Origin of the sequence: Pseudomonas sp., assembly GCF_030698175.1 — a bacterium.
Classification (GTDB): domain Bacteria; phylum Pseudomonadota; class Gammaproteobacteria; order Pseudomonadales; family Pseudomonadaceae; genus Aquipseudomonas.
Genome location: NZ_JAUYNT010000017.1, coordinates 1 through 230,686, shown reverse-complemented (window position 1 = coordinate 230,686; position 230,686 = coordinate 1). Strand labels below are relative to the sequence as shown.

Sequence of the window (230,686 nt, the reverse complement as noted above, 5' to 3'; positions counted from 1 at the left end):
GGCCGTAGGCCTGAGTTACATCCGCGAGCTTAATTCGATGGCTTTCGAGCCAGCCGGCAGACTGACAAAATCGCCATCGATACCCACCTTGATGGCGCCGCTAAAGATCGTCGGCGCCTCACCCAAAAACAGGCTTTGCATGCCCGGTAACGGCAGTGCCGGGACTATATGATTAAACAACAGCATGCCCACGCCAGCGTCCCTGGCAATCTGTGCGGCCTGCTCGGGGGTGGTGTGGTAGTCGACAATATCGACGAACACCTTGGCCAGATTCGTCCGTCCCGCCTTGGCGGCGCTGCGTTGCAACACGGCGGTCAATTGTGGCGCCAGGCCTTCGTGCAGCAACAAATCGACCCCTTGCGCCTCGCGCTGCACCGCCGCCGATTTGCGCGTGTCACCACTGATCACCAGAGTGCGGTCCTTGTAGCGAATGCGGTAACCCACCGAGGGTTCCACCGGCGAATGTTCAACGCTGAAGGCGACTATTTGCAGGTCTGGCTGATCGATCAGCACCACCCGCTTATCCGCACCGATGGCGGCGAAGGTAATGGCCTGACCGGCAAAACCACTGGACGGCATCACCGCCGTACCGTGGTGCGCGATCCGATAGCCCTGGTCCTGGCGGTAGGCCTGGGTAAAACCGTCGACCACCGCCTTGACCCCAATGGGCCCATAAATCGGCAAGGGCTCGGTGCGCGCCGCCGTGCCCCAACGCTGCAGCATCAGCTCGCCAAGACCGCCAATATGATCGGAGTGAAAGTGAGTCAGAAACAGCGCATCGATCTGCCCCGGACTGAAGTGCATGCGGTTGATGTTGGCCGCCGCCGTGGTGCCGGCATCAATCACAAACAGCTGTTTGCCTGCGATCACCAAGGTGCAGGGACTGCCGCGCTGCTCATCGGGAAACGGACTGCCGGCGCCGCACAGGCCCACATGCAAACCGTCCGGCAAGGCGGCCAGTGGCTGCTCGGCCAGGCGCTGATCGGCGACTCGCTGGATAATCTGCAGGAGCAACGGTCCGCGATAGGCATAGGCCAGTGCACTGGCGCCAGCCAAGAGCAACAACAGCCACCAACGACGACGAATTAGCACATTAGCCCCCGGACCACGACCTTAAGGCAGCCCTAATTTACTCGGCCTGCATAGTGTGAAACTTCGACTATAGTTTTGACACGCAGCATGCCAATATGTCAACTATCAACCGCCCAAGCGTTGCTTATAATGGCCGCTGAATATCAGCCAATAAGCCAAGCCCAGGCTTAGTCGCGCAATGTGCTGCAGCCGTAGATAGCTACCCAAGGAAATTGTGCCGTGCCTCGCCAAACGCCGAACGATCCGCCCGCCATCGCCGACGGCCGCCGCGCACGAACCGCCGCCAGCCGCAGCAAAATAGTCTCAGCCTTTATCGAACTGGTGCGTGAAGGTGCTATGGCACCCACCGCCGAACAAGTCGCCAGCCGCGCCGAGGTCGGCTTGCGCACGGTGTTCCGGCATTTTGACGATATGGAAACCCTGTATCGCGAGATCGCCGTCGAGCTGCGTGGGATGATAGTTCCACTGTTCGACAAGCCCTTTAGTGCCTGCGACTGGCAGGGCCGCCTGGAAGAAATTGTTGAGCGCCGCGCCGCAGTATTTGAAGCGATTTTGCCGTTCCAGCTGGCGCTGCAACTGCACCTGCATAACTCGCCATTCTTGGCCGACAACCAAACCCACTTTGTCCAGCAGCAAGGGGCGATGCTGCTGCAAGCGCTACCGCCGGCGCTGGCGCAGCAACCACTGCTGTTTGATGCGCTGAACCTGCTGCTGAGCTTCAGCGCCTGGCGCAGGCTTAGGCGCGAACAACAACTCGACGTAGCGGCGGCCAAACAGGTGATGCGCTTTAGCGCCCTGACCTTGGCCGGCGCCTGTCAGGCAACTAAGGCAGGACGCGATCTGTAATTGTTAATTCTGCCAGTACACATACTCGTCTTCAGCAGCCTCGGGCTGGGCCAGGGTCTTGTCGACCATCACCGGCATCTCGATAAACGATGGCCAGGCCGGTGGCTGCATTTGCGCATTGTGGGCCGCCAGCAGCGCCTGCAATTCGACGACTTTCGCCGGTTGGGCTGTGGCCAGGTTGTGCTGCTCGGTAGGGTCGTCTTGCAGGTTGTAGAGCCAGACCTTGTCCGGCCGCGCCGCCTGCTGCAACTTCCAGTCGCCGGCGCGCACCGCTTGATAACTGCCGTCGCGCCAGAACAAGTTGCGTGGCGGCTGCAGCGGCGCAGCGGTGGCTAAATAGGGCAGTAAGTTAACCCCATCCAGCGGCCGATCCGTGGGCAATTGCCCGCCAGCGGCGGCCACCACTGTCGGCAAAATATCGCGACTGGTCACTGGTGCCAGATAGCGACTACCGGGCGCAATATGTCCCGGCCATTGGGCGACAAAAGGCACCCGCAGCCCGCCCTCAAACTGGGTCAGCTTCCAGCCGCGAAACGGTTTGTTTAGCTGCGGCAAACCCACATAGCCGGGACCGCCGTTATCGCTGGTAAAAATGACAATGGTGTTATCTTCTAGGCCCTCATCGCGCAGCGCCTGCAACACTTTGCCCACGCTGCGGTCAAGCGCCCGAACCATGGCGGCATGCACCCGCTCGGTGTGATCGGCAATACTGCTCAGGGCGTCGTAATCGGCCTTGGCGGCTTGCATCGGCGTGTGCACGCCCCAGTGGGCCAGGTAAATAAAGAACGGCTGATGACGATTTTGCTGAATCACCGTCACCGCCTCATCGGTCAGGTAGTCGGTTAAATAGTTGCGCGGCTCAAACCAGCGTCCCTCGTTATAACTGACGGCAAAACGCATATTCGGCCAGAGGAAGGCATCAATAGGGTCAAAGCCGATTTTGGCGTTGACCACATTGGGATCATCTTCCGGCAGGTACAGACCGCTTTCCATGTACAGGCTTTCGTCAAAGCCTTGGTTGTTCGGACGCATCTCGGGGGTACCACCCAGGTGCCATTTACCCAGATGCACTGTGTGATAGCCGCGGGTTTTAAGCATTTCTGCCAGGGTGATCTCGCTGGCCGGCACGCCCAGCTCATTGAAGGAGGCGATTCGATCCGTCACCTCGGGGTGAGTAATCACCTCGCGCAGCCGCTCGCCCCCCAGCTCCAGCATCGGCGCCACCTTGGCCATGGCACCTGGGGTGGGGGTGAACTCAAAACCAAAGCGCGAGGCGTAGCGCCCGGTCAGCAGCGCCGCCCGCGAGGGTGAGCAGACTGCGGCGCTGGCGTAACCCTGATCGAAACGCACGCCAGCCTGGCTGATGGCATCAATATTGGGAGTCGGCACACCCTGGGCCGTCAAACCGCCGCCAAAGGTGCTGACATCATTGAAGCCCAGATCATCGGCCATGATCACCACCACATTCGGTGGGCGCGGACCGGTCGGCGCAGTGCCAGGCCCGGCCTGCCAGGGCACTGGGTGATTGGCTTGCCGCGGATGCTGCAGATCGGTCATCAACCCCAGGGCATGCAGCAAGATGGTTTTGCGCGCGGCATAGGTGCCGGCGGCCAGGAGCGCCAGTACCGCCACACCAATCAATAGAACTTTGCCCAGTTTCATTAAAGGCTCTCCAATAGAAGCACGGCAAGCAGGTCCAGCAATATTATGGCGCGCTGAATGCCAATACAAGCCAGTCAAAACGCAGCCGCGACATTCAGCCAATCCATCAAGCCGCCATCAGCTCAGGCCGACGAAAGCCGCAGTGACGCCCACAGCCCCGCGCTGCTAGCATATAGCCATAGGCTTAGGCCCTCTTTTACGGATTCCAGCATGACGTTACGCCAGCCCCGAGCCACCCAAGTCTCACTGCTGTTACTGCTGGTCATGCTGTTGATCGGCGGATTTGTCAGCACCTCGCTGGTCAGTTACTACACCTCGCGCGCCTCGTTACGCAGCAGCATCATCGACACGGCGCTGCCGCTTACCTCGGACAATGTCTATTCGGAGATCCAAAAAGACTTGGTCCGCCCGGTGCTGATCTCCTCGATGATGGCCCGCGATACCTTTGTGCTGGACTGGCTGGCCGCCGGCGAACAAGACCCGGCGCAAATGACCCGCTACCTGCAAGAGATCATGAACAATTACGGCGCGGTTACCGCCTTCTTCGTCTCGGAAAAAAGTCGCACCTACTACCAAGCCAAGGGCGTACTGAAACAGATCGATGAAAATCTGCCGCGCGACTCCTGGTACGCGCAAACCCGCAACATGACCGAGCCGTACAAGATCAATGTCGATATCGACATGGCCAACGCCGACCGCATGACCTTCTTTATCAACTACAAAGTCTTTGATTACGCCCATAACTTTGTTGGTGTTACGGGCGTGGGCCTGGCCGTAGACGCCGTCGTGAAACTGATCGACGACTACCAACAACGCTATCAACGCAGTATTTATTTCGTCGACAGCAACGGCCGCCTGACCTTGACCGGCGCCAAAGGCGGTCCGCTTGGCAGCACCGTGGGGCAGTCACTGCGCGACGTGCCCGGCATGCACGACCTGCTGGCACAGCTGCCAAAACCCCAGGACGGCAATTTCGAATACCAACTGCAAGGCAGCGGCCACTACCTTAATGTGCGTTTTATTCCCGAACTGAACGCCTATTTATTTGTCGACGAAAACGAGAGCGACGCCCTCAGCAGCATCCGTACAACCCTCTACTTGAACCTGCTGATCAGCTTGATGATCAGCGCCATAGTGCTGACCCTGGTCAGCATCGCCATGCGCCGCTATCAACAGCGGATCGTCGCGCTGGCCACCACCGACGTGCTGACCGAACTGCCCAATCGACGCGGTTTCGACCTGCTCGCCAGCCAGGCCCTGCAAGAGGCCAAGCGCAATAACAGCCCGCTGAATGCGCTGCTGATCGACATCGATCACTTCAAAAATCTTAACGATACCTACGGTCACCTAGCCGGCGATGCAGTGCTGCGCAGCTTTGCCCGCCACCTCAGGGCCAGCATGCGCCAGAGCGACATCATCTGCCGCTGGGGCGGTGAAGAGTTCATCGTCTTGCTCAAGGACACCGACAACGCCACCGCCCAGCTGCTGGCGGAAAAAATCCGCGCGCAAACCGAACTCAATCGCCACCCTTTTGCCGGGGTCAACTTGCACGCCAACATCAGCCTCGGGCTGACCGAACTGCGCCAAGAGGATTCCCTCGACAGTCTGATTGGTCGCGCCGACCGCGCGCTGTATCGGGCCAAGGAGTCAGGGCGCAATCGCTTGTGCGTGGATGCCGGCCAGCCGCTATGACCGATAGCGCCCAACAGTGCCCCGCCTGCGGACAGTCGAATTGCTGCGCCCTGACCGACCCGCAAACCGCCGACCAGCCCTGCTGGTGTTTCAGCCTGACGATTGACCCCGCAGTAATCGACGCCCTGCCCGCCGCCCAACGCGGGGTTGCCTGCCTGTGCCCACGCTGCGCAGAAAACCTTGCGCCGGCAACCCTGGCCCCGACGAGCTAGCCGTGCGCCTTGATCGCTTTTTGTGCAACCTGCCCAGCCTCAATCGCCCACAGGTACAACGCCTGCTGGCCGCCGGTGAGGTGCGCGTCGACGCCCAGGTGATTCGCGATGGCCAGCACCCGGTGCGCGAGTTCAACCGCATCGAAGCAGCCGAACAGTTGCTGCAAGCCGGCAAGCCGGCGCGCTACTTTATGCTGCACAAGCCGCCGGGCTACGTCAGCGCCACCCAGCACCCGGAACACCCAACCGTGCTCGACCTGCTGGATGAGCCTGACAAAGATGATCTGCACCTGGCCGGACGCCTGGACCTCAACACCAGCGGCCTGCTGCTGATCAGCAACGATGGCCTCTGGTCGCGCCGCGTGACGCAGCCAACCAGCCTGCTGGCCAAGGTCTACTGGATTGAGACTGAGCAACCCATCGGCCCCGAATACGCCCAAGCCTTCGCCCACGGGCTGTACTTTCAGTACGAAGACCTGACCACCTTGCCGGCCGAGCTTGAGCTGATCGGCAGTCACAGCGCGCGGCTGTCACTGCATGAAGGCCGTTATCACCAGGTCAAGCGCATGTTTGGTCACTTCCACAACAAGGTTATCCGCCTGCACCGCGAACGCATTGCCGGCCTGCCCCTCGACCCACAACTGGCGCCCGGCCAATACCGCGCCTTAACCTTGGCTGAAATTGCACTGTTTTGACTAACCCGCCAAAAACCCGCCACAAGCCCCGGCAGCCTTGACTTTCGAATAGTCACCAAGGTAGTTAACTGAGCCATTTGCAGCAGTGCGCTCGAATGTTTGTAAGCCTAAGGCTTCAATTAGCCAAGCAACTAGGGTATAAAGCTGGCGCCTGAGCGGGTGTCGTATAATGGTATTACTCCAGCTTCCCAAGCTGATTACGCGGGTTCGATTCCCGCCACCCGCTCCATTTGTACAAAGCTCTGCCTTGGTGGAGTTCAAACGCGGTGATAGCAACAACTGGTCTTGACGACTTGGCGCTGTCACCCGCAGCCAGCAACAACTACGGAATACCACGTGACGAAAGACGAACTGAGCGCAGAGTTAGCGCGTCAGGCGCAACGTTACAAGGATGTATACGGCGGGGAAGTTATTACCTACGCCGCTCAACCGGATCCCGAGCGTAAGCCTTGGCGAAAGAAGGCCAGCCTTCTTGATCAAGCATTTCAGCAAGAACTGCATAAAATCGAAAAAGCCCGTCAGTCGACCTAAGCGACTGACCGCTTAAGCGTGCCACTAAACTCGAACGGACAAATCCCCCAGCAACCTAATCCAAGCCAAGATTTGGCTGATTAGACGAACCGACCAGCAGGTGCTGTATAGGCCTTGGGTCTTTCTCTGGCATAATCGCCGCCTCAATTTTGGCATGGTCATAAAACCTTCATGTTAGATCTATTCAGTGGGCTTGATGCCTGGGTTGTAGTTAGCTTGCTACTGGCCTTGGTTTTCGTCCTGACTTTTGAGTTCATCAACGGTTTCCATGACACTGCTAACGCAGTGGCTACGGTCATCTACACCAAAGCCATGCCACCGTACTTAGCGGTGATCTTCTCTGGCATTTTCAACTTCCTTGGCGTGCTGCTGGGTGGCATCGGCGTGGCCTACGCCATCGTGCACCTGCTGCCGGTTGAGTTGCTGATCAACGTCAACAGCGCCCATGGCTTGATCATGGTGTTCTCGCTGCTCGGCGCCGCCATTGCCTGGAACCTGGGCACTTGGTACTTCGGTATTCCGGCCTCCAGCTCCCACACCCTGATTGGCTCCATCCTTGGGGTTGGCCTGGCCAATGCCCTGCTCAGCGATATTCCGCTGGCGGATGGGGTTAACTGGCAGAAAGCCATTGATATCGGCATCTCCCTGGTGGCCTCACCGTTTGCCGGCTTTGTGATTGCCGCCTTGATCCTGCTGGCACTGCGCCGCTGGCGGCCACTGTCGAAGATGCACAAATCGCCGACCGAGCGTTTGGCCATCGACAGCAAAAAGCACCCGCCGTTTTGGAATCGCCTGATACTGATCCTCTCCGCCATGGGCATGAGCTTCGTACACGGTTCCAACGATGGGCAGAAAGGCATCGGCCTGATCATGCTGGTGCTGATCGGCATAGTGCCGGCGCAGTTTGTACTCGATCTCAATAGCAGCACCTATCAGATCGAGCGTACCCGTGACGCCACCCTGCACCTCAGCCAGTTTTACCAACGCAACGCGGCAACCCTCAGCGACTATTTGGCCCTGGGTAAAGTTAACGGTACCGAGATGCCGAAAAAGTTTCGTTGCGAACCGCAGCTGACCGAAGCCAACATCGCCAGCGTACTGAGCAACCTCAAGGGCGTGGAAAGCTATCAAAGCCTGAGCGCCGAAACCCGCATTGAGCTGCGCCGCAATCTGCTTTGCCTCGACGATACGGCGAAAAAAGTCGGCAAGCTGAAAAGCCTCGTAGCCCGCGAAAAATCCGACTTGGACAAGCTGCGCAAAGACCTGACAGCCACCACCGAGTACGCCCCGTTCTGGGTGATTCTGGCAGTCGCGCTGGCCTTGGGCCTGGGCACCATGATTGGCTGGAAGCGCGTCGTGCGCACCGTCGGCGAGCGGATTGGCAAGCAAGGCATGACTTACGCCCAAGGGATGAGCGCGCAGATCACCGCCACCCTGGCGATTGGCATGGCCAACCTCTACAGCCTGCCGGTGTCGACCACCCACGTACTCTCCTCTGGTGTGGCCGGCACCATGGTGGCGAACAAGAGTGGCCTGCAAGGCGGTACCGTGCGGACCATTCTGATTGCCTGGGTGCTGACCCTGCCCGCCACAGTGCTGCTGTCGGCCGGCTTGTTCTGGCTAGCCTCAAGCTTTATTAGCTAAGGCTTGACTGACTAAAAAACAGCACCTTGGCAGGCTGCGTGAAAACGCATTCCTGCGATCCGTTAAAGCAAACGCCCCGACTGGTTCGGGGCGTTTGCTTTAACGGATCGCAGGACCATAAGAGGGGCACCCAGCCTGCTTGGGCTGAGTCTTGCTGAAAACTATCTCGCGCACGTCCAAACGAGCCACACAGGCCTCGATCACGCGCAGCCAATGATCGCCGGCAACCAAGTCGCCCAGCGATATGGGAAACAAACTGTCCCGATCAGCGCCTCACCCTGGATGTAATGCATAAACAAAAATGCCCATATCTAACGATATGGGCATTTTTTACATCTTCAGCTCAGACCGCCAAGTTTTCACCCAGCCTGAGCGGGCAGTCTTTTGTGCTTCGCGGATTCGCGAGGAAGAGCGAATGGCAATCTGGGACGCCGATACATTGGCATGCCAACAACACGCCCCTCCAGCGCAAGGCGCCGAGTGAAGCCCCACGCGCCCACCGCAGCGCAAAGACCGTCATTACTTGTTGGTCATCGCCAGGATTTTGGCCTTGTCCACCGGACAGCCCAGTGCCTCGAACTTCGCCTTCTCACGGAAATTTATGACATAGGGCAGATACTCGCCCATGCTTTCGTTTTCCGCTTGTGGCTTTTGCACGGCAAACCAACTGCGCTTGAAGTTCGGGTTCACGCCGGTATGCCGGTTGATGATCGAGCCGTAGTCGGGAGAACCACCGGGAACCCCGTCACCGTTACCGTACTCCATCCACGCCACGCCACAGGCCTCAGTGGCATTGCTCGGGCGGTCCGGTGCGCGGCTGATGACCGCAAAGAAATTGCCTTGCGGGTCTAGGGTGGGCAATACCGCCTCATCAAACAAGCAATCCACCGGTGCGCCAGCCACGGGAGACTGCACGGTGCACAGCGACCAATAACGCATGTCCGCATGCTGATCCAGGGGCGCTGGGTCGCCATTCCAGGTATGTGGCGTGCTGGGCATCTTGCCGGCCACCACATAAACCTTGCCATAGGCCTGACTGAGGACCTTGTAACCATAGCGGGTCGACTTATTGCTCCAGAATCCGCCTTTTTCAACGGCCAGACTATCCAGTGCCAGCTTTGGCCAATAGCTTCTGAGGGTCATGTAGGTTCTGTTGTAGAAGCGTTCCAGCCCCTCCACTGCAAAATCGTGGGCGGAGGTGTGATCCGCTGGGCTGCCGGGCATGTTGTTGATCGCCAACCAACCGGCCTTAGGCAAGGTAATGGGCACCTGCTTACCGCGCAGGGGGGCGGCAGTGGCCGCACAGGCATCCTCGCCGGTCAATACAGTGCCATCGGCCAGGTGCAACTCGACCTCGGGAACCGCGACTGAACCCAGGTAGGTGATGCTGCGATCAGGGACATAGTTGCGCATGTGCATGCCGATGGCCGTACCTGGAGCGGCAAGGGTATAGACAGTATTGGCCGGACGCTTGGCCGGCGGCTCGCCGCTTTCAATGCTGAAACTGTAGCGGCGCGCCGAAACATCGCGGGGCACGCCGGCACGGAATGGGTTGAACGAACCCGCATCCGGTTCTATGTCGATATCATCCAGCGCATCCCGCGGGATGCCGTCATCGGTGTAGGTGGTGAAGCTCCAGTGCCGCATACGGGGAAACTCGCCCTTCACCACTATCTTGGCCCCCGCTGGAATCCTGAACCAGGCCGTGACAAAGGTATTCATGGTGTCCGGCATCTGGTTTTCAATGCCGTAGTCATCCGGATCCGTCGTGTAGAAACCCGGGCGCAGCTTAGGGCCTGGCCAGAAACAGGACTTGAGTTTGCTATTGGCAAACACACTGTCCTGGCGGTGAATGTCCATGGCGCGTTCCGGCGGCATGGGCGGCAGAATGAAATCATTACCCTGGCTGCCAACCACATAACCATCGGCACGCGGCGTCGGGCCGCCACGGGGAGTAGGCTGTGGCGCCGGCACGCCGGGCGCAAGCTCGGGTTTGACCCAGGTATAAGAACCATAGGCCGGGCGACTGACGCCCTCGTCGTCTTTGCCCAGACTATTGACCCAGGTGACGAGCGCCACGCTCAGTAAGAGCCCCGCGGCGATCAGCCATAGCAGAAAACGCAGTGTTGCTTTCATTTATCCACTTTCCTCGAGAATGTTGCGCTGTAGAATCTGCACCAACCTGTTTAATTGTTGATATCTCGTCAGACCAAACCAGGTACGCATAAGACCTGCCAGCCGGCGCGCTGGCGTGGACGTCAGTATCCAAGTCAAACCGCGTTGAGTCTGTTCTAAACCTAACAATTTGCTGCCGAGGTGAGCGCTTGCATAAGACGGTACTGGCTGCTCTTGCACGATCGGTGTTTGCCGGATTAGGCCCTGAGCTCCTGCAGCAGCTAAGCAAAATGGGAAACCTGCGCACGCTCGACCAGGGCCAGTCATTTCAGCGCCGCGGCGATCCGGTCGCCGGGGTGAGCGTCGTCGTTTCTGGCGCCCTATGGGTGAGTACCAGCAACCACGAAGGCAAGCGCCATTTGCTGTTTTCGGCTGAAGCAGGGCAAATTTTGAATTTGCTCCCGGTGCTCGACGGTGGCGGCGCCATTCACGACTTTGATGCCAGCGAACACGCGCTAATTCTGTTATTGCCGAAGGCTGCGTTTCTTGCACTGCTGCAGGCCGACCCCAACGTCCGCCAAGCCATGGATCGAGTGGTCTACGCCCGCGCCAGGGCTTTGTATGACGAGTTTGCCGACGCCATGCTGATCCCCTTGCGCCAGCGTTGTGCACGCACTCTCGTCTACATGATGGAAAGCGCCTGCGACTCGGAGCAAGCGGCGAAAAACACCGGCATCCGCGCCTCGCAAGCCGATTTGGCCGAGGCACTTGGGTATTCGAGGCCCATCGTCAACCGTGAGCTGAGCAAACTCAAACAAGAAAACGTCATCGAGATTGGTTACCAGCGCATCTTTATCCAGCAACCTGCCAGGCTGCGTGAGATTGCCGGAGAGCGTTCTTAGTTGTAAACGGCCATTTGCACAGACAGCAATCCGCTGCACGCCCCACAGGCTGATCTTTTGCCATCCACGACCAACCCGCGCCCGCCACCCAAGGGCAAGAAAGCAAATAAAAACCCTTTATTCGACACCTCGCCCTACCCAGGCGACGCCCAAGCCTTTAGACTGTACGCATAAACAGTATTTTACAAAATCAATAACCCTAATGGCATGTGAGGTGGTGAATGGCCGTCGAAGTGGTATACCGCAGCAGCCGCGATTTGGAGCGCTTATTCATGGATAAAGCTGAAGCTGATCGTCATGACAAAATGCTCGAACTGGCCGAACTGCTCACTGAAGTCCTGCAAAAGGCCGTGTCTTCGCTGAGCGAACAGCAAGGTGAAGAAATCGGCATTTATATGGCCAAGAACCGCGATGTATTCGCCAAGGCATTCAAGAACCAGCCCGAAGCCTTGAGCGAGCTGTTTGCCCCGACCGCCTCAGCCGAGGCTTAACCACGCGGCGCACAGCTAGAACGAAAAAGCCCCTGACGCTCAGTGCCTCAGGGGCTTTTTATTGCCGAGTTAGTACTCAATCCTCGGCCTCGGGCAACTCCAGGGCCGTCACCAGCACCTGCATAAAGCGCGCAGCTTCGCCGCCGGTGACCACCCGGTGATCGAAGGTCAGCGACAGCGGCAACATCGGGTGAATTACCACCTGGCCTTGCCAGGCCACGGCCTCGTCGCGAATGCCACCGGAACCGATGATCGCTACCTGCGGCGGCACCACTATGGGGTTGGCGTAACGGCCGAACAAGGTGCCGAAGTTGGACAAGGTAATGGTCGCCCCAAGCATCTCTTGTGGCGGGATAGCGCGGGCCTTGGCGGCGGCGCGCAAACGCTGCATGCCGGCTTTCAAGTCCGTCTTTGAACGTGCCGCCACATCCCGCAGCACCGGCACGAACAGGCCATCAGGGGTATCCACGGCGATGCCTAAATCCAGCTGCGGGCAGAGTTTTAGCGCCAGGGTTTTGCCATCGAACCAGGCATTCAACAAAGGCTCAGCTTTACAGGCCACGGCAATCGCCTGACCGAGGCGGATCAGCGGGTCGCGGGCCTTGCCCCAGCGGTGCAGATCGGCATCGCCGTACAGCGTGACAGGCACCACCTCGGCATGCGACCTGGCCATATTGATCGCCATGCTGCGGCGCACGCCGCGCAGTTTTTCCCCGCCAAATTTGTCCAGCGCCGCTTGCGCGGCCGCCTCCACATCCGCCCGCGTTACCGCGCCGCCGGCACCTGAGCCCTGCAGACCGCTGAGTTCGAGCCCCAGTTGCTTGGCCAGCTGACGCACTGCAGGTGCCGCACGGGGGCCAAGATGGGCCTGGGTTGAGGGCGCGGCACCGACGCAAAAGCGGTCTTCTTCGCTGCCGCTGCCGGCGTCGAGGCGCCCGACCACGGTGCCACTTTCCTCGCCCTCATAGCCCAGCAAGGGTTCGCCGACATGCAAGAGGCTGCCGGCGGCGCAACACAGTTCGACCACCACGCCATCGTAAGGCGCGGGAATATCGACAATCGCCTTGGCGGTTTCCACCGACACCAGCAACTGGTCGGCCTTGACCGTATCGCCGGCCTGCACATGCCATTCGACTACCTCGGCTTCCTGCAGGCCTTCGCCTAAATCCGGCAATTTGAAGTACTTCATGCCATGCCCTCGCTAGCTGTAATTCAGGCTGCTGTGACAGGCGGCCAGAATGTCCGCCACCGCAGGAATATAAAGTTGTTCCAGACGGTACAGCGGTGGCGGGATATCCGGCGCCGTGACCCGCAAAATCGGCGCCTGCAGGTCGACCCAGAGCCGCTCATAGAGGCTGGCGGCGATTTCCGCCCCCACCCCGCAGGAGCGCGGCGCCTCGTGGATAATCACCGCCCGCCCGGTTTTGCGCACCGAAGCTTCCAGGGTGTCGAGGTCCAGCGGCTTGATGCAGGCGACGTCGATCACCTCCACCGAGACGCCCTGCAACGTCAACTCACTCGCCGCTTGCAGGGTTTCATGGACGCTGGCGCCCCAGCTGATCAGGGTGATGTCGTGGCCTTCGCGCAGGGTGAAACAGCTGTCCAGGGGCAGGCGCTGGCCGTCGTCCAGCAGCACTTGCGGGTTCATCCGGTACAGGCGCGTCGGCTCCAGAAAGATCACCGGATCGGGGTCGTCAATCGCCGCCAGCAACAAGCCGTAAGCCCGTGCCGGCGAGGAGGGAATCACCACCCGCAATCCAGGAATATGGGCAAACAGGGCCTCGGTGCTTTCACTGTGATGCTCAGGCGCACGAATGCCGGCGCCCATCGGGCTGCGCACCACCAGCGGACAACTGAGGCGGCCACGGGTGCGATTACGCAGGCGACTGGCATGGGAGACCAACTGCTCCATGGCGGCATAGATAAAACCGAGAAACTGGATCTCCATCACCGGTTTCAGTCCTTGCGCCGCCATGCCAATCGCAACGCCGGCGATCATCGTTTCCGCCAGCGGCGTGTCGAGCACCCGTTTGAAACCAAAGCGCTCACGCAAGCCTTGGCTGGCGCGAAACACCCCACCATTGACGCCCACATCCTCGCCCAAGAGCAGCACATTGGGGTCTTCAAACATGGCCCGGTGCAGGGCCAGGTTCACCGCTTCGAGCAGGGTGAGTTTGACCGGCACTGCCGATTTTTCACTCATGGCGAGCACCTCCCGGCACTGCCGTGGCGCCCGGATCGGCCTGCACACGGCGCGCCGCGCGCTCCAGCAACAGCTCACGCTGATCGTTCAAGGCTGCCGGCCACTGGGCATAGACATACTCCAGCGCCGCCAAGGCCGGCTGAGGTTCCAACGCCTCGTAGGCGGCCACCGCCTGTTGCACCTGTGCCTGGCTGTCGGCAATCAGTGCCTGCTCGCGGTGTTCATCCCATTGACCTTGGGCGGCCAAGTAGGCTTGCAGGCGTTTGATCGGCTCCTCTTGCCAGGCCTGTTTGACCTCTTCCGCGGGGCGATAGCGGGTCGCATCATCGGCGGTGGTGTGATCGCCCAGACGATAACTCAGACACTCCAGCAACACCGGGCCCTTGCCGTGGCGGGCCCGTTCGAGGGCCACTTGCAAGCGCTCGTAAACCGCCAGCACATCGTTGCCGTCCACCTGTTCACCAGGGAAACCAGCACCTATGGCCTTTTGCGCCAAGGTCGGCGCGCCGCACTGCAAGCGCCGCGGTACCGAGATGGCCCATTGGTTGTTGTTAATCACAAACACCATCGGCAGCTGCCAGGTACCCGCCAGGTTCAGTGCCTCGAGGAAATCACCTTTGCTGGTGGCGCCGTCGCCACAGGTGGTGACCACCACGCGCTGCTGGCCACGAATCTTGAACGCACTGGCCACCCCACAGGCGTGCAGCGCCTGAGTGGCGATCGGCACGCAGATAGGAAAATCCTCTGCCACTGCCGGGTTGCGGTAAGCACTGCCGCGCTCATCGCCGCCCCAATACAGCAGGATTTCCTCCATCAACACGCCACGCATCAGTTGCACGGCGGTGTCGCGGTAATAGGGCACCAGCACATCGGTGGGCCGCATCAGGCTGCCGATGGCCACGCCTATGGCCTCCTGGCCGAGATTGGGCGCATAGGTGCCGATCCGCCCGGTGCGCTGCAAGGCCACCACTTTCAAATCAAACAAGCGGGTCAGTTGCATCTGCCGATAGAGTTTGATCAACAGTTGATGATCCGCCGCCCACGCCGGCAGCGGCGCAATCGGCAAGCCGCTGGGGTCAAGGTAGCGGGTATAACGAAGTTCTGGTTGGCTCAACATCGTTGCGTTCCTCAATAACGGTCGGCATGGATGGAACAACAGCGGCATTCGCCCAGACTGGCGTGCGCCCGACAGAGTGCTGGGCGGTACGCCTAACGGGGATACAACAAACGCTCGGCGAGCTGGTCGGCAACCCGCGCCGGCGAGCGATTCTCGGCCTGGGCATGGGCGTAGATATCGGTCAGGCGCGTGCTAATTTGGGTCAGATGGTTGGTGATCTCCGCCAAACTGGCGCCCTGGTGTTTGAGCGCGACGTAAATCAGCCCACCGGAATTGATCACATAGTCGGGCGCATACAGAATCCCACGCGCCTCCAGCTGCTCAGCAACCTCGGGGTTGGCCAGTTGATTGTTGGCCGCCCCGGCCACCACTGCGCAATGCAGTTGCGCCACTGTCTGCGGGTTAAGCACGCCACCCAATCCGCAGGGCACAAAAATATCGCAAGGGCTACTAGCCAGGTCTTCGGTAGTGCGTGGCTGCGCACCTAACTGCTCAACCGCCAGCTGCAGCCGACCTGGGTCCAGATCACTGACCAACAACTCGGCACCGGCCGCCGCCAGTTGTTCGGCCAAGGCAAAACCGACGTGACCCAAACCCTGCACGGCAATTCGCAAGCCGTGTAAATCGTCAGTACCTAAGCGCGCCAGGGCGCTGGCGCGAATCCCGGCAAACACCCCCATGGCGGTATGCGGCGAGGGATCACCGGCCGTGGTAGTACTGGTGACGTGCTGGGTTTGCTGGGCGATGCAATCCATGTCGGCGGCCGAGGTGCCGCTGTCGACGGCAGTGATATAGCGCCCCTTGAGAGTCTCGATAAAACGCCCAAACGCCTCAAACAACGCGGCGCGACTGGGCACATGGGCCGGGCGGATCAGCACCGCCTTGCCACCGCCAAACGGTAAACCGGCCAGGGCAGCTTTGTAGCTCATGCCTTTGGCCAACAGCGCCGCATCGGCCGCCGCGCTTTGGCTGTCGGGATACACCAAGTAGCGGCAACCGCCCAGCGCCGGACCTAAGCGAGTGTTATGAATGGCGATGATGGCCTGCAGGCCGGTGTGTGGATCTTGCGCCAGGTGCAGCGCCTCAAGCCCGGCAGCTTGCATGATGGCAAACATACAAACGCACTCCCCTTGGTAGTTACAGGGAGTATAGGCAGGCAGGCGACTGACTGCGCAGTAACTGGCCCAAGGGGCGCCGAGCAAAGTATCGTCCACCGGCAAAGCAACCCGCACCGCCGAGCATGAATTGAAGCGCCTGCGCGTCTCAGGCATGCTCAATCCCTTTGCCGACCAGCCGCCCATGTCCGAGCAACCCACCGATTGCGATCCACTCACCGCCGCCACCCGCGCCGTGGTGTTGCGCTACCACCTGAGCTGGAAAGCCCGCGATCTCGACGCGGTGATGGCGCTCTATCACCCGCAGATCGAGTACCACGACCTGTTCCAGAACTGCTGCTTTCACTACCCACAGCTGCGCGACTATGTGCGCGACTCGCTCTGCGGGGCAGCCCCCGAGCATCAGGAGAGGATTCGCGTCGACGGCGATACGGCGTTTTTTCAGTACCGTCTGAACCTGCAGGGCGGCGACGGCTCGAGCTGTTTTCGCAGTAGCGAAGCCATCACCGTGCGCGACGGACTGATCTGGCGCATCCGCGAATATGCGGTGCTGGTCAATCCACACAGCACAACGCCAACCCCTGCCAGCAACCGGCCGGCGGTCAGCCACCTGGGGTTGTCCGCGCGTCAACTGGGGGTGCTGGCCGACGACCTGCAGCAGTATTTCCAGCGTGCCCAACCCTACCTGGAGCCGAGCCTCGACCTGCAGCAGGTGGCCGCTGCTACTGGCTACAGCCGCAATCAGCTGTCGTACTTGCTCAATCAGGTGCTCGGGCAAAGCTTCTACCGCTATGTCAATCAGGCCCGTTTGGAGCATCTGCTGGCGGCGCTGGCCAACAGCCAGGGAACCCCGCGCATCGACGAACTGGCCTTCGCCGCCGGCTTCAACTCGCTGTCGGCGTTTTACAAATGCTTTCGACAGCACACCGGCCTGACTCCCAAAGCCTACTTACTGCAACTTTCCTTGCGGACCCGCACGCACGACACGCCTTAAACCCAGCCGCTAGTCTACGCACTCAACAGGCTCAGACTGGAACTGGCGTATGACCAATTGGCGCACTATCAGCTTGTGGATGGACCAGCTCGACGAGCCGTTACAGCCGCGCCCCACCCTGCCCGCCAGCCTGCACGCCGACGTGGCGATCATCGGCGCCGGCTACAGCGGTCTGTGGACCGCCTATTACCTCAAACGTCAGGCGCCGCATCTGCGGATCGTCATCCTCGAGGCGCAAATCGCCGGCTTCGGCGCCAGCGGCCGCAATGGCGGCTGGCTGATGGGCGCCATGCTCGGCGAGGACCGCCTGCTCGCCGGACTGAGCGCCGAACAGCGACATGCCAGCTCGCAGTTGCTGCATGGCATCCCGGATGAAGTGGCCAGCGTGCTGCAACGCGAAGCCATCGACTGCGATTTTCGTAAAGGCGGCGTGCTCTATTGTGCGGCCCGCTACCCCGAACAAGAACGCGCTCAGCGTGCACACCTGCACAGCCTGTATGCCGCCGGCCATAGCGAGGCCGACTACCGCTGGTTAAACCCGGGCGAACTCAGCGCCCAGCTGCGCATCGCCCAGGCGTTTGGCGCGATCTATTCACCGCACTGCGCCACCATTCAACCGGCTCGCTTGGTCCGAGGCCTGGCGCGCTGCGTCGAACAACTGGGAGTTGAGCTGTACGAGCAGAGCCCGGTGCTCGACTGGCAACCGGGGCTACTGCGCTGCGCCCAGGGCGAAGTACGCGCCGACTGGATAGTGCCGGCCGTCGAAGGCTACGCCGGCAGCCTGCCAGCGCTCGGCCGTTATCAGCTGCCGGTGCAAAGCCTGTTGGTGGCCACCGAACCTTTGCCGGCCGAAACCTGGGCGCAGATCGGTTTGCAACACGGTCAGGCGTTTAGCGAAAGCAGCCGGCAGGTCACCTATGGTCAACGCACCCGGGATGATCGCCTGGTGTTCGGCGCCCGTGGCGGCTATCGCTTCGGCGGCCAGTTGCGCACCGATTTCAACCTCAACCAGGGCGAAGTCGAGCTGCGTCGCTACCTGTTTGGCGAACTTTTCCCGCAGCTCAAAGAGGCACGCATCAGCCACACCTGGGGCGGCAACCTCGGCATGCACCGGCGCTTTCATCCGCACATGCTCTGCGATAGACGCAGCGGTGTCGCCTTGACTGGCGGCTACGGCGGCGAAGGGGTGGGCGCCAGCAATCTGGGCGGGCGCACCCTGGCCGATTTGATTCTTGGCCAAGACAGCGAGCTGACCCGCCAGCCCTGGGTCATGCACGACCAGTCACCCAGCAGCCTGGCCGCCTGGCCACCCGAACCCTGCCGCTGGCTGGGCTACAACGCGATCATCCGCAGCTTCGTGCATGAAGACCAGGTGTTGGCCAACCCCCACAGCCCGCCTTGGCGGCGCCACCTGGCCATCCGCATGGCGAGTTTTATGGAAGGTTTTATGCGCTGAGCACAGGCCGTGTGAAAACGTAGCGAGCGAAGGTTAGGCAAGGCAAAAACAGGCGAAAAAGCGCAGTTTACGAGTTGTAAATGAGCATTTTGAGCCTGTTTTTAACGCCGCATAACCGAGCGCAGTAGTTTTCACACAGCCTGGAGTAGCGTCGCGTGACCGCTGTTCACCCCCAATAAAAACAGGCCCGACTATGACCATCAATCACTTCAAAAACACCCTCGGCACTCCGTTGCCGGACTCAGCACCGGTGGCCGTGCCCCTCGGCGAGCCGATTGCGCAGACCTGCAGCTACAACATTGAGCGCGACGACGGTGTCGAGACCGGCATCTGGGAATGCACCCCAGGGCGTTGGCGCCGGCAAGTAACCCAGCAGGAGTTCTGCCATTTCGTCCTGGGCCGCTGCACCTTCACCCCGGACGGCGGCGAAACCCTGCAGATCGAAGCCGGCGATGCGCTGATGCTGCCGGCCAACACCACGGGCATCTGGGACATCGAAACCACAGTGCGCAAAACCTATGTGCTGATTTTCTAAGCCAATCCCCCAAAAACAATAGGGAAGGCGCGCCGATCTGGTTCGACATGCCGGCCGACGCGCCCAACCGCCGCCAGACCGGGCGGCGGCTGGCTACTCGGCAAACCGGCCCTGACGCCCCGCGCCGTCGATAAAGCGCCGAGCGCCGGCAACACTTTCACCACTCTCCAGCACCTTGAGCCCGCCGGCAAACTCGGCCGCCAGGGCTGTGTTCAGCGGCAAGTTCCACTGCCCATACACGCTGGCCCGATCAGCCAACAAACAGGCTTGGGGAAACCCCGCCAATTCAGCAGCCCACTGCTCGGCCACTGCCCGCGCCGCGCCGCTGGCCACCACCCGGTTAGCCAGACCGATCTGCAAGGCTTCCGGGGCCAACACCGGGCGCCCACTGAGGATTAAATCCAGAGCCCGACCCTGACCGATAATGCGCGGCAAACGCACAGTGCCACCGTCGATCAACGGCACCCCGAAGCGCCGGCAGAACACCCCGAGGGTGGCGTCCTCGGCCATTACCCGCAGATCCGCCAGCAACGCCAGTTCCAGCCCGCCAGCCACGGCGAAGCCTTCGATGGCGGCAATCAACGGTTTGCTCAGGAGCATACGGCTGGGGCCCATGGGCCCGTCGCCCTCAGGTTCGAGTCGATTGCGCCGCGCGCCGCCCTCAGCCACGGCGACAAGATCGGCGCCAGCGCAAAAATTACCGCCCGCGCCGACCAGCACCGCGACGCGGGCCTGATCATCTTGTTCAAAGGCACGTAAAGCCGCCGCCAAGGCTTCGGCGGTCGGCCGATCAACGGCATTGCGCACCTCGGGCCGCTGGATAATAAGGGTGGTTACCGCGCCGTTTTTTTCGACTCGCACACTCATGGGTCACCCTCGTGAAAATGAAAAGGCCAGCATCAAAATGCTGGCCTTAACCATAGCGGGCGGGACGACGGGGCGTTAGCGGACTGGCCGATCCGCCCCAGTGGCTGACTCGATCAACCGGCAAATTTTTGCAAGTTGGCCATCATCTCTTTCATCGCCTCGAGGTTGTCGCGGGGATGGGCGGCGCCGGTAAAGTCGCAAATCTGCTGCCACTGGGCGGCCACATCTTCCGGGCTGAAACCCTGGCGCGGATCAAAGCCGGCGCCCAGGCTGCGCTCCCAGCGCACCTTGCCGATCCAGCCGCCGCCGACTTCAAACAGGCCCGCCGTTTCTGCGCACTCTTCACTGCCCAAATAAACCACCAACGGGCTGATCAGCTCAGGCTTGAGTTGCTCAAACACCTGGGGCGGAATCAAGCCTTCGGTCATCCGCGTGCCGCCCGTGGGGGCGATGGCATTGACCAGAATGTTGTTTTTACGCCCTTCCAGCGCCAGGGTGCGAGTCAGGCCATAGAGACCCAGCTTGGCCATGCCGTAGTTGCTCTGGCCAAAGTTGCCGTAGATGCCCGAGGTGGAGGCGGTGAAGATCACCCGGCCAAAGTTTTGCTCGCGCAGGTGTGGCCAGGCGGCGTGGGTAACTTTGTAGGCGCCTTCGACATGAACCTTGTAGACCAGGTCCCAGTCGGCGTCTTCCATCTTGTGGAAGCTCTTGTCGCGCAAAATGCCGGCGTTATTGACCAGCACATCGACGCGGCCAAAGCTGTCCAGGGCGTTCTGCACGATCTTGCCGCCATCGGTGACCGAGTCGTGGTTGGCCACTGCCGTGCCGCCAGCGGCGCGAATTTCGGCCACCACCAAGTCGGCAGCCGAGGCATTGGCGCCTTCGCCGTGGCTGCTGCCGCCCAGGTCGTTTACCACCACCCGCGCGCCATGCTTGGCGAACAGCAACGCATGGGCGCGACCCAGGCCGCCACCGGCGCCGGTGACAATCACAACTTTGTCGTCAAAACGTATGGCGTTGCTCATTTATTCGGCTCCCGGCGCGTATTGGTGATGGTTTGAGTGTCAGCCAGACCGGCAGCCGCGACAACCACAGTCGCGCCGCTGAATGCCGTGCAATAACAGCGCGCGATGGGCGCCTAGCCGACCGGAGTAATCAGGCTCAGGTGGTTATACAGATGCAGCACATGGGCCTGCGCATACTCGGCGTGCGTCAGGGCGCCATAGGCGAAGTGCGGCTGCAACTTGCCGGTGTGCGCGGCGAAACGCACCAACGCGGCCTGCAAGCGCTGCAGCGCTAAGGTCGGATCGCTCGGGGCATCGAGCGCCGGGGCGCCGGGAATTGGCTGCGTCAAGGGATGACGCATGGCGCCGCGGCTAGCAAATACGCTGAAGGCCGCCAGCCCCAGTGAATGGCGAAACCAGGCCGCTTTAAGTTCGGGATAACCATCAATGGAATAGTCGACACTCTGGGCACAGTGGTTAAACACCTGCGCCGGGCTCCAGCCCTGCAGGCTGACCAGTTGCTTGGCCACCAGCCGATCAAGTGATTGCAGCGCTCCCTCTATGCTCAAGGCCGCCGGCCTGGCACCGGCTGGCAAGCTCCAGTAACCAGCGCCTAAGGCCGCCACACCGGTGAGAGTGGCGAGTTGAAGGAAATGACGACGCTGCATACTTAGCCTCCTATTATTGTTGTCGTAGAAACAGTGCTAGGGATCTTCTGCTTGCCGAAATTGCAGATAGTGCTGCAACACCTCAGCCGGTGCTTCTGTCTGCGGGTAGTGGCCGATAGTGTTCAACAAAACGTAGTCGGCGTTCGGTAGCAGTTCACGATAGCGCACCAGCATATGCACGCCAGAAATCGGGTCAACAGCACCAACGATCAGTCGTAAGGGCAGCTCGCCGCGCTGCATCGCCGCCAGCCAACGGTCACGCTGCACGCGCCGCTCGGGTATATAGCGGATCAATAAATGCAGCACCGTCGGGCCATTATTGCTGGCAATCAACGACCAAAAGTCATCCAGCTCGGCGGCGCTGGCTTGAGTGTCGGAGCCCAAGATTCGACTAAAGTTGCGCGCCAGTTTTTGCCGGTTAAACAGCTTGCCCAGCAGCGGTCCCAGCGGGCTCAACAGCAACCGCTGCGCCAGCAACGGTCGGTGCGTTTCGGGAAACAACCCGCCATTGAGAAATACACAGCTTGCAAGCGCTATGCGGCCCTCGTAATGGCGTGCCAGCAACTCCTGGGCGACGCTGTCGCCATAATCATGGGCCAGCAGATGCACGGGCTCGGCGATGCCCAGATGGGCCAGCAAGGCCTGCTGCAAATCGGCCTGTTCCAGCAGGCTGTAGGCATGCTGGCGCGGTTTGGCTGAATCGCCAAAGCCGAGCATGTCGCAGGCGATCAGCTGATAACGCTCGCTCAGCGGTTGCCACAGGTAATGCCAGTCCCAGGCGGCAGTCGGAAAACCATGAATCAGCAACAATGGCTTGCCCTGCCCGGCCGTCCAATAGCGAATCGTAAAGCCCTTGAAGCTGAATTCCTGGCTCTGCCCGCGCCACTGCGCCAGGGCAATCCCGGCCAGGGCCATTAGTTGTCGTAACCGGGATTCTGCTGATCCAGCTTGCGCAGCAGTGCCGGCCACGGCAGTGCGCCGCCCATGCCGGTTGGGCTGCGCATCACGCCGCTGATCATCGCCCGCGCGCCGTCGAGAATCACCTGTGGGATATGCAGCAACTCACCACCACCGCTCTGCGCCATGACCTGGATTTCGCAGGTGCGCTGGAAGATAAACATCATCAAAAACGCATCGGCGATGCTGCCGGCGCAGGTCATCAGGCCGTGGTTACGCAGCAGCATGAAATTGGTATTGCCCAGATCGGCCTGCAGACGAGCTTTCTCTTCATGATTGAGGGCCACGCCTTCGTAGTCGTGGTGCGACAGGCTGGCCAGGACAAACAGCGACTGCTGCGACAACGGCAAGATCCCGGCTTTTTGCGCGGCCACCGCCACACCGGCGGCGGTGTGGGTGTGCAACACGCAGTTCACGTCATGCCGCACTTCATGCACGGCGCTGTGGATGGTGTAGCCGGCCGGGTTGATCTCGAACGGGCTGTCCATCTGCTTGCTGCCGTTCAGATCGACCTTAACCAGGCTGGAGGCGGTGATTTCATGAAACATCAGCCCATAGGGGTTGATCAGAAAGTCTTCGCTGCCCGGCACCTTGGCCGATATATGGGTGAAGATCAGGTCATCCCAGCCATGCAGGGCAATCAGCCGGTAACAGGCGGCCAGATCGACCCGCGCTTGCCACTCGGCGGCGCTGACTTGGGTTTTGACACTGGTAATGGCGGTAGGAGCATTCATCAGGATCACCTCGCTTTATTGTTAGGCGCTGCCCACGCGCAGGGCGCGGCAGCAAGTGCCTAGCAGTCTAGCGAGAGATTCAAACCACGACAGTCGCCTTGGCAGCCAGCGGAGTGACCCAGCGAGTCACAGCAGCTCAGGAGAGCCGCCCTCGGGATGGGCTTGCAATTTCAGCTGCTCGATTAGCTGCGCGACGCGCGGTTGCATCAGGCTTTTAGTGCGCTGATGAAGTCGGCCAACCAGGGCTCGGCATCCAGCTCGGGGCTGGCGGTTTCACTGGCATCCAGGCGCAACATCGGCAGCACCTCACGAATACCTAACTCGGCATACAGCTCGCGCACCAGCTCACCGCCGCCGCAAAAGGTCTCGCCATAACTGGAATCGCCCAGGGCCAACACCGCGCCCGGCAAACCATGCCAGGCCGGTAGATGGTCGCGAATGGCAAAGTACAGCGGCTGCAAGTTGTCCGGCAACTCGCCCATGCCGGTGGTCGAGGTCACCACCAAGAAGGCTTGCGGGGCAAAGGCCTGGACATCGGCCAGTTGCGCGCGCGGCTTATGCCAGGCGTTTAAACCGGCGGCCTTGAGCAGTTTTTCGGCGTGATGGGCAACTTCTTCGGCGGTACCATAAACAGAGCCGGACAGTATGGCGATTTTCATTACAACTCCAGAAACATACAGATATCAGCAATATTATGCCGCAAGTACAGACTCGCCCTGGATGTTTTAGACTGCGCCCTACCTGCACGCCCTGGAGCCACAGATGATTAGCGCCAAATTACTGCAACTGGTGATCAATGCCTGCAATGACGGCATCGTGGTGGCCGAGCAAGAGGGCGACGACAACATCCTGATCTATGCCAACCCCGCATTCGAGCGCCTCACCGGCTATAGCGCCGATGACATCCTCTATCAGGATTGCCGCTTCCTGCAGGCCGACGATCGGCAACAGGCGGGGCTCGACGTCATCCGCGCCGCCGTTAAAGAAAAACGTCCCTGCCGACAAATAATCCGCAATTACCGCAAAGATGGCAGCGCGTTCTGGAATGAACTGTCGATCACCCCGGTATTTAACCAAGCCGACCAACTGACGTATTTCATTGGCATACAAAAGGATGTCAGTGCTCAAGTGGCCGCCGAGCAGCGCGTTAGCGAGCTGCAAGAGCAAGTGCAACAACTGCGTGCCGAGTTAGCCGCACTTAAAATCTGAACTTAACACCAACCTAAAGGTCTGCAACTTGCTTGTTCTTTATTAACCGACCTTTCGCCAGAATTCTGCCATGTCGAAAAAATCCCTACTCAGCCACGATGAACTGGCCTATATCCAGCAGATTCTCGGCACCAGCTTGAGCAATGGTTCACTGCCAACCCCAAGCTTTCGGGTTGATGGCGGTGCGACAGCTAACGCGCTGCTGGCGGGACTTGGCAAGCATTCCGAGCTAAAGCTTGAGGCCAATTTCGGCGATCAGCGTCTGAGCTTTCCACTGCAATTGGTGGAGGACGAGTTTCATGCGTTGCACTTAGAACTCGGCGCTCCCGGAATCTTCCAGCAAGGCGCAGTACAGCGCTCTTGGCGCCTCGTTTTAGAGCGCCCGGTAACGCTATTGAACGAAAACGGGCAAGAAAGCAGTCTGCGCGTCTACGAAATTTCCCCCAGCGGCGTATTGCTCGATAACTGCCAACAACACTCACTACCGGAAAACTTCAACCTCTGGTTGCCATTACCGGGACAAGAGCCCATCAGACTCTGCGGTTGCCGTGTACGCCGCGTCTCCAAGCAACTGACCGCCTTTCGCCTGGACTTACTGCCGGGCAGTCATGGCGAGCGCCTGCGGCACTTCATCTTCCAGCAGCACCGCCTGGCCCACCCGCAACTGCAACCACGCCAAGCCTAAATTGAACGCAGCCAGCAACCGTTCTAAACGGGCTGCAGGTTGCGCCAACATAAACTGAGCTTAGGTATCCAGATGGCCACGCAGCAGTTGCTGTATGCGCCGTTGCAAGCCGTTTGTCGCATTACCCAGGCACGCAATAGCCGACCCCGAAAGCTGCTCGGCTGCCAGTTCTGCAACCTCGCCGGCAAGCGCCAGCGGGCAATCCAGGGTGAGCGCTAAACGCCCCAACTGGCGAACCAAGCCGGAGGCCGGCGGACGATTGGAAAACAGCACCAGCAGTTGCGGCTGCAACTTCTCACAGACCAGAGTCAACTCCGCCAGCGGCTGGCCTTGCGCCAACACGCTGAGGACAATATCCGTGCCGCCCAGCAGCAACCCGCAGACCAGCAACTCCAGCTCGTGACATTGCCCCGGCAGCGCCGCCAACACCACCCGCATATCGCCGACGCCACGGGCCAGCTGCAGGCGCTGCAAAGCACGGGCGCGCAAAAAATTGTCGAAAAACAGCCATTCACTGGTGCGGCCAAATTCGTCCTGGCGCTGCATTAACTGCTGCCACAACGGCATCAGCACATCCTGAAACACCACGACCAGCGGATAGCTGGAGAAGATCTGCCCATACAACTGTTCCAGGCGCGCCTCATCAAAACTACTCAGCGCGCGTCGTAGTTGCTGCTGCCACTCACCCCACTCGCCACTGGCTACGTCGTGACAAACCGGCGCCACACTGGTTTGCGCCAGCTCATTACGCTGCAGAATCTTACCGACCTTGCTGACCGCAACCCCACGCTCAAGCCAAGTCAGAATGCTCTGAATCGCCTCGATATTGGCCTGGGAGTAGAGCCGGTGGCCGCTCTCGGTGCGGGTTGGCTGAATCAGACCATAGCGCCGCTCCCAGGCACGCAGGGTTACCGGATTAACCCCGGTTAGCCGCGACACCTCGCGAATCGGAAACAGCTCTGCTTGCTTAAGCGCCGCCGAAGCCAGGGTTAACGCAGCAAGCTCGGTCATGGTAATTACTCAATTAGGTTGCCGGCATTGTACAACAGTGAATCGCCGGCTTATCCCGTACACGTTTTGTATATAGGCCGAGCAAATCCACTGACCGCAGTCACACATGGTTTTAGCAGAATAAATATCGGTATAACGTTATGCCCCGCATAATGCGCCAGTTTGTCACCGCAGCTTTATGAGGTAATCATGGGTCAGTCATCCGCCCCCATTTTGATCACCGGCGCCAGCCAACGCGTCGGTTTGCATTGCGCGCTGCGCCTGCTGGATGACGGCTATCCGGTGATCGTCAGCTACCGCTCGGAGCGTGAAGGTTTAGCCTTACTGCGCCAGCGTGGTGCGCTGACCTTGCCGGCCGACTTTGCCAGCGAAGCCGGCATTCTTGATTTCATCGAACGCCTGCACAGCCACACCGACTGCCTGCGCGCCATAGTCCACAACGCCTCCGACTGGCTGGCCGAAACCCCAGGCGATGAGGCGGCGGTTTTTCAGCAGCTGTTTAGCGTGCATATGCTCGCGCCCTACCTGATCAACCTGCATTGCCAGGCGCTGTTGCAGCGCTCAAGCCCGGCCGACATAGTCCATATCAGTGATGACGTGACCCGCACCGGCAGTGCCAAACACACGGCCTACAGCGCCAGCAAAGCCGGTCTCGACAACCTGACCCGGTCATTTGCCGCGCGTTTTGCCCCGCAGATCAAGGTCAACGGCATAGCCCCGGCGCTGCTGCTGTTTCACCCAGACGACCCAGCGGACTACCGCAGCAACGCCTTAAACAAGTCGGCGCTGGGCATCGAGCCCGGCCCCGAGGTGCTCTATCAAAGCCTGCGTTACCTGCTCGACAGCCCTTACGTAACCGGCACTACCTTGACGGTCAATGGCGGCCGCCACCTTAAATAAATGGCCCGCCGAGGAAACCCCCATGAACTCAGAACTGCCCGAACATTACCGCCAGATCCTGCTTGGTCTGGGTGAAGACCCTGAACGCGAAGGCTTGCTCGACACCCCCAAGCGCGCCGCCAAGGCCATGCAGTACCTTTGCCACGGCTACGCGCAAAGCGTCGATGAGATAGTCAATGGCGCGCTGTTCGCCTCCGACAATGACGAGATGGTGATAGTCAAAAACATCGAGCTGTATTCGTTATGCGAACACCACCTGCTGCCCTTTATCGGCAAGGCCCATGTGGCCTATATTCCAACCGGCAAGGTGCTGGGGCTGTCGAAGATCGCGCGAATTGTCGACATGTTTGCCCGCCGCCTGCAGATCCAGGAAAACCTCACCCGGCAAATCGCCGACGCCATTGCCCAGGTCACCAACGCCGCCGGCGTGGCGGTGGTGATCGAAGCGCAACATATGTGCATGATGATGCGCGGCGTCGAGAAACAGAACTCGGTGATGAACACCTCGGTAATGCTCGGCGCCTTTCGCGAGTCGGCCAATACCCGGCAAGAATTTTTACAACTGATTGGCCGGAGCCACTGAACATGACGCAACTGCAACCAGGCATGGCGCGCATCCGCATTAAAGACCTCAGCGTGCGCACCTTTATTGGCATCAAAGAAGACGAAATCCTCAACAAGCAGGATGTGTTGATCAACCTAACCATTCTCTATCCCGCCATCGACGCCGTGCGTGACAACGATATCGACCACGCCCTGAACTACCGGACCATCACCAAGGCGATCATCCAACATGTGGAAGGCAACCGCTTTGCCCTGCTCGAACGCCTGACCCAAGAGTTGCTCGATCTGGTGATGGCGCACCCGGCGGTCTGCTACGCCGAAGTGGAAGTCGACAAGCCGCACGCCCTGCGCTTTGCTCAATCGGTATCCATCACCCTGGCAGCCTGTCGAACTTAACGCTGTCCTACTACCCACTTTTCCATTAGCCACTACCCACTCCCCCATTGAGCCCATTGAGAGCACCGCCATGACCGAGCAAGAACGCCTCGAACTCGACGCCGCCGCCTTCCGCCAACTGGTGCAACATTTGCGCTCACGGCCCGACGTGCAAAATATCGAGCTGATGAACCTAGCCGGCTTTTGCCGCAACTGTTTATCCAAGTGGTACAAAGCCGCCGCCGATGACCTGGGCGTCAGCGTCAGCGTCGAGCAAGCCCGCGAAGAGATTTACGGCATGCCCTACAGCGACTGGAAGAACAAATACCAAAAAGACGCCAGCACCGAGCAACAAGCAGCCTTTGCTAAGGTGCACAAGCCATGAGTTCACTCAGCAGTTTTCGCGCCCAACTGCGCAGCGACCAGCATCAGTTCAGCCAGACCCTGGCCTTTATTGCCGAACACTACGACTACCAACCCAGCGCCTTCAGCAATGGCACGCTGGAAAATCCGCCCGGACAAAATGAAGGCTCATGCAAAACCCTGGGTTTGGCCCTGCTGGAAGGTTTTAGCCTGGAGGAAACCTTGCTGGCCTTCGGCGAACACTACCGCGCCGTACTCGCCAGCCCAGCGGGCAACGACCACGGCAATATCCGCGCCCTGATCGACAGTGGCTTAACTGGGGTACGTTTTGCCCAACCGAGCCTGCAACGCAAGGCTTAAACCAGGCCAGCGCTTGGACCAGCGTCGATAGGGCGCCAACAGAAAACTGCAAGCCGTACCAAGCGCGCCAGTGAAACCTTTGCCCCGTCCCATGGACTACCTCTGCGACTGACCCGGTGCGGCGCCGCCGACACTTGCTACAACCGCCAAAGTGGCGAGCTGACTCGGGGCTATGAGCGCCTTGCGCATGTTCAACAATTAGCCCAGCAACTGCCCCGCTTGCGTGCCCGCTAGACGCAACCAAGCAGACCGACGGCCACTCGCCAGCAGCAACCTTAGCGCCACCAGGCAACTGCAGTGGCATTGCTATACTGCCCCTGCAGCCCTCTCGGATATCCCCTGGTATGACCTTACGCAAACGCCTGCTTTGGTTATTCACCCCCTTACTAGCGCTAACGTTGGTGTTTGCTTATGGCCTGTCGGAACGCATTTTACTCAGCCGCTTCGACGTACAAGACCGTGTCCTGCTGCTCAATGATGTCGAGCCCCTGCGCAGTCGTTTAGACACCCTAGTGACGCGCAACCTCGACCTGCTCAAAACCTACTCCGAGTGGGATGACAGCTACGAGTTTATGCAAGGCAAGTACCCGGATTTCGTGCGCAGCAATATGGACGAACAATCACTGGCCTTGCTCGGCTTTGATTTTATGATTTACCTCGATCTCAAGGGCCAGGTGGTGACCGAGCAATGGCAACCGCCGGAACTGGAGCAAATGCTCAGCGTCGGCAGCCTGCGCCCCAGCAGTTACGAGAGTCTGCGCAGCGACATACTGCAGCTGGGCAAACAACTCGCCCAGCAAAGTACCGCCGAGCAAAACCTTGATGGCCGCGGTCAACTGCTGATGCTGCAAGGCACGCCGTTGTTGCTGGTGGCCAGCCCCATCACTGACAGCCAAAGTTACTCCGCGCCGATTGGCATCTTGATCGCCGGTCATTTTATCGATGCCGAGCGCTTTTCAAGCTTGCAAAACCAGGTAGATGGCAAGCTGCTACTGACCGATCCAGCCAGCGAAACCCTGCACTGGGATAGCCTGGTAATGCCACCGGACAGCAGCTTGGACGGCCTGAAAATCGGCCCGCGGCGCTTGCTCGACAACCAGCAGCAACAACTCGACTTGCAATTTAGCAACCAGCTCAACCAACCCGAGCTGGCGTTACGCATCAACGAGGGCCGGCGCCTGCGCCAAGAAGGCCAGCAAGCCATTTGGTTCTTTCTGCTGCTGACCGTCACCGTCGGTGTGCTGGCGCTGCTGCTGATTTACCTAAGCTTGGAATTTTGGGTGTTGCGCCGCCTGCAGCGAATTCACCGCGAGGTCACCCTGATCGGTGCCAACAGCCAACTGCCGCGCTTGACCGATCAGGGCAACGACGAACTCGGCCAACTGGCCCACGCCCTGAACAACATGTTCGAGCGCCTGAGCCAAAGCGAGTCGCGCGAGCAACTGATTCTCGACTCGATCAACGAGGGCTATTTTGAAGTGGATACCAGCGGCAAGCTGATCAGCGCCAACGATGCCCTGGCGAATATTTTTGGCTACAACCGTACTGAACTGCATGGCCGCAACTTCAAGCAAGTCCTTAACGAGGATGACACGCTGCGCACGCAAACCCTCCTGCAACAGCTTGCCCAGGGCAGCAGTGAGAATATTCTGGCCGCCCAATTCAAACGCCGCGACGGCAGCTTCGGCCACTTTGAAGCACGCCTGGCGGCCATGCATGACCACCTGGGGCACATCATTGGTTGGCGCGGCATTGTGCGCGACACCAGCGAGCAAATGGCCTACCAGAACCAACTGATCGACATGGCCTATCGCGACCCGTTAACCGGCCTGGGCAACCGCAAAGCCTTTGGCGAACAATTGCAAAGCTGCCTGGAGCACATGCAGCACAGGCAGCAGACACTGGCGCTGCTGTACCTGGACCTGGACCACTTCAAAGAAGTGAACGACCAATTTGGCCATGACATTGGCGATTTGCTGCTGCAAACCATTGCCGAGCGGCTGCGTAATTCCTTGCGCCAGCCCGACTGGGCCTATCGCCTGGGTGGCGACGAGTTCACCGTATTGTTGCCCGAAGCCGATCAACCCGCCGCCCTGAAACTCGCCGAGCGACTCATCAGCCGCCTCAGCCAGCCGTTCAAACACGGTGACGTGCTGATCGATTTTGTCACCCCCAGCATCGGCATTGCCATCTACCCAGAGCATGCCAAATACGCTGAAGGCCTGATTAAAGCCGCCGACATCGCCATGTATGAAGCCAAGGAACAGCGTAATCGCGCCTGTATCTATCAGCCGGCCAAGCTTTCCTCCCCCGAGTAAAACCGCTAAGGTCGCGCGGTCATCCTCTTTTGGAACACCGCCATGACCGCCCCGCTACTCTCTGGCCCGCAATACCTGCGCGAAGGCCTCAAATTGATCCTCAGCCCAGGTCTGCGACTCTTTGTATTGTTGCCACTGGCGATTAACTTGTTGGTGTTTGTCGGCTTGATCGCCGTCTCGCTGCAGCAGTTCAACGGCTGGGTCGAGGCGTTTATGCCCAGCCTACCGAGCTGGTTGAGTTTTCTTGAATACATCCTCTGGCCACTGTTTGTGCTGCTGGTGCTGCTGATGGTGTTTTTCAGCTTCAACCTGCTGGCCAATATCATCGCCGCGCCCTTTAACGGTTTTCTGGCCGAGAAGGTCGAGATAGTCGTCCGTGGCGAAGACAATTTCCCGGCCTTTAGCTGGGCTGAGTTGACGGCCATGGTGCCGCGCACCATGGGTCGGGAGCTGCGCAAGTTGAGCTATTTCTTGCCGCGCAGCATTGGCCTGCTGATCCTGTCGTTTATACCGGTGCTGAACATTGCCGCCGCACCGCTGTGGTTGCTGTTTGGCGTGTGGATGATGGCCGTGCAGTACATCGACTACCCGGCCGACAACAACAAAGTCAGCTGGGACGAGATGCTCGCCTGGTTGCGCGCGAAGCGCTGGCAGAGCTTGGGGTTTGGCGGCATTACCTATCTGGCGCTGCTGATCCCCTTCGTCAATATCCTCATGATGCCGGCCGCGGTGGCCGGTGCCACGCTGTTTTGGGTGCGCGAGCGCGATGCAGCAGCCCCATCACAGCCTTAAGCATTGATTGCCCAACGGCGCTCGCGGCAGGCTCGCACTACCGGCATTGCCGTTACACTTAGCGTCAGTTATCCAGTCCAGCTTACGAGAGCAGAACATGAGCAGTGAACACAGCGTAAACGGCAACATCGTGTCCCAGATTAAAGGCGAATGGTGGGTCTGCCGCGAAAAGGGCGAGCAGATTGCCGGCCCTTTCAGCTCCGAAACCCTGGCCCGCGAAGTGGCCGCAGTGCTGCAAGACCAACCCGCCCCGCCACCGCGTCGGCGCAACACCTGAGGCGCACACCGGCCCGGCGCCGCGCGGCCACCGTCACAAAGGCGTAACCGCTGTGTCACACTGACAACATGGCCGCAGCCGACACTGTGGCCATGACCGACGCCAGCCTGCATATCGCCCTGATCAGCGAAACCTTCCCACCCGAAACCAATGGCCTGGCCAGCATCCTTGGCCGTCTATCTGCAGGCCTTAGCGCCCGTGGCCATCGGCTGCAAATCGTCCGGCCACGGCAAAGCAGCGACGCTAATCGGCGCAGTGACGCCCAGTTGTTACTGACCCACGGCTGGCCGCTACCTGGTTATCCAGGTCTGCAGTGGGGGTTGTCGGCGCGGCGTAAACTATTCCGTCACTGGCAACTGCAACGCCCAGACGTGCTCTATATCGCCACCGAAGGCCCGTTGGGGCTGTCCGCACTGTGGGCGGCGCGGCGCTTGGGAATCCCGGTGGTCAGCGGTTTTCACACGAGTTTTCAGCACTATGCCAATCATTCTGAACGAGGCTTGCTAAGTCGCTTGCTGACCCATTACCTGCGCTGGTTTCACAACCGCGCGCAACTAACCTTGGTGCCCAGCACCAACCAGTGCCTTGAGTTAACCCGCCGCGGCTTTCAGCATGTGCAGTTACTCGCCAACGGCGTCGATGGCCAGTTGTTTCATCCACACCAACGTAACGGTAATTTGCGCGCCAGTTGGGGCTTGCACGAGGACGACATCGCCGTGCTGCATGTCGGCCGCTTGGCCGCCGAGCACAACCTCGCTGTGCTTGCGCCTAGCTTTCAGGCCTTGCAAGCGGCCTATCCGCAGCGCCAGTTCAAACTGATCCTGATCGGTGACGGCCCGCAACGCGAGGCCCTACAACGGGCGCTACCGAACGCGATCTTTAGCGGCCAGCAACGCGGCGCGGCGCTGGCCGAACACCTTGCCTCGGGCGATCTGTTGCTGCTGCCCAGCGTGCACGAAAGCGCCAGCAATGTACTGCTCGAAGCCCTGGCCTCAGGCCTTGGGGTGGTGGCCTTTGACCAGGCCGCCGCCAGCCAACAGATTCGCCACGGCCATAACGGCGCCCTGGCACTGCCGCACGACAACAGTGGTTTTAGCACCGCCGCGGTGTGGCTATTGGCCGAGCGCGAAACCCTGCGCCGCGTCCGCCTGAACGCCCGGCAACACGCCAGCCGGCAAGGCTGGGAGACGACTATTGAACTATTGGAAAGCTACCTGCGCGCAACTGCGGCTTAATCGAAAGCCTTGGCCGGCGCGGCGTAAGCCAGGCTCAAGGCGCCACGGCCCAGGTTGATCGCGCCGGTGGCGCTGAGCATCGACAGCTGCAGGGCCACCGCCCGCTCGGCGCAGAGCTGTTCCAGGGCGCCGAAGCCAGGCAAGTCGCGCACCACCGACAAATCGCCGGCGTAGCTCAGGCACAGTTGCGGCGCCAACAGTTCATTGGCGGCCACCCGTCTGGCCGCATGGGCAAAGAGCTTTTCGGCGGATTTCTCAAAGCTCGGCGACAAGGCCACCGGCTTGTCGGCGCCGCTTTGCACGCTCAACACCGGCTTTACATCCAGCAGCGAGCCCAGCCCCAGGGCCGCACCACGCACCTTGTCGAGCAAGCCGCTGCGATCACCCTTTTGAAAGCCGCGCTGGCGTAAATGGGCCAGATCATCGGCGACGATAAAGGTGCACGTCTGCCCGGCCAGCTGTTCCAACCGCGTGCGGATAGCATTCGGATGGGCGCCACTGCCAATCAACCGCAGCGCTTCGGCGGCCAGCAAGCCCACCCCGGCAAACACGCTTTTACTGTCGATCACCCGCATCGCAAAGGGCCCAGTCAAACCGGCGGCAGCCCGCCGTTCGCGGTAACACTGCAACAAGCCAAAAGAGGCCTGGGTCGCATGCTCAAAAATCTGGCTGCGCTGGCTGCACACCGTCAGGCACAACAGGTAATCAAACTCGTTGACCAGCTCTTCCAGCAACCATTGTTGCAACTCCAGCACCGGCAACGGCTGGCTATGGTCGCCCGCCTGCACAGTCGGCAATTGCTGCTGATAAAACGCCTGAGTCGCCTGCGGCTCGCGTCTATCAATAAAGCGCTGGCCAGCCACATTCAGCACAATCGGCAACACCCGCACGCCATGCGCCTGTAAAAATTCAGCGGGTAAATCGCAGGTTGCATCCACTACCAGGCCCACACGCACAGCTAACTCCCCGGCCGCTGTCGCGGCGCTTATTGTGATGCGCATCACTTTACGCGCACAGCCATCCGCCGTCTGCCCCAACTGAATGTGGGTTTTTCGCGCGCAGAAAAAAGCCCGCCGAATGGCGGGCTCCGATCAGCGGCAAACTTACTGCTGCGGCGGCTGAGCGGGCAGCGGCCGCAGATTGACTTCAACCCGACGGTTTTGCGCGCGGCCATCGGCAGTCGCGTTGCTGGCAATCGGCTGATCCGGGCCGGCGCCACGGGTCGACAAGCGCGTGCCATCCACCCCTTGCGCGGTTAGGTAATTGGCCACGCTCTGGGCGCGCCGCTGGGACAGGTCCATGTTGTGCTGACGGCTGCCGGTACTGTCGGTAAAACCAACGATTTCGATGCTGTTCTGGTTGAACTGCTTGAACGAAGTCCCGAGGTTATTCAGCGGTGCATAGAAGTTGCTGACGATCTCGGCCGAGTCGGTGGCGAAGGTGATATTGCCCGGCATGATCAGTTTGATCTGATCGCCCTGGCGCTGCACCTCAACACCGGTGCCCTGCATGCTTTGCCGCAGCTCGGCCTCTTGTTTGTCGGCGTAGTAACCGTAACCGGCACCGGCCGCACCGGCTACCGCGGCGCCGATCAGCGCACCCTTGCCACGATTATCATGGTTGATCAAAGCACCCGCAGCGGCGCCCGCCAACGCGCCAAGGCCACCGTATTTAGCGGTTTTATTGCTGCTTGGCGGTTGATTGTCATAGGGATTTTGCGACGCGCAACCGGCCAACAAAGCCACCGCAGTGGCGGCAATCAACAGGCGACTCGGGGTAAACATAGGGTGTAACTCCTGAACGTTTAATCGGCCCTGATGGGCGTTGGTTATTGGAGCACAAAGGCTGCAGAAAATTCCGCTTCAAGCCCGCACGTAAGGGTTACTGCGCATTTCATCACCCAAGCGGGTATCCGGGCCATGGCCGGTAACCACGGTGGCGTCCTCATCCAGAGTATACAAACGCTGCTTGATCGAGCGCTCGATGGTTGGGTAATCGCCGCCCCACAAATCGGTGCGGCCAATACCGCCGCGAAACAGCGTGTCGCCAGCAATCAACAGCTTCGCCTCCGGAAACCAAAAGCTCATCGACCCCGGCGTGTGTCCTGGGGTGTGCAGCGCCACGCCACAACCGCAATCCAACGCTTGGTCATCACTCAACCACTGATCCGGCGGCGGTACCGGCACATAGGGCACACCGAACATGCCGCACTGCATCTCAAGATTATCCCAGAGGAACTGATCCTCCTTGTGCAGGTGCAAAGTGGCGCCGGTTTTCTCCTTCATCTGCCCAGAGGCCAAGAAGTGATCCAGATGCGCGTGGGTATGAATGATGCTCACTACCTTGAGGCCATGAGCTTCAAGCTTGGCCATGATCAACTCAGGGTTGCCACCCGGATCGACCACTATGGCTTTCTTGGTCAGCGGATCGCCAATGATGGTGCAGTTGCACTGCAAAGGCCCGACGGGGAAGGTTTCGCGGATCAGGGTGGCTGGCACGGTCATCGAGTGAAGCTCCGAAATCAGTAATGACGCAATTTTGGCACAACCCGCGAAACGCTGGCGACCAACAGACCGAATGGTCCGTACCGGTGACACATCCAAACCAGAGCGGCGGCGCAGGACGCATATTGCAACACAAACACAATCGACACCGGCTGCGAGCCCGCTACCGTGCCAGCCCAAATACAGGAAAACGACGAGTAGCTATCAATGCGCGATCAAGCTCACAGCACCACTAATCCCTGGGGTTTATTGCTTGCAGTGTGGCTGCTGGCAGTGGCCTCGACCCTCGCTGCCTTGTTTATCGGCGAGGTCATGGGCAAAACCCCGTGCGTGCTGTGCTGGTTCCAGCGGATCTGCATGTTTCCTCTGGCAGTGCTGCTGACTATCGCCTGCTATCGCTCAGATTTCGCCGTTTGGATATACGCGTTACCCCTTGCCGTTATCGGCTGGGGGATCGCCTTGTATCACTGCCTGCTGTTCGTTGGCGTGATCCCGGAAAGCCTCAAGCCGTGCAGTGCTGGAACTTCCTGCTCCGGGGCTGACATGATGATTTTCGAGAATGTGCCGCTACCGCTGATTTCCTTGATCGCCTTCACCGCGATCGTCCTGCTGCTTATCCTGATTCGCCGGAGAACCCTCGTATGAACAGACGCGCCATCGTCCTGACCATCAGCGCCGTGACCATCTTAGGCTTTGCCGCTGCGGCAATGCTCTACCAGGGGTCTTCAGTGCCCCAGGAAGCTCCGGCGGTTACCCAGGCGGCAAGTTCATTGGTGCGTTTTCATTCCCCGACTCTTGGGCCGATAAACGCTCCCGTCACCATTGTCGAGTTCTTCGACCCTTCGTGCGAAAGCTGCCGTGCTTTCTTTCCCTACCTGAAACAGATCATGGCGAAGTACCCCAATGACGTGCGCATTGTCATTCGCTATGTACTGCTCCACAAAGGCTCGGAAGAGGCCGTACGGCTATTGGAATCCGCTCGGATGCAGGGGGTCTATGAACCTGTATTGGAGGCGGTATTGGAGGCTCAGCCGCAGTGGCATGATGATCCAAAAGCCCTGAAGGCGTGGGAGGCGGCTCAAGCGGTGGGTTTGAATGTCGAGAAGGCTCGCGAAACGATGAACTCGCCGAGGATCGACCAGATCCTCGCCCAGGATGCTGAGGACGTTAAAACCGTTGGGGTTCAAGGTACTCCGACCTTCTTCGTCAACGGCAAGCCCTTGACTCAATTCGGCCCGGAGCCGCTCCTGGAACTCGTGCAGAGCGAAATGGAAAAGGCCCAGTAAACAGACCGGATAGTTCAAGCGTCGTTTCTTGCCCATAGGGGATTTTCAATGCGTGCACTGGAAAACAAGATACCTCCACCCATTGTTGCAGCCCTGTTCGGGTTGCTGATGTGGGGCGGATCTCACTATGTGACGAGCATCGACGCGGCCCTTGCGGTGCGAGTAGTGGCAGCATTGCTGGTGTTCTGCGTGGGGGTATTCTTTAGCCTTGCAGGAGTCGTGTCGTTCCGACGGGCGAAGACCACCGTCAATCCGTTGCAGCCTGAAACAGCCTCGGCGCTGGTCAGCTCGGGCATCTATCGGTACTCACGCAATCCTATGTATGTCGGCTTCGCGTTGTTTCTCACGGCCTGGGCTTGCTACCTGGCATCAGCGCTTTTGTTGCTCGGGGTGCTGGGGTTTGTCCTGTACATGAACCGCTTCCAGATCGCCCCCGAAGAGCGCGCATTGGCGGCTCTGTTTGGGGCCGACTTCCTGGCCTATCAGGCGAAGGTGCGCCGCTGGCTATAAAACCGGCTTGCCCATCGTCAGCGCGGCCATTGGCTGCATTACCAGGACTTATCTTGCGCGGGCCGGGAACAAGCTCGCCAGCCGCCCAGTCCAAGCGGTAACGCATTTATCTGCCGGCTTTGCGGCTGGGCAGAATCATTTCTTACGAGGTTTACCCATGATTATTCCCCGCCACCTGACCCTGGTTGCAGTTTTATCCCTGGCGGCTTGTCCGGCCTTTGCCTTCAACCTGAGCGAGGCGGCCAATGTGCTGTCGGCGGCCGGTGGCAAAGACGGTGGCGCGGCGACGAGCTTATTGGGCAATCCGCAGAGCCTTGAGCTGCTGCAAAGCCTGAGCAGCCTCAAGCTGACCCCCCAGCAGGCCTTGGGCGGCACCGGCGCCTTGCTCGGGCTGGCGAAAAATCAGCTGCCCAGCGCCGAATACAGTCAGCTGAACCAGAGCGTACCGGGGCTGGAGAAGTTCGAGGGCAACCAGGGCCTGAGTCAACTCAATGGTCTCAGCGGCCTGCTCGGCAAGTCGGCGGGCACCCCGCTGAGCGAGGAAGCTAATGCAGCCTTGGGCAATGTGAATAGCCTGCCGGCGCTGAATCAAGCCTTCAGCGCCCTGGGCATGGACAGCAGCATGATCGGCAAATTCGCCCCGCTGCTGCTGCAGTACTTCGGCCAGCAGGGTGTGCAAGGTTCGTTGCTGAGCAGCCTGGGCGGCCTCTGGGGTGTCGGCAGCGGCGCCTAATTCGTGCACTGAGGTGTTGGCGGCGCCGGCCACCCGCAGGTCTTCCTCGGCGCCGGCGCAACCACCTATTCGCGATTTTCGCCGCCCATCTGCCAAGGTTTTTCGACTACTGGCTCGGCGCCGCTGAGCCAGCGCCCCAGCAGGTTGATTAGCTCCTGGCGCGCCACCGGTTTGGCCAGATAGTCATCGGCACCGGCAGCGATGCACTTCTCGCGATCACCCTTCATAGCGTGGGCCGTAAGGGCGATGATCGGAATACTGCAGCCATGCTCACCTTTGAGCAGCTGAGTCGCCACATAGCCATCCATGTTGGGCATGGCCATGTCCATCAGGATCAGGTCGAACTGCGCGCTCTGGTAGCAGGCGATGGCCTCCAGCCCGTCCTTGGCCGGAGTGACCCTGAGGCCAACGTCATCGAGCAGCGCGGTGAGGGCATAGATGTTGCGCACATCGTCGTCCACCAGCAGCACGCGGTTGCCCGCCAAGGGGTTGTCGTTGTGCACCGACAGAGCGGATTGCGGATCGCGGACCTCGGCGAGGAAGCCCTGCACGGCGGCACTGAGACCGCCCAGGTCATTACCCGACTTACGCACCACCACCGCCGAGTAGCGGCGCAGTCGCTGCAGGTTGTGCTGGGTGACGTCCACCCCGGTATTGATCACCACCCGCGTGCCGTTGAGCGGGCGCTGGCTGTTGAGGGCCTCGAGCAGGTCGAAACCATCCTGATCCGGCAGGTCGAGATCAATCACCAGGGCATCGAAGCGCGCTTCCCCGTAGGCAATCCGCGCCGCCTCGGCGCTGGAACTGGCCACCACCGTGAAACCCAACTGCTGCAGGTGCTCGCGGTAGTGCTCGCGCTCCACCTCGATGTCCTCGACCAACAGCAGATGACCCGCCTTCTCCGCCCCCCGCTGCAGGCCTTCGAACACCCGTTCCAAGTCCCCGCGGCCGATGGGTTTGACCAAGTAGCGCGTGCCCTCCTCCTTCCAGTCCGCCGGCTGCGGTATGCAGGAGATGATGTGCACCGGCGTCCCCCGGTGCATCATCAGGCTGCGCAAGCGCCGGTAGATCTGCCAACCGCTGATGTCGGGCAACAGGATGTCGAGAATCACCGCACTGAAGCGCTCCTCCTGCAACAACTCGATGGCCTGCTTGCCGCTACGGCAATGCACAGTGGCGAACCCATGACTCTGCGCCTCCTCGGCAATCACTGCGGCGAAGTTGTGGTCGTCTTCGACGATCAACACCGCACTGCCCTGCCCTTTGCGCTGCGGCGCCTCGATGAGCGCCTCGCTCTGCAGCCCTGGCGTAACCGCCACCGGCAGCTCGACGATGAAGCACGAGCCCTGCCCAAGCGTGCTCTCCAGGTGGATTTCGCCGTCCAGGGCCACCACCAGTTGGCGAGTGATGGCCAAGCCCAACCCGGTACCGCCGAAGCGCCGACTGGTGGACCCGTCGATCTGCTGGAAGGCCTGAAAAATCCGCTCGTACTGCTGCGCCGGGATACCGATGCCCGTGTCGCGCACGGCGAAACGCAGCATTTCGCGGCCGTCGCCACAAGGCTGGCTGCTCACCGACAACTCCACTTCGCCGTGTTCGGTGAACTTGAGCGCGTTCGACAGCAGGTTGCGCAGGATCTGATGCAGGCGCCCACGGTCGCTGAGGATGACCCGCGGCACACTGGGATCCAGCCGGGCGCTCAGGCGCAGCCGCTTAATCTCGGCCATCGGGCGCAGACTGGCATCCAGCTCCACCAGCATGTCCTGCATGTTCAGCGGCTCCAGCTTGAGCTGCATGCGCCCGGCCTCGACCCTGGCCAGGTCGAGCACGTCATTGATCAACTGCAGCAGATCACTGCCGGCGCGGTGGATGATGTCGGCATGTTTGGCCTGTTTCTCGCTGAGGTTGCCGGCGCTGTTCTGCCGCAGTTGGTCGCTGAGAATTAGGATGCTGTTGAGCGGCGTGCGCAGCTCGTGGGACATATTGGCGAGAAACTCGGATTTATACCGGCTGGCCAGGATCAGCTGCTCGGCCTGGTCACGCAGACGCTGCTCGGCCGCCTTGCGCGCCTGCAGATCGACCAGGTTGAGCAGGTAGCTCGCCCCGACCTCATGGGCCAGCACACTCAGGCTCAACGCCACCGGAATGACCTCGCCACTGTCGCGACGAGCTTCATATTCGTTGGACTCAACCGGCACGCGGCTGTCGTGCACCAGCACCGTAAGGTCACTGACCTCAGGCAGGAAGCGCCGCACCCGCTCGCCCAGTAGAGCCTCCTGGGTGCAATCGAGCAACTCGGCGGCGCTCTGATTGGACATCTCGATGCGCCCATCGGGGCCACACAGCAGCGTGGCCACCGGCAAGCGTTCCACCAGCATGCGAAAGCGCTCTTCGCGCTCGCGCAACTGCGCGTTCACCAATTGGTTAGCGCTCAACTCGCGTTCGCGTAGCCACAGGTAGCCGCCCACCAACAGGGACAACAGCACCACCGCAGCCAACCCCATCCACAGACTGAAGAGCAGAGACTTGTTGCCCTGAGCGGCCTCGTACTCGGCGGTGCTGCTGAGGCTCAAGAGCCATGTGCGACCGAACAAGGTCAGCGTTTGCTCAATATGAAAACGCGGTTCCAGCGTGGATGCACTGCTCTCGTCCAGCAGAATATTGGACGAGGACTGCTCATCGACGATCTTGATGCGAAACAACGTGTTCTGGGCGCCGAGTATCCCATCCATCAGGTCATTCAGGCGAAAGGTGCCGCCGACCATCCCCCGCAACGCGTCCATGCGTTCCTTTGCGGTGGTTAAAGGGGCGTCCTGTCGGTACACCGGCAGATACAGAATCACACCACTCTGCGGGGCCTGGTCGGTTTCCTGACGGAGCAGCAGCGGCCCAGTGATCACCGCCACGCCGGTGCGCCCAGCGTGATCGGCGGCCTCGCGGCGAACCGGCTCGGTGAGCATGTTAAAACCGACGGCCCGGCGGTTACGCCAATCCAGCGGGCTGATGTAGTTCACCAGCAGGTACTCCTCACTGCTGGGTTCTGCCGGGATGATGCGAAAATCCTTGCGCCCACTGGCCTGCATGTCGGCGAGAAAACCCTCGACCTGCCCGGCCCGCAAATAACTGGACCAGGAGACCGCCTGAATGCCGGGGTAGCGCTCCTGCACATGCAACTGGTCGACCGCGCGTGTCCATTGTTCGAGCGATACCTGGTCGCTGCCGACTATCAGCCCAGACATCCCGCGCAGCACCATCTCATAGGCCCGCATGCGCGACTCGACGCGCTGCTTGACCTCCTGGCTCTCCAACTGGAAGCGCTGCTGGGCTTCCTCACGACCGCGCTGCTCCAATGCCTGCCATTGCCACAGCATCAGTGCCCCCAGGCCAAGCAGCAGAGCCAGGGCCACCAGCACGGGAATCCAGGGTTTACGGGAGAGAGGGGGTGACCTAACGTCCATGCGATCTCCTGTGCGGTCCTTGCTTGGCAAACTCGGGCGCAGTGGCCACAAGTTACGGGGACGACTGCAAAGAGTCGCCTCTGGCAGTCTAGTCAGGAACCCGACGAAGAGTTTAGCGCCCGCCATAGCGCGACGGACGGCATCGATCAGCAGGCCGCCAGTCGGAGGGCTGCTGGGTACACGGGCGGCTTACTGTTGTAAGGCGTTTTGCCGCCCATCGGCGGCAAACACCTCAGCCCTCTTGGCGATACTCACCCGGCGATTTGCCAGTCCACTTCTTGAACGCGCGACGAAAATTCGACGGGTCGCTAAAGCCCAGCAAGAAGGCGATTTCGTACAGCGGCAAGTGGGTGGTGGTCAGGTATTGCAAGGCCAGGCGTTTGCGCACCTCATCGAGCACCTGTTGATAGCTGGTGCCCAATGTGGACAGGTGCCGGCGCAGGCTGCGACCGCTGGTGTGCAAGGCCTGGGCGGCGCTTTGCAGGTCGGGGAAATCGCCGGGACGGGCCAGCAATAAACGCCGCACGCGGGTCAGCAGGCCGTCTTGTACATCGAGGCTGGCCAGCAAGGCTTCGCATTGCTGCTCGCACATCTGCACCGTGCCGGGGTTGGCCAGCGCCATCGGCCGTTCAAGGTAGCTCTGCGGCAAGCTCAACCAGTGGTAGGGCTGGTCAAACTGCACCGTCACACCAAACACCTCGGTATAACGTGCCGCATAGGCCGGCGCCGGGTAGGCGAAACCGAGTGCCAGGCCCTGCAACTCGCTACCGACTAAAAACCGCGCGATGCTGTACAGGCTGGCCTGCAAGCCCTCGACGGCGAAGCGACTGAGCGGCCCCATCGACATCGACTCCACTGCGCGCAATTGCAGCCGACCCGGCTGCTCGATGATGTCCAGGTCAAATGCCAGACCCAAGACCCGGTAGTACTTCAGGGCAAACTGAATCGCCTGGCCGAGGTTGGCGCTGGCCAGCACCGCATAACCCAAAATCCCGTGGGTCGAGACGTTTAGCCGCTGCCCCAGCAACAGGCCCAGCGCCGGCTCCTGACAGCGCTGCAAGGCGGCGCTGGCGAGCAAGTTGAAATCGATAAACGACAACCGGCCATTGGGGTTATCCAGCGTTTGCGGCTTGACCTGAGCGACGCGAAACAGCTCGGCACGGCTGACCCCAAGCTCCCCCGCCAGCCCCAGCAGGGCTTCAACGTAGGCGACGGGCACCAGTTCGGCGGTGAGCATTAATGGTGATTTCATGGCTTATTCTTATTGTGCTAATGGCCAGATATGACCCAAATATTGGCTGAAGATAACCTTGGCGAGCCCCCCATAACAAGCCCATAGTGGCAAATGAAAACAATGCCCCAGTCATGCGTGCGCCGAGCAGTAGCACTGAAAACCGACTGGATTAGCAGCGCAGGGCGTTGCGTAAGCTGGGCGTAAGCCCGACCGACAAATAGCCCTTCAGCAGTTAACGGCACATACATAGCAAATAAAATAGGCCCATCAACGCGCAGGGAATCTCTATGGTCAGCAGCACCCCGGATGGTTTGCAGATTCGCCCACGGCAGTTGGATTTTGACTTGCCCAACCCGCTGCCGCGCCACTGGCATGGCGGCGATGCCTTCAAGACCCACCTGTTCGACGCCATGTCGGTGTTATTTCCCGATGGCGAGCGCTTCTTTATCGACTCGGTACGGCTGTTTCGCGAGCAAATCGCCGACCCGGTATTGAACGAGCACATCCGCGGCTTTATCGGCCAGGAAGGCCATCACAGCCGTGAGCATCTGGACTACAGCGCCCGCCTGCGTGAACTTGGCTATGACGTGGACTACCTCGAACGTGGCCTCAAGCGGCGCCTGGCCTTTGTGCAAAAGCATCTGCCACCGGCGGCGCAACTGGCCTCAACCGTGGCGGTTGAACACCTGACCGCGATTCTGGCCGACTCTCTGCTGAGCAACCAAAGAATGATGGGCGGCGCCGACCCCACAGTGGCCAAGCTGTGGCGCTGGCACGCGCTGGAGGAGACCGAGCACAAGGCCGTGGCCTTTGATGTGTTCCAGCAGGTGCACGGCAGCCGCTGGTTGCTGCGCCGGGCCATGTTGCAGAGCACCTTCTTCTTCACCTTCGACACCACCAAGGGCCTGATCCACATGCTCAAGCGCGACGGTCTGCTGTGGAACTGGCGGATCTGGCGCGATGGCCTGGTATGGCTGTGGGGTAAAGAAGGGATATTCCGCAAGCTGGTGCCGGCCTACCTTGATTTTTACAAGGACGGTTTTCAGCCCTGGCAGCACAACAACCTGCACCTGGTCGAAGCCTACCGCGCCGAGTTCGATGCAGCAGTAACCGAGGCCCACCCGGCGCCGGCAATGGCCTGCTGAGCCAGCGACGCAGGCTTGTTACGGCAAGCCTGCGTGCTCGATAAGTGTCGATATCAGCAGCGGGCGGTTCTGCATCAGCCCTAACATCGGGCTACCTCTGATGGGCAATATTCAAATTAAATACGTGTGTGAACGCACTGCGGCGATATCCACTATCGCCGCAGTGCGTTGCTGGCCTGGCCTGGCCTCAGGCCGGCTGGCAACCCATCACAGCCTTGGTTTCGAGAAACTCCTCAATCCCCGCAGCGCCCCATTCGCGGCCGCTGCCGGATTGCTTGTAACCGCCGAAGGGCGCGGTCAGATCGAGGCTGGCGCCGTTCAGGTGGACCATGCCAGTGCGCAGCCGCTTGGCCACCTTGCACGCGCTAGCAACGCTGGCGCCATACACGTAGCCGGAGAGGCCATACACCGTATCGTTGGCCATCGCGATGGCTTCGTCGATACTCTGGTAGGGAATGATGGTCAGCACCGGGCCGAAGATTTCTTCGCGGGCGATGGTCATCTGGTTGGTGGCGCGGCTAAACACCGTTGGCTTGACGAAGTAGCCGCAGCTGATGCCGTCGGGACGCCCGCACCCGCCGCCGATCAGCTTGGCGCCTTCGTCGATGCCCTGCGCGATCAACGCCTGTACCCGCTGGAACTGGCGTTCGTTGGCGATCGGGCCGATGCTGGTGGTCGGACTTTGCGGGTCGCCAACGACCAGCGTGGCCAGTGCCGTGGCGGCGATTTGTTCGACTTCGTCAATGCGCGCGGCGGGAACGAACATCCGCGACGGCGCGTTGCAGCTCTGCCCGGTGTTGCTCATCATGCTGACCACTCCATGGGTTACTGCGGCGTTTAGATCGGCATCGGCGAGAATGATGTTGGCCGACTTACCGCCGAGTTCCAGCGACACCACCTTGACGGTTTCGGCGGCGTTCTGGGCCACCGAGGCGCCGGCGCGGGTTGAGCCGGTCAGCGAAACCATGTCTACCAGCGAATGAGACGACAGCAGTGGGCCGATCTTGGCGCCGTCGCCGTGGATCATGTTGAATACGCCGGCCGGGACGCCGGCTTCGTGCAGTATTTCGGCGAAGATCTGCGAGGAGAACGGCGCCAGTTCGCTCGGTTTCAACACCACAGTACAGCCGGTGAGCAGCGCCGGCGCGACCTTGCAGACGACCTGATTCATCGGCCAGTTCCAGGGCGTAATCAGCGCGCAAACGCCGACCGGCTCTTTCACCAGCAGCGTCGTGCCCTGGGGCTTCTCGAAAGGAAAGTCCTTGGCCAGCGCCAGCGTGGTTTGCAGATGCCACAAGCCGATGGGGGCTTGCACCGGCTTGGCCAGGGTGTGCAAGGGCGCGCCCATTTCCTCGCTGATGGCGGCGGCCATCTCATCCATGCGCCGCTCGTAAATGCTGGTAATCCGGCTCAGCAGTTCGATGCGCGATTGCAAGGTGGTCTGCGAGTAGCTAGCGAAGGCCCGGTGGGCGGCGGTAATCGCCCGCTCAACGTCGGCGGCGCCGCCCATCAGGATGCTGCCGGCGACTTGTTCAGTGGCCGGGTTGATGACGTCGAAGGTGACCGCGCCCGCAGCCGGAGCCACCCACTGACCGTCAATGTAGAAGTTGTGATGAGTACGCATAATTGCTCCCTAACTAATCGTTTGAGTGTGCGCCGCTTAGGGCTGTGGCTGGCTTGCCGCCGCCAGTGCCGCCTTGTCTTTGTCGGCCCCCGTGGGGTCGATACAGATAATCGACGGGCGCATGTCTTCGATGGCGTAGGCCGGCAAGTTCGATGAGCTGGAACAGACGCGGCCGTCTTCGGTGAAGGCAAAATCGCGCAGCACCGTCACCCGTGTTGGACTGGCGTAGCTCTGGAAAGTTTTGCTCGCCGGGGTGAAGCGCAAGATCCGGTCCGAGTTATTCGCCGCCATCCAGATGTCGCCGGTTTTGCGGTCGACGTTCAGGGCATAGGGCGTTTCGTACTCACCCTCGGCCACGGCTGGAATCTTGTAGGTTTCAAAGGCCTTGGTCGCGGGGTCGAAGCGCATCAGCGCGTTTTCATCGAAGGCCGGAATCCAGAAGATGCCTTGGGCATCGAAGCGCGGCCGCCGTGGGCCCTTGAGCGGCGTGTCGTACTCGGTGATTTCCAGGGTGTTGGCGTCGATACGGCCGATCTTGCTGGCGTAGAGTTTGGCATACCAGATGCTGCCATCCAGCGGATTGACGTCGATGCCATAGGGGAAGGCCATGATCTTTTCGCCGAAGAAGCGGTGATGCGACAGGTTGATCATCAAGGCTTCATCTGGAACCCAGGACGACAAACGCAGCAGTGTCGGGAACAGGGTGTCGCTTATCCAGCGTAGGACGCCGTTGTGCGGTAAGCCGATGACGGTCATGGTTTCCGTTTTTGGATCGAAACGGCCCATCTGGTTCGAGGCGACAATGGTGAACCACACCACGTCGTTCTTATCGACGCGCAGTGTGTGGGGGTACAAGGCATCGTGGCCGACCGGATAGCTCTTGAAGGCCTTCGTCAGTGGATCGAACGACATCAAGGTGCTGGACAGTGAGTTGGTGAACCAAATCCGCCCGTCGCTGGTTTCGCCCATGCTGTGCGGGCCGTGCTTGCCGGTAAACACGCCAATGGGTAAGGCCATGCCAGAAAATTTGCCACCGCGCGGCAGGTCGACGTCGGGCAGATGATTCTGCTCGATCTTGCCGGTCTTGCGGTCCAGCACCCAAAGAATGTCGTGGCCCTCATCGGTGCCGTAGACCTTCTGATCACGCATCACGTCAGCATCGTGAATAAAGGACATGGCATCACCAATCAGCCATTCCTCCACCTTGGCCCGTGCCAGTTCGGCGCTGGCGCCGTAATTGTGCAGGGCCTGTACGGGTTTGCCGTCAAAACCGCGACTCAGCACATCAGCAAAATTCTCTTTTTGCGCGGCCGACGGCATGGCCAGAATGCCTTCCATCTTGGTGATGGTCTCGATCCACTGGTCATGACTGCGCGGTACGCGCGTGGTCGAATTGCCCATCTGGTGACAGTAGTTGCACTGACTGACGAAGGGCGCGCGGTCTTTGATTTCTTTCCAGGGCAGTTTGGCGTTGTGCGCCGAGGCTGCCAGTGCATCGGAGGCGGCCATGGCGTTAGCAAAAGGCATGAGCGGTAGATCGACGTGGGCCAACTCATCGAGCTCCACAGTCTGGGTGATGCGATTGTCTGCGTAGTTTGCCTGCCGCACGCGGATGTCCAGCGCACCGGCATACCCGGTGCGGATGCTGTACTGACCCTGGGCATCGGTATAGACCGTCTCGCGCTTTTGCTTGGTCGCATCAAACACCGTGACCATGGCGCCAAAGGCGGGCTTGCCGTCGGGCAGGTGAACCGTGCCGGTAAAGGATGCCGCGTGAGCGCTGCCGACCAGGCCAAAAAGGCCGGCGAGGGCCAGGCAAATCCGCAGCGTGGAATGGATAAAGTGATTTGGGTTCATGGTTGCGTTCCCTGATGGTGTTTTCAATTTGCTGTGCATGCTGGGCAAAGGTTCAAGCGCGTGCTTGAAACCACTCCGGGAGCGGCTTGCTCAGGCGCAGCGAGCCAAGGATGGCGATGGACAGCAAGGACATCAGCGGTCCGCCAGTGAGCAGATTGAGCAGCAGCATGGCGCCGGCGATATCCAGCTTGAAATCACCCAAACCGCCACCCAGCCATAGCATCAGGATCAACACCAGACCGCTGAGTTGATTGAGCAACATGACCCATTCAAACAGTTTGAAAGCGCGCCCGCGCCACAGCAGCACGGCCTGCAGAAACAAGCAGACGGCGGGAACGAAATAGCCACTGGCACTCATACCTAGAATGGCCATAAAAATGCTGCAAGCGAGTAGCAAGGCTGCGAACAGCGCTGCCTGGGTCGGACGGATCGCGGATTTCATCGTGAGCCCCTAAGATTGATCAGGAGCATTCACTTTAATGATTCGGCTAGGCGGAAAGTTGACTTTGCGCGCCAATCTCACCAGGGTGTATCCATGACAATCAACTCTTTTTGCGGTTCGCGATGAGCGCCTGGGTCCGTAGCGGCGCCTTGGTTGGCGCCCCACAATTGATTGCCGAGCTCGGCGCTGATGCAAGCGCGCTGGCTCAAGCCGCCGGTATCGACGCCGCGGCCTTTAGTGATCCCGAGTTCCCGGTGCCCACCGCTGCGGTAGTCCGCTTTCTTGAGTCGGCAGCGGCGCATTGCGGCTGTGATAATTTCGGCCTGCGCTTGGCGCAGCGGCAAGACATGTCCTTGCTGGGACCACTCTGGTCCTTGGTGCAAAGCTCAACCACTGTGGGTGAAATGCTCGAGGATCTCGCCCGAGTGTTTTTCTTGCATACCACTGGTGTGTTGCTCTCGCTGGAATCCTCCAAAGGCGGCTTGCTGATGAATTATGAGCTGGCGGCTGGAGCGGGCGCCGCAGACCGGCATACCACGGAGCTGGGCATCGCCATCCTGGTGAACGAGTTATGCAAAAGCACTTCGAACTGGAAGCCCCCGCAGGTTTTTTTTCGGCACGGTCCGCCGCAGGATCTGCGCTTGCATCGGCAAGTTTTCGGCAATCACATCACCTTTAGTGCCGATCGCAATGCGCTGTTTATTGATGGCGCAATGCTCGCGGCGGCCTATGGTTCGGGTGACAGCGCGACCCATCGGATGCTCGCCTCACGGTTCACGGCCCAATGCAAACAACTGCCAGAGTTGTTCAGAAGCAAAACCGAGTCCGCGATTCGTTCGCTGATGTCCGTCGCAACTTGCGACGTGGTGTGTGTGGCGAAAGTCTTGAACCTGTCGACGCGTAGCCTGCAGCGCTATCTGATCAAGGAAAACACCAGCTTTAGCGCGCTCCTGGATGCGGTGCGCGCGGACCTGGCGTTGAAATATTTACGCCAGTCCGAACTGCCCATCGCGGCTATTGCCGAGCTGCTCGGCTTTTGCGAAACCAGCGCACTGACGCGGGCTTGTCGGCGCTGGTACGGACAGAGTCCACGGGGCTTGCGACTGAGTTGATACGGGCACTGTGCAAGCGGGTAATTCAGCCCTAGTACTTGGCCATAAACTCGGGCAAGTGACCGAGAAAAGGCCGCACCAACTTCCACGGGAAGGCTGGCACCACACCTGACTTCACCCGCTTCTCGATCAGCCGCGCCATCTCGCGGGCGGCCTGCGCGGCCGGAATCGCGAAGGGTAATTTGCCGATGTCCACCCCCTCGACTATGTCGGTGGCGATATAGCCGGGCAGGATATTGCTGACCAGAATGCCTTTGCGCTTTAGCTCGATACGCGCCGCATCAAGGTACATCTTGAAACCGGCCTTGCTGGCGCAATAGGCCGCCTGACGGGGAATCGGCTGCAGTGCGGCCAGCGATGAGATGCCGACTATGTGGCCCTTGCCGCGCTCCAGAAAGTGGGCCGTGGCCGCATTGATGGTGGCGATGGCGCCGGATAGATTGGTCTGAATCAGGTCCAGCTCCTGAGCCAGATCGCCCCGACCGATGCCCGTCATGTCATTGGCGCCGGCATTGACCACCATGATGTCGACGCCGCCTAGGCGCGTGAACAGCTCCTGTAAGGTCGGCCCGATACTGTCTATTTGACAGACATCCAACGTGGCCAGTTCGATCCGCAGCTGCTTGCCAAAGCTGACATGCAGCTCGTCGCGCAACTGTTCCAGCAGCGGCAGGCGGCGGGCGGCGAGGCCCAGGGCATGGCCGCGGCGGGCCATTTCCAAAGCCAGTTCACGGCCGATACCAGATGAAGCGCCGGTGATAACCACGGTGGAAGCTGCATCGTTGCTCATGGGTTGCATCCGCTGATGTGAGTTGGATTTTCGCTGTTCGGTATGCAGTCGATCGGCACTCAGCCAATCGCCTCGGCCGAATGCAGTTGCGCACGCAGGGCGAACTTTTGAATTTTGCCGGTGGAGGTTTTCGGCAGCTCGCCGAACACCACGCGCTTGGGCACCTTGAAGCGCGCCAGCAGCATGCGGCAATGCTCGATCAACGCTTGCTCACTCACCTGTCCGCCCTCCTTCAGTTCGACAAAGGCACAGGGCACTTCGCCCCAGGTGGCGTCGGGTTGCGCCACCACGGCGGCGAGCAGCACGGCCGGGTGGCGATAGAGCGCCTCCTCAACTTCCAGCGAGGAGATATTTTCACCACCGGAAATGATCACGTCCTTGGAGCGATCCTTGATCTTCACGTAACCATCGGGCTGCATCACTGCCAGATCACCGGTGCGAAACCAGCCGCCGCTGAAGGCTTCCGCTGTGGCGGTCGGGTTCTTCAAGTAGCCCTTCATCACGATATTGCCGCGAAACATCACCTCGCCCATGGTCTCGCCATCCCAGGGCACCGGCTGCAGGGTTAGCGGGTCGAGCACGCTGATCGCCTCCTGCAGGTGATAAGCCACGCCCTGGCGGCCGTTGCGCTCGGCCCGCTCGCCAATCGGCAGCTGCTGCCAGGCCTCGTGCTTGGCGCACACCGAGGCCGGGCCGTAGGTTTCGGTCAGACCATAGACATGGGTCAGGTTAAAGCCAATCCGCTCCATGCCCTCGATCACCGCAGCCGGCGGCGCCGCGCCGGCGATCAGGCAATGCACCTGATGGTTGATGCCGGCCCGCAGCGCCTCGGGGGCGTTGATCAGCAGGTTGTGAACGATCGGTGCGCCGCAGTAATGACTGACCTGATGCGTGCGGATCAGCTCGAACACCGCCGCCGCATCGATGCGCCGCAGGCAGATATTGGTGCCAGCATTCGCCGCCAGGGTCCAGGGGAAGCACCAGCCGTTGCAATGAAACATCGGCAAGGTCCATAGATAGGTGGCGTGCGCCGGCATGTTCCACGAGAGCAAATTGCTGGTGGCATTCAGGTAAGCGCCGCGGTGGTGATAGACCACTCCCTTGGGATTACCGGTGGTGCCCGAGGTGTAGTTGAGCGAGATGGCGTCCCATTCATCGGGCGGCAGTTGCCAGGCGAACTGCGGATCACCTGCGGCGAGAAAGGCCTCGTATTCGATCTCACCTAGCAGCTTGCCGCCGCTGTAGCTGGAGTCGTCGACATCCACCACCAGCGGCCGCGCACCGGACAGCATATTCAGCGCTTGCTCCACCAACGGGGCAAACTCGCGGTCGGTGAGCAGCACCTTGGCCTCGCCGTGCTGCAGCATAAAGGCGATGGCCTCGGCGTCCAGGCGGGTATTCAGGGTGTTCAGTACCGCGCCCGCCATGGGCACGCCAAAGTGCGCCTCATACATGGCCGGCACGTTGGGCAACAACACCGCGACGGTATCGCCGCGCTGCACGCCATGCTGACACAAGGCCGAAGCCAGGCGTCGGCAGCGCGCATAGGTGTTGGCCCAAGAATGTTCAATCGCACCGTAGATCACCGCCGTGCGCGCAGGGTAGACATGGGCCGCGCGGGCCAGGAAGGACAGCGGCGACAAGGCCGTGAAATTGGCCTGGCACTGGTCCAGGCCGGTCGAATAGAGGGTGGCGTTGGTCATGGGGGGCTCCGAGTGGGCGAGCATGAGTGTTTAACGGCGGCGGGTGGCGCGCAGCCAACCGAAGGCCAGCAGAATGACCAGGCTGGCGAAGCCAAATAGCAGGCGCACATCCGGGGTGATGGCCGCGCCGTCGGTGGGCACCAGGTCGACATGCAGCGCGGCGAACTTGTACGGCATCATCTTGGTCAGGTACTCGGGGTTGCTCACCAGCTCAAAAAAAGCCTGGCGGCTGGGGTAACGCACCACCAGCAGGCGGCTCCAGTTGTCTGCGTCCGCAGCATGGCCGATCAGGTTGGTGCTTGGTGTCGGCCCCTGGCGCACACCCTGCACATTGCTGGCCACCGGCATCTGCACACCGGCCACCAGGGCAATGCCCATGGTCATCTGTTCATAGAGACTATTAGTTTCTTCCGGGGTGGCGCCCTTGACCTGGGTACCCGGCAAGGGCTGCAACTGCTGGTGGTAACGCATCAGATTGAACATATACAGCGGCTTGCCATCGTCGGCAGCGCCCCAGGCCCGCAGGTCGGCGATAAACTCGGCCTTGTCGGCGGCCGGCAGCGGCGCCAGCTGGTCGATGCGCTGCACGTAGGTATCGATCTCGGCCTGGCTCAGCACATGGCCCGGCGCCTGCCAATAACAAACCGCCAAAAACAGGCCGAGCAAAATGGCGCCCAGGGTAAATTCGGCTTTATAGAATTTCATGGTGAGGGTTCCTGATTAAGCCAAGGCAGCGAGAATGAGTGGGGTAACTTGCTCTGGCGCGTCCAGCTGCAGCCAGTGGTTGGCGCCATTGACCCGCAGGTAGCGAAAGCCGGCGTCGCAATAATCTGCACTGGCGAGCATCTGCCGCTCGGTCAGAAAGCGGTCGCCATCGCTGAAGATGCCGGTCACCGGCACGCTGACGCGCGGGTAGCTGCGCGGCAAAATCAGCTGCAAGTTGGCCCGGTAATAGTTAATGCCGGCCATCAGCCGACCGGGGCGCGACAACACCCGCCGCCAATGCGACAGCTCTTGCGGGAAACCGGTGAACAGACCAAAGACCTTCCAGTTACCCAGGCGCAGCAACCATTCGGCGAAGCCGCGCAACTGAAACAACACCACGTAGTAACCCTTGAGTTTTTGCACCAGGCCGCCGCGGCCATAGGCACTCGGATGGCCGACCGACAGGGCGATATAACGCATGATGCGCTGCGGATGAGCCATCACCAACTGCCAGCCAATCACCGCGCCCCAGTCGTGGGCCACCAGCTTGACCTTGTCCAGCCCCAGCACATCCAGCAGGGCCACCAGGTCGGCGATCAGCTGCTTGATCTGGTAATCGGCCACCCGCGTCAGCAGCTGACTGTCGCCACAACCACGGGTGTCCGGGGCGATCACCCGGTAACCGGCCGCGACCAGCGCCGGGATCTGCTCGCGCCACACCGCGTGGGTGTCCGGGAAGCCATGCAACAGCAGCACCGGCTCGCCTGCGCCGACGTCGATCACGTTCAGTTCGACGCCATTTACCCGCAGCAATTTATGCGGGAAGTTCATCTCAGCGCCCTCTCTCATACCGGCACCGGCTGGGCAGCCAGACGCCGCGGATCGATCAGAATCTTGGCGTGCAGCTCCGGATCCTTGAGCGCCTCGAAGGCATTGGCCACGCCATCCAGACCGACGATACCGGTCAGCATCGGCGCGCAATTGACCTTGCCCTCGGCGATCAGGTGCAGGGTGTCGCGGTACTCCAGCGGCGAGTGGCCGAACACGAAGCGCAAATCGATCTCCTTGTGGGTGGCCAGCGCCGGCTCGTAACGGTCGACCTGCATGCACACCCCGGCCACCACCACCCGTGACAGCAACGGCGCGCCGTCGATGATCTGCTGAACGATACCGGGCACCCCAACGCACTCGAAAATCACCGGCCGCTTGGGCGCGCCGGCGCCGAGTTTCTCGGCCAGGCGCCAGGCCAGATGCCAGGGAATCGGCAGCTTGCCGAGCTTCTCGCGAGTGCCGACCGACAGTTCCAGCAACGCCGGCAAATCACGGACAAAGCCCTCGTTAGGGCGCTCGGCGAACGGCGAGCCCTGCTTGGGGTCGATGACGATATCGGCGCCGCAACGCTGGGCCAGGGCGCGCCGGCCGGCGGAGAAATCGCTGGCCACTACGGTGCCGACGCCTTGCGCCTTGAGCAGGCAGATCACCGCCAGGCCGACCGGGCCGCAGCCGACCACTATGGCCACATCCTTGCGGGCGATTTCGCTGCGGCGTACCGCGTGCCAGGCCACGGCCATCGGCTCGGTGAGCGCCGCCATGTCGGCGGACAGGCCGTTGGGCACCGGCACCAGCGCCGACTCCTGCAACAGCATGCGTTCGGCGTAACCGCCGGTGGCAATCGGCGACAGCCCGGCCAGGTGGATATCGCCGCCGATGCGCAGCACCGGCTGGGCCACCACCCGGGTGCCGGGCTTGAGTTTCTGCTCGCAGCCGGGGCCGTATTCGAGCACTTCGCAGCACAGCTCATGACCAAATACGAAGGGCTGACTGCTGGACGGCAGCTGCTTGCCAAAGCCGACTTTCTCCAGCAGCGCCTTCATCGGATCGCACTGATGGCGCATGTGCAGATCGGAGCCGCAAATGCCGCAACGCAGCACCTCGACCAACACCTGCCCCCGGCCGGGAACCGGCTCGGGCAACTCAACCAGACTGAGCTCAGCGTTCTGACAGACAACAGCCTTCATGGCGGCATTCCTCTACAGTGAGACGCAAAGAGCCGGCTAGCCCTATGCAGAAAGTGTCGAAAGTTTGCCGCCCGCAATCGCCAGAAACTTTATATTTCACGCCATTCGTGTTCGGCGCCAGCGACCACTCGGCGCCCCTCTCCGCGCTTCGCTAACGGTCGAGCGCGGCTCCGGCTGCACAGGCGCAAAGCCGCGAATAACTAAGGCTGCGCGGCGAATGAGGGCGCCGACCTAAGCCCTCAAACATATAGCTAGGACGGCCGTATAAACCATGAATTGCCGGCGCACGCCCTCGCCCGGCGGTCTGGCCATAAGCCACATTTCAGGCTTGAATACCGCCTCAGGAGTTCTTGCTGGGTCGAAACACGCCATTGATGAGCCTCATCAGGGGAGCGTCTTCGGCTAAGGATCGGAGCACCTCCCAACTAGCCGGCTTAACGCCACAAGGAACTGACGATGAAGGTGTTGCGCACGCCCGATGAATGCTTTGCCAAGCTGCCCGATTACCCATTTGCCCCGCACTACCATGAAGTCGGGGCGGGGCTGCGCCTGCATTACGTCGATGCAGGCCCGCGCGACGGTAAACCGGTATTGATGCTGCACGGTGAGCCGAGCTGGTCGTTTCTTTACCGGTTTATGATTCCACCGGTGGCCGCTGCCGGGCTGCGTGTGTTGGCACCCGATTTGATCGGCTTTGGCAAATCCGACAAGCCGGCAGCACGCAGCGATTACAGCTTTTCCTGGCAGGTGGCGTGGCTGCGCGAGTGGATCGAAGCACTCGACCTGCAGGACATCACCCTGGTCTGCCAGGATTGGGGTTCGTTGATCGGCTTGCGCCTGGCCGCAGAAAGCCCCGAACGCTTTGCCCGCATCTTGCTGTCCAACGGCGGCCTGCCCACGGGCGAGACAAAAATGTCGCTGGTCTGGCGGGTCTGGGAAAAGTTTGCCCGCTTGAGCCCCTGGTTTCCCATCGGCCGCATTCTGCAGAGTGGCATCAAACGCACACTGTCCCCAGCCGAAGTGGCGGCCTACGACGCACCTTTTCCAGAGGAGCGCTACAAAGCCGCCGCGCGCATCTATCCCTCACTGGTGCCGGTACGCTATGACGACCCGGAGGCGGCCAAGTCGCGCAAGGCCTGGGACGTCTATCGAGAATGGCAAAAGCCGTTTATCACCTGTTTTAGCGATGGCGACCCGATCACCCGCGGTGGCGACCAGCGTTTTATTCGCGAGGTGCCAGGCACACAAGGGCAGACCCACCCAACCCTGCACGGCGGACACTTCATTCAAGAGGACGATCCGTTACGCTTTGCCGAATTGGTGATTGCCGCCTGTAATCGTCGTCCGTAGCCGACAAAGACGCCGAGCATTCGGCGCCCCAGCAGCGCCCTCGCAGCGCTGCGGATCGGGGGCTCGGCGCACAGAGGCCGCAACAGCACAGCGGCGCTCTCAGACCATTAGCGCTTCAACAGCAACGGCCCTTTGTAGGCGTCCATGATGGTCGAGGCGGCGAAGCCCTGGCTGACGATCTGCCCCAGGGCATTCATGGCCTGGGTGATATGGGCGAAATATTTCTTATAACTGGGGCACAGGTAGTTCAGCCCCGCTTCGCCATCGGGGGTGCGGGTGAAGCGGTTTTTCGGGCACTCGCCATGGCAGGCGAAGAGATAGGGGCAGCGCTGGCAATAGGCTGGCAGCGTGGTCTCCTTGGCCGTGCCAAAGGCCTGCTGCGCCGCACTGGCGGCCAAGGTTTGCAGGTCATCCTCGACGATATTGCCCAGGCGATAGTCGGGGTACATAAAGTGATCGCACGAATACACCTCGCCGCTGTGCTCGACTATCAGCGCCTTGCCACAGCGCGGCGAAAACAGGCAAACGCTGGCCGGCAGTTGCAACCAGGCCGCCAAGGCCCATTCGAAATTCATCACATGCACGCTGCCGACATCATTGCGCACCCACTCATCGAACACCGCGATCAGAAAGTCCCCATAGGCCTCGCGCTCGACACTTTGCGGGCTAACGGCGGCCGCGCTGGGCGGCAGTTCGGCGAGCGCTGAAGGCGGCCCAAGCGACAAGCCCGGTGGCTGGGCGAAATGCAGTTGCAGCACCTGTTCGGCCGGAGTCGGCAGGCGTTCGACCACCGGATTGAACTGGATAAACCGCACCCCCGCGGCTTTGAGGAAGCGGTAGATTTCCAGACCATGGGCCGTGCTCTGCCGACTCACGGTGACCAGCACATTGAACTGCACCCGATGCTGGCGCAGCAGCTGCAGCCCGCCCATGACCGAGTCAAAACTGGAGCGACCCTGTTTGTCGGGGCGGTGCAAATCGTGAATGGCCTGCGGGCCATCGATGCTGATGCCGACGGTGAAGTCTTCGGCGGCCAGAAACTGGCACCACTGCTCGTCCAGCAGAGTACCGTTGGTTTGCAGGCTGTTGCGGATGGTTTTGCTGCCTGCATATTCGCGCTGGTAACCCACCGCGCGCTGGAAGAACTCGACCCCCAACAGGGTCGGCTCGCCGCCCTGCCAGGTGAACTCGACCTCAGGCGTGGATTGCGCCGCGATATAGCCTTGCACGTAGGCGCGCAAGACCTCATCGCTCATGCGAAATTTTTCCCGCGGCGGGTACATATCCTCCTTTTCAAGGTAGAAGCAGTAATCGCAATCCAGATTACAAATCGGCCCAACGGGCTTGGCCATCAGGTGCAGACCTTGTTGCTCAGCCGGACTGTCGCTCATCTTCGTAGCTCCTGTGTCTCAGGCCAAAAGGGCGGCGTGGTCACCCCACGCCGCCCCTTGGCTCACTGCGTTTTCACACGCGCCGAGTTATGGCATGTACTGAATATGCACATCATTGATCACGCCGTTAAAGGCGAACGGAGCCTGGTCGAAGTAGTCGAGCGACACCGGTGCGCCCCGGTCGAGCCCGACATCCAGGGTCTCGGTGGCACTGAAAGCAATAGGCGCGGTGAAGGGCACGGTGTTCTCGGCAACCTGCACGCCATTGACCGACAAGCTGACATCGGCAGCAGCACCCCTGAAGCGCGACGACATGTTCAGCTCGACGGCAATTTGCGCACGACCGGCCGGCAGCGGTTCCGACGCCTGCAGCTTGGTGCGCACCAGACCAAAGCCGTTGTACTCATAGGTCAGCCGTCCATCTTGCAGGTACAGGCTGAGACCGCCGCCGATACCACCCAGGGCAAACAGCACGCCATTGGCATTGGCCGGCAGCTCGGCATCCACGCTGACCCGGTTGTTGTGCGACTTGATATTCGGCGCGGCGAATTCCGGGATGCGCGAAGCACTGCCGGGCAGGTGCCATTGCGCCTGGTCGTCATAGTGGCGCGGACGCACCAGCATGTCGAAGCTGACGCCAATCGGGTAGACATGATTGGCCTTGGCATCCTGAGCAAATTTGTCTTTCAGCTCTGCGAGTTTTTCCGGGTGGGCCGCGGCAACATCCTCGGCTTGGCCAAAGTCGTTATTGAGGTCATACAGTGCCCACTGGTCGTCTTCCGGCTTCCATTTCAGCCAACCGAAATAGTCGCCGATCAAGTTCTGGTTCAACACTATGGCCAGCTTGCCGGCGAAAGACACCAGCCCGGTCTGGTCCGCCACCCAGGGTTTGCGCGGGCCGAGCACCGCCGCGACCCAACCGTCAGCGTATTCGGCGCGACTGCCCATGACCTCGAAGTACTGCTGCTTTTTGCGGTTTTCCGCCGCGGCATTATCGAAGCTGTAGGCCAGGCTGATGCCATCTATGGGCAGCTGGGGCTGCCCATTCAACTCGGCAGGCGGGGTAATCCCAAGAATGTCGTAGATGGTTGGCGCGATGTCGTTGACGTGGTGAAACTGCCCGCGCACCGTCGCATCCGGCTTGATCTGGTTGGGCCAGGACACCGCCAGCGGCGTGCGTGTGCCACCAAAATAACCGGCCACCAACTTGGTGCCGACGAAGGGGCTCATACCCGCCCAGGCCCAGGCGGCATTGTAATGGGGTTCGACTTTCGGCCCGCCCAAAGCGGCCAGCCCACCGATTTTATCCAGGGCCGCCATTTGCTGCTGGGGCGTGGTCTGGATGCCGTTCAAGCCCACCAGGGAACTGATGGAACCCTGCATGCCTTCCGCCGAGGCACCGTTGTCGGAGAGCACGTAAAAAATCAGGGTGTTGTCACGCACACCGAGGCGCTCCAGCTCATCGACAATCTTGCCGGCCTGGGTGTCGGTGTGTTCGAGAAAGCCGGCATAGACTTCCATCAGCCGCGCCTGAAACTTCTGCTCTTCAGCACTCAGGCTGTCCCAGGCTGGCAGCTCGGCAGGTCGCGGCGAGAGCTTGGTGTCCGCCGGGATCCAGCCCAGCGCCTTCTGGCGCTCGAAGGCCCGCTGACGGTAAGCATCCCAACCGCTGTCAAACTTGCCTTTATATTTGTCCGTCCACTCTTGGAATACTTGATGCGGCGCATGCACGGCGCCCGGCGTCCAGTAGACGAAAAAAGGCTTGTCCGGCTGGGTCGCCTGATGCTGATCGATCCACTCAATGGCTTTTTGCGCGATGTCTTCAGTGAAGTGATATTTCGGATCGTGGGGCGACTCGATTAGCGTGGTGTCGTTCACTAGCAGGGGGCTGTACTGATCGGACTCGCCGCCCATAAAGCCGTAGAAATGATCGAAGCCATAACTGGTCGGCCAGTGATTGAACGGGCCCTTGGCTACAACTTCATGGGCCGGAGTGTTGTGCCATTTGCCGAAGGCCGCACTGCTGTAGTTATGCTCGTGCAGCACCTGCGGCAGGGTGGCCGCCGTCGGCGGAATGATCCCGGTATAACCGGCGTCATCGGTCGCCGCTTCAGTGACGGTGCCATTGCCAACCCGGTGATGATTGCGCCCGGTCAGCAGCGCAGCCCGGGTCGCCGAACTGATCGCCGTGGCGTGAAAGGCGTTGTACTTGATCCCGCTTTGCGAAATGCGGCTCAGGGTCGGGGTGTGAATCTCGCCTCCTACTGTGTCGGCCTGAGCAAAGCCGGCATCATCGAGCATGATAATCAGGATATTCGGCGCCGCAGGTGGGCTGGCCTTGCCATCCGTCGCGGTCGGGGTGCTCGCTGCGGCTGGGGTTGGCAAGAGCGCGGCTTGTTCGGCGCCGGCCAAGGAGCTGGCCAGGCCACCGAACGCCAACACACCCAGCGACAAGGATGAACGCAGCGGTTTAAAGGAACGCGATTGTTTCATGCAAGACTCCGGTTTGATCCGTTGATAACCCCATACACGGCCTGTACAGCGACTCGCTCAGCCACTCGTCAAAACAGTAGTTCAATGCGTCGCGAACTGTGGGTCACGACAACCGCCGTCACCACGGCATTGCTCTACAGTGAGAGGCAAAGAAGCGGGAAATTTTCAGCCACAAGGAACGGAAGTCTGCCCACTGCCCGCGTAATAAACTTTATATTTCACGCCAATCGTCGTCAGCGCAGCGAGTCGCCCAAGCCCCATGCCCCTCTATGAACCCTTCCTGTCGTCGCGCTACGTCGCGCCCCTGCTGGCGATTCTGCAGCGCCAGCACGCCAGCGACCTGGAGCGCATTCTCGAACGCGCGCAACTGCCGGCGCAGAAGCTGCAATTGGCCGGCGAGTTCATCACCTTCCAGGAGTTTGATCGCCTGCTGTGCGCCGCCGCCGCCGAACTGCAACGCGACGACCTGGGTTTTGAGCTTGGCCAGAACATCAGCATCGATAACCACGCGGCACTCGGCGTGGCGCTGCGCCAATGCCGCACGGCCGACCAACTGCTGCGCCTGGGTGCGCGTTTCAGCAAGCTGATCACCAATGGGTTTTTCTTCACCTACCAACGGCACGCCGATTATGGCGAGTGGCTGATTCGCCCCGCGGCCATGCTGAGCCAGCAGACCTTGTATGCCATGGAAGAACTGCTCGCGGTGTCTTTTCACAGCGACATGACGGCCATGCTCAAGCAGGCGCCGGGCTTGGAGATTTTCCTCTCGATGCCCAGGCCGGCGCATGCCGAGCGTTATGCGCGGCTACGCCCGACACGCTTTCAGTTCAGCGCCAATGCCTTGCCCGAAGTCCGCTGCCGTTTGCCCGCAGCCCTGCTCGACCAACCCCTGCACCAACCGGCCGGCAGCCCACCGCTCGATGGCGTCGAGCTGGCCAACCAAGACTGTCCAAACCAACGGACCAAGCAATACAGCCAGTGGCTGGCGATGATGCTGCGCGAGGCCGAAGGCGTGCAACCGCGCCTGGCCGAGCTGGCGCAGATGCTGGCGATCAGCCCGCGCAGCCTCAACCGCTACCTGCAAGCCGAAGGCACCAGCCTGCACGAAATGAGCGCCCAGATACGCTGCGAGCGCGCCATGCTGCTGCTGGCAAAATCTGACGAACCGATCAGCCAGATCGCCTACCGCTTGGGCTATGCCTCGCCGGCAAGCTTCTTTACCGCCTTTCGCAAACGCCTGCAGATCGGCCCACGGGAATACCGCCAGCGCGCCATGGCCGAAACCCCCGCGGCGCAGTAATCACCCGCGACAGAGCGAATGCCGCAACACCCCAGCCCTTCGATTGGCTGCCGCACCATGGCCGCATATGACCGTAACATTGGCTGATGTGAACCTGTGCCCGCCCGCGCTAGCCGGCCATAGTTCGAGCACCTTCATTGCCGACTCAGGGAGTCATCATGGCCAGCACCACACCGGCAGGTTTGCAGATTCGCCCGCGTCATCTGGACTTTAATTTGCCCAGCCCCCTGCCGCGTCACTGGCACGGCGGCGATGCCTTCAAGAGCCATCTGTTCGACGCCATGTCGGTGCTGTTCCCCGACGGCGAACGCTTCTTTATCGACTCGGTGCGCCAGTTCCGCGACCAGATCAGCGACCCCATACTCAAGGAGCAGATCCGTGGTTTTATCGGCCAGGAAGGCCACCACAGCCGCGAGCATCTGGAGTACAGCAACCGCCTGCGCGAACTGGGTTACGACATCGGCACCATCGAGCGCCGGGCCCAGGCACGGATTCGCTTCACCCAGAAGAAATTCTCGCCAGAGCGCCAGCTGGCCGCCACCGCGGCGCTGGAGCACATCACCGCAATCCTCGCCGATGGCCTGCTGAAAAACTCCAAGGCCCTGGACGGCGCCATCCCGCAGATGAGCCGCCTGTGGCGCTGGCATGCCCTGGAAGAAACCGAGCACAAGGCGGTGGCGTTCGATGTGTACAAGCAGGTCTGCGGCAGTCGCAAACTGCTGCGCCGGGCCATGCTGATGGGCACCTTCTTCTTCATTTTCGACACCAGCCGCGGCATGCTGCACATGCTCAAAGAAGATGGCCTGCTGTGGAACTGGCGACTGTGGCGCGATGGCCTGCAATGGAGCTGGGGCAAGCAGGGGATTTTCCGCCCGCTGATCGGCGCCTACCTGGATTTCTTCAAGGCCGGCTTCCACCCTTGGCAACACAACAACCTCGACTTGCTCGAGCAATTTCGCGACGAGTTCGAGCCACCCGTCAGCGCCGCCGCCTGAAACTAAAAAAGCCCCGCGAGGGGCTTTTTAGTGGCTATAAGCAGATACATGTTGCACAGGACCTAACCTTTCTAGACAGGAAATTAGCCTTGATACCTGTGCTGCCTGCACCGGCCAATCGCGGATAAATCCGCTCCTACAGGGTTGGCCAGCCGATTAAATTATTGCAGGTGCCGGGCTTGTGTAGGAACGGATTTATCCGCGAAGCAAGCGTGAGTACGCTGACAATCCTGCAGGGCTCCCCCACATTCATCAGGGCCACAAACCAGAGACTACAGGGCTTGCGCTTTGCAGAAAATAACTAGGACACAGCTTTTTTTATAACTGCCAGATGCTTCTGGCAGCTGCCGGTATCGACCTTCAAGCCTGCAAAAACCTCTGAGTATCGGCGGCGCTTTGGGCGGGAATTTCTTCCATAGGGACGTGCCCGACGCTGGCATACACCTGCACCTGAATCGAGGGTAAATCGCGCTGCCAAAGTGGCACGTGCTGCGGTGAAATCCAGCGGTCGCGGGCGCCCCAGAGCAACAGCGTCGGCGCTTGAATGGCCGCCACTCGCGCTGGTGTGCTGTGCAGCTCGTCGCGATTGACCTGCAGCAACACCCGGAAGATTTCCATCATTGCCTGGCGATTGCCCGGCCGCCGGCTGAGGTCGTAGTAACGGTCAACCACGCCCGGCTGAATCCGCTTCGCGTCGCCATAAACTTCTTTAATTCCCTGGGCGATCAGCGCCCGTGGCATCCACAGCGGCATCAACCGGGTTGCACCGGGCAGCACCGCCGCAGCGATCATCCACGGCACCTTGGCCATCGGGTAGCCGGCGGGGTCGATCAACACCAGCTTGGTCACCCGCTCGGGTTTGAGCAGGGCGTAGTTCCAGGCGATATAGCCGCCCAACGAGTTGCCGACAATCGCGGCCTTGCTCACGCCCAGATGATCGAGCAACAAGTCCAGCACCTCGGTCATCCGCTCGGGTGAGTAGACGCCGTCCCGGGGTGGCCCGGTGAGGCCAAAGCCCGGCACGTCGAAACGAATCACCCGATAGTCAGCGGCAAAGGTCGGCAACCAGGCGTCCCAGGTGTGCAGCGAGGACACCACGCCGTGGATCAGCACCAGCACCGGTTTATTGCGGTCGCCCTCATCGCGGTAGTGCAGATTAAAACCGCCCAGTTCGATAAAGCGTGAGCCGCAATCGGGATGGCCATAACGCTGCTTTAACGCCGCCAGCGACAAAGAACCAAAGCCCAAACGGGCCATGCCTTCCGCCAACGGCGGCAACAGGGCGGAATTGGCAAGCGACATGCGGGCACCTCATACATATTGTTTTTATCGGGTGCTTATCAGAGCACGCAGGCGCCGCCCTGGCGCCCAATCTAATGGTCAGTGGGGCCCGATGAGCCGGGCATATCAGGCCAACTAAGGATACAAATCAGGGCACGAGGCTCGGACAGAGCGCAGCGATCAGCAAGTCGCCCATCACCTGTTTGGCCTGCTCGATCTCGGCGCGTTTGGCCTGGCGGCCGAGCAGCTCAAGGGATGCCGCCTCCAGCGCCCAGATCAGCGCCCGATAAGTCAGCGGATGGCGCTGCGACTGGCCCGCCTCCAGACGCTCGATCAGCAGCCGGACCATTTCCAGATGGGCGCGCTGGCGATGGGCGGCCAAGGGCGAGTCGGCGCGCAGGGCTTCTTCCTGCATCAGCCGGATGATCGGCCCGACCGCCAGGTGATAGTCAAAAAACAGCGCGACCATGGCCCGCAGCCAAGTCTGCGGGCTGTCGGCCACCGGCTGCATCTCGCCAAAACGCGCCAACAGCAAAGACACCGACATCTGGTAGATGCTTGCCAGCACCTCCATCTTGTTGCTGAAGTATTTGTAGAAGGTGCGCCGCGACACATTGGCCGCCGTCAGCAGGTCATTCACCGTGGTTTCGGCCAGGCCCTTGCTGGCGAACATCGGGATCGCCGCCAACTGGATATTGGTCCGCTGCAAATGCCCCAGCAGCGGCCCCTCCACCTGCGCCCCCTGCTGGCGGGCGACCGCGCCGTAACCGCCGAGGTCTTCAAACACCGCGCGCACCGCGCCATTTTCAGTTGCCTCTAATGACATTGACCCGCACCCCCAAGCAAATTCTCGGCTGCATCTAATGCCATTGAGCCGCACTCCCAACCAAGGCGCGGGTGACGGCGGCGGTTGAGCTGAGTACTCTTGGCCACGCCCTCACCCACCGGACTGTTCTTTGCCGATGAAGCTAACACGCCGCTTGCTCTGGCCGCTGGCCATCCTTTTGTTGGTTATTTGCCAGCCGCTGCGCGCCGGCGAGTTGTTTTACCTGGGCGAGAAGATTCCCGACGTGCAAAAACCCTGGGACAGCGCCAGTTACCAGCAGATGATCGCGGCCCTGCAAAAACTCGACAAAACCCAGGCCAACGCCCTGCCACGGCGCAGCGGCGAGTTCACTGGGCCGATCTACCTGCGCATGGTCAGCGTGGAAAACTTCAAGCCCCAGCTGAATATCTATGCACCTCTAGAGCTGCGGCAGAACGAGGCCCGCGAGTTGTTGTTCCAGCTCAAGGAGCTGATGCGCCTGTACTTTGATTTTGGCGCCAAACAGCAGCCTTACGGCGCCGAAGCCCTGGGCCTGATGACCTACTCGATGCAGCAGCAGGCGGTGCTGTTCACCCTCACCACCGAGTTCTGGACCACCCTGTCGCCCACCGAGCAGAGCAATCCGGTGCGCCTCAAGGGCCTGCAGGAGACCAAGGCCGCCGCCGCCATGCTGACCGCCAGCGCCCTCGACTATCTGGAGTTGAGTAAACAATTCAGCCAGGAAGACTTGGTGCTGTATGGCGCAGAGCTGGGCAAGCAATTGCCCGGCTTATTCGTACATTTGCCCAGCGACGTGCGCCCACAACTGCTCGCGCGCATCGACAGCCTCAGCCGCCAGCACCCCTACCCCCAGGTGCGCAATAGCCTGACGGAGCTGCTGCCGGTGTTGCTGATGATTCAGGCCGACGTCGAAAAACAGCAGGCGCAACCGCTAAAACGCCCCGCCCCGGCGGCCAGCAAACTCGACCTGTCGGCGCCCAAGGAGCCACAGCTCTAGCGGGCAGATTAGAAATTGGCTCTGTCCCAGTTACGTGTGAAGGACGATTGCGTAGGGTGGGCTTCAGCCCACCGCCTCTGAACGCCGCAATATTGGTGGGCTAAAGCCCACCCTACGCAAAGCCCAGCGCCGCTAGCTCAACCAGCGTGCGGGCACAGCTTAGAAACTCAGGCCGACACTCAACGCCAGAAAATCACGATCGCTGCGTGGGTTATAAGCGCCGCCAAAGAAGCTGTTGTAACTCAGGCTGGCGTTGTAGCTGTGCTGAAACTCGGCCGCCAAACCGACGCCAAGCGCCTTGCTGCCCTGATTGAACTGCGGGCCGTAACCACGCACATCCTGAGCCAAGGCCAGATTGGGCGACAGATTAAGGCCCGGCCACACATCCGCGTACTCCAGGCTGGCGCGCGCGCGATAACCCCAGGACTGCTCGGTGTAAAAACCGTGCTCGTTACAGGCCTGAGCGCCCTGGGGGTTGAGCCCAGCGCACTGGCGGTTATCCGGCAGCTGCCCCACCCCATACACCGCATCGCGGCCGAAACGCAGTTGGCTGTCCGCCACACCGTTGAGATGGGCGACGCCGACCTCGGCCTGCAGATTGAGCTGTTCGGCGCCCAGCACCTGCTCGACCACCTGGGTAAAACCCAGTTGCAACTGGGTCATGGCACGGCGCTGATAACCGCGCAGCCGACTGCCGGCCGCCCCGCTGGCATAGCCACTGCTGAGCAGCGGATTAGCCGCCATGGCCATCGGTTCCAGGGCCACCAGAGTTAAGTCGGCACCATTGAGTTGCAGCGGCATATTCGGGCTATGACTGAGTTGCGCAAACAGCCGGGTGCCGCCGCGCTCACGGGCAATGCTTAGGCCGTACTGGCGAATATCTTCTGGGTAGCCCATTTGGTACTGGGCACTGGTTGCGCCGCTTAGCGGATCAACCTGCCCGACGGGCTGGCCAACCTGGGTGCTGAAAAACGCCCCACGGCTATGGTAGTTCAGGGCATACAGGCCCAACTCGCTGCCGCCTAACGCCTCCGCCTGCCAGTGCAGCGCCACCCCGTACTGGCCACTGTCGCGGGCCTCTTGATCGGGCAGGCGCGGCAGATAGCGATAACCAGCCGCCTGCGGGGCAAAGTCGGAACCGGCAACCGCCAACCGGCTGTCGCAGCCCTGGGCCTGCACATCACTGACGGCAAAGAAAGTGCCGCAATTGCTCTGCACCTCGGCTTGCCAGTCCAGCTGATAAAACAGTTCGGCTGAAAGACTGGTTGTCAGTTGCTGGCCCAGGTGCAACAGATTGACCGGCAACGCGCCGTCTTCGATGGGCGTCGCCGGCCGCTGCAAGGCTTGGCGATCCAGCGGGTTGATGCTGTTCAGCGGATTTTCCAGCAAGTGGCTCTCGCCCCAGCGCAGCAGCTGTTTACCGCCGCGCACGGCGCCGGCTAAGTCGCCGTGTGGGCCGTCGAGTTGGTAGTTGTGGTAGCCATAGGCTTCGAGGATTTCGCCGCCCGAGGCCTGGGCGCCGGGCTGACGGCCGTGGTCATCGACGTCATAGAGCGGCAAGGATTGCTCCAGCAGACTGAAGTCATACCAATAGTGGCCACGCACGAACAGGCCGCTGTCACCCTGGCGTAACTCCAGGCCATGCCAGCCATCGAAGCGTTTGGAGAAGGCATCGCCACGGGCAAAATTTAGCCGGCCATCGTCGCCAGTCTGCGCCGCGGCCGTGCCGCCGTTACGCGTGCCGATCAGCTCGCGGTCCGGCGCACTCATGGCCCAGTCGACTTCCAGCGCCAAGCGCGAATCGAGGTTGGCCTCCAGCCCGCCAATATTGAACGGCACCGCCCAGGCCGGCGCCGCCAGGGTGCAGGGCAAACTCAATAGCAGCCGGGCAAGGGCGCGCGAGCATAGCGTGCGAAAGGCTGGGGAATAAAACGACGACATGAAATTCTCAGGAAAATACTGCCGGGCAAATCCGCCCGCGCACCGCCAAGGGCTGGCAGCCATTAATCGCCAAGTTTCCAGTGCCGGCCGGCCGCAGGCAAGTCTTGGCGCAAAGCAACGAATGGCAAGGCCATGTGCTCGTTATGTGTTGATGCCCATTATCCGATGGAAAGCCGGTCGTAGGATGCGGTGGAGCGCAGCGATACCCATCACGGGCTTGATCGCCGTCGATACTCGATGGGTATCGCAAGCTCAACCCATCCTACAAAGGGCTTAGGCGCGGCAACACCTAACCACTACACAACCAATAAAAAACGGGCTGCCAGCGGATGCCGACAGCCCGTTTCAATACAGCACAGCTGTGCAGTCTTGGCGCCTCAGCATAAGCCTTGGAGGTTTAGACAGCGCCAGGCGTTAGCCCTTATACACTCGACAAACAGTCGCTGTTGTCGGCTTGCCACTTGGCCACTTCGACCCGAATCAGCTTTTTATCCAGCTTACCGACGCTGGTTTTCGGAATTTCGCTGACCACCGCGATCTGCCGTGGAATGCCCCATTTGTTGATCCGGCCTTCGTCCACATAGGGCAGCAAATGTTCCTGCAAGCCCTTGGCATCCAAACTCTGGCCCTCGTGCAGCACCAGCAGGGCGAACGGTGTTTCACTCCAGCGCGGGTCGGGCACGCCGATCACCGCCACTTCGCGCACGGCGGCATGGCGGCTGATCAGGTCTTCCAGCTCCAGCGAGGAAATCCACTCGCCGCCGGTCTTGATCACATCCTTGATGCGGTCGCGGATGTCGATGTAACCCAGCTCATCCAGAGTCGCCACGTCGCCGGTGTGCATCCAGCCGTTTTCCCACAGCTCGGCGCTTTTTTCCGGCTCGCGGAAGTAGCCCTGGGTCAGCCAAGGCGAACGCAGTACCAACTCGCCCTGAGTGTGGCCATCGGACGGCAAGTGATTGCCCTCGCTGTCCATAATCGCCACTTCCACCAGGGCCACTGGCACACCGGCTTTGATGCGGTAGTTGATTTGCTGGTCTTCGCTGGCGGCCAGCAGCTCTTCGTTGACGTAGGCGCAGGACACAATCGGGCAGGTTTCCGACATGCCATAGGCGGCGGTCAGCTGAATGCCGCATTCCTTGGCCCGCAGGTACAGCGAACGGGTCAGGGCAGCGCCGCCGATAATCACCCGCCAGCCGTTGAAGTTCAGTCCTTGCGCGGCCTTGGTGCCCATCACCATTTGCAAAATGGTCGGCACGCAGTGGGAGAAGGTGACCTTCTCGCGTTTGAACAGCTCCACCAGCAATTCCGGCTCATAGCGGCCCGGGTACACCTGCTTGAGGCCCAGCATGGTCGCTACGTAGGGAATGCCCCAGGCATGCACATGGAACATCGGGGTGATCGGCATATACACATCATCGGTGCCCATCAGCCGAATGCTGTCGAGCGAGCCGGTGGTGGTGGCCAGCGCCAGGGTGTGCAGCACCAACTGACGATGGGTGAAGTACACGCCCTTGGGGTTGCCGGTGGTGCCGGTGGTGTAGAAGGTGGTCGCGACCGAGTTTTCGTCGAAGTCGGCAAAGGTATAGCTCGGGCTGGCGGCGGCCAGCAGGTTTTCGTATTCACCGACCAGATTGAACAACTCGGCGCTCTTGGCTTCGCCATCGGTGAGCAAAATGGTCTTTTGCACCGTTTGCAGGTGCGGGGCTATGGCATTGAAGATCGGCACGAAGTCGCTGTTAATCAGCACGAACTTGGCTTCGGCGTGATTCATGGTGTACAAAATTTGCTCCGGCGACAGCCGCACATTGACGGTCTGCAGCACCGCACCGAGCATCGGTACGGCGAACATGCACTCCAGGTAGCGGTGGCTGTCCCACTCCATCACCGCCACGGTGTCGCCGGCCTGGACACCGGCCTCGGTCAACACATTGGCCAGTCGCGCGATGCGCTCAACCAGGGTCGGGTAACTGAAACGCAGCTGGTCGCGATAGACGATCTCGCGGGTGCGCTCGTAACGGGCGCCAGACAGCAGCAGGCTTTTAATCAACAAGGGCGACTGGTGGGCATTGGCTGCCGGGGCAATTACACGCGTCTGCAACATGGGAGAGACCTCAAAGCTGGGTTTATTGTTGAATTTTTTATTGCTGCAATTGAAGGCACTCAGAGCGCTTTTATCTTCGCGGCGATCCGTTGATCGCGGCACACAAAAAAACACCATCCGTGACTCTTTTTGCGTTTATGGTCACCCGGTAGAATAAACTCCAGAAAGTAGTTTTATCCACCCTCCCCTTATTACATGACAAAGGTAGAGTTTGATGTCCGATATCGTCATCGTCAGCGGCGCCCGCACCCCCATGGGTGGCTTCCAAGGCAGCCTGTCCAGCGTTCCTGCCGTCGAACTGGGCGCCATCGCCATCCGTGAAGCCGTGGCGCGCGCCGGCATTGATGCCTGCGATGTCGAGGAAGTTATCATGGGTTGCGTGCTGCCGGCAGGCCTCAAACAAGGTCCGGCCCGCCAAGCCGCACTAAACGCCGGATTACCCAGCGCAGCCGGTTGCACCACGGTCAACAAGCTCTGCGGTTCGGGCATGAAAGCCGTGATGCTGGCCCACGACGCCCTGAAAGCCGGCAGCAACAGCGTGATGGTCGCCGGCGGCATGGAAAGCATGTCCAACGCCCCCTACATTCTGGAAAAAGCCCGCACCGGCCTGCGTATGGGTCACGGCGAAATCAAGGACCACATGTTTCTCGATGGCCTGGAAGACGCCCGCACCGGCCGCCTGATGGGCTCGTTTGCCCAGGAAACCGCAGACGCCAACGGCATCACTCGCGAAGAGATGGATGCTTACGCGATTGAGTCGCTCAAGCGCGCGCAAAACGCCATCAACAGTGGCTGGCTGGCCAGCGAAATAGTCCCGGTCACCGTGACTAGCCGTAAAGGCGAAGTGCTGGTGAAAGACGACGAGCAACCCCTGAACGCCAATCTGGAGAAAATCCCGACGCTGAAACCGGCCTTTCGCAAAGACGGCAGCATCACCGCCGCCAACGCCAGCTCGATTTCCGACGGCGCCAGTGCCCTGATCATGATGACCGCCGAAGAAGCCGCCCGCCGTGGCCTCAAGCCGCTGGCGAAGATAGTCGCCCACGCCACCCAGAGCCAAGACCCCAGCGAGTTCTGCATTGCGCCAGTCGGCGCTATCACTAACCTGCTGAAAAAAATCGGCTGGGACAAGGCCGAGGTCGACCTGTTCGAGATCAACGAAGCTTTCGCCATGGTCACCATGCTGGCCATGCGTGAGCACGACCTGGACCACGCCAAAGTCAACATCTTCGGCGGCGCCTGCGCCCAGGGCCACCCGGTTGGCTCGACTGGCTCGCGGATCATCATCACCCTGATCAACGCCCTGCAACGCACCGGCGGCAAACGCGGCATCGCCGCGCTGTGCATCGGCGGCGGTGAAGCGACTGCGGTGGCCATCGAGCTGATCTAAGTCGCTTTTGTAGGGTGGGTTAGTGGCGCAGAGCAGGGTTTGAAAATCAACTGCAGCATCTGTGCGCCACGTAACCCACCAAACGGTAATCGGCCTGCCCCATCTGGTGGGTTACGGCGCAACTGACTAAGCATCAGTAGATAGCCCGTGGTCATGCGCCCCACCCTACGAATTCCCGCGCTCCAGGCATCGCCTAGCCTGTCCACCATCTATCCAGTCCATACACGCGGCTAAAATTCAGTGCAGCTCGCTCAGCGCCACTTTAATCCCCAGCGCCACCAGCACCGTGCCCATCATCCGGTCGAACCAATGGCCCATGCGGATAAAACCGTTGCGCACACGCGCATGGCTGAACAACAAAGCCACCGCGCAAAACCACGCCGCCGTCGCCACCGCCAAATAGGCGCCATAACCGGCCTGCACCAGCAGCGGCGTTTGCGGGCTGATCACCAGGGTAAACAACGACAGGAAGAACAAGGTCGCCTTGGGGTTTAACCCGTTAGTCACAAAGCCGCGGACAAAGGCGCCACGGGCGGTCACCGCCACCGCCTCAAGCGCCTGCTGGGCTTGCAGTGGATCGGCCGGTTTGGCCCGGAGCGCGCGAATGCCGATATAAATCAGGTAGGCCGCCGCCAGCCATTTGAGCAGGTTAAACAGCATGATCGACTGCGAGACGAGCAAGCCAATACCCAGCAAGCAATAACCGACATGCAGCAGAATCCCGCTGCCAACGCCGATGGCCGTCCAGACACCCGCATGCCGACCGCTGCCGACACTTTCGCGCACCACAATGGCGAAGTCCGGCCCAGGGCTGGCGACTGCCAGTAAATGCACCAAGGCCACAGTGAGAAATTCTGTCCAGTACATGGGCTGCGCCACCGCAAATAGGCTTCTGATAGGCTGGTCAGCTTAACAGGCCGTTGGAAAAATACTGCGCTCGGCCATGCTGCGTTGAAATCAGCCTAAAAATGCTTATTTACGACCAGTAAACTGCGCTTTTTCGGCTGATTTCGCCTTGCCTGACCTTCGCTCGCTACCTTTTTCAACGGCCTGTTAGCCCCTTGCTCCCCCACTTAAAAAGGTACAGCCGATGAATACAATCAGCCGCGCGGTATTTCTCGACCAGGCCTCCCTTGATCTTGGCGACCTCGACCTAGGCCCGCTGCACGCCAGCTTCGGTGAACTGCAATTGCACGGACAAAGCCGTCCCGAACAGGTGATCGAGCGTCTGCGCGGCGCCAGCGTAGCGATCATCAATAAGGTGGTGCTTGACGCCGCGACCCTGGCCGCCTGCCCGCAGCTCAAGCTGATCCTGGTCGCCGCCACCGGCACCAACAATGTCGACCTGGCCGCCGCCCGCGCGCTGGGTATCTGCGTCAGCAACTGCCAGGCCTACGGCACCCAGGCCGTGGCCCAACACACACTGATGTTGCTGCTGGCCTTGGCCGGCAGCCTGCCCGACTACCAGCGCGCGGTAACGGCTGGGCGCTGGCAACAGGCCGCGCAATTTTGCCTGCTGGATTTCCCGATTATCGAGCTGGAGGGCAAGACCCTCGGCCTGCTCGGCCATGGCGAACTGGGCAGCGCGGTGAGCCGCTTGGCGCAGGCCTTTGGTATGCGCGTACTGCTCGGCCAGCTGCCCGGGCGCCCAGCGCGCGCCGACCGTTTGCCGCTGGCCGAACTGTTGCCGCAGGTCGATGCCCTGAGCCTGCATTGCCCACTTACCGAACAAACCCGCAACCTGATCGGCGCCGCGCAATTGGCCGCGATGAAGCCGACCGCGTTGCTGCTAAATACCGCCCGCGGTGGCTTGGTTGACGAACAGGCGCTGGCCGCCGCGCTACGCGCCGGTCAGTTAGGCGGTGCGGCTGTTGACGTGCTCAGCATCGAGCCACCGAGCGCCGGCAATCCACTACTGGCCGCCGACATTCCACGACTGATCATCACCCCGCATTGCGCCTGGGGCAGCCGCGAGGCGCGGCAACGCATAGTGCTGCAGCTGGTCGACAACGCCTTGGGCTATTTCGCCGGTGCGCCGCGCCGGCAGGTCGGCTAAGCTGCGCCCCGTTTTCTGCCCCCCCTTTTTTCTGCATTTAGGAGCCATCCATGGACCCGCGAAGCGAAGTACTGCTGCGTCAGAGCGCCCTGTTTACCGGCAATCTGCTGCTCGCTGGTTTGCCGGCCGACGACTTGCTCGCGCAATTGCCTGCGGCCCACGGCTGGAGCTGGCTGGTGGGCGAACAGGCGACCCTCAGCAGCCGCTTCGTTGAGCGTTGCCAGTTCGGTATCACGGCCCCCGAGCGCAGCTTCGAGGCGGCGGTGTTGTTTTTGCCCAAGTCCCGCGAGCTGTGCGACTACTTGCTGCACGCGCTGGCGGCGCGCCTGGCCGGTCGCGAGCTGTTTCTGGTCGGGGAAAAACGCGCCGGCATCGAACGCGCCGCCAAACAGCTGCAGCTGTATGGCAGGCCACGCAAACTCGACAGCGCCCGCCATTGCCAGCTCTGGCAAGTGACGGTCGACCAGGCCCCGGCAGCACCGGACCTGCATGCGCTGGCGCAACGCTATGAACTGCCATTGGCCGACGGCCCGCTCAGCGTCATCAGCCTGCCCGGCGTGTTCAGCCATGGTCGGCTGGATCGCGGCACTGCCTTGTTGTTGCAACAGCTGGACAACCTGCCGGCGGGTCATCTACTGGACTTTGGTTGCGGGGCCGGCGTGCTCGGCGCCACCCTCAAACGTCGCTATCCGCACAGCCGGGTGAGCATGCTCGACGTTGACGCCTTTGCCCTCGAAAGCAGCCGGCTGACCCTGGCCGCCAATGGCCTGGAGGCCGAGGTTATAGGTGGCGACGGCATTAACGCAGCCCCCCTGGAGCTGGATGCGATCCTCACCAACCCGCCCTTTCACCAAGGCATCCACACCGAATACCAAGCCACCGAAACCTTGCTGCGCCAAGCCGCGCAACACCTGAAACCGAGTGGCGAACTGCGCCTGGTGGCCAACAGCTTCCTTAAATACCCACCGCTGATCGAGCAACACCTGGGCCCCTGCGTGACCCTGGGCACGGGTGCTGGTTTTCATCTGTACCAAGCCAAACGCCAGCCCGCACCAACCAAAGCGCGCCGCGAACGCGAGCCGAGAGACCCCAGCCGGCGTTACTAACGGCCCGATTAGACTCGGCGATGGTCAAAGGCGGGTTGTCCTCGGCGCCACACTTGGGCAAAATGCGCCCCGTCCTAGGGGAGTAATCTCTCGCCAGCGCCGGGTTTATCTCGGCGACTCCAGGCCGGATGAAAACGCACACTGTGGTTTTCACCCGATCTAGCTGGCAGGCAGTCGTCAACATACTTGGTCCACCGACCATGGCGACTGGACCCCGGCCTGAGCTTTCAGGCCTGCGGTTTGACCAGACCTATGACACGTACACCTCACCCGGGGCGGGAAGGTCGTATGTGTCATAGCACTCAGTCGACCCGCCCCTGAGGAATCCCCATGTTTGAATCTCTCTTGGTCCCTACGGGCATCGTGGCTATCGCTGAAATCGGCGACAAGACCCAACTGTTGGCCCTGCTGTTGGCGGCGCGCTTTCGTAAACCCTGGCCGATCATCGCCGGCATCCTAGTCGCCACCCTGGCCAACCATGCCGCAGCCGGTGCGGTGGGCAGCTGGGTGGCGAGCTTCTTCTCGGCGGCAACCCTGAGTGCGCTATTGGCGGTGGCTTTCTTTGCCGTTGCGCTGTGGACCCTGGTGCCGGACAAACTCGACGATGACGAAGCCAGCGGTTTTAAACGTTATGGCCCGTTCCTGACCACCCTGGTGGCATTCTTTCTCGCCGAGATGGGCGACAAAACCCAAGTAGCCACCGTCATGCTGGCGGCGCAGTACCCGCATTTCTGGCTGGTCATCCTCGGCACCACCTTAGGGATGCTGCTGGCGAACGTGCCGGTGGTGCTGGCTGGTAACTTTGCCGCCGAACGCCTGCCCCTGACCCTGATTCGCCGCGTGGCGGCCTGTGCCTTTGGCGTATTGGCGCTGATTGCCGGGTACCAGGCGCTGCACTTAAGCGGATTAGTCTGACTGCATCGATACCTGTAACCGCCGGCACTTCAGCCAATGCCGGCGGCTACAGAATGGCTAGAGTGAGTTATCAGTCATGCACGTTAGTCCTACAAATGGAGCGTTTTATGTCATTGGAAGAGCATAAAAAGCTGGTTCGCAAACATATCGAACTGTCCTGGAATAAGGGCCACCTGGCCCTTAGCGAGCGCCTGCACAGCAAAGATTTCCTCTACAAAAGCTCATTCGTCGGCCGGCAACTGAACAGCGCCGAATTTAGCCACATGGTCCAAGAAATCCGTAGTGCCATGCCAGACTTGCAAGTGGTGATCGAGGAGTGCGTCGCCGAGGGCAACAAGGTGGTGACCTGGAGCACCATGATTGGCACCATTGAAAAACCGGCCTTTGGTTATCCGGCCAGCGACAAGGTGTTGAGCATTTCGGCGATGGCCTTCTGGACCCTCAGTTTCAACGGTGAAATCCAAGAAATCTGCACCATGTTCGACATGGAAAGCTTTCGCGCCCAACAAGGGCTGACCATCCAAGCGCTGGAAGCTAAAGCGCTGCCTTAACATCCTCTGGCATAGCCCTAAAAGCACACGCCATGCACTCTCGGCAATCGACTGTACAAGCGCTTAAACCTTTCAAGCCCGCAGCGGTGCGGCAACCCTAACGGCTCCATTATTTAGCCCGCTAATGACGAGCCAGCAGCAATCATTCTTTGACGACTCTCAAGACTTTGCCAATACTCACTGATAAGTACAGTTTCGCGCATTGACCAAGGAATCGCCATTTGAAGCTTGATCTCAAGCACAGCCTGTCATTGAAACTTCTGCGCGTGGTGCTGCTGTCGGCATTGGTGGTCGGTGTGGTGTTGAGCTGCGCGCAAATCGTTTTCGATGTTTATAAAACCCGTCAAGTAGTTGCCACCGACGCCCAGCGCATTCTGGCCATGTTCAGCGATCCGTCGACCCAAGCGGTCTACAGCCTCGACCGTGAAATGGGCATGCAGGTAATTGAAGGGTTATTCCAAAACGACTCGGTGCGCATGGCTGCCATTGGCCATCCGAACGAGCCGCGCCTGGCCGAGCGCTCGCGCGACTTGCTGAATATCGATAGCCGGGTGTTCACCGATGTAATCCTCGGCAAGCAGATGGAATTCAGCGCCCCACTAGTCGGCCGCGGCCCGTTCAAGGAGTACTACGGCGACCTCACCATCACCCTAGACACCGCGCCCTATGGGCAAAGCTTTATTGCCAGCTCAATCATCATCGTCATCTCCGGCGTGCTGCGGGCGCTGGCCATGGCCATGGTGTTGTACTTTGTTTACCAGTGGCTACTGACCAAACCGCTGTCGAAAATCATCGATCACCTGTCCAACATCAACCCCGACCGCCCCAGCGAACATCAGCTGCCAATGCTCAAGGGCAACGAAAAAAACGAACTGGGGCTGTGGATCAATACCGCCAACCAACTGCTCAGTTCGATCGAACGCAACACCCATTTACGCCGCGAAGCCGAGAACAGCCTGCAGCGCATGTCGCAATATGACTTCCTCACTGGCCTGCCCAATCGCCAGCAACTGCAAGAGCAACTTGACCATATTCTGGCCGACGCGGGCCGCGTGCAGCATCGGGTTGCGGTGCTGTGCGTGGGTTTGGATGACTTCAAAAACATCAACGAACAGTTTGGCTACCAGACCGGCGATCAACTGCTGCTGTTGCTCTCTGACCGCTTGCGCAGCCACAGCGGTCGCCTGGGCGCACTGGCACGCTTGGGTGGCGACCAGTTCGCGCTGATCCAGGCCGACATTGAGCAACCTTACGAAGCGGCTGAATTGGCGCAAAGCATTCTTGACGACCTTGACCTGCCCTTCGCACTCGAGCCGCATGAGATTCGTCTGCGCGCCACCATCGGCATCACCCTATTCCCCGAAGACGGCGACAGCACTGAGAAACTGCTGCAAAAAGCCGAACAAACCATGACCCTGGCCAAAAGCCGTTCACGCAACCGTTATCAGTTTTACATCGCCAGCCTCGACAACGAGATGCGCCGGCGCCGCGAGCTGGAAAAAGACCTGCGCGAAGCCTTGGCCCGTAACGAACTGCACTTGGTTTATCAGCCGCAAATCGATTACCGCGACAAATGCGTGGCCGGTGTCGAGGCGCTGCTGCGCTGGCAACATCCGCAACACGGCTTTGTTTCTCCAGATGTGTTCATCCCGCTGGCCGAGCAAAACGGCAGCATCATCGCCATCGGCGAATGGGTACTGGAACAAGCCTGTAAGCAACTGCGTGAATGGCATGACCTGGGCTTTATCGACCTGCGCATGGCCATCAACCTGTCCACCGTACAACTGCACCACAGCGAATTACCGCGGGTGGTCAACAATCTGATCCAGGTCTACCGCCTGCCACCGAACAGCCTGGAGTTGGAAGTCACCGAAACCGGCCTGATGGAAGACATCAACACCGCCGCCCAACACCTGCTGAGCCTGCGCCGCTGCGGTGCGCTAATCGCCATCGATGACTTCGGTACCGGCTACTCCTCCCTGAGTTACCTGAAGAGCCTGCCGCTGGACAAAATCAAGATCGACAAAAGTTTTGTTGCTGACCTGATCGACGATGCCGACGACGCCACCATAGTGCGCGCCATCATCCAGCTGGCGAAGAACCTCGGTATGCAGGTCATTGCCGAAGGCGTCGAGACCGTCGAGCAAGAGGCCTACATCATTGCCCACGGCTGCGACGAGGGCCAAGGCTACCTGTACAGCAAGCCGCTGCCAGCACGTGAGATCACCCTGTTTCTTAAACAGTCGCGGCAAACCGGCAACCTGATCAACGTTGCCGCCTCGGCCAGCTAACACGCCGACTACAAGGCTAAAACCGACGCCCGCCTTCGCGGGCGTCGATGTTTCCGGGCCCGCGCCAAGCCAGCAAAAGCACTGCGCCAGCCGGTTATCAGGCAATGGCATTTACGCACAAAGATGTAATGCAAATCCTTCGCATTACGTTGTAGTTTCAAGTAATATCCCGCCATCGTTATCTTGCCGCTAAGGACTTCGCCATGTTCCGTACGCCCCTGCTCAGCGCCAGCTTGCTGACACTCGCTATTACTCTTGCCGGTTGCGGCGAACAAACTTCAGCGCCAGCGGCCAAAACCGCAGCGGTCAGCGCCACTGCCAGCCAGCTCGACCAAACGGCCGGCAAAGCCGTGGTGGCTCATTATGCCGACCTCGCCCTGGCCGTGTTTAGCGATGCCCTCAGCACCGGCAAAACCTTGCAGCAAGCGATTGATGCCTTTATCGCCAAGCCCAACGACGAGACCCTGCAAGCAGCTCGCGCGGCCTGGTTAGCGGCGCGCCCAACCTACATGCAGAGCGAAGTGTTCCGCTTCGGCAACTCGGTGGTCGATGACCTCGAGGGCCAGCTGAACGCCTGGCCGCTGGATGAGGGCCTGATCGACTACGTAGCCAAGGACTATCAACACGCCCTGGGCAACCCCGGCGCCAGCGCCAATATCATCGCCAATACCCAGGTACAGGTTGGCGAAGACAAGCTCGACGCGAGCAAAATCACCCCTGAACTGCTGGCCAGCCTCAATGAGCTGGGCGGCTCCGAGGCCAACGTCGCCACCGGTTACCACGCCATTGAGTTTCTACTCTGGGGCCAAGACCTGAATGGCACTAACGCCGGCGCCGGCACTCGCCCTGCTAGCGACTATGCGCTGGATGCCAGCTGCACCAATGGTAACTGCGAGCGTCGCGCCGCCTATTTGAAAGCCGCCACAGCGCTGCTGGTCAGCGACCTCGAAACCATGGTCAGCCACTGGCAACCCAACGTCGCCACCAACTACCGCACCAGCTTGCTGGCTGAGCCGGTGGAAAACGGCCTGCGCAAAATGTTCTTCGGCATGGGCAGCTTGTCACTCGGCGAACTCGCCGGCGAGCGCATGAAGGTTGCACTGGAAGCCAACTCCAGCGAAGACGAGCACGACTGCTTCAGCGACAACACCCACAACTCGCACTTCTACGACGGCAAAGGCATCCGCAACGTCTACCTGGGCGAGTACCAGAAAATCGACGGCAGCACCTTGAGCGGCCCAAGCCTTTCATCCCTGGTCGCTAAAGCCGACGCACAAGCCGATCGCAAGTTGCAGGACGACCTGAACAATACCCAGACCAAGCTGCAGGCCTTGGTCGACAGCGCCAAGCAGGGTCAGCATTTCGACCAGCTGATTGGCACCGAGAACCAAGCGGGTCAACAAATCGTCCGCGACGCCATCGCCGCATTGGTCACCCAAACCGCCGCCATCGAGCAAGCCGCCGGCAAACTGGGCATCAGCGAGCTGAAGCCAGAAACCGCCGACCACCAGTTCTAAGCGCAACAATCGGCCAACGGGCGCCCCTCACTTGTGAGCCGGCGCCCGTTGGCATTTTTGGATAAGCCCCATGCATCACCCATTAATTGCCCGACTCAGCTGCAGCCTGGTGCTACTGCTGAGTCTTGGTGCTTGCGACCAGCCAGCACCGCAGGCCGAGCCCGGCGAAGCCCTGTCGGCCGGGAGCGCCACGGTGCAGAGCAGTGATCGCAACGCCTTCTCGCAGCCCTCGGCCAACCTGTCGGCACTGCGCCGCCTGAATTTCAGCGTCGGCAACAGTTTCTTTCGCAATCCGTGGGTCATGGCACCGTCCACCACCACCGCCCGCGATGGGCTCGGCCCGCTGTTTAACACCAACGGCTGCCAGAACTGCCATATCAAAGACGGTCGCGGGCACCCGCCCACGCCGAACGCGGTCAGCGCCGCCTCGATGTTGGTGCGCCTGTCGATTGCGGCCGGCCCGGCGGATGTCGGCACTCTTGAACGCCAGGGTTCGGTGCCGGAGCCGGTGTATGGCGGTCAGTTGCAAGACATGGCGATTCCCGGCACCGCCCCCGAGGGCAAACTGCGCCTGGACTATGACTATCAACAACTGCAATTTGCCGACGGCACCGCGATTGAGCTGCGCCAGCCGCGCCTGCAGATCAGCCAGTTGGGCTACGGTCCACTGCACCCGGCCACACAGTTTTCCGCCCGGGTGGCGCCACCGATGATTGGTCTGGGATTGCTCGAGGCCATCGGCGAGGCCAGCGTGCTGGCCAATGCCGACCCCGAAGACAACAATGGCGACGGGATTTCCGGCCGGGCCAATCGAGTCTGGGACGATCAACAGGCGAGAACCGGGCTGGGCCGCTTCGGCTGGAAAGCCGGGCAACCGAACCTCAATCAGCAAAACGCCCACGCCTTTGCCGGCGACATGGGTCTGACCACAGCCTTGCTACCCAGCGATGACTGCCGCCCTAGCCAAACCGATTGCCGTGCGGCGCTCAATGGCGGCACGCCCGAGGTCAGCGAACATATCCTCGCCCTGGTGTTGTTTTACAGCCGCAACCTCGGCGTACCGGCCCGGCGTCAAGTGGCGGACCCGCAGGTGCTGGCCGGCAAAGCCTTGTTCCAGCAAGCCGGCTGCGCCAGTTGCCATACGCCGCGTTTCACCACCGCCGCCGAGGCCGCAGAACCCGAGCTGGCCAACCAACTGATTCGCCCCTACAGCGACTTGTTACTGCATGACATGGGCGAAGGTTTGACTGACAATCGCCCCGAATTCTTGGCTAACGGTCGCGAATGGCGTACCCCGCCGCTATGGGGCATCGGCCTGACTGAAACCGTCAGCGGCCACACGCAGTTTTTGCATGACGGCCGCGCACGTAACCTGCTCGAAGCGATTATCTGGCACTCCGGCGAAGCCGAAGCGACCAAGCAACAGGTACTACAATTTGACCGTCAACAACGTGCAGCCCTGCTGGCCTTTTTACAATCTCTTTAACTTATCCACCTTCGCCCCGGAGCCGCCATGTTGCGCACGCCCATTACTGCCGCACTCTTAGCCCTGGCGCTCAGCGCCTGCAGCCCCAGCGATCCACTGCAAAAAACCAGCAGCGCGCTGGCCAGCGGCGTGCTGCTGCCGGCCTACAACCATTGGCTGAACGCCGACCAACAGCTGGCCGCCAGCAGCCAGGCGTTCTGCAGCGCCAACGCCGACTTAGCCGCCACACGCCTGGCCTGGTTGAATGCACAAAGCGCCTGGAGCGCCCTGCAACCCCTGCTGGTCGGCCCCCTGAGTGAGGGCAATCGGGCGTGGCAGGTGCAGTTCTGGCCGGACAAAAAAAACCTCGTGGCCCGCCAGGTCGAAGCCTTGCTGCAGAGCAAAACCGCCCTCACTCCGGCTGAGTTGGATAAAGCCAGCGTCGTGGTGCAGGGCCTGAGCGCCAGTGAATACCTGCTGTTCGACACCGCCATCGACCTCACTCAAGCGGCGCAAAAAGATCGCTACTGCCCATTGCTGATCGCCATTGGTGCGCACCAACAAGCACTGGCCGGCGACATCCTCAGCCAATGGCAAAGCAGCGATGGCATGCTCGTGCAGCTGCAGAGCTTCCCCAATACCCGCTATGCCGACAGCAAAGAAGCCATTGCCGATTTACTGCGCACCCAAGTCACCGGCCTGGAAGGCATGAAGAAGCGTCTGGGCACGCCACTGGGACGTCAGACTAAAGGCCAGCCGCAGCCGTTTCAGGCCGAAGCCTGGCGCAGTAATGCCAGCCTAAGCAACCTCAGCGCCAGCCTGAACGCCGCCGAGCAACTCTGGCTGGGCAGCCAAGCCGATGGTTTGCGCAGCCTACTGAGCAGCCAGCAAGCCGAGCTGGCCAGCCGCATCGACAACGCCTACCAAAACAGCCGCCGGCAGCTGGCCGCCCAGCAACAACCGCTTAGCCAATTGCTCGCAGGCGAAGCCGGCCGCAGTCAACTAAACGCCCTGTACGACAGCTTAAATACCCTGCACCGCCTGCACGAAACCGAGCTGGCCAAGGCCTTGGGGATTCAGCTGGGCTTTAATGCAAACGATGGCGACTGAGGCATAAGCGAGCATGAATCGGCGACACTTTCTCGGTCTGGCCGGCCTGAGCCTCGGCAGCCTGGCGGCAGCGGCCGCCTTTAGTGGCTGGACCCTCAGCCGGCAAGGTCCGCAAGCCTTGCTGTTGTCGGCCCGCAACGATGCCGACGGCCGGCACTTGGCGGTTGGCTATCGGCTCGACGGCAGCCGGGTCTTCAGCACCCAGGTCAGTGAGCGCTGTCACGACGTGGTGGCCCATCCAAGCCTACCGCTGGCCTTGTTTGTCGGACGCCGGCCAAGCACCCAGAGCTATTTGATCGACTGCCGCGACGGGCGTCTGGTGCAAACCCTGCACTCACCCAGCAACCGGCATTTTTATGGCCACGCGGTGTTTCACCAAGGCGGCGACTGGCTCTACTGCACCGAGAACGATACCCGCGACCCCGGCCGTGGCGTGCTCGGCGTCTATCGCCTGCAAGGCGACCAACTGCAGCGCCACAGCGAGCTATCCACCCACGGCATCGGTCCCCATCAACTGTTGTGGCTGCCCGACGGCGAAACCCTGGTGGTGGCCAACGGCGGTATTCGCACCGAAGCCGACAGCCGCGAGGCGCTCAACCTCGACGCCATGGAGTCGAGCCTGGTGCTGATGCGCCGCGACGGCAGCTTGCTGAGCAAAGAACAGTTAGCCGCCCAACAGATGAACAGCATCCGCCATCTGGCCGTGGCGGCCGACGGCACCGTGGTCAGTGGCCAGCAATACCAAGGCGACCCAAGCGATGCCGCTGCTTTGCTCGCCATCAAACGCCCCGGCCAACCGTTCAAAGCTTTTCCACTGGCCGAGGGGCAACGCCAAGCCATGCAGCAATACTGCGCGAGCCTGGCGATTCACGATGAGTTACGGCTACTGGCACTGACCGCGCCACGGGGTAACCGGCTGTTTATCTGGGATCTGGACAGCGCCGCGGTGCGCCTCGATGTGCCGCTACCCGATTGCGCCGGCGTCGGCGCGGTGCCTGAGGGTTTTGTGGTCAGCTCCGGCACCGGTCGCTGCCGCCTGTATGACTGTAGCGGTGCACAAATTGTCGCCACGGCGCTGCAATTGCCCGCCGGGCTTTGGGATAACCATCTGCGCCTGAGCTAAAAAACCTTTCGCGGCTCAAGTTAGCTTTTCTTAAGCCGACCTATACTCTCAATAGCCCCAGGTTCGACGCCGTAACGCGCTTGGCAGCTGACTGCATTGGCATTTATTGAGAGGCTGCGACCATGTTCCTGAAGCGTTCCCTGCGTGCGCAACTGCTAGCCCTATTGGGTGGCAGCTTGCTGCTGATTTTACTGATTGCGCTGTCTTGCTTTAACTCGCTGTCCAACAGCCTGCAGGCCTATCAAGGTCTGCTGCAAGGCCCGATTGACGCCTCGCTGTTGATCGATGAAAGCAACATCGAGTTCAAGACCCAGGTCCAGGAATGGAAAAACCTGCTGGTCCGCGGGCAAAACCCTGCTGACTTTGACAAGCACTGGGGGCAGTTTGAAAACCAGGAGCGCAAGGTCCAGGAGACGCTTGGCAAACTGCTCAAAGAAGTCGATTTTGATAAAGCCATAAAAACCCAAGTCGAACGCCTGCGCGCCGAGCACCAGAACCTCGGCAATGCCTACCGCAAAGGCCGCGATGCTTTTGTAGCGGCCAGCCACGAAGCCAAAGCCGGTGATATGGCGGTGAAAGGCATAGATCGCGCCGCGAGCGAGCAAATGACCGCACTGAGTGCGCAGCTGCACATCCTGGCGCTTGATGAAGCCAAAACGATTAATACCAATGCCGACAGCACTATTTTGTACGGCACTTTGATCATGCTGATATCGGTGGTAGTCATCAGCTTGGTTAGCCTCAGCCTGCTCAACACAGTCTTGCTGGCACCGATGAACCGCCTGCTCGGGCATATTGAGCAACTCAGCCATGGCAAAATTGGCCAGCGTCAGCAGAACCGCCGCGAGGACGAGATCGGCCGGCTGACCGATGCCGCCAACCTGCTGCGCGACTTCCTTGCCGATGCCAGCCGCGAACTGCAGCACAGCACCCAAGAGTTGGACAGCGCCAGCGGCAACCTCAATGACATCTCGACCCTGATGACCCACGGCGTGCGCGAGCAGTTCAACCGTACCGATCAAGTGGCCACGGCCATGCAAGAAATGTCCGCCACCGCCCAAGAAGTTGCCCGCCACGCGGTAGAGGCCGCGCACGCCGCCGATGATGCCGACAGCTCGGCGCGCCAGAGCGATGGTGTGATGCAATCGACCATCCTCACCATTACCAGCATTCGCACCGAAATCGCCAACACCGCCGAGGTGATTCGCACCCTCGAGGCCGATAGCGGACGCATCGGCAAAGTGCTGGAGGTGATCCGCGGGATTGCCGAACAAACCAACCTGCTGGCACTGAACGCCGCGATTGAAGCGGCGCGCGCCGGTGATGCAGGCCGCGGCTTCGCCGTGGTGGCCGATGAGGTCCGCAACCTGGCGAAGAAAACCGCCGACTCCACCGCCGAAATCAACCAGATCATCAGCACCGTGCAAACCGGCGCCGTAAATGCCGTGAAGGCCATTGAAAGCGGCCAGCACCGCAGTGAAGAAGGCGTCGAGCAAGTCACCCAGGCCGGCGCCATGCTGCAACGCATCACCGGCGCGGTAGAGGCGATTCGTGACATGAACCGCCAGATCGCCACCGCCGCCGAGGAGCAAACCGCAGTGGCCGAGGATATTTCACAAAACCTCACCGAAATCACCGCCATCGCCAACGCCAACCAAGCAAACGTCGAGCGCACACAAGCGGCCAGTCATGGCTTGGCCGAGCTGTCCAGTCAGCTGGGCAAGGTTAGCCGGCGCCTGCAAACCTGATCAACGCAGCACCCGTCACAACACTCGCCGCCGCTCTTAGGGCGGCGAGTTGTTTATGGGCCAATTAACGCCAACGTTCGGCCATTAAACCGACAAACAAGACAGTTTGTTGCATAAAAGCGCCCCAGTAATCTTTTGCAAAGCGGCACTTTTGACTCGCCAGCACCCCGGCGCTAAGGTGCCAGGCTTGCCTACCGCCCCAAGCCAAGGATCTGGAATATGTTGCGCCGTCGCCTGCTAACCATGCTGAGCGTGGTCACCCTTGTGGTACTCGCCCTCGCCGCTGCCAAATTTGTCTCTATCTACCAGCAAATTCAGCAATTCTCCGCCCCACCCCCGCTCATCGCAGTGAGCGCCACAACCGCCAGTGAACAACTGTGGCAAAGCCGCTTGCCAGCCATCGGCAGCCTCAAGGCGTTTCAAGGTGTCGACTTGACCGTCGAAGCCGCCGGCACAGTGAAGCACTTGGCGTTTCGCTCAGGTGAAAAAGTCAGCCTCAACCAGCCACTGTTGCAATTAGACAGCGTGGTAGAGCAAGCCAGCCTGGCCACCGAACAAGCCGAACTGGCTTTGGCGCAAGTTGAGCATGAGCGCGGCAAAAACCTGCTGGCGCGCCAAGCGCTGTCCAAGAGCGAATACGACCGTTTAAGCGCCGAGCTGCAAAAATCCATCACCCGCGTGGCACAGCTGAACGCCTTGTTGGAGCGCAAGCGCATCATTGCGCCATTCGCCGGCACTATCGGCATCCGCCAGGTCGATGTCGGCGATTTCGTCACCTCCGGCACCACGGTGGCAACCCTGCAGGACCTATCGAAACTGTTTGTCGACTTCTATCTGCCTGAACAAAACGTGCCGCAATTGGCGCTGGGCCAACAGGTACGGATCAGCGTGGCGGCCTATCCCGGCGAGGTGTTTATTGGCGAGATCACCGCCATTAACCCCAAAGTCGAGGTCAGCACGCGCAATCTGCAAGTGCGCGCCCTGCTCGCCAATCCTGACGCCAAGCTACTGCCCGGCATGTTTGCCAACCTGCAAGTGCTGCTCGCCAGCCAGGCCAAGCAAGTGGTGGTGCCAGAAACCGCCATCACCTTCACCCTCTACGGCAACAGCCTGTATGTGGTTGGGCCAAAAGAGCAGCCGGCCGCCAGCAACCCCTGCACCTCAAGCGCCGGGCAACTGCTCTGCTGGCTGGGTTTAGCCAAGGCCCCAGAAGCGGTAGAGCCGCAACAATCCCTGGTGGTTGAGCGGCGCTTTGTCAGCACCGGCGAGCGCCGCGATGGACTGGTGATCATCAGCAAAGGCTTGCGCGCCGGCGAGCAAATCGTCACTGCCGGCCAGCTCAAGCTCGATAACGGCGCCAGTGTCAGCCTGGTTGCAGACCAGGCCACGACGCCAGCTCCCGCTAGCCCGTCTGCCGCCAACTGATTAGGCGCCTGCGCCAAGGAACTCTTTGCATGGCTTTTACCGACCCCTTTATCCGTCGCCCGGTATTGGCGACTGTGGTCAGCTTGCTGATCATCCTGCTGGGCTTTCAAGCCTTCAGCAAACTGACCATCCGCCAATATCCGCAGATGGAAAACGCCTTGATCACGGTAACCACCGCCTACCCCGGCGCCAATGCCGAGACCATTCAGGGCTACATCACCCAGCCGCTGCAGCAGAGCCTGGCCAGCGCCGAAGGCATCGATTACATGACCTCGGTGAGCCGACAGAACGTGTCGATCATCTCGATCTATGCGCGTATTGGCGCCGACAGCGACCGCATGTTCACCGAACTACTGGCCAAAGCCAGCGAGGTTAAAAACCAGCTACCGCCGAATGCCGAAGACCCGGTACTGAGCAAAGAGGCCGCCGACTCCTCGGCGCTGATGTACATCAGTTTTTACAGCGATGAGCTGAGCAATCCGCAGATTACCGACTACCTCTCAAGGGTCATTCAGCCCAAGCTGGCCACCCTGCCGGGCATGGCCGAGGCAGAAATTCTCGGCAACCAGGTGTTTGCCATGCGCCTGTGGCTCGACCCGGTCAAGCTCGCCGCCTTTGGCCTGACCGCCGATGACGTCAGCGAAGCCGTGCGTAAATACAACTTCCTCGCCGCCGCTGGCGAGGTGAAAGGCCAATATGTAGTCACCAGCATCAATGCCGAAACCGAGCTGAAATCCACCGAAGCCTTTGCCGCCATTCCGCTAAAAACCCTCGGCGACCGCCGGGTGTTGATCAGCGATGTGGCGCGGGTGGAGATGGGCGCGGAAAACTACGATTCGATCAGCTCGTTCGACGGCACCCCCTCCGTCTATATCGGCATCAAGGCCACGCCCAGCGCCAACCCGCTGGATGTGATCAAAGAAGTGCGCAAGGTGCTGCCGCAACTGGCCGCGCAATTACCGCCCAACCTGAAGGTTTCGATTGCCTACGACGCCACCCAATTCATCCAGGCCTCGATTGATGAGGTGATCAAGACCCTGTTTGAAGCCGTGTTAATCGTCATAGTGGTGGTGTTTTTGTTTTTGGGCGCCTTGCGCTCGGTGCTGATCCCGGTGATCACCATCCCGCTGTCGATGATCGGCGTGCTGTTTTTTATGCAGTTGATGGGCTACTCGATCAACCTGCTGACCCTGCTGGCCATGGTGCTGGCGATCGGGCTGGTGGTCGACGACGCCATCGTGGTGGTGGAGAACATTCACCGCCATATCGAGCAGGGCAAAACCCCGCTGGATGCCGCCATCGAAGGCGCCCGCGAGATCGCCGTGCCGGTGGTGACCATGACCGTGACCCTGGCCGCGGTGTATGCACCCATTGGTTTTCTTGAAGGCCTGACCGGTGCGCTGTTCAAGGAATTTGCCCTGACCCTGGCCGGCGCCGTGGTGATCTCTGGCATAGTCGCCCTGACCCTGTCGCCGATGATGTGCTCACTGCTGCTGCGCCATGAAGAAAATCCTTCGGGCTTTGCCCATCGTCTCGATCAACTCTTCGAGCGGCTCAAGCAACGCTACCAACGCGCCCTGCACACCACCCTGGACACCCGGCCGGTGGTGCTGACCTTTGCCGCCATAGTGCTGTGCCTGATTCCGCTGCTGCTGATGTTTACCGAGAGCGAACTGGCCCCGGATGAGGATCAAGGCATCGTGTTTCTGATGGCCACCGCGCCACAGCCGACCAACCTCAATTACCTGAATGCCTATACCGAGCAGTTTGTAAAAATCTTTAAAGAGTTCCCGGAGTACTACTCATCCTTTCAAATTAACGGCTTCAACGGTGTGCAATCCGGCATTGGCGGTTTCCTGCTCAAGCCCTGGGATGAACGTGAACGCACGCAGATGGAAATTCTGCCCGAGGTGCAGGCACGGCTCGCGCAGATTCCGGGCTTACAGATCTTCGGCTTTAATTTGCCGGCCCTGCCGGGCACTGGTGAAGGGCTGCCGTTTCAGTTTGTGATCAATACGCCGAACGATTACGAGTCGCTGCTGCAAGTCACCGAGCGGATCAAAAAGCGCGCTCAGGAGTCGGGTAAATTCGCTTTTCTGGACGTTGACCTGGCCTTCGACAAGCCCGAAGTGGTGGTTGAGATCGACCGCGAAAAAGCCGCGCAGATGGGCGTATCCATGGAGGATCTCGGCAGCACCTTGGCCACCTTGCTCGGTGAGGGTGAGATCAATAGGTTCACCATCGATGGGCGCAGCTACAAGGTGATTGCCCAAGTCGAGCGCGCCTATCGCGACAATCCCGAGTGGCTCAACAGCTATTACGTGAAAAACAGCGACGGCCAGATGCTGCCGCTGTCGACCCTGATCAAGGTGCGTGACCGCGCGCGACCGACTCAGCTGAACCAGTTTCAGCAGCTTAACTCGGCCATCATCCAGGGTTTCCCAATCGTCAGCATGGGCGATGCCATAGCGACCGTGCGGCAGATCGCCGAAGAGGAGGCGCCGCCCGGCTATGCCTTCGATTACGCCGGCGCCTCGCGTCAGTACGTGCAAGAAGGCAGCGCGCTGTACCTGACCTTCGCTCTGGCCCTGGCTTTGATCTTCTTGGTGCTGGCCGCACAGTTTGAGAGCTTCCGTGACCCGCTGGTGATTTTGGTGACTGTGCCGCTGTCGATCTGCGGCGCATTGATTCCGTTGTTCCTGGGCTTCTCCAGCATGAACATCTACACCCAGGTCGGGCTGGTGACACTGATTGGCTTGATCACCAAACACGGCATCCTGATCGTCGAGTTCGCCAATCAACTGCGCCGCGAGAAAGGCTTGAGCCCGCGCGAGGCCGTCGAAGAAGCAGCCGCGATCCGCTTGCGGCCGGTACTGATGACCACCGCCGCCATGGTGTTTGGCATGCTGCCGCTGATTCTGGCCAGCGGCGCCGGCGCCGTCAGCCGCTACGACATAGGCTTAGTGATAGCCACCGGTATGTCGGTCGGCACTCTCTTCACCCTGTTCGTACTGCCGTGCGTTTACAGCCTGCTGGCCAAGCCAGATCCCGAAAACAGCACCGTAAACGCCTAAAACGAAACCCAAAAAATAACCAAGCCCCGACATCGGGGCTTGGTTTATGGCGTTATGCAGTCAAGATTTAAGCGCTTGCGACAAGCTAAACATCACTAACAACAGGTCTTGATCCGGTCGCGCGGGCGCCTGCATTTTACTGCGGGCATTGGCCGGCATGCGGCAGTGGCTTTGTGGACTCAAACCACTGAGCACCTGTGGCGCAGGCTCGGCCCAAGCAGTCAGCGCCATAACACTGGTGCTGAGTGCCGCGATCAGAAACAAACCTCTAGCGATTTCTAGCTTCACGGTCACATCCCCTTGAAAGAGCTGCCAAATGTGGTTTCGTAACCATAGATGAAAGCCTGCCACTGAGCCGTGCTCCACGACGAATGGCGCTTGAGCTGCTTGATGTCATGTTGTGCGGCACTTTTGGCCCGCCACCGCTGCCGACTTTTTTCCAGATCCAGCAAGGCGACTTCGATTGTTTCGCCCTGCACCCGAACAAAAACATGCTTCATGCGCAAGCAACCATGCTGCCAACGCCCCAGGTTAAAGCGCGCCAAGCAAGCGCCTACCTCCTGCAGAACACGCAGATGCAAGGCCTCACCCCAGAGCTGTTCATCCCCGCGGGCATAAAACTCCTCAAGGCTGCTAAAGCCCTCCAGCGCTTCAGTGATCAACAGCGCCTGCCAAACCCCGTCAACTTTGCGGCACTCGGCATACACCAGGGCCGGCACTATGACCTTGAGAGCCGCGCAAGCCAGCAGAACTTTGCGCTCACGCATCGCCGTCGGATAACCAAAGGGGTGCAGCAAGGACCGATAGATATGTCCAACTTGCTGCTTGCGATAAAGCATCTTACCGGCGGCGCTGATGACACGTTTGACGCCACTTTCACCGCCACGCCGCACATTGGGCTCCTCCACCCATTCACCGGGGAGCGCCAACCATTGATCAAAAGCTTCAGTGTTAGGCAGTTTCAGTAAGGCATTGACGTCAGCAGGCATCGATTGGCTCCGAAGTTTAAGCTTTACGCAAAATATAAATACGCCACATGGCATAAAGCGGAATGAAGTCTAAGTGTTCCTGCACGGTAAATCCCGCTTCGCGAAACTCAGCTTCAATGGTTTTGGCCGGAATAACGAAGCGGTTCTGATAGCGGCTGCCATCGGCCGCCATGTCCAAGCGCTTGCGACCGCGAGCCTTTTTCCAGGCCTTGTAGTTGCCATCGACCCATAACGAAAGAATCACGCTATCACGACTGACCCGATGAAACTCTCGCAGCATGCGCAAACGGTCTTGTGGCTGGCCGATGTGATGCAGCAAGCGCATGCTGAATACGCTATCGACGCCGTTATCCGGCAAATCAATCTCAAAGGCCGAGGTCTGCATCGGTCTTACCCGCGCCACCACATCGCGCGGCTGGCCCTGACAGGCCACGGCAAGCATGTCGGCAGAGTTATCCGCGCCGATAATGCTGCGGCCAGGTTGCTCAGCCAACATCGGCCAAAACCGCCCGGCGCCACAGGGTAAGTCCAGCACCTGCTGGGGTTCACCAGCCGATTTCAACGCCTGCCGGGCAATTTGCACCTCACGCCAAGTGGACAGTCGCCGCGTCAAGCCAGTGCTGTGTTTGCGCAAATAGCGCTCGGCATGTTCACGGGTGTATTTTTCCGAAAAATCGAGTTCGACTTCGGCTTTTTTCATCAATTGGCACCCCTTAGTATTTGCCGCTCTTGAGGCCAAGAATGTCAGAGTCGAATGAGCCCTGCGTGAAAAAACCGTCAAACCCCCAGTAAATTCACCTCAAAGCGACAACCCTGGGGCTGCATGGCCGACAACTCAACACGCCAGCCCTGACTGAGGCAGATCCGCCGCACCAGGGAAAGCCCCAAGCCTAGACCGTCACCACGCGCGGTCGTTCCCCGCACAAAGGGTTCAAAAATATTCTCACGCTCGGCCTCGCTAATACCGATGCCGGTATCCTCCACCACAAAACCCAAGACGTGCAGGCGCAGCGTGATTTGCCCGGTATTGGTGTAATGCCAGGCATTACGCAGCAAATTACCCAGTACCGAATGCAAAAACACCGCGTTAAAGCGCTGTTCGGTAGCGTCGCCGCGCTGATAGCAAAACTCCAGGCCCTTGCTTTCCACCGGTTCGCGCCATTGCTGCACCAACTCATCGGCGATGCTGCCGAGGCTGCGCTGACTCGACAGATCTGAGTCCTGCTCCGGCTCGCGCGCCAGCAACAGAAAGGTTTGCACCAGCTCACGCATACCGTCCGTGGCGCGACCGATGCGCTGCACCTGAGCTTGCGCGCGGGCATCGAGGCTGGGATTTTCTAGCAACAACTCGCAGGAGCTGGCCAACACCATTAAGGGCGTACGCAACTCGTGACTGACGTCGCTGGTGAACAACTGCTCGCGCTTGAGCGCGTGGCGTAACAAGCCCAAGGTGTCATCAAAAGCGGCGGCTAATTGCCCGACCTCATCGTTGGCATAATCGGGCGCCAATGGGGGTGCCAACGCCAGCAACTGATCGCGCTCGCGGACTTGCTGTGCGAGGCGCACCACCGGCTCAATCACTTTGCGCGACAGCAACCAACCGAGCAGCATGGCCAGGCCAATACTGACGATAAAACCGACCAGCACCACCGAGTACAAGGCCTGCTCGCGATCCTCAAAACTGCTCTGATCTTGCAGCAATACATACTGACGCCCGGTAACTTGGCGAACGAAGGCGTGATAAGAAAACTTGCCGTGAAAGGCCTCTTGAAAGCCCAGCGGCAAATCTTGCAGGTAGCTCGGCAAGGCAAATTTTCCGGGACCGCCGGAAAAATAAAACAACTGATCGGGCTCGGGCTTATGTCGCCAATCTTCAATGTTGCTCATCAGCAACATGCGGTCCAAATCGCCACGCAGCACGCCCGAGAGCAAGCGCTCCTCCATGACATGCACCGCTTGCATAATGCCCCAGCTAAAAGCCCCGCCGACCAGCAAGGTCATCAATACAAACGCGATAACAATGCGCTGGGACAGGCCTTGCTTAAACTCCATCGGCCGCCTCCACCAAGCGATAACCAACGCCATGCACGGTATGCAGCAGCGCATGAGCAAAGGGTTTATCAATCACCTGGCGCAGTTGATGGATATGACTGCGCAAACTGTCGCTGTCCGGGCAGTTGTCCCCCCACAGGGCTTCTTCCAGCACATCACGGCGCAGTACGTGCGGACTCTTTTGCATCAATACCGCCAAGAGCTTTAGCCCGACCGGATTAAGCTTGAGCAAGCGTCCCGCACGGGTTACTTCAAGGGTGTCCAGGTCGTAGGCTAAATCGCCCACCTCCAGGCAACGCCGACCACCACCTTGCGCACGGCGCAGCACCGCTTCGATGCGCGCCAGCAACTCAGACAGGGCAAAGGGCTTTAACAGGTAGTCATCGGCGCCGGCGCGAAACCCTTGCAGACGGTCGTCCAGCTGATCGCGGGCGGTCAGCATGATCACCGGGGTAGCGCGCCGCGCCTCCTCACGCAAACGCTTGCACAGGGTGTAACCATCCAAACCGGGCAGCATCACATCCAGCACGATCAGATCGTAATGCTCGCTCGCCGCCAGGTGCAGGCCGGACAAACCATCCTGGGCGCAGTCGACGCTATAGCCTTTGAGCTCCAAGAAGTCGGCCAGATTGGCCAAAATGTCGCGATTATCTTCAACCAGTAAAATCCGCATGGGCTCTCCCGTAATTACGCCAGCTGGGTTCTGGCCCATTGTCCGCACGCGAGCTTAAGCCGAACTTAAGCTTGCCAGGGCAAAGTTTTTACCTTCAATCCCGTCGATTAAAATTCATCAGGCACAAAAAAGCCCCGGCAAATGCCAGGGCTTTTGGGTTTCGCAGGGCTGCGAAGTTACATCATGCCGCCCATACCACCCATGCCGCCCATGTCCGGCATACCGCCGGCGGATGGCTTATCTTCAACAATTTCAGCAATCATCGCTTCGGTGGTGATCATCAAGCTGGCGATCGAGGCTGCGGCCTGCAGAGCAGAACGAGTCACTTTAGCCGGGTCGAGGATGCCCATTTCGATCATGTCGCCGTACTCGCCGGTGGCGGCGTTGTAACCGTAGTTACCCGTACCTTGCTTAACCTTGTCGACTACTACGCTTGGCTCGTCACCGGAGTTGGCGACGATCTGACGCAGCGGTGCTTCAACGGCGCGACGCAGCAGAGCGATACCGACGTTCTGATCGGCGTTCTCGCCTTTCAGGCCTTCGATGGCTTGCAGAGCGCGCACCAGTGCTACGCCGCCGCCAGGTACCACGCCTTCTTCAACGGCTGCACGGGTAGCGTGCAGGGCGTCTTCAACGCGGGCTTTCTTCTCTTTCATTTCCACTTCGGAACCGGCGCCAACCTTGATCACGGCAACACCGCCAGCCAGTTTGGCCAGACGCTCTTGCAGCTTCTCTTTGTCGTAGTCGGACGAGGTGTCTTCAACTTGCTTGCGGATCTGCGCAACGCGGCTTTCGATATCAGCTTGCACACCAGCACCGTCGATGATGGTGGTGTTTTCTTTGCTGAGAATCACACGCTTGGCATTACCCAGGTGCTCCAGGGTGGCGCTTTCCAGGCTCAGGCCGATCTCTTCGGAGATCACGGTACCGCCAGTCAGCACGGCGATGTCTTGCAACATGGCCTTACGACGGTCGCCAAAGCCAGGGGCTTTAACGGCAGCGACTTTAACGATGCCGCGCATGTTGTTGACTACCAGAGTCGCCAGGGCTTCGCCTTCAACGTCTTCGGCGACGATCAGCAATGGACGGCCGGCTTTAGCCACGGCTTCCAGCACTGGCAACATTTCACGAATATTGGAGATCTTCTTGTCGACCAGCAGGATCAGCGGACCGTCCAGCTCAGCGACCATGGTGTCTGGCTTGTTGATGAAGTACGGCGACAGGTAGCCACGGTCGAACTGCATGCCTTCAACAACCGACAGTTCGTTTTCCAGGCCCGAGCCTTCTTCAACGGTGATCACGCCTTCTTTGCCGACTTTTTCCATGGCTTCGGCAATGATGTCGCCGATCGAGGTGTCGGAGTTGGCCGAGATGGTGCCAACCTGAGCGATTGCCTTGGTGTCAGCGCATGGCTTGGATTGCAACTTCAGCTGAGCAACGATGGCGATGGTCGCCTTGTCGATGCCGCGCTTCAGGTCCATCGGATTCATGCCGGCAGCGACGGCTTTCAGGCCTTCGTTAACGATCGACTGAGCCAATACGGTAGCGGTGGTGGTGCCGTCGCCAGCGTCGTCGTTGGCACGGGAGGCCACGTCTTTAACCAGCTGGGCGCCCATGTTTTCGAAGCGGTCTTTCAGCTCGATTTCTTTGGCCACCGACACACCGTCTTTGGTGATGGTTGGCGCGCCGTAGCTCTTCTCGATGATCACGTTACGGCCTTTAGGCCCGAGGGTGGCTTTTACTGCGTCAGCCAGAACGTTGACACCGGCGAGCATTTTCTTACGGGCGGAATCGCCAAACTTAACTTCTTTTGCAGCCATGATGGTTATGCCTCAATTCGTTTCGTGGAACAGAATTCGTCGCGACCTTGGGCTGGTTTCAGCCGGCAAGCGTCAGCGCGCACTTAGCTTTCAACTGCTTAGTCTTCAACTACGGCAAGAATTTCGCTCTCGCCCATCACCAACAGCTCTTCGCCGTCGACTTTGATGGCGTTGCTGCCGGAGTACGGGCCAAACACCACCTTGTCGCCAACCTTAACGGCCAGGGCGCGCACTTCGCCGTTGTCCAGCACTTTGCCGGTACCAACAGCCAGGATTTCACCACGGTTCGGCTTTTCGGCAGCAGAACCCGGCAGCACGATGCCACCTGCGGTTTTCGATTCTTCTTCGCTGCGACGAATTACGACGCGGTCATGCAGAGGACGAAGTTTCATTGTCGACTATCTCCCAAGTAAGGTGGTTTAAAGCCGCCGGCCACATGCCGGCTGGTTAATGCATCCGGCGTTGCCGGTTGCGCGCAGCGAGCTGCACGCAGAAGACTGAGTGTCGTTGCCGACACAAACCTTGCGGTGACAACTACATAAGGGCATCGCCCGGTATTTCAAGGATGAAGCTAAAAAAACTTCAGGAATCACGGTGTTCGAACTCGCCCTCGATGACGTTCGGCGGGCGTTGCCCGGAGCGTGCTTGCAGGTCGCCGGCCATGATGGCCGCGCTTGGCAGTGCAAGGATGAAGCTAAAAAACTTCAGAAATCGCGGTGCTCGAACTCACCCTCAATCACGTTCGGCGGGCGCTGCCCGGTGCGTGCCTGCAGGTCGCCGGCCATGATGGCCGCGCTTGGCAGTGCAAGGATGAAGCTAAAAACTTCAGGAATCACGGTGCTCGAACTCACCCTCAATCATGTTCGGCGGGCGCTGCCCGGTGCGCGCCTGCAGGTCATCGGCCATGATGGCCGCGCTTGGCAGTGCAAGGATGAAGCTAAAAAACTTCAGGAGTCGCGGTGCTCGAACTCACCCTCGATGACGTTCGGCGGGCGCTGCCCGGTGCGCGTCTGCAGGTCATCGGCAAAGGCGCGTTGACGCAGCGCCTGCTCGGCGGCACGCCGGCGCAACTTATTCACCAGCAAGCGGCGGGTAAAGGGCAACAAACAGAACAGCCCGAAAATGTCGCTGATAAAACCCGGCAACAGCAGCAAGCCGCCACCCACCGCAATCAGCAAACCCTCGAACATTTCCTGCTCAGGCAGCTCGCCACGGGCCAGGCGCTCACGGGCACGCAATGCCGTGGCAAGGCCGGCGATGCGCAGCAGCACGCTGCCCAGCAGCACCCCTGCAATAATCAGCAGCAACGCGGGGAAAAACCCAATCGCCGCCTGCACCTGGGTGAAGACATACAGTTCCAGTACTGGAAACAGCAAAAACAGCAGCAAAAAAACGCGCATTAAAAGCAATCCTTAAACGCAAGTAGCACTTGCTAGGGTTATTAAATGATGGCAACCGCAGACAAATTCAAGCCGGCAAGGCCCCACCGGTCGGCCAAGCGTCGGCCCGCGCCAGCGTCACCAAGGCCTGACGCACCTCAAGGGGCGTGACGCAAGGCTGCGGGAAGGCCAACCAATGCAGCACCGCACCGATGCGCAGATGCATACCCTCGCTGTCGAGCCCGACCAACTGCGCGACTGGCTCCATGGGCAGGCCGTTGAGCGCTACATAGTGCGCAATGGCCGCGGCGTGATCGGCATTCATATGCGCCAGCATGCTTTGCTCTTGCGCACCGGCAAAAGGGTTGGCCAGCGCCACCTCATCGAGCCAATGAATCGCGCCAAAACCACCGATATAGCGCCAGCGCACCGGTTCGAGCCGCCAGAAATCAAAATCATGGGCCTGGTGGTAGCTTTGCGCATTGGGGAAGTAGCGGTAATAGCGGGCGGCAGCAGCCGCTATTTCGGCGTCATCTTCCAGTTGCTTGGCCTCGGCCAGCAGGGTCAAGCGGCCTGCGGCCTGAACATCCGCAACGCCACGCTCACCGACCAGCAACGAGCACTTGGGCTGCAGTTGCAGGTTGTGGGTGTGCTGGGCAATCCGGCTGATCAGCAGCAGCGGCCGACCTTGATCGTCGAGGCAATAAGGCACCACTGATCCGAATGGGAAGCCCGGCATAACTTTAGAATGGGTCGAAAGCACTGCTTGGTATTCCTTGAGCAGCAATTCTCGGGCATGCTTTATCGTCTTAACGCTCAACTTGTGACTCCTCGTACAGAATTCGTCATAAACGGACAGGCGCTCAGCACTCAGGTCCTGCGGCACCAACGGGGCAATTAGCTTTAACCATTGGGGGAACAACCTATGCAATTACAAGACAAGGTCATCATCATCACCGGCGGCTGCCAGGGTCTGGGTCGAGCCATGGCTGAATACCTGGCCGGCAAAGGCGTCAAGCTGGCACTGGTCGACCTCAACCAAGAGACACTCGATGAAGCCGTGGCCGTGTGCAAGGCCGCTGGCGTTGAAGCCCGCGCTTACCTGTGCAACGTCGCCAATGAAGAACAAGTGACCCATATGGTCGCACAGGTTGCCGCCGATTTCGGCGCCATCAATGGCCTGGTCAACAATGCCGGGATTCTGCGCGACGGCCTGACCATCAAGGTCAAAGATGGCGAGATGACCAAACTCAGCCTGGCCCAGTGGCAAGCGGTGATCGACGTCAACCTGACCGGCGTGTTCCTCTGCACCCGCGAAGTAGCGGCGAAGATGATTGAGCTGAAGAACGAAGGCGCAATCGTTAATATCTCCTCGATATCCCGTGCCGGCAACATCGGCCAGGCCAACTATTCGGCGGCCAAAGCCGGCGTTGCGGCCGACACCGTGGTCTGGGCCAAAGAGCTGGCACGCTATGGCATCCGCGTGGCGGGCGTGGCACCCGGCTTTATCGAGACCGAAATGGTTGCCAGCATGAAGCCCGAAGCCCTGGAGCGCATGTGCTCCGGCATTCCACTTAAGCGCATGGGCAAGCCTGCCGAAATCGCTCACTCGGTGGCCTACATCCTAGAAAACGACTACTACACCGGTCGTATCCTTGAGCTAGACGGCGGCCTGCGTCTGTAATCACAGCCCCGTACGCAACAACCAAAAAGCCCCGCACTCGACCTGACTGCGGGGCTTTTTTATCGACGCAAGCTAGAGCTGCGCCAGCTACCAGCCAATCCCCAACCCCAGCATGTATTGGCGATCCGCCGAAGTCTGCCCCAGGCCGCGGGTTTGATTGAGCTCATACAGCAGCGAAATCCGCGCCCACTCATTGACCCGGTAACGCAAACCCGCCTCGCCCTCGAACACGTAGTCAACCTGATCAATCAGCGGCAAGGCCAACTGGCCAGTGCTGTAAAGCTCGACCCGGGTGCCCGCCAACAAGCGCTTGTAATCCCACTCCATGCTGCCGGCATCGAAACTGATGTCACCCGGATAGGCCGCAGAGACATCGGCATGCAACCGGTAGCGCTGATACTGAGCAATCAGCTCAAAACGCCCCAGTTCATCGTCCCAGAATCGGTAGCCTGGGCCAATACCGTAAGAACTCTTGCGGTCGATTGACTCAAACTCATTGCGCTCCTCGTGCAGGCTGCTGCGCACAAACCATTGCTCAGTGATAAAACGGTCGAGGTCGTAATCGAGCTGCCAGTTTTGCTCGACCTTTTGCGTGTTTTTCGTCTCATGCTCAAGCTCGCCCTTGACTACATGCCGCCAGGCCCCATGACTGACACGGCTATCGCCCTTAAGCTTGAACTCGTCGGTGTCATCCTGATTGCGCTCAAGTTCGAGCTTGGCGTCCAGATTGCCTTCCCAGACGAAATCGTTGATCAGCGGCCGTGGCGGCACTAACTGCTTAATGTCGGCCAGGGCGACGGTTTGGCTCTGGCCATTGAGCACTTGCACCTGACCCGCTTCGGCGGCTTGCAGGCGCTGGCTGTGTTGCCCCTCAAAGCCTGAACGCTTAACCAACAGCGGCTGATCAGAGCTGAGGGTGTCAATATCCGCCCAGTCAATCAGCACCCGGCCGGCATACTTGGTTTTTAGCGCCAACTTGCCGCCATCCAGCAAAATAATGTCACCGCTAAGCCGGTCACCATTGTTTAACCACACCGTATCGGCCAGCGTTGGCAACGCCAGTGAACAGCTCAAAAATATCAACAGAGTACGCAGTAACATGAGCAACCAAGAGTATGCGGAACAGCAAAAGGGCCGGCAGCATGCCTGTAGCAACCCGCCATCGGCAAGCGCAGCCGCCCGACGGGAGGCTCTGTACCTGAGCTTGGCGCAGATACCCAGCGGCTGTGTGGTCAGTTACGGGCAGTTAGCCGCCTTCGCGGGCCTCGGTCGGGCGGCGCGCTGGGTTGGCCGCACCCTCAGCCAGCTGCCATCCGGCTCAACCTTACCATGGCACCGAGTGATAGCTGCCAGCGGCCACCTAAGCCTGGCGCAGGGCACGCTAAGTGGCGACGAACAACGCCAACGGCTGCGCGAAGAAGGCATTTACCTGACTAACGATAGGGTTGATATCCGCCGGCATGGCTGGCGCCCGTAGGCGCGCAGCAGTTAAAGTGCGGGCCTCGATTGCAACCCCGGCAGCCTTTAGCGCCTGCCCGCACACCGCAGGCTCGTTTTATGTCTGACCAAAGCTCGCGCGCCATGCCGCCGAAAAGCTGGCGCGCCGCCCTCGCCGCCTACGCCACGCCGGCCTCGCTAGCCCTGCTGCTGCTCGGCTTCGCCGCAGGCCTGCCTTATATGCTGGTGTTTTCAACGCTGTCGGTGTGGCTGCGCGAGGCCGGTATCGCCCGGGAAACCATCGGCTTTGCCAGCTTGATCGGCCTGGCCTATGCGTTTAAATGGGTCTGGTCGCCACTGCTCGACCAATGGCGTTTACCCATCCTGGGTCGCCTGGGCCGGCGCCGCTCCTGGCTGGTGTTATCGCAAACATTGGTCGCCTTGGGCTTGGTAGCCATGGCTTTTTGCGACCCCAAGCTACACCTCAATGGGCTGATTGCGATTGCCGTGGTGGTGGCCTTTGCCTCCGCGACCCAAGACATTGCGGTGGATGCCTATCGCCTGGAGATCGCCGACGACAGTCATCAAGCCGCGCTGGCTGCCAGCTACATGGCCGGTTACCGGGTCGCGGCCCTGCTGGCCACGGCGGGGGCGCTGTATTTTGCCGACTGGTTTGGCGCCTCCAGCCTGAGCTATCAGCACGGCGCCTGGGCCAGCACCTACATGCTGTTTGCCATGCTGATGCTGCCGGGGCTGATCACCACCCTGTGGATGCGCGAGCCACCGCTGCCGCTGCGCACCCAGCTGTCGGCCGAACGCTACGGCCTCAGCCACCAACTGATCTCGGTACTGGTGCTGATAGTGCTGCTGATCTCGGTACCGGCGATGTTTACCCAGTTCTATCACAGCGACTTTGCCAGCGTGATCAACGGCGAAATCAGCCTGTTCGAGTTACTGCGCGATGATCGCGCGCTTATGCGCGCGCTGCTGTACAGCGTCCTCACCGCGTTGTGTTTATCAACGGGCGGCCGGCGCGGCTTGGCACCGGTATTGACGCCAGTTAACGACTTTATCTTGCGCTATCGCTGGCAGGCTTTTCTGTTGCTGGGGCTGGTGGCCACCTATCGCATGTCCGACACCGTGATGGGCGTAATGGCCAACGTGTTCTATATCGACCAAGGCTTTACCAAGGAGCAGATCGCCAGCGTCAGCAAGATTTTTGGCCTGGTTATGACCCTGTTCGGCGCCGGTTTCGGCGGGGTGCTGATCATGCGGTTTGGCATCATGCCGATCCTGTTTATCGGCGGAGTGACGTCGGCGGCGACTAATTTGTTATTTGTGCTGCTGGCTGACATGGGCCCGCATCTGCAAATGCTGATGGTCAGTATTTCCTTCGACAACTTCAGCTCAGGCCTGGCCACTGCGGCCTTTGTCGCCTATTTGTCGAGCCTGACCAACCTGAAATTCTCCGCCACCCAATACGCCCTGCTCAGCTCACTGATGCTGTTACTGCCACGGCTGATCGGCGGTTACTCGGGAGTCATGGTGGAAAAATTGGGTTACGCGCAATTCTTTCTGGTCACCGCCCTGCTCGGGATACCAACGTTGCTGTTGGTCGCCCTGCAGTGGCGCAAACAAATGGCGCCAGCCAGCGGCGACAACCGTCAGGAATAAAAAAGGCCGACTCGAAGTCGACCTTTTGCGGCGTGCGGCCATAACTTTGACTAAGTATCAGTCGCGAAAGTTATTAAACTGCAATGGCATGCTGAAATCGCGGGCACGCAAGGCGGCCATGGCTTCTTGCAGGTCATCGCGCTTCTTACCGGTTACCCGCACTTGCTCGCCCTGAATGGCGGCTTGAACTTTCAGCTTGCTGTCTTTGATATGGGCGACGATCTTCTTCGCCAGCTCCTTATCAATCCCCTCGCGCAGGGTCGCTTCTTGCTTAACGCCTTTGCCCGAAGGGAAAGCGTCTTTGTACTCCAGGCATTGGACATCAATTTTGCGCTTGATCAACGACTGCTCGAGAATCGGCTTCATTTGCTCAAGAATAAAATCGGCTTCGCCAGTCAGGTCAATGACCAGGTCTTTTAGCTCGAAACTGCCTTTGCCACGTAAATCAAAACGCCGCTCCAGCTCTTTGCTGGCATTATCGATGGCATTGGTGACTTCGTGTTTATCCAATTCGGACACCACGTCGAACGAGGGCATGGGTTTTCTCCACAATAATAAGGCGCCAGATAGAAGGCGCGACCGACGTCACGGACGGACGTCTCCCGGCTTGACGGTTTAAACGCGAAGTCATTATAACTGTTCATCTCCGTATAGACCGGCTCAACGCCGGCGTTTCTTGCCTCTTTCTTGCCCCTTTAGTGAGCCGCCTCAATGCCCAACCCGCACCTCAGCATTCTGGTGGTCGATGACACCAAGTTCTCCAGCGCAATTATTGGTCGCGCGCTGAAGCTGGCCGGTTATCTCGATGTACGTTTTGCCAGCAGCGCCCTCGAAGCCCTGACCCTACAAGAGCAACGTCCTGCCAGTGTCTTGCTGGCCGATTGGATGATGCCGGAGATTGACGGTTTAGAGCTGACCAGTCGGGTTCGCCAACAAGACGAAATGACCCATCATTACACCTACATTATTTTGCTGACCGGGCGCGAAGGCGAAAACGTCCTGGGTGAGGCCTTTGAAAGTGGCGTCGATGACTTCATCAATAAAGCCGCCATGCACGAACAGCTAGTACCGCGAGTGTTTGCCGCCGACCGTTTGTGCAACACCCTGCAACGCCTGCTGCAGGAAAACCACCTGCTGACGCAGAACATCTCCAGCCTCGAACAACGCAACCTGATCGATCCGCTGACCGGCCTGGGCAACACCCGCCTGCTTCAGCAACGTTTGAGCGACAGCCTGCGGCAGCTAGAATCCCGTGGCGGCGCACTGTGCTATCTGCTGATCGGCCTGCAGGAAGCCGGCCAGTTGCGCGAGCAATACGGCGAGGACTTTCACAGCGAACTGCTGCATGGCGTCGCCCGCCGATTGCAGCAGCATGTGCGCCCGCTCGACGTATTAACCCGGTTGGACGACAGCCATTTCGGCCTGATTGCACTGCTGGAAAACATTCAGGAATGCTCACCCACCAGCTTCAAGCGCTTACATGAGGGCTTAAACCTCAAAGCCTTTAAAACCAGCGAAGGTTTTATCACCCTCAAAGCCGGCATCAGCCTGGTCGGCCTCGACGCCAACGCCCTGCCGCTAACGCCCGAGGACCTGATCGACAAAGCCGTCGAGCTGCTGCCTGAGGCGTACAACCATGGCCGAATCAACGCCGCACGCCTGTCGCCCAGCCAATAAATCCATGCGCTGGCATGTACTGGGCGCCGACAGCCTGGGGACTTCTAGTCGGCGCCGTGCGCTGGGCCATGGCGCATTAGCCCTATGACCTGGCACGTATTGGGCGCCGGCAGCCTAGGCACGTTGTGGGCCGTGCGCCTGGCCCGCGCAGGTTTGCCGGTGCGATTGATTTTGCGCGACCAGACGCGGCTCAACGCCTATCGGCAAGCCGGCGGACTGACGCTTATCGAGCAGGGCCAGCACTGCCTGCATGCCATAGAAGCCGAAACCCTCGACGCCAGCACACCGATCCAGCGCCTGCTGCTGACTTGCAAAGCCTATGACGCCGCGGCCGTCATCAGCGCGCTCAAGCCGCGCCTGGCCGCGAATGCTGAGGTTATCCTGCTGCAAAATGGCCTCGGCAGCCAGCAAGAGGTCGCCGAGCAACTGGCACCCTTGCGCTGCATTTTCGCCAGCAGCACCGAGGGCGCGTTTCGCCAAAGCGACTTTACCGTGGTATTTGCCGGCGCCGGCCACACCTGGCTCGGCGACCCAGACGCTGAAACGCCGCCGGCCTGGCTTGCACAACTAACAGCCGCCGGCATCAATCATCAGTGGACGGCGGAAATTCTCTCGCGGCTGTGGCGCAAGCTGGCGATCAATTGCGCAATCAACCCGCTGACGGTGCTGCACAATTGCCGCAACGGCGAGCTGCTGAACTATTCAGCCGAAGTCAGCAGCCTATGCGCCGAGCTGGTCACACTGCTCCAGGCCAACGACCAAGCCAGCGCGGCCATTGATCTGCACGCCGAAGTGCTGCGGGTGATTAACGCCACGGCGGCCAATTACTCCTCCATGCAACAAGATGTCAGCCGCCAACAACGCACCGAAATCAGCTACTTGCTCGGTTATGCCAGCGCCGCAGCAAGCCGCCAACAGCTGCACCTGCCGCAACTGCAAGACCTGCATTTACGCCTGACAGCCCATCTGCGCACACGTGGATTGCCCAGCGACTAGCAGCCGCGCTACCCTGCCAAACACCCGCCAAGATCAGCTAGCCGCCCGCCATGTCCCTGCGCCAGACCCTAGCCAACCTCAGCGTTGGGCATAAACTCCTCGCGGCGCTCTTGGTGCTGCTGGGCACAGTGCTGCTGGTGGTGAATCTGGTGTTTGTCAGCGCCGTCTATTGGATTGCCCGGCAAAACGTTGACCCCCAGGCCTTGACCAGTATCGGCCGGCTGCTCAGCAATCCCACTCTGAGCCACGCAGCACTGGTCTCAGACAGCAGCGCCAAGGCGTTACTGAACAACCTCAGCGAGTTTTCCGCACTGCGCGGCGCCGCCTTGTATGGCCACGACGGCCAGCGCCTGGCAGAGTTGCAACACGACGACACCCTGCCTCTGCCCGAGCATTTTGCGCAAGTACCAGGCTGGCTGCAGAACAACCACGGCGCCGCGCATCTGGTTGAGCTGGAGCAATCTGGAGAAGCCCCCGGGCACCTGTTACTGGTCGCCGCCAGCGAGCTGTCGCCGGCCTTCTACCAAGGCATAGTGGCCGCCAGCCTGTTGATTCTGTGCCTGAGCCTGCTGCTCTGGTTAGTGGTGGCCAGACAGGTACGCAGCCTGGTGACTAAACCCATCCGGCGCCTGGAGGAGTTGTCGCGGCAAGTCACCAACCAAGAAAACTACGCCCTGCGCGCCCGTCCCGGCAATAACGACGAACTGGGCAGTTTGGCAGAGGCCTTCAACACCATGCTGACGCGTATTCAGGCCCGTGAAGACGAACTGAAACGCGCCCGTGACGACGCCCAAACCGCCAGCGATGAAGCCCAGCAACTGACCAAGCTGACCCGCCACTCCAACCGCAAACTGGAAATGGAGGTGCAGGTCCGTAACAAGATCGAGAAAAAACTCACCGGCTTTCAGAATTACCTCAACAGCATCATCAACTCGATGCCCTCGGCGCTGATCGCCCTGGATGAACAACTCTACGTCACCCAGTGGAACCAGGAAGCCAGCCGGCTCTCCGGCACACCGCTGAACCAGGCCCTGAACCAGCCGATTTTCCTCGCCTTTCCCTCGCTCAAACCTTTTCTCGAGCAACTCAAGCGCACCAACGAACGCCATCAGGTAGAGAAAATCGAACGGGTAACCTGGAGCAAAAATGATCAGCCGCAGCACTTCGCCCTGACCTTTTATCCCCTGGTGGGCAGCAGTGGCCGTGGCGTGGTGATTCGCATCGATGACATCAGCCAACGCCTGGTCATGGAAGAGTTGATGGTGCAATCGGAGAAAATGCTCTCGGTCGGCGGCTTGGCGGCCGGCATGGCCCATGAGATTAACAACCCGCTGGGGGCGATTTTGCATAACGTGCAAAACATTCGTCGCCGGCTGTCCAGCGAGCTGGCAAAAAACCTCGCCCAGGCCGCCGACAGCGGCGTCGAACTGAGCGCGGTGAACGACTACCTGAGCCGCCGGGAAATCCCGCAATTGCTCGACGGCATTGCGCAAGCCGGCTCGCGGGCGGCGAAAATCGTCACCCATATGCTCAGTTTTAGCCGCCTCAGCAGCCGCGAACTCAGCGCCTGCCAATTGCCGCTGCTGATCAATCAAGCCGTGGAAATCGCCGGCAATGACTTTGACCTGATCGAAGGCTTCGACTTTAAGGGCCTGGAGATTCAGCGCGAGTTCGACCCGCAGCTGGGCAGCGTGCCAGCCACCGCCAACGAGCTGGAACAGGTGCTGCTGAACCTGCTGAAAAACGCCGCCCAGGCGATTCATCAGCGCCCCGCAGGTGGGCCGCCGGGACGCATCGTCTTGCGCTGTAAGCTCAGCCCACCCTGGGCGGAAATCCAGGTCGAAGACAACGGCATCGGCATGCCCGAGGCGGTACGCAAACGCATCTTCGAGCCGTTTTTTACCACCAAGGAAATTGGCCAAGGCACCGGTCTTGGGCTGTCCGTGGCCTACTTCATTATCACCAACAACCACAAAGGCCAGATGGAGGTGCACTCCACACTCGGCCAAGGCAGCTGCTTTAGCGTGCGCCTGCCGTTGCAGCAAGTGGTTGAGCAACCAGGAGTTTGAACATGGGTTTTCGCCTTTCCAAGATCTACACCCGCACCGGCGACGGCGGCGAAACGGGCCTGGCCGATGGCCGCCGCGTGGCCAAGGATCACCCACGCATCGAGGCGATGGGCGAGGTCGACAGCCTCAACAGCCAGCTCGGCATGCTGTTGGCCGAACTGGCCGACCAAGAGGCGATGTGGCCGGGTTTGAGCGAGCTGATCGAAGTGCTCGCGCCCTGCCAGCATCGCCTGTTCGATCTCGGCGGCGAGCTGGCGATGCCCGAATACAAAGCGCTCGCGCAGCCGGAAATCAGCCGCCTGGAGGCCGCCATTGACCTGTGGAATGAAGAACTGGGGGCACTGGAAAACTTCATCCTGCCCGGCGGTTCGCGCCTGGTTGCCCAAGCGCACCTGTGCCGCAGTTTGGCCCGCAGTGCCGAGCGCCGCTGCCAGCAACTGAGCGCAGTCGAGCCGCTTGAAGGCGTTGGTTTGGCCTATTTGAATCGACTGTCGGATTTACTCTTTGTCGCCGCCCGGTTGATCGGCCGCCGGCAAAATATCAAGGAAATACTCTGGCAGGCGGCAAGCAAGCCGAGCGCTTAAACGCCCGGAAGCGTTTAAACAGTCGGCCAGAAGGCGCGAATTCCGGCCACCCCTTGGGCGCCAATCTGCCACGCCCGCTCGCTATCCTGCGGGCTGAGGCCACCCAAGAGAAATACCGGCAGATTGCAGGCGCCGATCAGCTCGCGGGCTAAGTCCCAGCCCAAGGGTGCGGCATCTGGATGGGTGAGGGTCGGCTGCAACGGCGACAAGGTGATGAAATCCACGCCCATCTGCGCCGCCAACGCCAACTCTTCGGCGTTGTGACAGGAGGCCGCCAACCAGCGTTCAGCAGGAAACGGCCGGCCTTTGGCGGCGTATTGACGTAACTGCTTGGCCGACAGCTGCCAGCCGGCCGCCGGGAAGTCGCCCAACCACTCCAGCGGCCCCTTGAGCATCAATTGCGCCTTGCCGGCACACAGACCCACCGCATCGACCGCCAAATCGCGGTACTGCGGGTCGTAGCCATTCGGCGCGCGCAACTGAATCAAACCGATACCGCTGGCCACTGCCGCCTGGATGCCTTGCAGCACCGCCTTGGGCTCGAGGCCATCGGGGCTGATCAAGTACTGGGCTGGCAAGCGGGCGGCCTGCACGATCGGCGCATTCGCCGCAGGGAACTCATACTCGGGCAACTGCCGCGGCGAAACCCAGGCCAACGGCTGGCCCTCGGCGCCGTGGGGCTCACCGCTAAAAGCGCTGACCAACCAGACATCCAGCAATATCTGTTTGTCGGGATAGTCGTGCTGCACCTTGATCAGCGGCCGGGCGCTGGTGACCCTAATGCCCAGTTCTTCATGCAGCTCACGGCGCAGCGCCGCTAGCACCGTTTCACCGGCCTCGACCTTGCCACCGGGAAACTCCCAGAGCCCTCCCTGGTGCTGCTGATCGGCGCGCCGCGCCAGTAAGATGCGTCCATCTGCACCGCGAATCACCGCGGCGGCCACATGTACTCGTTTCACCGCAAAGGCTCCTTAAGGGCCGCCTGATACCATCGCTGGAAGGCCGGCCACTGGTAAATGGTGGTCACGTAAGCCGCGGCCTGCGCCGGCAACTCCACCTGATAGCTGCGCAAGCGCGCGGCGACCGGGGCATAGAAGGCATCGGCAATGGTGACGTGGCCAAACAGAAAGGCCCCGTCGGCACCAAAGCGCGCGCGGCAATAGCGCCATAGCTCAAATACGCGCTGAATATCGGCCAGGGCATCGTCTGGAATATTTGCCAACGGCGCCTCGCGCGCAAGGTCCATCGGCAAGTGCGTGCGCAAGGCCATAAAGCCACTGTGCATCTCGGCGCAGACGCTGCGCGCCACCCCACGGGCATACTGCCCGCATGGCCACAGATGGGCCTCGGGGAAACGTTCGGCAAGGTATTCGGCAATCGCCAAAGAGTCCCAGAGCGGCCCCTCCTCGGTATTCAGCAACGGCACCTTGGCAGTTGGCGAGTAGGCCAAAATCCGCGCACGGGTGTCAGGCTGATCCAGCGGAATCAGCACCTCGTCATAGGGTGCCTGGGCTAACTCCATGGCCAACCCGGCACGCAGGGACCAAGAGGAATAATTTTTGTTGCCGATGATCAGGGTCAGGGACATGGACTTGCTCCAAGCGCGGAAGGTTACTGCCGGTGTCACTGAACCTTAAAAGCCACCCCGCGCAATAGCAAATTCCCGTTACTCATGGGCCCATGAGTAACGGGAATAGTCAGGCTCAAAGCAACTGTTCGAGCAAGACTCAGGAACGGTATTCGGCGTTGATCCGCACATATTCGTGGGACAGGTCAGTGGTCCAGATGGTCTCACTGCAGGTACCGCGACCCAGCTCGATGCGGATGCTGATTTCCGCCTCGGCCATCACCGCCGCGCCCTGCTCCTCGGTGTAACTGGCAGCGCGCGCGCCATGGCTGGCGATACAGACTTCGCCGATAAACACATCGATCTTCGCCACATCCAACTGATCCACCCCGGCGCGGCCGACGGCGGCCAGGATCCGCCCCCAGTTCGGGTCGCTGGCGAACAGTGCAGTTTTAATCAGCGGCGAATGGGCCACGGTGTAGCCCACATCCAAACATTCTTGATGAGTGCCGCCGCCGTTGACGATCACAGTGACGAACTTGGTCGCGCCTTCGCCATCACGAACAATGGCCTGGGCCACGTCCATGCACACCTCGAACACCGCCTGTTTGAGCGCGGCGAACAGCGGCCCGCGAGTCTCGGTGACTTCCGGCAAATTGGCCTGGCCGGTGGCGATCAGCATGCAGCAATCGTTGGTCGAGGTATCGCCATCAATGGTGATGCGGTTGAACGACTTGTTCGCCGCATCGCTGAGCAGGTCTTGCAACACTGCGGGGGCGACCTTGGCGTCGGTGGCGATATAGCCGAGCATGGTCGCCATGTTCGGCCGGATCATCCCGGCGCCCTTGGAAATACCGGTCACGGTAATGGTCACGCCATCCTGTACAAACTGCCGACTGGCGCCCTTGGGCAAGGTGTCGGTGGTCATGATGCCAGTGGCCGCCTCAGCCCAGTGCTGCTCGGACAAATCGGCCAAGGCCGCAGGTAAAGCTGCGATGATTTTCTCAACCGGCAACGGCTCGCCAATCACCCCGGTGGAGAACGGCAAAATCGCCTGCTCGTCGACCCCAGCCAACTGCGCCAAGGCGGCACAGGTTTGCCTGGCCGCTAACAAGCCGGGCTCACCGGTACCGGCATTGGCATTGCCGGTATTGGTCAGCAGATAACGCGAGCCGCCCTTGACCCGCTGGCGGGCAAGAATCACCGGCGCGGCGCAAAAGGCATTGAGGGTGAACACCCCGGCAACGCTGGAGCCTTCGGCGCAACGCATCACCACCACGTCTTTGCGACCCTCGCGCTTGATGCCGGCCGAGGCAATCCCCAGCTCAAAACCGGCCACTGGGTGCAAAGTAGGAAGCGGACCAAGACCAACAGCCATGCGATTAACTCCTTGTCGTCAGCATCGAAAACCCGTCAAGGCTCTGCGGCGCCGGCGTGTGCGGCGCTCGCAAAGAGCCTGGAGGATTCGAATCAAACACCGCATCGGCGCGGCGATATTTAAGTGAAAACGCCGCGAGCGGCTAAAGCCGGTCGCGGCGCAGATAAACAACCCAGCCTTAGCTAATTTGACCGTGGCAATGCTTATATTTTTTACCCGAACCGCAAGGGCAGGCTTCATTACGGCCAACCTTAGGCTCGTTACGCACCTGCACTTGCGCTTGCGCAGAGTCATCCGCCTGCGACTCGTCGGCCTCGGGCAGATCTAAGCCTGGCGCAGCGGCATGCACGAACTGCATACGCTTGGCCAATTCTTCGGCTTCGTGACGGGCCCGCGCCTCTTCCTCGGCCGGATCGTTCTGGCGCACCTGGACATGGGATAGCACGCGAATAGCGTCACGCTTGATCGAGTTCAGCAGCTCGGTGAACAAGGTGAAGGATTCGCGTTTGTACTCTTGCTTCGGGTTCTTCTGCGCATAGCCACGCAGGTGTATGCCATGACGCAGGTGATCCATGGTCTGCAGATGGTCCTTCCAGAGGTCATCCAGCACGCGCAGCAAGATTTGCTTCTCAAAGCTGCGCAGCGCTTCTGGGCTGGCCTGCTGCTCTTTCTCTTGATAGGCGGCCAGCAGCTCCTGGTTGATCTTCTCGCGCAACGGCTCTTCGTAGAGCTTGTCGTCGTCGTCGAGCCACTGTTGGATCGGCAAGCGCAGGCCGTAATCGCTGTACAAGGCCTGTTCCAGACCGGCGATGTCCCACTGCTCGGGCAACGACTGCGGCGGAATGTGCGCGACCATGGTGTTGTCGAGGGCCTCTTGACGGAACTCGGCAATGGTCTCGCCAATATCATCGGCGGCCAGCAAGCTGTTGCGCATGTGATAGATCACTTTGCGCTGCTCGTTGGCGACGTCATCGAACTCCAGCAATTGCTTGCGGATGTCGAAGTTACGGCCTTCCACTTTGCGCTGCGCTTTTTCGATGGCGTTAGTCACCATGCGATGCTCGATGGCCTCACCAGCCTGCATGCCGAGGGCTTTCATAAAGCCTTTAACCCGGTCCGAGGCGAAAATACGCATCAGGCTGTCTTCCAACGACAGGTAGAAACGGCTCGAGCCCGGGTCACCCTGACGACCGGCACGGCCGCGTAACTGGTTATCGATGCGCCGCGATTCATGGCGTTCCGAGGCGATTACATGCAAGCCCCCAGCGGCGATAACCTGCTGATGACGCTGCTGCCAGTCGCTCTTGATTTGCGCGATTTGCTCAGGGGTAGCGTCCTCCAGGGCGGCCACTTCGACCTCCCAGTTACCGCCGAGCAGAATGTCCGTACCACGACCGGCCATGTTGGTGGCAATGGTCAGGGCGCCAGGGCGACCGGCCTGGGCGATGATCTCGGCTTCTTTCTCGTGGAACTTGGCGTTCAGAACCTTGTGCTCGATACCGGCCTTGTTGAGCAGGTTGGAGACGTACTCGGAGCTGTCGATGGTCGCAGTCCCGACCAGCACCGGGCGACCTTCAGCCAAAGATTCCTGAATGTCGGTGATGATGGCGGCGTACTTCTCGTCCTGAGTCATGTAGACCAGGTCATTGAAGTCTTTACGACCCAAAGGCTTGTTGGTCGGAATCACCACCACGGTCAGGCCGTAGATCTGCTGGAATTCAAACGCCTCGGTATCGGCCGTACCGGTCATACCGGAGAGCTTCTTGTACAGGCGGAAGTAGTTCTGGAAGGTGGTCGAGGCCAGTGTCTGGCTCTCGGCCTGAATCGGCAGACCTTCTTTGGCTTCGATGGCCTGGTGCAAACCCTCGGACAAACGTCGGCCCGGCATGGTGCGGCCGGTGTGTTCGTCGATCAGCATGACCTGATCTTTTTGCACGATGTATTCGACATCGCGATGGAACAATTTGTGCGCGCGCAGGCCCGAGTACACATGGGTCAGCAAGCCGAGGTTATGCGCCGAATAGAGGCTTTCGCCCTCGGCCAGCAAACCATTGGCGGTCAGAAGATCTTCGATGAACTGGTGGCCTTGCTCGTTCAGCTCAACCTGACGGGTCTTCTCATCGAGGCTGTAATGGCCTTCTTGAGTGACCACGCCTTCGACTTCTTCAACGTGCAACTTCAACTGCGGAATCAGCAGATTGATCTGGGTATAAAGCGCGGAGCTGTCTTCTGCCTGCCCCGAGATGATCAGCGGAGTACGCGCTTCGTCGATCAAAATGGAGTCAACTTCGTCGATTACGGCGAAATTCAGCTCACGCTGGAATTTTTCATCCAGGCTGAAAGCCATATTGTCGCGCAGGTAATCGAAACCAAATTCGTTGTTGGTGCCGTAGGTGATGTCGGCGGCATAGGCGGCGCGCTTTTCCACTGGGTCCATAAAGGGCGTGACTATGCCAACGCTCAGACCGAGGAACTCATACAGCGGGCGCATCCAGTTGGCATCGCGACGCGCTAGGTAGTCGTTGACCGTGACCACGTACACGCCTTTGCCTTCCAGCGCATTCAGGTACACGGCCAGGGTCGCCACCAGGGTCTTGCCTTCACCGGTACGCATCTCGGCGATGCGGCCCTCGTGCAGGGTCATGCCGCCGACCAACTGCACGTCGAAGTGACGCATGCCCATCACCCGCTTACCGGCCTCACGGGCTACGGCAAAGGCTTCCGGCAGGAGTTGATCGAGACTTTCACCTTTGGCCAAACGCGCCTTGAACTCTTGCGTTTTGCCACGCAACTGCTCATCGCTAAGGCCGAGCATTTGCTCTTCAAAGGCGTTAACGATCTGCACAGTTTTGAGCATGCGCTTAACTTCACGCTCGTTCTGGCTACCAAAGAGTTTCTTTAACAAAGGTGCAAACATATCGACAGATTCTTCCACGCGTATGGATGAAGAGTGACCGTCAGGACACCCGCGCAGCCCTCATGGCCGCTTGCGAAGGCAGCATTCTACTCGGAAATGTCGTTGAAGAAAGCCGCTCAATCACCCAAGCGCAACACACCCGCCAAGCCGGCCGCCAAGCAGTCAGCGCAAGCTGGCCTTGGTCATTCTGCTACCATGGCTTTTTGCTCACCGAGACAACCCGCCATGGCCTTTCGCCCACTGCCTGCTCGCGCGCCCGCCGCCATGTTGCGCGAGGCGAAACCGCTGAAAGCCTTATTCAGCGCCGCCCAGCGCCTGACTCAACTGCAACGTTTGCTGGAAAGCCAGCTGCAGCCCGCAGCCCGCGAATACTGCCATCTGGCGTCGTGGCGCGAAGGCTGTTTGCTGCTAATTGTCACCGACGGCAACTGGGCCACGCGCCTGCGCTATCAGCAGCGCCGCCTGCTGCGGCAATTGCAGCAACTCGACGAATTTGCCGGCCTGCAGCGAATTTTATTTAAAGTGCAACCGCCAACCACCCAAACCGGCACGCCCAATCGCAGCATCGAACTGTCCAGTTGCGCCGCCGAAAGCATCCAGACCACCGCCGAAGGCATCACCGATCCCAACTTGCGTGCGGCGCTCGAACGCCTGGCCAGCCATGGCAAAAAAACCAACGCCGAATAGCGGGGCAAGGTTTATTTTTCCGATAAAAAAAGGCCACCCGCAGGTGGCCTTAATAAGGAGATAAAGCGGGTACTGCTTACACCGCCGCAACCGGGCGCATGTAGGAGATTGGCGCGTCGTTCGCATCATCGAAAGTCACGACTTCCCAAGCATCTTGCTGGGCAATCAAACTGCGCAACAATTGATTGTTCAGGGCATGACCCGACTTGAAGCCGCGAAACTCGCCAATCAAACTGTTACCCAGCAGGTACAGATCGCCAATGGCATCGAGAATCTTGTGCTTAACGAATTCGTCCTCATAACGCAGGCCGTCTTCGTTTAGTACGCGAAACTCATCGACCACAATGGCGTTAGCCACACTGCCGCCGAGCGCCAGGTTCTGCGAACGGAGGAACTCGATGTCACGCATAAAACCAAAGGTCCGCGCCCGGCTAACTTCCTTAACAAAGGAGGTGCTGGAAAAGTCCACACTGGCCGATTGGGTGCGATTGAGAAATACCGGGTGATCAAAATCGATTTCAAAACCGACTTTAAAACCCTCAAACGGCAGGAAGGTGGCGCGTTTATCGCCATCTTCCACCGTTACTTCACGCTTGATACGAATGAACTTCTTGGCCGCTTCTTGCTCTTCCAACCCAGCTGACTGGATCAAAAACACAAAGGGACCGGCGCTGCCGTCCATGATCGGTACTTCTGACGCGGAGAGCTCGACGTAGGCGTTATCGATGCCCAGGCCTGCCATGGCCGAAAGCAAGTGCTCTACCGTGTCGACCTTAACGTCGCCTTTGACCAGCGTGGTCGAAAGCGTGGTGTCACCGACATTTTCCGCGCGGGCGGGGATTTCAACCACGGGGTCTAAATCGGTGCGACGAAACACGATACCGGTGTCAACTGGCGCAGGTTTCAGGGTCAGGTAAACCTTCTCCCCTGAGTGCAGACCGACGCCAGTCGCGCGGATGATGTTTTTCAAGGTGCGTTGTTTGATCATGGCTTGGGCCGTATGCGCGCTAATTGCGAATTGTTTTCAACGAAGGTCGGCGATGATAGCAGAACCGCCCCTCGCTGAACATCAATCGTCCCAAAGCTTGCCGTACATTTCATCAGTCAGCCTGACGCCGCAAGAAAGCCGGGATGTCCAGATAATCCAAATCATCATGGGGATTAAGCTTGGCGGCAGTTGCAGCGCTGGCGCTGGTCTGATTACGCATAACGGTTGGCCGATCCAGGTCGCGATAGTTAACCGCCGCATGCTCTTGACGCGCCGCCGAACTCGACGCAGACGATGGAACTGCATGCACGGTGTTGTCGATCACCTTGACTGGCTTCTCGATTTTCGCGCCCAAGCCGGTCGCCACCACAGTCACATGCAGCTCATCGCGCATGTCTGGGTCGATGACCGCGCCGACCTTAACGGTGGCGTGCTCGGAAGCGAAAGCTTCGATGATTTCGCCAACCGCGGCGTACTCACCCAACGACAGATCGAGGCCAGCGGTGATGTTGACCAGAATGCCGCGCGCGCCTTGCAGGTTGACGTCTTCCAGCAACGGATTGCGAATCGCCGCTTCGGTGGCTTCACGGGCGCGGTTCGGACCGCTGGCGCAGCCAGTGCCCATCATCGCCATACCCATTTCGCTCATCACGGTGCGCACGTCGGCGAAGTCGACGTTCATCAAGCCTTCACGCAGCATGATGTCGGAGATCCCGCGCACAGCGCCGGTGAGCACGTCATCGGCCTTGGCAAAAGCGGACAGCAAGCTGGCGTCTTTACCGAGAATGGTCAGCAGCTTCTCGTTGGGGATGGTGATCAGCGAGTCGACGCATTCGGACAACGCACGAATGCCTTCATCGGCAACCTGCATGCGTTTCTTGCCCTCGAAAGGGAATGGCCGCGTCACCACTGCAACGGTGAGGATGCCCATTTCTTTGGCGATTTGCGCAATGATCGGCGCCGCACCGGTACCGGTACCGCCGCCCATGCCGGTGGTGATAAACACCATGTCAGCACCTTGCAGCACATCGATGATGCGCTCGCGGTCTTCCATGGCAGCCTGGCGGCCGATCTCAGGATTAGTCCCGGCGCCCAAGCCTTTGGTGATTGCAGTACCCAACTGCAGAATGGTTTTTGCCCCAACCTTGCGCAGTGCCTGCGCATCGGTATTGGCGCAAATAAACTCAACACCCTGAATGTTGTTTTGTACCATGTGGTTCACGGCATTGCCGCCACCACCGCCCACACCGATAACTTTAATAACGGCGCTCTGCGGGACGCTGTCTACGAGTTCGAACATTCCCCTCTCCTTTTACTTTCTAGTTATATCGCCTACCACAACCACGGTGAAACTTTTAGAAATTGCCTTGGACCCAGCGTTTCAGTCTTTCCAGTATCGGTGTTTTCGGCTCATCACTAAAACTACTACCGCTAAACATCGATATACCGTCGGTCTGTTTTTGCAGGCCATACAGCAATAAACCCACGCCAGTGGAATAAATCGGATTACGCACAACGTCAGCCAATCCCTTGACACTGTGTGGAACACCCAAACGCACCGGCATGTGAAATATCTCTTCGGCCAATTCGACCGCACCTTCCATTTTTGCCGTGCCACCGGTAAGAACAATACCGGCCGGAATCAAATCCTCATAACCGCTACGACGTAATTCCGCTTGAATCAAGGTAAATAGTTCGTCGTAACGTGGTTCAACTACTTCGGCCAAGGCTTGCCGTGATAACTCACGCGGTGGGCGATCACCAACACTGGGAACCTTGATCGTTTCCCCGGCGCCGGCCAGCTTGGCCAGAGCACAAGCATACCGAATTTTAATCTCTTCCGCATACTGGGTGGGGGTGCGTAATGCCATGGCAATATCATTAGTTACCTGGTCACCGGCCACCGGAATTACCGCAGTGTGACGTATCGCACCTTCGGTAAAGATCGCGATATCAGTAGTGCCACCACCAATATCGACCAAACATACGCCTAATTCTTTTTCGTCCTCGGTCAATACCGAATACGCCGAGGCCAATTGTTCGAGAATAATGTCGTCAACTTCCAAACCGCAGCGCCGCACACACTTCTCGATATTTTGCGCAGCATTCACCGCGCAGGTTACTACATGCACTTTGGCTTCTAAGCGGACCCCGGACATGCCCAAAGGTTCACGCACGCCCTCCTGGTTATCAATTACATAATCTTGCGGCAAGGTATGCAGCACCCGCTGATCCGCCGGAATAGCAACTGCCTGTGCGGCATCCAGTACTCGCTCTAAATCCGCCTGGCTAACTTCACGATCACGGATGGCCACAATACCGTGGGAATTTAAACTGCGAATATGATTACCGGCCACCCCAACAAAGGCCGAATGAATCCGGCAGCCGGCCATTAATTGCGCTTCTTCAATGGCGCGCTGAATCGATTGCACGGTCGATTCGATATTCACCACCACGCCGCGTTTCAGGCCGCGCGAGGGATGGGTGCCAATGCCGATAATTTCCAGCTGACCATCGCTCGTCACCTCGCCCACCAGCGCCACCACTTTGGAGGTGCCGATGTCCAGGCCGACGATCATCTTGCCGCTCTGCACATTTGCCATGGTTCTTGCCTTCTCCTTAGTCACTTGGCGGCGACAACATTAGTCGCCGCACCCAGTAGCGGCTGGCGCCAGCCGACGGCAAGGCCGTTAGCGTAACGCAGGTCGATATGGGCAATATTGGCGATTTCTGGCTTTAAGGTCTTTTCATAGACGGCCACAAACCGACGCATTTTTTCCAGCAGGTGATCACGCCCCAGTAACAGCTCGATACTTTGCCCGCTGCTGTTCACACCGGTGGTCAGAAACCAACTGCCGCGCTCACGCAATTCCAGTTGCGCCACCGAGAAGCCCAGCGGCCGCAACATTTGACTGAACAATTGGTATTGCTGCATCACCGTTTGCTGGGCCCGTTGCGGCCCAAACAACTGTGGCAAGTTCTCATAATTGGCCAATTCACGCGGGGTAAAGGCCTGACCCTGGTTATTCAGCAGCGCCTCATTGCCCCAGCGGGCCACCGGCAATTGCTCTTCCAGTTGGATAGACAACTGATCCGGCCAAATCCGCCGAACTTCGGCATGGGCGATCCAGGGCATTTGCTCAAGCTCGCTGCGCATCGCGGCCAGATCCACGGTAAAAAAGCTCGCGGAGATATAAGGAGCAATGCGCTGCTGCACCGCTTGCTGGCTGATATAGCTCAACTCGCCTTGCACGCTCACCTGGCTAATCGGCCGATCGGCATAGGGCAGCACGCGCTGCGCCAGGGTGTAAGTGCCAAGCCCCAAGGCCAGCAGCAGCAGCGGCCACAACAAGCGCTTAAGCCCACTGAGATCCGCTTTGGGTCGCCGCGCTGCCAGTGGCTGTTCCGCCACCAGACGGCTGGCACCCCGCGCTGCCGGCTTGCGCAGCGGAGCACGATCGAGTTGTGGTTGCGCGTAACGCAGCGTGGCGCTGTGCATAAACTTAACCTCGACGCTCTAGACTGTCGGCCAAAATCGCCAATACCAACTGCTGAAAATCCAGACCGGCGGCGCGGGCCGCCATCGGCACCAGGCTGTGGTCGGTCATGCCCGGCACGGTATTAACCTCCAGCAACCAAAACTTGCCGCTGGCGTCTTGCATCACATCGGCGCGCGCCCAACCCTGCGTGCCCACCGCCTCACAAGCTTGGGCAGTCAGGGTTTTCAGCTCGGCTTCTTTGTCCGCCGCCAGCCCGCACGGCACCCGGTACTGGGTGTCATTGGCCAGGTACTTGGCGTCGTAATCGTAAAAGCTGTGGCTGGTGCCCAAGGCAATCGGTGGCAGCACTTGGCCACGCAGCATGGCGATGGTGAATTCCGGGCCGCTGATCCACTGCTCAACCAAGACTTGCGAGTCGTACTGGCTGGCATCGCGCCAGGCGGCGATCAACTCAGCCAAGTTGCTCACTTTGGCCATGCCGATGCTGGAGCCTTCGTGGGCCGGTTTCACAATCAACGGGAAACCCAGCTCAGCAGCCGCCGATTCACAGTCGCCAGTGCTGTTCAACGTCGCATGCAGGGGCGTCGACAAGCCCAGGCTTTGCCAAACCTGCTTGGTGCGCAGTTTGTCCATCGCCAACGCCGAGGCCAATACGCCGCTGCCGGTGTAAGGAATTTCCAGGCACTCCAGCAGCCCTTGCATGCTGCCGTCTTCACCGCCGCGACCGTGCAAGACGATAAAGGCCCGATCAATTTTCTCGCTGACCAGACGCTGTAAAAAATCCGCCCCAACGTCGATACCGAAAGCATCCACACCGCCAGCCAGCAGCGCCTCTAGCACTGCCGCACCAGACTTCAGCGAAACCTCACGCTCCGCACTTTTGCCACCAAACAGCACAGCGACCCGACCAAAAACTTTTGGGTCGAGAGTGCTGGCTTGGGCAGTAGATGGCGTCGCAACAGTCATTTCGATTCCTCAGGTTTTGTCTCAGCGCTCACGGCAAACAGCGGGTGCTTAATCAGTTGCGGGGCCAGCCCGCCAATATCGCCAGCGCCCTGACACAACAGAATGTCACCGGCGCGCAGCAAGGGTTTAACCAGCGGCGCCAGGTCGATGCCGCGTTCGATATAGATAGGGTCAAGCTGGCCGCGCTGGCGAATACTGCGGCACAGATGACGGCTGTCAGCGCCGGGAATCGGTGCTTCGCCCGCCGGATAAACTTCCATCAACAGCAACACATTGGCGTCGCCCAGGACCTGGACAAAATCTTCATACAGGTCACTGGTACGGCTATAGCGGTGCGGCTGATAAACCATCACCAGCCGGCGCTCAGGCCAACCACCACGTACGGCCTTAATCACCGCCGCCACTTCCCGTGGGTGGTGACCATAATCGTCGACCAACATCACGCTGCCACCGTCCACCGGCAATTCGCCATACACCTGAAAGCGCCGACCAACGCCTTGAAAGCCAGACAAACCCTGGGCGATGGCGGTGTCATCGACGCCCTCGTCGGTGGCAATGGCGATGGTCGCCAGGGAGTTCAAGACGTTGTGATTGCCCGGCATATTCACCGACACCGCCAGCGGCTCGCGGCCCGGACGCAGCACGGTAAAGTGGGTCTGCATGCCGGCTTGGCGAATATTGATCGCCCGCACGTCGGCGTCTTCGCTCAGGCCATAGGTAATGGTCGGGCGGGCAATCAGCGGCAGAATTTCACGCACATGGGGGTCATCGATACAGACCACCGCCAAGCCATAAAACGGCAAGTTGTGCAGAAACTCGACGAAGGTTTTCTTCAACTTGTTGAAGTCGCCGCCATAGGTGCTCATATGGTCGGCGTCGATATTGGTGACTACCGCGACCATCGGCTGCAGGTGCAAGAAGCTCGCGTCGCTTTCGTCGGCTTCGGCCACCAGATAACGGCTGGCACCCAGCTGCGCATTGGTGCCGGCCGCATTCAAGCGGCCGCCGATGACAAAAGTCGGGTCCAGGCCGCCGGCGGCAAACACCGAGGCAATCAAACTGGTGGTGGTGGTCTTGCCATGGGTACCGGCCACGGCGATGCCATGCCGATAACGCATCAGCTCGGCCAGCATCTCGGCACGTGGCACCACCGGGATACGCCGAGCGATAGCAGTCGCCACTTCCGGATTGGTGGTATTAACGGCGCTGGAGACCACTATCACGTCAGCCGTGGCGGCGTTCTCGGCGCGGTGGCCGATAAACACTTGCGCGCCGAAGGACTCCAGACGCTCAGTCACGGTTGAGGCCTTGAGGTCCGAACCGGACACCTCATAACCGAGGTTCAGCAACACCTCGGCGATGCCACACATGCCCACACCGCCGATACCGACGAAGTGAATCCGGCGAATCCGGCGCATTTCCGGCTGCGGGAAAGCTCTTTGACTCTCAACCACGGGCCACCTCCAGGCAAATATCCACCACGGTGCGAGTTGCATCGGGCTTGGCGAGGCGACGCGCAGTGCTCGCCATCTTGTTCAGTCGATCGATATGCATCAAAACCTCGGTCAAGCTCGCGGCCAAATCGGCGGCGCTGGTGGTGGCTTGCGTCATCAGCAAGGCCGCGCCCTGGTCGGCCAGATAGCCCGCATTACGTGTTTGGTGATCATCAATGGCGTGCGGTAATGGCAGCAGCAGCGCCGGCAAGCCCGCGGCGGCCAGTTCGCTAATGGTCAAGGCGCCGGCGCGGCACACCACCAAATCGGCCCAGCCATAGGCCTGCGCCATGTCACGAATAAAGGGCGCCACCTCGGCGTCGACTGCGGCGGTTTTATAACGCTCGGCGGTCAGTTGTTCGTGCTGTTTGCCACACTGGTGAAACACCTGCGGCCGCACCTGTGCATCCACCAGCGCCAAGGCGGCCGGCAATAATTTATTCAAGGGTTCGGCGCCCAAGCTGCCACCCAGCACCAGCAGATGGGCCTGACGGTTTTTCAGCGGCTTGCGTGGGGTTTCCAGAAACAGTTCTTCGCGCACCGGGTTGCCGGTGGTGCGCAACTTGGCCGTACTGGAAAAAGTATTCGGGAAGGCTTCGCAAATGCGCTGAGCAAAAGGCGCCAGGCTGCGATTGGCCGTGCCGGCCACGGCATTTTGCTCATGGATAATCAGCGGCACACCGGCCAGCCTGGCCGCCAGCCCACCGGGGCCGGTGACATAGCCGCCCATGCCAAGCACACACACCGGCTGCAATTCACGGATCAATTTGCGCGCTTGCAACAAGGCCTTGAGCAGCCCGAACGGCGCCTTGAGCAGGGACAAAACGCCTTTGCCGCGCAAACCTGCGACATTGATCAGGTGCAGCGGTAAGCCGGCCGCGGGCACCAGTTCGTTCTCGATCCCGCGTGGGGTGCCCAGCCAATGCACGGAGTAACCGCGCGCCTGAAACTCGCGGGCACAGGCCAGCGCCGGGAATACATGACCACCGGTGCCGCCAGCCATAATCAGTACATTAGCGGCCATGGTTAAGCTCCTCGTCGGCAAAGTCCGACTCTTGAAACTCGACTTCGGCGCTGTCCAACTGAGTGCGACTCTCCCATTCGATGCGCAGCAGCAAGCCCAGCATCACGCAGCAGATCACCAGGGAGCTGCCGCCGTAGCTGAGAAACGGCAAGGTCAGCCCCTTGGTCGGCAGCAAGCCGGCGTTCACGCCAATATTGATCAGAATCTGACCAATCCACATGATCGCCAAGCCGTAAGCCACGTAAGCGGCGAAAAACTGCTTGGCCTTCTCGGCCCACAGACCGATGTACATCGCCCGCACGCTGACAAACACAAAGAGCGCCACGGTCAGCAAGGAGCCCACCAGGCCCAGCTCTTCGGCCAGCACGCTGAACACAAAATCGGTATGCGCTTCAGGCAGGTAAAACTGCTTCTGAATACTGTTGCCCAAACCAACCCCCAGCCATTCGCCACGACCGAAGGCGATTAACGCCTGGCTCAATTGATAACCGGCGCCGTATTGGTCGGCCCAGGGGTCGATAAAGTTAGTCAGCCGCTGCATCCGATAGGACTGATTGGTCATCACCGCCACACCGGCGGCCAATACCACGGCGACCAATGGGATAAAGCGCAGCAGGTTCACCCCGGCGAGAAACAGCATGGCAATCGAGGCACCGACCAACACTACAGTGGCGCCAAAGTCCGGTTCGGCCAGTAACAGGGCGGCCATCGGGCCGATCACCATCATCAGCTTGATAAAACCCATCAGGGTTTCACGCACCTCGTTTTGCCGACGCACCAGGAAGCCGGCCAGGAAAATCACCGTAAATAACTTGGCCAGCTCCGATGGCTGCACGTTGAAGATGCCAAAGCCAATCCAGCGCGAGGCACCGTTAACCTCACGGCCAATGCCCGGAATCAACACCAACACCAGCAGCACAAAGGCCGCAATCAACAGGCGGGCGCCGTTGCGCTGCCACATGCTCATGGGCACCAGCATGGTCAGCAGGCCAGCAGTCAGACCGATGACCAGATAAAACAGGTGGCGGATCATGTGATAGAGGGTGTTGCCCGACAACGCCGCGGCCACTTCCGAGGAGGCCGAGGTAATCATCACCAGGCCCAAGCCCAGCAAGCCCAAGCAGCCGGCCAGCATCGGGAAATCGACGTCGATACCGCGCCCGCCATGCAAGGGCGAGGGCAGGCTGAGCAACCTAGCCAACATCAGTTCAGCCCCTGCACGGCAGCGGCAAATAACTGACCGCGCTGCTCGTAGTTTTTAAACATATCCAGGCTGGCACAGGCCGGCGACAGCAGCACGGCATCGCCGGCTTGCGCCAACTCAGCGGCGCGCAGCACCGCCTCCTCCAGAGTTTTAACCCGCAGCAGTGGCACGCTGTCGCCAAGGGCGCTGGCCAGTAACTCGGCATCGCGACCCAACAAGATCACCGCGCGACAATGTGCCGCCACCGGGCCGCGCAAGGCCGAGAAGTCCGCACCCTTGCCATCGCCACCGGCGACCAACAGCAATTTGCCGTCTATGTCGGCGCCTAAACCTTCGATGGCCGCCAGTGCCGCGCCGACGTTGGTGGCTTTCGAGTCGTCGTAATAGTTAACCCCGCGCAATTCACGCAGCCACTGGCAGCGATGCTCAAGACCGGTGAATTCCCGCAGAGCCGCCAGCATCGGCTCGAACGGCAGGCCAGCCGCATGGCCCAAAGCCAGGGCCGCCAAGGCGTTAGCCTGGTTATGGGCGCCACGCATTTTCAATTCGCGCACGTTCATAAGCTTGTCGAATTGATAGGCCAGGTACTTCTCGCCATCCTCGACCAGCAAACCAAAAGTCTTAAAGTCGGGCTTGTTCAAACCGAAAGTCGAGCAGCTCACGCCTTCATTCAACAGTGGCCGCGACAGCGCATCCTGGCGATTGATCACCACATGCTTGGCGCCGCGAAAGATCCGGTGCTTGGCCTGGTGATAGGCCGGCAAGCCGCTGTAGCGATCCATATGGTCTTCGCTGACGTTCAGCACCGTGGCCACGGCAGCGTTTAATTGCTCGGTGGTCTCCAGCTGAAAGCTCGACAACTCCAGCACGTACAGCTCAACTTCATCGGCCAACAATTCCAGCGCCGGGGTGCCCAGATTGCCGCCGACCGCCACGCGCTTGCCGGCCGCCAACGCCATGTCGCCGACCAAGGTGGTCACGGTGCTCTTGGCGTTGGAGCCGGTGATGGCAATGATCGGTGCCTTGGCGTAACGGGCGAACAACTCGATATCGCCGGACATCTTCACCCCGCGCGCCGCCGCTTGCTGCAGCGCCGGTGTGGCGAGCGCCATACCAGGGCTGACCAGCAACTCGCAGGCGCGGCAGAGAAACTCCACATCCAGCTCGCCACAACGCACTTCCACCTGCGGGAATTGCTCGCGCAGCGTCGCCAACTCCGGTGGATTGGCGCGGCTATCGACCACCGCAAAGGGCAAGCCCTGGCGCGCTAAAAAGCGCACCAGCGACAAGCCGCTCTTGCCGAGGCCGACAACGATGCGAAATTGATCTGAAGCAATCAGGCTCATGATCTTCTCGGTACCTTTAACGCAGTTTCAAGGTGGCTAGGCCGATCAGCACCAAAATCACGGTGATGATCCAGAAGCGCACTATCACGCGCGGCTCGGGCCAACCTTTAAGTTCGAAGTGGTGATGAATAGGTGCCATGCGAAACACCCGCTTGCCGGTCAGCTTGAAGGAGGCGACCTGAATCACCACCGACAGGGTTTCCATCACAAACACGCCGCCCATGATGAACAGCACGATTTCTTGCCGAACGATCACGGCGATGGTGCCCAGCGCCGCACCCAGCGCCAGCGCGCCGACGTCGCCCATAAACACTTGCGCCGGATAGGTGTTGAACCACAAGAAACCCAGCCCGGCACCGACCATGGCGGCGCAGAACACGATCAACTCGCCGCAGCCCGGCACATAGGGAATAAACAGGTATTCGGCAAATTTGACGTTGCCCGACAGGTAGCAAAAGATTCCCAGCGCGCCGCCAACCATCACGGTGGGCATGATCGCCAGGCCATCCAGACCATCGGTGAGGTTGACCGCGTTGCTGGTGCCGACTATGACGAAGTAGCTGAGCACCACGAAGCCGATACCCAGCGGGATGCTGATGCTTTTAAACATCGGCACTATCAGAGTGGTTTCCACTGGGCTCTGGGCGCTGACAAACAAGAACACCGCGGCGCCCAGGCCAAACACCGATTGCCAGAAATACTTCCAGCGGCTTGGCAGACCTTTGGAGTTTTTCTCGATCACCTTGCGATAGTCATCGACCCAGCCGATGCCGCCGAACAGCAGGGTGACAATCAGCACCACCCACACGTAGCGGTTAGTCAGGTCGGCCCAGAGCAGGGTGCTGATGGTGATGGCCGAGAGAATCAGCGCGCCGCCCATGGTGGGCGTGCCGGATTTGGACAGGTGCGACTGCGGACCATCATTGCGCACCGACTGGCCGATCTGGCGGTTCTGCAGGGTGCGAATCATCCACGGCCCCAGCCACAGCGACAGCGTCAGTGCGGTGAGCACGCCCAAAATGCCGCGCAGCGTCAGGTACTGAAAGACTCCGAAGCCCTTGTAGAACTGTTGCAGATACTCCGCGAGCAGCAGCAGCATTAGTGACTCTCCCAAATCTGGCCGGACGATGTTGCAACCAGCGCCGCGACGATGTTTTCCATCGCCGCGCTGCGCGAACCCTTGATTAAAATGCTGGTATTAGCGCCCTGCTCGCTCGCCAGTGCGGCGATCAAACTGGCTTGCTCGGCAAAGTGCTGGGCGCCGGCGCCAAAGGCCGCCACGGCATGGGCCATCTGCGGGCCAACGGCGTACAGCGCGTCGACCTTGCCAGCGGCATAGGCACCCACGTCACGATGACCTTGCTCGGCCCAGTCGCCCAACTCGCCCATGTCGCCCAACACCAAAATACGCCGGCCGCTGAAGCCACTGAGCAGATCGGTGGCGGCATTGATCGAGGCTGGGTTGGCGTTGTAACTGTCATCGATCAGCCGCACACCACTGGCCAACACTTGCGCCACGGTACGACCCTTGACCGGTTGTAACGTTTGCAGGCCCTGCACAATTTGCCCAAGCGAGACGCCCAAGGCATGCGCAGCAGCCGCCGCCGCCAAGGCATTACTGACGTTGTGCTGGCCGAGAAGATTCAGTTGCACCCGCGCACTGCCGGCGGCGCACTGCAGGTTAAAGGCCGGGCAACCACGCGCATCGACGCACAGATCAACCGCAAAGAAATCGGCGGCTGGATTGTTCAGCGCAAAACTCAGCACCTGGCGACCGCGGGCGCGCCGCTGCCAGATGGCGAAAGCTGGGTCATCAAGATTGAGAATCGCCGTGCCGTCGGCCGGCAACCCTTCGAGGATCTCGCCCTTGGCCAGCACGATTTTCTCCGGCCCGCCGAACTCACCCACATGGGCGGTGCCGGCGTTGGTGATGATCGCCACCTGGGGCTGAGTCAGGCTGACGGTGTAGCCGATTTCACCCTCGCGCGAGGCGCCCAACTCGATCACGGCGGCGCTGTGTTCGGCCGACAATTCGAGCAGCGTCAGCGGCGCACCGAGGTCATTATTCAGGTTGCCGCGCGTGGCCAAAACCGGACCCGCGACGCGCAGAATGCTGGCCAGCAACTCTTTGACCGTGGTCTTGCCGCTGGAGCCGGTGACTGCGGCCAGCGGGCCTAGGTAAGCCTGACGATTAAGCCCGCCGAGCCGCCCCAAGGCTACCCGTGTATCGGCCACCAGCAGTTGCGGCAGGTCCACCCCGACCACTTCGCGTTCAACCAGGGCCGCGACTGCGCCTTTACAGGCAACCTCGGCCAGGTAGTTATGGCCATCGAAGTTTGGCCCACTTAACGCGACAAATAACTGCCCGGCAGCCACGCTGCGGCTATCGATAGACACCTCATTAAAAGTTGCATCCGCGCCCAGCAAACGGGCATGCAGCGGCTGCAGCAATTCACTGAGCTGCAAGGGTTTAAGCATGGGCGACGCTCCAGGCGAGCAAAGCCTGCTCGGCTTCGTGCAAATCGGAGAAGGGCTGGCGCACGCCGTTAATTTCCTGATAATCCTCATGGCCCTTGCCGGCCAGCAGCACCACGTCACCGACTTGGGCACTGGCGATCAACTGGGCGATAGCTGCGCCGCGACCGTGCTGCAAGCTGACCTTGCCGGCATCGGTAAAACCGCTGCGAATGTCGGCGAAGATTTGCTCAGGGGCTTCGGTGCGCGGATTGTCATCGGTGACCAACACCCGGTCGGCCCGCTGCTCAGCCACAGCGGCCATCAACGCGCGCTTGCCACGGTCGCGGTCACCGCCACAGCCAAACAGGCAGAGCAACTGACCATCGGCATGCTGGCGTAGCGCCTCAAGAACTTTATCCAGAGCATCCGGGGTGTGGGCGTAATCGACCACCACCAAGGGTTGCGTGCCGCCGCCAAGGCGCTGCATGCGGCCGAGCGGACCTTGCAACTGGGGCATCACGCCAAGAATTTCATCCAGCGGGTAATCCAGCGCCAACAAGGCACCGACCACCGCAAGCAAGTTACTCAGATTGAAACGGCCCAGCAGCGCGCTGCACAGGCGGCCTTCGCCTTGCGGCGTGACTATGTCGGCACGTACGCCATTGTCGTCAAAGTCGGCGCTGCGGCAGTACAGATAGGCCGTCGAGTCGTCCAGGCTGTAGCTGATCAGTCGCGATTCGCTCGGCAGCGCGGCCAGCTCGCGGCCAAAATCGTCATCCACATTCAACACCCGGCAACGCAGACCAGGCCTTGCAAACAGCGCGGCTTTTACCGCGCCATAGGCGGCCATGCTGCCGTGATAATCGAGGTGATCGCGCGACAAATTGGTAAACACCGCTACCGAAAAAGCCAAGGCGGCGACCCGGCCCTGATCCAGACCGTGGGAAGACACTTCCATCGCCACGGCCTTGGCGCCGGCCTGCTTGAGGTTGGCCAACACCGCTTGCACGCCAATCGGATCGGGGGTGGTGTGCTGCCCCTGCACCAGCTCATTGTGAAAGCCACTGCCCAGGGTGCCGACTATGCCGCAACGCTCACCGAGCAAATCCAGGGCCTGCGCCAGCAACTGGCTGACACTGGTTTTGCCGTTGGTGCCGGTTACGCCGATCAAGCGCAAGGCGCGGCTCGGCTCGCCGTAAAAACGCCCGGCGATGGCCGACAGCTGACCGGCTAAGCCTTTCATGGCGATCAAAGCGGCGGCGCTGTCGCGCATCAGCGGCGCGCCTTCGGCCTCATAGGCCACGGCTGCGGCGCCTCGGGCAATCGCATCGGCGATATGCAGACGGCCATCTTGGGCGGTGCCCGGCACGGCTAAAAACAAATCCCCGGGTAATACCTTGCGGCTGTCCAGGGTCAATTCACGAATCAGTACCGAGCTGCCGGCTTCTGGCAGCAGTTGGTTGAGTGGCATAGGCATTAAATTCGCCCTCCTTTGCTATCGAGTGGTACCACAGCCTGTGGCAACGTAGGGGGCAGGTTGTCTGGGGCAATATTCATCAGCCGCAACGCGCCGGCCATGACCTTGCCAAACACCGGCGCCGAAATCAGGCCGCCGTAATAAGCCCCGGTGCTGGGCTCATCAATGACCACCAACAAGGCAATGCGCGGGTTATTGACCGGCGCAAAACCGGCAAACAATGAGCGGTAAGCATTCTCGGTATAACCCTTGGTGCCGGCGGCGTTTTTACGCGCCGTGCCGCTTTTGCCGGCGACGTGATACGCCGGCACCTGGGCGCGGAACACCCCACCGGGCGCCTCTACAACTTGCTGCAACATGCCTTGCAAGGTTTTCGCGATATCCTGCGGAATCACTTGGGTGCCGGCATCCCGAGCGCCATCGGCACGGGTCATGGTCAGCGGCACACTGCGGCCATCGTTGGCCAACGTGGCATAGGCATGGGCCAGCTGAATGGCGGTGACCGACAGGCCATAGCCATAGGCCAGGGTGGCGGTTTCGGCTTTCGGCCAGATGCGATGGTTGGGCAGATTGCCGACGCGCTCACCGGGGAAGCCCAGGCCGGTGTCCTGGCCCAAGCCCACTTGTTGCATCACGGCGTAGATCGACTCGGCGCCAATATCGAAGGCGATCTTGCTGATCCCGATGTTGCTGGACTTAATCAGAATTTCCGTCAGATTGAGATTCCCGCCGGTTCTGGAGACATCACGAATGGTGTACTTGCCGATTTGCAAGGTGCCCCCGGAAACATCCACCCGGTCTTCCGGCTTCCAGCGACCACTTTGCAAGGCCGCGCTCATGGAGAAGGGTTTAACGGTTGAGCCGGGCTCAAACACATCGATCATGGCGCGATTACGCAGCGCCGCGGGCTGGCGATTACGCCGATTATTCGGGTTATAGGTGGGGTGATTGACCATCGCCAAGACTTCACCGCTTTGCACGTCGAGCATTACCAAACTGCCGGCCTTGGCACCAAACTCGGCCAGGGCATTGCGCAGTTCACGGTGCGCCAGATATTGCAGACGCAGGTCGATCGACAACGCCAAAGCCTGGCCGGCTTTGGCGTTCTGGGTGACTTGCACGTCTTTAATCAAGCGACCACGGCGGTCCTTTAACACCTGCCGTTTGCCCGGCACGCCGGCCAGCCACTCTTCAAACGCCAGCTCGACGCCTTCACGGCCCTTGTCATCGACATCGGTAAAGCCGACCACGTGGGCGGTCACCTCACCGGCGGGATAAAAACGCCGAAACTCTTCGATGGCGTAAACACCCGGCACTTTAAGGTCAATTATCGCCTGGCCTTGCTCGGGGGTTAAGCCGCGCACCAGGTACATAAACTCACGCCCGGCGTTTTGCTCAAGACGCTGGGCGAAGGCTTTCGGTTCCTGGCCCAAGGCGACCGCCAACGTCGGCCATTGTGCCCGGCCGGCTTGCAGTTCTTTACCGTTGGCCCACAACGTGGTGACCGGAGTGCTGACCGCCAGCGGCTCGCCATTACGATCGGTAATCAGCCCACGGTGCGCCGGAATAGGAATGTGCCGCATGCTGCGGGCATCGCCCTGACCTTGCAGAAAGTCATGATCGACCACTTGCAGGTCGATAATCCGCCAGACAATCGCGGCGGTCATCAGCGCCAGCAAGGCCAGCACCAGCCGAAAGCGCCACGGATAGAGCGCGCCTTCGAGCTGCATCATGGCGTAACCATCCGCACTTGCGCGGCATCAGAAAGCTGCATCATGGCGCGACCATCCGCACTTGCGCCGCATCTGGAATAAGCATTTTCAGCTGTTCGGTGGCTAGCGTCTCGATGCGGTTATGGGCCGTCCAGGTGCTTTGCTCGAGGATCAGCCGGCCCCATTCGGCCTGGGCTTTGTCGCGCACGCTCAATTCGGCATACAGGCCATTAAGCAGCTGACGATTCCAGTGAGCGGTGTAGGACACGCCGACCGCCGACACCAGCACGGCCACAAACAACAACAGCATGGCAAAGCTGCCGGTTGGCAAAGGTTTGCCGTAAAGGCGACTCAACGCAGCTTCTCCGCCACACGCAATACCGCACTGCGCGAGCGCGGGTTGGCCTTAACTTCGGCATCGGAGGCAAACTGTGGCTTGCCGAGCAACTTCAAGCGCGGATCAAAGGGCACCACCCGCACGGGCAGATCGCGCGGCAAGTTGTCCGCCTCGCCCTTCACATGGCGACGCATAAACTGTTTAACGATGCGGTCTTCCAGCGAGTGAAAGCTGATCACCGCCAAGCGGCCGCCAATCTCCAGCGCATCCATGGCCGCATCCAGACCACGCTCGAGGTCGCCCAACTCGTTGTTAATTTGAATGCGCAAGCCCTGGAACGCACGGGTTGCCGGGTTTTTGCCTTTTTCCCAGGCCGGATTGGCCACGGTCAAGACATTGGCCAGATCCGCAGTGCGCTCAAACGGCTGCTCGACGCGGCGCAACACCACCGCCCGCGCCATGCGCTTGGCAAAACGTTCCTCGCCATATTCTTTAAATGCCCGGGCGATTTCTTCCTCGGGGGCGCTGGCGATCCAGGCGGCGGCACTGACGCCACGACTGGGGTCCATACGCATGTCCAGCGGACCGTCATGCATAAAGCTGAAGCCGCGCTCGGGGTCATCCAGCTGCGGCGAAGACACGCCCAAATCGAGCAGCACACCGCTGACCTTGCCGGCCAGACCGCGCACCGCCAGCTCATCACCCAGCTCGGCAAAACTGCGCTGCACAATGACAAAGCGGCCATCTTCGGCCGCCAGTGTTTGCCCAGTAGCAATCGCCAACGGATCTTTATCAAAACCCAGCAACCGGCCACCCTCGCCCAACTGCTGCAAAATCAGCCGACTATGGCCGCCACGCCCGAAAGTACCGTCCAGATAGCAGCCGTCGCTGCGCACTGCGAGAGCCGTAACGGCCTCATCCAGCAGTACGGTTATGTGGGCCAAGCCAGAAGTCATAGTCACAGGATCAAATCACGCAATTCGGCCGGCATAGCACCGGGTTGTTTAATGGCCGCCAGATCCGCGTCCGCCAAGGTATTCCAGGCGTCTTCGTTCCACAGTTGGAATTTATTCAGCTGGCCGACCAGCATCGCGCGCTTGTCGAGCCCGGCGTATTCGCGCAAACGCGGCGGCACCAGGAAACGCCCGGCGCTGTCGAGCTCCAGGTCAACGGCATTGCCAATCAACAAACGCTGCAGGCGGCGGTTTTCTTCACGAAAGGAGGGCAGTTCGCGCAACTTGGCTTCAATCAGCTCCCACTCGGGCAACGGATAGACACTCAGGCAGGAGTCAACAGCATCGATGGTCACAATCAGCTGACCGGCGCAACGCAAAACCAGCTCGTCACGATACCGACTCGGCATCGCGAGGCGCCCTTTGGCGTCGAGACTGATAGCGTTAGCTCCACGAAACACTGCTGCATTCCCCCATTATTAGTTGCTTTCCCTGCCAAAAAACCCACTTCACGCCACTTTTTACCACTTGAGCACACTATAGGAATGCAGCCCCCCAGCGTCAAGGCGCACGAGCGTAGGAAAAGCCTTAGAAATCGGTGATTTAGCCAACAAAAGCGCGGATAAAACGCGAGAAAAGCGCAGCAATATCAAGACGAAAGCGAGCCAATACAGAAGGCTGCGCTCCGAACTTAAAGTGCTTTGTTAAGAGTAAGATTTTTTTGGTCTTAGAACGGCGGGATATGCACACAAGCGGATGAAGTAAAAGGTGGAGAGTCGATCTGTAAGCCGGGTTCTGTCGAGGACAGTCATTCGTCTACGACGTACATCACTGCACGCCTTTAGCAACCTACCCGGTTCCAGCGCGGGCCACGCCAATGGAACCCTATTTGGTCTTGCTCCGAGCGGGGTTTGCCTAGCCACGAACTGTTACCAGTCGCGCGGTGCGCTCTTACCGCACCTTTTCACCCTTACCGGCGCCGAAGCGCTTAGGCGGTTATTTTCTGTGGCACTTTCCGTAGGCTCACGCCTCCCAGGCGTTACCTGGCGCTCTGCCCTATGGAGCCCGGACTTTCCTCCCCCCCTTGCTGTAAACAGCAAGAGGCAGCGACTGTCCAATCGACTCTCCGCCGCCAAGGTTAGCGACTGAAGCCGTCAAGAACAAGCCTAAACGTCTTTCTGCCGATCAAGGGCGGCCTGATAGAGCAGGTTTTTGCGCACCCCGGTAATCTCCGCCGCCAGCGCCGCAGCGCGCTTTAAGGGTAAATCCTGCAGCAACAAATCCAACACTCGCAAGGCTTCGACGCTCAAAGCTTCTTCACCTTCAGGCGCCGGCCAGCCGGCCACCAGCACCACGCACTCACCACGTTGCTGATTAGGGTCGGCGGCCACCCAGGTCGCCAATTCCGACAATGGCAAGCCCTTGAGTGTTTCAAAGGTTTTGGTCAACTCGCGCGCCAGCAATGCTAAACGCTCGCCACCGAACACCAACTGCATATCCTCCAAACACTCAAGAATACGATGCGGCGCCTCATAAAAAATCAGCGTGCGCGGCTCTTCTTTTACCTGCTCCAAGCGCGCTCGGCGACCAGCCGTCTTGGCTGGCAAAAAACCTTCAAAAATAAATCGATCCGAGGGCAAACCCGCCGCCGACAAGGCGGTAATCAGCGCGCTCGGGCCCGGCACCGGCACCACCTGAATACCTGCTGCCCGCGCATTGCGCACCAGGTGGTAACCGGGATCGGAGATCAGTGGCGTGCCCGCATCAGAAATCAGCGCCACATCGGCGCCGGACAGCAAGCGGGCGATAAAATGGCTGCCTTGCTCGCGCTCGTTGTGTTCATGACACGCCGCCAAGGGCGTGCCGATACCGAAGTGCTGCATTAAACGGGCAGAATGGCGGGTATCTTCAGCGGCAATCAGGCTCACCTCACGCAGCACCCGCAATGCTCGAGCGGTGATGTCATCGAGATTTCCAATCGGCGTGGCGACCACATAAAGCGTCCCCGCAGCCGAACTCTGAGCACTGGAAAGCGTCACCACACACACCTCGAGACCGACAAAACGCGCATTGTAGCCCGATTATTGATCAGGCCCTTTGAAGTCTTGATTGAAACTCAAGCTTGCCCTGTTACCGCCTCAGGTAAAACTTCAAACTTCATCGGCGCGAATCAATAGCACCAGTAACATCGCGCTGGTGGCGGGGCTTGGGTACAATTCGCCGCTCATTTGATCAAGTACCAGGGAACCTTTACATGATCGCCGGCTTGCGCACCCTCTGCTTTCTCGGTCTGACTGCTTTACTTGCGGCCTGCACCAGCACCCCCTCGTCCAATTTGGGCGAACTGCCACGCACCCCGCAAGGCAGTATCGAAGAACTGCTGCAGCAAGCCAGCGTCAGCCCACAGGAGCAAGCCAGCGCGCTGTTACTGGCGGCCGCCGACCTGGCCCACCAGCAAAATGATGACGGCCAAGCCGCGCGCATTCTTCAACAAGTGCCACTGGATGGCCTGAAGCCGGCGCAGCAGGTTTTTGCCAGCACCCTCAAAGCCGAGCTGGCGATGGCGCGCAACAAGCCCAAAAGCGCGCTCAAAGCACTGAGCCACCCAAGCTTTGCCCGCCTCAGCGAACTACCGGTCGAACAACAACTGCGCAGTCAACTGGTGCGCGCCAAGGCGCTGGAAGCCAATGGACAAACCCTGGAAGCGGCCCGCGAGCGGGTTTTTATTGCGCCACTGCTCAGCGATAGCGCCGCCAGCAGCAACCATGAGGCGATTTGGGCACTGATCGCCTCACTGCCCACCGAGCAACTGCAAGGCAGCACCGACACCGACCTGACTGGCTGGCTGGAGCTGGCCCGCGCCGCCAAGAGCGCCGGCAGCCCTGAGCAGCAGCAAGCCGCGATCGACGCCTGGAGCAAGCAGAACCCGCAACACCCGGCCGCCAAACAATTGCCGCAAGCCCTGGACAAGCTCAAGCAACTGGCCAGCCAACCACTGACCAAGATCGCCCTGCTGTTGCCACAAGAAGGCCCACTGGCTTCGGTGGCGCAAGCCTTGCGCGATGGCTTTATGGCCAGCTATTACCAGGCTCAGCAAAACGGCCAGAACCCGCCAGCCATTGAGCTGTATGACAGTTCAAAACTGACTTCACTGGATGATTTCTACCGCCAAGCCCAAGCCGCCGGCGTGCAACTGGTGGTGGGCCCGCTGGAAAAACCCCTGGTCAAGCAACTCAACGAGCGCTCTCAATTACCCATCACCACCCTCGCCCTGAACTACAGCGACAATGGCAAACCCGGCCCAGCCGAGCTGTTTCAGTTTGGCTTGTCGGCCGAAGATGAGGCCCGCTCAGTGGCCCGCCGCGCTTGGGATGACGGCATGCGCCGTGCCGTCGCCCTGGTGCCACGCGGTGAATGGGGTGACCGGGTACTGGACGCCTTCCGCCAAAGCTGGCTCGCCGACGGCGGCACCTTGATCGCCGCCGAGCACGTCGATCAACCGGTGCAACTGGCCCAACAGATCGCCGACCTGTTTCAACTGCGCCAGAGCGAGGCGCGCGCCAAACGTCTGCAAAACACCTTAGGCACCAGCATCACCGCACTGCCGGCACGCCGTCAGGATGTCGACTTTATCTTCCTCGCCGCCACCCCGCAGCAGGCGCAACAGATCAAACCAACCCTGGCCTTCCAGTACGCCGGTGATGTGCCGGTGTATGCCACCTCGCACCTGTACAGCGGCAATAGCGGTCAGCCGCAACCGGCTGACCTTAACGGCATCCGCTTTTGCGAGACGCCCTGGCTGCTCGACAGCAATGATCCTCTGCACCAGCAGGTCGTCGCGCAATGGCCACAAGCGGGCGGCAGCCTCGGCCGCTTGTACGCCATGGGCATCGACGCCTATAACCTGGCGCCGCGCCTGAGCCAACTCAAAAGCCTGCCCGACAGCCGCATCGACGGCCTGACCGGCCAGCTCAGCCTGAATAGCACGCAGCGGATTGAACGCCTACTGCCATGGGCCGAGTTTCAAGCCGGCCAGGTGCAGCGCCTGCCCTAATGAGCGATAGCCGCCAGGCCAGCGGCCGCGCCGCCGAACAGCAAGCCCGCAGCCACCTCGAACAACAAGGACTGCGCTTGCTGGCGCAGAACTGGGCCTGCCGGGTCGGCGAGCTGGATCTGGTCATGCTGGACGGCGATACAGTAGTATTTGTCGAGGTTCGTTATCGCAAACACGCCGCCTGGGGCGGCGCGCTAGAGAGCATCGACGCCCGCAAACGCGGGAAAATTAGCGCCGCCGCACAATATTTTTTGCAGCAAGAACCGCACTGGGCCAAACATCCATGTCGTTTTGATGTCGTAGCCATGAGCGCCTCCGCGCAGCCAAGCGAGCGCCTTAACTGGATTCAAAACGCGTTCGACAGCTAATCAGCCACCACTTTTAAGGTCTTTCCTGATGGACATGCAAGCCCGTATTCGCCAACTGTTCCAAGCCAGTATCGACACCAAACTCGTCGCCATGGAGGAGCTGGTGCCCTTCATCGAACAAGCCGGCCAAGTGATGGTGCAAGCCCTGCTCAGCGAAGGCAAGATTCTCGCCTGCGGCAACGGCGGCTCGGCCGGCGACGCACAACACTTCTCCTCCGAGTTACTCAATCGCTTCGAGCGCGAGCGCCCGAGCCTGCCCGCACTGGCATTGACCACCGACAGTTCGACCATCACTTCGATCGCCAACGACTACAGCTACAACGAGATTTTCTCCAAGCAGATTCGCGCCCTCGGCCAACCGGGCGATGTATTGCTGGCCATCTCCACCAGCGGCAACTCGGCCAACGTCATCCAGGCCATTCAGGCCGCCCATGACCGCGAGATGATAGTGGTGGCCATGACCGGCCGCGATGGCGGCGGCATGGCCTCCCTGCTGCTGCCAGAGGACGTGGAAATTCGCGTACCCTCGAAAGTCACAGCACGGATTCAGGAGGTTCACCTGCTGACCATCCACTGCCTGTGCGACCAAATCGACAACCAACTGTTCGGGAGTGAAGAATGATCCGCCCACCTCTGCTTCTCGTCACCCTATTCCTCAGCCTGGCACTGGCCGGCTGCGGGAGTCGCTCGTTCGGCAACAAGATCGACGACCAATTTATCCCCTCTCGCGTCAGCGAAAGCATCGCAAAGGCCAATCCTGGGCTGAGTCAGGGCTCGCATATCGTGGTCACCAGTTACAACGGTGTGGTATTGCTAGCAGGGCAAACCCCCACAGCGGAACTGAAAAGCATCGCCGAACGAGCCGCCCGCACCACATCTGGCGTACGCATCGTGCATAACGATCTCCAGGTGGCTCAACCCTCCTCCGCCCTGGCGCGCAGCAATGACCTCTTGCTGACCACCAAGATCAAGACCCAGATACTGGCAGACAACAGCATTTCCGGCTCTGACATTAAGGTTATTACCGAGAACGGCATCGTCTACATGCTTGGCTTAGTGACTCGCCAACAGGCCAACCTAAGCGTCAATCTGATCCAAGGCGTCGACGGCGTGCAGAAGATTGTTAAGCTGTTCGAATACACCAACTAACCCGCACAACTAAAATCGAGGCACAAAAAAGGCGATCTTCTGATCGCCTTTTTTGTGCCTACTTGACCACCTTCAAACTCGGTCGACCGCTGGGTCTTGGCGGCTCAGTGCCGGCCGGACCATCATTCTCCGGCCCCGCGTCATCGCCAGCTCCCGGCGCGTCCAAATCAAACACCATGCCCTGACCATTCTCACGCGCATAGATCGCCAATACCGCAGCCGCTGGAATATACAGACTTTGCGGCACGCCACCGAAGCGACCCTCGAAACTCACCGCATCATTGCCAAGCTGCAAATGCCGCACAGCACTGGACGAGACGTTAAGCACCACCTGGCCATCATTGGCATAGCCTGGCGGCACCTTAATGCCTGGGTACTCGGCATTCACCAGCAAGTGCGGGGTGCAATCATTCTCGGCAATCCACTCATAGAGTGCGCGAATCAGATAAGGACGATTGGAGTTCATTAGGACTTCCCCTCTTAACGCATATCGCGCTCGGCGCCCGACAAGCTAGCTCGGAACGCCTCACGGGCAAACTGTCGATCCATGTAATCAAGCAGCGGTTTGGCCGGCTTTGGCAGCTCAATACCTAGAATAGGCAAACGCCAGAGAATCGGCAGCAGGCAACAATCGACCAAGCTCAACTCAGTACTGAGAAAGTAAGGCTTATCGGCAAATAGCGGCGAAACACCGGTCAGGCTCTCACGCAATTCTTTACGCGCCTGCACCCGAGCCGGCTCTTTGCTCCGTGGATCAAGGATCAAATCCACGTGCTTACACCAATCGCGCTGAATACGATGAATCAGCAGACGGCTATTAGCCCGCGCCACCGGATACACCGGCAACAGCGGCGGATGCGGGTAACGCTCGTCCAAATACTCCATCACCACCGTCGACTCATACAGCGCCAAGTCGCGATCAACCAAAGTTGGCACGCTGGCGTAAGGATTAACCTCACTCAGCTTGGCCGGGTAACGGCCTGGCTCAACATCGATGATCTCTGCGCTGACACCCTTCTCGGCGAGCACAATACGTACACGGTGGGAATAGTGATCAGCGGGGTCAGAGTAACAGGCCAACCTATTGGTCACGGCCATGATGTCTCTCCTCGCAGTTATAGTTTTTAGTAGCAGAAAAACAAGCGCGCCCGAGTTGGGCGCGCCTGTTCGCAACATAACGGTACAACAGCAGACAGTCTATCAGTGAACGTCCTTCCAGTATTCGCGCTTGAGCAGATAAGCGAAGACAAAGAAGAAGGCCAAGAACAACAGCACGTAAGTACCGATGCGCTCACTCTGCAGTTTTACCGGGTTAGCCGAGTACGCCAGGAAGGTCACCAGATTCTTGATCTTCTCGTCGAACTGCTCAGTGGTCAGCGCACCGGTCTTCGGCAGCACAGTCAACTGATGACAGTCTTCATGGGTAATGGGCGTACCCGTCAGCGTGTCGTATTGCTTATCGCCATGCTCGACGACTTGCACCTGCTTGCAACCGATAACCTGACGACCCTGCAGCTCTGCCAAAACGTTAGGCATACCGACATTCGGGAATGCCTTGTTGTTGACACCCCACGGCCGGGTCGGATCTTCGTAGAAGGTCCGCAGATAGGTGTACAACCAATCGTTGCCGCGCACCCGCGCAACCAGCGTCAGATCTGGTGGTGCAGCGCCGAACCAAACCTTAGCGTCTTGCGGCTGCATGCCGATCTTCATCAGATCGCCAACTTTGGCGCCGGTAAACACCAGGTTATCGAGCATCAACTGATTAGGGATACCCAAGTCAGTGGCAACCCGCTCATAGCGCTGAAATTTAGCGCCATGGCAACCCATGCAATAGTTGGCAAAGGTCTTGGCACCGTCTTGCATCGCCGCCTGATCGGCAACATCGACTTCAACGTGATCCAGTGGGTAGCCAAGGTCGGAACTGGCAAAAGCAAACGCTGGCAGAACAGCGAAAATAAGAGCTGCAAAATGCTTTTTCATTAGCAAGTCACCCGATCCGGAACCGGTTTAGTCTTTTCCATACGCGTATAAAACGGCATCAGGAGAAAGAAGGCGAAATACAGAATGGTGCAAGTCCGCGACATGATAGTGCCCAGATCGGATGGCGACTGCGAACCGTAGTAGCCCAAGATCACAAACGACAGCGCAAACACCAGCATCCAGATCTTGCTCAGCCAACCCTTATGGCGGATCGACTTAACCGGGCTGCGATCCAGCCACGGCAGCACAAACAGAATCGCGATTGCCGCACCCATGGCCACCACGCCCATCAACTTGTCAGGCACAGCCCGCAAGATGGCGTAGAACGGGGTAAAGTACCAAACCGGAGCAATGTGCGCAGGCGTCTTGAAGGCGTTAGCCACTTCAAAGTTCGGCTTCTCGAGGAAGTAGCCACCCATCTCAGGGAAGAAGAACACGATGGCGCAGAACACAAACAGGAACACCACCACACCGACGATATCTTTAACCGTGTAGTACGGGTGGAACGGAATGCCGTCCAGAGGAATGCCGTTAGCATCCTTCTTCTTCTTGATATCAACGCCTTCCGGGTTGTTCGAGCCCACTTCGTGCAACGCCAGAATATGCAGTACCACCAAGCCCAACACCACGATCGGCAATGCGATCACATGCAAGGCGAAGAAGCGGTTCAGGGTGATGCCGGAAATCAGGTAGTCACCACGAATCCACTGAGTCAGGTCCGCACCTATCACCGGAATAGCACCGAACAGGGAAATAATTACCTGCGCGCCCCAGTAAGACATCTGCCCCCAAGGCAACAAATAGCCCATAAAGGCTTCAGCCATCAGCGCCAAGTAGATCAGCATGCCGAACAACCAAACCAACTCACGGGGCTTCTGATAAGAGCCATACAGCAGGCCACGGAACATGTGCATATAAACCACCACAAAGAACGCCGAGGCGCCGGTGGAGTGCAGATAGCGGATGATCCAGCCGTAATCAACATCACGCATGATGTATTCGACCGAAGCAAAGGCCTCTTCTGCCGATGGCGTGTAACTCATGGTCAGCCAGATACCGGTGATGATCTGGTTAACCAGCACCAACAACGCCAAAGAGCCGAAAAAATAGAAGAAGTTAAAGTTCTTCGGTGCGTAATATTTGCTTAGATGCTCTTCCCACATCTTGGTCGCTGGGAAGCGCGCATCGACCCACTCCATGAATTTACTCATCAAGCTTTCTCCTGGTCCACGCCGAGGACGACCACATCCGCCGACTCGTAAGAATGCGGTGGTACCGGCAGGTTCAACGGCGCAGGCTGCGATTTGTACACACGCCCTGCAAGGTCATAACGCGAGCCGTGACACGGACAGAAATAACCACCCACCCACTGCGCGCCAAGGTCAGCCGGCGCAACTTCCGGACGGAAGGACGGCGAGCAACCCAAATGAGTGCACAGACCAACCAAGATCAGAATCCCCGGCTTGGACGAACGAGTTTGTGCATTTACGTAAGTCGGCTGCTCTGATGCTTTCGAGTCTGGATCGGCCAACTCAGCATTGAGCTTGGGCAGCCCCGCCAACATCTCTTCTGTCCGGCTGAGGATAAATACCGGCTGACCACGCCACTCAGCAACAATCTGCTGACCGGGCTCGATCTTGCTGATATTTACCTTAACCGGGGCACCAGCGGCCTTAGCCTTGGCACTCGGGAACCACGACCCCACAAACGGGACCGCAGCACCCACCGCTCCTGCTGCACCAACCACCGAAGTGGCTGCTACGAGGAAGCGACGCCGGCCAGTATTCACGCCGTCATTGCTCATTCAGTCGTCTCCCATCAGCTTTGTGGCCTGTTATTCAGGCGTCTACTAAGTAAATTTCGAACTACGCAAAAAATTTGCTCGATGGTAAAGAAAAGCCCCATACCTGACAAGGCAATAGCTCGATACAAATCCACCGAAAGCCTTGCCAGCCGCGACTTTAGCGGCTGCGGCAAGTTGCCGCAGAACAAATATGCAGATAAAAAAAACGCCCAGTTCCGCGAAGGCCCTGGGCGTTTTTTGAGCGTAGCAGCGAATTAACGCTTCGAGTACTGCGGACGCTTACGCGCTTTACGCAGACCCACTTTCTTACGCTCTACTTCACGTGCATCGCGAGTCACGAAGCCGGCCTTGCGCAGAGCAGGACGCAGCGATTCGTCGTAGTCCATCAAGGCACGAGTAATGCCGTGACGGATTGCGCCCGCTTGACCGCTCACGCCACCACCAGCAACGGTGATGAAGAGGTCGAACTTCTCGACAGTCTCGGTCAACTCCAGCGGCTGACGAACTACCATACGGGCAGTTTCGCGACCGAAGAAATTCTCCAGAGTGCGGTTATTGATCGAGATTTTGCCAGTGCCCGCACGCATGAAAACGCGAGCGGTTGCAGTCTTGCGACGGCCAGTGCCGTAATTTTGAGTCGCCGACATAATGAACTATTCCGTTAAAACTTCAGTTCTTGGGGCTGCTGAGCAGTGTGAGGGTGAACAGCGCCCGCATACACTTTCAGCTTACGGTACATGTCGCGACCCAGCACGTTCTTAGGCAACATGCCCTTAACCGCGGTCTCGAGCACACGCTCTGGCTGCTTGGCGAGCAACTTTTCAAAGTTGATCGACTTGATGCCACCCGGGAAACCGGAGTGCGAGTAGTACATTTTGTCAGTAGTTTTTGCGCCGGTCACACGAATCTGCTCAGCGTTGATGACGACAATATAGTCGCCAGTATCAACGTGCGGGGTGAACTCAGGCTTGTGCTTGCCACGTAGACGACTAGCGATCTCGGTGGCCAGACGACCCAGAGTCTGACCTGCAGCGTCGACGACGAACCAGTCGCGCTTAACAGTTTCCGGTTTAGCAGTAAAAGTTTTCATTCTTTATAGCCTCAGGGGCCGCCCTGAAAATTAGACGGCGGATCTTACTAAATAATGCGGACTTTGACAAGTCAAAGACAGCCGAACACGGACGCTATCGGGGCTCGGGTCATCGCGTCCGTTACGACAAATCAGCGGGCTTGGCATCCCCCGCCGAAAAACAGCTGCGGAATTATGCCGATTGCAGGGAAAAATTCAACCTGAATCGTTATAAATTTAACAAAAGCCCTGCTTTGCTAAGCGCAAAAACAAGGCCAGCGCCCAAGGACGGGCGATTAAAGCTACAGCGAACGGGCAATGATCTCTTTCATGATCTCATTGGTGCCGGCGTAAATCCGCTGCACCCGCGCGTCCGCCCAGGCCCGTGCCACCGGGTATTCCCACATATAGCCATAGCCACCGTGCAGCTGCACGCACTCATCGAGCACCTTGCATTGCAGGTCGGTGCCCCAGTATTTGAGCATCGCCGCGGTCGGCACATCGAGCTTGCCTTGCAGATGCAACTCCAAGCACTTGTCGACAAACACACGGCCGATCTGCACCTCGGTAGCGATCTCCGCCAGCTTGAAGCGGGTATTCTGAAAATCCGCCACAGGCTTACCGAAAGCTTTACGTTCGCGGGTGTAATCCAACGTCCAGCGCAACGCCGCCTCGGCCGAGGCCAGCGCACCGACACCCACGGTCAGGCGCTCCTGTGGCAACTCCTGCATCAAATACGCGAAACCCATACCGGCCTGACCAAGCAGGTTTTCCTTCGGAATGCGCACATCCTGAAAGAACAGCTCGGAGGTGTCCTGCGCCTTCATGCCGACTTTTTCCAGGCGTTTGCCCTTGGTGAAACCCGGTGCATTCGCCTCAACCAAAAACAGGCTGGTGCCTTTGGCTCCGGCTTTCGGATCGGTTTTAGCCACCACCACCACTAGGTCAGCCAGAAAGCCGTTGGTGATAAAGGTCTTCGAACCGTTGATCACATACTCATCACCATCCAGCACCGCAGTGGTTTTCACCCCTTGCAAATCCGAGCCTGCGCCAGGCTCAGTCATGGCGATGGCAGTGACCATTTCACCGGAAACCAACTTGGGCAGGTACTTGAGTTTCAGTGCCTCGGAGCCGTAATGCAGGATATATGGGGCGACTATGTCGGAGTGCAGCGAAAAACCGATACCACTCAGCCCCAGGCGACTGATTTCCTCAATCACCACGGTACTGAAAAGAAAGTCTGCCGCCATGCCGCCGTACTCTTCAGGGATATGCGAGCAGAGCATTCCGGCATCTCCGGCTTTATTCCACAGCGCCCGGTCGATATGACCATCCTTCTCCCACTGCGCATGGAAAGGCACCGCCTCCTGCTCGAGAAATTTGCGCACGCTTTCGCGAAACTGTTCGTGCTCGGAGCTGAAAATAGTTCTGGGGATCATGACGGCACCTAAAGGCAAAGCAGAGGACAAATAACAGCAAGCCGCGACTGTAGGTCAGTCCGCCAACCCATCACACTGGACACATCGGCCAATAAATAAGACGATCCAGCCGTCTACTGACCATCCCCCCCCCCCGAACTCACAAAATAAGAATATTTCATGCCCAGCTCGCCGTCCACGCCACTCAAGCGCGTCAGCATCCTTGCCACCGAAGGGGTCTTTGCCTCGACCCTGCTGCAGGCCAAAGACTTCTTCCACATGGCCAGCCTGCGTTACGGCAAACAACAAGGTCGCGGCCTGACGCCTTCGTTCGAGATTCATCTGGTCAGCCCCGACGACCTGGCGGTGCGCAGCTTCAGCGACGTGGTGATCCCGGTGGATAGCGGCCTGGATGACGCCGACATCATCATCCTGCCGGCCTTCTGGGATGACTTTGACGCCCTCTCGGCCCGCCACCCGCAAGTACTCGGCTGGCTGCGCACACGCCACGCCGCCGGCGCAGCCATTTGCGGCGAAGCCACCGGGGTATTCTGGATGGCCGAAGCCGGGCTGCTCGACGGCAAAGAGGCAACCACCTACTGGCGGTTTTTCCGCGAATTCAGCCAGCGCTTTCCACAGGTGCTGCTGAACCAAGAAAAACATCTCACCGATGCCGACAACCTGTACTGCGCCGGCGGCACCACCTCAGCCTGCGACCTGTACATCTACCTGATCGAGCGCTTTTGCGGCGCTGGCGTGGCGCAAGCGGTGGCCCGCGATATTTTGTATGAAGTGCAGCGCAGCTACAGCCCTGGCCGCATCGGTTTTGGCGGCCAGAAGCTGCATCTGGACGTGTCCATCCTGCAGATCCAGCAATGGCTCGAAGAGCATTTTGCCGAAAAGTTTCGCTTCGAAGATGTCGCCCGCGCCCACAGCATGAGCATCCGCAATTTTATGCGGCGCTTTCAGGCGGCAACCGGCGATAAACCTCTGCATTACCTGCAACGCCTGCGCATCGAAACCGCCAAAAGCTTGCTGTCGGCCACCCGCAAAAGCATCAAGACCATCAGTTATGACGTCGGTTACGACGACGCCAGCTTCTTCGCCCGGCTGTTTCGCCAGCACGCCGGGTTGTCGCCCAATCAATACCGCAAGCAATTTCAGCAACAGGGCGAGTGAGCAACCGCCATCCCTAGGATGGGTTTTGCTCTGCGCCCCACAACCTATGATCGGGCAACCCTCTAGGGCCCACCCAAAAACAACAATAGGTTTATGCCATGCGTAAGTTTCTCTTTGCCGTGCTCGGCCTGTGCAGCCTGAACGCTGTCGCCGACGAAAACTGGAAACCCTTCCCGCAAGACCAAAGCGCCTACGACTATTCCGGCGACAAACTGCGCAGCGCCTGGCCGCAACTGACCCGCGGCTTTGGCGCCAACTACCCCTTCCCGGATGCCGACTGGGTAGTGAAAATGGCCACGCAAAACCCCAAGGCTCTGGAAATGACCGTTAGGGCCGGCACCGGCTTTACCGGCAAGCCCGAAGAAGCCGAGCTCTACGCGGCCAAACTGCAAGACGTCTGGCGCCTGATGTTTCGCGGCGATTTCGCCCAGGCCAAGGCTGACGGCCTCAAACTCGGCGTTGGCGGCCAGGTCCCGGCGATGTTTGCCCAGGTGATCTACGCACTGTTCCTGGCTCCCGACCAAGCCAGCAAACAGCACTTGCTGGAAGAAGTGATCAGCTACACCGACCAAGCCGGCGAGCTGGTCAACGCCGACCCGATGGCGATGTTCGGCCGGGTTTACGCCAAGGCCCGGCTTGGCGAGGAGCTACCGATTGCCGTGGTGCTCAAACGCGGCTACACCAGCGAAATCCCCGAAGAGCTCGATGCCCTGCTGAAAAAATCCCCCAACCAGCCTTACGCCCTGGCACTCTACGGCGGCTACCAAGCCGGCGTGATTCGCAAGGTCGGCGCCTTTGTCGGCGGCATGACCTACGGGGTGGACGCCGATAAGATGGAGCAGTTCTTCGCTCGCTCGTTCAAGCAAGCCAACAACCTACCGATCGGCCACTACGAGTACGCCAACGCCCTGACTTACGTGTACGGCGATGACGAACACGAAAAGGCCCTGGAACAATTAAAACTCGCCGCCTCGCTCAAACCGATCAACGCCATGGAAGCCCTGGAAGTCGCCCACGCCAAAAAGCTGCTGGCCAGCTTCGAGCAAAGCTCAGCCCAACGCTGACAGTTGGGAGTTGGGAGTTGGGAGTAACAAAAAAGGGCTTGCCACTGGCAAGCCCTTTTTCTATTGCAAGCAATCTAGCTGCAAGCCCTAGGGCTTGTGCGGGCGCGACAAGAACTCGTGAGACTGCATTTCCAACAGGCGGCTGAGGGTGCGCTGGAATTCAAATTCCAGCCGGCCGCCGGTGTAGAGGTCTTTCAACGCCACTTCCGCCGACAAAATCAGCTTCACGTTACGGTCGTAGAACTCATCGACCAAATTGACGAAACGGCGGGCCATATCGTCCTTGGCCGAGGTCATTTGCTCGATATTGGAGATCAGTACGGCGTGGTAGATCTTGGCCAGCTCAATGTAATCGTTCTGGCTGCGTGGGCCGTCGCAGAGCTCACGAAAATCAAACCAGGCCACATCGTCGCCGACCTTGCGCGCCACAATCGCGCGATTTTCGATCATCAGCGGCTGGTTTTCTTCGACCACACAATGCTCGGGCAGCAGGCTCTTGAAGCTCTTTTCCAGGCCTTCTTCGGCAGCGGCGTCCAACGGCCAGTGAAACAATTCGGCCTGCTCCAGGGCGCGCAAGCGGTAGTCAACGCCGCTGTCGACATTGACGATATCGGTGTGGATTTTCAGCAAGGCAATTGCCGGCAAAAACCGCGCACGCTGCAGACCGTCCTTGTACAAACCATCGGGAACGATGTTGGAAGTGGCCACCAGGCTCACGCCGTTCTTGAACAGCTCTTCCAGCAAGGTCGCCAGGATCATTGCATCGGTAATATCCGAGACGAAGAACTCATCGAAGCAAATCACCCGGGTCTCAGCGGCAAAGCGCTTGGCGATCAATGGCAGCGGATTTTTCTCGCCGCTGAAGTTTTTCAGCTCTTCATGCACCCGCTTCATAAAACGGTGAAAGTGCGTGCGGGTCTTTTCTTTGAACGGCAAGGCATCAAAGAAGGTATCGACCAAATAGGTCTTGCCGCGCCCTACACCGCCCCAGAAGTACAGGCCCTTGATCGGCTCTTGGGATTTCTTACCGAACAACCCGCTGAACAGTCCCGGCCGGTGCTTGTGCGCCGCCACCAGGTCATCATACAGCCGCTGCAGATGGCGCACGGCCATCTCCTGCGAGGCATCATGGAAGAACTCAGGCCGTTGCAAATCGGCCTGATAGCGCTGCAGTGGAGTCATGTTCGGCAATGAAGGGCCTGCGTGATCGACGATAAAAAACAGGCCGGCACTGTAGCGACGGCCCCGCCGAATGGCAATCGGCAAGGCCTCGCGTGCGACCAAACGGCGTTACTCTTGCGGTTTTAGCGCATCGCGCAGGCTGACCATGGCCGCAGCCAGGCTGGCGGCATCGGCGTAGACCGGGCTCTGCGCCACGCACTCGGCATCCAGCCACAGGCCAAAGCCTTCGCCCTGCTCGCGCAAATCCAGCGGCTCGCCCGATTGCAGACGCTTGCTGACTTGGCCGGCGGCTTTGCCATCGGCAAAGCAGTTGGACAGCAGCAATTGCTCGCCGGCGGCATCCAGCAAGCGGAAGCGAAAGCTGCCATCGTCTTCGCGAAAGCTGACGAAACGGGCGCTCTTGGCGGCTTTTTTCTTCTCGCCAACACCACCCTGCACCTGGGTACGGAACGAGCGCAGGCCAACCGCAGCGCGCAACTCGGCCAGAAATGGCGTCGCCGTTTTGCGCGCCTTGGCGGCGCCCGCCAGCAGAATATCTTCCAGATCATCGGGGCGATTAATCAATGCGCTATAGCGCTCACGGGCCTCGCCCAGCTCGTTATCCAGCAGCCCGAACAAGCGTTGCTTGGCCTCGCCCCAGGCCAAACCACCCAGCAACTCGGCTCGAAACTCGGCCTGCTGCGTTGGGGTGGAGAAAGCCTGGTACAGGGTGAACAGGTTGGAGCTATCCGGATCTTTTGCCTCACCGGGCAACTTGGAGTCGGTGACTATCCGCGCCACCGCCTCCTTCAACTGCTTGGCAGTGCCAAACAGAGGGATGGTGTTGTCGTAACTCTTGGACATCTTGCGCCCATCCAGGCCCGGCAAGGTCGCCACACTCTCCTCGATCTGCGCCTCGGGCAAGGTGAACAGCTCCTTGCCAGCGCCAAACAGATGATTGAAGCGCTGGGCGATGTCACGGGCCATCTCGACATGCTGAATCTGGTCGCGACCGACCGGCACCCGATGGGCATTGAACATCAGGATGTCCGCCGCCATCAGCACCGGATAGCTGAACAGCCCCATGGTCACGCCGGCGTCCGGGTCTTCACCCTCGGCCAGATTTTTATCCACCGAAGCCTTGTAGGCATGGGCGCGATTGAGCAGGCCTTTGCCGGCCACACAGGTCAGCAGCCAGGTGAGTTCCGGGATCTCGGGAATATCCGATTGGCGATAGAAAGTCGCCTTATTGACGTCCAGTCCGCAGGCCAGCCAGGTGGCGGCGATCTCCAGCCGTGAACGCTGAATCCGCGCCGGATCATCGCACTTGATCAGCGCGTGATAGTCGGCCAAAAAATAGAACGACTCGGCATCCGCTTGGCGACTGGCAATAATCGCCGGGCGAATTGCGCCGGCGTAATTACCTAAGTGCGGCGTGCCGCTGGTGGTGATGCCGGTAAGGATTCGTGTGGTCATGACGGGATCGCTTTACTTGAGTAGGCTCAAAGACGGGCAAGCATTAGCTGTTTCAGTTCGGTCAGCTTGCCGTGAAAAAAGTGGCCGCATTCTGCCACTTTCAGCAGCTCATGGGGGCGTTGCAGTGTGTCGACCCAGGCGTACACCTTGGCGGGAGTGACCACCTCATCGTCCATCGGCTGAATAATTGTCAGTTCAGCGTGCTCAGGCAATTGACCCTCAACCGCAAAACGCTCGACCGGCGGCGCCAGCATAAATAGCTGCCGCACGGCCACGCCCTGAGCCTCCAACCGCCCTGCCAGACAGGCAGCGACACAGGAGCCAAAGGAGAAACCCAGCAGCGTCAGCGGTAATTGCGGCTGCTGCGCCAGCAACCAGCGCGCCGCGGCTTCAGCATCATCAATCTCGCCACGACCCTCATCATGGCTGCCGGCACTCTTGCCAACGCCGCGAAAGTTAAACCGCAGCGTCGCTAACCCTGCATCGCGGGCCGTACGTTGCAGGGTGGTGACCACCTTGTTTTGCATGGTGCCGGCGAACAGCGGATGCGGATGACACAGCAGCGCCAGCCCGCGCGCCTCAGGCAGGTCTTGATAGAGGGCTTCAAGGGGGCCGCAGGGGCCATCTATTAACAGTGCAACTTCACCAATCGACAAGGCTTTACTCCGTGACCCCAGCCAGGGTCGACTCGTCTAGCTGACAGCCAGCGGCAAGCCCACACTGGCACACATCAGGCATTGTATTGCGCTATACAGCGCAGGTTTGAGCCGTTAACGTAAAGCAAAGCCACTTTTAGAGGAAGGATTCGTGGAACAGTCGCTCACCACTTGGTTACTCCCAGCCATCGCTCTGCTCACCGGCATTGCCATAGGTTTTTTAATCGCCCGCTTACTGCCCAACGCCGCCCCCGGCCGCACACAAAGGCAGCTGGACGACTTGAAAGAGCGCTTCGACAGCTATCAAGGCGAAGTGGTTAACCATTTCAACACCACCGCCAATCTGGTCAAGCGCATGACCCAGAGCTATCAAGACGTGCAAGAACACATCTCCGCCGGCGCCAACCGCCTGGCCTTGGACGAACTCACCCGCCAACGCCTAATGGCCGCACTCAATAGCGATGATGGCTACAGCGCGCCCCGCGAGCGCCTGACGCCACCGGCCAACAATGAAATGCCGAAAGATTACGCGCCAAAACCCGACGACAGCCCCGGCACCCTCGACGCCAACTTCGGCCTGAAAAGCAAAAAACCCTAAGCGGCGCCGCTTAGTTAAATCAATAAAAAAACCGCCTGGCTAGGCGGTTTTTTTATCGCGCACGAATCAGATCGCGTCGTGGCTACGCAACAACTCCAGCACCATCTTGACCCCTTCGTCCACCGAAGTGGCCTGGGTATCGACCACCAGATCGGCGTCCAGCGGGATGTCGTAGGCAAATGACTCGCCCGGAATGTTGTCGCCAGCGGCGGCGTACAGCCCTTGCGGATCACGCTCGCGGCACACCTGCGGCGAGGCCTGCACATAGACAGTCAACAAGCGCTCGGCACCGATGATCGCGCGGGCCTGCTCGCGACCCTCGGCATCCGGCGCCACGAAGGCGGCCAGAGTCACCAGACCAGCGTCATTGAAGTGCTTGGCCACCTGGGCGGCACGCCGCCAGTTTTCACGGCGCCCGGCACGGTCTTGAGCCAGGCCCTTGTTGACATCCTGACGCAGGCACTGACCATCGAGCATATACACCGCACGACCCAGATCAAACAACTTGCGCTCCACCGCGTAGGCCAGGGTGCTCTTGCCGGCGCCTGACAGGCCGCTGAACAACACGCTGACCGGCTGCTGACCGAAACGCAGTGCGCGCTCCTCAGTCGACACATGGGCCAGCGCGCCATGATGGCCGCCGCCTTGGCCGCCAACCGGAGCCGCGATGATCATGCCGGCGCCAACGGTGCCGTTGGTCAAACGGTCGATCACAATAAAGGCGCCGGTGGTGCGGTTGCTAGCGTAACCGTCAAGGGCGATAGGTGCGTCCAGCGCCACCTTGACCTTGCCGATTTCGTTCAACTGCAAGCTACTGGCCGGGCCTTCTTCCAGGGTATTTACATCGACCCGGTTATGGATGCTGGCGATTGAGCCCGGCACATAACTGGTGGCGCGCTTGATGTCGTACTTCTTGCCCGGCAGCAACGGCTCTTCGCTCATCCACACCAGCATGGCGTCGAAGCTATCGGTCACTTGTGGCTGATTGTCGGCATGCACCAACAGATCACCACGGGATACGTCGATCTCGTCTTCCAGGGTCAGGGTCACCGCCTGGCCTGGGCCGGCGTGCTCCAACTCACCGTCGAAGGTGACGATGGACTTAATCTTGCTGCCCTTGCCCGACGGCAGCACGATGATTTCGTCGCCCTTGCGCACGATGCCACTGGCCAGGGTGCCGGCGAAACCACGGAAGTTCAGGTTCGGACGATTGACGTACTGCACCGGGAAGCGCAGGTCGGTGAAGTTGCGATCACCGGCAACTTCCACCGTCTCGAGAATCTCCATCAGCGACTGGCCGCTGTACCAAGGCGAACGCTCGCTCTTGTTCACCACGTTGTCGCCTTTGAGCGCCGACATTGGCACGAAGTACAACGAGCTCGGTTTGAGCGCAATGCCTTCGGCAAAGGCCAGGTAGTCGGCCTTGATTTGCTCGAACACCGCTTCATCGAAGCCTTTCAGGTCCATCTTATTGATGGCCACGACTATATGCTTGATGCCCAACAACGAGGCGATAAAGCTGTGGCGCTTGGTCTGGGTCTGCACGCCGTAACGGGCATCGATCAAGATAATCGCCAGGTCGCAGTTCGACGCGCCGGTGGCCATGTTGCGGGTGTACTGCTCATGGCCCGGCGTATCGGCGATAATGAACTTGCGCTTGGCGGTACTGAAATATCGATAGGCCACATCGATGGTGATGCCCTGCTCGCGCTCGGCTTGCAGACCATCGACCAGCAGCGCCAAATCGATGTCTTCACCGGTGGTGCCGACTTTTTTCGAATCTTTAGTGATGGCTTCCAGATGGTCTTCGTAGATCATCTTCGAGTCATGCAGCAGGCGCCCAATCAGGGTGCTCTTGCCGTCGTCGACGTTGCCGCAGGTGAGAAAGCGCAACAGCTCTTTGCGCTCGTGCTGCGCCAGGTAGGCCTGGATGTCTTCGCTGATTAAATCGTCTTGGTGCGACATATTAAAAATACCCCTGACGCTTTTTATCTTCCATCGAACCGGCACTGTCATGGTCAATCACCCGACCTTGGCGCTCAGAGGTTCGAGCCAGCAGCATTTCCTGAATGATGTCGGTCAGGGTGGTCGCCTCAGACTCTACCGCGCCGGTCAGCGGGTAGCAGCCGAGGGTGCGGAAACGCACCATCTTCTTGACGATACGGGCCTTTTCCTCGTCAGTGAGGTGCTCAAGGATGCGCTCATCATCGATCATGATCAGGGTGCCGTTCTTCTCGATTACGTCGCGCTCGGCGGCGAAATACAGCGGCACAATTGGAATGCCTTCCATATAGATGTATTGCCAGATATCCAGCTCGGTCCAGTTCGACAGCGGGAATACCCGAATCGACTCGCCCTTGTTAACTTTGCCGTTGTACACGTTCCACAACTCGGGGCGCTGGTTCTTCGGGTCCCAACGGTGCTTGCTGTCGCGGAAGGAGTACACGCGCTCTTTGGCCCGGGATTTTTCTTCGTCGCGGCGCGCGCCACCAAAGGCGGCATCGAAACCGTACTTATCCAAGGCTTGCTTCAAGCCTTCGGTTTTCATGATGTCGGTGTGCTTGGCGCTACCGTGGGTAAAGGGATTGATGTCCTGCGCCACGCCGTCAGGGTTGATATGGGTAATCAACTCCAGACCGTATTCCTCAACCATTTTGGTGCGGAACGAGTACATTTCTTGGAACTTCCAGCGGGTATCGACATGCATGACCGGGAACGGCAGCTTGCCGGGGAAGAACGCCTTGCGCGCCAGATGCAGCATCACGGCGGAGTCTTTACCGATGGAATAGAGCATCACCGGGTTATCAAACTCAGCGGCGACCTCGCGGATGATATGGATGCTTTCCGCCTCCAACTGTTTCAGATGGGTCAATTTGTCGAGCATGGCTACTCACGATAGGCAAAAGGACGGCCGCTAGGCCTTGGAAGATGGGCGCACTTTATCACAGCATCATCGTCTAATCAGGCGAGCTTCTAGACCTAAAAGTTCTAGTCATATGCCGCTAAATCAAAGCGCAACACTGAGCTAAATCGGGTTCGGGCAATCAATAAACAGGTGTTCGATGGCAAAGCGCCGCGCCAGATAGTCGCCCAAGGCCTGCACCCCATAACGCTCGGTGGCGTGGTGGCCGGCGGAGATAAAACTAATGCCGTTTTCCTGGGCGCTGTGGAAGGTTTGCTCGCTGGCCTCGCCGGTCAGGTACAGATCCACCCCGGCGGCAATCGCCTGGTCGATATACCCCTGACCACCGCCAGTGCACCAGCCGACGCGATGAATCAAGCCGGGGCCCTCGACCAGCAGCGGCTCGCGCCCCAACACCTCATGCACTCGACGAGCAAAATCGCGCGGGGTCATGGGTTCGGCCAGGCAACCAATCAAACCAACACAGCTGGAATCATGGGCATCCAACGGACCCTCGATGATCAAGTCGAGCTGACGGGCCAGCTGCACGTTATTGCCCACCTCCGGATGCACATCCAGCGGCAGGTGATAGGCCAGCAAGCTGATGTCGTTAACCAGCAGGGTTTTCAAGCGGCGCTGTTTGATGCCGACCACGCAGGGGTTTTCGCCTTTCCAGAAATAACCGTGATGCACCAGCAGCACATCGGCTTCCAGCTCAACCGCCGCATCCAGCAACGCCTGACTGGCGGTTACCCCGCTGACAATCCGCCGCACCTGCGGCCGCCCCTCTACCTGCAGGCCGTTGGGGCAGTAATCTTTGCTGCTGGCAGCTTGCAGATAGCGCTCAGCTTCTTCCACCAGGGTAGTCAGGGCAATGGCCACGTAATACATACTCCCAAAGTCAGGTTGTAGAAATGCCTAACGGCGCTAGTGATACAGCAGCCGCGCTCTCTATAATGGCGCCACCTTAAGCGGCGCTCTTCGCCCCCGCAACTATCAGGATTCACCTCAATGCCCAAGGCCCTGCGCTTTTACGGTTGGCCGCTGCTGGTTGGCGTGCTGCTGGCGCTGCTGATTATCCAGCGCTATCCCGAGTGGGTTGGCCTGCCCGAGCAGGATATCAACCTGCGCCAAGCCGCCACCAGCGTGCTGTCGCAGCAAGGTCCGGTGTCTTATGCCGACGCAGTGAGCAATGCCGCTCCAGCGGTGGCTAACCTCTACACCACCAAACTGGTCAACAAACCCACTTCGGCACTGACCGACGACCCGCAGTTCCAGCGTTTTCACGGCGATGATTTGCCCAAACAGCGGCGCATGGAGTCGAGCCTCGGCTCGGCGGTAATCATGAGTCCGGAAGGTTATTTGCTGACTAACAACCACGTTACTGCCGGCGCCGACCAGATTGTGGTGGCGCTCAAAGATGGCCGTGAAACCATGGCACGGGTGATCGGCAGCGACCCGGAAACCGACCTGGCAGTACTGAAAATCGACCTGGCGGATCTACCCGCCATCACCCTGGGCTACTCAAGCAAGATTCAGATTGGCGATGTGGCGCTGGCCATCGGCAACCCGTTCGGCGTCGGCCAAACCGTGACCATGGGCATCATCAGCGCCACCGGGCGCAATCAACTGGGCCTGAACACCTACGAAGACTTTATCCAAACCGACGCGGCGATTAATCCGGGCAACTCTGGCGGCGCCCTGGTGGATGCGCTGGGTAACCTGGTCGGTATCAACACCGCGATTTTCTCCAAGTCCGGCGGCTCACAAGGCATTGGCTTCGCCATCCCAACCAAGCTGGCGCTGGAGGTGATGAACGCCATTATTGAACACGGCCGGGTGATTCGCGGCTGGCTGGGTATCGAGGTGCAACCGCTGACGCCGGAACTGGCCGAATCCTTCGGCTTGGAAGGACGCCCAGGGATTGTGGTCGCCGCGGTCTACCGTGACAGCCCGGCGGCCCATGCGGGCCTGCAACCCAGCGACATTATCTTGAGCATCGACGGTGCGCCGGCCGGCGATGGCCGCAAGAGCATGAACCTGGTCGCTCAAGCCAAACCCGGCGACAAGGTCAGCATCCAAATCTTGCGCAACGGCCAAACACTGGAGCTGATTACCGAAATCGGCGTGCGCCCGCAACTAAGCACCGCACCTAAGCAGGACGCTCCCAACTAAAACGGCGCCTGCACAGGCGCCGCTTCACTTCCCACTTCCCACTTCCAATCCAAGGCTTAAACCAGGCACTCTCGCAGCGCGTCAACCAGCGCCTGATTCTGCTCCGGCGTGCCTATGCTGATGCGCAGAAACTGCTCGATCCGCGCCTGTTTGAAGTGCCGCACTATCACCCCATGCTCCCGCAACCCGGCCGCCAATTCGGCCGCGTCCCGCTGCGGATGGCGAGCAAAGATAAAGTTCGCCGCCGATGGCAATACCTCAAAGCCTTGCTGCTGTAACTCCAGCACCAGCGCCTCACGACTGCTGATCACTTGCTGGCAGGTCTGGGCAAAATAGGCCTGATCGTCAAAGGCGGCCGCCGCGCCGGCGATGGCGATGCGATCCAATGGATAGGAGTTAAAGCTGTTCTTGATCCGCTCCAGGGCCTCGATCAAATCGGGATGGCCCACGGCAAAGCCAACCCGTAGGCCGGCCAGGGAGCGGGACTTGGACAGGGTCTGAGTCACCAGCAAGTTCGGGTAGCTAGCCACCAGGCTGATCACCGAAACGCCGCCGAAATCGATATAGGCCTCATCCACCAGCACTACTGTGTCGGGATTACCCTTGAGCAACTGTTCAATCGCCTCCAGCGCCAGCAGGCAGCCGGTGGGTGCATTGGGGTTGGGGAAGACGATGCCGCCATTCGGCCGCTGATAGTCTTCGACGCGAATTTGGAAGTTGTTATCCAGCGCTATCGCCTCGAACGGGATGCCGTACAGGCCGCAATAGACCGGGTAAAAGCTATAACTGATATCCGGGAACAGTAGCGGTTGGCCGTGCTGAAACAGACCATGAAAGGCGTGGGCCAGTACCTCATCGGAACCGTTACCGACAAACACCTGCGCCGTTGGCACGCCGTAATAAGTCGCCACCGCCTGCTTGAGCCGGTCGCTGTTCGGATCGGGATACAGGCGCAGATCGTCACTCAACTCGGCGCGCATCGCCGCCAAGGCCAACGGCGACGGGCCGTAGGGATTCTCGTTGGTGTTCAGCTTGACCAGCTTGGCCAATTTCGGTTGCTCGCCTGGCACGTAAGGCACCAGCGTCTTGACGAAGGGACTCCAGAACTTGCTCATACCGACGGCTCCGACTCAGGCGCGATGCGGTATTCGGCGCTGCGGGCGTGGGCGGTCAGCGACTCGCCACGGGCCAGCACCGAGGCGACTTTGCCCAGCTCCGAGGCACCCTCGGCCGAGCAATGGATAATCGACGAACGCTTCTGGAAGTCATAGACCCCCAGCGGCGAGGAGAAGCGCGCGGTGCCCGAGGTCGGCAATACGTGATTGGGACCTGCGCAGTAATCGCCCAGGGCTTCGGCGGTGTAGCGCCCCATAAAGATCGCGCCGGCGTGACGAATCTGCGGCAACCACTGCTCAGGATTGGCCACCGACAACTCCAGGTGTTCCGGTGCGATGCGGTTCGCCACTTCGATGGCCTGGCCCATGTCGGCCACCAGAATCAGCGCGCCACGGCTGCTGAGGGAGGTGCGGATAATCGCTTCGCGCTCCATGGTCGGCAGCAATTTGGCGATGCTGGCCGCCACCTTATCGAGGAATTCCGCATCGGGGCTGAGCAGGATCGACTGGGCATCTTCGTCGTGTTCGGCCTGGGAAAACAGGTCCATGGCGATCCAGTCCGGGTCGGTCTGGCCGTCACAGATCACCAGAATCTCCGACGGCCCGGCGATCATGTCGATGCCAACCTTGCCGAACACATGGCGCTTGGCAGTGGCCACGTAGATATTGCCGGGGCCGACGATCTTGTCCACCGGCGGCACGCTCTCGGTGCCATAGGCCAGCGCGGCTATCGCCTGGGCGCCACCGATGGTGAAGACCCGGTCGACGCCGGCGATGCAGGCCGCCGCCAGCACCATTTCATTGATCTCGCCGCGCGGGGTCGGTACCACCATCACCACCTCGGCCACGCCGGCAACCTTGGCCGGGATCGCATTCATCAACACCGAGGACGGATAGGTCGCCTTACCACCCGGCACATAGAGGCCGGCGCGATCCAGCGGCGTGACCTGCTGACCGAGTACGCTGCCATCGGCTTCGGTGTAGCTCCAGGAGCCCTGCTTTTGCCGCTCGTGGTACTGCCGCACACGCTCGGCGGCCAGCTCCAGGGCGCTACGCTGCTCAGGAGTAATGCGGGTCAAAGCCAGCTCGAGGCGCTCGCGGGGCAAAATCAAATCAGCCATGGAGCTGACGCTCAAGCCATCGAAACGTTGGGTAAACTCCACCAGCGCCGCATCGCCACGCTCGCGCACCGCCGCAATGATCTCCAGCACACGCTGATTGACCGACTCATCGGACACGCTTTCCCAGCTCAGCAGATGATCCAGATGACCGGCGAAGTCTGGATCGGCAGCGTTGAGTCGGCGAATAGCAGTGGCAATAGTCATGGCAGCTCTCAATAAATGTGCGGTTATGCAGACGTAGCTTTCTCGGACAGGATAAGGCTAACAAGCCCACTCCATGGATGCCCGAGGAATTTAGCCACAACAAAGATAGGTATACCGAACGGGCTTCGGCAGTGCCGCCATCCTTGGCGACGGAGCGGCAGGACGCCGCATAGGATTAAGCTTGGTGTCGCGACTCTACCGCTTGGCGCAGGGTATCGATCAGCGCCTGGATGCGGGCGTGCTGCATTTTCATCGAGGCCTTGTTGACGATCAGCCGCGAGCTGACGTGGGCAATCAGCTCTTGGGCTTCCAGGCCATTGGCGCGCAAGGTGTTGCCGGTGTCCACCACGTCGATGATTTTATCGGCCAAACCCACCAACGGCGCCAACTCCATGGAGCCGTAGAGTTTGATCACATCAACCTGACGCCCCTGAGCGGCGTAGTAAGCCTTGGCCACATTGACGAACTTGGTCGCCACCCGCAGCCGGCCTTTGGGCTCAACCGCACCGACGGCGCCGGCGGTCATCAACTTGCACTTGGCAATCTGCAGGTCCAGCGGCTCGTACAAGCCCTGGCCGCCGTATTCCATCAAGACGTCTTTGCCGGCCACACCAAGGTCGGCGGCGCCGTGCTCGACATAGGTTGGCACGTCGGTCGCGCGCACTATCAGCAGGCGCACATCGGGCTGGGTGGTGGCGATAATCAGCTTGCGGCTGGTATCCGGATTCTCGGTCGGCACTATGCCGGCCGCCGCCAGCAGCGGCAGGGTATCGTCGAGAATCCGACCTTTGGAAAGGGCGATGGTTAGCATGGTCGCAGAGTCCTTAGTTGCCCGGCACGCGGCGAATCTTAGCGCCTAACAACTGCAGCTTTTCTTCGATGCACTCATAGCCACGGTCGATGTGGTAAATGCGATCGATCAGTGTGTCGCCTTCAGCGACCAGCGCACTGAGCACCAAGCTGGCCGAGGCCCGCAGATCGGTAGCCATAACTGGCGCGCCCTTGAGTTTGTCGACGCCGGTGACGATGGCGGTGTTGCCTTCGACCAGAATCTGCGCGCCCATGCGGTTCATTTCATAGACGTGCATAAAGCGGTTTTCGAACACGGTTTCGATCACGGCACCGGTGCCTTCGGCAACCGAGTTCAGCGACACGAACTGCGCCTGCATATCGGTGGGGAACGCTGGATACGGTGCGGTGCGCAGGTTAACGGCCTTCGGCCGCTTGCCATGCATGTCCAGCTCGATCCAGTTATTGCCGGTGGTGACGGTGGCGCCAGCTTCCTGCAACTTGAGCAATACCGCCTCAAGAATGGTTGGATCGGTGTCTTTCAGCTTGACTCGGCCACCGGTGATGGCGGCTGCCACCAGGTAGGTGCCGGTCTCGATACGGTCGGGCATGACGCTGTAGGTGGCGCTGTGCAGACGCTCAACCCCATCAATAGTGATGGTGTCGGTGCCGGCGCCACTGATCTTGGCACCCATGGCGATCAGGCAGTTGGCCAGGTCGACCACTTCCGGCTCGCGGGCGGCGTTTTCCAGCACCGAACGACCACGGGCCAGGGTGGCGGCCATCATGATGTTTTCGGTGCCGGTTACGCTGACCACGTCAAAGAAGAAGTGCGCGCCACGCAGGCCGCCTTCAGGCGCCTTGGCCTTGATATAGCCGCCTTCGACATCGATGATGGCGCCCATGGCTTCGAGGCCACGGATGTGCAAGTCGACCGGCCGCGAACCAATCGCGCAACCGCCAGGCAAGGCCACTTCGGCATAACCGAAGCGCGCCACCATAGGCCCGAGCACCAGGATCGAGGCGCGCATGGTTTTCACCAGCTCATAGGGCGCTACCAGGGTCTTGATTGCCCGCGCGTCGATTTCAACGCTGAGTTTTTCGTCGATCACCGGCTCGATGCCCATGCGCCCGAACAGCTCGATCATGGTGGTGATGTCGTGCAGGTGCGGCAGGTTGCACACGGTCACCGGCCCATCGGCCAGCAAGGTGGCAGCCAAAATCGGCAAAGCGGCGTTTTTGGCGCCGGAAATGCGGATTTCGCCATCGAGACGATGACCGCCGCTAATAATTAATTTATCCATAGTAATCTCATCGCCCGCAGGCTTAAGGACGCGCAGCCCAAGCCGCGCGGCTGAAAAATTTCATGGTGACGGCGTGAATGCTGCCATCGGCGATCCAGGCGTTTAGATGGGCGTAAACCTGCTGCTGACGCTTTACCGGGCTCAGGCCGGCCAACTCGTCGCTGATCAGATTCAACTGAAAACTACAGCCTTCCCCTTCCACTTCTACCTGGGTACCCGGCAGTTGTGCCTCCAGGAGGTTTTTCACTTCTACGGCCTGCATACACAACCTCTATCGGCGCCCGTCACTTACGGGGCGGCCATCATACAAAAAAGCCCCCGGCCTGCGAACCCCGAAGCGGGGATCGCTGACCGAAGGGCCATGGCCCACAACTCAAACTTGCAGCGGCAATAACTCAAGCAAGCCCGAGACCTGGGCGATTTCACGCATGTCAGCGGGCAAATCACGCAGCACCAGAGATTTGTTTGCAGCTTGTGCGTCACGCATAAAAGCCAGCAACAACGACACGCCAACACTGCTGGATTTCTCTACCTGGGCGCAGCTCAGGCTCAGCGCCGCTGCGGGGTTTTCGCTAATCAGCTCGCGACCAGCCTCACGCAAGGCCGGGCCAGTGCGATAGTCGAGCACCCCGACCAGCAACAACTCGCCGGCAGCGCCCTGACGAATACTGGCCTCGCTCATGTACCGCTGCCCTGCTGCTTGGCGGTCGACTTGGCCTTAGCGACTATATCTGCCCAGCCATCGATAGCCTTATCGAGATTATTGCCGTTCTTCTGCATGGTTTCGGCAAATTGGTCGCGGAACAGCTTGCCAATATTGATGCCGTTAATGATCAGGTTGCGCAGCTTCCACTGACCATCGAGGCTGACCATGGTGTAGGACACTGGATAAATGGTGCCCTTGCTGTCTTTAAACTCCATGCCAACGCTGGTGCGCTCGGCGTCTTCGATCTTGGCCGGCAATACGCGAATTTCTTGGTTGTCGTACTCCAGCAGCGCGTTGCCATAAAACTGCATCAGGCTGAGTTTGAAATTATCCTGAAAGCGCTGCATCTGCTCAGGTGTGGCGTTGCGCGAATACTTAACCGTCATGATGCTGCGCGAGATGCCATCCGCGTCGACCACCGGGCCCAGGGTGCGATCCAGAGCCGCATAAAAAGTCTTGGGATCGGCCTGATAAGCCGCTTTATTGGCTTTCAAATCGCCCAATAACTGATCAACCGTATGCTGCACCACTTGCTGCGCAGACGGCGCCGCACTGGCCAACAACGGCAAGCCGGCCAACAACACCAACAAACCACGACGCAAAAAACCAGCCATACCGACGACTTTCATTACTTACTGTCCTTGTTAACTGTGTTAAGCAAAAACTTGCCGATCAAATCTTCCAGCACCAGCGCCGATTGAGTGTCGTGAATCACGCCCCCCTCTTTGAGCAGCGCTTCGTCGCCACCCACACTGATACCAATGTACTTCTCGCCAAGCAGGCCGGCGGTCAAAATCGAGGCGGTCGAATCTGCTGGCAGATTATCGACGCGCTTTTGCAAATCCATGGTGACCCGGCCGGTATAGCTGTCGCGATCCAGATCGATGGCGCTGACCTTGCCGATAGTGACGCCGGCCATGGTGACCTTGGCGCGCACAGTAAGCCCGGCGACATTGTCAAAATTAGCATAGAGCTTGTAGGTGTCGGCACTGTCCACAACGGACAGACCGCTCACACGCAAAGCCAGTAATAACAGAGCCAGCAGTCCTGCCAAGAGGAACAGGCCAACACCTATTTCCATGGTGCGGGTTTGCATCAGAAGTCTCCAAACATCAAGGCAGTCAAAATAAAGTCCAGGCCCAACACAGCGAGCGAGGCATAAACCACGGTTTTAGTCGTCGCGCGGCCAATCCCTTCGGAGGTCGGCTCGCAGTCATACCCCTGAAACACGGCAATCCAGGTGATTACAAAGGCAAACACGATGCTTTTGATCACACCATTGAGCACGTCATCCTGAAAGTTCACGCTGTTTTGCATGTTGCCCCAGAACGACCCCTCGTAAACGCCCAGCCAGTCAACCGCGACCATGGCACCACCCCAGATACCGACCACACTGAAAATCATCGCCAGCAACGGCATCGAGATGAAACCCGCCCACAGACGCGGCGCGATAATGTACTTGAGCGGATCGACACCGATCATTTCCAGGCTGGACAGCTGCTCGGTGGACTTCATGTTGCCAATTTCGGCAGTCAACGCCGAACCCGCGCGACCGGCAAACAGCAAACCGGTGACCACCGATCCCAGTTCACGCAACAGGGTCAAGGCCACCATCTGCCCGACCGCTTGCTCGGAGCCGTAAGAGACCAAAATATTGAAACCCTGCAACGCCAGCACCATGCCAATAAACAAACCCGACACGACAATAATCGCCAGCGACAGCACGCCAACCGAATACAGCTGCTTGATCAGCAGCTGAAAACCGTTGCCTACGCCATTTCGCCCAAGCACTACGCGCAACAGAAACAGCGTCGAGCGCCCCAGCGCCTCAAGCACCGCGATGCCTACGCGGCCAAACAACGCAAGCCGGTCAAGCATTGAGATCTGGCGCATCAATACCCTCCCAGAAGATCGTCACGGTAATCGCTGGCCGGGTAATGAAAGGGCACCGGGCCATCCGGCTCACCCTTCATAAATTGACGGATGCGCGGGTTATTAGAATTCATCAGCTCATCCGGGGTGCCATGACCCAGCACCTGCGTATCGCCAACCACATAGAGGTAGTCGGCAATACTGGCGGTTTCCGTCAGGTCGTGGGAAACCACAATACTGGTAATCCCCAAGGCGTCATTGAGCAAGCGAATCAAGCGCACCAATACGCCCATGGCGATTGGGTCCTGACCAACAAAAGGCTCGTCATACATCAAAATCTGCGGGTCAAGCGCTATTGCCCGCGCCAACGCCACACGGCGCTTCATGCCGCCCGACAACTCATCGGGCATTAGTTCGACGGCACCACGCAAACCGACGGCTTGCAGCTTCATTAATACGATGTCGCGAATCATCTCTTCCGGCAACTTGGTGTGTACCCGCAACGGAAAGGCGACGTTCTCGAACACGTCCAAGTCAGTAAAGAGTGCACCGCTCTGAAACAGCACACCCATTTGCTTGCGCATATCGAACAGCTCGGCGCGCGACAGCGTCGGTAGGTTTTTACCAGCGACCAAAATCTCGCCGCTGGCGGGCTTCAGCTGCGCAGCAATCAGGTGCAACAGGGTGGTTTTACCGCAACCGGAAGGTCCCATGATGCCGGTGACCTTGCCGCGAGGAATGAAGATATCGACGTTATCGAAGATCTTGCGCGCGCCGCGCAGAAAGGTAACCCCTCTCAGCTCGACTGCATTGATACTCTCGGCGCTCATTTAAACTCCTTAGCTCCCTACACAACTCTGACGCAGCGCCTTGCAACCAAGACACCCGCCCTTGGAGGGCCGAATTAAGCTGCGCACTATACCATCGACCCGTCGGCCTCCCAAGACTGAAACCGCCAACAGATGCGCGCAATCGCACGAACCAACAATCATGGGTGAGCCCACATCTGTTTACCGCTATAATCGCCGGCTTTTAATCGGGCAATAGTATTTAACCTATGAGCCAGTCCAGCGACCTGATCCAGTCCGCGCAGCGCACTATTCGCCTTGAAATCGAGGCCGTAGAAGGCCTGCTGCCGCGTATCAATGCCGATTTCGTCCGCGCCTGCGAGCTGATTCTGACCAGCAAAGGCCGGGTGGTCGTGGTCGGCATGGGCAAGTCCGGGCATATCGGCAGCAAGATCGCCGCCACTCTAGCGAGCACCGGCACCACCGCGTTTTTCGTCCATCCGGCCGAGGCCAGCCACGGCGACATGGGCATGATCACCCGCGATGACGTGGTGCTGGCGCTATCCAACTCCGGCTCAACCGCCGAAATCGTCACCTTGCTGCCACTGATCAAACGCTTAGGCATCTGCCTGATCAGCATGACCGGCAACCCCGACTCGCCGCTGGCCAAGGCCGCCGAAGTCAATCTGGATGCGCGCATCAGCCAAGAAGCTTGCCCGCTAAACCTGGCACCGACCTCCTCCACCACCGCCTCCCTGGTACTGGGTGACGCCCTGGCCATCGCCCTGCTGGAAGCGCGCGGCTTCACCGCCGAAGACTTTGCCTTCTCCCATCCGGGTGGCGCTCTCGGTCGACGCCTGCTGCTCAAGGTTGAACACGTCATGCACAGCGGCGCCAGCCTGCCGCAGGTTCCGCGCGGCACCAGCTTGCGCGACGCGCTGATGGAAATGACCCAAAAAGGCCTGGGCATGACCGTGGTCCTGGAGGCTGACGGCAGCCTCGCAGGGGTGTTCACCGACGGCGATCTGCGCCGCACCCTGGATCGCGGCACCGACATTCGCCAGGCCTGCATCGACGAAGTGATGACCGCTCACGGCAAAACCGCCCGCGCCGAAATGCTCGCCGCCGAAGCGCTAAAAATCATGGAAGACCACAAAATCAACGCATTAGTGGTCATTGATCAACACAATCGCCCGGTTGGCGCCTTGAACATGCACGACCTACTGCGCGCCGGAGTGATGTAATGAACAGTCAAATACAAGAAAAGCGTCTGCAACAACGCGCCAAAGCGATTAAATTGGCGATTTTCGATGTCGATGGCGTACTAACTGATGGCCGCTTGTATTTTCTGGTCGATGGCAGCGAGTTCAAGACTTTTAATACCCTCGACGGCCAAGGGATTAAAATGCTGATCGCCTCCGGGGTTCGCACCGCCATTATCAGCGGACGCAGCACCCCAATCGTCGAGCGCCGCGCGCAAAACCTCGGCATTCAGCATCTTTACCAGGGCCGCGAAGACAAATTAGTGGTGCTTGACCAGCTGCTCGCAGAGCTTGGCCTGGACTACGCTGAAGTGGCCTACCTGGGCGACGACCTGCCGGACTTGCCGGTCATTCGCCGCGCAGGCCTGGGCATGGCGGTGGCCAACGCCAATGAGTTTGTTCGCCAGCACGCCCACGGCACCACCCAGGCCCGCGGCGGCGAAGGTGCGGCGCGTGAGTTTTGCGAGCTAATACTGCGTGCCCAAGGCAACCTCGATGCCGCCCAAGCGGCCTATCTGTAGTGCTGACCATGCCGAAAAAACTACGCCTAAGTCTGATACTCGCAACGCTGGCCGCCCTCCTCGGCGCCGTCGGCTACTGGAACATTCGCCCGGAAAGCTTTGCTCAACAAGCCGCCGACGGCACTGAAAACGACATCGACTTTTACGTCATCAATGCCAAGAGCACTCAATTCCAGCTGGATGGCAAACTGGCCAACAGCATGACCAGCACCAAGCTTGAGCACTTTAAAAGCAGCGACATTACCCTGCTGAGCAAGCCCGACCTGTTGCTATATCGCGGCACCGAACTGCCGTGGCATGTGCAAAGCGAACGCGGCGAAGTCGCGCCCGAGGGCACGCAAGTTGAATTGATCGACGCCGTGCGCGTCGCGCGTACCGACGCCAAAGGCCGGCCAACGATACTAACCACCAGCCGCCTGACCGTATTCCCCGACAAAGAATATGCGCAGACCGAGCAAGCCGTTAGAATCGAGGCCGCCAATGGAGTGACCACGGCACAAGGAATGAAAGCGTACTTGAATGACGGCAGGATGCTCCTGCTGTCCAACGTAAGAGGCCAGCATGAGGTTCGTTAAAACCTTCCCATTACTACTGAGCTTGAGCAGCGCGCTTTTCAGCGCCGGCGCTTGGGCCTTGCCGACTGATCGCGAACAACCGATCCGCGTCCAGGCGGACAGCGCCGAGCTCGATGACAAGCAAGGTGTGGCGGTCTATCGCGGCGGCGTGGTGATTACCCAGGGCACCCTGAAGATCACCGGCGACACCGTGACCATCACGCAGACCCCGCAGGGTGATGTTGACGTCTTCACTGCAGTCGGCAAACCCGCCTACTACGAGCAACAGCCCTCTGCCGACAAGCAAGTGGTCAAGGCCTACGGCATCACCATTCAGTACTACGCCAGCAATGAGCGCATCGTGCTGATCGACCAGGCCAAGGTCATCCAAGAAGGCAACACCTTCGAAGGCGAGAAAATCGTCTACGACACCAAGCGCCAAATCGTCAACGCCGGCCGCGCCAATGGCAGCTCCGTGACCTCCCCACGGCCACGGATCGACATGGTGATCTTGCCGAAGAACAAACCTGCGCAGACCACACCTTAATGGCCACTCTTACCGCCCAACACCTGGCTAAAAGCTATAAGGGTCGCCAAGTCGTCCGCGACGTCAGCCTGTCGATCGACAGCGGACAGATCGTCGGCCTGCTCGGCCCTAACGGCGCCGGCAAAACCACCTGCTTTTACATGATCGTCGGCCTGGTTGCCGCCGATCAAGGCCGGGTACTGATCGACCAGCAAGACGTGACCTTTTTGCCCATGCACGGCCGCGCACTTGCAGGCATCGGCTACCTGCCGCAAGAAGCCTCGATTTTTCGCAAGCTGTCGGTCGCCGACAACATCATGGCGATCCTCGAAACCCGCCAGGAACTCGACCGCGCCGGCCGCCGTGAGGCGCTGGAAAGCCTGCTGCAGGAATTCCACATCAGCCATATTCGCGACAACCTCGGCATGAGCCTCTCGGGTGGTGAACGCCGCCGCGTAGAGATTGCCCGCGCCCTGGCCTCGGCGCCGAAATTCATCCTGCTGGATGAGCCCTTTGCCGGCGTCGACCCGATCTCGGTGGGCGACATCAAGCAAATCATCTATCAACTCAAAGCCAAGGGCATCGGCGTGCTGATCACCGATCACAACGTCCGTGAGACCCTGGATATTTGTGAAACTGCCTACATAGTTAACGATGGCCAGCTAATCGCCGAAGGTGATGCCGAGACCATTCTGGCTAACCAGTTAGTCAAGGACGTTTACCTGGGGCATGAGTTCCGCCTGTGATTTATTAGGTTTTTTGCCGACAGAAGGTTGCGGTAGACAGGGAAATACTTCAAGGTCAGGCATATAATTTGCTTATTGTGGGCGCCTTGGCGCCCTGTAGTGATGGCGCAATTGCGCCGGCGAATAAGGTGCTAAGCCTGTTATGAAACCATCGCTAGTCCTTAAAATGGGCCAGCAGCTGACGATGACACCGCAGCTGCAACAAGCCATCCGCTTACTGCAACTCTCCACCCTCGATCTGCAACAAGAGATCCAAGAGGCGCTGGAGTCCAACCCAATGCTGGAGCGCCAAGAAGAAGGCGAAGACTTCGACAGCGCCGACCCGATGGCCGATAACGTCGAGCACGCGCAAGCTGCCAGCGCTCCCGAGCAACCCGACCATCAAGAAGCCGCGCCGACAGTCGACAGCCTCGATGAAGGCGACTGGGGTGAGCGCATTCCCAATGAATTGCCGGTAGACACCTCCTGGGAAGACATTTACCAAACCAGCGCCAGCAGCCTGCCGAGCAACAGCGATGACGACGAGTGGGATTTCACCACCCGCACCTCCGCCGGGGAAAGCCTGCACACGCACCTGCTTTGGCAGCTCAACGTCGCCCCGATGTCGGACACCGACCGACTGATCGCAGTAACGCTGATCGACTGCATTGGCACCAACGGCTATCTGGAAGAAACCCTCGAAGAAATCGTTGAGGCCTTTGACCCCGAGCTGGACATCGAACTCGACGAAGTTGAAGCCGTGCTGCATCGCATTCAGCAATTTGAACCGGCCGGCGTCGGCGCCCGTGATCTGCGCGAATGCCTGCTGCTGCAACTGCGTCAACTTCCGGCGCAAACGCCCTGGCTGAGCGAGGCCAAGCGCCTCATCAGTGATCACCTCGAGTTGCTGGGCAGTCGCGATTACAGCCAGCTGATGCGCCGCCTGAAGATCAAAGAAGACGATCTGCGCCAGGTGATTGAGCTGATCCAGAGCCTCAACCCACGGCCCTGCTCGCAAATCTCGGCCAACGAGCCCGAGTACGTGGTGCCCGACGTCATAGTGCGCAAACACAATGAACGCTGGCTGGTTGAGCTCAATCAAGAGACCGTGCCGCGCCTGCGGGTCAATCCGCAATATGCAGGCTTCGTGCGGCGCGCCGACGCCAGTGCCGACAACACTTTTATGCGCAATCAATTGCAAGAGGCACGCTGGTTTATTAAGAGCCTGCAGAGCCGCAACGAAACCCTGATGAAGGTCGCCACGCAAATTGTCGAGCACCAGCGCGGCTTTCTGGAGTACGGCGACGAGGCGATGAAACCCCTGGTGCTGCACGATATTGCCGAAGCCGTGGGCATGCACGAGTCGACCATTTCGCGGGTTACCACGCAAAAATTCATGCACACCCCACGCGGCATTTACGAGCTGAAATACTTCTTTTCCAGCCATGTGAGTACTTCTGAGGGCGGCGAATGCTCGTCCACCGCAATCCGTGCCATTATTAAAAAACTGGTCGCTGCCGAAAGCCCAAAAAAGCCGTTGAGCGACAGCAAGATCGCTGGTTTACTGGAAGCACAAGGCATCCAAGTAGCCCGCCGCACCGTCGCCAAGTATCGCGAGTCGCTGAGCATCGCACCTTCGAGCGAGCGCAAACGACTGATTTGATTCACGCTCACCAGATCGAAAAGTTTCCGGTGACAGACCTGCTAGGCTGTCACTTACACACGGCAACAAGGAGAATGCGGTATGCAAGTCAACATCAGTGGACACCAGCTGGATGTGACCGACGCCCTGCGTGATTACGTCGACGAAAAATTTGCTCGATTATCACGCCACTTTGACCGGATCACCAATGTTCAGGTGACCATGGCCGTCGAGAAACTCAAACAGAAAATCGAAGCCACCTTGCACGTAGCCGGCGCCGAAGTGGTTGCCAACGCCGAGCACGAAGACATGTATGCAGCGATTGATTTACTCGCTGACAAACTCGACCGCCAACTGATCAAACACAAGGAAAAACAGCTTGAACGTCTGCAGGGCGCGACTGCCCGCTGACACCAATCCCCTCCTATGATCCGATTAGAAAATATCCTGACCCCCGCACGTTCTTTGGTGAACGTGCCGGGCGGCAGCAAAAAACGCGTCCTCGAACAGATTGCCCATTTAGTTGCCGCACAATTGCCGCAACTAAATGAACAGGACATCTTTGCGAGCTTGATTGCCCGCGAAAAACTCGGCTCAACCGGCTTCGGTAATGGCATAGCCATACCGCACTGCCGCCTGTCTGGCTGCGACTCACCGCTTAGCGCCGTGCTACACCTGAACAGCGCAGTGGATTTCGATGCCATTGATGGCGAACCAGTGGATCTGCTGTTCGTCTTGCTGGTGCCAGAAGCGGCCACCGACGAACACCTAGAGCTGCTCCGGCAAATCGCCAGCATGCTCGACCGTGGCGAGGTTCGCGAACGTCTACGCCAGGCACAGAGCAGCGACGCTTTGTTCCAAGTGGTGGTGGACGTGCAGAACGGTCGTTAAGCATGCACCTGATCATCGTTAGCGGTCGCTCCGGCTCCGGCAAAAGCACCGCCCTTGATGTTCTCGAAGACAACGGTTTTTACTGCATCGACAATCTGCCGGCCGGGCTGCTACCAGAGCTGGCCGAGCGCACCTTATTGCAAACCGAGATGCTGCAGCCGCAAGTGGCGGTATCTATCGATGCGCGCAACTTGCCCAGCCAGTTAGAGCGCTTCCCGGCGTTACTCGACGAAGTTCGCGCCCGGCATATTCAGTGCGACGTGTTGTACCTGGATGCCGATGAGGAAACCCTGCTTAAACGCTTTTCCGAAACCCGCCGGCGCCATCCACTGACCCATGAAACCCGCTCGCTGGCCGAAGCCATTCGCGACGAAAGCCTGTTACTGGGGCCGATCCGCGACCTGGCCGATCTGCAAATCGACACCACCCATCTCAACCTCTATCAGCTGCGTGACACGCTGAAATTACGCCTACTCAACAAGCCAGAGCCGGGCACGGCTTTTTTAATCGAATCCTTTGGCTTTAAGCGTGGCATGCCGGTGGATGCCGACCTGGTGTTTGACGTGCGCTGCCTGCCCAATCCGTACTGGAAACCGGACCTGCGCGAGCACTCCGGTCTCGACCAGCCGGTGATTGACTACCTGGCAGCCCAGCCTGACGTCGAAGAGATGTACCACGACATTCACAGCTATCTGCACAAATGGCTGCCGCGTTTTGCCGCCAGCAACAGAGCCTATGTCACCATTGCCATCGGTTGTACGGGCGGCCATCACCGCTCGGTCTATCTGGCGGAACGCTTGGGACAAACACTCAAGCCGCAGCTAAAAAACCTGCAAGTTCGCCACCGCGACCTGCAAACTTGACCACTACACACACAGGATTCAACGCGTCATGCCTGCCTGCGAAATAACCATCATCAACAAACTCGGCTTGCATGCCCGCGCGGCCGCCAAGTTCGTCGGCGTGGCCAGTCGCTTTCCTTGCAAAGTGCGCCTGGGCCGCGATGCCGAAAGTTTGATCGATGGCAAAAGCATCATGGCGGTCATGATGCTGGCCGCCGGCAAAGGCACCGCCATTTACCTGTACACCGAAGGCGAGCAGGACGAAGAGGCCATGGCTGCCGTCGTCGGGCTGATTAACAACTACTTCGATGAAGGGGAATAGTTGTTGCAACTGTGATGGTGGGTTACGGCGCGCGCAATATTCAGCGCGAGCCAACGCTCATCGCATGCGCGCCTAACCCACCCTACGCCTAGCTACCCGCGACAGTCATCCGCTCAATCAACACCGAACCGGTGCGGATATTACTGCGCAGCTCCAGATCATTGCCGACCGCGACTATCTGCCTGAACATGTCGCGCAGATTGCCGGCAATGGTGACTTCTTGCACCGGAAATTGAATTTCGCCGCTCTCCACCCAATAACCACCGGCGCCGCGGGAATAATCGCCGGTGAGCAGATTCAGACCCTGGCCCATCAACTCTGTCACCAGCAAGCCACGGCCCATGCGCTTGAGTAGCGCGGCTTGATTGTCATCGCCATGGCTGACGAACAGGTTATGCACGCCGCCGGAGTTGGCCGTGCTCGGCAGGCCCAGTTTGCGGCCCGAGTAGGTGCCGAGAATGTACGACTGCAACTCGCCACGCTCGACAAAAAACTTTCCGTAGGTGGCCAGACCGTCGCCATCAAAACTGCCGCTGCCCAAAGCTCGGGCAATATGCGGCCGCTCCTCCAGGCTCAGCCAGTCGGGGAATAACTGCTGACCCAGGCTGCCCTCCAGAAACGATGACTTGCGATACAGATTACCGCCAGAGACTGCCGCCAAAAAATGCCCGAACAAGCCGGTTGCCACTTCGGCGGCAAACAGCACCGGCACCTCACAGGTTGGCACCGGCCGCGCGCCCAGCCGGCTGACCGCCCGTTCGGCCGCCCGCTGGCCAATCAGCGCGGAGGCACCCAGCAGTTCACCCTGGCGATTAACGTCGTACCAGTAGTCACGCTGCATCAGCCCCTCGGCCTCGGCAATCATCACGCAGCTCAAGCTGTGGCGGGTGCTGGCATAGCCACCGATAAAGCCATGGCTGTTGCCATACACGCGACAGCCTTGATGGGTACTGAGGGTGGTGCCGTCGGCATTTTTAATCCGTGCGTCGTGAGCGAAGGCTGCGGCCTCACAGCTCAGCGCCTGCTCGATCGCCTGCTCCGGGGTAATCGCCCAGGGGTGATAGAGATCCAGGTCTGGCAGCTCGCTGGCCATCAAGCCGGCATCGGCCAAGCCGGCGCAGTCATCTTCGGAGGCGTGCTTGGCTATTGCCAGTGCGGCCGCCACTGTCTCGCGAATCGCCGCCTCGCCACTGGCCGAGGTGCTCGCCGAACCTTTGCGCTGCCCCACGTACAACGTAATGCCAAAGCCTTGGTCGCGATTGAACTCAACCGTCTCAACCTCCCCTTGGCGCACCGAGGTCGACAACCCCTGCTCCAACGAAACCGCCACCTCACAGGCGCTGGCGCCTTGCCGCGCGGCCTCGTGAATGATCCGTTCAACCTGCGCCTGCAGCTCGGGCAGGGCCTGCGGACCAACGGTTGCAGATGCGTTCATATGACTCTCCAGTAATTCTTCATCACACTCAGCCAACAGCGCCGGCCTGTTATCATGGCAGCATTTCCAATTGGATCAGCCCCATGTCTCAAAATCTCGACGACTTCTCCGAGGAGAAGAGTAAATCCCAGGTTAAACGCGACCTGCACGCACTGGTGGATCTCGGCGAACGCCTGACCACCTTCAAGCCCGACCTGATCGCGCGCCTGCCACTGACCGACGCCCTGCGCCGAGCACTGGCCGATGCGCCCAAGCACACGGCCAATATTGCCCGCAAACGGCACATCCACTTCATTGGCAAACTGATGCGTGATCAGGATGTCGATGCCATCTTGCTGCTGATCGACCAACTGGACGCCTCCACTCGCCAGTACAACGAGCGCTTCCATAACCTGGAACGCTGGCGTGATCGCTTGCTGGTTGGCACCGACGCGGTACTCGACAGCTTTGTCATCGACTACCCCGATGCTGATCGCCAACACCTGCGCCAACTGATTCGCCAGGCCCAACACGAAGCCGCGCAAAACAAACCACCGGCCGCCGTGCGTAAAATCTTCAAATACATCCGCGAGCTGGATGAGGCTAAGCGCGGCTTGCGTTAAGCGTAATCGTCATGGCGGGTTACGACGTGCTGAGTTGCTCGACTATTCCAGCTTCTGCGTCCGTCTAACCCGCCCTACGCTTAAACCTACGCCCCTGTCCCACCCACGGTAATGGCATCAATCTTCAGGGTTGGCTGGCCGACGCCGACTGGCACCGATTGGCCGTCTTTGCCGCAGGTGCCGACGCCGCTGTCCAGCGCCAGATCGTTGCCGACCATCGACACCCGACTCATGGCTTCCGGGCCATTGCCGATCAGGGTTGCGCCTTTGACCGGGGCGGTGATTTTACCGTTCTCGATCAGATAGGCCTCGCTGGTGGAGAACACGAACTTGCCGCTGGTGATATCCACCTGACCGCCGCCCAAGTTGGCGCAGTAGATGCCTTTTTTCACCGAGGCGATGATTTCTGCCGGATCACTGGCACCGGCCAGCATGTAGGTATTGGTCATGCGCGGCATCGGCAGGTGCGCATAAGACTCGCGCCGACCATTGCCGGTCGGGGTTACGCCCATCAGGCGGGCATTCAGCTTGTCCTGCATATAGCCTTTAAGAATGCCGTTTTCGATCAATGTGGTGCACTGGGTTTTAGTCCCTTCGTCATCCACGCTCAGGGAGCCACGGCGTTCGAACAGGGTGCCGTCATCGACGATGGTGCACAGGCTCGACGCCACTTTCTCGCCCATACGACCACTGTAGGCCGAGCTGCCTTTGCGGTTGAAATCGCCTTCCAGACCATGGCCGACGGCTTCGTGTAAAAGCACCCCGGACCAGCCGGCGCCCATCACCACCGGCATGCTGCCGGCTGGCGCGGCAATCGCTTCGAGGTTGACCAAGGCCTGGCGCAGCGCTTCACGGGCATAGCCCATGGCCCGGTCTTCATTCAAGCCGCCTTTTTCTAAAAAGAACCGGTAATCGGTGCGGCCGCCGCCGCCATGCCCACCGCGCTCGCGGCGGCCATTTTGCTCGACTATCACGCTGACGTTAAAGCGCACCAGTGGCCGCACATCGGCGGCCAAGCTGCCATCCAGCGCGGCCACCAAAATCCGCTCCCAAACGCCGGCCAAGCTCACGGTGACCTGCTGAATCCGTGGATCGAGGGCGCGGGTGGCGACGTCGACGCGCTTGAGCAGTTCGACTTTCTCCGCCCGAGTCAGCACATCCAGCGGATTGTCCGGCGCGTACAAAGCCGTCACCTGGGCGCTGCTAAAGGCTTGTACGCGACCCTGCTGACCGGCCCGGGAAATCGAGCGGGCGGCTCTGGCGGCCTGGCTCAAGGCCTCAGAGGTGATGGCATTGCTGTAGGCAAAGCCGGTTTTCTCACCGGACTGGGCGCGCACGCCAACCCCTTGATCGAGGTTGAAGCTGCCTTCCTTGACGATGCCATCTTCCAGCACCCAGGTTTCGGAGACCTGGGCATGAAAATACAAATCGGCGGCATCGATGCCGGGCCCCGCCAACTCACCCAGCACCGCCGGCAAGCTGTCGAGGGTCAACCCACCCGGGCCGAGCAGATGCTCACTGACGGACAACAATAGTTCGCTCATAACTTGCTCTCAGATGGGAAAGTGAGGAGTAGGAAGTGGGAAGTGGGAAGTGGGAAGTGGGAAGTGAGGCGTTATGGCCGATTTCAGCGACAACGCCCCACTTCCCACTTCCCACTCCCAACTTCATAACAACTCCACAGAAAATCGACGATGGCTGTGCACCGGCATACGTTGGCGAATAGCCGCCTGGGTTTGTGCATCGCGCTGACCGAGCAACAACGCCGGACCTTGCGCCTGTTCTGCCAAGAGTACACCCCAGGGATCGACTATCGCGCTATGGCCAAAGGTTTCACGCCCACCCGGATGGCTGCCGCCTTGATCGGCGGCCAATAGATAACACTGGGTTTCAATCGCCCGCGCCCGCAGCAGCACCTGCCAATGGGCGGCGCCGGTAACGGCAGTAAAGGCCGATGGCACGCTGATCAGCTCAGCGCCGGCATGGCGTAAGGCGGTATACATTTCCGGGAAGCGCAGGTCATAGCAAACGCTTAAGCCCAAGCGACCAACTGGGGTATCGACGACCACCAACCGGGCACCATGGGCGTAATCAGCCGATTCGCGATAGTGGCCACGGCTGTCGGCCACCTCGACATCAAACAGGTGCAATTTGTCGTAACGCGCCACCCGCTGGCCCTGCTCATCGATCAGCAGCGAACAGGCGTGGGCTTTGGCGTGCGGCTGAGCATCCGGCGGCAAAGGCAAGGTGCCGGCGACTATCCATAATTTCAATTCCCGCGCGGTCTGCGCCAGCCAGGGCAAGATCGGCCCCTCGCCCAAGGCTTCGGCGCGCCCGAGTGCAGCCAGGTCGCGCCGGCCCATGGCGGCAAAATTTTCCGGCAGCACGGCCAAGCGCGCCCCGCCAGCGGCAGCCTGCTCAAGCAAAACGCGGGCGGCGGCCAGGTTGGTCAACACATCGTCCTGGCTGACCATCTGAATCACGGCAAAGCTCATTGCAGGCTCCTGGCATGGGGAATGGAAAGTGGGTAGTGGGGAGTGGGGGGTTGGAAAACTCAAAAGGGTTTGACGAAGCTAACAGTTGGATTATCCAGCGACCCGACCGCGCGGTACTCGACGCTGGTCAAGGATGACAGTCGACCGCTAAAGAGCTTGTCCGCGACAAAGATGGCGCCGCCGACCATCGGCGCTCCTATCGCCAGCGCGGCCAACGGCAAGTTACTGGCCACCGGCAGGGTCACCCGGATGCTGGCATCGAGCGTCTGTTGGCGCAGATTTACTTTGCCATCGACCACAATGGTGGAGGCGCCACTCAGGATCAGCGGTTTAGTGGTGACGAAGTCGCCATTGCTGCCCTGCAGCACGCCCTTGACCGTGTCAAAAGCCAGGCCTTTATCGGTCAGGTCCGAGAAATCCAGCCGCAAGCGCCGGCCCAACGAATTAAAGTTAAGCAAGCCAAACACCCGCAACGCAGCCCCCGAGCCGCCCTTCACTTCCAAAAACTGGCCCTTGCTGAGCTTTACATCGAGATTGCCCGACAACTGTTTCATGCTAAAGGCCGCTGGCGAGCCCGGCCATTGCACATCGCTACGCACCCGAAAGCTCTCGCTCACCGCGCTCGGCGCGTACTTCCAAGCAGCCAAGACATCGGCCAGATTCTTACCACCGATGCGCCCCTGAAAACTGCTGCGGGTCGCGCCGACGGCGCCGTCCCAACTCAGCGCACCACTGACCAGCAAACCTTTTAGATCGATGCTCAGCTCACTCAAGCGCACTCCGGTGGCGGTTGGCCGCGCCTTCAGCGACCAGGCGCCCAGGGCGTCGGTACCTTGCAGCACTTGCGCAATCGACACATCCAGAGCAGGGATGCTGCGCGGGTCGATGGCGGCCAACGGATCGACGGCAACCCCATCGCTGGCCGGAGCAGCGTCTGCCGCAGGCAATTGCAGCCGTTGCAGCTTGGCGACTATGGTAGCCCCCGGTGCATCCGGCAGCGTGACCTGCCCGCTGGCCAAATCGCTATCGAGCTTGAGCAGCCAGCTGGCATTAGTGCGCGCCAATTGCGCATCGAGGTTATTAAGCTCTACGCCAAACCCTTTGAAGCGACCAATCTGCAACGCAGCGGTACCGAGCATGTCCGGACTGGCCGGGTTCTGCGCCGGGGCATAGCGCTTAGCCACCGCCTGCCACTGATCCCAATCCAAGTCGCTCAGCGTGCCACTGACATTCAGCCCCTTAGTGGTCGGCAAACTCGCCTGGCCCTTACCCAGCAGCAATTGCCCACGGCCTTGCAACACATTCCCGGCCGGCGCGGCAAGCGCCAAGCTGGCCAGGTCTTCATAGCTAAACCAATAGCGCCGCTCCTTACCTTGCAGGGTCATGCGCCAGTCGGCATAGCGCGCCTCGCCGGCGGTTTTGCCGAAGGGCGCGGGCAAATCGATGGCCAAGCCCTTAAGCGTGGAGTCGAGCTGCAACTGGCTGTCGTCACCGTCCAGGGTCAAGCGCACGCGATAAGGCAGCTCACCGGAGAGCGGCAAGGGCTGGGTCACCGCCAGCCAGTCGGTGAGGCTTTTCAACGCCACCTGACCACTGGCCTCGACCCGGGTACGGGTGCGACCACGGGCGCCTTCGGCGACAATTTTGCCGCGCAGCGGGCGACCGAATAACTGGGCGCGCACATCCGGGGAGCTCAAGCCACTGGCACTGTTAAAGCTAAACGCGCCCTTCAACTGACTGAGGGCCAAGGCCGGCTCGCTGATGTTCAACTCGGCTCCTTCGGTGGCAAAGTCGACCTGCACCTGCGGCGCCTGACCAGCCGCCAGGGGAATATCCAGCTGCAAGCGACCGCTCAAGGGCCCCTGCCCTTGCCAACCGGCAAAGGTCGCCTGAGTGCCAAGCGGCGCTTCCTTGAGGATCTGCAAGCCATCGGTCACGTTACTGTGCAGCGCGCCATCGAGGGCCAAGCGCATCGCGCCGCCCTTGGCCGGCTGGGCAATATTCACCGTCACGGCGCTGAGCGTGCTGTTGAGCACCTGGCCTTGCGACACCTGCACGCGCACCCCGTGTTCATCGATCAGCACCGCGCCGGTGGCATCGCGCAGTTCAGGCCAACCTGGCTGATAGGCCAACTCCGCGCCATGCACCTTGAAGTACAGACTGATGCTGCTGGAATTGGCCGGGGCGGTTGGCGCCAGCGCGCCCTGGTACTGGAAAAAGCCCTCATCCACTTGGCCGGCGCGAATCGCGGTTTTTAGCCAAGCGGACAAGTCCGGGCTAAAGCCTTTAGCCAGGGTCGGTAAATACTTTTCGGTATAGCGCGCATCGCCATCGCGAATGCCCACGCGCAAATCCATATAACTCTCGGCCTCAGGCGCAAAAGGCACGCGCACCATGATGTCGCCGGCCAACTTGCCTTCTTCGGCGTCCAGCTGAATATAGGGGCTGCTGAGGGTCAATTCCTGCGCATTCAGCGTCCACTTCAGCTGGGCGTTGGCTTGCCGGTAATGCCAAGGTTTTGGAAATAGCTGATCGAGATTGAGGACAAAATCATCGGCGGCCAGGCGCAATTCACCTTGGCCTAAATCACCGCTGATACTGCCACTGATATTCTCAAAGCCCGGCACCCCGTCGTAGGGGTTAACCGCGATGCGCTCCAGATTGCTACTAAATTGCACTTGCTGATCAGTATCTGCTTGCGGCCGATAAGCCAGCTGCAGATTGCGCAAGGCGCCGCGCGGCGCCAGTGCCTCAATAACTCCAGCGAGGTTTTCCGGTAACGGCGCCAAGGCCTTGATGACCGGTGCCAAGGGGCTCAAGTTGAGCCGGTCGGCACTCAATTTCCATTGCTGTTGGCGCTCGGCATCTTCACGCTGATACTCCAACCCTAGCCGCGCATCGCCCCAGCGGGTGGCGCCCAAACTGGCCGCCAGCGAATCCAGTTGCAACTGAAAACCGCTGTCAATTCGGTCGTAGTAGGCATTGACGCTGAAATCATCCAGTGCCACCGCTTTACGCTGCCCATAAGCGCCGGCCAAGCGCGGCGCATGCACATGGGCCACCGCGCGCTGCACCTGGCCCTTGGCCCACGACAACCAAAACTCACCGCCCACTTGCAATTTTTCAACCCGCCAGGCTGCAGTCAAACCCGCCGGCAGCCAGCGCGCCCAATCACTCATGGGCAAACTCAGGTATAGCTCGGCCTCGGCCTTGGCCCACTCCTGCGGATGCAGGCGGCTGCGTACACGCCAGGCCAACGGCTGGCCGTCGGGCAGCACCACACGGCCATCCAAACGCTGACGACTGCCGCTGCTGCGCAAACTCAGGCTTACATAGGTCAACGACAACGGTGCCTGCCCCTGGGGCTGTAGGGTAATCTGGCTATTAAGCAACGACAGCCATGCCACCCGCTGCAAACCGCCCAGTACCAAGGCCGGCGACAGCGCCGGGGTTACCGAGTCGCGCGCCGGCAAACCCGCCAGCGTCCACTGACCATCCGAGCCCTGCAGCAGATTGAGGCGCAAACCGTCGACTTGCAGGTCGGCAATTTTCAGCTGCCAACTCAACAGACTACCGAGCACATCGGGAATCACCCGCACAGTCTCCAGGTGCAGCCCAGTCGCAGCCTCTCCCAGGGTCACATCGTGGACCAACAGCACCGGCGCAAAGCGCCGCCAGCTGCCTTCCAGGCGACCAATGCGCAGCGGTAAACCCAGGGTTTGCTGGGCCTGGGTCTCGATTTCAGTGTGGTACTCAGCCAGCATCGGCGTCAGCTCGCGGCCGACGCTGACATACAGCGCCAACAGCATTAGCAACAACACGGCCAGCGCCAGGCCGCCGCGCAGTAAACGCAGCAGCCAACGGCCGAGGGTATTAATCAAAATCGGGCCTCAGAGCAGTACGACATCGTATTGCTCCTGGGAGTACATGCTTTCCACCTGAAACTTGATGGTGCGGCCAATAAAGCCTTCCAGATCGGCCACGTTGCCCGACTCTTCATCGAGCAGCCGGTCGATGACCTTTTGATTGGCCAGCACCAGATAAGCGCCGGCCTGATAGGCGCGGGCTTCACGCAGCAGCTCGCGGAAAATCTCGTAGCAGATGGTCTCCGGGGTTTTCAGCTTGCCGCGCCCCTGACAACTGCTGCAGGGCTCACAGAGCACCTGCTCCAGGCTCTCGCGGGTGCGTTTGCGGGTCATCTGCACCAGGCCCAGCTCGGTGATGCCGAGCATATTGGTCTTGGCGTGATCGCGTTCGAGCTGCTTCTCCAGTGTGCGCAACACTTGCCGCTGATGCTCTTCGTCTTCCATGTCGATGAAGTCGATGATGATGATGCCACCTAGATTGCGCAGGCGCAGCTGCCGGGCAATGGTGATGGCGGCCTCGAGATTGGTCTTGAAGATGGTTTCTTCGAGGTTGCGATGGCCGACAAAGGCGCCGGTGTTCACATCGATGGTGCTCATCGCCTCGGCTGGATCGATGATCAGGTAGCCGCCGGATTTGAGCGGTACTTTGCGCTCCAAGGCCTTTTGCACCTCATCCTCGACGCCATACAGGTCGAAGATCGGCCGTTCACCCGGATAATGCTCCAGGCGCCCGGCGATCTCGGGCATCAGCTCATCGACGAACTGCACGATTTTCTGGAAGGTCTCGCGCGAGTCGATGCGCACCTTCTCGATCCGCGGGCTAACCAGATCACGCAGGGTGCGAAAGGCCAGGCTCAGGTCTTGGTAAATCACACTCGGGCTCGAGGCGGTTTGCATCTGTCCGCGAATTTGTTCCCAAAGCCTGCGCACGTAACGAATATCCATGAGGATTTCATCGGCGCCAGCGCCTTCTGCGGCGGTGCGCAGGATGAAGCCGCCGACCTCGGCAATCCCTTCGGCGGCGATGCACTCGGCCACCACCTGCTTGAGGCGATCGCGCTCGGCTTCCTCTTCAATCTTCAGGGAAATGCCGACGTGGCTGGTGCGCGGCATGTACACCAAATAGCGCGACGGGATCGACAACTGGGTGGTCAGGCGTGCGCCCTTGGTGCCAATCGGATCTTTGGTGACCTGCACCACCAGACTCTGGCCCTCATGCACCAAGGCGCTGATGGTTTCGTTGGTCGCTGTATTGCCATCGCGCGTGGCGATTTCGCCGACATGAATAAAGCCGGCGCGCTCCAAACCAATATCGACAAAGGCCGCTTGCATGCCGGGCAACACCCGCACCACCTTGCCTTTGTAGATATTGCCGACAATGCCGCGGCGCTGGGTGCGCTCAACATGCACTTCCTGCAGAACACCGTTTTCTACCACCGCCACGCGCGATTCCATCGGCGTGATATTGATCAGAATCTCTTCACTCATGCGAGGCTTCACTCATAGAAGATGTGTCTAGGCGCTGCCAATAAGGGATGCCGAAATCGGCGAGCAATGCCGCAGTCTCGCACACTGGCAAGCCAACTACCGCCGAAAAACTGCCTTCAAGGTGACTGACAAACACCGCCGCCAAGCCCTGGATGGCATAACTGCCAGCTTTATCCTGTGGTTCGCCACTGGCCCAATAGGCCTCGATTTCAGCCGCACTGAGGACGCGAAAGCTGACCTGACTACTGACCAGGCGCACTTCACAGCGCTCGCTGCTGGCCAACGCCACGGCAGTTAGCACTTGATGGGTGTGGCCCGACAATGCCGTCAGCATGGCCTGCGCATCGGCACGGTCCAGCGGTTTACCGAGAATTTGCCCGTGCAACACCACACTGGTGTCGGCGCCCAGCACCACAGCGCCAAGTGGGCTGGCCAGCGCTGCCAAACCAGCCTGGGCCTTAGCCCGCGCCAAACGCTCGACATACATCTCGGCGGGCTCGGCGGCTAGCGGAGTTTCATCAATGCTGGTGGCCAGCGCGGTAAAGGGCACGCCGATTTGCGTCAGCAATTCACGCCGCCGCGGCGAGCCCGAGGCCAGATAAAGCCGGTTCATGCAGACCGCTCCCGGTGGTGGCGACGATGCTAGTTAACGCTTAAGCGCAGGCGAATGGCGCGCAACAGAGCGAATACCCAAGGCCACAGCAGCGCACTGATCAGCGCCGGCAACAAGAAGGTGATGACGCTCATCGACGGCGGTGGACGGTTACCGGTCAGGGCGTTCAGCCACAACTGGATCAACTGCGCCAAACCAAACACCACCAACAACACCAGGCTTTGCTGCCAGAGCGGAAACATCCGCAAGCGCTGATGCAGGCTCAACACCAAAAAAGTAATGAAGGTCAAAACCAGCGCATTCAGGCCCAGCAAAGAGCCCGTCAGCACGTCGGCGGCCAAGCCCAGCAACCAGGCACTGGTCATACCGACGCGATGCGGCAGCTCCAGCGTCCAGTAGGTGACGAACAACGCCAGCCAAAGCGGTCGCGCGCTGTCCATAAAGCCTGGCAGCGGCGCCACACTCAGCAGCAACGCCACGGCAAAGCTGCACCAAATAACCCAAGCATTACGTGGACGTACGCCGACCATCAGTGAGTCCCCGCAGGCACAACAGGTTTAACTGGCGCAGCACCCACCGGTTTAGTTGGCGCCGGACTAGGGGCTGGCGCGGCGCTGGCGCCTGGTGCGGCAATGGCAGCGGCCACGCCCACTTTGTCGGCGGCCTCCTGAGCCAAAGCGGCATCGGTGGCGCGCTGCTCGGGGCTGCGCTTATCGGTGAACACCAGCAGCACATAACGGCTACGGTTCAGCGCCGCGGTGGGTTCGGCGCGAATAATCGCGAAGGGCTGGCCGGTGTCGTGAATCACTTCTTTCACCGTTGCCACCGGATAACCGGCCGGGAAGCGCTGGCCGAGGCCGGAGCTGACCAGCAGATCACCTTCTTTAATATCGGCGGTATCGGCCACATGACGCAGTTCGAGGCGTTCCGGATTACCGGTGCCGCTGGCAATCGCCCGCAAGCCGTTGCGATTGACCTGGACCGGGATGCTGTGGGTGGTGTCAGTCAGCAGCAGGACTCGCGAGGAGTAGGGCATCACCTCAACCACCTGGCCCATCAAACCACGCGCATCGAGCACCGGCTGACCGAGAAACACGCCGTCCTTTTCACCCTTATCGATCAACAAACGCTGGGTGAAGGGATTGGGGTCGACGCCAATCAACTCGCCCACCAGCACCTGATCGTCCACCAGCGCCGAGGAGTTCAGCAGCTCGCGCAGACGGACGTTTTGCTCGATCAAGGTGGCCAGCTTTTGCAGGCGACGCTGCATCAGCAAGGCTTCGGCTTTGAGCTTTTCGTTCTCGGCGAGCAGCTCGCTGTGGCTACTGACCTGCTGGTTGACGCCTTGCCAGAGCCGCGTCGGCAGATCCGCCACCCAATAAAAGGGCGTGAGCACCAGCCCGAGCTGACTGCGCAGCGGCTTGAGGGCGGCCAGGCGCGCATCGACCAGCATCAGCGTGACCGAAAGCACGGTCAGCACCAATAGGCGCACGCCCAGTGAAGGTCCCTTGGCAAATAGCGGTTTGATGGTGAGCTCCTTGCAGCGGCAAACCTCAAGCTGTTAGCCGCAAACTAGAAGCAGCGCCAGACCGTCTCCAGCGTGGCGCCTTAGTTTGCAGCCTATGGCTTACTCGGCGGAGAGCAGATCCATGGTGTTGCGGTCCATCATCTCCAGCGCCATGCCGCCGCCACGGGCCACACAGGTCAGCGGGTCTTCGGCAACGATGACCGGCAAACCGGTTTCTTGCGAGAGCAATTTGTCCAGATCGCGCAGCAAGGCGCCACCACCAGTCAGCACTATGCCGCGCTCGGCGATGTCCGAAGCCAACTCCGGCGGCGACTGCTCGAGGGCACTCTTAACCGACTGCACTATGGTCGCCAGGGATTCTTGCAAGGCTTCCAGTACTTCGTTGGAGTTCAGGGTAAAGCTGCGCGGTACGCCTTCGGCCAGGTTACGGCCACGCACGTCAACTTCACGCAGCTCGCCACCTGGGAAGGCGGTGCCGATTTCTTGCTTGATCCGCTCGGCAGTCGACTCGCCGATCAGGCTGCCGTAGTTGCGACGTACATAGGTGATGATCGCCTCATCGAAACGGTCGCCACCAACCCGTACGGATTCACCGTAAACCACGCCATTGAGCGAAATCAGGGCGATTTCCGTGGTGCCGCCGCCGATGTCGACCACCATCGAACCGCGCGCTTCATCCACCGGCAAGCCGGCACCGATAGCTGCGGCCATGGGTTCTTCAATCAGAAACACTTCGCGGGCACCGGCGCCAATCGCCGACTCACGAATGGCCCGACGTTCCACCTGGGTGGACTTGCACGGTACGCAAATCAGTACCCGTGGGCTTGGCTGCAGAAAGCTGTTCTCGTGCACTTTGTTGATAAAGTACTGGAGCATTTTTTCGCACACGCTGAAGTCGGCGATCACGCCGTCTTTCATCGGGCGGATGGCGGCGATGTTGCCGGGGGTACGGCCGAGCATGCGCTTGGCGTCGGTGCCGACTGCCACCACGCTTTTCTGGTTATTGCCGCTGGTACGAATAGCAACGACCGAAGGCTCATTCAGCACGATGCCGCGATCGCGTACATAAATCAGGGTGTTGGCAGTACCCAAGTCGATCGACAGATCGCTGGAAAACATGCCACGCAATTTCTTAAACATGGGTAAGGAGCCTTAAGCAGCGCGCAGGTAAACATGCGCAGGTAAAAAAGTGCCGCAAACTCTAACAACCACGGGGATTTTGGGCAAGGCGGCAATATGTTAGATTGCCGCTTTTTAGCTGTCTTGCAGCCCCATCCCGGCTTTTGCCCGCCAATGTCGGCTGAGTGCACTGCATTTACCGCCCGTAAGTTTTTTTGCCTAATCAGCTGCTCGCCCTTCGCGCCGGCTGTTTTATTGGAGTATCCCCGATGGCGCTTGAACGCTGCGACGTGGAAAAAATCGCTCACTTGGCCCGAATTGGCCTGAATGAAGCCGATATCCCGAGTACCACCGCGACCCTCAATAACATCCTCGGCTTGATCGATGCCATGCAGGCCGTCGATACCAGCGGCGTCGAGCCCTTGGCTCACCCACTGGAAGCCACCCAACGACTGCGTGCCGATCAGGTCACCGAAACCAATCAGCGCGAGGCTTACCAAGCCATAGCCCCGGCCGTTGAAGCGGGCCTGTTTCTGGTTCCTAAGGTGATCGAGTAAATAATGACCATGCTCAGCGACTGCTCGCCGTGGAAGCCGCGAAATCTATTCCTGATTCCCAAGGTGATCGAATAATGGATATGCACCAACTCAGCCTGACCGACATCAGCCGTGCCCTGGCCGCCAAAGAATTCTCCGCCAGCGAGCTGAGCAGCCACCTGCTGGCCCGCATCAAGGCGCTGGACCCGCAACTCAACAGCTTTATCAGCGTCACCGAAGAGCTGGCCCTGAGCCAAGCCAAGGCCGCCGATGCCCGTCGCGCCAATGGTGAAACCGGCGCGCTGCTGGGTGCGCCAATCGCCCATAAAGACCTGTTTTGCACCCAGGGCGTGCGCACCAGTTGCGGCTCGAAGATGCTCGACAACTTTATCGCGCCCTACAACGCCACAGTGGTGGAGAAACTCGCCGACGCTGGTTGCGTAACCCTCGGCAAGCTGAACATGGACGAGTTCGCCATGGGCTCGGCCAACGAGTCGAGTCACTACGGCGCAGTGAAAAACCCCTGGGATCTGACCCGCGTACCCGGCGGATCCTCCGGTGGTTCGGCCGCCGCCGTGGCCGCGCGCTTGTTGCCGGCCGCGACTGGCACCGACACCGGCGGTTCGATCCGCCAGCCCGCCGCACTTACCAACCTCACCGGCATCAAGCCGACCTACGGCCGCGTCTCGCGCTGGGGCATGATCGCCTACGCCTCCAGCCTCGACCAAGCCGGCCCACTGGCGCGCTCCGCCTCCGACTGCGCCTTGCTGCTGCAGGCCATGGCCGGTTTCGATCCGAAAGATTCCACCAGCGTCGAGCAACCGCTGGATGATTACCTGGCCGCCCTGAACTTGCCGCTCAAAGGCCTGCGCATCGGCTTGCCGAAGGAATACTTCGCCGCCGGTCTGGACGGTCGCATCGCCGCCGCCACCTTGGCAGTGGTCGAGGAGCTGAAAAAACTCGGCGCCACGGTCAAAGACATCAGCCTGCCCAACACCCAGCACGCGATTGCCGCCTACTACGTGATAGCCCCGGCCGAGGCCAGCTCCAATCTGTCGCGCTTCGACGGAGTGCGGTTTGGCTATCGTTGCGAGAACCCGCAAAACCTCGAAGACCTCTATAAGCGCTCGCGCGCCGAAGGTTTTGGCGATGAAGTGAAGCGGCGCATTCTGGTCGGTGCCTACGCGCTGTCGGCCGGCTACTACGACGCTTACTACCTGCAAGCGCAGAAGATTCGCCGCCTGATCAAAAACGATTTCGTTGCCGCCTTCCAGGAAGTCGACGTGATCCTCAGCCCGACCACGCCGAACCCGGCCTGGAAGCTCGGCGAGAAAAACAACGACCCGGTCGCCCAGTACCTGGAAGACATCTACACCATCACCGCCAACCTCGCCGGCATCCCCGGCTTGTCGATGCCCGCAGGCTTCGTCGATGGCTTGCCGGTAGGCGTGCAATTGCTCGCGCCGTACTTCCAGGAAGGCCGCCTGCTGAATGTCGCCCACCAATACCAGCAGGTCACTGCCTGGCACACCCAAGCCCCGACTGGCTTCTGAGGACGACGCATATGCAATGGGAAACTATCCACGCACTGCTCAGTACCAGCAGGTCACTGCCTACTACACACAAGCCCAAGCCCCGAGCGGCTTCTGAGGAGCACTGACATGCAATGGCAAACTGTGAATGATCGCTCTGGAAATCCACGCCCAGTTCAGCACCAGCAGATCACTGCCTGGTACACCCAAGCACCGACTGGCTTCTGAGGACGACACACATGCAATGGGAAACCGTTATAGGCTTGGAAATCCACGCCCAGCTCAGCACCAAGTCGAAGATTTTCTCCGCCAGCGCCACCACCTTCGGCGCCGAGCCCAACACCCAGGCCAGCCTGGTTGATCTGGGCATGCCCGGCACGCTGCCGGTACTGAATGCCGAAGCGGTGCGCATGGCCTGCAAGTTCGGCCTGGCGATTGACGCCCATATCGCCGAACGCAACATTTTTGCCCGCAAGAACTACTTCTATCCCGACCTGCCCAAGGGCTACCAGACCAGCCAGATGGATCACCCGATCGTCGGCAAGGGCTTCCTCGACATCACCCTCGAAGACGGCACGGTCAAGCGCATCGGCATCACCCGCGCACACTTGGAAGAAGACGCCGGCAAGAGCCTGCACGAAGATTTCCACGGTATGACCGGCATCGACCTCAATCGCGCCGGCACCCCGCTGCTGGAAATCGTCTCCGAGCCGGATATCCGCAGCGCCAAAGAGGCGGTCGCCTACGTCAAAGCCATGCACGCCCTGGTGCGTTACCTGGAGATTTGCGACGGCAACATGGCCGAAGGCTCGCTGCGTTGCGACTGCAACGTCTCGGTACGCCCGGTCGGCCAGGCCGCCTACGGCACCCGCGCCGAGATCAAGAACGTCAACTCCTTCCGCTTTATCGAAAAAGCCATCAACCATGAAGTGCAGCGGCAGATCGAACTGATCGAAGACGGCGGCAAGGTGGTACAGGAAACCCGCCTGTACGACCCAAACAAAGACGAAACCCGCTCCATGCGCAGCAAAGAGGAAGCCAACGACTACCGTTACTTCCCCTGCCCCGACCTGTTGCCGGTGGTGATCGAGCAGAGCCTGCTGGACGAAATCCGCGCCAGCCTGCCGGAGTTGCCGGTGCAAAAGCGCGAGCGCTTCGAGGCGCAATTCGGCCTGTCCGCCTACGACGCCGACGTCCTGGCCAGCACCCGCGAACTGGCCAACTACTTCGAAGCCGTCAACGCCACATGCGACGACGCCAAACTGGCCGCCAACTGGGTGATGGGCGAGCTGTCCAGCCTGCTGAATAAAGACAGCCTGGAGATCGACCAGTCGCCGGTGACCGCCGAGCAACTGGGCGGCATGATCCTGCGCATCAAAGACAACACCATCAGCGGCAAAATCGCCAAGATGGTCTTTGAGGCCATGGCCAATGGCGAAGGCAGCGCCGATCAGGTGATCGAAGCCCGCGGCCTCAAGCAAGTTACCGACAGCGGCGCCATCGAATCGATGCTGGATGAAATGCTCGCCGCCAACGCCGAACAGGTCGAGCAATACCGCGCCGCCGACGAAGCCAAGCGCGGCAAAATGTTCGGCTTCTTCGTCGGCCAGGCGATGAAAGTCTCCAAAGGCAAAGCCAACCCCGGGCAAGTCAACCAGCTGCTGAAAAGCAAGCTGGAGGGCTAAGCTCACAGCGTCATCACACAACACAACGCCGGGCATGCCCGGCGTTGCACTTTTAGGAGATAGGCTTATGTGGCGCGCACTGATTATCAGCAGCTTGTTTGGCCTGCTCAGCGGCTGCTCCTGGCTGCCCTTCGGCACTGACCAGGGCGGCTACAGCGCCGAAGGCGAGGCGTCTTATTACGGCGCCAAACACCAAGGCAACCGCACCGCCAGCGGCGAGCGCTTCGACCAGAACCAACTGACCGCCGCCCACCGCACACTGCCCTTCGGCACCCGCGTGCGGGTCACCAACCTCAATAACGACAAAAGCGTATTGGTGCGCATCAACGACCGCGGCCCCTACGCCCGCCGCCGCATCATCGACCTCTCCCGCAAAGCCGCCCAACAACTCGACATGCTGCGTTCAGGCGTAGCACCGGTGCGGGTGGAAAGTGTCGAGTGACAGCGGGCCATGCCGCTGATTGATTCAACGTAGCCTCACCAACAGAGTCATTCGAATGCCCTGCACTAAGTGACTTCTGGCACCGGTATTGGGCGAACTTCAATCAGCTCAATCTGATAGCCGTCTGGGTCTTCGATAAAGGCAATAACCTCTGGCGCAGCAGACTTGATGGCACTGAATATCATCGGCCCAGGCTCGCGCAATACCTTCACCCCCTGCGCTGCGAGCGCTGCGCAGGTTGATCGCAACTCGGCTACGGCGAGCCCAATATGGCCAAAGGCTGAGCCCAGTTCATAACCGCCACTATCCCAGTTGTAGGTGAGTTCAAGTACCGCTCCGGCGTGTTCGGCGCCATAACCAACGAACGCCAAGGTGAAGCGTCCGGCGGGATATTCCTCCCGGCGCAATAAGCGCATGCCGAGCAACCCGCAGTAAAACGCCAGCGAACGCTCAAGATCCGCAACCCGCAGCATGCAATGCAGCAAGTGATAGGGCTGCACACTGCAGTCAATGCCTTGAAGTGATGTCATAACCGCTCCGGGATTTTGGACGGCAAGCAAGCGGCGAGATATTTCGCCACTTGCTTGCCGGTTGACCTTACTCAGCCCTGAGCGATGGCCTCACCCAGTTGCGCATTGGTCAGCGCCGAGCCGGCAATCCCCCAAGCCCCGTCCACGGCATGTACGACATTGATCCAGATGTGCTCCTTGGGCTGCTTGCCGCCCGACAGTTCATGAATGATGTTGGTCGCCTCCTCGAAGTAGCCCTGCTGCACCTCACGACTGGCAAACGCAAAAGAGGGCACCTTCCACTCGATAAAAACCACCGGCGTCTCCTTAGATCCGGAAAAGGTGTTTTCCATGCTAAGCACATGGATAGCGCCCACAACATTGGGAGTCATGACCGAGTTACCGGTCAATCCGTGCCATTTCAACATGGCGTCTGACAGGCGGGCGAAGGCGACTTTCTCGCTGCCGCTGGGTAAAACGCCTTCGGTGACTGTAAGGGTAAGAGGCATTGCAGTACTCCTGTAAACGGATGAGTTCGTCGCTCCAGCGACCAGAACGGCAGTTAAGATAACGACCGCTATTCGAATATACATAACGATCGTTACTTGACCAAGTATAATTTCAGCTCATAAACCTCAAGCTATGGGTGAGTCCGTGTCTCGATCCGCACAAAAACTACAAACTCGCCAGCGCATCCTCGAGGCGGCGGGGCGCGGCTTTCGCCAAGGTGGATTTGGTGGCATAGGTGTCGATGGCTTGGCGAAAGAGGCCGGAGTCACCTCCGGTGCCTTCTATGCGCACTTCGACTCCAAGGCCGCCGCGTTCCGTGAGTCCGTCGGGCAGGGTATGTCGGACCTCAAGGACGGCGTACGCCATTTCCAGACAAGCTTCGGGCCGGCCTGGTGGGCAGAGTTCGTGCATTTTTACTTGGGTGCCAAGCGCAAGTGCGAGCTACCCGAAAGTTGCGCCTTGCAAAGCCTCGCCCCCGAAGTAGCGCGCTCCGATGCGACAGCCCGGGCAGAGTTCGAGGCTGAGCTGCTTGCGGTCGCGACTCTAGTCGCAAACGGGCCGGCAGCCGCGGACGCACCAGCCGATGTCGGTGCGGCAATGGCCGCCCTGGCCACGCTAGTCGGCGCGGTCACCCTCGCCCGAGCGGTGAGCGATACGGCGGTGGCCGAGCAAATAACGGACGCAACAGAGCGCGTACTGCTGCCGACTCAGACCACGGCGGGCATCTAGGGGGCGCTCTCAATCAGGCCAGCCATATGACGACTGATACAAGGCTCAGCATCGACTGGTAGTTTCTTGCCAGTCGCTCATACCTAGTAGCGATACGGCGTTACTGCTTCAGTTTCTGGAAAAAACGCTCCACTAGATTACGTGCTTTGTAGATATGTCGATCCAGCTTTCGAGGCTTCAGACGACTCCCTCTTGAGGGGATGACGGCTTCAGCCCCACTGCGCTGTATCAACTCCACGAAGGCGTCTGAGTCGTAACCTTTGTCTGCCAATACCGCTTCGGGCGTAAAACCTTCGAGCAACGCTTCGGCTTGGCCATATTCAGAGGCTTGTCCGGGCGTCAGCAGCAGGCGTACAGGATTCCCCAGGGCATCGACGACCGCATGAATCTTGGTGCTTAGTCCGCCTCTGGACTTGCCCATGGCTTCGGCGTCCTGACATGTTTTTTTGCCGCACCATGCTGATGAACGCGCACTATGCTGCCATCCACCATCAGGTGTTCTAGGTCAGCGTCAGCCGCAAGCGATGCCATGATCTGTAACCAAACACCCTTGCGTGACCAGCGGTTATAACGCACATAGACCCGATGCCAGTGACCGTAGGTTTCAGGTAGATCCCGCCAGGGCGCGCCAGTTCGGGCAATCCAGAGTACGACCTCTACAAACTGGCGGTTATCGCGGGCGGTCGCGCCTCGGTCGCTGGCTTTACCCGGCAGCAGTTCCTTGATGCGCTCCCATTGATCGTCACGCAGCCTATAGCGGCCCATCAGTTGCCCCAAATAGACCAAGGGTATCGGATGGACCTGCTTAGCTCAAATGAGAACGCCCCCTAGGGAAGCACTGATTTATTCTCCACCTTCGAGCCAAATTGCGAAAATAGCCTTTGAAGCCATGGCTAATGGCGAAGGCAGCGCCGACCAGGTGATCGAAACCCGCGGCCTCAAGCAGGTCACCGACAGCGGCGCCATCGAATCGATGCAGGATGGAATGCTCGCCGCCAACGCCGAACAGGTCGGGCAATACCGTGCGGCAGACGAAGCCAAGCGCGGCAAGATGTTCGGCTTCTTCGTCGGCCAGGCAATGAAAGTTTCCAAAGGCAAAGCCAACCCAGGCCAGGTCAACCAGCTGCTGAAAAGCAAACTGGAGGGCGAAGCCCCAGCGGCATCACGCGACACAACGCCGGGCATGCCCGGCGTTTGAGTGTCAAATGGAAGACAGCTCACAAGCATAACCCCTCCCAACATCGACACCCACCAACAAGCCATGATAGCGTTGCCGCGCGCCAGAAATGGGGCAAGTCACGACTAAAATTAACCAACCAACATCCATTGATATGCTTGAGCGCACAACTTATGCATGCATGGACGCACAATTAAAATACTATCAAGGAAGTAACCATGAAAATCTTAAGCGCCTCAATCTTAGCACTACTAGCAACAGTCAGCCAAACAGCATTAGCCGAAAGCATATTAGTATTAAAAAGTGACAAAGGTGACTACATTGGCGGCGGCATTAACAGCACCTACACTGACAAACTTACTACATTTAAGTATTCCGGAAATTACAACAACGGCATTACTGTAAACATCAACACCGGAACAACATCTTGGTGGACATTAAACCTAGCAGCCCCAAACAATGAAAAATTAAAACCCGGATTGTATAAAGGTGCGGAACGCTTCCCCTTTCAAAAAACCACCTATCCCGGACTGGACTTTAGTGGCAACGGCCGAGGCTGCAACACACTGACCGGAAGCTTTAATGTGAGCGACGTTAGCTACGACACTGGCGGCACTTTGAAATCGCTAAGCGCTACATTTGAACAGCACTGCGAAGGGGCCGTACCGGCCCTGCGCGGAACACTAACCTACAACTTACACCCGGTAATTGGCGCACTAAGCATAGGCATGACCCCAATCAGCGCACAATGCACTAACAAGAGCACTGGCCAAAAGATAACATTCAAAACAACCACCGCTAAATTTAATTGCAGAGAGCACGGCCTAATTGCAAATAAAAATGATGAGATTGCATTAATTATTAGAGGAATCTCAAACTTAAGCGAGTAACACACGGCGGCGGCAAAAGCTGAGTGCAACACCTGACCTTTCCGGTACGGTGCTGCCCCTATGTCTTATACCGAACTCAGCGTTGAAGAACGCGCCACCATTCAAATCGGTCATGCTCAAGGCTTCAGCCTGCGCAGGATTGCTCGTCTGATCAACAGATCTCCCTCGACCATCAGCCGGGAGCTGCGCCGTAATCGAGATGCCTTCGGCGGCTACTCGGCCCGTGTAGCTCAACAACAGATGCAGGCCCGCCGCCAGGTTTGTCGACCGATGCGAAAGCTGTTGCCAGGTAGCGAGCGCTTCGAGTTGGTGGCCCATATGCTGCGTGAGCGTTTGTCTCCCGAGCAGATTGCCGGCAAGCTGCGCAACATGAACATTCCCAGCCTTAGAGATGCCTACGTCTGTCGCGAGACGATCTATAACGCGATCTATGCCTTGCCGGTCGGCGAGCTGCGTAAGGAGCTGATCATCTCTGCGCCAAAGCAAGACGACGCGCCGGCCGCGCTCTGGCGGCGTGGATCGGCGCGGCCAGATCCCTGAGATGATCAGCATTCATGTGCGCCCGCCGGAGATCGAAGACCGGCTGATGCCGGGGCATTGGGAAGGCGACCTGATCAAGGGTAAGGCCAACGCCTCGTCTGTAGGCACGTTGGTGGAGCGCACCAGTGGCTACCTGATGCTGGTGAAGATGAACGACGCGACGGCGACCTCGGCGATGGAGGGCTTCAGTGCAGCGCTCAATGGCATGCCGCTGGCGATGCGCAAGAGCATGACCTACGACCAAGGCCGGGAGATGGCTCGGCACGCCGAAATAACCCAGAAGACCGGGGTGGCGATATTTTTCTGCGACCCTCATAGCCCTTGGCAGCGCGGCAGCAACAAAAACATCAACGGCCTGATCCGCCAGTACCTGCCCAAGGGCACAGACCTGTCGGTTCACAGCCAGGAAGAGCTGGATGCCATCGCGCTGCAACTGAATATGCGTCCGCGTAAGCGCTTCGACTTCAAATGCCCGATCGAAGTCATGGGCGAGGTGATGCAGGAAGCTATGGCTATGCGGCATGATGCTCCGGCTTCAATTCAATAACCGTGTTGCACTCAGCTCCTGCAACCGCCAACACTATCTATTTTGCCCTTACGACGAGTCACTTGATTCGCTACGCTCACCCTTCGGGCCAGCCTGTGGCTGTTACTCCGCTTCGCTCCGTATCTCTTTGCTCGCGCAGAAAGTAACCAAAGAGACAAATTCGCCGGGAGCGCATTTGGACGGCTTTAGCCGGCCCGCAGGGCGAAGGCCATGGATGGTCTTCGCATAAGCGCGCCCGACATCCGGGTCAGGCTGCGCCAGACTCCCCTCGCTCCGGCACTGCTCAGAGGGCCGGCAAGACGGGCCATCCTTGACCCAACATGCCTCGTTTGGCATCCTGCCAAACGCCCCTTCTACACAGCACCTCCACTCGGCCTCCTGACGGGACATTTGGACCGAGTCGTCTAGCCGATATTTAATTGCCTCTGGCTTCACCAAATCAAAAGCCAACACCGTGCGGCGTTGAGCGAATCAAGCCGCGCCCGGACAACGCCCCTTTCAGCAGGCCCGAAGCGAGTAACGCAATCGTTGCGCAGTGGGTTGAGCGGCAGGCTAATTGGCCTAATACGGCAACCGCCTTGCCAAAACAACACCCCCAACTACAATTTAAAATTGAATCCAACCTCAACAATAACAACGAATCTACAAATAAACCTTGGCACATCAATCGACACTATAACTTACTTTCCTGGACGCCTTTCACCCCTATCTAACCGAGGAGCCACACATGAAAAAAATGACGCTATTAACAGTCATCTTGATGATGCTCTCCGCCCCCGTATACGCCAAAGAGGCTTTACGGATATTCGCCTGGGAAGGTTATGTCACACCGGCCGATTTAATTTCGGTAAACACGCTACTCGAAGAACAGGGCTATGACATAGAAGCGAAACTCATCGAGCCCTTCGCTTCGGGACCGGAACAGATGTTCGATATCATTAGAGGTCGCCAATGCGACGTTTCTTTTCTCACCCTCAATTACATAAACATGCAGGGCGAAAAAACCTCCAAGCAACTGCAGGCCATCGACAGCAAATCCCCCAGAATGCCTAACTACGCCAAGCTCATAAAAGGCCTGACCAACATTCCCATGGGCATGTCCGCACAAGGGCCGCTATATATTCCCTGGGGAGGCGGGGCCTACGGCATTTGGGCGAATATGAAAAAACTGAGCGACGCGGACTTACCACTGTCGGTAAAAGAGCTGTGGAGTGACAAATGGAAAGGCAAGTTATCCTTATCCAAAGGACAGATACAGCCAAATATAGCGATTGTCATGCTCGCCATGGGCAAACCACCCTATCATATAAATAATTTACTGACCGCTGGCAAAAGAACCGAGGCAATCGATTTCACCAACAAACATGCACAAGAACAAACCAACCTACTATACAAACAAGTGAAATATTTCTGGGATGGAGTTCCTGATTATAGCGACGACCTGTTATTGACCGCGAGCTATGGCGTAGAAATAGCGGCGGAAAACGCCAAAGGCGGGCATTGGCAATACGTGCAATTCAAGGAGGGCAGTACGGTATGGATGGACACCATTAACTTCAGCAAAGATTTAACCGGGAAAAAGCTCGAAGCGGCCGAGATATTCGCCAACTATTTTATCGGCAAAGAAGTTCAGACCAGGGTCGTCAACGGCCTGAGCATGGTTTCGGTAAGTACCCTGGTCGAAAAAAATCCATTGCTCGACAGCAACGCGGACTTCTTTTCGGCGCAGATGTTCTGGCCACCCTACGACAAGATCGCCGACAACATAATGAAGGGAATGTCGGACACGGCTATGGCCGCGGAGAAAAAGTAGGCGCATGGCAAAGTCGGCAGTGGGCAACCGCAGGGGGTTGGCGGAAGAGGCTGCGTGCTCGTAAGTCTGGGGACAGACCACGATTAACCGCCGCACATTTATCATCACTATCTATTTCGCCCTTAGATCAAGCGACACAAATGCGGCGCTCGGACACCGCGCAAAACAACAGCAAAAGCATCGCGGCTAAAGCCCCTCCCACGATGGTCCGCGAGCGTGCCGAGAATACCGTAACAGCCGCAGGCTGGTCCGAAGTCGAGAGCTACGAGTCAATCAACTCAACAACCGATGCGGCGTTCGGGGGCGAACATATGCGCCGATGGCACGACCGCATCGCGGATAAATCCGCTCCTACCAAAGCCAACATAGATGCCAATAAGCAGGGCATTGCGTATCCCCAGCGATGGCTTGACCTGCAGCCCGCCAGCCTGACAATATACTGTATATCCAGACAGCTAAAAATCAGGAGACCCTTGTATGGCCACCGCCAAATCCGCCGCCGTGAAATTACCCAGCTCATATGAGTTGCTGGCTACGCGTATCCAGAAAATCATCAACTCAACCAGCGCACAAAAGGCCAAAGCCGCGCTGATCTTCAAAGCCCCCGATGAAGCCGAAGATGACTGGGCGCAACTGCTCGGCGAAATTGCCGAGACCGACAACGTCACCCTGGCCCATCGCGACGATGGCGGCGTACAGCTGTTTTGGGTGGTGCCCAGCGACGACTAAAACCGCAACTAAGCCGCTGCCACTTCGCACTCGCTCATGCAAGCGCCGGCAAGGATCAAATCCGAAACGCTCCGACTTGCTGGCTCAACTCATCAGCCAGACGCTGAAGGTTCTCGCAGTCACCTTCACAACCGCGCACATCACTGACCGTGGCGCGCGCCAGATCGGCAATGCTATGGATATTGCGATTAATTTCCTCAGCAACACTGGACTGCTCCTCGGTGGCAGTCGCCACTTGAAGGTTCAGCGCGCTGATAATATCGATCTGGCCTGAAATAGCGGTTAATGACTGCCCCGTGCGCTGACTAGCCTCGACCCCGAAACCAGTCGCATCTTGCCCAGCTTGCATCGAACTGACGGCAGCCTCGGCGCCTTGCTTGAGTCGTTGGATCATGCTCTGAATTTCATCAGTCGAACTTTGCGTCCGGCCTGCCAGCGTGCGCACTTCGTCGGCCACCACGGCAAAACCTCGGCCCAGCTCACCCGCGCGTGCAGCTTCGATGGCGGCATTCAGGGCCAGCAGGTTCGTTTGCTCGGAAATTCCACGGATAACGGCCAGCACCTGATCGATAGATCCGACCTCCGCCGCCAACTTACCCACGGCTTCGGCGGCACTGCCAATGTCTGACGCCATTCGTTGTATTTGACTGGTTGAACTGCTGACCACCTTGCGCGCATCCAGCGACTCTTCACAAGCGCGGCCGGAAGCCAGTGCCGCGCTGCTGGCATTGCGTGCAATCTCTTGGACAGTGAGGCCCATCTCGTGCACCGCAGTGGCCGCCAATTCGGTTATGTCCTGCTGTTGGATGGCATGCTGGGAGGTGTTCCCGACCAGCGACATAACATGCTCCGTGGAGCTATGCAGTTGCTTACTGGTGCGCAGCACCCCCTCGAGCAGACCACGGAAGCTTTGCAGCATCGCCCGCAGACTAGCCAAAGCGCTACCCGCCGGTGCATCGGGAATATTGACGGTCAAATTGCCGGCGGCAATTTCCGTTAACACCTGATCCAATTGCTCGGCACTGCCTCCTAGCTGTCGGAGCAAATGCCGGCGACCGAGATAAATAAGCCCAACGACTTCGGCAATCAAGGCCAGTAACACCAGCAAAAACAGGTTCTGACTTGTATCGACATTCGCCGACGCTTGCGTCAGTGCAGCGCCGGTGCGCGCCTCAAGCAAGGCAAAAAAATCGTCCAACGGACGCATTATTTTGCCTTTGTATTGATGATACTCAGGGCTGTGCACTAAGTTTCTAGCGAGTTCCAGATCCGGCGGGGCTGTTTTGCTATACCCCCCCTGGTCGTCCGCAAACTTGCCTTTAACCGCGTTCATGGCGCGAACTTCGAGATTGACCAGCTCGTTTGAGTTAGCCTGCGCCTCGCTGAGCTTGGCAAACTCGGCAGCACTAAAACCAGCCTGTTTCATTAACTCCTGCAAGGCAATTGCCGGGCCGTCAGCGCGAGGGCTACTCTCACCCGCAGCGACGAAGTCCCAGTAAATACGGTGGTAGTTTTCCGGGCGTGGTGCCTTGCCATTGCGAATATCCAAAATGCGCAAGTACTCACGCTCATATTCAGGGTTGGCGGTAACTACATAGGTACGCCCAAGCCGGGTTAAATCATCCGAGCTCTGGCGCAATTCGTCGGCCAGCAAGTACGACTGATAGTTGTTTTTGCTGACCATTTTGATTTCGTTTGATGCGTTGCGCATCGCGTAAAAAGCGCTGATCAGCAATACAAAGGTCAGGCTGATCAGGGCGATCATGACCGATATTGCCGTGGACTTGTGAGCACGGGCCATAAGAAAACTCCTTTACAAGGTGTTCTCGACAATCCTGCATGCTCGTAAAGCCTGACACGCTCCCAAGCATACTTGTGAGCCTAGCGCCAAACTCAGCATCTACTCTGACCACCTGTCACCTGAGAATGCCGTAGTGCCCGAGCACTTCCGCCCCCTTTAGGTGAATGGTCGCAGCCGCGCCAACCAGCAGTATTATTAGAAGAGAAACCCATGAGTGACCACCACGAACAAGGCCTAGAAATGCGCCGCCAAGTCATGGGCGACGCCTTCGTCGACCGTGCCCTCGGCAACGCCAGCGAATTCACCCAGCCCCTGCAAGACTTCGTCAACGAGCATGCCTGGGGTAGCGTCTGGACCCGTGGCGGCTTGCCGCTGAAAACCCGTAGCCTGATTACCCTGGCCGCCCTCACCGCGCTGAAGTGCCCGCAAGAACTCAAAGGCCATATCCGTGGTGCGCTGAACAACGGCTGCAGCATGGAGGAAATCCGCGAAACCCTGCTGCATTGCGCCGTGTATGCCGGCGTGCCGGCGGCGGTGGATGCGTTTCGCGCCGCTCAAGAAGCCTTAGATGCCTGGCAGGCTGACCAGCCGTCCTGAAACACCACGGCGGCGTGCGCAACCGCACAGCTCACAGCGATTAACGTGCGACGCTCAAGCACCGAGGCGACCGTTTAGGCATAATCGCCGCGCCGCTTAGCGGCACCATCGACCGCGCAGGCGCCCAGCCTGCCACCACAGCTGCAGGGACGCCCATGCTCACCGCCATCAAGACCTTCTTTGCGCGCATTTTTGCCGCCTTCGCCTGGGTTGTGCTCGGACTCTTGCGCCTGCTGCGCTGGTTGCTGAACGCGCTGATCGGCAGCTGGCAGCCGCCGCTGTGGCTGCGCAAGCTCGGGCAAGTCAGCTGCACCGGTGGCACCTGGTTGCGCGGGCATCCCAAACAAAGCGGCGCAGGCGTGCTGGTTCTGGCGCTGCTGGGGGTTGCCAGCGCTTACGGCTGGCAGTGGTACAAAAACCTGCCGGTGCCGCATACCGTCAGCTATTCGGTGCACGCACCGGAGCTGACCGCCTACCAAAAGCAACCCATTGTTATCGACACGCTGCGGGTCAACTTTGCCGAGTCGGTCGCGCCACTGGCGGCCATCGGCCAGCCGGTCGAGCAGGGCATCAACCTACAGCCGGCGGTGGCCGGTGCCTGGCATTGGGCCAGCGACCGCAGCCTGGTGTTCACCCCGGCTGGCGATTGGCCGATTGATCAGGCCTATCAAGTAACCCTGGACCAGGAAAATTTGCTGGCCGACGGCGTGTTGCTCCAGCAGTACCAATTCGACCTACGCACCCAGCCATTTAAAGCGACCTTGGCCAGCCAAGAGTTGTACCAAGACCCGGTGGTGCCAAGCCTGAAGAAACTGGTGGCGACCATTAATTTCAGCCACCCGGTGGATGAAGAGTCGCTGCGCCAGCGCGTCGCCATCAGCCTCGATCGCGGTCTGGAGTACCGCGACAAGGATGTGGCGCCAACCCCCGAAATCAGTTTCAGCAAAGACAAACTGGCCGCCTATGTGCACTCGGCGCCGCTGGCCACCCCACTGGAAAGCACTCAGGTCAAGCTGACCATCGACCAGGGCAGCAAGGCCCGCGATGGCGGCAATGTCAGCAGCCAAGCGCTGCAAACCGCCGTCACAGTCCCCGGTCGCTACCGCCTGACGTTCGACGAAAGCACTGTCCAGTTCGTCGACAATGCCCGTGGCGAGCCGGAGCCGGTGCTGATGTTCAGCAGCTCCAGCGCGGTCAGCGACGAAGCCATAGCCCCGAAGGTGCAAGCCTGGCTGCTGCCGGCGAAAAACGCCCAAGGTGAAAAGTATTGGAGCGAGTCGGCCATCGATGAAAAGCTGCTGGCCAAGGCCGGGCGCCTCACCCTGACCCACGTCCCCAGCGTCGAACCGCTCAACAGCCTGCATGCGTTCAAATTCAAGGCCGAGCCCGGTCGTTACCTCTATGTGCGGGTCGCCGCCAAAGTTGAGGCCGTCGGTGGTTATTTGGCCAAGGAGCCAACCCGCAGCCTGTTGCAAATGCCCAAGTACCCACGCGCCCTAAGCTTCTTGTCGGAGGGCGCACTGCTGAGCCTGAATGGCGAAAAAAACCTCGGCTTTATCGCCCGTGGCGTGCCCGGCGCCCATGTCGAGATCGCCCGCCTGCTGCCTAACCAACTGCACCATTTGGTCGACCAGAACGACGGCAGCTTCGCCCGCCCAGATTTCTCCAACGGCTACTTTGATCGGTTGGTGGAGCGCATGAGCCTCGACCTGCCGCTGGGCGACGGCGACCCGGCCAAGACCCACTACGACCATCTCGACCTGGCCCCCTACTTAAACGCCGAGGGCGGCCGCCGTGGCATCTTCGTGATCAAGCTCAGCCCGCAAGACCAGCCCAGCACCAGCACCTTCAACAGCTATTACGATGACGAAGAGGACGCCCCCGAAGACCTGCGTTTCATCGTCGTCACGGATCTCGGCATCATCGCCAAGCGCAGCAGCGACGGCAGCCACGACCTGTTCGTGCAATCGCTGAGTAACGGCGGCGCGGTGGCTGGGGCGCAAGTGCAGATCATCGGCCGCAACGGCCTGCCGGTGGCCAGCGGCCAAACCGATGCCAGCGGCCAGGCACACTTTGCCAAGCTCGACGAGTTGCGCCGCGAGAAGACCCCGCTGATGTACGTGGTCAGCCTGGGTAACGACCAGTCGTTCCTGCCGGTGGCGCAAAGCCAACACCGCCTCGACCTGTCGCGCTTCGACATCGGCGGCCAGTACGACGAAGGCGTCGCCGACCGTTTGAGCGCTTATCTGTTCAGCGACCGCGGCCTGTATCGGCCCGGCGAAACCGCGCACCTGGGCATGATAGTGCGCACCGGCAACTGGCTGGGGCAGCTGCAAGGCCTGCCGGTGGAACTGGTGATCCGCGACCCGCGCGGCCAAAGCGTGTTGCAACAAAGCCTGAAGCTCAGTGCCAGCGGCTTCGAGACGCTCGACTTTGTCAGCAGCGCCGCCGCCCCGGCAGGCACCTACAGCGCCACCCTGAGTCTGATCGACGAGCAAAACCGCCGTACCGACCTGGGCAGCGTCAACTTCAAGGTGCGCGACTTCGAGCCGGACCGTATGAAGGTCAGCGCCAGCTTGTCGCCCACCGAGGTTAAGGGCTGGATCGCCCCCACTGCCGTACAAGCCAAGGTCAAGGCCCTGCATCTGTTCGGCGCCCCGGCTTCGGGTCGCAGGGTTACTGCCGATATGATTCTGGCGCCGGCCTACGCCGCGTTCGAGGGTTACAGCGATTATCGCTTCCGCATCAGCAATTCCCTCAGCGAAAACAGCACCGAGGAGTTGCCCGAAACGGTCACCGACGACAACGGCGAGGCGACCCTCGAGCTGAAACTGGAGCGCTACGCCGCCAGCACCTATCGCCTGAATCTGTTGGCACGGGTGTTCGAGGCCGAAGGTGGTCGCAATGTGGCCGCGCAAAGCAGCCTGATGGTCTCTTCAGCTCCGTGGCTGATCGGGGTCAAGAGTCAGGATTCCCTCGACTACGTGAGCAAAGGCGCCAAGCGCGAGGTGCAGTGGCTGGCGATCAACCCTGAGTTGCAGCCCCAGGCGGTCGAAGGCCTGAGCGTCGAACTGGTCGAGCACCGCTATATGTCGGTACTGGTCAAGCAGTCCAACGACACCTACAAGTACGAATCGCGGGTCAAACACCTACCACTCGGCAGCCAGCCACTGGTGCTGAGCGCCAAGGGCGCGACCAGCACGCTGAACACCGGCGAGCCCGGCGACTTCACCCTGACGGTCAAGGACGCCGCCGGCAACGCGCTGAATCAGGTCGACTACAGCGTTGCCGGCCAAGGCAACGCCTCGCGCTCCCTGGAGCGTAACGCCGAGCTGCAACTGCGCCTGGACCAGGACAGCTACGCCCCCGGCGCTGAGCTGGCCATCAGCATCCGCGCGCCTTACACCGGCGCCGGGCTGATCACCATCGAGCGCGACAAGGTTTACGTGCACCAGTGGTTCAAGACCGACAGCACCAGCAGCGTGCAGCACATTCGCCTGCCCCAGGGGCTGGAAGGCAACGCCTACGTCAACGTGCAGTTCGTCCGCGACAGCGCCTCCCCCGAGGTCTATATGAGCCCGCTGTCCTACGCCGTGGTGCCGCTGCGGATCAACCTGGATGCGCGGCGCATCCCGCTCAGCGTCAGCGCCGCCGAGCAGATTGAGCCGGGGCAAAGCCTAGCCATGACCGTCACCAGCGACCGGCCAACGCGCGCCGTGGTCTGGGCGGTTAACGAAGGCATCTTGCAGGTGGCCCGTTACCAAACCCCGGACCCGCTGGCGCAGTTCTTCCAGAAACGCGCGTTGGAGGTGGACACCAGCCAGATCCTCGACCTGCTGCTGCCGGAATTCAGCCGGCTGATGAGCGCCGCCGCCCCCGGTGGCGACGGTGAAGACCTGCTCGGCGCGCACCTCAATCCGTTCAAGCGCAAACATCAGCCGCCAGTGGCCTGGTGGTCCGGCTTGGTCGATTTGCCTGCCGGCGAAAGCACCTTCAACTACGCGGTGCCGGACAGTTTCAACGGCAAGCTGCACCTGTTCGCCGTGGCCGTGGATGACAGCCGCATCGGCGTGACCGAAGGCGCCAGCGAAGTACGTGGGCCACTGGTGCTCACCCCCAACGTGCCAGCCTTTGTTGCCCCAGGCGACGAGTTCAAGGTCAGCGTCGGGGTGTTCAGCAACCTGGACAAGAGCGCCAAGATCAAGTTTGAGCTGCAAACCAGTGTCGGCCTGAAGGTCGCGACCATCAGCCAGCAAGAGCTGGAGCTGGCTCCGCGTAAAGAAGGGGTAATCGAGATCAGCCTCAAGGCCTTGGAAACCCTAGGCTCGGCAGACCTGAAATTTATCGCCATCTTGCCCAACGGCAAGCGCGTGCAAATTGCCGAAACCACCTCGATCCGCCCATTGGTGGAGCGCCGCGTGGCCTTGAGCCTCGGCCGCTTCACCGGCAGCAGCCATACAGTACCGGTGACCCGCGACCTCTACCCGCAGCTGCGCAACGTGCAACTGAGCGCCGGCGCCTCGCCGCTGGTGTGGGCCGATGGCTTGCAGAGCTACCTGGCCGACTACGGTTATGTCTGCACCGAGCAACTGGTGTCCAAGGCCATGCCGACGCTGATTCTGGGCAGCAGTGCCGAGGGGCTTGAGCCACAGGCGCAAGCCGCGTTCGACAGCGCCATCAGCATCCTGCGTCAGCGGCAGAACCTCAGCGGCGGTTTCGGCCTGTGGCAAGCCAGCCCGGATGCGGCGCCGTTTGCCAGCCTGTATGCGACTGACTTTCTGCTGGAAGCCAAGGAGCGCAACTACCCGGTGCCCGGCGACTTGCTCAACCGCGCCAATGCTTACTTGTCGCAAGTGGCCAATGGCCCGAGCGAAGGCCTGAGCGAGCTGCGTAACCGCGCCTACGCCGCCTACCTGCTCACCCGTCAAGGCGTGGTCACCAGCGGCGCCCTGGCGGATATTCGCGAACGCTACGAAACCTACCAAGGCAAACATTGGCAGCGCGATATAGGCGCGGCCTATCTGGCCGCCAGCTACAAGTTGCTCAAACAAGACAAACAAGCCGACCAGCTGTTTGCTCAACAAGTCTGGCAAAGCAGCGAGCGCGACTGGAACAGCGACGGTCTGTATTACGACACCCTGACCCACGACGCCGAACACCTGCAGCTGCTCGGCAAGCACTTCCCGGAGCTGCTGAGCGATGTGCCATTGGCGCTGCTCGACAACCTCGGCAAGCGCCTCAATCAGCAGCACTACAACTCCCTGTCGGCGGCCTTGCTGTTGCGCGCTTTCGACGGTTATGGCGAGCAAGCCGAGGGCGAACAAAACCTCAAAGCCAGCGCCTGGAGCAAGCAGCCAGCCGAACAAGCCCTGACCCTGCTAGGCAAACCGCCACGCAGCGCCGTACCACTGGCGACCAAGAAATTGGAGCTGAGCAAAGACGGCTCCACCCCGGCCTTCTACATGCTCAGCGAGGCCGGCTATGACCGTGGCACGCCGGATAAAGAAATCAGTGACGGCCTGGAAGTGCAGCGCCAATACCTCGATCTGGATGGCAAGCCGCTGAGCCAGGTCAAGGTCGGCGAGGAGTTCCTGGTACGCCTGCGCCTGCGCGCCAAACAGCACGACGAAATCCAGCAAGTGGCGGTGGTCGATTTGCTGCCGGGCGGCGTCGAGCCGGTCTACAACCTGCCGGCAACGGCCGAGGCCAGCAGCGACAGCGAGTCCGACAGCGAGTCCAGCGACGAGGAATGCAGCGAAGAGTGCGACTCCAGCGACGAAGACTCAGGCGAAACCGAGGAAGAAGCCCCGGCGTGGCAGCCACCGGTTGGCGAGGCCAAGCTAAGCGACTGGACTCCAGAGTTTGCCGATGTGCGCGATGACCGCGTGGTGCTCTACGGCACCGTGCTGCGCGACGTGGGCACCTTCGTCTACCGCGTGCGCGCCACCAACGCCGGCACCTTCGGCACGCCACCGGCCTATGCCGAGGGCATGTACGACGCCACCCTGCAAGCCCGTGGCAAGAGCGGCAAGTTGGAGATTGTTAAGCCCTAAGGCGGATGAATGGCTATGCCTGCGTTAGTGGTTGGCTGCGTTTTTGTAGGGTGTGTTAGCCGCGAAGCGGCGTAACGCACCAATGGATACGGCGAGAGTTAAGCGGACGCTGGTTGTCGCAAAAGTGGTGCGGTTCGCAAGCTCACCGGCACCCTACGAGGCCAAAGCACTTTCAACCACTAACGCAGACATAGCCGGATAAATAAGCGGTGTCCAAGCTATGTGTTGTAGCTGGGACACCGCCCTTGGTTGCGGCAATCCAACCTCAGTATTTACCGCCAGCTGTAACCACGACATCGCCAAGCTTTAGCCTTTGCGCCGCTCACTAAAACGCCACCGATAAAAGCCCCATGCCCCGACTAAAATTCTATCTGCTTGGCCTCAGCGCCTGCGCCGTGTTGCTCGTGGCCCTGCGCCTGTGGCCCCATGCGCCGCTGCGCGAGGCGGCGCCGTTGTCGCGGGTGGTGCTGGCCGAGGGTGGCGAGTTGCTGCGCCTGACCTTAGCCGGCGACGGTCAGTATCGGTTATGGCTGCCGCTGGAGCAGGTCGCGCCGGCGATGATTGACAGCATCTTGCTCAAAGAAGACCGCGAGTTTTATCAGCATCCCGGCGTCAGCCCCAGTGCTCTAGTGCGCGCCGCCATGGCCACTTATAGCGGCGGCGTGCGTCAAGGTGGCTCGACCCTGAGCATGCAGTTGGCCCGGCGCTTGTACGGCCTCAACTCGCGACAGATCCCGGGCAAGTTGCAGCAAATCGCCCTGGCTCTGTGGCTGGAGGCGCGCCACAGCAAGCACGATATCCTCGAGGCTTATCTGAATCTGGCGCCGATGGGCGGCAATATCGAGGGGGTCGAGGCGGCCAGTCGCATCTACTTTGGCAAGTCGGCCCGGCAACTGTCGCTGAGCGAGGCGTTGGCGCTGGCGGTGATCCCCCAGCAACCCAGTCGCCGTGGACGCTTCGGCCCAGCTTTGCAACAGGCGCGCTTGCAGCTGATGGCCAGCTGGCAAAGCGAGCACCCCAACGATCCGCGTAACGACGGCTTATTGCAGCTGCCGTTGGAGGCCCGCACCCGACAGCAACTGGCGTTTCGCGCGCCGCACCTGAGCGAATACCTGCTGGCCAACCGCAAGGAGTTGGCGCTGCACAGCACGCTCAATCTGCCCTTGCAAAGCCTGCTGGAACAACTGCTCAGCCAGTTCGTCGCCGAGCGCAGTTCTCAAGGCGTGCACAACGCCGTGGCGCTGCTGGTGGACAGCCGCGATCAGTCAGTAAAAGCCCTGGTCGGTTCGGCGGATTACTTCTCGCCGAGCATTCGCGGCCAGGTTAATGGCGTACAAGGGCGGCGCTCACCCGGCTCGACGTTGAAGCCGTTTCTGTATGGCTTGGCGCTGGATCAGGGGGTGATCCACCCGATGAGCATCATCAAGGATGCCGCGACCGCCTTCGGTAATTTCCAGCCAGAAAACTTCGACGGCAAATTCGCCGGCCCACTGACTGCCCAAGAGGCCTTGGTGCGCAGCCGCAATGTGCCTGCAGTGTGGCTGGCCAGCCAGATCAGCCAACCATCCTTGCACGGTTTTTTGCAACGCGCCGGCATCCAACGGCTGCGCGTTGAAGAGTTTTACGGTCTAGGTCTGGCGCTGGGCGGGGGCGAACTGACCCCGGCCGAACTGGCCCGGCTGTATCTGCTGCTGGCCGGCGACGGGCGCTTGCGCAATGTCCGCTACACCAGCGACGAGCCGGCCACGGTCGGTGCGCCGCTACTGTCGCCGCAAGCGGCCTTTATGGTGCGCGACATGCTCAGGCACAACCCGCGCCCCGATGGCCTGCCGCCGGATCGGCGCGGGCGCAACTGGCCGGTGGCCTGGAAGACCGGCACCTCCTGGGGTTATCACGATGCCTGGAGCGCCGGCCTGGTCGGGCCTTATGTGCTGGTGGTCTGGGTCGGCAACTTCGAGGGCCAGCCGAACCCGGCCTTTATCGGCTTAAAAACCGCCGCGCCGCTGTTCTTTCGCATTGCCGATGCCTTGCCGCTGGCACTGCCCAAGGTGCAAGCCAGCGTTGATCAGCCGCCCAGCGGGCTGAGCCGCGTCGAGGTGTGCGCCGCCTCCGGCGACTTGCCCAATCGCTGGTGCCCGCAAACCCGCAAGACTTGGTACATCCCCGGCGTCTCGCCGATCCGCGTGTCGACCCTGCACCGGCCGGTGATGATCGACCGCAAAACCGGCAAGGCCGCCTGCCCGCCCTACGACCCGGCCAGCACTGAGCAGCAAATTTTCGAGTTCTGGCCGTCGGACTTGCAGCGCCTGTTCGCCGCCGCCGGCCTGCCACGGCGCACCCCGCCGGACTCGCTGAGCGACTGCCAAACCGCCCTGGCCAGCAACCAGCAGGACGCACCACGGATCACTTCGCCGCTCACCCAGGTGACCTATAGCCTGCGCCTGTCACAGCCCGAAGAAAGCATCGCCCTGACCGCCAACGCCGCCAGCGATGCGCGGGTTCTGTATTGGTTCGCCGGGCAAACCCTGCTCGGCCAGAGCACGCCACAAAGCGCCCTGAACTGGCGGCCGGGCAGCTCGGGCAAGTACCAACTCAAGGTCAGCGACGATCAGGGCCGCAGCAACAGCCGCGCCCTGCAGGTGGAATTTTTGCCGTAGGACGGACGTAGGGCGGACTCAGGAGCGCAGCGAACAGTCCGCCAAACTGAGCGACGCGGCATGTCCCGCACTGGCGCGGGTCACTGCGCATACTTGCGGATAATCGCGGCGTAAGCGCCGCTGCGCTGCAACTGCAATAAACCCTGATTGAAACGCTCAACCAGCTGAGCTGAAGTGGTTTGTTTACTAAACATCACGTGGATATTTCCAGTTTGAATCATCGGCAGCGGATGACGCTCCACCTGCGTCCCCCACACGCCCTCCTGGCGCAAGAACTCAACCCCGGAAACAGAATCCAATATCAGTCCATCGATTCGGCCTTTGAGCAACATTTCCAAGCCTTGTTTATCCGCCCCCACCTCAAAGGTCTTAGCGCTAAAGGCCGGGACTGTCATCCACTTGACGAAGTCCTCGCCGTAATAAGAGCCACGATAAATCCCCAACTTGCCAAAGGGCGGCTGCACAATATCCGCCAAGGCGTTCAGGGGGTACTTGGACGCATCGCCGCGGCGCACAAAAAGGGCCACCGACTCATGTCGGTACGGCAGGGAAAACCAGGCGTATTGCTCGCGTTCCGCGGTTTTTGAAGCCCCCACAATCAAATCCAGCAGCCCTTGCTTGATCCATAACAGCTGGCGCTTCCAGGGCGCTTCATAGGGCAGATAGTCGATCGAACAGCCCGCTTCGTTGAGCGCCGCCGCGACTATTTCATAATCCAGGCCGTGCATCTGTTGCTGGCTATCAAGGTACAGGTAAGGCGCCGCCGGTTCCCAGCCGAGTTTTAACGGCTGCTGGCAGTCTTCGGCCTGGGCCAAGCTGGCCATAAAACCAATACCCAAGAGCGCGGCGGCCTTGAATATTTTCTCACCCAAAAACATAGGCCCACCTTAAGGGTGCCAATACGCCAGAGCCAAGAATCAGGCTAATCGACATCGACAGATCGGCGACAGCGATGCCGAGCCTTAACCGCAGCGTGAAATTCTATTGGCGTAAGTAGCCCATAAACCACAGCAAACTACGCCCGCCTGCCAGGGGTTGAATCGCGTTCGAGTTTCAGAATAGCAGCCTTTGTCGCCTGCCTGCGGCAGCTGCCAGGGGATGGCGCGCCGCGTAGGTGTGGGCAGTGTTGGCGGCCCAAACGGTGCAAAAACCGGGCACGGCCCGGTTGGCGCCTTGCGCCATCAGCGCCGTACCGGGCGCTTCTGCAATTTGCGCTGCAGGGTGCGGCGGTGCATGCCCAGGGCGCGGGCGGTGGCGGAGATATTGCCGGCGTGTTCGGCGAGAATCCGCTGGATATGCTCCCACTGCAGGCGGTCCACCGACATCGGGTTTTCCGGCACCAGGCTGTCCAGATCGACATGCTCAGACAGCAGCGCCGCCAGCACATCATCGGCATCGGCGGGTTTGCACAGGTAGTTGCAGGCGCCGCGCTTGATCGCCTCCACCGCCGTGGCAATGCTCGAATAGCCGGTGAGAATCAGCACGCGCATCTCGGGGTCGAGCTCATGCAACTTGGGCAGCAGCACCAGGCCGGAGTCACCGTCCATTTTCAGGTCGAGTACCGCGTAGTCCGGCAGATCGGCCGTGGCCAGCGCCAGCCCGGCTTCGGCCGAGTTGGCGGTGCTGACGCGAAAACCACGGCGGGTCATGGCGCGCGCCATCACCCGGGTAAAGGTCTCGTCATCGTCGACCAGCAGCAGGTGCGGGAGTTCTTCACCTACATCTGAGGCTTCGCCATCGATTGGGGCTTCGTCGCTCATTGCATTCCTCGTGGATCAAAAAGGCTATGTAGCCATTAACAGCTACGGCGCCATCAAAAAGGCCCAAGACCGGCGCCAATGGCGCGCGGCAGCCGCAGTTCGGTGAGCGTGCCGCCCTCTTCATGGTTATACAGTTTTACCGAGCCACCGGCGCGGGTGACGCTGGCCTGACTTAAAAACAAGCCTAAACCGAAGCCCTTGCCCTTGGTGGTGAAAAACGGCCGGCCCAGTTGCTCGGCAATCGCCAGCGGCACGCCGGCGCCGTGGTCGCGGATGCTCAGGGTGATCCACTGGGCGTCCCAGTCCAGCAGGATATCGAGTTTATCCGGGCAGGCATCGGCGGCGTTATTCAGCAGGTTGAGCAGCGACTGGGTCAAATCGGTCGGCGGCATCATCCGTGGCGCGGCGCCCACCCCGAGGCTTTGAAAGCGATAACTGGCCTCCGGGCGCATCAGGTGCCAACGGCGCAGCACCGACTCCAGCCACTGGCTGGCCGTTTGCTCCTGCACCGCGTGGCGCCGATCCGCCTCGGCGGCGCGCACCAGTTGCTGCAGGCTCTCTTTGCAGAGTTTGACCTGCTCTTGCAGCACCGCCAGATCCTCTTGCAGCAGCGGGTCGGGGTGCTCCTGGCGCAGCTCTTTAATCAGCACGCTCATGGTCGCCAGCGGGGTACCCAGCTCGTGGGCGGCGCCGGCAGCTTGGGCCGCGACCGCCAGTAACTGCTGGTCACGCATGCCCTCTTCACGGCGCTCGGCTTGCAACTGGTCTTGGCGGCGCAAGGCACCGGCCATCTTCACCACGAAGAAGGTGATAAAGGCCGCCGACAAGGCAAAGTTCAGCCACATGCCAAACAGGTGCAGGCTGATCAGCATCGCCTCATGCTCGACCCCATGCAGCGCCAGCGGGTGATACCAGATCAACAAGCCGGTGTAGCCACTCAGAGCCAAGCCACTCAAGGCCATGGAATACATCCAGGGCAAGGTTGCCGCGGCAATCGTCAGCGGCACCAGGTAATAGGACACGAAGGGGTTGGTCGAGCCGCCGGCGTAGTACAGCAGCACGCTGTGGATGATCAGGTCGCCGGCCAGTTGCAGCGCATATTCCTGCTCGGTGACCGGCCACGGGCCCTGCGCCCGCAAAGCGGTAAAGGCACAAAATAATGCCGAAACACCGAGGGTGATGCTCAGCGCCAGCCAGGGCAGCGGCAGCATATCCGACAGATAGGCAAAGCCCACGGAGCCGGCCTGCGCGGCCAACACCAGCACGCGAATCAGGGTCAAGCGCCAGAGGTTTTGCCGGCTGGCTGAGAGTAACTGAGTGGGGCCGTACATGGGCTCTCCAAGGGTGCGCAAGCGCAGAACCTGGGGAGTATAACCATGCCGCAGGCGCCGCTCGCCCACTGCGGCAACCGGCCGCAGGCAAGTAGACCGTCTACACGAGCAGATTAAAGCCAATCAGCCAGTTCGCGCTCGATTTGCTCAATGCTCGGCAGACTGGTTTGCATTTCTGCCGGCAGGCTTTCGATCAGTTGGTACTCAGCAACCCCCATAGCCTTGTTGCTGTCATGCAGAGCGTATTCGGCCACTACTTTGTTTTTACTCTTGCACAGCAGTAAGCCAATGGTCGGTGCGTCGTGCTCGGATTTAAGCTGCCGATCCACGGCGGTCATATAGAAACCCAGCTGGCCAGTATGCTCGGGCTTGAACGCCCCGGCCTTTAGCTCGATGACGATATAGCAGCGTAGTTTCAGATGGTAAAACAGCAGATCGATATAAAAATCATCGCCTCCCACCTCCACATGCACCTGTCGCCCCACATAGGCAAAGCCCGCGCCGAGTTCCAGTAGAAAGCTGGAAATATGCTGCACCAGTGCCGTTTCGATTTCGCGCTCATCGGCATCTTTGCCAATGCTTAAAAAATCGAATACATAGGGGTCCTTCAAGCTCTGCTGCGCAAGATCCGAGCCGGCGGCAGGCAGTCGTTCGGCAAAGTTGGTAACAGCCTGACCTTCGCGCTCCAGTCGGCGGGTTTCGATATGCATGCCCAGCACGTTGCGTGACCAGCCATGCTCAATCGCCCGCTGTGCGTAATTCATACGCATGACAGGGTCTTTCAGCTTGGCCAGTAGCAGCAGATTATGACCCCAGGGTAATTGTCCAACAGCCTGTTGGACAATTACTTCTTCTTGCGGCCACGCCTCAGCAAAGGCGCGCATATACAGCAGATTGGCCCGCGAAAAACCCTTCATCTGCGGGAGCTCGACACGCAGATCATGCGCTAGCCGCTCAATCACCTTGGCGCTGCAGAATGTCGCGCCCCATCTGCCAATACAGCAGCACCAACTCACGATTCACCGCCAGCACGGCACGTTGCTGGGCACCGTGAATACGCAATTTAAGCGCCGCCAACCAATCGGCATAACCGCTTGGAGTGTTGCTCAGTGAAACCGGCTCATCAGTGCTCATGCGGCAATACACCTAAAGGCAACCAGCGCAGAGCTAGTCGCACATCGATAACATCAGTCTTCAATATTTATCCACTGCAACGCTTATCTAAGCCGGCCTTCAGCGGCGCACAAGGATAATCCAGAATCCCTCAGAAGTTACAAGACCTCAGCCGGCTGGTTATTCTGCGCACTTAAGCACTAACGGAACCCAGCTATTGCCTGCCGGTCCGAGCAGGGTAATCTTGCTTCTGCGCCAGTTCGCTGGCACCTATCGCCACTGCATAAGGAGTTCGCATGTTGTCTATCACCCGTCTTGCCGCCGTTGTTAGTCTTGGTTTTGTCGCCCTCGGCAGCGCTGCCGTGAGTGCCGAGGAGGCGCGTTACAACCAGATTGCCCTGCGCGCCGAGGTCAGCCAGGAAGTGGCCCACGACCTGATGCAGGTCACCCTCTACAGCGAGGCGCAACACAAAGACCCGGCCAAGCTCGCCGCCGACATCACCACCGGCATCAATGCCGCGCTGCAGCAGGCGCGCAAAAGCAGCGGGGTGACCATCAGCCTGGGCAGCCGCAACAGTTATCCAGTCTATGACGACGATCAGCGCATCAGCGCCTGGCGCGAACGCGCCGAACTGCGCCTGGAAAGCGCCGATTTCGCCACCCTGTCCAAGCTCACTGGCGAGCTGTTGCAGCAACTGAAAATGGGCGGCATGAGCTTTAGCGTGGCCAACCCAACCCAGAAGAAAACCGAAGACGCCTTGCTGCAAGACGCCATCAACGCCTTCAAGGCGCGGGCGCAACTGGCCACCACGGCGCTGGGCGGCAAGAGTTACAAGCTGGTCAGCCTGAGTCTGAATGGCGGCGGCTTCCAACCGCCACAGCCGATGCGCATGCAGATGGAGAGCATGTCGATGGCCAAATCCGCACCTACCCCGGAGATCGAAGCCGGTAGCAGCCAGGTCAGCGTCAATGCCGACGGCGTGATTGAAGTACAGATGCCCTGAGTTATGGATTAAACGCACCGAAGTCGCGCAAAACTACTGACCAACTCGGCAGGAAATGACTCTCAACGCCCCCCGCTTGGCGTTGAGAGTTACGAAATTGCGACATCCACTGACGAACTCACCCCAGTTTCTACACTAATCGGGTCAACCGACTTGCAGCGGGCATGTCAGCTGCATAACGTCGGACGGGCCGGCGGTGATAGCCGCCCCTCAAATGTTGAAACCAATAACAGCAATCCAACAACCCTGAGGCCACCATGCGCAAGAATGTCGCCATTCCGTTTTTGCTTGCCGCTGGACTAATCGCCAGCGCCCCCTTCGCCCATGCCACCAGCAATTTGGTGTTCTGCTCCGAAGGCAGTCCCGCCGGGTTTGATCCGGGTCAGTACACCACGGGTACTGATTTCGACGCCTCGGCAGAAACCATGTTCAATCGCCTGAGCCAGTTCGAGCGCGGTGGCACCAAGGTTATTCCGGGGCTGGCCACCCGTTGGGATGTGTCACCGGATGGGCTGACCTACACCTTCCATCTGCGCCCTGGGGTGAAGTTCCACAGCACCGAGTACTTCAAGCCCAGCCGCACATTTAACGCCGACGATGTGCTCTTCACCTTCCAGCGCATGCTCGACAAGAAGCACCCGTTCAACCTGGCCTACCCGGCGGAGTTCCCCTACTTCACCGACATGAGCATGGACAGCAACATCACCAAGCTGGAGAAACTTGATGATGCTACCGTCAAGTTCACCTTGGCCTCAGTCGACGCCGCGTTTATCCAAAACCTGGCCATGAGTTTTGCCTCGATTCAATCGGCCGAATACGCCGCCCAACTACTCAAACAAGGCAAGGCCGCCGAGATCAATCAGAAGCCGATTGGCACTGGCCCCTTCGTGTTCAAGCGCTACCAAAAAGATGCGCAAATCCGCTTCACCGGCAACAAAGACTATTGGCAACCGGAAGACGTGAAGGTCGACAACCTGATCTTCGCCATCAACACCGACGCCTCGGTACGCATGCAAAAACTCAAAGCCGGCGAATGCCAGATCACCCTGTTCCCGCGCCCGGCGGATTTGGCCAGTCTGAAAAAAGACCCCAATCTGGCCATGCCGGAACAAGCCGGCTTCAACCTCGGCTACATCGCCTACAACGTCAAACACCCGCCCTTCGACAAGCTTGAAGTGCGTCAGGCGCTGGATATGGCCGTCAACAAACAAGCCATCGTCAACGCCATCTACGAAGGTGCCGGCCAGCTGGCCGCAAATGGCATGCCGCCGACCCAATGGTCCTATGACGAGACCATCAAAGACCCAGCCTTCAACCCAGAAAAAGCCAAAGAATTGCTCAAGGCCGCCGGGGTTAAAGAAGGCACCGAAATCACCCTCTGGGCCATGCCCGTGCAGCGCCCCTACAACCCCAATGCCAAGCTAATGGCCGAGATACTGCAAAGCGACTGGGCCAAGATCGGCATCAAGGTCAAGATCGTCACCTACGAATGGGGCGAGTACTTGAAACGCACCAAGGCCGGCGAACATGACGCCATGCTGATCGGCTGGAGCGGCGACAACGGTGACCCGGACAACTGGCTCGGCACCCTCTACGGTTGCGATGCGGTAGACGGCAACAACTTCTCCAAATGGTGCAACACCGACTACGACAAGCTGATCAAAGCCGCCAAGGCGACTGCCGATCAGCCCAAGCGGGTCGAGCTGTACAAACAAGCCCAGCACATCCTCAAAGACCAGGTGCCAATCACCCCGATTGCCCACTCGACGGTATTCCAGCCGATGCGCAAAAGCGTGCAGGACTTCCTGATCAGCCCCTTCGCCTTGAACTCCTTCTACGGCGTCGGCGTCAGCAAATAAGGCTTGGCAATGGCGACGTTTTTGACGTCGCCATTGCTTTACCTGCCAAACACGTAGGAAAGCGCCTACTTACAAGTCCACTGAGTTGCATAACAGTGGTTTAGGACGCGTTGCCTTTCCCTACGAGTCTTTCAGGCTCTACACATTTGCTGCCGAACCCACGGCTCATACCGTCGGGATCTGAGCCGTTCATGCGTGGGCTACCGGTTTGCTGCGCACGATGGTGCGCGATCAGTGATCGCCTCACGCTCCCGGACGGGACGCTGGCTTACTGCTTAGCATCTAAAAAGAGAGGAAGCGTCATGCGCCATAGCTTGGTTTTATCCGCATTGCTGGGCACCGGCCTGCTGGCCGCCACCTCCATCAGCCAAGCCGCCAATAACAGCCTGGTGTTTTGCTCCGAAGGCAGCCCCGCAGGCTTCGACACCGCGCAGTACACCACCGCAACCGACAACGATGCCGCCGAGCCGTTGTACAACCGGCTGGTCGAGTTCGAAAAAGGCGCGACCACGGTCGTACCCGGCCTGGCCACCCGTTGGGATATTTCCGAGGATGGCCTCACGTACACCTTCTACCTGCGCGAAGGGGTGAAATATCACACCACCAAGGACTTCACGCCGAGCCGCGATTTCAACGCCGACGACGTGTTGTTCACCTTCAACCGCATGCTCAACCCCGAGCACCCCTTCCGTAAGGCTTACCCGACCGAGTTTCCGTACTTCAACGGGATGAGCCTGCACAAGAACATCGCCAAGGTCGAAAAAACCGGACCGTTGACTGTGGTCATGACCCTGAACTCGGTGGACGCCGCGTTCATTCAGAACATCGCCATGAGCTTCGCCTCGATTCTCTCCGGCGAATACGCCGACCAGTTGCTTGCGTCCGGCAAACCGAGCGAGATCAACCAGAAGCCGGTCGGCACCGGGCCGTTCGTGCTCAAGAGTTACCAGAAAGATTCCAACATCCGTTACACCGGCAACCAACAGTACTGGGACCCGAGCCGAGTCAAACTTGATCAGCTGATTTTCGCCATCAACACCGACGCCTCGGTGCGGGTGCAGAAGCTCAAGGCCAATGAGTGCCAGATCACCCTGCATCCACGCCCGGCCGATGTCGAGGCGCTGAAAAACAACCCCAAGCTGCAACTGATCGAGAAACCCGGCTTCAACCTCGGCTACATCGCCTACAACGTGCGGCATAAACCCTTCGACCAGCTCGAAGTGCGTCAGGCGCTGGACATGGCGGTGAACAAGCAAGGCATCCTCAACGCCGTATACCAGGGCGCCGGACAACTGGCAGTGAATGCCATGCCGCCGACCCAATGGTCCTACGACGACACGATTAAAGACGCCGCCTACAACCCGGAAAAAGCCAAGGCGTTGCTCCAGGCTGCCGGCGTCAAGGAAGGCACCGAAATCACCTTGTGGGCCATGCCCGTACAACGGCCGTACAACCCGAACGCCAAGCTGATGGCCGAAATGCTGCAGGCCGATTGGGCGAAAATTGGCCTGAAGGTGAAGATCGTCAGCTACGAATGGGGCGAGTACATCAAGCGCACCAAAAATGGCGAGCACGACATCAGCCTGATCGGCTGGACCGGTGACAACGGGGACCCGGACAACTGGCTGGGCACCCTGTACAGCTGCGACGCGATTGGCGGCAACAACTACTCCATGTGGTGTGATCCGCAATACGACAAGCTGATCAAGCAGGCCAAGATCGTCACCGACCGTGACCAGCGCACGGTGCTCTACAAGCAGGCTCAGCAATTGCTCAAGCAGCAAGTGCCGATCACGCCTGTCGCCCACTCGACGGTCAACCAACCATTGAGCGCCAAAGTCGAAGGTTTCAAGGTCAGCCCCTTCGGCCGTAACGTCTTCTCGGGCGTCAGCATCGAGCAATAACTGATTAACCAGAACCCTGAGGGCGATTTTCGCCCTCACGCAAAGGTGTTGCCTGAATTTGGCGAACACGCCAAGTGCAAACGTTTGCGAAGCCTTGAATGAACTCTAAACCAAACAGCCGGATCACCAAAAATGACCGGCATTATAAAAAAAGGAAGGAGTATCACTGATGAAACTGAGCAGCACAGCACTCTTGGCGCTAGCCGTCAGCAGCATTACCGCCACCGCCTACGCTGAACCCGTCAGCCAGGATTTCGTCCCAACCACATTGGCCGGTGCCAGCGCCCAAAGCGAGGCCAAAGGCTTTATCGAAGACTTCAGCCTGGGCGGCAGCACGCGCAACTGGTACGCCCACGAAAGCAAATACCGCGGGGGCACCTTCGCCTATCAGAAGCATGGTGAAACCCGTACCGACCGTAATCGCACGAACTGGCTACAGGGCACCATCCTCAACGCCAGCTCGGGTTTCACTCAAGGCACCGTAGGCGTCAAGACCGAAGTTGCGCTCTACAACGCCCTGGTCCTGGACCGCAGCAAGCGCGACATCAAGGGCGGTTCCAACCGTACCCTGGCTGACTCAGACGGCAATGCCGTAGACCAGTGGAGCAAATTGGGCCTGGCCAACGTGCAGTTGCGTGTTTCCAATACCACTTTTATCGCCGGGCGCCAGAACTTCAGCAGCCCCATCATCGACACCATCGGCAACCGCGCCCTGCCGTCTAGCTTTGAAGGTGTGAGTTTCAACAGCGAAGAACTCAACAACCTGTCGTTCCAGGGCGGCGTGTTCGACCGCGTTTCGCCACGTACCGAACAGAGCCTGTCGAAATTTCGCTCCGAGTACAGCAGCAACGGCGTGGAAACCGACAAGGTCTACACCCTGGGCAGCAACTACCAGCCGTTCAAGAGTCTGAAGACCAGCGTCTTCGGCGCCAACGTGAAGGACTTCTGGAACCAGTACTACTTCGGTGCCACCCACGAACTGGGTGACAGCCAGCAACTGGCCCTGACCACTGGCTTCAACTATTACAAAACCGTCGATGAAGGCAAACAGCTGATGGGGGATATCGACAACGATACCTGGTCCCTGTCCATGGGGCTGACCCACCAAGCCCACAGCCTGACCTTCGGCTACCAGGCCGTAAACGGTAACGAGTACTTCGACTACCTGCACGAAACCAACGGTATCTACCTGGCCAACTCCCTGACGTCCGACTTCAACGGCCCGAACGAAAAATCCTTCCAGGTTGCCTACGGCATCAACATGGCTGAATACGGCGTACCGGGCCTGAAGTTCAACATCTACTCGGCGCGCGGTTGGGGCATCGACGGTACCCACTACACCGGCAACCGCGGCGTGGTCGGCAAAGGCTACGACGGCATCCAGTCTCAGGACGACGAGAAGCACCAGGAATACGGCGTTGGCAGCGCCTACGAGATTCAGAACGGCCCACTTAAAGCCGCCACTGTGCGTGCCACCTACGTTGAGCACCGCGGCAGCGAGTTCCAATCCGACGGCAGCATCAAAGAATTCCGTCTGGTTACCACCGTCCCGTTCAACATTCTTTAATTAACCCCCGGTGAACGGCGAGCTCAAGTCGAACCCGCCGTTCACGCTTGTCTGGTTCAATCGATTGCAGAGGGTTCCTTATGCAAATGCTCCCCTTACAAGCCGCCGTGGCCGCTGCGCTGTTGAGCGTTGCGATCGGCGTTTCAGCCAAACCCCTGGTGGTTTGCACCGAAGCCAGCCCGGAGGGTTTCGACCCGGTCCTGCACACCACCGCCGTTACCGCTGACGCCGCCGCTGAAACCATGTTCAACCGCCTGGTGGACTTCAAGCCTGGTACCACCGAAATCCAGCCGGCACTCGCCAAGTCCTGGGACATCAGTGAGGACGGCCTGACCTACACCGTCCACCTGCGTGATGACATCAGGTTCCACACCACCGATTACTTCAAACCCACGCGCAACCTGAATGCCGACGACGTGCTTTGGAGCTTCCAGCGCCAGCTGGAGCCGAATCACCCTTGGCATAACAAGTCCAACGTGGGCTACCCGTACTTTGAAAGCATGGGTTTCAAGGAACTGCTCAAGAGCGTAGAGAAGACCGACGACCACACCGTGGTCTTCACCCTGACCCGTCCTGAAGCACCGTTCCTGGCCGACCTGGGCATGGCGTTTGCCTCGATCCATTCCGCCGAATACGCCGACCAGTTGCTCAAGTCCGGCCAGACCGATGAGCTAAACAGCAAGCCAATCGGCACCGGGCCGTTCATCTTCACCCGCTACGCCAAGGACGCCCAAGTGCGCTTCAAGGCCAACCCGGAGTATTACCGTGGCAAGCCGCCGGCTGATCCGCTGATCCTGGCGATCACCACCGACAACAACGTGCGCCTGCAAAAGCTCAAGGCCAACGAGTGCCAGATCGCGCTGTATCCGAAACCGGATGACGTGCCGAGCCTGAAGGCCGACCCGAACCTGAAGGTTGCGGAACTGGCGGCGATGATCACCAGCTACACCGCCTTGAACACCACCCACAAGTACATGAGCGACGCGCGGGTGCGTCACGCGATCAACATCGCGTTCGACAAGAAAGGCTACAACGAATCCCTGTACGGCAAAGGCAACGCAGTCGATGCCACCGGCCCGTACCCGCCAACGCTGCTGGGTTTCAGCGACAAACTGAAAAACCCACCGCGTGACCTGGACAAAGCCCGCGCCCTGCTCAAAGAAGCCGGCGTACCGGAAGGCACCGAGCTCACCCTGTTCACCCGTAACGGCGGTGGCCCGACCAACCCTAACCCGATGCTTGGCGCCCAGCGTATGCAAGCGGATTTGGCGCAGATTGGCCTGAAGGTCAACATCAAGGTCATGGAATGGGGCGAGATGCTCAAGCGCGCCAAAGCCGGCGAGCACGACATGGTGTCCGCCGGTTGGGCTGGCGATAACGGCGACCCGGATAACTTCCTCACACCAAACCTAAGTTGCGATGCAGCGAAAAACGGCGAGAACTACGCTCGCTGGTGCAACAAAGCGTTTCAGGACTTGATCGAGAAAGCCCGCGCCGATGCTGAACCGACCCAGCGCGCGGAACTCTATAAACAAGCACTCGACGTTTTCGCCAAGGACCAACCATGGATTGCCATGGCTTACCCGAAAATGTTCACCGCCATGCGCAAAAACGTCGAGGGTTTTACCCAAAGCCCTCTATCTACAAATAACTTCGCCACCACCCAGGTGAAGTAATAAGAGAAGCCCGGCACCGCCCACCAGGGCGGTGCCGAACCTGCCTAACCGGCTGATGAGGTACACCACACGATGTTTAGTTTTATTGCCCGCCGACTGGGGTTATTGATCCCAACATTCTTCGGCATCACCTTGCTGACGTTTGCGTTGATTCGCATGATCCCTGGCGACCCCGTGGAAGTGATGATGGGCGAACGTCGGGTCGACCCCGAAATGCACGCCCAGGCAATGGAACGCCTTGGCCTGAACAAACCGCTGTATGCCCAATACCTGGACTACATCGGCAAGTTGGCCCAGGGCGATCTTGGCGAATCCCTGCGTACCCGTGAAAGCGTCTGGAGCGAGTTCAGCTCTCTATTCCCCGCGACCCTGGAACTGTCCATGGCCGCTCTGTTGTTCGCCGGTATCCTCGGGCTGCTGGCCGGAGTGATCGCCGCACTCAAGCGAGGATCTCTGTTCGACCACGGGGTGATGGGCATCTCCCTGGCGGGGTATTCGATGCCGATCTTCTGGTGGGGCCTGATCCTGATCATGTTCTTCTCGGTGAACCTGGGCTGGACCCCGGTGTCCGGGCGAATCGACCTGCTCTACGACATCGAGCCGCGCACTGGCTTCATGCTGATCGATACCCTGCTGGCCGATGACACCGGGGCCTTCTTCGACGCCCTGCATCACCTGATTCTTCCGGCCATCGTGCTCGGCACCATCCCGCTGGCGGTGATCGCCCGGATGACCCGTTCTTCGATGCTCGAAGTGCTGCGTGAAGACTACATCCGCACCGCCCGGGCCAAGGGTCTGTCGCCGGCGCGCGTGGTGTTCGTCCATGGCCTGCGTAACGCGCTGATTCCGGTACTGACCGTGGTCGGTCTGCAAGTCGGCACCCTGCTGGCCGGTGCGGTGCTGACCGAAACCATCTTCTCCTGGCCCGGCATCGGTAAATGGCTGATCGAAGCCATTGGCGCCCGGGACTACCCAGTGGTGCAAAACGGCATATTGCTAATCGCCTGCCTGGTGATTCTGGTCAATTTTGTAGTGGATATTCTTTATGGCTTCGCAAACCCACGCATCCGTCACCAGCGCTGAGACCCTACGAATGAGTACTCCAACATCCTGCGTAGCAGTCGATCAAAGCCTGCTGTATCCGTCCCCGTACAAAGAGTTCTGGCAAGCCTTCGCCAAGAACAAGGGCGCCGTCGCCGGCCTGCTGTTCATGACCCTGGTGGTTTTCTGCGCGCTGTTCGCCCCGTGGGTCGCGCCACATGACCCGAGCGAGCAATACCGCGATTTCCTGCTGACGCCGCCCGCCTGGCTGGAAGGTGGGCAGCTGCAGTTTCTGCTCGGCACCGACGAACTCGGTCGCGACCTGCTGTCGCGTCTGATCCAGGGTTCTCGTCTGTCGCTGCTGATCGGCCTGTCATCAGTGGTCATGTCGCTGATCCCGGGGATCATGCTGGGTCTGTTCGCCGGGTTCTTCCCGCGCCTGCTTGGCCCGACCATCATGCGTTTGATGGACATCATGCTGGCCCTGCCATCGTTGCTGCTGGCGGTGGCGATTGTCGCCATCCTCGGCCCTGGCCTGATCAATACCGTGATTGCCATCGCGGTGGTGTCCCTCCCGGCCTACGTTCGTCTGACCCGCGCTGCGGTGATGGGCGAACTGAACCGCGACTACGTGACGGCTGCACGCCTGGCCGGTGCCGGCCTGCCACGCCTGATGTTCATCACCGTATTGCCCAACTGCATGGCACCGCTAATCGTTCAGGCGACCTTGAGCTTCTCCGCGGCGATTCTCGATGCTGCGGCACTGGGCTTCCTCGGCCTTGGCGTACAACCGCCAACCCCTGAGTGGGGCACCATGCTGGCTTCGGCTCGCGACTACATCGAACGCGCCTGGTGGGTGGTGAGCCTGCCTGGTTTGACCATTTTGCTCAGCGTGCTGGCAATCAACTTGATGGGCGACGGCCTGCGCGATGCGCTGGACCCGAAACTCAAGAACGCCGCCTGAGGAGATTCAAATGTCACTGTTAGAAATCAAGAATCTCAACGTTCGCTTCGGCGACGCCAATGCCATCCCGGTGGTCGACGGCCTCGACCTGTCCGTGGATAAGGGCGAAGTGCTGGCCATCGTGGGCGAATCGGGTTCCGGCAAGTCCGTGACCATGATGGCGCTGATGGGGCTGATCGAGCACCCCGGCATCGTCACCGCCGCCTCCCTGGTCTTCGACGGCAAAGACATGCTCAAGCTCAGCGCCCGCCAGCGCCGACGCATTGTCGGCAAAGACCTGGCCATGGTGTTCCAGGACCCAATGACCGCGCTGAACCCGAGCTACACCGTGGGTTTTCAGATCGAAGAAGTGCTGCGCCTGCATTTGAAGATGTCCAGCAAGCAAGCCCGCAAGCGCGCCATTGAACTGCTGGAAAAAGTCGAAATCCCCGGCGCCGAAAGCCGTATGAATGCTTACCCGCATCAATTGTCTGGCGGTATGAGCCAGCGCGTGGCGATTGCCATGGCGATTGCCGGCGAGCCGAAACTGCTGATCGCCGACGAACCGACCACCGCCCTGGACGTGACGATTCAGGCGCAGATCATGCAGCTGCTGCTCAACCTGCAACAAGAGCGCGACATGGGCATGGTGCTGATCACCCACGACCTGGCCGTGGTGGCCGAAACCGCCCAGCGCGTCTGCGTGATGTACGCCGGCCAAGCGGTAGAGGTCGGTCAGGTTCCCCAGCTGTTCGACATTCCGGCGCACCCGTACAGCGAAGCACTGCTCAAGGCCATCCCGGAACACAGCCTGGGTTCAGCACGTCTGACGACATTGCCGGGCATAGTTCCCGGTCGCTATGACCGTCCGCAAGGTTGCCTGTTGTCGCCGCGCTGCCCCTATGTGCAAGACAACTGCCGCCAGCAACGTCCGGGGCTCGACCCTAAAGCCAACAGCCTCACCCGCTGCTTCTACCCCTTGAATCAGGAGGTGGCGTAATGAGCGTCGTTCTCACCGCCCGCGACCTTACCCGTCACTACGAAGTCTCCCGTGGCCTGTTCAAAGGCACCGCCCTGGTTCGCGCCCTCAACGGCGTATCGTTCGAACTGGAAGCCGGCAAGACCCTCGCTGTCGTCGGCGAATCCGGCTGCGGCAAATCAACCCTGGCCCGCGCCCTGACATTGATCGAAGAGCCCTCCTCCGGCTCGCTGAAAATCGCCGGACAGGAAGTCAGCGGCGCCAACAAGGCTGAACGCAAGCAACTGCGCAAAGACGTGCAGATGGTGTTCCAAAGCCCCTACGCCTCGCTGAATCCACGGCAGAAGATCGGCGACCAACTCGCTGAACCACTGCTGATCAACACTAAGCTGTCTGCTGCCGAGCGCCGCGAGAAAGTCCAGCTGATGATGCAGCAGGTCGGCCTGCGCCCCGAACATTACCAGCGCTACCCGCACATGTTCTCCGGTGGTCAGCGCCAACGCATCGCCCTGGCACGGGCGATGATGCTGCAACCCAAGGTACTGGTGGCCGATGAACCAACCTCGGCGTTGGATGTGTCGATCCAGGCCCAGGTGCTCAACCTGTTTATGGACCTGCAGGCCGAGTTCAATACCGCCTATGTGTTTATCTCCCACAACCTCGCAGTGGTGCGCCATGTGGCCGATCAGGTGCTGGTGATGTACCTCGGCGAGCCGGTGGAAATGGGCCCGAAAGAGTTGATTTACAGCCGCCCCCTGCACCCCTATACCCAAGCACTGCTGTCGGCCACCCCGAGCATCCACCCAGACCCCAGCAAGCCAAAAATCCAGCTGCACGGCGAGCTCCCCAACCCGCTCCACCCGCCCACCGGCTGCGCCTTTCACCAGCGTTGCCGGCATGCAACGCCGCTCTGCAGTCAGCAAACACCGGTGTTGCGCCTGCTCGAAGCACGGCAAGTAGCCTGCCACCATGCTGAGCAGATTAATGGCTAACCCAGTAGGGTGGGTTAGGCGCGCAGTCCGCGTTAGTTTGGCCATGCTGGAGGGCGGTGCGCGCCGTAACCCACCATAGGTTTCGGCGGCTCAACCGCGAAAAAACCGATAAAAGCAGCGCAACTCCGCCTGGGCATCGCTCAGGCTGATGGCGGTAAAGCCGACTTCATGGTGGGCCGGCACTTGCGCCAAACGGCCGAGATCCAGCGGGTGCAACCAGCCCAGCAGCGGGTAACCACCCATGCTTTGCCGGTCGGCCATCAGAATGATCGGCTGGCCGTCGCCGGGCACTTGAATCGCCCCGCTACTGACCCCTTGCGACCATTGCCGCGCCGGCAGCAATGCCGGTGCAAGCAGCGGCGTCCCGCACAGACGTGCGCCCATGCGGTTGGACTGCGGGCTGAGGCTCCAGTGTTGGGCAAAAAAACTTTGCAGTTGATCCTCGTTAAAGCTCAGGGCATCGCCGCCGGTAATCACCCGCAACAACGCTAACTGTTGATAGTCGGGGATATAGCGCCACGGCACACTGGCCACACAGGCCAACGCCGCACTGGCACAGCGCAGCAGGTCGCCGGTTTGCAACGCCCGACCATCGCCATGCAGGCCGCCAATGCCCTCGCGCTGCTGGGTGGCAACACTGCCCAGTTGCGGCGGCGCAGTAAAACCACCGGCCACCGCCAGATACGCGCGCTGGCCGCTGCGGGCAAACCCCAGGTGCAGTTGCTGGCCGGCATGCAGGGCAAACCGCGACCAGTTCGGGCGCGGCAGGCCATCGACACTGATCGGCAGATCCGCCCCGCACACCGCCACCCAGGTATCCACTTGGCTGCGCAGCGTCAGGCCGCCCAGGGCCACTTCCAGTAACGGGCTGCCCCAGTGGTTGCCGAGCAAGTGATTGGCCCAGGCCGCCGCCGACAGATCCAGTGGCCCGGCCGGCGACACCCCAAGGTGCTGCCAGCCAAAGCGCCCGCCGTCTTGCAGCAGGCTTAAAGGACCGGGTTGGAGCACCTGCAGGCCAGTCACCGGACACCGCCTTCGGCCAGATAGGTGTGCTGATCGACCGGCACAAAACGCACCCGATCCCCCACCGCCAAGCGACACGGCGGGCTGGCCTGCAGTTCAAACAAGCGCCACGGGCAACGCCCCAGCAAGTGCCAGCCACCGGGGGAAGCTTGCGGATAAATCGCCGTTTGCCGCTCAGCAATCGCCAGGCTGCCGGCCGGCACCAGGCTGCGCGGCGTGCTGCGGCGCGGCAAAGCCAGGCGCGCATCCAATTCGCCCAGGTAGGCAAAACCCGGAGCAAAACCTATCACCCCGACGCGGTACTCGGTAGCGCAGTGCAACTCAATCACCCGCGCCTCAGTCAAGCCACAGGCCTGGGCGACGGCGGATAAATCTTCGCCGGCGTACCACAGCGGCAATTCGTGCAAGCGCGCACTGGCCAGCACGGGCGCGGGCTGCTGCAACCAGGCTTCGAGCAAGGGGGTGAGTTGCTCGATCAGCTGTTGATGATTGATCAGCAACAAGTCGTAGTGCAGCAGCAGGCTGGTCCAGCCCGGCACCAGGTCGATCAACTGCACGCCCAAGCGCTGGCGTATTTGCTCGGCCAGCGCGGTGATCCGCAGGGGTAAATTTTCGTCCGGCTGCTCGGCCAACACCAGTAACAAGGACTCGGCGCCGGCTGGTTCGATGCGGATCATAGGCTCTCCAACCCAAGGCGACGCTGCGCCCCGCGCTCGCTGCTAGGCCCCATGACGCGCATCCAGCAAGGCGCGCAAACGCCGCAACAGCGCCAGCGCTTGCGGGTGATCGCCGTGCACACAGAGGCTGTCGGCGCGCAGTTGCAACGGTGTGCCGTCAATGGCAGCAAAGGGCTGCCCTTGGGCGATGGCCAGGGCCTGGGCCAAAATCTGCGCACTGTCGTCATGCACCGCGCCCGCCTGAGTGCGCGGTGCCAAACGGCCATCGGCCAGATAGGCACGATCGGCAAAAGCCTCCAGCAACAGCGGCACGCCGGCCTCGTCGGCCAATTGCCGCTCACGCTGATTGTCGCCACGGGCCAGCAGCATCAGCGGTAAGCCGGGGCGAAAAGCGGCGCAGGCGTGCAACACGGCGCTGAGCAATTCGTCGCTGCTGAGCAGGTCGTTATACAGCGCGCCATGGGGTTTTACGTAGGCCAACTGGGTGCCGGCCACCCGGCAAAAACCATCCAGCGCGCCCAGTTGATAAAGCAGCAGAGCACTGACTTCGGCGGCAGTGCAGGTCATATGCCGGCGGCCAAAACCTTGCAAGTCGGGATAGCTGGGATGGGCGCCAATACTCACCCCATGGCTAACCGCCAGGGTCACGCTGCGCTGGATGGTGAGCGGGTCGCCGGCATGAAAGCCGCAGGCCAAATTGGCCTGATCCACCAGCGGCATGGCATGGGCATCGTCGCCCATTTGCCAGGCACCGAAACTTTCACCCATGTCGCAGTTCAACAAGATTCTATTCATGGTTGCAAGCTTAGAGCGGCTTGGGCGTGGCGCAAAGGGGAGGATGTAAATGGCTGGTCGCCAACGACCTATGACGCCGTTGTAGGGTGGGCTGAAGCCCACCCTACGGTCCTGCCGGCGGCCAGGTCAGCACGACTCAATAAACATCGCGGCGATAACGGCCGCTCTCCTGCAAGGCCTCCACCTGCGCACTGCCGAGCACGTCGCGCAGCACGTTGTCGACCTCGCCGGCCATGCCCTGCAGGCTGCCGCAGACATAGATGGCCGCACCCTGCACGACCCAGCGCTGTAGCTGTTCGGCGGCCATGCGCAGACGGTCTTGCACATACAGCTTGCCGGCCTGCTCGCGCGAGAACGCCAGGTCCAGTCGCGCCAACTCGCCAGAGGCCAACCAGCCCTGCAACTCATCGCGCCAGTAAAAGTCGTGAACGGCATGGCGTTCGCCAAACAGCAACCAGTTGCGCGTCTGCCCCGCCTCGATGCGCTCCTTGAGCAAGCTGCGCAGGCCCGCCAGCCCGGTGCCATTGCCGATCAAAATCAGTGGCCGCGCATCTGCAGGCAGATGAAAACCACTGTTACGCCGCACCCGCGCCGCCAGCGTGGCGCCGACCTGGGCTTGCGCCGTTAACCAGCCAGAACCCAGCCCCAGCGCGCCATCGCTGCCGCGCTGTTGGCGCACCAATAATTCCAGCACGCCATCGCTGGGCAAGGAGGCAATCGAATAGTCGCGCACACCCAGTTGCGGGTTGTTGCCTGGCAGCACCTCCAGCACATCGCCGGCCTGCCAGTCGCTGCCGGCGGGCGGTTGCAGCCGCAGTAAAAAGGTCGGCGCGCCGCTGCTGCCGAGGTTCAAGCAATCACAGGCCAGCAGCTGCCAGGCAGCGAAAGCCTGCACCGGCGCGACTGGCAAGGCCGCGCCGGTCAACTCGCACAGCTGCAACTGCCAGGCCGCGATGGCCGTCGCATCGCCATTATCGACCTGGACGTGGCCAAACAGCGGTTGCGCCCCCTGCTCGCCGAGCCAGTGCTGCACGCGGCTGGCAAAGCCGCAAAACTGCGCGTACTGGCGATCACCCAGGGCCAGCATGGCGTAGCGCAGATGGGCCAAACCCAGGGTTTGCCCCAGCAGCTTGCGCTCGAAACCACGGGCACTGTCCGGCGCCTCGCCATCGCCAAAGGTGCTGACCACCAACAACACCCGCTCGGCCTCGGTCAGCATGGTGGCGCTCAGTCGCGCCAAAGGGCTGACCTGCACGGCAATCCCGGCAGCCTGCAACTGCCCGGCAGTTTGCCAGGCCAGCTGTTCGGCAAAGCCGCTTTGGCTGGCAAAACCGATCAGCCAATTGGTCCCCGCAGCCGGTGCCATCACGGTTTTTTTGGCCGCCAGCAAAGCGCGTTTCTTACGCCGCCGATCCAGGTACAGCAGCCAGCCGGTGATAAAGAACAGCGGCAGGCTGAGGCTGGCCAGAGCCATCAAGATGCGTCCTGGCAGGCCGAAGTATTCGCCCACATGCAGGGCATAGACGCTGGCGAGCAACTGGGCTTTGAAGCTCTTGTCGGCATAGCGCTCATGGCGGCGCACCTGGCCGCTTAGCGGGTCGAGCCGGAGCTGATTTAGCGCGCGCGGATGCTCGGCATCCTTGAGCAGATAGGCCACAGTCGCAGGCGCACCGGCCACCACTGGCAGGCGCAGGTTCCAGGCCACCAGTTGTGGCCCGGCGGCATCTTGCAGGCTGTGCCAGATGGCTTGGTAGTCGACACTCGGCGGTGGCCCGGCGGGCGCGGGTTCACGGCCGCCGCGGCGCTCGCCGGGCTTGCCGGCCGGTGCATCGCTGAGCAACTGGGTCATACCGTCGCGGTACCAGTCGTAGGACCAATACAGCCCGGTCAGGCTGGCGCACAGGTAGAACGCCAGGCACCAGGTGCCGGCCACCGCATGCAGATCCCAATTAAAGGCGCGGCCCTTCTTCGCCCAATCCAAAGTCAGCCAGGCGCGCCAGTTCAAGGCCTGGCGTGGCCAGCGCAGGTACAGTCCAGACAGGCAAAAAAACACCAGCGCCAGGGTGCTGGCGGCGGTGATCTGCTTGCCCGAATCGCCCATAGCCAGAAAACGGTGCAGTTGCAGCATCAGCTCGAAGAAGGCCTTGCCGCTGGGTTCGGCCAGCAGCTCGCCGCTGTAGGGATCGAAGAAGCGCATCGGCCCACGGCGCTCGCCGGCCGGCGGAGTAAAGAACACCCGCGCGGCGCTGTCGGCCTGCGTATCGACCCACAAGCCGGAAACCTTTTTATCCTGCGCGGCCTCGATTTTGCCCACCAGTTCGGCCGGCGGCAGAATGCCTGACTCACGCACCTCGACCCGCAACACCTGGGGATTGAGGGCGCCCATGATCTCGCCCTCGAAAGCATACAGGGCGCCGGTCACGCCCATCAGGGCCAGCACCAGGCCGGCACTGATGCCCAGCAGCCAATGCAGCTGAAACAGCGTTTTCTTTAACACACGAGCTCCTTGCGCCAGTGTTTAAACATCCGCCCAGCGCCGCAGCAGGTTGTGATAAACGCCGGTCAACTGCACGCTGCTGGCATGGCCGGCGCCGAGGTCGCGATTGACCTGCTGGATGCTGCTATCGAGATCAAACAGCAGGCTGCGCTGGCCGTCGTCGCGGACCATGCTCTGCAGCCAAAAGAACGAGCAGACCCGTGCGCCACGGGTAACCGGATTGACCCGGTGCAGGCTGGTGGACGGATAGAGAATCAAATCGCCGGCCGCCAGTTTAACGCTGTGGGCGCCGTAGGTGTCTTCCACCAGCAATTCGCCGCCCTCATACTCATCGGGATCGGTAAAGAACAGCGTGGCCGACAGGTCAGTGCGGATCTTCTCGCCGGTGGCGCGTACTTCACGCACGGCGTTATCCACATGCAAACCAAACGACTGGCCGCCCTGATAGCAGTTGAACAGCGGCGGGAAAACCTTGGCCGGCAAGGCCGCCGAGATAAACAGCGGATTGTGGCTCAGCGCCTGCAAAATCATCGCGCCCATGGCCTGCGCCTGCGGACAGTCTTGCGGCAATTGCAGATTGTCCTTGGTCATGGCCGACTGAAAACCGGCCGTGACCTTGCCATCCACCCACTGCGCCTGCTGCAGTAATTGGCGGCACTCGGCGACCTGTACGGGGCTGAGCACCCCGGGGATACGTAACATCATCGGATCAAACTCCTGATATGCCGAAGCCCCGCCGGGTGGGCGGGGCTTCGGTTAACGCGGGTTGAAGTCTTAAAAGGCGTAGTTAGCGGTCAACACGGCGCTGCGACCATCACCCGGAATCACGCCGCCCGAGGTGGTAGTGGTGCCACTGTTAGTGCGCGCTCGGTCGTAGTACTCCTCGTCGAACAGATTGTTGACGTTCAACTGCAGGTCCAGTTCTTTATTGACGGCGTAGCTGAGCATGCTGCCATGCACCCAATAGCCATCGATTTTGCCGCGACTGGCTTGCGGTACGGTATCGGCGGTGGACACGGCCACGTTGCGCTCATCGACATACTGCGCGCCGTAACCGATCTCGACATCCGCCGGCAGCTGGTAGGTGGTCCACAGGCTAAAGCTGCGCGGCGGAGTATTGGCCAGCGCCTGCCCCACCTGCACCTCGGTTTTGCCCGGTGCGGCCTTGAGCACTTCGCTACGCAGCTGGGTGTAGGAGGCAAACGCTTGCCACTTGTCGGTGATCTTGCCCGAAGCGCCCAGCTCGAAACCCTCTACCCGTTGCTCGCCCTGCAGCTCGTAGGTGCCGTCTTCCAGCTTCTCGCGCGCATTGGTTTTATCGATCCGGAACAGTGCGGCATTGACCGCCAGGCGCTGATCCAGCAACTCCCACTTGGTGCCCAGCTCCCAGCTGTCGTTCTCTTCCGGGTCCAGCGCTTCGGTGCCCTTGGTCAGGCCGCCGGAGGTGGCCAAGTTTTGCGCCGAAGGGTTGAAGGAGTTGCCCCAGGCCACATACACAGTGCCATTTTCGACCGGCTTGTAGGCCAGGCCGACACGCCCACTGAGCACCTCATCGGTGGACTCAAGCTCGGTGCGGGTCTTCTTCACATAGTCCGAACTATCGTTGCGGCCCTGGTAGTGCTCATAGCGCAGGCCCAGGCTCAGATCCCACTGCTCGCTCAACGACAAGGTGTCGAAGGCGTACAGCGCACGGTCGGTCAGCTCGGTGTCCAGCGCCGAAATATCGCTCTTGTAGTGCGTCCCAGCGTAATAGCCCGGCGGATTGGCCAGATCGTAGACCTTGCTGCCGTCGAGATTGTTGCTGAAGCCAGTGCGCTCGAGGGTTTCCCGCGAGACCTCGATGCCGGTCACCAGCGCATGCTGGATAAAGCCGCTACTGAAGTTCCAAAGCAAGTTGGTCTGATTGATCGCCAGCTTGGTGGTGGTGTCGCGGCCGTTGCCAGTATTACTGCGGAACTTGAACTGACCGGGGCCGATACCGGCACCCTTGGTTTGCACATAACTGCTGCTGGTGACGCTGCGGTTATCCGTCTCGCTGTAGCGGCTGAGGCTGCTAAGGCTGAGCAGCTCATTGAAATCGTGCTCGTACTTGAGGGTAAAGGCATCGACATCGACCTCTTCGGTGTCGAGGTTCTTCAAGCCAAAATAAGCCTCGTGGTCGACCCCATTTAACACCTTGCCATTGATGGCCGGCAAGCCGTAATCCGGCAGGTTTTGGTCGGACTGATGCAGGTAGCTGAGGGTCAGGCGCTGCGCCGTGCCCAGGCCAAAGCTAACGGACGGCGCGATACCCCAACGCTCGTAGTCGATCTGCTCGCGGCCGGCCACATCGTTCTGATGGGCCATCAGATTGAGACGAAAGGCACCGCCCTCGATGCCGTCCAGCTCATGATTGATATCCGCCGCCAGACGCTGGTAGCCGTCGGTGCCGATCCCCGCCTGCAGATGATTGAACTCGCGCAGACTCGGCGCCTTGCTGACCATATTGATCGAGCCACCGGTGGCACCGGCACCGGCATAAACCGAGCTAGGGCCCTTGACCACCTCGACCTGCTCCAGATTAAACATGTCCGAACGAGTCACGTTGGCGCTGTCGCGCAGACCATCGAGCATGATGCTGTTGGTGGCGCTGAAACCGCGAATGTTGATGCTGTCGCCATAGGCGCCACCTTCACCAGCCCCGAAGGTAATACCCGACACGTTGCCCAACACCTGACGCAGGCTCAGGGCATTTTGCTCCTTGATCACCGCTTCAGGGATCACGGTAATGGTCTGCGGGGTGTCCAGCAGCGTGGCGGTGTACTTGGTCGATGACGCCTGTTCGACTTTATAGCTTTTTCCTTTATCTGCTTTACCTTCCACGGTCAGGCTGTCGAGTTGCAGCGCGGTTTTCGACTCGGCCGCCATGGCAAAATTACCGACGGAGGCGATGGCTAAGCCGATGGCGGTGGCCAGCAAACGACGCTGCGGCAGACTGGAAGAGAAGGCTTTAGGGAACATAGGAATTAATCTCAATTAAGAATGCGGCGCGATTCTATTTGAGAATTAATGCTATGTGTGAACTATTTACGAAATATTGCAAAATAATTTCTTGCTTAGGGGAACTTTTTGCAACCCCACTATTAAGACCGCAGCACGGCAGCTCGGCTCGGCAACAGCGCCAGCAATTCTCCGTGCGTACAACGCAAAAACCCCAGCAAGCTGGGGTTTTATTACGCAGAGTTAGCGCTTACAAGAAGAACGACTTCAGCGGCGGGAAGCCGTTGAATTCCACCGCGCTGTAGCTGGTGGTATAGGCGCCGGTCGACAACCAGTACATGCGGTCACCGATGGCCAGGTTCAGTGGTAGGCCGTATTTGTAGTTCTCGTACATGATGTCGGCGCTGTCGCAGGTTGGCCCGGCGATCACCACTTCTTCCATCTCGCCTTTTTTCTCGGTCCAGATCGGGAACTTGATCGACTCGTCCATGGTTTCGATCAGACCGCTGAACTTGCCCACATCGACATACACCCAACGCTCGACGGCGGTGCGCGATTTACGCGCCACCAACACCACTTCACTGACCAAAATGCCGGCGTTGGCGATCAGCGAGCGGCCCGGTTCGAGGATGATTTCCGGCAGGTCGTCGCCGAAGTCTTCTTTAAGGAAGCGGATGATTTCCTCGGCGTAGGTTTCCAGGCTGTTGGTGCGGGTGATGTAGTTGGCCGGGAAGCCACCACCCATATTGATCAGCTTGAGGACGATGCCATCTTCTTCTTTCAAACGCTCGAAGATCACCTTGACCTTGGCAATCGCCGCGTCCCACACGCTGATGTCGCGCTGCTGCGAGCCAACGTGGAAAGACAGGCCGTAAGGCACCAGGCCCAGGTCACGGGCCAGAATCAGCAGATCCATGGCCATGTCGGTCTGGCAGCCGAATTTGCGCGACAGCGGCCAGTCGGCGGTGGTCGAGCCTTCGGTGAGGATGCGCACATAAACTTTGGCACCCGGCGCGGCCTTGGCGATATTGCGCAGGTCGGCTTCCGAGTCGGTGGCGAACATGCGTACGCCCTTGTCGAAGAAGTAGCGAATATCGCGGGCTTTCTTGATGGTGTTGCCGTAGCTGATGCGATCCGGGCTAACGCCGCGATCCATGACCTTGTCCAACTCGTAGATAGAGGCAATGTCGAAGCTCGAGCCTTTGTCCTTGAGCAGGTCAATGATCTCGACGGCCGGATTGGCTTTAACTGCGTAGTAGACCTTGGCGAACTCGAAACCGGCGCGCAGGTCGTCATAGGCCTGGCTGATGATGGCGGTATCGATGACCACGAACGGGGTTTCGTGCTTATCGGCAAAGGCCTTCATTTTGTTGAAGGTTGCGAGCGGGTAGTAGTCTTCGATCTTGATCGACATGCTGGGCACTCCAAATGGGCAAAACACACGGCTAACCGTGCTCGAAAGGGGTGACTTCAGTTAAGAAGCCGCGAACGCCTGTATCTGTATCCCCACTTTGGTTCGCCTACTTCCCAAGGCATGTCGCCGAGAATCAATGGCCAGACCAAGTGAAAACTACTGCGCTCGATCATGCTGCGTTAAGCCCCGGCTCGAAATGCTCATTTACAGAAGTAAACTCCGCTTTCTCGCCGGGACTTGCCTTGCCTGATCTTCGCTCGCTACGTTTTCACTCGGCCTGGTGGCCAGAGACCTCTCGTCGTCAGTACTTGAGCCGCATGGATCGTTTCCAGCATGAGCGTTCGGGCGCGAACTTTAGGCACATGAGCCCTCTAGATCAATCAAAAACTGCCACTCCAAGGTCAATTAGTCGATTTAGCACTTGACTGTTTTAGATATAAAACATAGCGCTATAAAATGCTGCACATTCCAGCGTTATTGGCCTGCTCACCGGCCGCCGCTTGGCTAGGGTCTGTTCCCGTTTCATTCACGGCCGCGCCGGAGCCTGTTTTTGCGCGAGGCAAGGGCAGCGCCCGCTCCCGGCGGGCTTGCTGCATTTCCCACATCCATGTGGGTCACACGGGAGCGTGGTTTGGTTGTTCCAAATGAGCGACGAGAAACGCCGCCTCGCGCAAAAACAGGCCCGGCCCTTCGGGTTGCGCGAGAAATGGCCCCCGCTGTTGTTGCAGGACTTGGCAAGGGAATAACCATTACCTGCGTCCTGCGCCT

The 230,686-nt window shown here is 59.9% G+C and carries 205 protein-coding genes, 1 tRNA gene, 1 other RNA gene and 5 pseudogenes; 95 read left to right on the top strand and 117 right to left on the bottom strand.

The window, feature by feature from the left end:
- Positions 1-15 precede the first annotated feature (15 nt).
- Positions 16-1,092: an MBL fold metallo-hydrolase gene (locus tag Q8R10_RS08885; RefSeq protein ID WP_305652951.1), complete on the bottom strand. Its 1,077-nt coding sequence runs from the start codon at positions 1,090-1,092 to the stop codon at positions 16-18.
- 219 nt (positions 1,093-1,311) lie between these two features.
- Here Q8R10_RS08885 and Q8R10_RS08880 point away from each other — a divergent pair, with 219 nt between their 5' ends.
- Complete coding sequence (locus Q8R10_RS08880) at positions 1,312-1,938, top strand: TetR/AcrR family transcriptional regulator (RefSeq protein ID WP_305652949.1); 627 nt, start codon at positions 1,312-1,314, stop codon at positions 1,936-1,938.
- Positions 1,939-1,941: 3 nt separating this feature from the next.
- Here Q8R10_RS08880 and Q8R10_RS08875 read toward each other — a convergent pair whose 3' ends face one another.
- Complete coding sequence (locus Q8R10_RS08875) at positions 1,942-3,600, bottom strand: sulfatase (protein WP_305652947.1); 1,659 nt, start codon at positions 3,598-3,600, stop codon at positions 1,942-1,944.
- A gap of 210 nt (positions 3,601-3,810) precedes the next feature.
- Between Q8R10_RS08875 and Q8R10_RS08870 the strand changes: the two genes are divergently transcribed.
- The 6 genes from Q8R10_RS08870 to Q8R10_RS08845 all read left to right on the top strand — a co-directional run bounded on the left by Q8R10_RS08870 (position 3,811) and on the right by Q8R10_RS08845 (position 8,374).
- The gene (locus tag Q8R10_RS08870; protein ID WP_305652945.1) at positions 3,811-5,292 is read left to right on the top strand and encodes a sensor domain-containing diguanylate cyclase; all 1,482 of its coding nucleotides are present in this window, start codon (positions 3,811-3,813) and stop codon (positions 5,290-5,292) included.
- On the top strand, positions 5,289-5,504 hold the full coding sequence (locus tag Q8R10_RS08865) for a cysteine-rich CWC family protein (RefSeq protein ID WP_305652944.1): 216 nt from the start codon (positions 5,289-5,291) through the stop codon (positions 5,502-5,504). Before Q8R10_RS08870 ends, Q8R10_RS08865 begins: the two co-directional genes overlap by 4 nt.
- Positions 5,505-5,506: 2 nt before the next feature.
- Entirely contained in the window at positions 5,507-6,199 is a 693-nt protein-coding gene (locus Q8R10_RS08860; protein ID WP_305652942.1) for a pseudouridine synthase, read from the top strand.
- A 155-nt stretch (positions 6,200-6,354) separates the two neighbouring features.
- Positions 6,355-6,428: transfer RNA gene (locus Q8R10_RS08855), tRNA-Gly, on the top strand.
- Positions 6,429-6,535: 107 nt separating this feature from the next.
- Entirely contained in the window at positions 6,536-6,730 is a 195-nt protein-coding gene (locus Q8R10_RS08850; protein WP_305652940.1) for a hypothetical protein, read from the top strand.
- Positions 6,731-6,901: 171 nt separating this feature from the next.
- Positions 6,902-8,374 carry an inorganic phosphate transporter gene (locus Q8R10_RS08845; protein ID WP_305652938.1) on the top strand — a complete coding sequence of 491 codons (1,473 nt, stop codon included), beginning with the start codon at positions 6,902-6,904 and terminating at the stop codon, positions 8,372-8,374.
- A 519-nt stretch (positions 8,375-8,893) separates the two neighbouring features.
- Here Q8R10_RS08845 and Q8R10_RS08840 read toward each other — a convergent pair.
- Positions 8,894-10,510, bottom strand: a complete 1,617-nt coding sequence (locus Q8R10_RS08840) for a hypothetical protein (RefSeq protein ID WP_305652936.1) — start codon at positions 10,508-10,510, stop codon at positions 8,894-8,896.
- Between the two features lie 269 nt (positions 10,511-10,779).
- Here Q8R10_RS08840 and Q8R10_RS08835 point away from each other — a divergent pair, with 269 nt between their 5' ends.
- Complete coding sequence (locus tag Q8R10_RS08835; RefSeq protein WP_305652934.1) at positions 10,780-11,391, top strand: Crp/Fnr family transcriptional regulator; 612 nt, start codon at positions 10,780-10,782, stop codon at positions 11,389-11,391.
- Positions 11,392-11,612: 221 nt separating this feature from the next.
- On the top strand, positions 11,613-11,882 hold the full coding sequence (locus Q8R10_RS08830) for a YebG family protein (RefSeq protein WP_305652932.1): 270 nt from the start codon (positions 11,613-11,615) through the stop codon (positions 11,880-11,882).
- Between the two features lie 76 nt (positions 11,883-11,958).
- On the opposite strand, the gene Q8R10_RS08825 is transcribed toward Q8R10_RS08830, so the two are convergent.
- The 4 genes from Q8R10_RS08825 to Q8R10_RS08810 form a co-directional block, all read right to left on the bottom strand.
- The gene (locus tag Q8R10_RS08825) at positions 11,959-13,071 is read right to left on the bottom strand and encodes a dihydrolipoamide acetyltransferase family protein (protein ID WP_305652930.1); all 1,113 of its coding nucleotides are present in this window, start codon (positions 13,069-13,071) and stop codon (positions 11,959-11,961) included.
- Positions 13,072-13,083: 12 nt separating this feature from the next.
- Positions 13,084-14,085, bottom strand: coding sequence for an alpha-ketoacid dehydrogenase subunit beta (locus Q8R10_RS08820; protein WP_305652928.1), 1,002 nt, complete (start codon positions 14,083-14,085; stop codon positions 13,084-13,086).
- Positions 14,078-15,202 carry a pyruvate dehydrogenase (acetyl-transferring) E1 component subunit alpha gene (gene pdhA, locus Q8R10_RS08815; RefSeq protein WP_305652926.1) on the bottom strand — a complete coding sequence of 375 codons (1,125 nt, stop codon included), beginning with the start codon at positions 15,200-15,202 and terminating at the stop codon, positions 14,078-14,080. Before pdhA ends, Q8R10_RS08820 begins: the two co-directional genes overlap by 8 nt.
- A gap of 92 nt (positions 15,203-15,294) precedes the next feature.
- The gene (locus Q8R10_RS08810; protein ID WP_305652924.1) at positions 15,295-16,317 is read right to left on the bottom strand and encodes a Glu/Leu/Phe/Val dehydrogenase dimerization domain-containing protein; all 1,023 of its coding nucleotides are present in this window, start codon (positions 16,315-16,317) and stop codon (positions 15,295-15,297) included.
- 184 nt (positions 16,318-16,501) lie between these two features.
- Between Q8R10_RS08810 and Q8R10_RS08805 the strand changes: the two genes are divergently transcribed.
- From Q8R10_RS08805 to Q8R10_RS08795, 3 genes are all read left to right on the top strand, one after another.
- The gene (locus tag Q8R10_RS08805) at positions 16,502-17,311 is read left to right on the top strand and encodes a nuclear transport factor 2 family protein (RefSeq protein WP_305652979.1); all 810 of its coding nucleotides are present in this window, start codon (positions 16,502-16,504) and stop codon (positions 17,309-17,311) included.
- 49 nt (positions 17,312-17,360) lie between these two features.
- Positions 17,361-18,767: an FAD-binding oxidoreductase gene (locus tag Q8R10_RS08800; protein WP_305652923.1), complete on the top strand. Its 1,407-nt coding sequence runs from the start codon at positions 17,361-17,363 to the stop codon at positions 18,765-18,767.
- A gap of 193 nt (positions 18,768-18,960) precedes the next feature.
- Positions 18,961-19,302: a cupin domain-containing protein gene (locus Q8R10_RS08795; protein WP_305652921.1), complete on the top strand. Its 342-nt coding sequence runs from the start codon at positions 18,961-18,963 to the stop codon at positions 19,300-19,302.
- A 93-nt stretch (positions 19,303-19,395) separates the two neighbouring features.
- Here the strand turns inward: Q8R10_RS08795 and Q8R10_RS08790 are convergent, their stop codons facing one another.
- The 6 genes from Q8R10_RS08790 to Q8R10_RS08765 all read right to left on the bottom strand — a co-directional run bounded on the left by Q8R10_RS08790 (position 19,396) and on the right by Q8R10_RS08765 (position 24,191).
- Positions 19,396-20,169 carry a crotonase/enoyl-CoA hydratase family protein gene (locus Q8R10_RS08790; protein WP_305652919.1) on the bottom strand — a complete coding sequence of 258 codons (774 nt, stop codon included), beginning with the start codon at positions 20,167-20,169 and terminating at the stop codon, positions 19,396-19,398.
- A 113-nt stretch (positions 20,170-20,282) separates the two neighbouring features.
- A complete protein-coding gene (locus Q8R10_RS08785; protein ID WP_305652918.1) occupies positions 20,283-21,194 on the bottom strand; it encodes an SDR family oxidoreductase in 912 nt (303 codons plus the stop codon).
- 113 nt (positions 21,195-21,307) lie between these two features.
- Positions 21,308-21,841 carry a DUF1569 domain-containing protein gene (locus Q8R10_RS08780; RefSeq protein WP_305652916.1) on the bottom strand — a complete coding sequence of 178 codons (534 nt, stop codon included), beginning with the start codon at positions 21,839-21,841 and terminating at the stop codon, positions 21,308-21,310.
- Between the two features lie 36 nt (positions 21,842-21,877).
- Complete coding sequence (locus Q8R10_RS08775; RefSeq protein ID WP_305652915.1) at positions 21,878-22,756, bottom strand: alpha/beta fold hydrolase; 879 nt, start codon at positions 22,754-22,756, stop codon at positions 21,878-21,880.
- Positions 22,756-23,532 carry a class II aldolase/adducin family protein gene (locus Q8R10_RS08770; RefSeq protein WP_305652913.1) on the bottom strand — a complete coding sequence of 259 codons (777 nt, stop codon included), beginning with the start codon at positions 23,530-23,532 and terminating at the stop codon, positions 22,756-22,758. The genes Q8R10_RS08775 and Q8R10_RS08770 overlap by 1 nt, the downstream gene beginning before the upstream one ends.
- A gap of 206 nt (positions 23,533-23,738) precedes the next feature.
- Positions 23,739-24,191, bottom strand: coding sequence for a flavodoxin (locus Q8R10_RS08765; protein WP_305652912.1), 453 nt, complete (start codon positions 24,189-24,191; stop codon positions 23,739-23,741).
- A gap of 103 nt (positions 24,192-24,294) precedes the next feature.
- On the opposite strand from Q8R10_RS08765, the gene Q8R10_RS08760 reads away from it, so the two are divergent.
- Together Q8R10_RS08760 and Q8R10_RS08755 are read left to right on the top strand one after the other, a co-directional pair.
- On the top strand, positions 24,295-24,741 hold the full coding sequence (locus Q8R10_RS08760) for a PAS domain-containing protein (RefSeq protein ID WP_305652910.1): 447 nt from the start codon (positions 24,295-24,297) through the stop codon (positions 24,739-24,741).
- A 70-nt stretch (positions 24,742-24,811) separates the two neighbouring features.
- Positions 24,812-25,426, top strand: a complete 615-nt coding sequence (locus Q8R10_RS08755) for a PilZ domain-containing protein (protein WP_305652909.1) — start codon at positions 24,812-24,814, stop codon at positions 25,424-25,426.
- Between the two features lie 60 nt (positions 25,427-25,486).
- Here the strand turns inward: Q8R10_RS08755 and Q8R10_RS08750 are convergent, their stop codons facing one another.
- Positions 25,487-26,437: a MerR family transcriptional regulator gene (locus tag Q8R10_RS08750; protein WP_305652908.1), complete on the bottom strand. Its 951-nt coding sequence runs from the start codon at positions 26,435-26,437 to the stop codon at positions 25,487-25,489.
- A gap of 189 nt (positions 26,438-26,626) precedes the next feature.
- On the opposite strand from Q8R10_RS08750, the gene folM reads away from it, so the two are divergent.
- From folM to Q8R10_RS08705, 9 genes are all read left to right on the top strand, one after another.
- Positions 26,627-27,337: a dihydromonapterin reductase gene (gene folM / locus Q8R10_RS08745; protein WP_305652907.1), complete on the top strand. Its 711-nt coding sequence runs from the start codon at positions 26,627-26,629 to the stop codon at positions 27,335-27,337.
- Between the two features lie 22 nt (positions 27,338-27,359).
- The gene (folE, locus tag Q8R10_RS08740) at positions 27,360-27,920 is read left to right on the top strand and encodes a GTP cyclohydrolase I FolE (RefSeq protein ID WP_305652906.1); all 561 of its coding nucleotides are present in this window, start codon (positions 27,360-27,362) and stop codon (positions 27,918-27,920) included.
- A 2-nt stretch (positions 27,921-27,922) separates the two neighbouring features.
- The gene (gene folX, locus Q8R10_RS08735) at positions 27,923-28,297 is read left to right on the top strand and encodes a dihydroneopterin triphosphate 2'-epimerase (protein ID WP_305652905.1); all 375 of its coding nucleotides are present in this window, start codon (positions 27,923-27,925) and stop codon (positions 28,295-28,297) included.
- Positions 28,298-28,367: 70 nt separating this feature from the next.
- Entirely contained in the window at positions 28,368-28,661 is a 294-nt protein-coding gene (locus Q8R10_RS08730) for a DUF1244 domain-containing protein (RefSeq protein WP_371133304.1), read from the top strand.
- Positions 28,658-28,999 (top strand): HopJ type III effector protein, encoded by a 342-nt coding sequence (locus Q8R10_RS08725; RefSeq protein WP_305652904.1) that lies wholly within the window; start codon positions 28,658-28,660, stop codon positions 28,997-28,999. The genes Q8R10_RS08730 and Q8R10_RS08725 overlap by 4 nt, the downstream gene beginning before the upstream one ends.
- Positions 29,000-29,343: 344 nt before the next feature.
- Positions 29,344-31,317, top strand: coding sequence for a diguanylate cyclase domain-containing protein (locus Q8R10_RS08720; protein WP_305652903.1), 1,974 nt, complete (start codon positions 29,344-29,346; stop codon positions 31,315-31,317).
- A 42-nt stretch (positions 31,318-31,359) separates the two neighbouring features.
- Complete coding sequence (gene cysZ / locus Q8R10_RS08715) at positions 31,360-32,109, top strand: sulfate transporter CysZ (protein WP_305652901.1); 750 nt, start codon at positions 31,360-31,362, stop codon at positions 32,107-32,109.
- A gap of 97 nt (positions 32,110-32,206) precedes the next feature.
- Positions 32,207-32,386, top strand: coding sequence for a hypothetical protein (locus Q8R10_RS08710; protein ID WP_305652900.1), 180 nt, complete (start codon positions 32,207-32,209; stop codon positions 32,384-32,386).
- Between the two features lie 68 nt (positions 32,387-32,454).
- Entirely contained in the window at positions 32,455-33,621 is a 1,167-nt protein-coding gene (locus Q8R10_RS08705) for a glycosyltransferase family 1 protein (protein WP_305652898.1), read from the top strand.
- On the opposite strand, the gene Q8R10_RS08700 is transcribed toward Q8R10_RS08705, so the two are convergent.
- From Q8R10_RS08700 to Q8R10_RS08690, 3 genes are all read right to left on the bottom strand, one after another.
- Positions 33,618-34,577 (bottom strand): DegV family protein, encoded by a 960-nt coding sequence (locus Q8R10_RS08700; RefSeq protein ID WP_305652897.1) that lies wholly within the window; start codon positions 34,575-34,577, stop codon positions 33,618-33,620. The two genes, Q8R10_RS08705 and Q8R10_RS08700, sit on opposite strands and share 4 nt — an antisense overlap.
- Before the next feature lie 147 nt (positions 34,578-34,724).
- Positions 34,725-35,405 carry an OmpA family protein gene (locus tag Q8R10_RS08695; protein ID WP_305652896.1) on the bottom strand — a complete coding sequence of 227 codons (681 nt, stop codon included), beginning with the start codon at positions 35,403-35,405 and terminating at the stop codon, positions 34,725-34,727.
- 78 nt (positions 35,406-35,483) lie between these two features.
- Positions 35,484-36,125 (bottom strand): MBL fold metallo-hydrolase, encoded by a 642-nt coding sequence (locus Q8R10_RS08690; protein WP_305652894.1) that lies wholly within the window; start codon positions 36,123-36,125, stop codon positions 35,484-35,486.
- Positions 36,126-36,332: 207 nt separating this feature from the next.
- Here Q8R10_RS08690 and Q8R10_RS08685 point away from each other — a divergent pair, with 207 nt between their 5' ends.
- The 4 genes from Q8R10_RS08685 (at position 36,333) to Q8R10_RS08670 (ending at position 38,654) form a co-directional block, all read left to right on the top strand.
- Positions 36,333-36,770 carry a disulfide bond formation protein B gene (locus Q8R10_RS08685; protein ID WP_305652893.1) on the top strand — a complete coding sequence of 146 codons (438 nt, stop codon included), beginning with the start codon at positions 36,333-36,335 and terminating at the stop codon, positions 36,768-36,770.
- Positions 36,767-37,411, top strand: a complete 645-nt coding sequence (locus tag Q8R10_RS08680) for a thioredoxin domain-containing protein (protein WP_305652891.1) — start codon at positions 36,767-36,769, stop codon at positions 37,409-37,411. Before Q8R10_RS08685 ends, Q8R10_RS08680 begins: the two co-directional genes overlap by 4 nt.
- A gap of 48 nt (positions 37,412-37,459) precedes the next feature.
- Entirely contained in the window at positions 37,460-37,921 is a 462-nt protein-coding gene (locus Q8R10_RS08675; protein WP_305652889.1) for an isoprenylcysteine carboxylmethyltransferase family protein, read from the top strand.
- A 157-nt stretch (positions 37,922-38,078) separates the two neighbouring features.
- Complete coding sequence (locus Q8R10_RS08670) at positions 38,079-38,654, top strand: DUF2780 domain-containing protein (RefSeq protein WP_305652887.1); 576 nt, start codon at positions 38,079-38,081, stop codon at positions 38,652-38,654.
- Between the two features lie 65 nt (positions 38,655-38,719).
- On the opposite strand, the gene Q8R10_RS08665 is transcribed toward Q8R10_RS08670, so the two are convergent.
- Both Q8R10_RS08665 and Q8R10_RS08660 read right to left on the bottom strand, forming a co-directional pair.
- Positions 38,720-42,112 carry a response regulator gene (locus tag Q8R10_RS08665; RefSeq protein ID WP_305652886.1) on the bottom strand — a complete coding sequence of 1,131 codons (3,393 nt, stop codon included), beginning with the start codon at positions 42,110-42,112 and terminating at the stop codon, positions 38,720-38,722.
- 232 nt (positions 42,113-42,344) lie between these two features.
- A complete protein-coding gene (locus Q8R10_RS08660; protein ID WP_305652885.1) occupies positions 42,345-43,364 on the bottom strand; it encodes an AraC family transcriptional regulator in 1,020 nt (339 codons plus the stop codon).
- A 269-nt stretch (positions 43,365-43,633) separates the two neighbouring features.
- Between Q8R10_RS08660 and Q8R10_RS08655 the strand changes: the two genes are divergently transcribed.
- Complete coding sequence (locus Q8R10_RS08655; RefSeq protein WP_305652884.1) at positions 43,634-44,491, top strand: metal-dependent hydrolase; 858 nt, start codon at positions 43,634-43,636, stop codon at positions 44,489-44,491.
- 187 nt (positions 44,492-44,678) lie between these two features.
- Here Q8R10_RS08655 and Q8R10_RS08650 read toward each other — a convergent pair whose 3' ends face one another.
- The 3 genes from Q8R10_RS08650 to Q8R10_RS08640 are packed head-to-tail and all read right to left on the bottom strand — an operon-like array spanning position 44,679 to position 48,345.
- Positions 44,679-46,115 (bottom strand): aldehyde dehydrogenase family protein, encoded by a 1,437-nt coding sequence (locus Q8R10_RS08650; RefSeq protein WP_305652883.1) that lies wholly within the window; start codon positions 46,113-46,115, stop codon positions 44,679-44,681.
- 36 nt (positions 46,116-46,151) lie between these two features.
- Complete coding sequence (locus Q8R10_RS08645; RefSeq protein WP_305652881.1) at positions 46,152-47,972, bottom strand: carboxypeptidase regulatory-like domain-containing protein; 1,821 nt, start codon at positions 47,970-47,972, stop codon at positions 46,152-46,154.
- Between the two features lie 52 nt (positions 47,973-48,024).
- Positions 48,025-48,345: a hypothetical protein gene (locus Q8R10_RS08640; RefSeq protein ID WP_305652880.1), complete on the bottom strand. Its 321-nt coding sequence runs from the start codon at positions 48,343-48,345 to the stop codon at positions 48,025-48,027.
- A gap of 191 nt (positions 48,346-48,536) precedes the next feature.
- Here Q8R10_RS08640 and Q8R10_RS08635 point away from each other — a divergent pair, with 191 nt between their 5' ends.
- Positions 48,537-49,526, top strand: a complete 990-nt coding sequence (locus tag Q8R10_RS08635) for an AraC family transcriptional regulator (RefSeq protein ID WP_305652878.1) — start codon at positions 48,537-48,539, stop codon at positions 49,524-49,526.
- Positions 49,527-49,557: 31 nt separating this feature from the next.
- Here the strand turns inward: Q8R10_RS08635 and Q8R10_RS08630 are convergent, their stop codons facing one another.
- The 5 genes from Q8R10_RS08630 to Q8R10_RS08610 are packed head-to-tail and all read right to left on the bottom strand — an operon-like array spanning position 49,558 to position 54,742.
- Complete coding sequence (locus Q8R10_RS08630; protein WP_305652876.1) at positions 49,558-50,316, bottom strand: SDR family oxidoreductase; 759 nt, start codon at positions 50,314-50,316, stop codon at positions 49,558-49,560.
- 59 nt (positions 50,317-50,375) lie between these two features.
- A complete protein-coding gene (locus Q8R10_RS08625; RefSeq protein WP_305652874.1) occupies positions 50,376-52,019 on the bottom strand; it encodes an acyl-CoA synthetase in 1,644 nt (547 codons plus the stop codon).
- 30 nt (positions 52,020-52,049) lie between these two features.
- Positions 52,050-52,724 carry a hypothetical protein gene (locus Q8R10_RS08620; RefSeq protein ID WP_305652873.1) on the bottom strand — a complete coding sequence of 225 codons (675 nt, stop codon included), beginning with the start codon at positions 52,722-52,724 and terminating at the stop codon, positions 52,050-52,052.
- 15 nt (positions 52,725-52,739) lie between these two features.
- Positions 52,740-53,573, bottom strand: coding sequence for an alpha/beta fold hydrolase (locus Q8R10_RS08615; protein ID WP_305652872.1), 834 nt, complete (start codon positions 53,571-53,573; stop codon positions 52,740-52,742).
- The gene (locus tag Q8R10_RS08610) at positions 53,570-54,742 is read right to left on the bottom strand and encodes a zinc-binding dehydrogenase (protein WP_305652871.1); all 1,173 of its coding nucleotides are present in this window, start codon (positions 54,740-54,742) and stop codon (positions 53,570-53,572) included. The genes Q8R10_RS08615 and Q8R10_RS08610 overlap by 4 nt, the downstream gene beginning before the upstream one ends.
- 456 nt (positions 54,743-55,198) lie before the next feature.
- On the opposite strand from Q8R10_RS08610, the gene Q8R10_RS08605 reads away from it, so the two are divergent.
- Positions 55,199-56,092 (top strand): haloalkane dehalogenase, encoded by an 894-nt coding sequence (locus tag Q8R10_RS08605; protein WP_305652869.1) that lies wholly within the window; start codon positions 55,199-55,201, stop codon positions 56,090-56,092.
- Positions 56,093-56,199: 107 nt separating this feature from the next.
- On the opposite strand, the gene Q8R10_RS08600 is transcribed toward Q8R10_RS08605, so the two are convergent.
- The gene (locus tag Q8R10_RS08600; protein WP_305652867.1) at positions 56,200-57,483 is read right to left on the bottom strand and encodes an anaerobic sulfatase maturase; all 1,284 of its coding nucleotides are present in this window, start codon (positions 57,481-57,483) and stop codon (positions 56,200-56,202) included.
- An 87-nt stretch (positions 57,484-57,570) separates the two neighbouring features.
- Positions 57,571-59,976 (bottom strand): arylsulfatase, encoded by a 2,406-nt coding sequence (locus Q8R10_RS08595; RefSeq protein ID WP_305652865.1) that lies wholly within the window; start codon positions 59,974-59,976, stop codon positions 57,571-57,573.
- A gap of 259 nt (positions 59,977-60,235) precedes the next feature.
- On the opposite strand from Q8R10_RS08595, the gene Q8R10_RS08590 reads away from it, so the two are divergent.
- Both Q8R10_RS08590 and Q8R10_RS08585 read left to right on the top strand, forming a co-directional pair.
- Complete coding sequence (locus Q8R10_RS08590) at positions 60,236-61,276, top strand: AraC family transcriptional regulator (RefSeq protein WP_305652862.1); 1,041 nt, start codon at positions 60,236-60,238, stop codon at positions 61,274-61,276.
- 158 nt (positions 61,277-61,434) lie between these two features.
- Complete coding sequence (locus Q8R10_RS08585; protein WP_305652860.1) at positions 61,435-62,271, top strand: metal-dependent hydrolase; 837 nt, start codon at positions 61,435-61,437, stop codon at positions 62,269-62,271.
- Between the two features lie 360 nt (positions 62,272-62,631).
- Here Q8R10_RS08585 and Q8R10_RS08580 read toward each other — a convergent pair whose 3' ends face one another.
- Together Q8R10_RS08580 and Q8R10_RS08575 are read right to left on the bottom strand one after the other, a co-directional pair.
- Positions 62,632-63,573, bottom strand: coding sequence for an alpha/beta fold hydrolase (locus tag Q8R10_RS08580; protein ID WP_305652858.1), 942 nt, complete (start codon positions 63,571-63,573; stop codon positions 62,632-62,634).
- Between the two features lie 127 nt (positions 63,574-63,700).
- Positions 63,701-64,378: a TetR/AcrR family transcriptional regulator gene (locus Q8R10_RS08575; protein WP_305652856.1), complete on the bottom strand. Its 678-nt coding sequence runs from the start codon at positions 64,376-64,378 to the stop codon at positions 63,701-63,703.
- Between the two features lie 136 nt (positions 64,379-64,514).
- On the opposite strand from Q8R10_RS08575, the gene Q8R10_RS08570 reads away from it, so the two are divergent.
- Positions 64,515-65,375, top strand: a complete 861-nt coding sequence (locus Q8R10_RS08570) for a hypothetical protein (protein ID WP_371133303.1) — start codon at positions 64,515-64,517, stop codon at positions 65,373-65,375.
- Between the two features lie 159 nt (positions 65,376-65,534).
- On the opposite strand, the gene Q8R10_RS08565 is transcribed toward Q8R10_RS08570, so the two are convergent.
- Both Q8R10_RS08565 and Q8R10_RS08560 read right to left on the bottom strand, forming a co-directional pair.
- Positions 65,535-67,316, bottom strand: coding sequence for a DUF1302 domain-containing protein (locus Q8R10_RS08565; protein ID WP_305652852.1), 1,782 nt, complete (start codon positions 67,314-67,316; stop codon positions 65,535-65,537).
- Positions 67,317-67,737: 421 nt separating this feature from the next.
- The gene (locus tag Q8R10_RS08560; protein ID WP_305652850.1) at positions 67,738-69,420 is read right to left on the bottom strand and encodes a fatty acid--CoA ligase; all 1,683 of its coding nucleotides are present in this window, start codon (positions 69,418-69,420) and stop codon (positions 67,738-67,740) included.
- Positions 69,421-69,634: 214 nt separating this feature from the next.
- Between Q8R10_RS08560 and Q8R10_RS08555 the strand changes: the two genes are divergently transcribed.
- On the top strand, positions 69,635-70,810 hold the full coding sequence (locus Q8R10_RS08555) for an acetyl-CoA C-acyltransferase (RefSeq protein ID WP_305652848.1): 1,176 nt from the start codon (positions 69,635-69,637) through the stop codon (positions 70,808-70,810).
- 237 nt (positions 70,811-71,047) lie between these two features.
- Here Q8R10_RS08555 and Q8R10_RS08550 read toward each other — a convergent pair whose 3' ends face one another.
- Positions 71,048-71,677, bottom strand: a complete 630-nt coding sequence (locus tag Q8R10_RS08550; protein WP_305652846.1) for a LysE family transporter — start codon at positions 71,675-71,677, stop codon at positions 71,048-71,050.
- Between the two features lie 223 nt (positions 71,678-71,900).
- Here Q8R10_RS08550 and Q8R10_RS08545 point away from each other — a divergent pair, with 223 nt between their 5' ends.
- From Q8R10_RS08545 to Q8R10_RS08490, 12 genes are all read left to right on the top strand, one after another.
- Entirely contained in the window at positions 71,901-72,866 is a 966-nt protein-coding gene (locus tag Q8R10_RS08545) for a 2-hydroxyacid dehydrogenase (RefSeq protein WP_305652844.1), read from the top strand.
- Positions 72,867-72,916: 50 nt separating this feature from the next.
- Complete coding sequence (locus Q8R10_RS08540; RefSeq protein WP_305652842.1) at positions 72,917-73,972, top strand: class I SAM-dependent methyltransferase; 1,056 nt, start codon at positions 72,917-72,919, stop codon at positions 73,970-73,972.
- A 330-nt stretch (positions 73,973-74,302) separates the two neighbouring features.
- Entirely contained in the window at positions 74,303-74,887 is a 585-nt protein-coding gene (locus tag Q8R10_RS08535) for a TMEM165/GDT1 family protein (RefSeq protein ID WP_305652840.1), read from the top strand.
- A 107-nt stretch (positions 74,888-74,994) separates the two neighbouring features.
- Positions 74,995-75,438, top strand: a complete 444-nt coding sequence (locus Q8R10_RS08530) for a ketosteroid isomerase-related protein (RefSeq protein WP_305652838.1) — start codon at positions 74,995-74,997, stop codon at positions 75,436-75,438.
- A 221-nt stretch (positions 75,439-75,659) separates the two neighbouring features.
- Positions 75,660-77,729 (top strand): bifunctional diguanylate cyclase/phosphodiesterase, encoded by a 2,070-nt coding sequence (locus Q8R10_RS08525; protein WP_305652836.1) that lies wholly within the window; start codon positions 75,660-75,662, stop codon positions 77,727-77,729.
- A gap of 203 nt (positions 77,730-77,932) precedes the next feature.
- Complete coding sequence (locus Q8R10_RS08520) at positions 77,933-79,246, top strand: imelysin family protein (RefSeq protein WP_305652834.1); 1,314 nt, start codon at positions 77,933-77,935, stop codon at positions 79,244-79,246.
- A 70-nt stretch (positions 79,247-79,316) separates the two neighbouring features.
- The gene (locus Q8R10_RS08515; protein WP_305652832.1) at positions 79,317-80,732 is read left to right on the top strand and encodes a di-heme oxidoredictase family protein; all 1,416 of its coding nucleotides are present in this window, start codon (positions 79,317-79,319) and stop codon (positions 80,730-80,732) included.
- Between the two features lie 27 nt (positions 80,733-80,759).
- Positions 80,760-81,821, top strand: a complete 1,062-nt coding sequence (locus Q8R10_RS08510) for an imelysin family protein (protein WP_305652830.1) — start codon at positions 80,760-80,762, stop codon at positions 81,819-81,821.
- A 13-nt stretch (positions 81,822-81,834) separates the two neighbouring features.
- A complete protein-coding gene (locus tag Q8R10_RS08505; protein ID WP_305652829.1) occupies positions 81,835-82,944 on the top strand; it encodes a DUF1513 domain-containing protein in 1,110 nt (369 codons plus the stop codon).
- Positions 82,945-83,066: 122 nt separating this feature from the next.
- Positions 83,067-84,692 (top strand): methyl-accepting chemotaxis protein, encoded by a 1,626-nt coding sequence (locus tag Q8R10_RS08500; RefSeq protein WP_305652827.1) that lies wholly within the window; start codon positions 83,067-83,069, stop codon positions 84,690-84,692.
- 219 nt (positions 84,693-84,911) lie between these two features.
- On the top strand, positions 84,912-86,117 hold the full coding sequence (locus tag Q8R10_RS08495; RefSeq protein WP_305652826.1) for an efflux RND transporter periplasmic adaptor subunit: 1,206 nt from the start codon (positions 84,912-84,914) through the stop codon (positions 86,115-86,117).
- 29 nt (positions 86,118-86,146) lie between these two features.
- Positions 86,147-89,191 (top strand): multidrug efflux RND transporter permease subunit, encoded by a 3,045-nt coding sequence (locus Q8R10_RS08490; RefSeq protein ID WP_305652825.1) that lies wholly within the window; start codon positions 86,147-86,149, stop codon positions 89,189-89,191.
- 60 nt (positions 89,192-89,251) lie between these two features.
- On the opposite strand, the gene Q8R10_RS08485 is transcribed toward Q8R10_RS08490, so the two are convergent.
- The 11 genes and pseudogenes from Q8R10_RS08485 to Q8R10_RS08440 all read right to left on the bottom strand — a co-directional run bounded on the left by Q8R10_RS08485 (position 89,252) and on the right by Q8R10_RS08440 (position 96,924).
- Positions 89,252-89,479: a hypothetical protein gene (locus tag Q8R10_RS08485; protein WP_305652823.1), complete on the bottom strand. Its 228-nt coding sequence runs from the start codon at positions 89,477-89,479 to the stop codon at positions 89,252-89,254.
- Between the two features lie 2 nt (positions 89,480-89,481).
- Entirely contained in the window at positions 89,482-90,180 is a 699-nt protein-coding gene (locus Q8R10_RS08480) for a lipopolysaccharide kinase InaA family protein (RefSeq protein WP_305652821.1), read from the bottom strand.
- A gap of 16 nt (positions 90,181-90,196) precedes the next feature.
- The gene (locus tag Q8R10_RS08475; protein ID WP_305652820.1) at positions 90,197-90,880 is read right to left on the bottom strand and encodes a class I SAM-dependent methyltransferase; all 684 of its coding nucleotides are present in this window, start codon (positions 90,878-90,880) and stop codon (positions 90,197-90,199) included.
- Between the two features lie 77 nt (positions 90,881-90,957).
- Entirely contained in the window at positions 90,958-92,232 is a 1,275-nt protein-coding gene (locus Q8R10_RS08470; RefSeq protein WP_305652818.1) for a HAMP domain-containing sensor histidine kinase, read from the bottom strand.
- A complete protein-coding gene (locus Q8R10_RS08465) occupies positions 92,222-92,905 on the bottom strand; it encodes a response regulator transcription factor (protein WP_305652816.1) in 684 nt (227 codons plus the stop codon). The genes Q8R10_RS08470 and Q8R10_RS08465 overlap by 11 nt, the downstream gene beginning before the upstream one ends.
- Before the next feature lie 176 nt (positions 92,906-93,081).
- Positions 93,082-94,725: a chaperonin GroEL gene (gene groL, locus Q8R10_RS08460; protein WP_305652814.1), complete on the bottom strand. Its 1,644-nt coding sequence runs from the start codon at positions 94,723-94,725 to the stop codon at positions 93,082-93,084.
- Positions 94,726-94,823: 98 nt separating this feature from the next.
- Positions 94,824-95,117: a co-chaperone GroES gene (locus Q8R10_RS08455; protein ID WP_305652812.1), complete on the bottom strand. Its 294-nt coding sequence runs from the start codon at positions 95,115-95,117 to the stop codon at positions 94,824-94,826.
- 190 nt (positions 95,118-95,307) lie between these two features.
- Positions 95,308-95,385 (bottom strand): annotated as a pseudogene (locus tag Q8R10_RS20835) (membrane protein FxsA); the annotation flags it as partial.
- Positions 95,386-95,429: 44 nt separating this feature from the next.
- Entirely contained in the window at positions 95,430-95,576 is a 147-nt protein-coding gene (locus Q8R10_RS08450; protein WP_305652810.1) for a hypothetical protein, read from the bottom strand.
- A gap of 96 nt (positions 95,577-95,672) precedes the next feature.
- Entirely contained in the window at positions 95,673-96,125 is a 453-nt protein-coding gene (locus tag Q8R10_RS08445; protein WP_305652808.1) for an FxsA family protein, read from the bottom strand.
- 67 nt (positions 96,126-96,192) lie between these two features.
- A complete protein-coding gene (locus Q8R10_RS08440; RefSeq protein ID WP_305652807.1) occupies positions 96,193-96,924 on the bottom strand; it encodes a HugZ family protein in 732 nt (243 codons plus the stop codon).
- A 105-nt stretch (positions 96,925-97,029) separates the two neighbouring features.
- On the opposite strand from Q8R10_RS08440, the gene Q8R10_RS08435 reads away from it, so the two are divergent.
- A complete protein-coding gene (locus tag Q8R10_RS08435; RefSeq protein ID WP_305652805.1) occupies positions 97,030-97,788 on the top strand; it encodes an SDR family oxidoreductase in 759 nt (252 codons plus the stop codon).
- Between the two features lie 87 nt (positions 97,789-97,875).
- Here the strand turns inward: Q8R10_RS08435 and Q8R10_RS08430 are convergent, their stop codons facing one another.
- On the bottom strand, positions 97,876-98,889 hold the full coding sequence (locus Q8R10_RS08430; RefSeq protein WP_305652803.1) for a DUF481 domain-containing protein: 1,014 nt from the start codon (positions 98,887-98,889) through the stop codon (positions 97,876-97,878).
- On the opposite strand from Q8R10_RS08430, the gene Q8R10_RS08425 reads away from it, so the two are divergent.
- Together Q8R10_RS08425 and Q8R10_RS08420 are read left to right on the top strand one after the other, a co-directional pair.
- Positions 98,888-99,265 carry an MGMT family protein gene (locus Q8R10_RS08425; protein WP_305652801.1) on the top strand — a complete coding sequence of 126 codons (378 nt, stop codon included), beginning with the start codon at positions 98,888-98,890 and terminating at the stop codon, positions 99,263-99,265. The two genes, Q8R10_RS08430 and Q8R10_RS08425, sit on opposite strands and share 2 nt — an antisense overlap.
- Before the next feature lie 104 nt (positions 99,266-99,369).
- Positions 99,370-100,899 carry an AmpG family muropeptide MFS transporter gene (locus tag Q8R10_RS08420; protein WP_305652976.1) on the top strand — a complete coding sequence of 510 codons (1,530 nt, stop codon included), beginning with the start codon at positions 99,370-99,372 and terminating at the stop codon, positions 100,897-100,899.
- A gap of 57 nt (positions 100,900-100,956) precedes the next feature.
- Here Q8R10_RS08420 and Q8R10_RS08415 read toward each other — a convergent pair whose 3' ends face one another.
- Entirely contained in the window at positions 100,957-101,436 is a 480-nt protein-coding gene (locus Q8R10_RS08415) for a YajQ family cyclic di-GMP-binding protein (RefSeq protein ID WP_305652799.1), read from the bottom strand.
- 174 nt (positions 101,437-101,610) lie between these two features.
- Between Q8R10_RS08415 and Q8R10_RS08410 the strand changes: the two genes are divergently transcribed.
- The 4 genes from Q8R10_RS08410 (at position 101,611) to Q8R10_RS08395 (ending at position 106,225) form a co-directional block, all read left to right on the top strand.
- Positions 101,611-102,576 carry a response regulator gene (locus Q8R10_RS08410; protein WP_305652797.1) on the top strand — a complete coding sequence of 322 codons (966 nt, stop codon included), beginning with the start codon at positions 101,611-101,613 and terminating at the stop codon, positions 102,574-102,576.
- An 84-nt stretch (positions 102,577-102,660) separates the two neighbouring features.
- Positions 102,661-103,572, top strand: a complete 912-nt coding sequence (locus Q8R10_RS08405; protein ID WP_305652795.1) for a putative 2-dehydropantoate 2-reductase — start codon at positions 102,661-102,663, stop codon at positions 103,570-103,572.
- A gap of 50 nt (positions 103,573-103,622) precedes the next feature.
- Positions 103,623-105,641 carry an ATP-binding protein gene (locus Q8R10_RS08400; RefSeq protein WP_305652794.1) on the top strand — a complete coding sequence of 673 codons (2,019 nt, stop codon included), beginning with the start codon at positions 103,623-103,625 and terminating at the stop codon, positions 105,639-105,641.
- 2 nt (positions 105,642-105,643) lie between these two features.
- A complete protein-coding gene (locus tag Q8R10_RS08395; protein WP_305652793.1) occupies positions 105,644-106,225 on the top strand; it encodes a cob(I)yrinic acid a,c-diamide adenosyltransferase in 582 nt (193 codons plus the stop codon).
- Positions 106,226-106,239: 14 nt separating this feature from the next.
- On the opposite strand, the gene Q8R10_RS08390 is transcribed toward Q8R10_RS08395, so the two are convergent.
- From Q8R10_RS08390 to secA, 4 genes are all read right to left on the bottom strand, one after another.
- Positions 106,240-107,184, bottom strand: a complete 945-nt coding sequence (locus tag Q8R10_RS08390; protein WP_305652792.1) for a Nudix family hydrolase — start codon at positions 107,182-107,184, stop codon at positions 106,240-106,242.
- Positions 107,181-107,813, bottom strand: a complete 633-nt coding sequence (locus tag Q8R10_RS08385; protein ID WP_305652790.1) for a glutathione S-transferase family protein — start codon at positions 107,811-107,813, stop codon at positions 107,181-107,183. Before Q8R10_RS08385 ends, Q8R10_RS08390 begins: the two co-directional genes overlap by 4 nt.
- 139 nt (positions 107,814-107,952) lie before the next feature.
- The gene (gene argJ, locus Q8R10_RS08380; protein ID WP_305652788.1) at positions 107,953-109,170 is read right to left on the bottom strand and encodes a bifunctional glutamate N-acetyltransferase/amino-acid acetyltransferase ArgJ; all 1,218 of its coding nucleotides are present in this window, start codon (positions 109,168-109,170) and stop codon (positions 107,953-107,955) included.
- 178 nt (positions 109,171-109,348) lie between these two features.
- The gene (secA, locus tag Q8R10_RS08375) at positions 109,349-112,087 is read right to left on the bottom strand and encodes a preprotein translocase subunit SecA (RefSeq protein WP_305652786.1); all 2,739 of its coding nucleotides are present in this window, start codon (positions 112,085-112,087) and stop codon (positions 109,349-109,351) included.
- 225 nt (positions 112,088-112,312) lie between these two features.
- Between secA and Q8R10_RS08370 the strand changes: the two genes are divergently transcribed.
- Complete coding sequence (locus Q8R10_RS08370) at positions 112,313-112,774, top strand: DciA family protein (protein ID WP_305652784.1); 462 nt, start codon at positions 112,313-112,315, stop codon at positions 112,772-112,774.
- A gap of 76 nt (positions 112,775-112,850) precedes the next feature.
- Here Q8R10_RS08370 and lpxC read toward each other — a convergent pair whose 3' ends face one another.
- The 18 genes from lpxC to rsmI all read right to left on the bottom strand — a co-directional run bounded on the left by lpxC (position 112,851) and on the right by rsmI (position 132,270).
- Entirely contained in the window at positions 112,851-113,762 is a 912-nt protein-coding gene (gene lpxC / locus Q8R10_RS08365; protein ID WP_305652782.1) for a UDP-3-O-acyl-N-acetylglucosamine deacetylase, read from the bottom strand.
- 112 nt (positions 113,763-113,874) lie between these two features.
- Entirely contained in the window at positions 113,875-115,062 is a 1,188-nt protein-coding gene (gene ftsZ / locus Q8R10_RS08360; RefSeq protein WP_305652780.1) for a cell division protein FtsZ, read from the bottom strand.
- Positions 115,063-115,117: 55 nt separating this feature from the next.
- Positions 115,118-116,365: a cell division protein FtsA gene (gene ftsA / locus Q8R10_RS08355; RefSeq protein ID WP_305652779.1), complete on the bottom strand. Its 1,248-nt coding sequence runs from the start codon at positions 116,363-116,365 to the stop codon at positions 115,118-115,120.
- A gap of 20 nt (positions 116,366-116,385) precedes the next feature.
- Positions 116,386-117,261: a cell division protein FtsQ/DivIB gene (locus Q8R10_RS08350; protein WP_305652777.1), complete on the bottom strand. Its 876-nt coding sequence runs from the start codon at positions 117,259-117,261 to the stop codon at positions 116,386-116,388.
- Between the two features lie 4 nt (positions 117,262-117,265).
- A complete protein-coding gene (locus tag Q8R10_RS08345; RefSeq protein WP_305652775.1) occupies positions 117,266-118,228 on the bottom strand; it encodes a D-alanine--D-alanine ligase in 963 nt (320 codons plus the stop codon).
- Complete coding sequence (gene murC, locus Q8R10_RS08340) at positions 118,225-119,646, bottom strand: UDP-N-acetylmuramate--L-alanine ligase (protein ID WP_305652974.1); 1,422 nt, start codon at positions 119,644-119,646, stop codon at positions 118,225-118,227. Before murC ends, Q8R10_RS08345 begins: the two co-directional genes overlap by 4 nt.
- A gap of 28 nt (positions 119,647-119,674) precedes the next feature.
- Positions 119,675-120,745, bottom strand: coding sequence for an undecaprenyldiphospho-muramoylpentapeptide beta-N-acetylglucosaminyltransferase (gene murG, locus Q8R10_RS08335; RefSeq protein WP_305652773.1), 1,071 nt, complete (start codon positions 120,743-120,745; stop codon positions 119,675-119,677).
- Positions 120,735-121,949 carry a putative lipid II flippase FtsW gene (ftsW, locus tag Q8R10_RS08330; RefSeq protein WP_305652771.1) on the bottom strand — a complete coding sequence of 405 codons (1,215 nt, stop codon included), beginning with the start codon at positions 121,947-121,949 and terminating at the stop codon, positions 120,735-120,737. Before ftsW ends, murG begins: the two co-directional genes overlap by 11 nt.
- Complete coding sequence (murD, locus tag Q8R10_RS08325; RefSeq protein WP_305652770.1) at positions 121,949-123,295, bottom strand: UDP-N-acetylmuramoyl-L-alanine--D-glutamate ligase; 1,347 nt, start codon at positions 123,293-123,295, stop codon at positions 121,949-121,951. The genes ftsW and murD overlap by 1 nt, the downstream gene beginning before the upstream one ends.
- Positions 123,296-123,311: 16 nt before the next feature.
- Entirely contained in the window at positions 123,312-124,394 is a 1,083-nt protein-coding gene (mraY, locus tag Q8R10_RS08320; RefSeq protein ID WP_305652768.1) for a phospho-N-acetylmuramoyl-pentapeptide-transferase, read from the bottom strand.
- A complete protein-coding gene (gene murF, locus Q8R10_RS08315) occupies positions 124,394-125,773 on the bottom strand; it encodes a UDP-N-acetylmuramoyl-tripeptide--D-alanyl-D-alanine ligase (protein WP_305652766.1) in 1,380 nt (459 codons plus the stop codon). Before murF ends, mraY begins: the two co-directional genes overlap by 1 nt.
- On the bottom strand, positions 125,766-127,229 hold the full coding sequence (locus Q8R10_RS08310) for a UDP-N-acetylmuramoyl-L-alanyl-D-glutamate--2,6-diaminopimelate ligase (RefSeq protein WP_305652764.1): 1,464 nt from the start codon (positions 127,227-127,229) through the stop codon (positions 125,766-125,768). The genes murF and Q8R10_RS08310 overlap by 8 nt, the downstream gene beginning before the upstream one ends.
- Positions 127,229-128,962: a penicillin-binding protein 2 gene (locus Q8R10_RS08305; RefSeq protein ID WP_305652762.1), complete on the bottom strand. Its 1,734-nt coding sequence runs from the start codon at positions 128,960-128,962 to the stop codon at positions 127,229-127,231. Before Q8R10_RS08305 ends, Q8R10_RS08310 begins: the two co-directional genes overlap by 1 nt.
- Before the next feature lie 40 nt (positions 128,963-129,002).
- Positions 129,003-129,296: a cell division protein FtsL gene (gene ftsL / locus Q8R10_RS08300; protein WP_305652760.1), complete on the bottom strand. Its 294-nt coding sequence runs from the start codon at positions 129,294-129,296 to the stop codon at positions 129,003-129,005.
- Entirely contained in the window at positions 129,293-130,234 is a 942-nt protein-coding gene (rsmH, locus tag Q8R10_RS08295; protein ID WP_305652972.1) for a 16S rRNA (cytosine(1402)-N(4))-methyltransferase RsmH, read from the bottom strand. Before rsmH ends, ftsL begins: the two co-directional genes overlap by 4 nt.
- Positions 130,235-130,236: 2 nt before the next feature.
- Positions 130,237-130,692 (bottom strand): division/cell wall cluster transcriptional repressor MraZ, encoded by a 456-nt coding sequence (mraZ, locus tag Q8R10_RS08290; protein ID WP_305652758.1) that lies wholly within the window; start codon positions 130,690-130,692, stop codon positions 130,237-130,239.
- 307 nt (positions 130,693-130,999) lie between these two features.
- Positions 131,000-131,357: RNase P RNA component class A (gene rnpB, locus Q8R10_RS08285), an RNA gene on the bottom strand.
- A gap of 40 nt (positions 131,358-131,397) precedes the next feature.
- Positions 131,398-132,270 (bottom strand): 16S rRNA (cytidine(1402)-2'-O)-methyltransferase, encoded by an 873-nt coding sequence (gene rsmI / locus Q8R10_RS08280; protein ID WP_305652756.1) that lies wholly within the window; start codon positions 132,268-132,270, stop codon positions 131,398-131,400.
- A 215-nt stretch (positions 132,271-132,485) separates the two neighbouring features.
- Here rsmI and Q8R10_RS08275 point away from each other — a divergent pair, with 215 nt between their 5' ends.
- The 4 genes from Q8R10_RS08275 to Q8R10_RS08260 are packed head-to-tail and all read left to right on the top strand — an operon-like array spanning position 132,486 to position 135,802.
- Entirely contained in the window at positions 132,486-134,285 is a 1,800-nt protein-coding gene (locus tag Q8R10_RS08275; RefSeq protein ID WP_305652755.1) for a penicillin-binding protein activator, read from the top strand.
- On the top strand, positions 134,285-134,653 hold the full coding sequence (locus Q8R10_RS08270; RefSeq protein WP_305652753.1) for a YraN family protein: 369 nt from the start codon (positions 134,285-134,287) through the stop codon (positions 134,651-134,653). The genes Q8R10_RS08275 and Q8R10_RS08270 overlap by 1 nt, the downstream gene beginning before the upstream one ends.
- 28 nt (positions 134,654-134,681) lie before the next feature.
- Positions 134,682-135,275 carry a phosphoheptose isomerase gene (locus Q8R10_RS08265; RefSeq protein ID WP_305652751.1) on the top strand — a complete coding sequence of 198 codons (594 nt, stop codon included), beginning with the start codon at positions 134,682-134,684 and terminating at the stop codon, positions 135,273-135,275.
- Positions 135,272-135,802, top strand: coding sequence for a BON domain-containing protein (locus Q8R10_RS08260; RefSeq protein ID WP_305652749.1), 531 nt, complete (start codon positions 135,272-135,274; stop codon positions 135,800-135,802). Before Q8R10_RS08265 ends, Q8R10_RS08260 begins: the two co-directional genes overlap by 4 nt.
- Positions 135,803-135,860: 58 nt before the next feature.
- Here Q8R10_RS08260 and Q8R10_RS08255 read toward each other — a convergent pair whose 3' ends face one another.
- The 8 genes from Q8R10_RS08255 to Q8R10_RS08220 all read right to left on the bottom strand — a co-directional run bounded on the left by Q8R10_RS08255 (position 135,861) and on the right by Q8R10_RS08220 (position 142,097).
- Positions 135,861-136,268 carry a ClpXP protease specificity-enhancing factor gene (locus Q8R10_RS08255; protein WP_305652747.1) on the bottom strand — a complete coding sequence of 136 codons (408 nt, stop codon included), beginning with the start codon at positions 136,266-136,268 and terminating at the stop codon, positions 135,861-135,863.
- Positions 136,269-136,282: 14 nt separating this feature from the next.
- The gene (locus tag Q8R10_RS08250) at positions 136,283-136,900 is read right to left on the bottom strand and encodes a glutathione S-transferase N-terminal domain-containing protein (protein ID WP_305652746.1); all 618 of its coding nucleotides are present in this window, start codon (positions 136,898-136,900) and stop codon (positions 136,283-136,285) included.
- A 102-nt stretch (positions 136,901-137,002) separates the two neighbouring features.
- Entirely contained in the window at positions 137,003-137,785 is a 783-nt protein-coding gene (locus Q8R10_RS08245; RefSeq protein ID WP_305652745.1) for a cytochrome c1, read from the bottom strand.
- Positions 137,785-138,996 carry a cytochrome bc complex cytochrome b subunit gene (locus Q8R10_RS08240; RefSeq protein WP_305652743.1) on the bottom strand — a complete coding sequence of 404 codons (1,212 nt, stop codon included), beginning with the start codon at positions 138,994-138,996 and terminating at the stop codon, positions 137,785-137,787. Before Q8R10_RS08240 ends, Q8R10_RS08245 begins: the two co-directional genes overlap by 1 nt.
- Entirely contained in the window at positions 138,996-139,589 is a 594-nt protein-coding gene (petA, locus tag Q8R10_RS08235) for a ubiquinol-cytochrome c reductase iron-sulfur subunit (protein ID WP_305652741.1), read from the bottom strand. Before petA ends, Q8R10_RS08240 begins: the two co-directional genes overlap by 1 nt.
- 254 nt (positions 139,590-139,843) lie before the next feature.
- Positions 139,844-140,236, bottom strand: coding sequence for a 30S ribosomal protein S9 (rpsI, locus tag Q8R10_RS08230; protein ID WP_305652739.1), 393 nt, complete (start codon positions 140,234-140,236; stop codon positions 139,844-139,846).
- A gap of 14 nt (positions 140,237-140,250) precedes the next feature.
- A complete protein-coding gene (gene rplM, locus Q8R10_RS08225; protein ID WP_305652737.1) occupies positions 140,251-140,679 on the bottom strand; it encodes a 50S ribosomal protein L13 in 429 nt (142 codons plus the stop codon).
- Positions 140,680-140,960: 281 nt separating this feature from the next.
- Positions 140,961-142,097, bottom strand: coding sequence for an acyl-CoA dehydrogenase family protein (locus Q8R10_RS08220; protein WP_305652735.1), 1,137 nt, complete (start codon positions 142,095-142,097; stop codon positions 140,961-140,963).
- 258 nt (positions 142,098-142,355) lie between these two features.
- On the opposite strand from Q8R10_RS08220, the gene Q8R10_RS08215 reads away from it, so the two are divergent.
- Positions 142,356-143,255, top strand: coding sequence for a GlxA family transcriptional regulator (locus tag Q8R10_RS08215; protein WP_305652970.1), 900 nt, complete (start codon positions 142,356-142,358; stop codon positions 143,253-143,255).
- A gap of 98 nt (positions 143,256-143,353) precedes the next feature.
- Entirely contained in the window at positions 143,354-144,319 is a 966-nt protein-coding gene (locus tag Q8R10_RS08210) for a hypothetical protein (protein ID WP_305652733.1), read from the top strand.
- 87 nt (positions 144,320-144,406) lie between these two features.
- Here the strand turns inward: Q8R10_RS08210 and zapE are convergent, their stop codons facing one another.
- The 3 genes from zapE to Q8R10_RS08195 form a co-directional block, all read right to left on the bottom strand.
- On the bottom strand, positions 144,407-145,501 hold the full coding sequence (gene zapE / locus Q8R10_RS08205) for a cell division protein ZapE (RefSeq protein ID WP_305652968.1): 1,095 nt from the start codon (positions 145,499-145,501) through the stop codon (positions 144,407-144,409).
- 108 nt (positions 145,502-145,609) lie between these two features.
- A complete protein-coding gene (locus tag Q8R10_RS08200) occupies positions 145,610-146,956 on the bottom strand; it encodes a tryptophan--tRNA ligase (protein ID WP_305652731.1) in 1,347 nt (448 codons plus the stop codon).
- 26 nt (positions 146,957-146,982) lie between these two features.
- On the bottom strand, positions 146,983-147,612 hold the full coding sequence (locus Q8R10_RS08195; protein WP_305652729.1) for an alpha/beta hydrolase: 630 nt from the start codon (positions 147,610-147,612) through the stop codon (positions 146,983-146,985).
- Positions 147,613-147,763: 151 nt separating this feature from the next.
- Here Q8R10_RS08195 and Q8R10_RS08190 point away from each other — a divergent pair, with 151 nt between their 5' ends.
- Positions 147,764-148,210, top strand: a complete 447-nt coding sequence (locus Q8R10_RS08190; protein WP_305652727.1) for a YhcB family protein — start codon at positions 147,764-147,766, stop codon at positions 148,208-148,210.
- Positions 148,211-148,276: 66 nt separating this feature from the next.
- Here Q8R10_RS08190 and cysN read toward each other — a convergent pair whose 3' ends face one another.
- The 3 genes from cysN to Q8R10_RS08175 all read right to left on the bottom strand — a co-directional run bounded on the left by cysN (position 148,277) and on the right by Q8R10_RS08175 (position 151,994).
- Positions 148,277-150,175: a sulfate adenylyltransferase subunit CysN gene (gene cysN, locus Q8R10_RS08185; RefSeq protein WP_305652725.1), complete on the bottom strand. Its 1,899-nt coding sequence runs from the start codon at positions 150,173-150,175 to the stop codon at positions 148,277-148,279.
- Position 150,176: 1 nt separating this feature from the next.
- Positions 150,177-151,094 (bottom strand): sulfate adenylyltransferase subunit CysD, encoded by a 918-nt coding sequence (gene cysD, locus Q8R10_RS08180; RefSeq protein ID WP_305652723.1) that lies wholly within the window; start codon positions 151,092-151,094, stop codon positions 150,177-150,179.
- Between the two features lie 141 nt (positions 151,095-151,235).
- The gene (locus Q8R10_RS08175) at positions 151,236-151,994 is read right to left on the bottom strand and encodes a Nif3-like dinuclear metal center hexameric protein (protein ID WP_305652721.1); all 759 of its coding nucleotides are present in this window, start codon (positions 151,992-151,994) and stop codon (positions 151,236-151,238) included.
- A 129-nt stretch (positions 151,995-152,123) separates the two neighbouring features.
- Here Q8R10_RS08175 and algW point away from each other — a divergent pair, with 129 nt between their 5' ends.
- On the top strand, positions 152,124-153,287 hold the full coding sequence (algW, locus tag Q8R10_RS08170; protein ID WP_305652720.1) for a Do family serine endopeptidase AlgW: 1,164 nt from the start codon (positions 152,124-152,126) through the stop codon (positions 153,285-153,287).
- A gap of 56 nt (positions 153,288-153,343) precedes the next feature.
- On the opposite strand, the gene hisC is transcribed toward algW, so the two are convergent.
- The 10 genes from hisC to Q8R10_RS08120 all read right to left on the bottom strand — a co-directional run bounded on the left by hisC (position 153,344) and on the right by Q8R10_RS08120 (position 161,228).
- A complete protein-coding gene (hisC, locus tag Q8R10_RS08165) occupies positions 153,344-154,402 on the bottom strand; it encodes a histidinol-phosphate transaminase (RefSeq protein WP_305652718.1) in 1,059 nt (352 codons plus the stop codon).
- Positions 154,399-155,727 carry a histidinol dehydrogenase gene (gene hisD, locus Q8R10_RS08160; protein WP_305652716.1) on the bottom strand — a complete coding sequence of 443 codons (1,329 nt, stop codon included), beginning with the start codon at positions 155,725-155,727 and terminating at the stop codon, positions 154,399-154,401. Before hisD ends, hisC begins: the two co-directional genes overlap by 4 nt.
- A gap of 175 nt (positions 155,728-155,902) precedes the next feature.
- Complete coding sequence (gene hisG / locus Q8R10_RS08155) at positions 155,903-156,538, bottom strand: ATP phosphoribosyltransferase (RefSeq protein WP_305652714.1); 636 nt, start codon at positions 156,536-156,538, stop codon at positions 155,903-155,905.
- Between the two features lie 13 nt (positions 156,539-156,551).
- Positions 156,552-157,820: a UDP-N-acetylglucosamine 1-carboxyvinyltransferase gene (gene murA, locus Q8R10_RS08150; RefSeq protein WP_305652712.1), complete on the bottom strand. Its 1,269-nt coding sequence runs from the start codon at positions 157,818-157,820 to the stop codon at positions 156,552-156,554.
- Positions 157,821-157,842: 22 nt separating this feature from the next.
- Positions 157,843-158,082 carry a BolA family protein gene (locus tag Q8R10_RS08145; protein ID WP_305652710.1) on the bottom strand — a complete coding sequence of 80 codons (240 nt, stop codon included), beginning with the start codon at positions 158,080-158,082 and terminating at the stop codon, positions 157,843-157,845.
- 111 nt (positions 158,083-158,193) lie between these two features.
- Positions 158,194-158,502, bottom strand: a complete 309-nt coding sequence (locus Q8R10_RS08140; RefSeq protein WP_305652709.1) for a lipid asymmetry maintenance protein MlaB — start codon at positions 158,500-158,502, stop codon at positions 158,194-158,196.
- Entirely contained in the window at positions 158,499-159,140 is a 642-nt protein-coding gene (locus Q8R10_RS08135; protein ID WP_305652966.1) for a phospholipid-binding protein MlaC, read from the bottom strand. Before Q8R10_RS08135 ends, Q8R10_RS08140 begins: the two co-directional genes overlap by 4 nt.
- Positions 159,141-159,154: 14 nt before the next feature.
- Positions 159,155-159,622 carry an outer membrane lipid asymmetry maintenance protein MlaD gene (mlaD, locus tag Q8R10_RS08130; protein ID WP_305652707.1) on the bottom strand — a complete coding sequence of 156 codons (468 nt, stop codon included), beginning with the start codon at positions 159,620-159,622 and terminating at the stop codon, positions 159,155-159,157.
- On the bottom strand, positions 159,622-160,419 hold the full coding sequence (gene mlaE, locus Q8R10_RS08125; protein WP_305652705.1) for a lipid asymmetry maintenance ABC transporter permease subunit MlaE: 798 nt from the start codon (positions 160,417-160,419) through the stop codon (positions 159,622-159,624). The genes mlaD and mlaE overlap by 1 nt, the downstream gene beginning before the upstream one ends.
- Positions 160,419-161,228, bottom strand: coding sequence for an ATP-binding cassette domain-containing protein (locus Q8R10_RS08120; RefSeq protein WP_305652703.1), 810 nt, complete (start codon positions 161,226-161,228; stop codon positions 160,419-160,421). The genes mlaE and Q8R10_RS08120 overlap by 1 nt, the downstream gene beginning before the upstream one ends.
- Positions 161,229-161,455: 227 nt before the next feature.
- On the opposite strand from Q8R10_RS08120, the gene Q8R10_RS08115 reads away from it, so the two are divergent.
- The 10 genes from Q8R10_RS08115 to Q8R10_RS08070 all read left to right on the top strand — a co-directional run bounded on the left by Q8R10_RS08115 (position 161,456) and on the right by Q8R10_RS08070 (position 168,471).
- A complete protein-coding gene (locus Q8R10_RS08115) occupies positions 161,456-162,430 on the top strand; it encodes a KpsF/GutQ family sugar-phosphate isomerase (RefSeq protein WP_305652702.1) in 975 nt (324 codons plus the stop codon).
- Complete coding sequence (locus Q8R10_RS08110) at positions 162,430-162,969, top strand: HAD family hydrolase (protein WP_305652701.1); 540 nt, start codon at positions 162,430-162,432, stop codon at positions 162,967-162,969. Before Q8R10_RS08115 ends, Q8R10_RS08110 begins: the two co-directional genes overlap by 1 nt.
- 8 nt (positions 162,970-162,977) lie before the next feature.
- Positions 162,978-163,544, top strand: coding sequence for an LPS export ABC transporter periplasmic protein LptC (gene lptC, locus Q8R10_RS08105; protein ID WP_305652699.1), 567 nt, complete (start codon positions 162,978-162,980; stop codon positions 163,542-163,544).
- Positions 163,531-164,070 carry a lipopolysaccharide transport periplasmic protein LptA gene (gene lptA / locus Q8R10_RS08100; protein WP_305652697.1) on the top strand — a complete coding sequence of 180 codons (540 nt, stop codon included), beginning with the start codon at positions 163,531-163,533 and terminating at the stop codon, positions 164,068-164,070. The genes lptC and lptA overlap by 14 nt, the downstream gene beginning before the upstream one ends.
- Positions 164,070-164,795 carry an LPS export ABC transporter ATP-binding protein gene (lptB, locus tag Q8R10_RS08095; RefSeq protein WP_305652695.1) on the top strand — a complete coding sequence of 242 codons (726 nt, stop codon included), beginning with the start codon at positions 164,070-164,072 and terminating at the stop codon, positions 164,793-164,795. Before lptA ends, lptB begins: the two co-directional genes overlap by 1 nt.
- A gap of 142 nt (positions 164,796-164,937) precedes the next feature.
- Positions 164,938-166,437: an RNA polymerase factor sigma-54 gene (locus Q8R10_RS08090; RefSeq protein ID WP_305652694.1), complete on the top strand. Its 1,500-nt coding sequence runs from the start codon at positions 164,938-164,940 to the stop codon at positions 166,435-166,437.
- 81 nt (positions 166,438-166,518) lie between these two features.
- The gene (gene hpf, locus Q8R10_RS08085; protein WP_305652693.1) at positions 166,519-166,827 is read left to right on the top strand and encodes a ribosome hibernation-promoting factor, HPF/YfiA family; all 309 of its coding nucleotides are present in this window, start codon (positions 166,519-166,521) and stop codon (positions 166,825-166,827) included.
- Between the two features lie 15 nt (positions 166,828-166,842).
- Positions 166,843-167,307, top strand: coding sequence for a PTS IIA-like nitrogen regulatory protein PtsN (ptsN, locus tag Q8R10_RS08080; RefSeq protein ID WP_305652692.1), 465 nt, complete (start codon positions 166,843-166,845; stop codon positions 167,305-167,307).
- A 2-nt stretch (positions 167,308-167,309) separates the two neighbouring features.
- On the top strand, positions 167,310-168,170 hold the full coding sequence (gene rapZ, locus Q8R10_RS08075; protein WP_305652690.1) for an RNase adapter RapZ: 861 nt from the start codon (positions 167,310-167,312) through the stop codon (positions 168,168-168,170).
- Between the two features lie 28 nt (positions 168,171-168,198).
- Positions 168,199-168,471, top strand: coding sequence for an HPr family phosphocarrier protein (locus Q8R10_RS08070; RefSeq protein WP_305652689.1), 273 nt, complete (start codon positions 168,199-168,201; stop codon positions 168,469-168,471).
- A gap of 88 nt (positions 168,472-168,559) precedes the next feature.
- Here Q8R10_RS08070 and pmbA read toward each other — a convergent pair whose 3' ends face one another.
- Positions 168,560-169,906: a metalloprotease PmbA gene (gene pmbA / locus Q8R10_RS08065; RefSeq protein WP_305652687.1), complete on the bottom strand. Its 1,347-nt coding sequence runs from the start codon at positions 169,904-169,906 to the stop codon at positions 168,560-168,562.
- Between the two features lie 83 nt (positions 169,907-169,989).
- Between pmbA and yjgA the strand changes: the two genes are divergently transcribed.
- A complete protein-coding gene (gene yjgA / locus Q8R10_RS08060) occupies positions 169,990-170,508 on the top strand; it encodes a ribosome biogenesis factor YjgA (protein WP_305652685.1) in 519 nt (172 codons plus the stop codon).
- Between the two features lie 86 nt (positions 170,509-170,594).
- Here the strand turns inward: yjgA and tldD are convergent, their stop codons facing one another.
- From tldD to mreB, 8 genes are all read right to left on the bottom strand, one after another.
- On the bottom strand, positions 170,595-172,052 hold the full coding sequence (tldD, locus tag Q8R10_RS08055; RefSeq protein WP_305652683.1) for a metalloprotease TldD: 1,458 nt from the start codon (positions 172,050-172,052) through the stop codon (positions 170,595-170,597).
- A 123-nt stretch (positions 172,053-172,175) separates the two neighbouring features.
- Positions 172,176-173,003 carry a carbon-nitrogen hydrolase family protein gene (locus tag Q8R10_RS08050; RefSeq protein WP_305652681.1) on the bottom strand — a complete coding sequence of 276 codons (828 nt, stop codon included), beginning with the start codon at positions 173,001-173,003 and terminating at the stop codon, positions 172,176-172,178.
- 59 nt (positions 173,004-173,062) lie between these two features.
- Complete coding sequence (locus tag Q8R10_RS08045) at positions 173,063-176,881, bottom strand: YhdP family protein (RefSeq protein ID WP_305652964.1); 3,819 nt, start codon at positions 176,879-176,881, stop codon at positions 173,063-173,065.
- A 12-nt stretch (positions 176,882-176,893) separates the two neighbouring features.
- Positions 176,894-178,357 (bottom strand): ribonuclease G, encoded by a 1,464-nt coding sequence (gene rng / locus Q8R10_RS08040; RefSeq protein ID WP_305652679.1) that lies wholly within the window; start codon positions 178,355-178,357, stop codon positions 176,894-176,896.
- The gene (locus tag Q8R10_RS08035; protein WP_305652677.1) at positions 178,350-178,970 is read right to left on the bottom strand and encodes a nucleoside triphosphate pyrophosphatase; all 621 of its coding nucleotides are present in this window, start codon (positions 178,968-178,970) and stop codon (positions 178,350-178,352) included. Before Q8R10_RS08035 ends, rng begins: the two co-directional genes overlap by 8 nt.
- 29 nt (positions 178,971-178,999) lie before the next feature.
- Positions 179,000-179,500 (bottom strand): rod shape-determining protein MreD, encoded by a 501-nt coding sequence (mreD, locus tag Q8R10_RS08030; RefSeq protein WP_305652675.1) that lies wholly within the window; start codon positions 179,498-179,500, stop codon positions 179,000-179,002.
- On the bottom strand, positions 179,500-180,498 hold the full coding sequence (mreC, locus tag Q8R10_RS08025) for a rod shape-determining protein MreC (protein ID WP_305652962.1): 999 nt from the start codon (positions 180,496-180,498) through the stop codon (positions 179,500-179,502). Before mreC ends, mreD begins: the two co-directional genes overlap by 1 nt.
- A gap of 99 nt (positions 180,499-180,597) precedes the next feature.
- A complete protein-coding gene (mreB, locus tag Q8R10_RS08020) occupies positions 180,598-181,638 on the bottom strand; it encodes a rod shape-determining protein MreB (RefSeq protein ID WP_305652673.1) in 1,041 nt (346 codons plus the stop codon).
- Between the two features lie 248 nt (positions 181,639-181,886).
- On the opposite strand from mreB, the gene gatC reads away from it, so the two are divergent.
- From gatC to Q8R10_RS08000, 4 genes are all read left to right on the top strand, one after another.
- Positions 181,887-182,174, top strand: coding sequence for an Asp-tRNA(Asn)/Glu-tRNA(Gln) amidotransferase subunit GatC (gatC, locus tag Q8R10_RS08015; protein ID WP_305652671.1), 288 nt, complete (start codon positions 181,887-181,889; stop codon positions 182,172-182,174).
- A gap of 80 nt (positions 182,175-182,254) precedes the next feature.
- On the top strand, positions 182,255-183,706 hold the full coding sequence (gatA, locus tag Q8R10_RS08010; protein WP_305652960.1) for an Asp-tRNA(Asn)/Glu-tRNA(Gln) amidotransferase subunit GatA: 1,452 nt from the start codon (positions 182,255-182,257) through the stop codon (positions 183,704-183,706).
- Positions 183,707-183,924: 218 nt separating this feature from the next.
- Positions 183,925-185,370, top strand: coding sequence for an Asp-tRNA(Asn)/Glu-tRNA(Gln) amidotransferase subunit GatB (gene gatB, locus Q8R10_RS08005; RefSeq protein WP_305652669.1), 1,446 nt, complete (start codon positions 183,925-183,927; stop codon positions 185,368-185,370).
- A 67-nt stretch (positions 185,371-185,437) separates the two neighbouring features.
- The gene (locus Q8R10_RS08000) at positions 185,438-185,812 is read left to right on the top strand and encodes a septal ring lytic transglycosylase RlpA family protein (RefSeq protein ID WP_305652667.1); all 375 of its coding nucleotides are present in this window, start codon (positions 185,438-185,440) and stop codon (positions 185,810-185,812) included.
- 65 nt (positions 185,813-185,877) lie between these two features.
- On the opposite strand, the gene gloA is transcribed toward Q8R10_RS08000, so the two are convergent.
- Together gloA and Q8R10_RS07990 are read right to left on the bottom strand one after the other, a co-directional pair.
- Complete coding sequence (gene gloA / locus Q8R10_RS07995) at positions 185,878-186,342, bottom strand: lactoylglutathione lyase (RefSeq protein ID WP_305652665.1); 465 nt, start codon at positions 186,340-186,342, stop codon at positions 185,878-185,880.
- A gap of 71 nt (positions 186,343-186,413) precedes the next feature.
- Positions 186,414-186,830, bottom strand: a complete 417-nt coding sequence (locus tag Q8R10_RS07990; RefSeq protein WP_305652664.1) for a 4-oxalocrotonate tautomerase — start codon at positions 186,828-186,830, stop codon at positions 186,414-186,416.
- Positions 186,831-186,975: 145 nt separating this feature from the next.
- Here Q8R10_RS07990 and Q8R10_RS07985 point away from each other — a divergent pair, with 145 nt between their 5' ends.
- Entirely contained in the window at positions 186,976-187,560 is a 585-nt protein-coding gene (locus Q8R10_RS07985) for a TetR/AcrR family transcriptional regulator (RefSeq protein WP_305652662.1), read from the top strand.
- Positions 187,561-187,573: 13 nt separating this feature from the next.
- On the opposite strand, the pseudogene Q8R10_RS07980 reads toward Q8R10_RS07985, so the two are convergent.
- Positions 187,574-188,325: pseudogene (locus Q8R10_RS07980) on the bottom strand (IS5 family transposase).
- A 103-nt stretch (positions 188,326-188,428) separates the two neighbouring features.
- Here Q8R10_RS07980 and Q8R10_RS07975 point away from each other — a divergent pair.
- The 5 genes and pseudogenes from Q8R10_RS07975 to Q8R10_RS07955 form a co-directional block, all read left to right on the top strand.
- A pseudogene (locus tag Q8R10_RS07975) lies at positions 188,429-188,758 on the top strand (hypothetical protein); the annotation flags it as partial.
- A gap of 197 nt (positions 188,759-188,955) precedes the next feature.
- Positions 188,956-189,627 (top strand): hypothetical protein, encoded by a 672-nt coding sequence (locus Q8R10_RS07970; RefSeq protein ID WP_305652660.1) that lies wholly within the window; start codon positions 188,956-188,958, stop codon positions 189,625-189,627.
- A gap of 60 nt (positions 189,628-189,687) precedes the next feature.
- Positions 189,688-190,714, top strand: a pseudogene (locus tag Q8R10_RS07965) (IS30 family transposase).
- A gap of 727 nt (positions 190,715-191,441) precedes the next feature.
- The gene (locus tag Q8R10_RS07960) at positions 191,442-192,527 is read left to right on the top strand and encodes an extracellular solute-binding protein (protein ID WP_305652659.1); all 1,086 of its coding nucleotides are present in this window, start codon (positions 191,442-191,444) and stop codon (positions 192,525-192,527) included.
- Between the two features lie 477 nt (positions 192,528-193,004).
- A complete protein-coding gene (locus tag Q8R10_RS07955; protein ID WP_305652658.1) occupies positions 193,005-193,256 on the top strand; it encodes a DUF1654 domain-containing protein in 252 nt (83 codons plus the stop codon).
- A gap of 55 nt (positions 193,257-193,311) precedes the next feature.
- Here the strand turns inward: Q8R10_RS07955 and Q8R10_RS07950 are convergent, their stop codons facing one another.
- Positions 193,312-195,057: a methyl-accepting chemotaxis protein gene (locus Q8R10_RS07950; RefSeq protein ID WP_305652656.1), complete on the bottom strand. Its 1,746-nt coding sequence runs from the start codon at positions 195,055-195,057 to the stop codon at positions 193,312-193,314.
- Between the two features lie 210 nt (positions 195,058-195,267).
- On the opposite strand from Q8R10_RS07950, the gene Q8R10_RS07945 reads away from it, so the two are divergent.
- The 3 genes from Q8R10_RS07945 (at position 195,268) to pbpC (ending at position 204,364) form a co-directional block, all read left to right on the top strand.
- Complete coding sequence (locus Q8R10_RS07945) at positions 195,268-195,654, top strand: carboxymuconolactone decarboxylase family protein (RefSeq protein WP_305652654.1); 387 nt, start codon at positions 195,268-195,270, stop codon at positions 195,652-195,654.
- Positions 195,655-195,809: 155 nt separating this feature from the next.
- A complete protein-coding gene (locus tag Q8R10_RS07940; protein ID WP_305652652.1) occupies positions 195,810-201,707 on the top strand; it encodes an MG2 domain-containing protein in 5,898 nt (1,965 codons plus the stop codon).
- Positions 201,708-202,057: 350 nt separating this feature from the next.
- Positions 202,058-204,364, top strand: coding sequence for a penicillin-binding protein 1C (gene pbpC / locus Q8R10_RS07935; protein ID WP_305652651.1), 2,307 nt, complete (start codon positions 202,058-202,060; stop codon positions 204,362-204,364).
- Between the two features lie 80 nt (positions 204,365-204,444).
- Here pbpC and Q8R10_RS07930 read toward each other — a convergent pair whose 3' ends face one another.
- From Q8R10_RS07930 to Q8R10_RS07915, 4 genes and pseudogenes are all read right to left on the bottom strand, one after another.
- Positions 204,445-205,242 (bottom strand): ABC transporter substrate-binding protein, encoded by a 798-nt coding sequence (locus tag Q8R10_RS07930; protein WP_305652650.1) that lies wholly within the window; start codon positions 205,240-205,242, stop codon positions 204,445-204,447.
- Between the two features lie 303 nt (positions 205,243-205,545).
- On the bottom strand, positions 205,546-206,124 hold the full coding sequence (locus Q8R10_RS07925; RefSeq protein WP_305652648.1) for a response regulator transcription factor: 579 nt from the start codon (positions 206,122-206,124) through the stop codon (positions 205,546-205,548).
- A gap of 53 nt (positions 206,125-206,177) precedes the next feature.
- Complete coding sequence (locus tag Q8R10_RS07920; RefSeq protein ID WP_305652647.1) at positions 206,178-207,455, bottom strand: ATP-binding protein; 1,278 nt, start codon at positions 207,453-207,455, stop codon at positions 206,178-206,180.
- Between the two features lie 113 nt (positions 207,456-207,568).
- Positions 207,569-208,589, bottom strand: a pseudogene (locus tag Q8R10_RS07915) (YhcG family protein).
- Between the two features lie 275 nt (positions 208,590-208,864).
- Here Q8R10_RS07915 and Q8R10_RS07910 point away from each other — a divergent pair.
- From Q8R10_RS07910 to Q8R10_RS07870, 9 genes are all read left to right on the top strand, one after another.
- Positions 208,865-209,572 carry an SIMPL domain-containing protein gene (locus Q8R10_RS07910; protein WP_305652646.1) on the top strand — a complete coding sequence of 236 codons (708 nt, stop codon included), beginning with the start codon at positions 208,865-208,867 and terminating at the stop codon, positions 209,570-209,572.
- A gap of 257 nt (positions 209,573-209,829) precedes the next feature.
- Positions 209,830-211,431 carry an ABC transporter substrate-binding protein gene (locus Q8R10_RS07905; protein WP_305652644.1) on the top strand — a complete coding sequence of 534 codons (1,602 nt, stop codon included), beginning with the start codon at positions 209,830-209,832 and terminating at the stop codon, positions 211,429-211,431.
- A 302-nt stretch (positions 211,432-211,733) separates the two neighbouring features.
- On the top strand, positions 211,734-213,335 hold the full coding sequence (locus Q8R10_RS07900; RefSeq protein WP_305652642.1) for an ABC transporter substrate-binding protein: 1,602 nt from the start codon (positions 211,734-211,736) through the stop codon (positions 213,333-213,335).
- 169 nt (positions 213,336-213,504) lie between these two features.
- Complete coding sequence (locus tag Q8R10_RS07895; protein ID WP_305652640.1) at positions 213,505-214,902, top strand: OprD family outer membrane porin; 1,398 nt, start codon at positions 213,505-213,507, stop codon at positions 214,900-214,902.
- An 80-nt stretch (positions 214,903-214,982) separates the two neighbouring features.
- A complete protein-coding gene (locus Q8R10_RS07890) occupies positions 214,983-216,578 on the top strand; it encodes an ABC transporter substrate-binding protein (RefSeq protein WP_305652637.1) in 1,596 nt (531 codons plus the stop codon).
- A gap of 72 nt (positions 216,579-216,650) precedes the next feature.
- Positions 216,651-217,661 (top strand): ABC transporter permease subunit, encoded by a 1,011-nt coding sequence (locus Q8R10_RS07885; RefSeq protein WP_305652636.1) that lies wholly within the window; start codon positions 216,651-216,653, stop codon positions 217,659-217,661.
- Positions 217,662-217,671: 10 nt separating this feature from the next.
- Positions 217,672-218,583: an ABC transporter permease subunit gene (locus Q8R10_RS07880; RefSeq protein ID WP_305652634.1), complete on the top strand. Its 912-nt coding sequence runs from the start codon at positions 217,672-217,674 to the stop codon at positions 218,581-218,583.
- A gap of 10 nt (positions 218,584-218,593) precedes the next feature.
- On the top strand, positions 218,594-219,562 hold the full coding sequence (locus tag Q8R10_RS07875) for an ABC transporter ATP-binding protein (protein ID WP_305652632.1): 969 nt from the start codon (positions 218,594-218,596) through the stop codon (positions 219,560-219,562).
- Positions 219,562-220,533, top strand: coding sequence for a peptide ABC transporter ATP-binding protein (locus Q8R10_RS07870; RefSeq protein WP_305652631.1), 972 nt, complete (start codon positions 219,562-219,564; stop codon positions 220,531-220,533). Before Q8R10_RS07875 ends, Q8R10_RS07870 begins: the two co-directional genes overlap by 1 nt.
- Before the next feature lie 90 nt (positions 220,534-220,623).
- Here Q8R10_RS07870 and Q8R10_RS07865 read toward each other — a convergent pair whose 3' ends face one another.
- The 7 genes from Q8R10_RS07865 to Q8R10_RS07835 all read right to left on the bottom strand — a co-directional run bounded on the left by Q8R10_RS07865 (position 220,624) and on the right by Q8R10_RS07835 (position 229,918).
- A complete protein-coding gene (locus Q8R10_RS07865; RefSeq protein WP_305652630.1) occupies positions 220,624-221,556 on the bottom strand; it encodes a biotin-dependent carboxyltransferase family protein in 933 nt (310 codons plus the stop codon).
- Positions 221,553-222,233, bottom strand: coding sequence for a 5-oxoprolinase subunit PxpB (gene pxpB / locus Q8R10_RS07860; RefSeq protein ID WP_305652628.1), 681 nt, complete (start codon positions 222,231-222,233; stop codon positions 221,553-221,555). Before pxpB ends, Q8R10_RS07865 begins: the two co-directional genes overlap by 4 nt.
- A gap of 42 nt (positions 222,234-222,275) precedes the next feature.
- Entirely contained in the window at positions 222,276-223,028 is a 753-nt protein-coding gene (locus Q8R10_RS07855; RefSeq protein ID WP_305652626.1) for a 5-oxoprolinase subunit PxpA, read from the bottom strand.
- A 136-nt stretch (positions 223,029-223,164) separates the two neighbouring features.
- Positions 223,165-225,525 carry a sulfite reductase flavoprotein subunit alpha gene (locus Q8R10_RS07850; RefSeq protein ID WP_305652624.1) on the bottom strand — a complete coding sequence of 787 codons (2,361 nt, stop codon included), beginning with the start codon at positions 225,523-225,525 and terminating at the stop codon, positions 223,165-223,167.
- A gap of 21 nt (positions 225,526-225,546) precedes the next feature.
- On the bottom strand, positions 225,547-226,230 hold the full coding sequence (locus Q8R10_RS07845) for a Fe2+-dependent dioxygenase (RefSeq protein WP_305652622.1): 684 nt from the start codon (positions 226,228-226,230) through the stop codon (positions 225,547-225,549).
- A 69-nt stretch (positions 226,231-226,299) separates the two neighbouring features.
- Complete coding sequence (locus Q8R10_RS07840) at positions 226,300-228,525, bottom strand: TonB-dependent siderophore receptor (RefSeq protein WP_305652620.1); 2,226 nt, start codon at positions 228,523-228,525, stop codon at positions 226,300-226,302.
- Positions 228,526-228,754: 229 nt separating this feature from the next.
- Positions 228,755-229,918: a type III PLP-dependent enzyme gene (locus tag Q8R10_RS07835; RefSeq protein ID WP_305652618.1), complete on the bottom strand. Its 1,164-nt coding sequence runs from the start codon at positions 229,916-229,918 to the stop codon at positions 228,755-228,757.
- Positions 229,919-230,686 lie beyond the last annotated feature (768 nt).

Excerpts from the sequence above, each read along its gene's own strand:
- Q8R10_RS08875 (WP_305652947.1), bottom strand. The coding sequence starts at position 3,600 with ATGAAACTGGGCAAAGTTCTATTGATTGGTGTGGCGGTACTGGCGCTC.
- Q8R10_RS08870 (WP_305652945.1), top strand. The coding sequence starts at position 3,811 with ATGACGTTACGCCAGCCCCGAGCCACCCAAGTCTCACTGCTGTTACTG.
- Q8R10_RS08865 (WP_305652944.1), top strand. The coding sequence starts at position 5,289 with ATGACCGATAGCGCCCAACAGTGCCCCGCCTGCGGACAGTCGAATTGC.
- Q8R10_RS08845 (WP_305652938.1), top strand. The coding sequence starts at position 6,902 with ATGTTAGATCTATTCAGTGGGCTTGATGCCTGGGTTGTAGTTAGCTTG.
- Q8R10_RS08840 (WP_305652936.1), bottom strand. The coding sequence starts at position 10,510 with ATGAAAGCAACACTGCGTTTTCTGCTATGGCTGATCGCCGCGGGGCTC.
- Q8R10_RS08835 (WP_305652934.1), top strand. The coding sequence starts at position 10,780 with ATGGGAAACCTGCGCACGCTCGACCAGGGCCAGTCATTTCAGCGCCGC.
- Q8R10_RS08830 (WP_305652932.1), top strand. The coding sequence starts at position 11,613 with ATGGCCGTCGAAGTGGTATACCGCAGCAGCCGCGATTTGGAGCGCTTA.
- Q8R10_RS08825 (WP_305652930.1), bottom strand. The coding sequence starts at position 13,071 with ATGAAGTACTTCAAATTGCCGGATTTAGGCGAAGGCCTGCAGGAAGCC.
- Q8R10_RS08820 (WP_305652928.1), bottom strand. The coding sequence starts at position 14,085 with ATGAGTGAAAAATCGGCAGTGCCGGTCAAACTCACCCTGCTCGAAGCG.
- pdhA (WP_305652926.1), bottom strand. The coding sequence starts at position 15,202 with ATGTTGAGCCAACCAGAACTTCGTTATACCCGCTACCTTGACCCCAGC.
- Q8R10_RS08810 (WP_305652924.1), bottom strand. The coding sequence starts at position 16,317 with ATGTTTGCCATCATGCAAGCTGCCGGGCTTGAGGCGCTGCACCTGGCG.
- Q8R10_RS08805 (WP_305652979.1), top strand. The coding sequence starts at position 16,502 with ATGTCCGAGCAACCCACCGATTGCGATCCACTCACCGCCGCCACCCGC.
- Q8R10_RS08800 (WP_305652923.1), top strand. The coding sequence starts at position 17,361 with ATGACCAATTGGCGCACTATCAGCTTGTGGATGGACCAGCTCGACGAG.
- Q8R10_RS08795 (WP_305652921.1), top strand. The coding sequence starts at position 18,961 with ATGACCATCAATCACTTCAAAAACACCCTCGGCACTCCGTTGCCGGAC.
- Q8R10_RS08790 (WP_305652919.1), bottom strand. The coding sequence starts at position 20,169 with ATGAGTGTGCGAGTCGAAAAAAACGGCGCGGTAACCACCCTTATTATC.
- Q8R10_RS08785 (WP_305652918.1), bottom strand. The coding sequence starts at position 21,194 with ATGAGCAACGCCATACGTTTTGACGACAAAGTTGTGATTGTCACCGGC.
- Q8R10_RS08780 (WP_305652916.1), bottom strand. The coding sequence starts at position 21,841 with ATGCAGCGTCGTCATTTCCTTCAACTCGCCACTCTCACCGGTGTGGCG.
- Q8R10_RS08775 (WP_305652915.1), bottom strand. The coding sequence starts at position 22,756 with ATGGCCCTGGCCGGGATTGCCCTGGCGCAGTGGCGCGGGCAGAGCCAG.
- Q8R10_RS08770 (WP_305652913.1), bottom strand. The coding sequence starts at position 23,532 with ATGAATGCTCCTACCGCCATTACCAGTGTCAAAACCCAAGTCAGCGCC.
- Q8R10_RS08765 (WP_305652912.1), bottom strand. The coding sequence starts at position 24,191 with ATGAAAATCGCCATACTGTCCGGCTCTGTTTATGGTACCGCCGAAGAA.
- Q8R10_RS08760 (WP_305652910.1), top strand. The coding sequence starts at position 24,295 with ATGATTAGCGCCAAATTACTGCAACTGGTGATCAATGCCTGCAATGAC.
- Q8R10_RS08755 (WP_305652909.1), top strand. The coding sequence starts at position 24,812 with ATGTCGAAAAAATCCCTACTCAGCCACGATGAACTGGCCTATATCCAG.
- Q8R10_RS08750 (WP_305652908.1), bottom strand. The coding sequence starts at position 26,437 with ATGACCGAGCTTGCTGCGTTAACCCTGGCTTCGGCGGCGCTTAAGCAA.
- folM (WP_305652907.1), top strand. The coding sequence starts at position 26,627 with ATGGGTCAGTCATCCGCCCCCATTTTGATCACCGGCGCCAGCCAACGC.
- folE (WP_305652906.1), top strand. The coding sequence starts at position 27,360 with ATGAACTCAGAACTGCCCGAACATTACCGCCAGATCCTGCTTGGTCTG.
- folX (WP_305652905.1), top strand. The coding sequence starts at position 27,923 with ATGACGCAACTGCAACCAGGCATGGCGCGCATCCGCATTAAAGACCTC.
- Q8R10_RS08730 (WP_371133304.1), top strand. The coding sequence starts at position 28,368 with ATGACCGAGCAAGAACGCCTCGAACTCGACGCCGCCGCCTTCCGCCAA.
- Q8R10_RS08725 (WP_305652904.1), top strand. The coding sequence starts at position 28,658 with ATGAGTTCACTCAGCAGTTTTCGCGCCCAACTGCGCAGCGACCAGCAT.
- Q8R10_RS08720 (WP_305652903.1), top strand. The coding sequence starts at position 29,344 with ATGACCTTACGCAAACGCCTGCTTTGGTTATTCACCCCCTTACTAGCG.
- cysZ (WP_305652901.1), top strand. The coding sequence starts at position 31,360 with ATGACCGCCCCGCTACTCTCTGGCCCGCAATACCTGCGCGAAGGCCTC.
- Q8R10_RS08710 (WP_305652900.1), top strand. The coding sequence starts at position 32,207 with ATGAGCAGTGAACACAGCGTAAACGGCAACATCGTGTCCCAGATTAAA.
- Q8R10_RS08705 (WP_305652898.1), top strand. The coding sequence starts at position 32,455 with ATGGCCGCAGCCGACACTGTGGCCATGACCGACGCCAGCCTGCATATC.
- Q8R10_RS08695 (WP_305652896.1), bottom strand. The coding sequence starts at position 35,405 with ATGTTTACCCCGAGTCGCCTGTTGATTGCCGCCACTGCGGTGGCTTTG.
- Q8R10_RS08690 (WP_305652894.1), bottom strand. The coding sequence starts at position 36,125 with ATGACCGTGCCAGCCACCCTGATCCGCGAAACCTTCCCCGTCGGGCCT.
- Q8R10_RS08685 (WP_305652893.1), top strand. The coding sequence starts at position 36,333 with ATGCGCGATCAAGCTCACAGCACCACTAATCCCTGGGGTTTATTGCTT.
- Q8R10_RS08680 (WP_305652891.1), top strand. The coding sequence starts at position 36,767 with ATGAACAGACGCGCCATCGTCCTGACCATCAGCGCCGTGACCATCTTA.
- Q8R10_RS08675 (WP_305652889.1), top strand. The coding sequence starts at position 37,460 with ATGCGTGCACTGGAAAACAAGATACCTCCACCCATTGTTGCAGCCCTG.
- Q8R10_RS08670 (WP_305652887.1), top strand. The coding sequence starts at position 38,079 with ATGATTATTCCCCGCCACCTGACCCTGGTTGCAGTTTTATCCCTGGCG.
- Q8R10_RS08665 (WP_305652886.1), bottom strand. The coding sequence starts at position 42,112 with ATGGACGTTAGGTCACCCCCTCTCTCCCGTAAACCCTGGATTCCCGTG.
- Q8R10_RS08660 (WP_305652885.1), bottom strand. The coding sequence starts at position 43,364 with ATGAAATCACCATTAATGCTCACCGCCGAACTGGTGCCCGTCGCCTAC.
- Q8R10_RS08655 (WP_305652884.1), top strand. The coding sequence starts at position 43,634 with ATGGTCAGCAGCACCCCGGATGGTTTGCAGATTCGCCCACGGCAGTTG.
- Q8R10_RS08650 (WP_305652883.1), bottom strand. The coding sequence starts at position 46,115 with ATGCGTACTCATCACAACTTCTACATTGACGGTCAGTGGGTGGCTCCG.
- Q8R10_RS08645 (WP_305652881.1), bottom strand. The coding sequence starts at position 47,972 with ATGAACCCAAATCACTTTATCCATTCCACGCTGCGGATTTGCCTGGCC.
- Q8R10_RS08640 (WP_305652880.1), bottom strand. The coding sequence starts at position 48,345 with ATGGCCATTCTAGGTATGAGTGCCAGTGGCTATTTCGTTCCCGCCGTC.
- Q8R10_RS08635 (WP_305652878.1), top strand. The coding sequence starts at position 48,537 with ATGAGCGCCTGGGTCCGTAGCGGCGCCTTGGTTGGCGCCCCACAATTG.
- Q8R10_RS08630 (WP_305652876.1), bottom strand. The coding sequence starts at position 50,316 with ATGAGCAACGATGCAGCTTCCACCGTGGTTATCACCGGCGCTTCATCT.
- Q8R10_RS08625 (WP_305652874.1), bottom strand. The coding sequence starts at position 52,019 with ATGACCAACGCCACCCTCTATTCGACCGGCCTGGACCAGTGCCAGGCC.
- Q8R10_RS08620 (WP_305652873.1), bottom strand. The coding sequence starts at position 52,724 with ATGAAATTCTATAAAGCCGAATTTACCCTGGGCGCCATTTTGCTCGGC.
- Q8R10_RS08615 (WP_305652872.1), bottom strand. The coding sequence starts at position 53,573 with ATGAGAGAGGGCGCTGAGATGAACTTCCCGCATAAATTGCTGCGGGTA.
- Q8R10_RS08610 (WP_305652871.1), bottom strand. The coding sequence starts at position 54,742 with ATGAAGGCTGTTGTCTGTCAGAACGCTGAGCTCAGTCTGGTTGAGTTG.
- Q8R10_RS08605 (WP_305652869.1), top strand. The coding sequence starts at position 55,199 with ATGAAGGTGTTGCGCACGCCCGATGAATGCTTTGCCAAGCTGCCCGAT.
- Q8R10_RS08600 (WP_305652867.1), bottom strand. The coding sequence starts at position 57,483 with ATGAGCGACAGTCCGGCTGAGCAACAAGGTCTGCACCTGATGGCCAAG.
- Q8R10_RS08595 (WP_305652865.1), bottom strand. The coding sequence starts at position 59,976 with ATGAAACAATCGCGTTCCTTTAAACCGCTGCGTTCATCCTTGTCGCTG.
- Q8R10_RS08590 (WP_305652862.1), top strand. The coding sequence starts at position 60,236 with ATGCCCCTCTATGAACCCTTCCTGTCGTCGCGCTACGTCGCGCCCCTG.
- Q8R10_RS08585 (WP_305652860.1), top strand. The coding sequence starts at position 61,435 with ATGGCCAGCACCACACCGGCAGGTTTGCAGATTCGCCCGCGTCATCTG.
- Q8R10_RS08580 (WP_305652858.1), bottom strand. The coding sequence starts at position 63,573 with ATGTCGCTTGCCAATTCCGCCCTGTTGCCGCCGTTGGCGGAAGGCATG.
- Q8R10_RS08575 (WP_305652856.1), bottom strand. The coding sequence starts at position 64,378 with ATGTCATTAGAGGCAACTGAAAATGGCGCGGTGCGCGCGGTGTTTGAA.
- Q8R10_RS08570 (WP_371133303.1), top strand. The coding sequence starts at position 64,515 with ATGAAGCTAACACGCCGCTTGCTCTGGCCGCTGGCCATCCTTTTGTTG.
- Q8R10_RS08565 (WP_305652852.1), bottom strand. The coding sequence starts at position 67,316 with ATGTCGTCGTTTTATTCCCCAGCCTTTCGCACGCTATGCTCGCGCGCC.
- Q8R10_RS08560 (WP_305652850.1), bottom strand. The coding sequence starts at position 69,420 with ATGTTGCAGACGCGTGTAATTGCCCCGGCAGCCAATGCCCACCAGTCG.
- Q8R10_RS08555 (WP_305652848.1), top strand. The coding sequence starts at position 69,635 with ATGTCCGATATCGTCATCGTCAGCGGCGCCCGCACCCCCATGGGTGGC.
- Q8R10_RS08550 (WP_305652846.1), bottom strand. The coding sequence starts at position 71,677 with ATGTACTGGACAGAATTTCTCACTGTGGCCTTGGTGCATTTACTGGCA.
- Q8R10_RS08545 (WP_305652844.1), top strand. The coding sequence starts at position 71,901 with ATGAATACAATCAGCCGCGCGGTATTTCTCGACCAGGCCTCCCTTGAT.
- Q8R10_RS08540 (WP_305652842.1), top strand. The coding sequence starts at position 72,917 with ATGGACCCGCGAAGCGAAGTACTGCTGCGTCAGAGCGCCCTGTTTACC.
- Q8R10_RS08535 (WP_305652840.1), top strand. The coding sequence starts at position 74,303 with ATGTTTGAATCTCTCTTGGTCCCTACGGGCATCGTGGCTATCGCTGAA.
- Q8R10_RS08530 (WP_305652838.1), top strand. The coding sequence starts at position 74,995 with ATGTCATTGGAAGAGCATAAAAAGCTGGTTCGCAAACATATCGAACTG.
- Q8R10_RS08520 (WP_305652834.1), top strand. The coding sequence starts at position 77,933 with ATGTTCCGTACGCCCCTGCTCAGCGCCAGCTTGCTGACACTCGCTATT.
- Q8R10_RS08515 (WP_305652832.1), top strand. The coding sequence starts at position 79,317 with ATGCATCACCCATTAATTGCCCGACTCAGCTGCAGCCTGGTGCTACTG.
- Q8R10_RS08510 (WP_305652830.1), top strand. The coding sequence starts at position 80,760 with ATGTTGCGCACGCCCATTACTGCCGCACTCTTAGCCCTGGCGCTCAGC.
- Q8R10_RS08505 (WP_305652829.1), top strand. The coding sequence starts at position 81,835 with ATGAATCGGCGACACTTTCTCGGTCTGGCCGGCCTGAGCCTCGGCAGC.
- Q8R10_RS08500 (WP_305652827.1), top strand. The coding sequence starts at position 83,067 with ATGTTCCTGAAGCGTTCCCTGCGTGCGCAACTGCTAGCCCTATTGGGT.
- Q8R10_RS08495 (WP_305652826.1), top strand. The coding sequence starts at position 84,912 with ATGTTGCGCCGTCGCCTGCTAACCATGCTGAGCGTGGTCACCCTTGTG.
- Q8R10_RS08490 (WP_305652825.1), top strand. The coding sequence starts at position 86,147 with ATGGCTTTTACCGACCCCTTTATCCGTCGCCCGGTATTGGCGACTGTG.
- Q8R10_RS08480 (WP_305652821.1), bottom strand. The coding sequence starts at position 90,180 with ATGCCTGCTGACGTCAATGCCTTACTGAAACTGCCTAACACTGAAGCT.
- Q8R10_RS08475 (WP_305652820.1), bottom strand. The coding sequence starts at position 90,880 with ATGAAAAAAGCCGAAGTCGAACTCGATTTTTCGGAAAAATACACCCGT.
- Q8R10_RS08470 (WP_305652818.1), bottom strand. The coding sequence starts at position 92,232 with ATGGAGTTTAAGCAAGGCCTGTCCCAGCGCATTGTTATCGCGTTTGTA.
- Q8R10_RS08465 (WP_305652816.1), bottom strand. The coding sequence starts at position 92,905 with ATGCGGATTTTACTGGTTGAAGATAATCGCGACATTTTGGCCAATCTG.
- groL (WP_305652814.1), bottom strand. The coding sequence starts at position 94,725 with ATGGCTGCAAAAGAAGTTAAGTTTGGCGATTCCGCCCGTAAGAAAATG.
- Q8R10_RS08455 (WP_305652812.1), bottom strand. The coding sequence starts at position 95,117 with ATGAAACTTCGTCCTCTGCATGACCGCGTCGTAATTCGTCGCAGCGAA.
- Q8R10_RS08445 (WP_305652808.1), bottom strand. The coding sequence starts at position 96,125 with ATGCGCGTTTTTTTGCTGCTGTTTTTGCTGTTTCCAGTACTGGAACTG.
- Q8R10_RS08435 (WP_305652805.1), top strand. The coding sequence starts at position 97,030 with ATGCAATTACAAGACAAGGTCATCATCATCACCGGCGGCTGCCAGGGT.
- Q8R10_RS08425 (WP_305652801.1), top strand. The coding sequence starts at position 98,888 with ATGAGCAACCAAGAGTATGCGGAACAGCAAAAGGGCCGGCAGCATGCC.
- Q8R10_RS08430 (WP_305652803.1), bottom strand. The coding sequence starts at position 98,889 with ATGTTACTGCGTACTCTGTTGATATTTTTGAGCTGTTCACTGGCGTTG.
- Q8R10_RS08420 (WP_305652976.1), top strand. The coding sequence starts at position 99,370 with ATGCCGCCGAAAAGCTGGCGCGCCGCCCTCGCCGCCTACGCCACGCCG.
- Q8R10_RS08415 (WP_305652799.1), bottom strand. The coding sequence starts at position 101,436 with ATGCCCTCGTTCGACGTGGTGTCCGAATTGGATAAACACGAAGTCACC.
- Q8R10_RS08410 (WP_305652797.1), top strand. The coding sequence starts at position 101,611 with ATGCCCAACCCGCACCTCAGCATTCTGGTGGTCGATGACACCAAGTTC.
- Q8R10_RS08405 (WP_305652795.1), top strand. The coding sequence starts at position 102,661 with ATGACCTGGCACGTATTGGGCGCCGGCAGCCTAGGCACGTTGTGGGCC.
- Q8R10_RS08400 (WP_305652794.1), top strand. The coding sequence starts at position 103,623 with ATGTCCCTGCGCCAGACCCTAGCCAACCTCAGCGTTGGGCATAAACTC.
- Q8R10_RS08395 (WP_305652793.1), top strand. The coding sequence starts at position 105,644 with ATGGGTTTTCGCCTTTCCAAGATCTACACCCGCACCGGCGACGGCGGC.
- Q8R10_RS08385 (WP_305652790.1), bottom strand. The coding sequence starts at position 107,813 with ATGTCCCTGACCCTGATCATCGGCAACAAAAATTATTCCTCTTGGTCC.
- argJ (WP_305652788.1), bottom strand. The coding sequence starts at position 109,170 with ATGGCTGTTGGTCTTGGTCCGCTTCCTACTTTGCACCCAGTGGCCGGT.
- secA (WP_305652786.1), bottom strand. The coding sequence starts at position 112,087 with ATGTTTGCACCTTTGTTAAAGAAACTCTTTGGTAGCCAGAACGAGCGT.
- Q8R10_RS08370 (WP_305652784.1), top strand. The coding sequence starts at position 112,313 with ATGGCCTTTCGCCCACTGCCTGCTCGCGCGCCCGCCGCCATGTTGCGC.
- lpxC (WP_305652782.1), bottom strand. The coding sequence starts at position 113,762 with ATGATCAAACAACGCACCTTGAAAAACATCATCCGCGCGACTGGCGTC.
- ftsZ (WP_305652780.1), bottom strand. The coding sequence starts at position 115,062 with ATGTTCGAACTCGTAGACAGCGTCCCGCAGAGCGCCGTTATTAAAGTT.
- ftsA (WP_305652779.1), bottom strand. The coding sequence starts at position 116,365 with ATGGCAAATGTGCAGAGCGGCAAGATGATCGTCGGCCTGGACATCGGC.
- Q8R10_RS08350 (WP_305652777.1), bottom strand. The coding sequence starts at position 117,261 with ATGCACAGCGCCACGCTGCGTTACGCGCAACCACAACTCGATCGTGCT.
- Q8R10_RS08345 (WP_305652775.1), bottom strand. The coding sequence starts at position 118,228 with ATGACTGTTGCGACGCCATCTACTGCCCAAGCCAGCACTCTCGACCCA.
- murC (WP_305652974.1), bottom strand. The coding sequence starts at position 119,646 with ATGCGCCGGATTCGCCGGATTCACTTCGTCGGTATCGGCGGTGTGGGC.
- murG (WP_305652773.1), bottom strand. The coding sequence starts at position 120,745 with ATGGCCGCTAATGTACTGATTATGGCTGGCGGCACCGGTGGTCATGTA.
- ftsW (WP_305652771.1), bottom strand. The coding sequence starts at position 121,949 with ATGTTGGCTAGGTTGCTCAGCCTGCCCTCGCCCTTGCATGGCGGGCGC.
- murD (WP_305652770.1), bottom strand. The coding sequence starts at position 123,295 with ATGAGCCTGATTGCTTCAGATCAATTTCGCATCGTTGTCGGCCTCGGC.
- mraY (WP_305652768.1), bottom strand. The coding sequence starts at position 124,394 with ATGCTGCTGCTGCTCGCGGAGTATCTGCAACAGTTCTACAAGGGCTTC.
- murF (WP_305652766.1), bottom strand. The coding sequence starts at position 125,773 with ATGCTTAAACCCTTGCAGCTCAGTGAATTGCTGCAGCCGCTGCATGCC.
- Q8R10_RS08310 (WP_305652764.1), bottom strand. The coding sequence starts at position 127,229 with ATGCCTATGCCACTCAACCAACTGCTGCCAGAAGCCGGCAGCTCGGTA.
- Q8R10_RS08305 (WP_305652762.1), bottom strand. The coding sequence starts at position 128,962 with ATGATGCAGCTCGAAGGCGCGCTCTATCCGTGGCGCTTTCGGCTGGTG.
- rsmH (WP_305652972.1), bottom strand. The coding sequence starts at position 130,234 with ATGACTTCTGGCTTGGCCCACATAACCGTACTGCTGGATGAGGCCGTT.
- Q8R10_RS08275 (WP_305652755.1), top strand. The coding sequence starts at position 132,486 with ATGATCGCCGGCTTGCGCACCCTCTGCTTTCTCGGTCTGACTGCTTTA.
- Q8R10_RS08270 (WP_305652753.1), top strand. The coding sequence starts at position 134,285 with ATGAGCGATAGCCGCCAGGCCAGCGGCCGCGCCGCCGAACAGCAAGCC.
- Q8R10_RS08265 (WP_305652751.1), top strand. The coding sequence starts at position 134,682 with ATGGACATGCAAGCCCGTATTCGCCAACTGTTCCAAGCCAGTATCGAC.
- Q8R10_RS08260 (WP_305652749.1), top strand. The coding sequence starts at position 135,272 with ATGATCCGCCCACCTCTGCTTCTCGTCACCCTATTCCTCAGCCTGGCA.
- Q8R10_RS08255 (WP_305652747.1), bottom strand. The coding sequence starts at position 136,268 with ATGAACTCCAATCGTCCTTATCTGATTCGCGCACTCTATGAGTGGATT.
- Q8R10_RS08250 (WP_305652746.1), bottom strand. The coding sequence starts at position 136,900 with ATGGCCGTGACCAATAGGTTGGCCTGTTACTCTGACCCCGCTGATCAC.
- Q8R10_RS08245 (WP_305652745.1), bottom strand. The coding sequence starts at position 137,785 with ATGAAAAAGCATTTTGCAGCTCTTATTTTCGCTGTTCTGCCAGCGTTT.
- Q8R10_RS08240 (WP_305652743.1), bottom strand. The coding sequence starts at position 138,996 with ATGAGTAAATTCATGGAGTGGGTCGATGCGCGCTTCCCAGCGACCAAG.
- petA (WP_305652741.1), bottom strand. The coding sequence starts at position 139,589 with ATGAGCAATGACGGCGTGAATACTGGCCGGCGTCGCTTCCTCGTAGCA.
- rpsI (WP_305652739.1), bottom strand. The coding sequence starts at position 140,236 with ATGTCGGCGACTCAAAATTACGGCACTGGCCGTCGCAAGACTGCAACC.
- rplM (WP_305652737.1), bottom strand. The coding sequence starts at position 140,679 with ATGAAAACTTTTACTGCTAAACCGGAAACTGTTAAGCGCGACTGGTTC.
- Q8R10_RS08220 (WP_305652735.1), bottom strand. The coding sequence starts at position 142,097 with ATGATCCCCAGAACTATTTTCAGCTCCGAGCACGAACAGTTTCGCGAA.
- Q8R10_RS08215 (WP_305652970.1), top strand. The coding sequence starts at position 142,356 with ATGGCCAGCCTGCGTTACGGCAAACAACAAGGTCGCGGCCTGACGCCT.
- Q8R10_RS08210 (WP_305652733.1), top strand. The coding sequence starts at position 143,354 with ATGCGTAAGTTTCTCTTTGCCGTGCTCGGCCTGTGCAGCCTGAACGCT.
- zapE (WP_305652968.1), bottom strand. The coding sequence starts at position 145,501 with ATGACTCCACTGCAGCGCTATCAGGCCGATTTGCAACGGCCTGAGTTC.
- Q8R10_RS08200 (WP_305652731.1), bottom strand. The coding sequence starts at position 146,956 with ATGACCACACGAATCCTTACCGGCATCACCACCAGCGGCACGCCGCAC.
- cysN (WP_305652725.1), bottom strand. The coding sequence starts at position 150,175 with ATGTCGCACCAAGACGATTTAATCAGCGAAGACATCCAGGCCTACCTG.
- cysD (WP_305652723.1), bottom strand. The coding sequence starts at position 151,094 with ATGCTCGACAAATTGACCCATCTGAAACAGTTGGAGGCGGAAAGCATC.
- algW (WP_305652720.1), top strand. The coding sequence starts at position 152,124 with ATGCCCAAGGCCCTGCGCTTTTACGGTTGGCCGCTGCTGGTTGGCGTG.
- hisC (WP_305652718.1), bottom strand. The coding sequence starts at position 154,402 with ATGAGCAAGTTCTGGAGTCCCTTCGTCAAGACGCTGGTGCCTTACGTG.
- hisD (WP_305652716.1), bottom strand. The coding sequence starts at position 155,727 with ATGACTATTGCCACTGCTATTCGCCGACTCAACGCTGCCGATCCAGAC.
- hisG (WP_305652714.1), bottom strand. The coding sequence starts at position 156,538 with ATGCTAACCATCGCCCTTTCCAAAGGTCGGATTCTCGACGATACCCTG.
- murA (WP_305652712.1), bottom strand. The coding sequence starts at position 157,820 with ATGGATAAATTAATTATTAGCGGCGGTCATCGTCTCGATGGCGAAATC.
- Q8R10_RS08145 (WP_305652710.1), bottom strand. The coding sequence starts at position 158,082 with ATGCAGGCCGTAGAAGTGAAAAACCTCCTGGAGGCACAACTGCCGGGT.
- Q8R10_RS08140 (WP_305652709.1), bottom strand. The coding sequence starts at position 158,502 with ATGAGCGAGGCCAGTATTCGTCAGGGCGCTGCCGGCGAGTTGTTGCTG.
- Q8R10_RS08135 (WP_305652966.1), bottom strand. The coding sequence starts at position 159,140 with ATGGCTGGTTTTTTGCGTCGTGGTTTGTTGGTGTTGTTGGCCGGCTTG.
- mlaD (WP_305652707.1), bottom strand. The coding sequence starts at position 159,622 with ATGCAAACCCGCACCATGGAAATAGGTGTTGGCCTGTTCCTCTTGGCA.
- mlaE (WP_305652705.1), bottom strand. The coding sequence starts at position 160,419 with ATGCGCCAGATCTCAATGCTTGACCGGCTTGCGTTGTTTGGCCGCGTA.
- Q8R10_RS08120 (WP_305652703.1), bottom strand. The coding sequence starts at position 161,228 with ATGAGCGCCGAGAGTATCAATGCAGTCGAGCTGAGAGGGGTTACCTTT.
- Q8R10_RS08115 (WP_305652702.1), top strand. The coding sequence starts at position 161,456 with ATGAGCCAGTCCAGCGACCTGATCCAGTCCGCGCAGCGCACTATTCGC.
- Q8R10_RS08110 (WP_305652701.1), top strand. The coding sequence starts at position 162,430 with ATGAACAGTCAAATACAAGAAAAGCGTCTGCAACAACGCGCCAAAGCG.
- lptC (WP_305652699.1), top strand. The coding sequence starts at position 162,978 with ATGCCGAAAAAACTACGCCTAAGTCTGATACTCGCAACGCTGGCCGCC.
- lptA (WP_305652697.1), top strand. The coding sequence starts at position 163,531 with ATGAGGTTCGTTAAAACCTTCCCATTACTACTGAGCTTGAGCAGCGCG.
- lptB (WP_305652695.1), top strand. The coding sequence starts at position 164,070 with ATGGCCACTCTTACCGCCCAACACCTGGCTAAAAGCTATAAGGGTCGC.
- Q8R10_RS08090 (WP_305652694.1), top strand. The coding sequence starts at position 164,938 with ATGAAACCATCGCTAGTCCTTAAAATGGGCCAGCAGCTGACGATGACA.
- hpf (WP_305652693.1), top strand. The coding sequence starts at position 166,519 with ATGCAAGTCAACATCAGTGGACACCAGCTGGATGTGACCGACGCCCTG.
- ptsN (WP_305652692.1), top strand. The coding sequence starts at position 166,843 with ATGATCCGATTAGAAAATATCCTGACCCCCGCACGTTCTTTGGTGAAC.
- rapZ (WP_305652690.1), top strand. The coding sequence starts at position 167,310 with ATGCACCTGATCATCGTTAGCGGTCGCTCCGGCTCCGGCAAAAGCACC.
- Q8R10_RS08070 (WP_305652689.1), top strand. The coding sequence starts at position 168,199 with ATGCCTGCCTGCGAAATAACCATCATCAACAAACTCGGCTTGCATGCC.
- pmbA (WP_305652687.1), bottom strand. The coding sequence starts at position 169,906 with ATGAACGCATCTGCAACCGTTGGTCCGCAGGCCCTGCCCGAGCTGCAG.
- yjgA (WP_305652685.1), top strand. The coding sequence starts at position 169,990 with ATGTCTCAAAATCTCGACGACTTCTCCGAGGAGAAGAGTAAATCCCAG.
- tldD (WP_305652683.1), bottom strand. The coding sequence starts at position 172,052 with ATGAGCGAACTATTGTTGTCCGTCAGTGAGCATCTGCTCGGCCCGGGT.
- Q8R10_RS08050 (WP_305652681.1), bottom strand. The coding sequence starts at position 173,003 with ATGAGCTTTGCCGTGATTCAGATGGTCAGCCAGGACGATGTGTTGACC.
- rng (WP_305652679.1), bottom strand. The coding sequence starts at position 178,357 with ATGAGTGAAGAGATTCTGATCAATATCACGCCGATGGAATCGCGCGTG.
- Q8R10_RS08035 (WP_305652677.1), bottom strand. The coding sequence starts at position 178,970 with ATGAACCGGCTTTATCTGGCCTCGGGCTCGCCGCGGCGGCGTGAATTG.
- mreD (WP_305652675.1), bottom strand. The coding sequence starts at position 179,500 with ATGGTCGGCGTACGTCCACGTAATGCTTGGGTTATTTGGTGCAGCTTT.
- mreB (WP_305652673.1), bottom strand. The coding sequence starts at position 181,638 with ATGTTTAAGAAATTGCGTGGCATGTTTTCCAGCGATCTGTCGATCGAC.
- gatC (WP_305652671.1), top strand. The coding sequence starts at position 181,887 with ATGGCGCTTGAACGCTGCGACGTGGAAAAAATCGCTCACTTGGCCCGA.
- gatA (WP_305652960.1), top strand. The coding sequence starts at position 182,255 with ATGCACCAACTCAGCCTGACCGACATCAGCCGTGCCCTGGCCGCCAAA.
- gatB (WP_305652669.1), top strand. The coding sequence starts at position 183,925 with ATGCAATGGGAAACCGTTATAGGCTTGGAAATCCACGCCCAGCTCAGC.
- Q8R10_RS08000 (WP_305652667.1), top strand. The coding sequence starts at position 185,438 with ATGTGGCGCGCACTGATTATCAGCAGCTTGTTTGGCCTGCTCAGCGGC.
- gloA (WP_305652665.1), bottom strand. The coding sequence starts at position 186,342 with ATGACATCACTTCAAGGCATTGACTGCAGTGTGCAGCCCTATCACTTG.
- Q8R10_RS07990 (WP_305652664.1), bottom strand. The coding sequence starts at position 186,830 with ATGCCTCTTACCCTTACAGTCACCGAAGGCGTTTTACCCAGCGGCAGC.
- Q8R10_RS07970 (WP_305652660.1), top strand. The coding sequence starts at position 188,956 with ATGAAAATCTTAAGCGCCTCAATCTTAGCACTACTAGCAACAGTCAGC.
- Q8R10_RS07960 (WP_305652659.1), top strand. The coding sequence starts at position 191,442 with ATGAAAAAAATGACGCTATTAACAGTCATCTTGATGATGCTCTCCGCC.
- Q8R10_RS07955 (WP_305652658.1), top strand. The coding sequence starts at position 193,005 with ATGGCCACCGCCAAATCCGCCGCCGTGAAATTACCCAGCTCATATGAG.
- Q8R10_RS07950 (WP_305652656.1), bottom strand. The coding sequence starts at position 195,057 with ATGGCCCGTGCTCACAAGTCCACGGCAATATCGGTCATGATCGCCCTG.
- Q8R10_RS07945 (WP_305652654.1), top strand. The coding sequence starts at position 195,268 with ATGAGTGACCACCACGAACAAGGCCTAGAAATGCGCCGCCAAGTCATG.
- Q8R10_RS07940 (WP_305652652.1), top strand. The coding sequence starts at position 195,810 with ATGCTCACCGCCATCAAGACCTTCTTTGCGCGCATTTTTGCCGCCTTC.
- pbpC (WP_305652651.1), top strand. The coding sequence starts at position 202,058 with ATGCCCCGACTAAAATTCTATCTGCTTGGCCTCAGCGCCTGCGCCGTG.
- Q8R10_RS07930 (WP_305652650.1), bottom strand. The coding sequence starts at position 205,242 with ATGTTTTTGGGTGAGAAAATATTCAAGGCCGCCGCGCTCTTGGGTATT.
- Q8R10_RS07925 (WP_305652648.1), bottom strand. The coding sequence starts at position 206,124 with ATGAGCGACGAAGCCCCAATCGATGGCGAAGCCTCAGATGTAGGTGAA.
- Q8R10_RS07920 (WP_305652647.1), bottom strand. The coding sequence starts at position 207,455 with ATGTACGGCCCCACTCAGTTACTCTCAGCCAGCCGGCAAAACCTCTGG.
- Q8R10_RS07910 (WP_305652646.1), top strand. The coding sequence starts at position 208,865 with ATGTTGTCTATCACCCGTCTTGCCGCCGTTGTTAGTCTTGGTTTTGTC.
- Q8R10_RS07905 (WP_305652644.1), top strand. The coding sequence starts at position 209,830 with ATGCGCAAGAATGTCGCCATTCCGTTTTTGCTTGCCGCTGGACTAATC.
- Q8R10_RS07900 (WP_305652642.1), top strand. The coding sequence starts at position 211,734 with ATGCGCCATAGCTTGGTTTTATCCGCATTGCTGGGCACCGGCCTGCTG.
- Q8R10_RS07895 (WP_305652640.1), top strand. The coding sequence starts at position 213,505 with ATGAAACTGAGCAGCACAGCACTCTTGGCGCTAGCCGTCAGCAGCATT.
- Q8R10_RS07890 (WP_305652637.1), top strand. The coding sequence starts at position 214,983 with ATGCAAATGCTCCCCTTACAAGCCGCCGTGGCCGCTGCGCTGTTGAGC.
- Q8R10_RS07885 (WP_305652636.1), top strand. The coding sequence starts at position 216,651 with ATGTTTAGTTTTATTGCCCGCCGACTGGGGTTATTGATCCCAACATTC.
- Q8R10_RS07880 (WP_305652634.1), top strand. The coding sequence starts at position 217,672 with ATGAGTACTCCAACATCCTGCGTAGCAGTCGATCAAAGCCTGCTGTAT.
- Q8R10_RS07875 (WP_305652632.1), top strand. The coding sequence starts at position 218,594 with ATGTCACTGTTAGAAATCAAGAATCTCAACGTTCGCTTCGGCGACGCC.
- Q8R10_RS07870 (WP_305652631.1), top strand. The coding sequence starts at position 219,562 with ATGAGCGTCGTTCTCACCGCCCGCGACCTTACCCGTCACTACGAAGTC.
- pxpB (WP_305652628.1), bottom strand. The coding sequence starts at position 222,233 with ATGATCCGCATCGAACCAGCCGGCGCCGAGTCCTTGTTACTGGTGTTG.
- Q8R10_RS07855 (WP_305652626.1), bottom strand. The coding sequence starts at position 223,028 with ATGAATAGAATCTTGTTGAACTGCGACATGGGTGAAAGTTTCGGTGCC.
- Q8R10_RS07845 (WP_305652622.1), bottom strand. The coding sequence starts at position 226,230 with ATGATGTTACGTATCCCCGGGGTGCTCAGCCCCGTACAGGTCGCCGAG.
- Q8R10_RS07840 (WP_305652620.1), bottom strand. The coding sequence starts at position 228,525 with ATGTTCCCTAAAGCCTTCTCTTCCAGTCTGCCGCAGCGTCGTTTGCTG.
- Q8R10_RS07835 (WP_305652618.1), bottom strand. The coding sequence starts at position 229,918 with ATGTCGATCAAGATCGAAGACTACTACCCGCTCGCAACCTTCAACAAA.